The sequence below is a fragment of the Stenotrophomonas sp. Ps181 genome, from assembly GCF_025697425.1.
GTDB lineage: Bacteria > Pseudomonadota > Gammaproteobacteria > Xanthomonadales > Xanthomonadaceae > Stenotrophomonas > Stenotrophomonas sepilia.
Map to the genome: position 1 here is coordinate 343,670 of NZ_JAHWBI010000003.1, position 230,140 is coordinate 573,809.

General features: G+C 67.4%; 195 protein-coding genes and 2 pseudogenes (2 of these 197 cut by a window edge). 76 read left to right on the plus strand and 121 right to left on the minus strand.

Features of this window, described 5'->3' with window-relative positions:
• A protein-coding gene (locus KXV01_RS08525) for a diguanylate cyclase (RefSeq protein ID WP_263467680.1) crosses the window boundary here: on the plus strand, positions 1 to 1,177 show its 3' portion. 542 nt of this gene lie to the left of the window's left edge; only the last 1,177 of its 1,719 coding nucleotides appear in the window; its start codon lies beyond the left edge, outside the window; the stop codon is at positions 1,175 to 1,177.
• Here KXV01_RS08525 and KXV01_RS08530 read toward each other — a convergent pair whose 3' ends face one another.
• Complete coding sequence (locus KXV01_RS08530; protein WP_049410849.1) at positions 1,178 to 1,969, minus strand: exodeoxyribonuclease III; 792 nt, start codon at positions 1,967 to 1,969, stop codon at positions 1,178 to 1,180.
• A gap of 160 nt (positions 1,970 to 2,129) precedes the next feature.
• Between KXV01_RS08530 and KXV01_RS08535 the strand changes: the two genes are divergently transcribed.
• Positions 2,130 to 3,716: an alpha-amylase family glycosyl hydrolase gene (locus tag KXV01_RS08535; RefSeq protein ID WP_263467681.1), complete on the plus strand. Its 1,587-nt coding sequence runs from the start codon at positions 2,130 to 2,132 to the stop codon at positions 3,714 to 3,716.
• Here KXV01_RS08535 and KXV01_RS08540 read toward each other — a convergent pair.
• A complete protein-coding gene (locus KXV01_RS08540; protein ID WP_111191356.1) occupies positions 3,686 to 4,672 on the minus strand; it encodes a TIGR03885 family FMN-dependent LLM class oxidoreductase in 987 nt (328 codons plus the stop codon). The genes KXV01_RS08535 and KXV01_RS08540 overlap by 31 nt on opposite strands.
• A gap of 59 nt (positions 4,673 to 4,731) precedes the next feature.
• Here KXV01_RS08540 and KXV01_RS08545 point away from each other — a divergent pair, with 59 nt between their 5' ends.
• The 3 genes from KXV01_RS08545 to KXV01_RS08555 all read left to right on the plus strand — a co-directional run bounded on the left by KXV01_RS08545 (position 4,732) and on the right by KXV01_RS08555 (position 6,682).
• Positions 4,732 to 5,115 carry a sensory rhodopsin transducer gene (locus tag KXV01_RS08545; protein ID WP_049410857.1) on the plus strand — a complete coding sequence of 128 codons (384 nt, stop codon included), beginning with the start codon at positions 4,732 to 4,734 and terminating at the stop codon, positions 5,113 to 5,115.
• Between the two features lie 100 nt (positions 5,116 to 5,215).
• Entirely contained in the window at positions 5,216 to 6,082 is an 867-nt protein-coding gene (locus KXV01_RS08550; protein ID WP_263467682.1) for a glucose 1-dehydrogenase, read from the plus strand.
• Between the two features lie 6 nt (positions 6,083 to 6,088).
• Entirely contained in the window at positions 6,089 to 6,682 is a 594-nt protein-coding gene (locus KXV01_RS08555) for a mechanosensitive ion channel family protein (protein ID WP_263467683.1), read from the plus strand.
• A gap of 258 nt (positions 6,683 to 6,940) precedes the next feature.
• Here KXV01_RS08555 and KXV01_RS08560 read toward each other — a convergent pair whose 3' ends face one another.
• Together KXV01_RS08560 and KXV01_RS08565 are read right to left on the minus strand one after the other, a co-directional pair.
• On the minus strand, positions 6,941 to 8,029 hold the full coding sequence (locus tag KXV01_RS08560; protein WP_049438389.1) for a crosslink repair DNA glycosylase YcaQ family protein: 1,089 nt from the start codon (positions 8,027 to 8,029) through the stop codon (positions 6,941 to 6,943).
• A gap of 45 nt (positions 8,030 to 8,074) precedes the next feature.
• Positions 8,075 to 8,668 carry a TetR/AcrR family transcriptional regulator gene (locus KXV01_RS08565; protein ID WP_049438388.1) on the minus strand — a complete coding sequence of 198 codons (594 nt, stop codon included), beginning with the start codon at positions 8,666 to 8,668 and terminating at the stop codon, positions 8,075 to 8,077.
• A gap of 239 nt (positions 8,669 to 8,907) precedes the next feature.
• Between KXV01_RS08565 and KXV01_RS08570 the strand changes: the two genes are divergently transcribed.
• Positions 8,908 to 11,103 carry a TonB-dependent siderophore receptor gene (locus KXV01_RS08570; RefSeq protein ID WP_263467684.1) on the plus strand — a complete coding sequence of 732 codons (2,196 nt, stop codon included), beginning with the start codon at positions 8,908 to 8,910 and terminating at the stop codon, positions 11,101 to 11,103.
• A gap of 120 nt (positions 11,104 to 11,223) precedes the next feature.
• On the opposite strand, the gene KXV01_RS08575 is transcribed toward KXV01_RS08570, so the two are convergent.
• Together KXV01_RS08575 and KXV01_RS08580 are read right to left on the minus strand one after the other, a co-directional pair.
• Positions 11,224 to 11,580 carry a hypothetical protein gene (locus KXV01_RS08575; RefSeq protein WP_164283517.1) on the minus strand — a complete coding sequence of 119 codons (357 nt, stop codon included), beginning with the start codon at positions 11,578 to 11,580 and terminating at the stop codon, positions 11,224 to 11,226.
• A gap of 463 nt (positions 11,581 to 12,043) precedes the next feature.
• Positions 12,044 to 12,709 (minus strand): TraX family protein, encoded by a 666-nt coding sequence (locus KXV01_RS08580; protein WP_263467685.1) that lies wholly within the window; start codon positions 12,707 to 12,709, stop codon positions 12,044 to 12,046.
• Positions 12,710 to 12,823: 114 nt separating this feature from the next.
• Between KXV01_RS08580 and pip the strand changes: the two genes are divergently transcribed.
• The gene (pip, locus tag KXV01_RS08585; RefSeq protein ID WP_263467686.1) at positions 12,824 to 13,780 is read left to right on the plus strand and encodes a prolyl aminopeptidase; all 957 of its coding nucleotides are present in this window, start codon (positions 12,824 to 12,826) and stop codon (positions 13,778 to 13,780) included.
• A gap of 9 nt (positions 13,781 to 13,789) precedes the next feature.
• On the opposite strand, the gene KXV01_RS08590 is transcribed toward pip, so the two are convergent.
• The 4 genes from KXV01_RS08590 to KXV01_RS08605 are packed head-to-tail and all read right to left on the minus strand — an operon-like array spanning position 13,790 to position 20,113.
• Positions 13,790 to 15,151: a heavy metal sensor histidine kinase gene (locus KXV01_RS08590; protein ID WP_263467687.1), complete on the minus strand. Its 1,362-nt coding sequence runs from the start codon at positions 15,149 to 15,151 to the stop codon at positions 13,790 to 13,792.
• Positions 15,148 to 15,837 (minus strand): heavy metal response regulator transcription factor, encoded by a 690-nt coding sequence (locus KXV01_RS08595; protein ID WP_005413570.1) that lies wholly within the window; start codon positions 15,835 to 15,837, stop codon positions 15,148 to 15,150. The genes KXV01_RS08590 and KXV01_RS08595 overlap by 4 nt, the downstream gene beginning before the upstream one ends.
• Positions 15,834 to 18,947: a multidrug efflux RND transporter permease subunit gene (locus tag KXV01_RS08600; protein ID WP_263467688.1), complete on the minus strand. Its 3,114-nt coding sequence runs from the start codon at positions 18,945 to 18,947 to the stop codon at positions 15,834 to 15,836. Before KXV01_RS08600 ends, KXV01_RS08595 begins: the two co-directional genes overlap by 4 nt.
• Positions 18,944 to 20,113 (minus strand): efflux RND transporter periplasmic adaptor subunit, encoded by a 1,170-nt coding sequence (locus KXV01_RS08605; protein WP_263467689.1) that lies wholly within the window; start codon positions 20,111 to 20,113, stop codon positions 18,944 to 18,946. The genes KXV01_RS08600 and KXV01_RS08605 overlap by 4 nt, the downstream gene beginning before the upstream one ends.
• Positions 20,114 to 20,375: 262 nt before the next feature.
• On the opposite strand from KXV01_RS08605, the gene KXV01_RS08610 reads away from it, so the two are divergent.
• From KXV01_RS08610 to KXV01_RS08640, 7 genes are all read left to right on the plus strand, one after another.
• Positions 20,376 to 20,675, plus strand: a complete 300-nt coding sequence (locus tag KXV01_RS08610; RefSeq protein WP_263467690.1) for a hypothetical protein — start codon at positions 20,376 to 20,378, stop codon at positions 20,673 to 20,675.
• A gap of 291 nt (positions 20,676 to 20,966) precedes the next feature.
• Positions 20,967 to 21,266 (plus strand): hypothetical protein, encoded by a 300-nt coding sequence (locus KXV01_RS08615; RefSeq protein WP_049439874.1) that lies wholly within the window; start codon positions 20,967 to 20,969, stop codon positions 21,264 to 21,266.
• Positions 21,267 to 21,329: 63 nt separating this feature from the next.
• Positions 21,330 to 24,089 (plus strand): magnesium-translocating P-type ATPase, encoded by a 2,760-nt coding sequence (gene mgtA / locus KXV01_RS08620; RefSeq protein ID WP_263467691.1) that lies wholly within the window; start codon positions 21,330 to 21,332, stop codon positions 24,087 to 24,089.
• 31 nt (positions 24,090 to 24,120) lie between these two features.
• A complete protein-coding gene (locus KXV01_RS08625; RefSeq protein ID WP_099496019.1) occupies positions 24,121 to 24,858 on the plus strand; it encodes an MgtC/SapB family protein in 738 nt (245 codons plus the stop codon).
• Positions 24,859 to 25,071: 213 nt separating this feature from the next.
• Positions 25,072 to 26,127, plus strand: a complete 1,056-nt coding sequence (locus KXV01_RS08630) for an ATP-binding protein (RefSeq protein WP_049410899.1) — start codon at positions 25,072 to 25,074, stop codon at positions 26,125 to 26,127.
• Entirely contained in the window at positions 26,120 to 26,761 is a 642-nt protein-coding gene (locus KXV01_RS08635) for a response regulator transcription factor (RefSeq protein WP_111191368.1), read from the plus strand. Before KXV01_RS08630 ends, KXV01_RS08635 begins: the two co-directional genes overlap by 8 nt.
• A complete protein-coding gene (locus KXV01_RS08640) occupies positions 26,758 to 27,273 on the plus strand; it encodes a DUF1697 domain-containing protein (RefSeq protein WP_263467692.1) in 516 nt (171 codons plus the stop codon). The genes KXV01_RS08635 and KXV01_RS08640 overlap by 4 nt, the downstream gene beginning before the upstream one ends.
• Positions 27,274 to 27,374: 101 nt before the next feature.
• On the opposite strand, the gene KXV01_RS08645 is transcribed toward KXV01_RS08640, so the two are convergent.
• Together KXV01_RS08645 and KXV01_RS08650 are read right to left on the minus strand one after the other, a co-directional pair.
• A complete protein-coding gene (locus KXV01_RS08645) occupies positions 27,375 to 28,547 on the minus strand; it encodes a low temperature requirement protein A (protein ID WP_263467693.1) in 1,173 nt (390 codons plus the stop codon).
• 9 nt (positions 28,548 to 28,556) lie between these two features.
• Positions 28,557 to 28,823, minus strand: coding sequence for a hypothetical protein (locus KXV01_RS08650; protein ID WP_049410912.1), 267 nt, complete (start codon positions 28,821 to 28,823; stop codon positions 28,557 to 28,559).
• Positions 28,824 to 29,026: 203 nt separating this feature from the next.
• Here KXV01_RS08650 and blaL1 point away from each other — a divergent pair, with 203 nt between their 5' ends.
• Positions 29,027 to 29,893, plus strand: coding sequence for a L1 family subclass B3 metallo-beta-lactamase (blaL1, locus tag KXV01_RS08655; RefSeq protein WP_049410916.1), 867 nt, complete (start codon positions 29,027 to 29,029; stop codon positions 29,891 to 29,893).
• A gap of 134 nt (positions 29,894 to 30,027) precedes the next feature.
• On the opposite strand, the gene KXV01_RS08660 is transcribed toward blaL1, so the two are convergent.
• Positions 30,028 to 30,564: a DUF411 domain-containing protein gene (locus KXV01_RS08660; RefSeq protein ID WP_080354752.1), complete on the minus strand. Its 537-nt coding sequence runs from the start codon at positions 30,562 to 30,564 to the stop codon at positions 30,028 to 30,030.
• A gap of 624 nt (positions 30,565 to 31,188) precedes the next feature.
• Here KXV01_RS08660 and KXV01_RS08665 point away from each other — a divergent pair.
• Complete coding sequence (locus KXV01_RS08665) at positions 31,189 to 32,217, plus strand: DUF4034 domain-containing protein (RefSeq protein WP_263467694.1); 1,029 nt, start codon at positions 31,189 to 31,191, stop codon at positions 32,215 to 32,217.
• Between the two features lie 18 nt (positions 32,218 to 32,235).
• Here KXV01_RS08665 and KXV01_RS08670 read toward each other — a convergent pair whose 3' ends face one another.
• Positions 32,236 to 34,518 (minus strand): FdhF/YdeP family oxidoreductase, encoded by a 2,283-nt coding sequence (locus tag KXV01_RS08670; protein ID WP_263467695.1) that lies wholly within the window; start codon positions 34,516 to 34,518, stop codon positions 32,236 to 32,238.
• 242 nt (positions 34,519 to 34,760) lie between these two features.
• Between KXV01_RS08670 and fdhD the strand changes: the two genes are divergently transcribed.
• Positions 34,761 to 35,609, plus strand: a complete 849-nt coding sequence (fdhD, locus tag KXV01_RS08675; RefSeq protein WP_099496025.1) for a formate dehydrogenase accessory sulfurtransferase FdhD — start codon at positions 34,761 to 34,763, stop codon at positions 35,607 to 35,609.
• 38 nt (positions 35,610 to 35,647) lie between these two features.
• Here the strand turns inward: fdhD and KXV01_RS08680 are convergent, their stop codons facing one another.
• Positions 35,648 to 36,184: a peroxidase-related enzyme gene (locus KXV01_RS08680; protein ID WP_263467696.1), complete on the minus strand. Its 537-nt coding sequence runs from the start codon at positions 36,182 to 36,184 to the stop codon at positions 35,648 to 35,650.
• Between the two features lie 106 nt (positions 36,185 to 36,290).
• Between KXV01_RS08680 and KXV01_RS08685 the strand changes: the two genes are divergently transcribed.
• On the plus strand, positions 36,291 to 37,172 hold the full coding sequence (locus KXV01_RS08685) for an AraC family transcriptional regulator (protein ID WP_263467697.1): 882 nt from the start codon (positions 36,291 to 36,293) through the stop codon (positions 37,170 to 37,172).
• A 129-nt stretch (positions 37,173 to 37,301) separates the two neighbouring features.
• On the opposite strand, the gene KXV01_RS08690 is transcribed toward KXV01_RS08685, so the two are convergent.
• From KXV01_RS08690 to KXV01_RS08725, 8 genes are all read right to left on the minus strand, one after another.
• Positions 37,302 to 37,859: a TetR family transcriptional regulator gene (locus KXV01_RS08690; RefSeq protein ID WP_049411710.1), complete on the minus strand. Its 558-nt coding sequence runs from the start codon at positions 37,857 to 37,859 to the stop codon at positions 37,302 to 37,304.
• Between the two features lie 4 nt (positions 37,860 to 37,863).
• On the minus strand, positions 37,864 to 39,396 hold the full coding sequence (locus KXV01_RS08695) for an MFS transporter (protein WP_263467698.1): 1,533 nt from the start codon (positions 39,394 to 39,396) through the stop codon (positions 37,864 to 37,866).
• Positions 39,397 to 39,545: 149 nt separating this feature from the next.
• A complete protein-coding gene (locus tag KXV01_RS08700) occupies positions 39,546 to 40,283 on the minus strand; it encodes a hypothetical protein (RefSeq protein WP_049411715.1) in 738 nt (245 codons plus the stop codon).
• Positions 40,283 to 40,903 (minus strand): DUF3299 domain-containing protein, encoded by a 621-nt coding sequence (locus tag KXV01_RS08705; RefSeq protein ID WP_263467699.1) that lies wholly within the window; start codon positions 40,901 to 40,903, stop codon positions 40,283 to 40,285. The genes KXV01_RS08700 and KXV01_RS08705 overlap by 1 nt, the downstream gene beginning before the upstream one ends.
• Positions 40,893 to 41,444: a DUF3299 domain-containing protein gene (locus KXV01_RS08710; RefSeq protein WP_099487094.1), complete on the minus strand. Its 552-nt coding sequence runs from the start codon at positions 41,442 to 41,444 to the stop codon at positions 40,893 to 40,895. The genes KXV01_RS08705 and KXV01_RS08710 overlap by 11 nt, the downstream gene beginning before the upstream one ends.
• Positions 41,445 to 41,446: 2 nt before the next feature.
• Positions 41,447 to 42,700 carry an ABC transporter permease gene (locus tag KXV01_RS08715; protein WP_263467700.1) on the minus strand — a complete coding sequence of 418 codons (1,254 nt, stop codon included), beginning with the start codon at positions 42,698 to 42,700 and terminating at the stop codon, positions 41,447 to 41,449.
• Positions 42,693 to 43,388 carry an ATP-binding cassette domain-containing protein gene (locus KXV01_RS08720; RefSeq protein WP_263467701.1) on the minus strand — a complete coding sequence of 232 codons (696 nt, stop codon included), beginning with the start codon at positions 43,386 to 43,388 and terminating at the stop codon, positions 42,693 to 42,695. Before KXV01_RS08720 ends, KXV01_RS08715 begins: the two co-directional genes overlap by 8 nt.
• Complete coding sequence (locus KXV01_RS08725) at positions 43,385 to 43,918, minus strand: DUF2796 domain-containing protein (RefSeq protein WP_100478211.1); 534 nt, start codon at positions 43,916 to 43,918, stop codon at positions 43,385 to 43,387. The genes KXV01_RS08720 and KXV01_RS08725 overlap by 4 nt, the downstream gene beginning before the upstream one ends.
• 32 nt (positions 43,919 to 43,950) lie before the next feature.
• Between KXV01_RS08725 and KXV01_RS08730 the strand changes: the two genes are divergently transcribed.
• On the plus strand, positions 43,951 to 44,424 hold the full coding sequence (locus KXV01_RS08730) for a MerC domain-containing protein (protein WP_100478212.1): 474 nt from the start codon (positions 43,951 to 43,953) through the stop codon (positions 44,422 to 44,424).
• Between the two features lie 336 nt (positions 44,425 to 44,760).
• Here the strand turns inward: KXV01_RS08730 and KXV01_RS08735 are convergent, their stop codons facing one another.
• Positions 44,761 to 45,663 (minus strand): LysR family transcriptional regulator, encoded by a 903-nt coding sequence (locus KXV01_RS08735; RefSeq protein ID WP_099487083.1) that lies wholly within the window; start codon positions 45,661 to 45,663, stop codon positions 44,761 to 44,763.
• Between the two features lie 118 nt (positions 45,664 to 45,781).
• On the opposite strand from KXV01_RS08735, the gene dkgB reads away from it, so the two are divergent.
• The 4 genes from dkgB to KXV01_RS08755 are packed head-to-tail and all read left to right on the plus strand — an operon-like array spanning position 45,782 to position 48,810.
• Positions 45,782 to 46,585: a 2,5-didehydrogluconate reductase DkgB gene (dkgB, locus tag KXV01_RS08740; protein WP_263467702.1), complete on the plus strand. Its 804-nt coding sequence runs from the start codon at positions 45,782 to 45,784 to the stop codon at positions 46,583 to 46,585.
• 11 nt (positions 46,586 to 46,596) lie between these two features.
• Entirely contained in the window at positions 46,597 to 47,532 is a 936-nt protein-coding gene (locus tag KXV01_RS08745; protein WP_263467703.1) for a TIGR03571 family LLM class oxidoreductase, read from the plus strand.
• Between the two features lie 19 nt (positions 47,533 to 47,551).
• The gene (locus KXV01_RS08750; RefSeq protein ID WP_263467704.1) at positions 47,552 to 48,490 is read left to right on the plus strand and encodes a cyclase family protein; all 939 of its coding nucleotides are present in this window, start codon (positions 47,552 to 47,554) and stop codon (positions 48,488 to 48,490) included.
• Entirely contained in the window at positions 48,487 to 48,810 is a 324-nt protein-coding gene (locus tag KXV01_RS08755) for an adenylate cyclase (RefSeq protein ID WP_111096302.1), read from the plus strand. The genes KXV01_RS08750 and KXV01_RS08755 overlap by 4 nt, the downstream gene beginning before the upstream one ends.
• A gap of 19 nt (positions 48,811 to 48,829) precedes the next feature.
• Here KXV01_RS08755 and KXV01_RS08760 read toward each other — a convergent pair whose 3' ends face one another.
• Positions 48,830 to 49,783, minus strand: coding sequence for a LysR family transcriptional regulator (locus KXV01_RS08760; protein WP_263467705.1), 954 nt, complete (start codon positions 49,781 to 49,783; stop codon positions 48,830 to 48,832).
• A 106-nt stretch (positions 49,784 to 49,889) separates the two neighbouring features.
• Between KXV01_RS08760 and KXV01_RS08765 the strand changes: the two genes are divergently transcribed.
• Complete coding sequence (locus KXV01_RS08765; protein WP_100478411.1) at positions 49,890 to 50,633, plus strand: SDR family oxidoreductase; 744 nt, start codon at positions 49,890 to 49,892, stop codon at positions 50,631 to 50,633.
• 139 nt (positions 50,634 to 50,772) lie between these two features.
• On the opposite strand, the gene KXV01_RS08770 is transcribed toward KXV01_RS08765, so the two are convergent.
• Genes KXV01_RS08770 through KXV01_RS08780 form a run of 3 tightly spaced genes read right to left on the minus strand, consistent with a single transcriptional unit; the run spans position 50,773 to position 56,263 of the window.
• Positions 50,773 to 53,850 carry a CusA/CzcA family heavy metal efflux RND transporter gene (locus KXV01_RS08770; RefSeq protein ID WP_263467706.1) on the minus strand — a complete coding sequence of 1,026 codons (3,078 nt, stop codon included), beginning with the start codon at positions 53,848 to 53,850 and terminating at the stop codon, positions 50,773 to 50,775.
• Complete coding sequence (locus tag KXV01_RS08775; RefSeq protein WP_263467707.1) at positions 53,847 to 55,019, minus strand: efflux RND transporter periplasmic adaptor subunit; 1,173 nt, start codon at positions 55,017 to 55,019, stop codon at positions 53,847 to 53,849. Before KXV01_RS08775 ends, KXV01_RS08770 begins: the two co-directional genes overlap by 4 nt.
• The gene (locus tag KXV01_RS08780; RefSeq protein WP_049411546.1) at positions 55,019 to 56,263 is read right to left on the minus strand and encodes a TolC family protein; all 1,245 of its coding nucleotides are present in this window, start codon (positions 56,261 to 56,263) and stop codon (positions 55,019 to 55,021) included. The genes KXV01_RS08775 and KXV01_RS08780 overlap by 1 nt, the downstream gene beginning before the upstream one ends.
• A 62-nt stretch (positions 56,264 to 56,325) precedes the next feature.
• Between KXV01_RS08780 and KXV01_RS08785 the strand changes: the two genes are divergently transcribed.
• Positions 56,326 to 57,000 carry a response regulator gene (locus KXV01_RS08785; RefSeq protein ID WP_049411549.1) on the plus strand — a complete coding sequence of 225 codons (675 nt, stop codon included), beginning with the start codon at positions 56,326 to 56,328 and terminating at the stop codon, positions 56,998 to 57,000.
• Positions 56,993 to 58,366 (plus strand): sensor histidine kinase, encoded by a 1,374-nt coding sequence (locus KXV01_RS08790; RefSeq protein ID WP_263467708.1) that lies wholly within the window; start codon positions 56,993 to 56,995, stop codon positions 58,364 to 58,366. The genes KXV01_RS08785 and KXV01_RS08790 overlap by 8 nt, the downstream gene beginning before the upstream one ends.
• Positions 58,367 to 58,509: 143 nt before the next feature.
• On the opposite strand, the gene KXV01_RS08795 is transcribed toward KXV01_RS08790, so the two are convergent.
• A complete protein-coding gene (locus KXV01_RS08795; RefSeq protein WP_263467709.1) occupies positions 58,510 to 60,861 on the minus strand; it encodes a GH92 family glycosyl hydrolase in 2,352 nt (783 codons plus the stop codon).
• 462 nt (positions 60,862 to 61,323) lie between these two features.
• On the opposite strand from KXV01_RS08795, the gene KXV01_RS08800 reads away from it, so the two are divergent.
• Positions 61,324 to 61,566 (plus strand): hypothetical protein, encoded by a 243-nt coding sequence (locus tag KXV01_RS08800; RefSeq protein WP_049439420.1) that lies wholly within the window; start codon positions 61,324 to 61,326, stop codon positions 61,564 to 61,566.
• Positions 61,567 to 61,625: 59 nt separating this feature from the next.
• Here KXV01_RS08800 and KXV01_RS08805 read toward each other — a convergent pair whose 3' ends face one another.
• Complete coding sequence (locus KXV01_RS08805; protein ID WP_049411557.1) at positions 61,626 to 61,949, minus strand: thioredoxin family protein; 324 nt, start codon at positions 61,947 to 61,949, stop codon at positions 61,626 to 61,628.
• Positions 61,950 to 61,954: 5 nt separating this feature from the next.
• Positions 61,955 to 62,371, minus strand: coding sequence for a host attachment family protein (locus tag KXV01_RS08810; protein WP_049411560.1), 417 nt, complete (start codon positions 62,369 to 62,371; stop codon positions 61,955 to 61,957).
• A gap of 557 nt (positions 62,372 to 62,928) precedes the next feature.
• On the opposite strand from KXV01_RS08810, the gene proP reads away from it, so the two are divergent.
• Positions 62,929 to 64,419 (plus strand): glycine betaine/L-proline transporter ProP, encoded by a 1,491-nt coding sequence (gene proP, locus KXV01_RS08815; RefSeq protein WP_099496046.1) that lies wholly within the window; start codon positions 62,929 to 62,931, stop codon positions 64,417 to 64,419.
• A 71-nt stretch (positions 64,420 to 64,490) separates the two neighbouring features.
• Here proP and KXV01_RS08820 read toward each other — a convergent pair whose 3' ends face one another.
• The 10 genes from KXV01_RS08820 to KXV01_RS08865 form a co-directional block, all read right to left on the minus strand.
• Positions 64,491 to 65,120 (minus strand): AAA family ATPase, encoded by a 630-nt coding sequence (locus tag KXV01_RS08820; RefSeq protein WP_263467710.1) that lies wholly within the window; start codon positions 65,118 to 65,120, stop codon positions 64,491 to 64,493.
• A gap of 3 nt (positions 65,121 to 65,123) precedes the next feature.
• Complete coding sequence (locus tag KXV01_RS08825) at positions 65,124 to 65,465, minus strand: type II toxin-antitoxin system prevent-host-death family antitoxin (protein ID WP_049411569.1); 342 nt, start codon at positions 65,463 to 65,465, stop codon at positions 65,124 to 65,126.
• 70 nt (positions 65,466 to 65,535) lie between these two features.
• Entirely contained in the window at positions 65,536 to 67,122 is a 1,587-nt protein-coding gene (locus KXV01_RS08830; RefSeq protein ID WP_049411572.1) for a PAS domain-containing protein, read from the minus strand.
• 9 nt (positions 67,123 to 67,131) lie between these two features.
• Positions 67,132 to 67,536, minus strand: coding sequence for a response regulator (locus KXV01_RS08835; RefSeq protein WP_005416747.1), 405 nt, complete (start codon positions 67,534 to 67,536; stop codon positions 67,132 to 67,134).
• A gap of 136 nt (positions 67,537 to 67,672) precedes the next feature.
• Positions 67,673 to 69,127: a porin family protein gene (locus KXV01_RS08840; protein ID WP_263467711.1), complete on the minus strand. Its 1,455-nt coding sequence runs from the start codon at positions 69,125 to 69,127 to the stop codon at positions 67,673 to 67,675.
• 90 nt (positions 69,128 to 69,217) lie between these two features.
• Complete coding sequence (locus KXV01_RS08845) at positions 69,218 to 69,982, minus strand: Slam-dependent surface lipoprotein (RefSeq protein ID WP_049411579.1); 765 nt, start codon at positions 69,980 to 69,982, stop codon at positions 69,218 to 69,220.
• Positions 69,983 to 70,034: 52 nt separating this feature from the next.
• The gene (locus tag KXV01_RS08850) at positions 70,035 to 73,157 is read right to left on the minus strand and encodes a TonB-dependent receptor (protein ID WP_263467712.1); all 3,123 of its coding nucleotides are present in this window, start codon (positions 73,155 to 73,157) and stop codon (positions 70,035 to 70,037) included.
• Between the two features lie 181 nt (positions 73,158 to 73,338).
• Positions 73,339 to 74,295 (minus strand): FecR domain-containing protein, encoded by a 957-nt coding sequence (locus KXV01_RS08855; RefSeq protein ID WP_099485584.1) that lies wholly within the window; start codon positions 74,293 to 74,295, stop codon positions 73,339 to 73,341.
• A gap of 82 nt (positions 74,296 to 74,377) precedes the next feature.
• A complete protein-coding gene (locus KXV01_RS08860; protein ID WP_049411585.1) occupies positions 74,378 to 74,881 on the minus strand; it encodes an RNA polymerase sigma factor in 504 nt (167 codons plus the stop codon).
• A 151-nt stretch (positions 74,882 to 75,032) separates the two neighbouring features.
• Positions 75,033 to 75,959, minus strand: coding sequence for a LysR family transcriptional regulator (locus KXV01_RS08865; RefSeq protein WP_164284723.1), 927 nt, complete (start codon positions 75,957 to 75,959; stop codon positions 75,033 to 75,035).
• A 150-nt stretch (positions 75,960 to 76,109) separates the two neighbouring features.
• On the opposite strand from KXV01_RS08865, the gene KXV01_RS08870 reads away from it, so the two are divergent.
• From KXV01_RS08870 to KXV01_RS08885, 4 genes are all read left to right on the plus strand, one after another.
• Positions 76,110 to 76,976, plus strand: coding sequence for a pirin family protein (locus KXV01_RS08870; RefSeq protein WP_099485580.1), 867 nt, complete (start codon positions 76,110 to 76,112; stop codon positions 76,974 to 76,976).
• Between the two features lie 72 nt (positions 76,977 to 77,048).
• Entirely contained in the window at positions 77,049 to 77,729 is a 681-nt protein-coding gene (locus KXV01_RS08875; protein ID WP_099485578.1) for a hydrolase, read from the plus strand.
• Positions 77,730 to 77,782: 53 nt separating this feature from the next.
• Complete coding sequence (locus tag KXV01_RS08880; protein WP_111207451.1) at positions 77,783 to 78,424, plus strand: hydrolase; 642 nt, start codon at positions 77,783 to 77,785, stop codon at positions 78,422 to 78,424.
• 83 nt (positions 78,425 to 78,507) lie between these two features.
• A complete protein-coding gene (locus KXV01_RS08885; protein ID WP_049411600.1) occupies positions 78,508 to 78,906 on the plus strand; it encodes an OsmC family protein in 399 nt (132 codons plus the stop codon).
• Between the two features lie 110 nt (positions 78,907 to 79,016).
• Here KXV01_RS08885 and KXV01_RS08890 read toward each other — a convergent pair whose 3' ends face one another.
• From KXV01_RS08890 to KXV01_RS08915, 6 genes are all read right to left on the minus strand, one after another.
• A complete protein-coding gene (locus KXV01_RS08890) occupies positions 79,017 to 79,346 on the minus strand; it encodes a hypothetical protein (RefSeq protein WP_005416760.1) in 330 nt (109 codons plus the stop codon).
• A gap of 97 nt (positions 79,347 to 79,443) precedes the next feature.
• On the minus strand, positions 79,444 to 81,189 hold the full coding sequence (locus KXV01_RS08895; RefSeq protein WP_049413905.1) for a putative porin: 1,746 nt from the start codon (positions 81,187 to 81,189) through the stop codon (positions 79,444 to 79,446).
• A gap of 43 nt (positions 81,190 to 81,232) precedes the next feature.
• The gene (locus tag KXV01_RS08900) at positions 81,233 to 81,898 is read right to left on the minus strand and encodes a cell envelope integrity protein TolA (protein ID WP_262223203.1); all 666 of its coding nucleotides are present in this window, start codon (positions 81,896 to 81,898) and stop codon (positions 81,233 to 81,235) included.
• Between the two features lie 39 nt (positions 81,899 to 81,937).
• Positions 81,938 to 82,351 carry a biopolymer transporter ExbD gene (locus KXV01_RS08905; protein WP_049413909.1) on the minus strand — a complete coding sequence of 138 codons (414 nt, stop codon included), beginning with the start codon at positions 82,349 to 82,351 and terminating at the stop codon, positions 81,938 to 81,940.
• A gap of 9 nt (positions 82,352 to 82,360) precedes the next feature.
• Positions 82,361 to 84,145: a MotA/TolQ/ExbB proton channel family protein gene (locus KXV01_RS08910; protein WP_111096245.1), complete on the minus strand. Its 1,785-nt coding sequence runs from the start codon at positions 84,143 to 84,145 to the stop codon at positions 82,361 to 82,363.
• Positions 84,146 to 84,183: 38 nt separating this feature from the next.
• On the minus strand, positions 84,184 to 85,806 hold the full coding sequence (locus tag KXV01_RS08915; RefSeq protein ID WP_111096244.1) for a ShlB/FhaC/HecB family hemolysin secretion/activation protein: 1,623 nt from the start codon (positions 85,804 to 85,806) through the stop codon (positions 84,184 to 84,186).
• 201 nt (positions 85,807 to 86,007) lie between these two features.
• Here KXV01_RS08915 and KXV01_RS08920 point away from each other — a divergent pair, with 201 nt between their 5' ends.
• Entirely contained in the window at positions 86,008 to 86,343 is a 336-nt protein-coding gene (locus KXV01_RS08920; RefSeq protein WP_111096243.1) for a hypothetical protein, read from the plus strand.
• Positions 86,344 to 86,433: 90 nt separating this feature from the next.
• Here the strand turns inward: KXV01_RS08920 and KXV01_RS08925 are convergent, their stop codons facing one another.
• The gene (locus tag KXV01_RS08925) at positions 86,434 to 86,910 is read right to left on the minus strand and encodes a general secretion pathway protein (RefSeq protein WP_181452452.1); all 477 of its coding nucleotides are present in this window, start codon (positions 86,908 to 86,910) and stop codon (positions 86,434 to 86,436) included.
• Between the two features lie 103 nt (positions 86,911 to 87,013).
• Between KXV01_RS08925 and gspH the strand changes: the two genes are divergently transcribed.
• Genes gspH through KXV01_RS08940 form a run of 3 tightly spaced genes read left to right on the plus strand, consistent with a single transcriptional unit; the run spans position 87,014 to position 88,430 of the window.
• Positions 87,014 to 87,460: a type II secretion system minor pseudopilin GspH gene (gene gspH, locus KXV01_RS08930; protein WP_049413914.1), complete on the plus strand. Its 447-nt coding sequence runs from the start codon at positions 87,014 to 87,016 to the stop codon at positions 87,458 to 87,460.
• Positions 87,457 to 87,819: a type II secretion system minor pseudopilin GspI gene (gene gspI, locus KXV01_RS08935; protein ID WP_099495757.1), complete on the plus strand. Its 363-nt coding sequence runs from the start codon at positions 87,457 to 87,459 to the stop codon at positions 87,817 to 87,819. Before gspH ends, gspI begins: the two co-directional genes overlap by 4 nt.
• Positions 87,816 to 88,430: a prepilin-type N-terminal cleavage/methylation domain-containing protein gene (locus KXV01_RS08940; protein WP_049413933.1), complete on the plus strand. Its 615-nt coding sequence runs from the start codon at positions 87,816 to 87,818 to the stop codon at positions 88,428 to 88,430. The genes gspI and KXV01_RS08940 overlap by 4 nt, the downstream gene beginning before the upstream one ends.
• 298 nt (positions 88,431 to 88,728) lie before the next feature.
• Here the strand turns inward: KXV01_RS08940 and KXV01_RS08945 are convergent, their stop codons facing one another.
• The 15 genes from KXV01_RS08945 to KXV01_RS09015 all read right to left on the minus strand — a co-directional run bounded on the left by KXV01_RS08945 (position 88,729) and on the right by KXV01_RS09015 (position 115,576).
• Positions 88,729 to 101,112 carry a filamentous haemagglutinin family protein gene (locus KXV01_RS08945; protein WP_263467713.1) on the minus strand — a complete coding sequence of 4,128 codons (12,384 nt, stop codon included), beginning with the start codon at positions 101,110 to 101,112 and terminating at the stop codon, positions 88,729 to 88,731.
• 199 nt (positions 101,113 to 101,311) lie between these two features.
• Positions 101,312 to 102,487: a substrate-binding domain-containing protein gene (locus tag KXV01_RS08950; protein ID WP_263467714.1), complete on the minus strand. Its 1,176-nt coding sequence runs from the start codon at positions 102,485 to 102,487 to the stop codon at positions 101,312 to 101,314.
• 311 nt (positions 102,488 to 102,798) lie between these two features.
• Complete coding sequence (gspF, locus tag KXV01_RS08955) at positions 102,799 to 103,998, minus strand: type II secretion system inner membrane protein GspF (protein WP_263467715.1); 1,200 nt, start codon at positions 103,996 to 103,998, stop codon at positions 102,799 to 102,801.
• A gap of 7 nt (positions 103,999 to 104,005) precedes the next feature.
• Complete coding sequence (gene gspE, locus KXV01_RS08960) at positions 104,006 to 105,439, minus strand: type II secretion system ATPase GspE (protein WP_049413923.1); 1,434 nt, start codon at positions 105,437 to 105,439, stop codon at positions 104,006 to 104,008.
• On the minus strand, positions 105,436 to 107,817 hold the full coding sequence (gspD, locus tag KXV01_RS08965) for a type II secretion system secretin GspD (protein WP_263467716.1): 2,382 nt from the start codon (positions 107,815 to 107,817) through the stop codon (positions 105,436 to 105,438). Before gspD ends, gspE begins: the two co-directional genes overlap by 4 nt.
• Entirely contained in the window at positions 107,814 to 108,341 is a 528-nt protein-coding gene (locus KXV01_RS08970; protein ID WP_263467717.1) for a type II secretion system protein M, read from the minus strand. The genes gspD and KXV01_RS08970 overlap by 4 nt, the downstream gene beginning before the upstream one ends.
• Positions 108,338 to 109,501 carry a type II secretion system protein GspL gene (gene gspL / locus KXV01_RS08975; RefSeq protein ID WP_134709735.1) on the minus strand — a complete coding sequence of 388 codons (1,164 nt, stop codon included), beginning with the start codon at positions 109,499 to 109,501 and terminating at the stop codon, positions 108,338 to 108,340. The genes KXV01_RS08970 and gspL overlap by 4 nt, the downstream gene beginning before the upstream one ends.
• Positions 109,498 to 110,403 (minus strand): type II secretion system minor pseudopilin GspK, encoded by a 906-nt coding sequence (gspK, locus tag KXV01_RS08980; RefSeq protein WP_263467718.1) that lies wholly within the window; start codon positions 110,401 to 110,403, stop codon positions 109,498 to 109,500. Before gspK ends, gspL begins: the two co-directional genes overlap by 4 nt.
• A gap of 9 nt (positions 110,404 to 110,412) precedes the next feature.
• Positions 110,413 to 110,850 carry a type II secretion system major pseudopilin GspG gene (gene gspG / locus KXV01_RS08985; RefSeq protein ID WP_049440019.1) on the minus strand — a complete coding sequence of 146 codons (438 nt, stop codon included), beginning with the start codon at positions 110,848 to 110,850 and terminating at the stop codon, positions 110,413 to 110,415.
• Between the two features lie 57 nt (positions 110,851 to 110,907).
• Positions 110,908 to 111,465 (minus strand): hypothetical protein, encoded by a 558-nt coding sequence (locus KXV01_RS08990; RefSeq protein WP_240458931.1) that lies wholly within the window; start codon positions 111,463 to 111,465, stop codon positions 110,908 to 110,910.
• Between the two features lie 144 nt (positions 111,466 to 111,609).
• Positions 111,610 to 112,161 carry a hypothetical protein gene (locus KXV01_RS08995; RefSeq protein ID WP_049440015.1) on the minus strand — a complete coding sequence of 184 codons (552 nt, stop codon included), beginning with the start codon at positions 112,159 to 112,161 and terminating at the stop codon, positions 111,610 to 111,612.
• A gap of 58 nt (positions 112,162 to 112,219) precedes the next feature.
• Entirely contained in the window at positions 112,220 to 113,200 is a 981-nt protein-coding gene (locus tag KXV01_RS09000; protein WP_049435293.1) for a DUF4880 domain-containing protein, read from the minus strand.
• Between the two features lie 69 nt (positions 113,201 to 113,269).
• On the minus strand, positions 113,270 to 113,800 hold the full coding sequence (locus KXV01_RS09005; RefSeq protein ID WP_005416809.1) for a sigma-70 family RNA polymerase sigma factor: 531 nt from the start codon (positions 113,798 to 113,800) through the stop codon (positions 113,270 to 113,272).
• A gap of 16 nt (positions 113,801 to 113,816) precedes the next feature.
• On the minus strand, positions 113,817 to 114,497 hold the full coding sequence (locus KXV01_RS09010; RefSeq protein WP_099486052.1) for an STN domain-containing protein: 681 nt from the start codon (positions 114,495 to 114,497) through the stop codon (positions 113,817 to 113,819).
• Positions 114,498 to 115,111: 614 nt separating this feature from the next.
• Positions 115,112 to 115,576 carry an Lrp/AsnC family transcriptional regulator gene (locus tag KXV01_RS09015; RefSeq protein WP_005413654.1) on the minus strand — a complete coding sequence of 155 codons (465 nt, stop codon included), beginning with the start codon at positions 115,574 to 115,576 and terminating at the stop codon, positions 115,112 to 115,114.
• Positions 115,577 to 115,703: 127 nt separating this feature from the next.
• On the opposite strand from KXV01_RS09015, the gene KXV01_RS09020 reads away from it, so the two are divergent.
• Together KXV01_RS09020 and KXV01_RS09025 are read left to right on the plus strand one after the other, a co-directional pair.
• On the plus strand, positions 115,704 to 116,450 hold the full coding sequence (locus KXV01_RS09020) for an AzlC family ABC transporter permease (protein WP_164282650.1): 747 nt from the start codon (positions 115,704 to 115,706) through the stop codon (positions 116,448 to 116,450).
• Positions 116,432 to 116,746 carry an AzlD family protein gene (locus KXV01_RS09025; protein WP_134709737.1) on the plus strand — a complete coding sequence of 105 codons (315 nt, stop codon included), beginning with the start codon at positions 116,432 to 116,434 and terminating at the stop codon, positions 116,744 to 116,746. Before KXV01_RS09020 ends, KXV01_RS09025 begins: the two co-directional genes overlap by 19 nt.
• A 52-nt stretch (positions 116,747 to 116,798) precedes the next feature.
• Here KXV01_RS09025 and glgX read toward each other — a convergent pair whose 3' ends face one another.
• The 7 genes from glgX to glgA are packed head-to-tail and all read right to left on the minus strand — an operon-like array spanning position 116,799 to position 128,928.
• Positions 116,799 to 118,919, minus strand: coding sequence for a glycogen debranching protein GlgX (gene glgX, locus KXV01_RS09030; RefSeq protein ID WP_263467720.1), 2,121 nt, complete (start codon positions 118,917 to 118,919; stop codon positions 116,799 to 116,801).
• The gene (locus KXV01_RS09035; protein WP_080352942.1) at positions 118,906 to 119,076 is read right to left on the minus strand and encodes a DUF2934 domain-containing protein; all 171 of its coding nucleotides are present in this window, start codon (positions 119,074 to 119,076) and stop codon (positions 118,906 to 118,908) included. The genes glgX and KXV01_RS09035 overlap by 14 nt, the downstream gene beginning before the upstream one ends.
• Entirely contained in the window at positions 119,045 to 121,618 is a 2,574-nt protein-coding gene (treY, locus tag KXV01_RS09040) for a malto-oligosyltrehalose synthase (RefSeq protein WP_263467721.1), read from the minus strand. The genes KXV01_RS09035 and treY overlap by 32 nt, the downstream gene beginning before the upstream one ends.
• Positions 121,615 to 123,459 carry a 4-alpha-glucanotransferase gene (locus tag KXV01_RS09045; protein ID WP_263467722.1) on the minus strand — a complete coding sequence of 615 codons (1,845 nt, stop codon included), beginning with the start codon at positions 123,457 to 123,459 and terminating at the stop codon, positions 121,615 to 121,617. The genes treY and KXV01_RS09045 overlap by 4 nt, the downstream gene beginning before the upstream one ends.
• Positions 123,456 to 125,174 (minus strand): malto-oligosyltrehalose trehalohydrolase, encoded by a 1,719-nt coding sequence (treZ, locus tag KXV01_RS09050; RefSeq protein WP_111096230.1) that lies wholly within the window; start codon positions 125,172 to 125,174, stop codon positions 123,456 to 123,458. The genes KXV01_RS09045 and treZ overlap by 4 nt, the downstream gene beginning before the upstream one ends.
• Complete coding sequence (locus tag KXV01_RS09055; protein WP_049413575.1) at positions 125,171 to 127,405, minus strand: 1,4-alpha-glucan branching enzyme; 2,235 nt, start codon at positions 127,403 to 127,405, stop codon at positions 125,171 to 125,173. Before KXV01_RS09055 ends, treZ begins: the two co-directional genes overlap by 4 nt.
• Entirely contained in the window at positions 127,402 to 128,928 is a 1,527-nt protein-coding gene (glgA, locus tag KXV01_RS09060; protein ID WP_080352941.1) for a glycogen synthase GlgA, read from the minus strand. The genes KXV01_RS09055 and glgA overlap by 4 nt, the downstream gene beginning before the upstream one ends.
• Before the next feature lie 441 nt (positions 128,929 to 129,369).
• On the opposite strand from glgA, the gene KXV01_RS09065 reads away from it, so the two are divergent.
• Positions 129,370 to 129,798: a PAS domain-containing protein gene (locus KXV01_RS09065; RefSeq protein WP_049413578.1), complete on the plus strand. Its 429-nt coding sequence runs from the start codon at positions 129,370 to 129,372 to the stop codon at positions 129,796 to 129,798.
• Positions 129,795 to 131,324, plus strand: a complete 1,530-nt coding sequence (locus KXV01_RS09070; protein ID WP_263467723.1) for a sulfite reductase flavoprotein subunit alpha — start codon at positions 129,795 to 129,797, stop codon at positions 131,322 to 131,324. Before KXV01_RS09065 ends, KXV01_RS09070 begins: the two co-directional genes overlap by 4 nt.
• 180 nt (positions 131,325 to 131,504) lie before the next feature.
• On the opposite strand, the gene KXV01_RS09075 is transcribed toward KXV01_RS09070, so the two are convergent.
• The 19 genes from KXV01_RS09075 to moaA all read right to left on the minus strand — a co-directional run bounded on the left by KXV01_RS09075 (position 131,505) and on the right by moaA (position 151,570).
• Positions 131,505 to 132,173, minus strand: a complete 669-nt coding sequence (locus KXV01_RS09075) for an ATP-binding cassette domain-containing protein (RefSeq protein WP_099495772.1) — start codon at positions 132,171 to 132,173, stop codon at positions 131,505 to 131,507.
• Entirely contained in the window at positions 132,163 to 132,846 is a 684-nt protein-coding gene (gene modB, locus KXV01_RS09080; RefSeq protein WP_099495773.1) for a molybdate ABC transporter permease subunit, read from the minus strand. The genes KXV01_RS09075 and modB overlap by 11 nt, the downstream gene beginning before the upstream one ends.
• A 3-nt stretch (positions 132,847 to 132,849) precedes the next feature.
• Entirely contained in the window at positions 132,850 to 133,593 is a 744-nt protein-coding gene (gene modA / locus KXV01_RS09085) for a molybdate ABC transporter substrate-binding protein (RefSeq protein WP_099495774.1), read from the minus strand.
• A gap of 19 nt (positions 133,594 to 133,612) precedes the next feature.
• Complete coding sequence (locus tag KXV01_RS09090) at positions 133,613 to 134,389, minus strand: helix-turn-helix domain-containing protein (protein ID WP_010485317.1); 777 nt, start codon at positions 134,387 to 134,389, stop codon at positions 133,613 to 133,615.
• A gap of 11 nt (positions 134,390 to 134,400) precedes the next feature.
• Positions 134,401 to 135,615, minus strand: a complete 1,215-nt coding sequence (locus tag KXV01_RS09095; RefSeq protein ID WP_010485316.1) for a coproporphyrinogen III oxidase — start codon at positions 135,613 to 135,615, stop codon at positions 134,401 to 134,403.
• A gap of 218 nt (positions 135,616 to 135,833) precedes the next feature.
• On the minus strand, positions 135,834 to 137,165 hold the full coding sequence (locus KXV01_RS09100) for a nitrate/nitrite transporter (protein ID WP_012480466.1): 1,332 nt from the start codon (positions 137,163 to 137,165) through the stop codon (positions 135,834 to 135,836).
• A 23-nt stretch (positions 137,166 to 137,188) separates the two neighbouring features.
• Positions 137,189 to 138,088 (minus strand): peptidylprolyl isomerase, encoded by a 900-nt coding sequence (locus tag KXV01_RS09105; RefSeq protein WP_099495775.1) that lies wholly within the window; start codon positions 138,086 to 138,088, stop codon positions 137,189 to 137,191.
• A gap of 3 nt (positions 138,089 to 138,091) precedes the next feature.
• A complete protein-coding gene (gene narI / locus KXV01_RS09110; RefSeq protein WP_010485313.1) occupies positions 138,092 to 138,799 on the minus strand; it encodes a respiratory nitrate reductase subunit gamma in 708 nt (235 codons plus the stop codon).
• Positions 138,796 to 139,476 carry a nitrate reductase molybdenum cofactor assembly chaperone gene (gene narJ / locus KXV01_RS09115; RefSeq protein ID WP_263467724.1) on the minus strand — a complete coding sequence of 227 codons (681 nt, stop codon included), beginning with the start codon at positions 139,474 to 139,476 and terminating at the stop codon, positions 138,796 to 138,798. The genes narI and narJ overlap by 4 nt, the downstream gene beginning before the upstream one ends.
• Positions 139,476 to 141,020: a nitrate reductase subunit beta gene (gene narH / locus KXV01_RS09120; RefSeq protein ID WP_049439033.1), complete on the minus strand. Its 1,545-nt coding sequence runs from the start codon at positions 141,018 to 141,020 to the stop codon at positions 139,476 to 139,478. Before narH ends, narJ begins: the two co-directional genes overlap by 1 nt.
• Complete coding sequence (locus KXV01_RS09125) at positions 141,020 to 144,814, minus strand: nitrate reductase subunit alpha (protein WP_049439034.1); 3,795 nt, start codon at positions 144,812 to 144,814, stop codon at positions 141,020 to 141,022. Before KXV01_RS09125 ends, narH begins: the two co-directional genes overlap by 1 nt.
• A 72-nt stretch (positions 144,815 to 144,886) precedes the next feature.
• Complete coding sequence (locus KXV01_RS09130) at positions 144,887 to 146,305, minus strand: NarK family nitrate/nitrite MFS transporter (protein WP_111096227.1); 1,419 nt, start codon at positions 146,303 to 146,305, stop codon at positions 144,887 to 144,889.
• A gap of 145 nt (positions 146,306 to 146,450) precedes the next feature.
• The gene (locus KXV01_RS09135; RefSeq protein ID WP_099495776.1) at positions 146,451 to 146,816 is read right to left on the minus strand and encodes a hypothetical protein; all 366 of its coding nucleotides are present in this window, start codon (positions 146,814 to 146,816) and stop codon (positions 146,451 to 146,453) included.
• Positions 146,813 to 147,355, minus strand: coding sequence for a molybdenum cofactor guanylyltransferase (locus tag KXV01_RS09140; protein WP_111096226.1), 543 nt, complete (start codon positions 147,353 to 147,355; stop codon positions 146,813 to 146,815). The genes KXV01_RS09135 and KXV01_RS09140 overlap by 4 nt, the downstream gene beginning before the upstream one ends.
• A gap of 213 nt (positions 147,356 to 147,568) precedes the next feature.
• The gene (locus KXV01_RS09145) at positions 147,569 to 148,069 is read right to left on the minus strand and encodes a molybdenum cofactor biosynthesis protein MoaE (RefSeq protein WP_075677996.1); all 501 of its coding nucleotides are present in this window, start codon (positions 148,067 to 148,069) and stop codon (positions 147,569 to 147,571) included.
• A gap of 3 nt (positions 148,070 to 148,072) precedes the next feature.
• The gene (locus tag KXV01_RS09150) at positions 148,073 to 148,333 is read right to left on the minus strand and encodes a MoaD/ThiS family protein (RefSeq protein WP_099495778.1); all 261 of its coding nucleotides are present in this window, start codon (positions 148,331 to 148,333) and stop codon (positions 148,073 to 148,075) included.
• Positions 148,333 to 149,586, minus strand: coding sequence for a gephyrin-like molybdotransferase Glp (glp, locus tag KXV01_RS09155; protein WP_111096225.1), 1,254 nt, complete (start codon positions 149,584 to 149,586; stop codon positions 148,333 to 148,335). The genes KXV01_RS09150 and glp overlap by 1 nt, the downstream gene beginning before the upstream one ends.
• Positions 149,586 to 150,581, minus strand: coding sequence for a bifunctional molybdenum cofactor biosynthesis protein MoaC/MoaB (moaCB, locus tag KXV01_RS09160; protein WP_111096224.1), 996 nt, complete (start codon positions 150,579 to 150,581; stop codon positions 149,586 to 149,588). Before moaCB ends, glp begins: the two co-directional genes overlap by 1 nt.
• Before the next feature lie 8 nt (positions 150,582 to 150,589).
• Positions 150,590 to 151,570, minus strand: coding sequence for a GTP 3',8-cyclase MoaA (gene moaA / locus KXV01_RS09165; RefSeq protein ID WP_099495781.1), 981 nt, complete (start codon positions 151,568 to 151,570; stop codon positions 150,590 to 150,592).
• A 194-nt stretch (positions 151,571 to 151,764) separates the two neighbouring features.
• Between moaA and KXV01_RS09170 the strand changes: the two genes are divergently transcribed.
• Positions 151,765 to 152,169, plus strand: a complete 405-nt coding sequence (locus KXV01_RS09170; RefSeq protein WP_099495782.1) for a ribonucleotide reductase subunit alpha — start codon at positions 151,765 to 151,767, stop codon at positions 152,167 to 152,169.
• Here KXV01_RS09170 and KXV01_RS09175 read toward each other — a convergent pair.
• Positions 152,163 to 152,492, minus strand: a complete 330-nt coding sequence (locus tag KXV01_RS09175; protein WP_005416862.1) for a hypothetical protein — start codon at positions 152,490 to 152,492, stop codon at positions 152,163 to 152,165. The two genes, KXV01_RS09170 and KXV01_RS09175, sit on opposite strands and share 7 nt — an antisense overlap.
• A gap of 572 nt (positions 152,493 to 153,064) precedes the next feature.
• On the opposite strand from KXV01_RS09175, the gene KXV01_RS09180 reads away from it, so the two are divergent.
• On the plus strand, positions 153,065 to 153,439 hold the full coding sequence (locus KXV01_RS09180; protein WP_099495783.1) for a hypothetical protein: 375 nt from the start codon (positions 153,065 to 153,067) through the stop codon (positions 153,437 to 153,439).
• A 19-nt stretch (positions 153,440 to 153,458) separates the two neighbouring features.
• Here KXV01_RS09180 and KXV01_RS09185 read toward each other — a convergent pair whose 3' ends face one another.
• The 3 genes and pseudogenes from KXV01_RS09185 to KXV01_RS09195 all read right to left on the minus strand — a co-directional run bounded on the left by KXV01_RS09185 (position 153,459) and on the right by KXV01_RS09195 (position 160,505).
• On the minus strand, positions 153,459 to 153,938 hold the full coding sequence (locus KXV01_RS09185; RefSeq protein ID WP_258390887.1) for a hypothetical protein: 480 nt from the start codon (positions 153,936 to 153,938) through the stop codon (positions 153,459 to 153,461).
• Between the two features lie 856 nt (positions 153,939 to 154,794).
• Positions 154,795 to 155,268: pseudogene (locus tag KXV01_RS09190) on the minus strand (RHS repeat-associated core domain-containing protein); the annotation flags it as partial.
• Between the two features lie 521 nt (positions 155,269 to 155,789).
• Positions 155,790 to 160,505: an RHS repeat-associated core domain-containing protein gene (locus KXV01_RS09195; protein ID WP_263467725.1), complete on the minus strand. Its 4,716-nt coding sequence runs from the start codon at positions 160,503 to 160,505 to the stop codon at positions 155,790 to 155,792.
• A 277-nt stretch (positions 160,506 to 160,782) separates the two neighbouring features.
• On the opposite strand from KXV01_RS09195, the pseudogene KXV01_RS09200 reads away from it, so the two are divergent.
• Positions 160,783 to 160,911: pseudogene (locus KXV01_RS09200) on the plus strand (alpha/beta hydrolase); the annotation flags it as partial.
• A 35-nt stretch (positions 160,912 to 160,946) separates the two neighbouring features.
• Here KXV01_RS09200 and KXV01_RS09205 read toward each other — a convergent pair.
• The gene (locus KXV01_RS09205) at positions 160,947 to 161,741 is read right to left on the minus strand and encodes a helix-turn-helix transcriptional regulator (protein ID WP_262256969.1); all 795 of its coding nucleotides are present in this window, start codon (positions 161,739 to 161,741) and stop codon (positions 160,947 to 160,949) included.
• A 166-nt stretch (positions 161,742 to 161,907) separates the two neighbouring features.
• On the opposite strand from KXV01_RS09205, the gene KXV01_RS09210 reads away from it, so the two are divergent.
• From KXV01_RS09210 to KXV01_RS09250, 9 genes are all read left to right on the plus strand, one after another.
• On the plus strand, positions 161,908 to 163,782 hold the full coding sequence (locus tag KXV01_RS09210) for an FUSC family protein (protein ID WP_099495997.1): 1,875 nt from the start codon (positions 161,908 to 161,910) through the stop codon (positions 163,780 to 163,782).
• Positions 163,783 to 163,786: 4 nt separating this feature from the next.
• Entirely contained in the window at positions 163,787 to 163,996 is a 210-nt protein-coding gene (locus KXV01_RS09215; RefSeq protein ID WP_099487924.1) for a DUF1656 domain-containing protein, read from the plus strand.
• Between the two features lies 1 nt (position 163,997).
• On the plus strand, positions 163,998 to 164,882 hold the full coding sequence (locus tag KXV01_RS09220) for a biotin/lipoyl-binding protein (protein ID WP_049413089.1): 885 nt from the start codon (positions 163,998 to 164,000) through the stop codon (positions 164,880 to 164,882).
• On the plus strand, positions 164,879 to 166,315 hold the full coding sequence (locus tag KXV01_RS09225) for an efflux transporter outer membrane subunit (RefSeq protein WP_099487928.1): 1,437 nt from the start codon (positions 164,879 to 164,881) through the stop codon (positions 166,313 to 166,315). Before KXV01_RS09220 ends, KXV01_RS09225 begins: the two co-directional genes overlap by 4 nt.
• 135 nt (positions 166,316 to 166,450) lie before the next feature.
• A complete protein-coding gene (locus KXV01_RS09230) occupies positions 166,451 to 166,798 on the plus strand; it encodes an RcnB family protein (RefSeq protein WP_021204235.1) in 348 nt (115 codons plus the stop codon).
• 278 nt (positions 166,799 to 167,076) lie between these two features.
• On the plus strand, positions 167,077 to 167,751 hold the full coding sequence (locus tag KXV01_RS09235) for a response regulator transcription factor (protein WP_099495994.1): 675 nt from the start codon (positions 167,077 to 167,079) through the stop codon (positions 167,749 to 167,751).
• Positions 167,748 to 168,989, plus strand: a complete 1,242-nt coding sequence (locus KXV01_RS09240; protein WP_049440591.1) for a HAMP domain-containing sensor histidine kinase — start codon at positions 167,748 to 167,750, stop codon at positions 168,987 to 168,989. The genes KXV01_RS09235 and KXV01_RS09240 overlap by 4 nt, the downstream gene beginning before the upstream one ends.
• Positions 168,990 to 169,046: 57 nt before the next feature.
• Positions 169,047 to 169,433 (plus strand): diacylglycerol kinase, encoded by a 387-nt coding sequence (locus KXV01_RS09245; protein WP_099495993.1) that lies wholly within the window; start codon positions 169,047 to 169,049, stop codon positions 169,431 to 169,433.
• A 73-nt stretch (positions 169,434 to 169,506) separates the two neighbouring features.
• Positions 169,507 to 171,318, plus strand: a complete 1,812-nt coding sequence (locus KXV01_RS09250; protein ID WP_263467726.1) for a phosphoethanolamine--lipid A transferase — start codon at positions 169,507 to 169,509, stop codon at positions 171,316 to 171,318.
• On the opposite strand, the gene KXV01_RS09255 is transcribed toward KXV01_RS09250, so the two are convergent.
• On the minus strand, positions 171,222 to 172,142 hold the full coding sequence (locus KXV01_RS09255) for a M14 family metallocarboxypeptidase (protein WP_032962492.1): 921 nt from the start codon (positions 172,140 to 172,142) through the stop codon (positions 171,222 to 171,224). The two genes, KXV01_RS09250 and KXV01_RS09255, sit on opposite strands and share 97 nt — an antisense overlap.
• 145 nt (positions 172,143 to 172,287) lie before the next feature.
• On the opposite strand from KXV01_RS09255, the gene KXV01_RS09260 reads away from it, so the two are divergent.
• The 5 genes from KXV01_RS09260 (at position 172,288) to KXV01_RS09280 (ending at position 176,926) form a co-directional block, all read left to right on the plus strand.
• Positions 172,288 to 172,941: a DUF3348 family protein gene (locus tag KXV01_RS09260; RefSeq protein WP_049413072.1), complete on the plus strand. Its 654-nt coding sequence runs from the start codon at positions 172,288 to 172,290 to the stop codon at positions 172,939 to 172,941.
• Between the two features lie 10 nt (positions 172,942 to 172,951).
• Entirely contained in the window at positions 172,952 to 175,216 is a 2,265-nt protein-coding gene (locus KXV01_RS09265) for a DUF802 domain-containing protein (protein WP_099495991.1), read from the plus strand.
• Positions 175,213 to 175,851 (plus strand): OmpA family protein, encoded by a 639-nt coding sequence (locus KXV01_RS09270; protein ID WP_021204244.1) that lies wholly within the window; start codon positions 175,213 to 175,215, stop codon positions 175,849 to 175,851. The genes KXV01_RS09265 and KXV01_RS09270 overlap by 4 nt, the downstream gene beginning before the upstream one ends.
• Positions 175,841 to 176,218: a DUF2894 domain-containing protein gene (locus KXV01_RS09275; protein WP_099495990.1), complete on the plus strand. Its 378-nt coding sequence runs from the start codon at positions 175,841 to 175,843 to the stop codon at positions 176,216 to 176,218. The genes KXV01_RS09270 and KXV01_RS09275 overlap by 11 nt, the downstream gene beginning before the upstream one ends.
• Before the next feature lie 186 nt (positions 176,219 to 176,404).
• Positions 176,405 to 176,926: a YrhA family protein gene (locus KXV01_RS09280; protein ID WP_241896208.1), complete on the plus strand. Its 522-nt coding sequence runs from the start codon at positions 176,405 to 176,407 to the stop codon at positions 176,924 to 176,926.
• Between the two features lie 101 nt (positions 176,927 to 177,027).
• Here KXV01_RS09280 and KXV01_RS09285 read toward each other — a convergent pair whose 3' ends face one another.
• The 9 genes from KXV01_RS09285 to KXV01_RS09325 all read right to left on the minus strand — a co-directional run bounded on the left by KXV01_RS09285 (position 177,028) and on the right by KXV01_RS09325 (position 188,120).
• Complete coding sequence (locus KXV01_RS09285) at positions 177,028 to 177,786, minus strand: 2,3-dihydro-2,3-dihydroxybenzoate dehydrogenase (RefSeq protein WP_049414951.1); 759 nt, start codon at positions 177,784 to 177,786, stop codon at positions 177,028 to 177,030.
• Entirely contained in the window at positions 177,777 to 181,667 is a 3,891-nt protein-coding gene (locus tag KXV01_RS09290; RefSeq protein ID WP_111096215.1) for a non-ribosomal peptide synthetase, read from the minus strand. The genes KXV01_RS09285 and KXV01_RS09290 overlap by 10 nt, the downstream gene beginning before the upstream one ends.
• Positions 181,664 to 181,921, minus strand: a complete 258-nt coding sequence (locus KXV01_RS09295) for a phosphopantetheine-binding protein (RefSeq protein ID WP_049414955.1) — start codon at positions 181,919 to 181,921, stop codon at positions 181,664 to 181,666. Before KXV01_RS09295 ends, KXV01_RS09290 begins: the two co-directional genes overlap by 4 nt.
• Positions 181,921 to 182,553, minus strand: a complete 633-nt coding sequence (locus KXV01_RS09300; RefSeq protein ID WP_049438812.1) for an isochorismatase family protein — start codon at positions 182,551 to 182,553, stop codon at positions 181,921 to 181,923. Before KXV01_RS09300 ends, KXV01_RS09295 begins: the two co-directional genes overlap by 1 nt.
• Positions 182,553 to 184,205 (minus strand): AMP-binding protein, encoded by a 1,653-nt coding sequence (locus KXV01_RS09305; protein ID WP_099495987.1) that lies wholly within the window; start codon positions 184,203 to 184,205, stop codon positions 182,553 to 182,555. Before KXV01_RS09305 ends, KXV01_RS09300 begins: the two co-directional genes overlap by 1 nt.
• Positions 184,202 to 185,395: an isochorismate synthase gene (locus KXV01_RS09310; RefSeq protein ID WP_111096214.1), complete on the minus strand. Its 1,194-nt coding sequence runs from the start codon at positions 185,393 to 185,395 to the stop codon at positions 184,202 to 184,204. The genes KXV01_RS09305 and KXV01_RS09310 overlap by 4 nt, the downstream gene beginning before the upstream one ends.
• Entirely contained in the window at positions 185,392 to 186,588 is a 1,197-nt protein-coding gene (locus KXV01_RS09315) for an MFS transporter (RefSeq protein ID WP_111096213.1), read from the minus strand. The genes KXV01_RS09310 and KXV01_RS09315 overlap by 4 nt, the downstream gene beginning before the upstream one ends.
• Before the next feature lie 154 nt (positions 186,589 to 186,742).
• The gene (locus tag KXV01_RS09320; protein ID WP_049414964.1) at positions 186,743 to 187,054 is read right to left on the minus strand and encodes a DUF3817 domain-containing protein; all 312 of its coding nucleotides are present in this window, start codon (positions 187,052 to 187,054) and stop codon (positions 186,743 to 186,745) included.
• A 130-nt stretch (positions 187,055 to 187,184) separates the two neighbouring features.
• Positions 187,185 to 188,120: a TIGR03571 family LLM class oxidoreductase gene (locus KXV01_RS09325; RefSeq protein WP_049414966.1), complete on the minus strand. Its 936-nt coding sequence runs from the start codon at positions 188,118 to 188,120 to the stop codon at positions 187,185 to 187,187.
• Positions 188,121 to 188,186: 66 nt separating this feature from the next.
• On the opposite strand from KXV01_RS09325, the gene KXV01_RS09330 reads away from it, so the two are divergent.
• The 5 genes from KXV01_RS09330 (at position 188,187) to KXV01_RS09350 (ending at position 192,312) form a co-directional block, all read left to right on the plus strand.
• A complete protein-coding gene (locus KXV01_RS09330) occupies positions 188,187 to 188,636 on the plus strand; it encodes a GNAT family N-acetyltransferase (protein ID WP_180879174.1) in 450 nt (149 codons plus the stop codon).
• A gap of 120 nt (positions 188,637 to 188,756) precedes the next feature.
• Entirely contained in the window at positions 188,757 to 190,283 is a 1,527-nt protein-coding gene (locus KXV01_RS09335) for a thioredoxin family protein (protein ID WP_111096212.1), read from the plus strand.
• A gap of 492 nt (positions 190,284 to 190,775) precedes the next feature.
• Positions 190,776 to 191,405: a superoxide dismutase gene (locus KXV01_RS09340; RefSeq protein ID WP_111096211.1), complete on the plus strand. Its 630-nt coding sequence runs from the start codon at positions 190,776 to 190,778 to the stop codon at positions 191,403 to 191,405.
• Positions 191,402 to 191,980: a flavin reductase family protein gene (locus KXV01_RS09345; protein WP_094000791.1), complete on the plus strand. Its 579-nt coding sequence runs from the start codon at positions 191,402 to 191,404 to the stop codon at positions 191,978 to 191,980. The genes KXV01_RS09340 and KXV01_RS09345 overlap by 4 nt, the downstream gene beginning before the upstream one ends.
• Positions 191,977 to 192,312, plus strand: coding sequence for a tetratricopeptide repeat protein (locus tag KXV01_RS09350; RefSeq protein WP_049414974.1), 336 nt, complete (start codon positions 191,977 to 191,979; stop codon positions 192,310 to 192,312). The genes KXV01_RS09345 and KXV01_RS09350 overlap by 4 nt, the downstream gene beginning before the upstream one ends.
• A gap of 5 nt (positions 192,313 to 192,317) precedes the next feature.
• Here KXV01_RS09350 and KXV01_RS09355 read toward each other — a convergent pair whose 3' ends face one another.
• Complete coding sequence (locus KXV01_RS09355; RefSeq protein WP_005416924.1) at positions 192,318 to 193,466, minus strand: acyl-CoA desaturase; 1,149 nt, start codon at positions 193,464 to 193,466, stop codon at positions 192,318 to 192,320.
• Positions 193,467 to 193,477: 11 nt separating this feature from the next.
• Positions 193,478 to 194,548: a ferredoxin reductase gene (locus tag KXV01_RS09360; protein WP_180880158.1), complete on the minus strand. Its 1,071-nt coding sequence runs from the start codon at positions 194,546 to 194,548 to the stop codon at positions 193,478 to 193,480.
• A 92-nt stretch (positions 194,549 to 194,640) separates the two neighbouring features.
• Here KXV01_RS09360 and fabR point away from each other — a divergent pair, with 92 nt between their 5' ends.
• The 3 genes from fabR (at position 194,641) to KXV01_RS09375 (ending at position 198,243) form a co-directional block, all read left to right on the plus strand.
• Positions 194,641 to 195,297, plus strand: coding sequence for an HTH-type transcriptional repressor FabR (fabR, locus tag KXV01_RS09365; protein WP_049439070.1), 657 nt, complete (start codon positions 194,641 to 194,643; stop codon positions 195,295 to 195,297).
• A 236-nt stretch (positions 195,298 to 195,533) separates the two neighbouring features.
• Positions 195,534 to 197,693, plus strand: a complete 2,160-nt coding sequence (locus KXV01_RS09370; RefSeq protein WP_262222924.1) for a TonB-dependent receptor — start codon at positions 195,534 to 195,536, stop codon at positions 197,691 to 197,693.
• Positions 197,683 to 198,243, plus strand: coding sequence for a thioredoxin-like domain-containing protein (locus KXV01_RS09375; protein ID WP_262222923.1), 561 nt, complete (start codon positions 197,683 to 197,685; stop codon positions 198,241 to 198,243). Before KXV01_RS09370 ends, KXV01_RS09375 begins: the two co-directional genes overlap by 11 nt.
• A gap of 69 nt (positions 198,244 to 198,312) precedes the next feature.
• Here the strand turns inward: KXV01_RS09375 and mntR are convergent, their stop codons facing one another.
• Positions 198,313 to 198,783: a manganese-binding transcriptional regulator MntR gene (gene mntR, locus KXV01_RS09380; RefSeq protein ID WP_005413716.1), complete on the minus strand. Its 471-nt coding sequence runs from the start codon at positions 198,781 to 198,783 to the stop codon at positions 198,313 to 198,315.
• 117 nt (positions 198,784 to 198,900) lie between these two features.
• Here mntR and KXV01_RS09385 point away from each other — a divergent pair, with 117 nt between their 5' ends.
• A complete protein-coding gene (locus KXV01_RS09385) occupies positions 198,901 to 200,232 on the plus strand; it encodes an Nramp family divalent metal transporter (RefSeq protein WP_049439068.1) in 1,332 nt (443 codons plus the stop codon).
• Between the two features lie 87 nt (positions 200,233 to 200,319).
• Here KXV01_RS09385 and KXV01_RS09390 read toward each other — a convergent pair whose 3' ends face one another.
• From KXV01_RS09390 to KXV01_RS09405, 4 genes are all read right to left on the minus strand, one after another.
• Positions 200,320 to 200,646, minus strand: coding sequence for a thioredoxin family protein (locus KXV01_RS09390; RefSeq protein WP_262222829.1), 327 nt, complete (start codon positions 200,644 to 200,646; stop codon positions 200,320 to 200,322).
• On the minus strand, positions 200,618 to 201,085 hold the full coding sequence (locus KXV01_RS09395) for a flavodoxin (RefSeq protein ID WP_262222830.1): 468 nt from the start codon (positions 201,083 to 201,085) through the stop codon (positions 200,618 to 200,620). The genes KXV01_RS09390 and KXV01_RS09395 overlap by 29 nt, the downstream gene beginning before the upstream one ends.
• Before the next feature lie 25 nt (positions 201,086 to 201,110).
• On the minus strand, positions 201,111 to 202,151 hold the full coding sequence (locus KXV01_RS09400) for a ribonucleotide-diphosphate reductase subunit beta (protein ID WP_099495832.1): 1,041 nt from the start codon (positions 202,149 to 202,151) through the stop codon (positions 201,111 to 201,113).
• 71 nt (positions 202,152 to 202,222) lie between these two features.
• The gene (locus KXV01_RS09405; protein WP_263467727.1) at positions 202,223 to 204,586 is read right to left on the minus strand and encodes a ribonucleoside-diphosphate reductase subunit alpha; all 2,364 of its coding nucleotides are present in this window, start codon (positions 204,584 to 204,586) and stop codon (positions 202,223 to 202,225) included.
• Between the two features lie 430 nt (positions 204,587 to 205,016).
• On the opposite strand from KXV01_RS09405, the gene KXV01_RS09410 reads away from it, so the two are divergent.
• Both KXV01_RS09410 and KXV01_RS09415 read left to right on the plus strand, forming a co-directional pair.
• The gene (locus KXV01_RS09410; protein ID WP_099488225.1) at positions 205,017 to 205,994 is read left to right on the plus strand and encodes a zinc-binding dehydrogenase; all 978 of its coding nucleotides are present in this window, start codon (positions 205,017 to 205,019) and stop codon (positions 205,992 to 205,994) included.
• A gap of 178 nt (positions 205,995 to 206,172) precedes the next feature.
• The gene (locus KXV01_RS09415; RefSeq protein WP_258014964.1) at positions 206,173 to 208,854 is read left to right on the plus strand and encodes a TonB-dependent receptor; all 2,682 of its coding nucleotides are present in this window, start codon (positions 206,173 to 206,175) and stop codon (positions 208,852 to 208,854) included.
• A 66-nt stretch (positions 208,855 to 208,920) separates the two neighbouring features.
• Here KXV01_RS09415 and betT read toward each other — a convergent pair whose 3' ends face one another.
• The 4 genes from betT to KXV01_RS09435 all read right to left on the minus strand — a co-directional run bounded on the left by betT (position 208,921) and on the right by KXV01_RS09435 (position 212,237).
• On the minus strand, positions 208,921 to 210,900 hold the full coding sequence (gene betT, locus KXV01_RS09420) for a choline BCCT transporter BetT (RefSeq protein WP_263467728.1): 1,980 nt from the start codon (positions 210,898 to 210,900) through the stop codon (positions 208,921 to 208,923).
• 183 nt (positions 210,901 to 211,083) lie between these two features.
• Positions 211,084 to 211,464 (minus strand): VOC family protein, encoded by a 381-nt coding sequence (locus KXV01_RS09425; RefSeq protein ID WP_099495829.1) that lies wholly within the window; start codon positions 211,462 to 211,464, stop codon positions 211,084 to 211,086.
• A 96-nt stretch (positions 211,465 to 211,560) separates the two neighbouring features.
• Entirely contained in the window at positions 211,561 to 211,884 is a 324-nt protein-coding gene (locus KXV01_RS09430; protein WP_134968381.1) for an SMR family transporter, read from the minus strand.
• Positions 211,884 to 212,237, minus strand: coding sequence for an SMR family transporter (locus tag KXV01_RS09435; protein WP_005416959.1), 354 nt, complete (start codon positions 212,235 to 212,237; stop codon positions 211,884 to 211,886). The genes KXV01_RS09430 and KXV01_RS09435 overlap by 1 nt, the downstream gene beginning before the upstream one ends.
• 159 nt (positions 212,238 to 212,396) lie before the next feature.
• Here KXV01_RS09435 and KXV01_RS09440 point away from each other — a divergent pair, with 159 nt between their 5' ends.
• Complete coding sequence (locus KXV01_RS09440) at positions 212,397 to 213,248, plus strand: LysR family transcriptional regulator (RefSeq protein WP_049413941.1); 852 nt, start codon at positions 212,397 to 212,399, stop codon at positions 213,246 to 213,248.
• A gap of 100 nt (positions 213,249 to 213,348) precedes the next feature.
• Here KXV01_RS09440 and KXV01_RS09445 read toward each other — a convergent pair whose 3' ends face one another.
• On the minus strand, positions 213,349 to 214,269 hold the full coding sequence (locus KXV01_RS09445; RefSeq protein WP_049435345.1) for a M14 family metallocarboxypeptidase: 921 nt from the start codon (positions 214,267 to 214,269) through the stop codon (positions 213,349 to 213,351).
• Positions 214,270 to 214,401: 132 nt separating this feature from the next.
• On the opposite strand from KXV01_RS09445, the gene KXV01_RS09450 reads away from it, so the two are divergent.
• From KXV01_RS09450 to KXV01_RS09460, 3 genes are all read left to right on the plus strand, one after another.
• Positions 214,402 to 216,483: a TonB-dependent siderophore receptor gene (locus tag KXV01_RS09450; protein WP_263467729.1), complete on the plus strand. Its 2,082-nt coding sequence runs from the start codon at positions 214,402 to 214,404 to the stop codon at positions 216,481 to 216,483.
• A 62-nt stretch (positions 216,484 to 216,545) separates the two neighbouring features.
• The gene (locus KXV01_RS09455; RefSeq protein ID WP_263467730.1) at positions 216,546 to 218,318 is read left to right on the plus strand and encodes a chloride channel protein; all 1,773 of its coding nucleotides are present in this window, start codon (positions 216,546 to 216,548) and stop codon (positions 218,316 to 218,318) included.
• A 102-nt stretch (positions 218,319 to 218,420) separates the two neighbouring features.
• On the plus strand, positions 218,421 to 219,137 hold the full coding sequence (locus tag KXV01_RS09460) for an MgtC/SapB family protein (RefSeq protein WP_049410988.1): 717 nt from the start codon (positions 218,421 to 218,423) through the stop codon (positions 219,135 to 219,137).
• A 31-nt stretch (positions 219,138 to 219,168) separates the two neighbouring features.
• On the opposite strand, the gene KXV01_RS09465 is transcribed toward KXV01_RS09460, so the two are convergent.
• Positions 219,169 to 219,573, minus strand: a complete 405-nt coding sequence (locus KXV01_RS09465) for a MerR family transcriptional regulator (protein WP_049410985.1) — start codon at positions 219,571 to 219,573, stop codon at positions 219,169 to 219,171.
• A 63-nt stretch (positions 219,574 to 219,636) separates the two neighbouring features.
• On the opposite strand from KXV01_RS09465, the gene KXV01_RS09470 reads away from it, so the two are divergent.
• On the plus strand, positions 219,637 to 220,464 hold the full coding sequence (locus KXV01_RS09470; RefSeq protein ID WP_111191177.1) for a class I SAM-dependent methyltransferase: 828 nt from the start codon (positions 219,637 to 219,639) through the stop codon (positions 220,462 to 220,464).
• Positions 220,465 to 220,544: 80 nt separating this feature from the next.
• Here KXV01_RS09470 and KXV01_RS09475 read toward each other — a convergent pair whose 3' ends face one another.
• From KXV01_RS09475 to KXV01_RS09490, 4 genes are all read right to left on the minus strand, one after another.
• Entirely contained in the window at positions 220,545 to 220,835 is a 291-nt protein-coding gene (locus KXV01_RS09475; RefSeq protein ID WP_049410979.1) for a hypothetical protein, read from the minus strand.
• A gap of 121 nt (positions 220,836 to 220,956) precedes the next feature.
• Positions 220,957 to 221,793 carry an OmpA family protein gene (locus KXV01_RS09480; RefSeq protein ID WP_263467731.1) on the minus strand — a complete coding sequence of 279 codons (837 nt, stop codon included), beginning with the start codon at positions 221,791 to 221,793 and terminating at the stop codon, positions 220,957 to 220,959.
• Positions 221,794 to 221,854: 61 nt separating this feature from the next.
• Positions 221,855 to 227,044 (minus strand): YadA-like family protein, encoded by a 5,190-nt coding sequence (locus KXV01_RS09485; protein ID WP_263467732.1) that lies wholly within the window; start codon positions 227,042 to 227,044, stop codon positions 221,855 to 221,857.
• 235 nt (positions 227,045 to 227,279) lie between these two features.
• Positions 227,280 to 228,260, minus strand: coding sequence for a helix-turn-helix domain-containing protein (locus KXV01_RS09490; protein WP_049410973.1), 981 nt, complete (start codon positions 228,258 to 228,260; stop codon positions 227,280 to 227,282).
• A gap of 702 nt (positions 228,261 to 228,962) precedes the next feature.
• Between KXV01_RS09490 and KXV01_RS09495 the strand changes: the two genes are divergently transcribed.
• From KXV01_RS09495 to KXV01_RS09505, 3 genes are all read left to right on the plus strand, one after another.
• On the plus strand, positions 228,963 to 229,151 hold the full coding sequence (locus tag KXV01_RS09495; protein ID WP_005416979.1) for a Flp family type IVb pilin: 189 nt from the start codon (positions 228,963 to 228,965) through the stop codon (positions 229,149 to 229,151).
• Between the two features lie 89 nt (positions 229,152 to 229,240).
• Positions 229,241 to 229,786 (plus strand): prepilin peptidase, encoded by a 546-nt coding sequence (locus KXV01_RS09500; protein WP_049437836.1) that lies wholly within the window; start codon positions 229,241 to 229,243, stop codon positions 229,784 to 229,786.
• Positions 229,783 to 230,140: the 5' portion of a TadE/TadG family type IV pilus assembly protein gene (locus KXV01_RS09505; protein WP_049410968.1), read on the plus strand. Its footprint extends 119 nt past the window's final position; 358 of the gene's 477 nt are visible here — the first part of the coding sequence; its start codon is at positions 229,783 to 229,785; its stop codon lies off the right edge, out of view. The genes KXV01_RS09500 and KXV01_RS09505 overlap by 4 nt, the downstream gene beginning before the upstream one ends.

Genomic DNA, 230,140 nt, shown 5'->3' on the forward strand with positions numbered 1-230,140 from the left:
CACCAACCGCGCCGCCCGGGTGGGCGGCTGGGAGATGGACCTGGTGACCAACGAAGTGCGCTGGACCCGCGAGACCAAGCAGTTGCACGGCGTGCGCAGCAACTTTGAACCGACGCTCGACACCGCGCTGTCGTTCTATCGCGAAGACAGCCGCAACATCATCCGGGCAGCAGTGCAGCGTTGCATCGACGAAGGCACGTCCTGGGAAGTGCAGCTGCCAATGACCACCGCCGACGGGCGCGCGATCTGGACCCGGGTGGTCGGCAGCCGGCAACAGGTCGACGGGCATCCGCGCCTGGTCGGGGCGATCCAGGACATCACGGACGAGCGAGCCGCGCTCGACGCGCTGGAAGCGAGCGAAACCCGCTACCGGCGACTGTTCCACTACAGCCTGGGCCTGATCTGCACCCACACCCTGGAAGGCACATTGACCTCGGTGAATCCGGCGGCCGTGCAATCGCTGGGTTTCGAGGAAAGCCAGATGGTCGGGCGCAGCCTGTGTGACCTGATGCCGCCGGAAAAACGCGAGGGCTTCAAGGCCTACCTCGCTCGGATCCAGGCAAACCACACCGACGCCGGCGTGATCGAGCTGATCGCCGCGGACGGAACGCGCCACTACTGGGCGTATCACAACGTGCTCGACAACGAAGCCAGCCCGCCCTACGTGCTGGGACATGCTCAGGACGTCACCGCGCTGCGGATGCAGGAGCAGCAGCTGCGCGAGATGTCCTTCAAGGATCCGCTCACGCAGTGCTACAACCGGCGTTACCTGCACCGGCTGGATGAACTGATTGACGAGCGCTGGGCCTGCGTGATGTTCGATCTGGACCATTTCAAGCACATCAACGACACCCAGGGCCACAGGCGTGGCGACGCCGTCCTGGTCGAGTTCGCCACGTTCCTGCGCTCACCGCTGGGCAAGGAGGAGACGGTGGTGCGACTGGGCGGCGACGAATTCATGGTGGTACTGGTTGCGCCTGCGGACGGCCGGTTGAGCGAACTGGAGCATTGGTACCAGGACCACGCCGCGCTCTCGCCCAGCGCGTTCTCGATGGGTGCGGCCATCAACACGCCCGGCGAGCCGGTGGCCGACACCATCCAGAAAGCGGACAGCCGCCTGTACCGCACCCGCGCACGGGTACGCCGCGAGCGACGCGAAGACCCAACCGCGCGTTGATCACGCGCTTACCGTCACCCACGCCGGCGCGTGGTCGCTGGCCTTTGCCTGCAGGCGTACCCAGCGGTCGACGCCAGCGTCCTTCAGTCGCTCCGCCAGTACGGGGTTCAACAGCAGATGATCGATGCGCAACCCACGGTCGCGCTCGGCATGCTGGCGGAAATAATCCCAGAAGGTGTAGATCGTGGCGTTGCCGTGCACCTTCCGCAACGCATCGGTCCAGCCCTGCGCCAGCAGCCGTTCAAAGGCCTCGCGCACCTCGGGCTGGAACAGCGCATCGCGGCGCCAGGCCTTGGGGTCGTAGACGTCGGCTTCGGTGGGGATCACGTTGAAATCACCCAGCAGCAGCGCCGGGTGCGGCAGCTCGACCAGGCTGCGCGCATGCCGGATCAGGCGCGCCATCCAGCGCAGCTTGTAGTCGAACCTGGGCCCGGGCTGCGGGTTGCCGTTGGGCAGGTAGAGGGCACCCACGATGACCCCGTGCACCGCCGCCTCCAGGTAGCGGCTCTGCGTGTCGCTGGGCTCGCCGGGCAATCGACGGCGGCTCTCGACCGGCGTGGCCCCCCGTGCCAGCAGTGCCACGCCGTTCCAGCGCGCCTCGCCTTGCCAGAGTGCACCGTACCCAGCCTCCTCCAATGACGCAGCCGGAAACGCGGCGTCGGTCGCCTTCAGTTCCTGCAGGGCAACCACGTCCGGCGATTCCCTGTGCAGCCAGTCCAGCAGCTGTGGCAGGCGCGTGCCGATGCCGTTGACGTTGAACGTGGCAATACGAAGCGTCTTGCGTCGGGCCATGCAGGAAGCCTCCTCGGCGCAGGGAATGAGCGTTCACTGTGCGCGCCCGCGCATGCAGAGTCCGTGGATGCCATGTCACGACAGGGTGCCATCCGTTTCACGAACCGCTGCCACGCGCGACAGCAGGCTGGTCATCCGTGGACAGTGACGGAGAAGCCCCATGGCGGTGCGCCCGCTTCGCGCGATCTACCAGGTCGACCCCTACCTGTTCCGCGACAGCGACGGCCGCGGCTGGGGCACGCTGGATGGCATCACCGAAAAGCTGGACTACCTGCATTGGCTCGGTGTCAGCCACCTGTGGCTGCTGCCGTTCTACTGCAACGCCGGCCGTGACGGTGGCTACGATGTCACCGATCACTACCGCATCGATCCACGCCTGGGCGACCAGGCCGCGTTCCAGCACCTGGTCGATGCTGCCGACGCACGCGGTATCGGCATCATCGTCGAGCTGGTGATGCAGCACACTGCCAGCGCCCACCCGTGGTTCGTCGCCGCGCGGCGGGGCGACCCGGCATGGCGCCGCTGGTACCTGTGGAGCGACCACGTGCCCGACGACGGCCTGCAGCCGATGTTCCCACCGATCGAGGCGTCTGCCTGGACATGGGACGCCGAGGCCGGCGCGTTCAACCGTCACATGTTCTACCGGCACGAGCCAGACCTGGATCTGGCCCATGCGCCAGTACGCGACGAACTGCTGCGGGTGATGACGTTCTGGATGCAGCGCGGCGTGGCCGGCTTCCGCGTGGATGCGGTCCCGTACATGGTCGAGCGCGCCCGCCACGCCGACCCGCGCGACGACGGGTTGTGGCTGCTGGAGGAAATGCGCGCCACGGCAGATGCGCAACAGCCAGGCCTGCCGCTGATCGGCGAAGCGGATGTCAGCGCGCCCCGCTACGGTGACTTCCTGTGCCAGGGCCGGCGGCTTTCGCACCTGCTCGACTTCCATCTGAACAATCATTTCTTCCTGGCCCTGGCGCGCGGCGACGCCAGTGAAGTGGCCCGGGTCATGGCCGAATACGGACCGCAGGCGCCGCCGCACACGCGCATCGCTTGGCTGCGCAACAATGATGAGCTTGACCTGGAGCAGCTTGAGCCGGACGAACGCGAGGCGGTGATGGAGCGCTTCGCGCCCGAACCTGGCATGCGCATCTATCGCCGCGGCATCCGCCGCCGGCTGGCGCCCATGCTGGACGGCGACACCGCGTGGCAGGCCATGGCCTGGGCCGCACTGCTGTCGCTGGGTCAGGTGCCGGTGATCCGCTATGGGGAAGAGATCGGCCTCGGTGACTGCCTGGAGCTGCCAGAACGCAATGCCGTGCGGATGCCGATGCACTGGCACGGTGGACCAGCGGCGGGGTTTACCGATCAACCGCGGCATGCCTGGCGCGTGCCTCCGGCAGACGGCGCTTACGGTTACCGGACGGTGAATGTCGAGGCGCAACGCGCGACGCCCGCCTCGCTGCTGCAGCGCGTGCGCGAGCTGCTGCAGCAACGCAATGCACATCCCGTGCTGCAGCAGGGTCCTCACACGCTCGACCCACCTTCACCTGCGCTGCTGATGCTCCGCTACGGCGAGCCCCCCCACCAGGCACTGGCACTGATCAACTTCGGCGACGACCCGGTTGAGGTAGAGGTGCCCCTGCACGGCCCGCTGCGTACGCTGGTGGGCCACGGCGCCAGGCTGCAGGATCGCCGCTGTTGCCTGCAGGGCCATGGCTATACGTGGCTGGCCGCCGAGGGCGCCTGAGTGCGCAGCGCGGGCAGCACGTGTTCGGCGAAATCATCGATGAAGCGGTCCTGCTCGCGGTTCACGTTGTGCAGATAGATGCGATCGAAGCCCAGTGACTGCAGTTCCTGCAGCCAGGCCCGGTGCTGGCCGAGATCCGCCGAGACATGCACGTGCTGGCGCAGCTCCTCGGCACTGACCGACCGGGCCTGTGCCTCGAACTGCTCGGGCTGGTCCAGGCCTTCGGCCAGTTCCGGTGGCAGGACATTGGCGCTCCACTGCTCCATCGCGCCTTCCAGCGCCGCCTGTTCGGCACGCGCGTAGGAGAGCTTGGCCTGCAGGTACATCGGCTTGCCCCTGCCACCGCCCTGTTCGAACGCCGCCACCACGCGCTGCAACTGCGCCAATGGCTGGCTGATCGTGATCAGGCCGTCGGCCCAGCCCCCCATCCAGCGTGCGGTGTCCTCCGTGACGGCTGCACCCAGCAGCGGCAGGGGAAGTGCCGGCCGGCTGTACAGTCGCGCCTGGCGCACCTGGAAGCCACCGTCGTGGTCGACCTGCTCGCCGCCCCACAGCCGCCGCATCACCTCGGCCGCATCGCGCAGTGCCTTCTGCCGCTCGCGCTTGGCTGGCCACGGCTGGCCGGTGATGCGCTCGTTCAGGGCCTCGCCGGTACCCAGCGCCAACCAGATCCGGCCCGGCGCCAGCTGCTCCAGCGTCGCCGCTGCCTGTGCCACCAAGGCCGGGTGCTGGCGCAGCATCGGGCACGTCACCATGCCCAGGGTCAACGCGCTCTGCACCGCCAGCGCGCCGGCCCACACCCAGCTGTGGCCCGACTGCCCTTGTGCGGTCGTCCACGGGTGAAAATGGTCGGAGCACATCAGGGCCTCGAATCCCGCCTGTTCGGCGCGCAGCGCCAGGCCCAGCAAGGTGGCGGGCGGGAACTGTTCATGCGATGCGTGGTAGCCGATGGTCATCACGGATTCCGTGCGGGGACTGGACACGATGGCAACACCCCTCCAGCTAAAACGGCGTCATGGAAACGAACGCTTCCTGCATCGGGCATCGACGCTGGGCTATCGCCGAAGGCTACATTCCAGCCTGGAGCAACGGCCCGTCACCGGAGATGCAGAGTCACGAAACATGCTGCGTCCTCAATGCCGGCAACGAGGACGCACATGTCACCCTGACCCTCTACTTCGAGGACCGCGATCCGGTGGGCCCCTACCGGATAACGGTGCCGGCGCGGCGCACCTGCCATCTGCGCTTCAACGATCTGCAGGATCCGGCACCTGTGCCGCGCGGCACGGGCTTCGCCACCCTCGTCGAATCCGACCAGCCGATCATCGTGCAGCATACGCGGCTGGATTCACGGCAACCGGCCAACAGCATCATGACCACCATCGCGCATCCATTGTGAAGCCGCGCGCGCAGGCGTCCACGCTGCAACGACACCGCGCCCTCCAGCCGTTTACCCGCTTGGAGGGAGACTGGCGCCGGTTTCCTTTCGGAGAGTGACGATGGCCCTGCCCGATTACCCACGCCCGCCCTTCCAGGCCCAGCAGCAACCCTTCCCCGGCAAGACTGCGCAGATGCAGCCCCGGCCGGACCATGGCGAGGACAGTTATCGCGGGCATGGCCTGCTGCAGGGCAAGAAGGCACTGATCACCGGCGGTGACAGCGGTATCGGCGCGGCGGTGGCGATCGCTTTCGCGCGCGAAGGCGCCGACGTTGCCATCGCATTCCTCGATGGCGAGCAGGACGACGCCCGCCATGTGCAGCAGCAGATCGAACAGGCCGGGCGCAAAGCCGTGCTGGTACCGTGTGACATCAGTGACCCAGCACAGGCGCGCTCGCTCGTAGACCGCGTGGCCAGCGAGCTGGACGGTCTCGACATCCTGGTGAACAACGCTGCCTACCAGCGCTACTACGAGCACTTCGACGACATCACCCTGGATGACTGGAAGCGGACGTTCGATACCAACGTCCATGCCGTGTTCAATCTGACCCGGCTGTGCGTCCCGCACCTGCGCGGTGGCGGTGCGATCATCAACACCGCATCGGTCAATTCCAAGCGACCGACGCCGAACATCCTTCCCTATTCTGCAACCAAAGGTGCCGTCGCCAACCTGACGCTGGGGCTGGCCGGCCTGCTCGCCGAGCAGCAGATCCGCGTCAATGCCGTGCTGCCCGGCCCGATCTGGACGCCGTTCATTCCCGCAGGCATGGCCGCCGAAGAGGTCGAACAGTTCGGCGCGCAGACGCCATTCGGCCGCCCCGGACAGCCGGCCGAGCTGGCCTCGGCCTATGTGATGCTGGCTTCGGACAGCGCCAGCTACACCTCCGGTGCACTGCTGACCATCTCCGGCGGCGCGGCAACACTGTGACTCCTCATGGCCGGATTGCCCGCCTGGATCGAAGACTGGCTGACTGTGGTGGTGCCGGTGGCCGAGGTGCTGGCCATCCTGGGCGTCGCATGGGTGATGGTGCGTGCCCTGGCGTGGCTGCTGGTGCAGGCCCTGCAGCGCGGCAGGCTGGCTCCAGAGCTTCATGTGGGCCTGCGCCGCGGCGGTGCCTTGCTGCTGTATCTGGCGGCTGCGCTGCTGATACTGGAGCGCCTGGGCGTGTCGCGCTCGGTGCTGTGGACCGCGCTGACCGGGTTCATGGCGGTCGGTGCGGTGGCGTTCTTCGCCGCATGGAGCGTGTTGTCCAACCTGTTCTGTTCGTTCCTGATCGTCGCTACGCGCCCGTTCCGCATCAATGACACCATTGAAGTGCTGGAAAGCGTGGACAAGCCGGGCTTGTGCGGTCAGGTGGTTGACATCAACCTGATCTACACCACGCTGAGTGATCGTGGCGAAGGCGCGCGTGGTTGCCTGCTGCGCGTGCCCAACTCCCTGTTCTTCCAGCGCATCACCCGGCACTGGGGTGACGGCGGGTATTCCCAGCTGCCGGGAAGCGTGCCAATCAAAGGCAAGGTGCGCTGAGCAGCTGTAGAGCCGAGATCCTATGTTCGGCTTGCTGGGCGCAGCGCTCGGTGCAGCGCGACCTGAACGGAGTGCAGCCGAGCGCGGGCTCGGCTCTACAGGTGCCATAGCGGGCGGCCCTATTCCGCCGCCAGTGCCTGGATAGGGTCCAGCTGTGCAGCACTCTGTGTGCCGGGAAGCAGCCGAAGCCCTGCCCGATCACAGACGAACACATTAACGCGGCCAGCACCCAGATAGGTACCCATGCGCCGCTTGGCGCTACAGGAACTCCGCCATGCGCTGCAACTCGTCGTCCAGCGCGCCACGAAATGCCTTGTCGCGGGCCAGCGACTTGCCGGCATAACCCACGTTCGGCACCAGCTCACCGCCGCACACGCTCAGGTTGGCCCAGCCCACCACCTGGTCATGCCACAGCACCGGCAGTGCGTAGTACCCATATTGGCGCTTTGGCGCAGGCGTGTAGGCCTCGAACTTGTACACCCAGCCCCACAGCAACTCGAAGCGGCGGCGGTCCCACACTACCGGGTCGAACGGCGCCAGCAGGCGCACCTGTTCGTCCGGTGCATGGCGGCGCGAACGCGGATTCTCGTCCGCCGGCCAGTACCAGGTAGTGCCCTCCAGCGTGCAACTGGCCAGCTGCTGCTTTGCCAGTGCCAATGCTTTGCGGGTCTGCTCGGCCAGGTGGGGGGCACCATAGCCCAGCAGCCGCACCAGATAGGTCAGGCTGGCCGATGGCAGCGGCGCGTACTTGCGCACCACCAGATCAATCAGGGCGGCCGCGCGTTCGACCTGCGACTGCTCGCTGGCATCCGCCTCGGCATGCTCGGCCACGGCGTAGATACGGGTGCCGTTGTCGCGCCGCGCCACGCGCAGCAGGCCACGGTAGTGCATGCCATCCAGCAGATGCGTGCTGGCATTGCTGGTGCCACCCCAGTAATTGGTCACCCGCCCATGCGCGAACGCCTGGTCGACCTCGCGCGGATGCACACTGCCGCGCTCGCGCACGAACGCCAGCACCTCGGCGGCGCGGCGATGGGTCTCGGCGTCCCATTCACGCTTGGCCACGCGCGGGTGCATCAGTGCCAGATGCTCGCGGGGCAGGAAGCCGTAGTTCACCAGGCAGTCCTCTTCCACCGGCAAGCGGCTGTAGCGCCGCTCAAGATCGCCTGCGCGGTAGTGCTTCACCCGGTGCCGCAGGGTCAGGTCCTGCGCGCGTGCAGGTGCCCGGATCGGGTCGGCCTGCACGAAACCCAGCTTCCGGATCGCGGTCAGCAGCGTGGTCGGCTTGAACAGGGTACGCGCCACCGCGTAGCGGCGCAGGTCTTCAAGAGTGGGCGTGACAGGCATGGCCGCATTGTAGATCCACGCCGTGCGTGGATGGCATCACGGTGCTCAGTCCGCGCTCTCCGCGTCCAGCAGCTGCAATGACCCGATCACCAGCGCCTGCATGCCCTGCTTGAACTCGGTGATCACCTGCCCCTCTTCGTCGTCCGCAATCGCGTAGATGGTGTCGGCGCCGGCGATGCAGTAGAAGGCGATCGTGGCCAGCAGCCAGCGCGCCTTGTCCATCGGCAGGCCAAATACCTCGGCCACGTGGGCCTGGTGCGAGGCGATCTTTTCCAGCATCGGCGCGGTCGCCACCGTGCGCCGCAGCAGGTACGGCGGCAGCCCGGGGTGCGCCTTCACCACCTCGCACAACGATTCGACGAAGACCATCAGATAACCCTGCAAGCCGCCCGGCGCATCTGCCGACGCGCGCGGGATCTGCCAGCGCTGGAACACCGCCTCCGCCACCAGGCGCTTCAACGCCTCCAGGTTCGCCACGCGCTTGTACAGCGCCGCCTGGGTTACCGCCAGTTCGGCGGCCACGTTGGCCATGGTCAGGTTGGGCAGACCCAGGCGGATGCCGATGTCGGCCAGGCGCTCGGGGGTGATGGTCGGCGGGCGGCCGCGCGGCGGGACCGTGGTTTCGCGTTGCGTGTTCATACCCTGCCGAGGGTGCCAGCAAAGGGACCCTCTTGTCCGGTTCGGTCGATTTAGTTTATTTTACTCAACTAATTAGGAATGCGTCCGGTTCGCAACCACCGCGCAGCCCGAACCGAGCCCCAGGCTCACTTCCCGCCAGGTCCCCACCCAGCCGACAACCCTGCGCTGCGCGCTCTTCCCGTGCTTGCCGATGGCAGCGCGCCAGGCGCGCTCGCGCCCAAGATTCACAGGACCCTGGCATGACCACGTACCCCTCCTCTTCCCCGCAGAACGGCGCTGCCGCCGCGTCATGCGGCCACGCGCATCTGCACGGCCTGGCCCGGCGCCACCGCGCATCGGCGCTCGCGCTTGGCCTGCTGGCATCATGTGCCGCGCTGGCCGAAACCGCGCCATCCACCCTGCCCTCGGTGCAGGTGCAGGAACAGCGCCGCGTGACGGGGGACTATGCCGGCGGCCAGGTGGCCGCTGGCGGCCGCGTCGGCCTGCTTGGCGACAAGGACTTCATGTATACGCCGTTCAATACGGTCAGCTACACCGAATCTTTCATCCGCGACCGCCAGGCCAAGGACCTGACCGACGTCATCGCCGCCACCGACCCCACCGTTTTCAGCAACGGTGTTACCGGTGCGTGGAGCGAGAACTACGCGATCCGCGGCTTCGCCTCCAGCACCAGCGACACCACCTTCAATGGCCTGATCGGCATGGCGCCGTACTACCGCACCTCACCGGAGATGTTCGAACGCATCGAAGTGCTGAAGGGCCCGTCCGCACTGCTCAACGGCATGCCACCGGGTGGTTCGGTCGGTGGCAGCGTCAACCTGGTGCCCAAGCGTGCAGGCGAGCAGCCGCTGCAGCGGGTCAGCGCCAACTTCGCCTCCGATGCGCAGTTCGGCACCCATGTGGACATCGGTCGCCGCTTGGGCACCGACAAGCAGTTCGGCATCCGCTTCAACGGCGCCTACCGTGATGGCGATGGCGCCGTGGGCAAGCAGCGCAAGAAGGTCCAGCTCGGTTCGCTGGCATTGGACTGGCGCGGCGAACGTGCGCGGCTGTCGGCCGATCTGTACAGCGCCGACGACCGCGTTGATGGCCCCGCGCGTGGTGTCGGCCTCGCGCCGGGCGTGGCCATTCCGCGGCCGCCGCGTGGCGATACGCTGATCAATCCGGACTGGGCCTACGTGGACAGCCAGGACAAGGGCGCGATGCTGCGCGGCGAACTGGATATCAGCGATACCCTGATGGCCTACCTGGCCTACGGCACCAGCAGGACCGACTACCGCTACAACGGTTCGATCAGCGCGCAGATCCTCAATCCGGCCGGCGACTTCACCACGGTGATCGGCCAGCTCGCCTTCGATATCAGGAAGCAGTCCGCAGATGCCGGCCTGCGCGGTTCGTTCCACACCGGCAGCGTCGGCCACCAGTGGGCTGCCAATGTGACCCACTATCAGCACACCCAGAACGACTACGGCCGCCGCAGCGTGCCGGGCTGGGACTGGACCACCAACCTGTACAACCCGGTGTGGGGCCCGGCCGCGCCGTTCGTAGCGCCGCACATCTCGCATAGCGAACTGCGGCTGGACAGCATCGGCGTTGCCGATACCCTGTCCTTCGCCGATGACCGCGTGCAGTTGACGCTGGGTGTGCGCCGCCAGCAGGTGGTCAGCGAGACCTTCAACGTCGCCAGCGGTGCACGCACCTCGCGCTACGACGAGAGCGCCACCACCCCGGCAGCGGCGCTGCTGGTGAAAGCCACCGACACGATCTCCCTCTACACCAACTACATCGAAGGCCTCAGCCAGGGCGCCACCGCGCCGATGACCGCTGCCAATGCCGGTGATGTGTTCGCACCGTTCCGCACCAGGCAGAAGGAGCTGGGCCTGAAGCTGGACCTGGGCAGCTTCGCGCACACCTTCAGCGTGTACGAGATCAAGCGACCGAGCAGTTATACCGACCCGGTCACGAACATCTTCTCGTTTGGCGGCGAGCAACGTAACCGCGGCGTGGAATGGGGCTTCTTCGGCGCACCGATGGACGGCGTGCGCCTGCTCGGTGGCGTGGCCTATGTACAGCCGAAGCTGACCCGCACGGCTGGCGGCGTGAATGAAGGCCGCATGGCCACGGCAATTGCGCAGCGGCAGGCCAAGCTGGGCGTGGAGTGGGATGTGCCCGCGCTGGAAGGCCTGACCCTGACCGGCAATGCCACGGCGATGTCGAAGCAGTACATCAGTGCCGACAACCGTCTGTCGGTGCCGGGGCGCACGTTGTTCGACGTGGGCGCGCGCTACAGCACCACCGTGGCGGGTCGGCCGCTTGCGTTGCGGGCCAGCGTGAACAACGTGACCAACAAGTCGTATTGGGGCATGCCGTTGCTGTCCAGCCTGGCACTGGGTGCACCGAGGACGGTGCTGCTGTCGGCAACGATGGATTTCTAAGCTGGCGTGGAACCCCTGTGGAGCCGAGCCATGCCCGGCTCCGTTTCGTCTGCTGGGCCGAGCATAGGCTCGGCTCTACAGGTCGTCGGGCAATCCGCGAACAAGGTGTGGATCTGCGTTTCATTCCGGCTGCAGGCGATAGATGGCGTGGCTGGTCAACGCCAATGCCGCCAGCTTCAGACCTTCCATCACGCGATCGCCGACGTACTGGTCCGGGCCGCCATTCTGGCGGGCGCGTTCGGCCGCCAGCAGGATCTCCTGCACGATGCGCAGCCCGGCCAGTGCACCGTCGGCGTCGGCCAACGCCAGGCAGCGGCCTGGCAGCTGATGGCGCTCGGGCCAGGGCTGCCCGTCGGCGGCCGCGCCCAACCCGATGCGATGCAGCAGGGCCATCAGGCTGTTGGGATCAGACGCGATGTCGTGCGCTTCATCGGCCTTGGCCGGGGCGCGCTGATGGGGGAATTCCGATGCGTTCATGGCAGGTCTCCGTGCAAGGCATGCGGGACCACCGCCCTTAACAATCAAGGTGGCGGACGGTACGTGGCTGGAAATCCCGTGAGTCAGTGCTATACCCGGGCGGTGGGCTTGCGCCCACCTCCACGCACCGCCCGCCATGGAACGCGAACGGAATGCCAGCCGACGCCGCGAAAGGCGACGCCGGCTGGCAAGCGTAAACAGCACTTACTCAACGGGGTTTCCAGGCCCCGGCCACCCTTTTTCGGTGGCACCTCATCATGTGCACAACGGGGTGGCAGGCGCCAACAACCCACGTGCAAAGACAGCGACGTTTACGCAGCGATGGCATTGTCGCATATCGACAATCGAGCCGAAGATTCAACAACTTGCGCCATGTCAACGGCGGCGTTCCCCACCCGCATCGGCACCATGCGTTCCTTGACCGCATCCGGCTTTCAAGACGCGGGACACGCCAGTTCCGACATTACACAAGCAGATGGGCAATCAACGCCAGCACCGCCAGATGTCCCACGTAGTACCCGTAGAACACCCACCGCCAGCGCGGCAGTGGCCAATTCACCCGCGCGGCCAGCAGCACCACCGGAACGGCCAGCAGCGCCCAGCCGTTGTGGTTCGCCCAGCACACCGCTGCGAGCCCGGCCAGCAGCAGCCACCACGCCCGATGCCGGAACGCGATCCAGGCCAGCAGCACGGCGCCAACGCCGGCCCACTGGTAGTCCACGAACATCGGCAGCACGCCGGCAGCCAGCAACAGCAGCACAGGCCGATGGTTCGCCAGCGCATGCACGGCCACCGCAGCCAAAGTGAAGGTAAGCAGGATGTTGAGCGGCAGCCAGGAACCGAACGCGAAAGCGTGCAACGGCTGCGCGATCAGCCCCCATAGTGCCAACCGGCGTATCGACTTGCGCAGGTCGGCCCCGGGCTGGGCCAGGTTGCAGGCCATCACCAGCGCGAACAGCGGGAACGCGATACGCCCCAGTTCGCTGACCACCGGCACGTAGCCGCCGAAGACCACCTTGGCCACGTGGTCGCCGGTCATGGCCAGCAGTGCGACCCACTTCAGCAGCTCGCGCGCGCCGCTGCCGAGGGTGAGGTTGAAGGTGGACGTCCCGGCCGTGGTCGCTTGCATCGCGGAAGCTTATGCGCATCGGCCAGCCCATTTCCAGCGCCGCGCAGGAGTCCGTCGCTGCAGCCAGCAGGTCGCGGCGCTATGCTGGCCGACCCTGCTTGTGAGGCCCCCGCCATGCGCACCCTGTACCCCGCCATCGAGCCCTACCGCGAGTTCACCCTGAAGGTGAGCGATCTGCACACGCTGCACATCGAAGAGTGCGGCACGCCGGAGGGCATCCCGGTGGTGTACCTGCATGGCGGCCCGGGCGCTGGTATCTCGCCGACCCATCGCCGCTTCTTCAACCCGGCGCGCTACCGCATCGTGTTGATCGACCAGCGCGGCAGCGGCCGTTCCACGCCGTTCGGCGAGCTGCGCGACAACACCACGCAGGACCTGGTGGCGGACATCGAAAAGGTGCGTGAGCACCTGGGCATCGAGCGCTGGCTGGTCTATGGCGGCTCGTGGGGCTCCACGCTGTCGCTGGCCTACGCGCAGGCACATCCCGAGCGCGCCACCGGCCTGATCGTGCGCGGCGTATTCCTCGGCCGCGAAATGGAGAACCGCTGGTTCGCCGAGGCCAACGGTGGTGCGCGCTGGATCTTCCCGGAGCGCTGGGACCGCTATGAGGCCTACATACCAGAGGCCGAGCGTGGTGACATGATCGCAGCCTACTGGTCGCGGCTGGACAGCGCGGACGAGACGACCCGCATCGAAGCCGCGCAGGCCTGGCTGGGCTGGGAAGACAACGCCGCCACCCTGCAGCACGACGTGGATGCGCAATCCACCGATGATCCGCTGGATACGCTGGCCAAGGCTCGTATTGAAGCGCACTACTTCCGCAACGGCATCTTCCTGGAACCCGACCAGCTGCTGCGCGATATCGATCGCATCCGCCACCTGCCCGGCGTGATCGTGCAAGGGCGCTACGACATCATCTGCCCGCCACGCAGCGCGTGGGACCTGGCCAAGGCCTGGCCGGAAGCGCGCCTGGAGATGGTGACCTCCGGCCACAGCGCCAACGAGCCGGCCACGGTCGATGCGCTGGTGCGGGCCACGGATGCGTTTGCCGACCGGTTCGGCAACGGCTGACCCGCAGCGTCAACACGCCACCGTGAACCCCACCGTGGTCAGCCCGTCGCGGCTGGCCACGAACACATCGCCACCATGCAGCACGGCGATGGCCTTGACGATCGACAGGCCCAGGCCGTGGTGGCGTTCGCCCCGGTACTCGCGGGCCTGGTCAACCCGGTAGAAACGCTCGAACAACAGCGGCAGGTGCTCGGCGGCGATGCCATCGCCTTCGTTCAACACCGCAATGCGCGCGCCCTTGCCTTCGGCCTGCAGCTGTACCCGCACCGCGGTACCGGCCCGCGCATGCTGCACGGCGTTGTGCAGCAGGTTGGTCAGGGCACGCCGGAACAGCGATGGATCGATGCTGGCGGTCGCATCACCCTCGATGCGGAGGGTCAGCCCGGCTTCCTCGAACAGGAATTCAAGGAAGTCCCCGGCGGCGGCCACTTCGTCGGCCAGCGCCACCGGCCGGGTCTCCATCGCGATGTCGCCCTGCCCGGCCCGCGACAGGAACAGCATGTCGTTGACGATGGCGCGCAGCCGCTCCAGCTCTTCCAGGTTGGACTGCATCACGTCCTGCAGCTGCGCGTTGTCGCGCGGCCGTGACAGGGCCACCTGGGTCTGCCCCATCAGGTTGGCCAGCGGCGTGCGCAGCTCATGCGCCACGTCTGCGTTGAACGCATCCAGCCGCGTGTAGGCGGCCTCGAGGCGATCCAGTGCACCGTTGAAGGCATGCGTCAGGTGCCCCAGCTCTGCCGGCAACGCCTGTGTGCCGAGCCGCTGTGACAACCGCTGTGGGCTGAGTGAGCGCGCCTCGTCCGAAAGCGCGCGCAACGGGGCCAGTCCCAGGCGCGCGATCCAGTAGCCGAGGCCGGCCACCAGCAGCACGCCCAGCCCGCCGGCAACCCACAGCGCCACGGCGAAGCGCTGCAAGGCATGCGTGTACGGTTCGGAGTCGATACCGATCCACAGGTCCACCGCCGGCCGCACGCCCTTGCCGTGCACGCGCTCATACAGCGTACGCAGCGGATGCTGGCCCTCGCGCTGCAACGTGCCCATGCCGCTGTCGTGGCCGTTGGGTGGCTGCACCTGTGGGCGCTCACTACCGATGCGGAAGGTCGGGTCGTCACTCCAGGCCCAGACCAGCGTGTCGCGGTCGCCGGAAATCAGGTTGCCGACCTTGTCGCGCACCTTGCTCCAGCGTTCGCGGGTATCGCACATCGCCACACTGCCGCTGACCGCGTGCAGCTTGGTCTGCAGCTCGGCGTGCTGGTAACGCACCACCTGCCGTTCCAGCACGCCATACACGCCGATGCCCAGCAGGGCGAATACCAGCAGCGCGGCCAGCGCGAACATCGCCGACAGGCGCTGGGCGATCGACCACCTCATCGACCATCACCCTCATCATCGCGCACCTCCAGCACGTAGCCCATGCCGCGCACCGTATGCAGCAGCTTGCTGGGGTACGGGCCGTCAAGCTTGCTGCGCAGGCGCTTGATCGCCACTTCCACCACGTTGGTGTTGCTGTCGAAATTGATGTCCCAGACCTGCGCAGCGATCACTGTCTTGGACAGGATCTGCCCGCGCCGCTGCGCAAGCAGGGCCAGCAGCGCGAATTCCTTGCCGGTCAGGTCCAGTCGCGCACCGTCACGATAGGCGCGGCGCGCCAGCAGGTTGACCTGCAGGTCGCCCACCTGAAGTTCGGTCGGCTCCTGCTGGCGGCCGCGCCGGACCAGCGCCTGCAGGCGCGCCAGCAGTTCGATGAACGAGAACGGCTTGACCAGGTAGTCGTCGGCACCCTGCCCCAGCCCGTGCACGCGGTCATCCACGCGGTCGCGCGCGGTCAGCATGATCACCGGGGTCTGCTTGCTGCGGCGCAGTTCGCGCAGCACGTTGAAGCCGTCCATGCCGGGCAGCATCACGTCCAGCACGATCACGTCGTAGTCGAACTCGCGGGCAAGGTGCAGGCCGGTCACGCCGTCGGCGGCCAGGTCGACCGCCCAGCCCTGCTCGCCCAGGCCGGTGCGCAGGTAGTGGGCGGTCTTGCTCTCATCCTCGACGATCAGCAGTTTCATCCGGGCTCCGTCAGCGCGGCACCGGCGGCCGCCCTGCGTTCGCGTGGGCGCTGCAGGAACAGCCGGTCCAGGGCCAGGTAGATCACCGGGGTACTGTACAGGGTCAGCAACTGGCTGATCAGCAAGCCACCCACCACCGCCACACCCAGCGGCTGGCGCAGCTCCGAGCCGGTGCCGAAGCCGATCATCAGCGGAATGGCACCCAGCAGCGCCGCCAACGTCGTCATCATGATCGGGCGGAAGCGGGTCAGGCAGGCCTCGTGGATGGCCTGCAGCGGGGTCAACCCGCGGTTGCGCTGGGCATCCAGCGCGAAGTCGACCATCAGGATGCCGTTCTTCTTGACGATGCCGATCAGCAGCACGATGCCGATCAGCGCCATGATCGAGAAATCCAGCCCCCACAGCCACAGCATCAGCACGGCACCGATACCGGCCGACGGCAGCGTGGACAGGATGGTGAGCGGGTGCACGAAGCTCTCGTACAGCACACCGAGGATGATGTAGACGGCCAGCAGCGCGGCCAGAATGAGCAACGGCTGGCTGGCCAGCGATTCCTGGAACGCCTGTGCGGTGCCCTGGAAGCGCCCGTTGATGCTGTCGGGCATGCCGATCTGCGCCTGTGCCTGCTCGACCAGGGTAACCGCCTCACCCAGCGAGACGCCCGGCGCCAGGTTGAACGACAGGTTCACCGCCGGCAGCATGCCGTTGTGGCTGATCGACAGCGGCCCGTTGCCCGGTGGCTGCACCTGGGCCACCGCCGACAGCGGTACCATCTGCCCGGTCAGCGGCGAACGCAGGTGGAAGTAGGACAGCGCATCGACCTGGCCAAGCAGGCCGGGCGCGATCTCCAGAATCACCCGGTACTGGTTGGTCTCGGTCTGGAACTCGTTGATCTGGCGCTGGCCGAACGCATCGTAGAGCACCTGGTCGATATCGTTGGCAGTAAGTCCGAAGCGTGCCGCAGCAGTGCGATCGATCTGCAGCCGGGTAACGCTGGCGCCGACCTGCTGATCGTTGGACACGTCACGCAGCTGCGGCAACCCCCGCAGGCGTTCGGTCAGCTGCTCGGCCCAGCGTGACAGCTCCCTGCTGTCCTGGCCGCGCAGTGCGTACTGGTACTGCGTACGCGCCGGCCCCGCGCCCAGGTTGATATCCTGCGCGGCCCGCATGTACACGGTGATGCCCGGCACGCTGGCCATCTTCGCGCGCAGCCGGTCGATGAAGCCGTGCACGTCCACGTCGCGGTCGCCGCGGTCCTTCAGGATGAACCAGAAGCGGCCATTGGACAGGGTCTGGCTGCCACCGGTAGCACCCACCGCATGGTTGTAGGCCTGCAGCGCTGGATCCTCGGCGGCGATCTTCGCCAGCTGCTGGTGCTTGGCCGCCATCTCCTCGAAGCCGATGTCCTGTGCCGCTTCGGTGGTGGCGAACACGAAGGCGGTGTCCTGCAGCGGAAAGAAGCCCTTCGGGATCACCACGTACGAGGCCACCGCTACCGCGACCGTCGCGCCGAAGCCGAGCAGGACCAGCCGCTGGTGGCCCAACGCCCACTGCAGGCTGCGGTCGTAGCCGGCCAACAGGCGCCCGGCCAGCGTGTCCTGGCCGTCGCGATGGGCCGGCATGCGCTTCATCAGGTGCGCAGCCATCATCGGCGCCAGCGTCAGCGAGGCCACGATGGAGATCAGGATCGCGACCGTGATGGTCATCGCGAACTCCGCGAACAGGCGCCCGACCACGCCGCCCATGAACAGCAGCGGGATGAACGCCGCGATCAGCGACAGGCTGATCGACACCACGGTGAAGCCGATTTCCTCGGCACCCTTCAGTGCCGCTTCCACGGGCCCCAAACCGGCCTCGCGATGGCGGTGGATGTTCTCCACCACCACGATGGCGTCGTCCACCACGAAGCCGACCGCTACCACCAGTGCGACCAGGGTGAGGTTGTTGAGGCTGAAGCCGGCCACATACATTGCGGCGAACGTGGCGACCAGCGCTACGACCAGCACCGCACCGACGATGAGCGTGGCCGAGAGCTGGCGCAGGAACAGCCCCATCACCAGCACCACCAGGACGATGGTCAGCACCAGGGTGACCTCCACCTCGTGCAGCGACGCGCGGATGGTGCGCGTGCGGTCGTTGAGCACTTCCACATCGACGCTGGCCGGCAGGTTGGCGCGCAGCTCCGGCAAGGCGGCCAGTACCGCATCGGTGGTGCGAACGATATTCGCGCCCGGCTGCCGGCTGATGATCAGGCCCACGCCCGGCTGCCCGTTCGGCCACGCCTGCACATAGGCGTTCTCGGCACCGTCGACCACTTGCGCGACATCGCCCAGCGTAACCGGCGAACCCTGCCGGTAGGCGACCACCAGCTGGCGGTAGTCCTGGGCATCGAACAGCTGGTCGTTGGCCTCGAAGGTGGACGTGCGCTGTTCGCCCATCAGCGCGCCCTTGGCCTGGTTGAGGCTGGCGTTCTGGGCCACGCCGCGCAGGTCGGACAGGGTCATGCCCATCGCTGCCAGCCGCTCCGGCTGGGCCTGGATGCGGATGGCCGGGCGCTGCTGGCCGACGATACTGACCTCGGACACGCCACTGATCTGGCTGATCGAACGCGCCAGGCGGCTCTCGGCCAGGTCGCTCAGCTCGGTCATCGACACCTGTGCCGAGACCACGCTGAGCACCAGGATCGGGCTGTCGGCCGGGTTGACCTTGCGCCAGGTCGGCAGGTTCGGCAGGTCGCTGGGCAGGCGCCCGGCCGCCGCATTGATTGCCGCCTGTACTTCCTGTGCGGCGGTATCGATGTTCTTTTCCAGATCGAACTGCAGCGTGATCGAGGTGCTACCGAGCGCGCTGGTGGAGGTCATCTCGATGATGCCGGGCACGCCGGTCAGCTGCGTTTCCAGTGGCGTAGCCACCGCCGACGCCATGGTCTCGGCGCTGGCGCCGGGCAGGCTGGCATTGACGCGGATGGTCGGGAATTCCGCTTCAGGCAGAGGTGCCACCGGCAACCGTGGCAACGCGGCCACGCCGAGCAGTATCACCGCCAGCGTCAGCAGCGTGGTGGCCACCGGATGCCGGACGAACCAGCTGGACAGCGAAACGCGGGTGCTCATGGTGCGGCCCCGGCCCTGGCAACCGGTGCGCCGGCTTCAGTGACGACCACACCCGGGCGCAGGCGCGACTGGCCATCGCGCACGATTACATCACCCACCCGCAGCTCGCCCTGTATGGCCACCTGCCCGTTCTCGGCTTCACCGACGGTGACCGGTAGCACCTCGACGCTCCCATCTCCCACTACGCGGTAGACGAAGCTGCCCTCGACACCGCGCTGGATTGCGGCAGCGTCCACCACCAGTGCGTCCGTGGTCTGGCCGATGCGTACCCGCACGCTGACCAGCTGCCCGGGCCACAGCCGGTCGTCGGCATTGGCGAAGCGGGCACGCAACCGCACCGTGCCGGAGGTCTCGTCGATCTGATTGTCGATCACCTGCAGGGTGCCTTCGGCGAGGCGCTGGCCACCATCGCGTTCCAGCGCCTGCACCGCCACGTCGCCGGCAGCCAGTGCCTGCCGCAGCTGCGGCAACGCGTCCTGCGGCAGCGCGAACACCACCGAGATCGGATCTGTCTGCTGCACCGTCACCAGTCCCTGCGTATCGGTGGCACGCACCAGGTTGCCGGGGTCCACCTGGCGCAGACCGATGCGGCCATCCATCGGCGCCAGGATACGGGTGTACGACAGCTGCACCTGTGCGGCATCCACCGCCGACTGATTGCCACGCCCGGTGGCCTGCAGCTGCTGCACCGTGGCCACCTGCTGCTCCAGCATCTGCCGCGAAACCAGCTGGTCGGTAGACAGGTGCTGCAGCCGCGCCAGGTCCGAGCGCGCGGCATCCAGCGTGGCACGGTCGCGAACCACCGCAGCCTGTGCGCCACCCAGGTCGGCACGGATCGCGCGATCATCGATACGGGCCAGCAACTGGCCCTTGCGCACCTTCTGGCCCTCCTCGAACAGCACCTCGGTCAGAACGCCATCGACCTGCGGCCGCAGCACGGCGCTCTGCAACGACTGCACCGTGCCTACGCCGCTGCGCCAATGGGCTACGTCGCGCTGCTCGACACGGCCGGTCACCACCGGTACCGGCGGCGGCGCGTTGGCCGGTTGCGCGTCGCTGCGCGACACACCCTGGAACAGCATCACCAGCGACAACACCACCAGCAGCAACGCGCCCAGGACAAGGTGGCGGCGACGCATTCGTGCGGACAGGAAGGGAATTCGCATGACAGGGATCCATACCGGTGCCGGCGCGGGGGCTGCGCGGGCCTGATGCCATCCTCCCGGCTGGCCTCCGGCGCCTCGCTGTCGCCTGCCTGACAATTTCGTCAGGTGCGGCCGGTACACGCATGGGGCGTGCGGGTGAACGGTGGCCCACCGCCATCTGGCGACCCGGTCGGTTCTTCGCAGCTCGCTTACAGATCCGGGCCGAATATCCGGCCGTGGCCATCCACACCCGTGGCCCGCGTCCCCACTTCTGGAGCCTGTCATGACCGGTATTCGCTACGTTCCTGCTGTCCTCGTCATCACCATCGGCCTGCTGCTGGGCGCCTGTTCCAGGACCCAGGAGGCAAGCAAGGCCACCGCCGCCGAGGACGTCACCGAAGTGAAGCTGATACCGCCTTATGAGTCGCTGGACAAGGACAAGGATGGCATTGTCACCCTGGCGGAAGTCGATGCAGTGGCGCCGGACTGGGCCGAGCGACTGCACGCCTGCGATACCGACCGCAACAGGGCGCTGAGCCGCGGCGAGTATGACGTGTGCAGGCAGACCAGCGGCGCGCATTGACCCAGCACTGAACCTCAATTGGCGCTGCGCATGCCCGGCTATACCAAGGTATAGCCGGGCTAACCCACGGGCCTCTAGGCCTGCCCCATTCAGGGGCGGACAATAGCGCCACTGGCCAGGGCAACCCTGGCTGGAACCCTCCCCTCATGGAGACGCAGATGGACCCCGACCCTGCCGGGCGCACCGCGCCCCGGATGACCGCTTGTTGCCTGTTCCTGGCGCCTGCCCGCCGGTCCCTGCCTGCCTGAGTGACGGGGACCGCCAGGCGCCGCCTGCCTGGAGATCGCCCCCATGTCCTACAAGATCCTCTACATCACCGTGCGCCGCATGATCGGCGAGCGCGATGTCGCCGCCCTGCGCAGCCAGCTGCTGCAGCACGGCCCCGTGATGTTCGCCCGTTCGCTGTCGCTCGGTTCGCCGCGTGTGGTAGCCGATGCACTGTCGCTGCTGCCGATCAGCGAGCGCATCAATGTGCTGCGCCACCTGCCCTATCCCCTGCGCGACGCGATGAAGCCACTGTGCATCGGTGGCAGCCAGCGCCTGCGCATGCAGCCGTGGTCGCCGGCGGTTCTGGCGATGCGCCACGCCTGATCTGTCTCACCCATCCCGTTCGTGTTCCGGCTGCGGCCGGCTCTGACATTCGAGGAGCGTCCCATGAGCCTGCTCAACGCCTGGTTCAACGCCTTCCTGCGCAGCCGCCGCGCAGGCAACCTGTTCCGCCGCCGTGCGATGCCCGAAGCCGGGCTCGGCCCAGGCAACGCCGAGGCCGCGCCGTTCGCGCTCACCACCGGCCTGGTCACCCTTGCCCAGCAGGATGAGACCCAGCTGCTGGCCACGCTGGGGTCGCATGCCGATGGCCTCAGCCCGCACGAGGCCGGGGAGCGGCTGGCCACGCTCGGCCCCAACGAGGTGGATCACGAAAAGCCGCTGCCGTGGTGGCGGCACCTTTGGCAGTGCTACCGCAACCCGTTCAACCTGCTGCTGACCGTGCTGGCGGCGGTGTCCTGGCTGACCGAGGACATCAAGGCGACGATCGTCATCGGTGCGATGGTGCTGCTGTCCACGCTGATCCGCTTCGCGCAGGAGGGTCGTTCGAACCGGGCGGCCGAGCGGCTGAAGGCCCTGGTCGGCAACACCGCACGCGTGCTGCGGCGCAATCCCGGCACCGAGGCGGCCGACGTGGCCGACCAGTACTTCGGCGCGCACCTGCACAGCCGTCGCCCGGCACGCCTGCTGGACCTGCCGATCCGTGAACTGGTACCCGGCGACCACATTGTGCTGTCGGCCGGCGACATGATTCCGGCCGACTGCCGCGTGCTGACCGCCAAGGACCTGTTCGTGGCGCAGGCGGCGATGACCGGCGAGTCGCTGCCGGTGGAGAAGTTCGCGCACCCGGGCGATGGCCTGGCCGGCCTGCTGGAACAGCACAACCTGCTGTTCATGGGTACCAACGTGGTGTCCGGTACCGCCACCGCCATTGTGCTGGCCACCGGCAACCGCACCTACTTCGGCACGCTGGCCCAGCGCAGCACTGCAACCGACCGTGCGCCGACCGCGTTCCAGGCCGGCGTCAACAGTGTCAGCTGGCTGCTGATCCGCTTCGCGCTGGTGATGGTGCCGTTCGTGCTGCTGATCAACGGCTGGACCAAGGGCGACTGGACCGAGGCATTCCTGTTCGCGCTGTCGGTGGCGGTGGGCCTGACGCCGGAGATGCTGCCGATGATCGTCACCTCCACCCTGGCCAAGGGTGCGGTGCTGCTGTCGCGGCGCAAGGTGATCGTCAAGCGCCTGGATGCGATCCAGAACTTCGGCGCGATGGAAGTGCTGTGCACCGACAAAACTGGCACGCTCACCCAGGACAGGATCGCGCTGGAGCGCCACACCGATGTGTTCGGTCACGATTCGGAAGACGTGCTGAAGTTCGCCTACCTCAACAGCCACTTCCAGACCGGCCTGATCAATCTGCTGGACCGCGCGGTGCTGGAGCACGTGGAGCTGCAGAGTTCGCTGCGGCTGTCGCAGGACTACCACAAGGTGGACGAGATCCCGTTCGACTTCGAGCGCCGCCGCATGTCGGTGGTGGTCTCCGAGCGCGAGGATCACCACGAGCTGATCTGCAAGGGTGCCGTGGAAGAGATGCTGGCGGTGTGCAGCACCGTGCGTGAGAACGGCCAGGACATGCCGCTGGACGAGCACCGCCTGGCCCGCGTGCGGCAGACCACCGAGGAACTGAACGAACAGGGCCTGCGCGTAGTGGCGGTGGCGATGAAGGAAACCGCTGCCAGCCAGACCACCTATTCGCAGGCCGACGAATGTGGGCTGACCCTGGTCGGCTACGTGGCCTTCCTGGACCCGCCGAAGGAATCGGCTGCGCAGGCACTGCAGGCGCTGGCCGCGCATGGCGTGGAGGTCAAGGTCTTCACCGGTGACAACGAGCTGGTGACCGCCCGTGTCTGCGCACAGGTGGGGCTGGACGCGGACACCATCCTGACCGGCCCGCAGATCGAGCGCATGGATGACGGCGCGCTGGCGCGGGCGCTGCACCACCATCGCGTGTTCGCCCGGCTGACACCGCTGCACAAGGAGCGCCTGGTGCGAGAGTTGCGCGCACGGGGCAAGGTGGTCGGCTTCCTCGGCGACGGCATCAACGATGCACCGGCGCTGCGCGCGGCCGATATCGGCATCAGCGTGGACAGTGCGGTGGACATCGCCAAGGAGGCGGCCGACATCATCCTGCTGGAAAAGAACCTGATGGTTCTGGAGGAAGGCGTCATCCAGGGCCGGCGCACGTTCAACAACATGCTCAAGTACATCCGCATGACCGCCAGCTCCAACTTCGGCAATGTGTTCTCGGTGCTGGTGGCGTCGGCCTTCCTGCCGTTCCTGCCGATGCTGCCGCTGCAGCTGCTGGTGCAGAACCTGCTGTACGACATCTCGCAGATTGCCATTCCGTTCGACAACGTGGATGAGGAACTGGTGCGCAGGCCGCTGAAGTGGAACCCGGCGGACATCGGCCGCTTCATGGTGTTCTTCGGGCCGATCAGCTCGATTTTCGACCTGACCTGCTTCGCGCTGATGTGGTACGTGTTCGATGCGCGCACGCCGGCCGACCAGGGCCTGTTCCAGTCCGGCTGGTTCGTGGTCGGCCTGCTGACCCAGACGCTGATCGTGCACATGATCCGCACGCCGAAGCTGCCGTTCCTGCAGAGCATCGCCGCGCCGCCGCTGCTGCTGATGACCGGCCTGATCATGACCGTTGGCGTGTTCCTGCCGATGAGCCCGCTGGCCGGCTACTTCAAGCTGCAGGCACTGCCGGCTGGCTACTGGCCGTTCCTGGTGGCGATCCTGTTCGGCTATGCGGTGCTGACCACTGCGCTGAAGCGGTTCTACATCCGTCGTTACGGCTGGCAGTAAGCGCCCGCCGCTTTGTCCAGGGAGAAACACAATGGACATCAATCCCAACCTGCCGGCGTTCAACGCCGGCGCCACGCTCAGCTCGCTGATCAGCCTGTCGGTGGCGTTCGTGCTGGGCACGGTCATCGGCCTGGAACGGCAGCTGCGGCAACGCACCGCCGGCCTGCGTACCAATACGCTGGTGGCGGTGGGGGCGGCGGTGTTCGTCGATCTGGCGGTGCGCTTCCATGACCTGTACGGCGGCCCGCCGTCACCGCTGCATGTGGTGGCCTATGTGATCTCCGGCGTTGGCTTCCTCGGTGCCGGCGCGATCATGAAGGACGGCGCCCAGGTGTCCGGCCTGAACACTGCGGCCACCCTGTGGGGATCGGCGGCGGTGGGTGCGTGCGCGGGCATCAAGCTGCTGCCGGAAGCGGTGATGGCTGCGGTGTTCGTGCTGGCCGCCAACACCCTGCTGCGGCCGTTGGTGAACCGCATCCAGCGGCAGCCGCTGCCGGAAGCGTTCAGCGAGGCGACCTATGCGATCAGCGTGGTGTGCCAGCGCGAACAGCAGGCCGAGGTGCTGGACCGGCTGTTGCTGCTGCTTGAGCAGGCGCAGTACCCGGTGCGCGCGGTGGACCAGCGCCCGTTCGGCGAGCGCGATGTGGAGATTGAAGCGGTGTTGTATGCCACCACGGTGGATGCCGGTGAACTGGATGCGGTGCTGGCCACGCTGGCGGCGACGCCCGGCGTCCTGCAGGGATTCTGGAACGCCAGCCTGGAAGAGTAGTGCCGGCCGCTGGCCGGCAACCGGATGATCCGCGGACGCACCGTGCATCGCTTTGGTGGGTGCCGACCGTTGGCGGTAATGCCGGCCGCTGGCCGGCAACCTCATGAGCTCCGGCAACACCGTGCAGCTGCCGGCCAGCGGCCGGCACTACCGGTCGGCATCTAGCGTTGGCGGCTTTGCTATCCTTTCACCCCACGCCAGGGAGCCGTCCCGATGCCATCGCTGTCGCCCCGCCGCCGACTGGTGCTGCTGGTCCTGATCGTCGTGATGGCGGCGATCTTCCTGATCGACACCGTCACCGATTACGCGGTTGCTGCCGCCTGCTTCTACGCGGCGGTCATTCTTGCGGCGTCGCGCGTGCTGGGCGCGCGCGGACTGATCACCCTGGCCATCGCCTGCATCGCGCTGACCGGGCTGAGCTTCTTCCTGACCCGCTTCGGCACCTATCGCATCGGCCTGGTCAACTCGGTCATCGGCATGCTGGTGATCGGCATCACCACCTATCTCGCGCTGAACATGGAAGCGGCCAAGGCCGCCGTGCAGGAAGCACAGGGCCGCCTGCTGCGGGTAGCGCGCGCCTCCACCGTGGGCGAGCTGACCACCTCCATCGCCCATGAAGTGAACCAGCCGCTGGCGGCCATCGCCAGCAGCGCCGAAGCCTGCCAGCGTTGGCTCGCGCAGGATCCACCAAACGTGGACAAGGCGCGGCAGACCGTGGCCCGCATCCTGGCCGATGCACACCGCGCCGGCGACGTGATCGCCCGCATCCGCGGCCTGACCCAGGGCGCGGCACCGCAGCGGCGCGCCTTCGATCTGAACCAGGCCGTGGAGGAAATGCTGGCGCTGTCGCGCAGCGAGCTGGACCGGCATGGCGTGGCCGTGGCGCTGCTGCTGGACGCCGAGCTGCCACCGGTGCAGGCCGACCGTGTGCAGGTACAGCAGGTGATCGGCAACCTGATCCTCAATGCGGTGGACGCGATGGAGACCGTGCCCACCGCCGACCGACGCCTGTCCCTGCTGACCCGGCGCGACGGCCAACGGGTCAGCCTCAGCGTACGCGATCGTGGCGTCGGCCTGCCCGCCGAGCATCCCGAGCGCGTGTTCGACGCGTTCTGGACCACCAAGTCACACGGGTTGGGGCTGGGCCTCAGCCTGAGCCGCTCGATGATCGAGGCCAACGACGGCCAGATCCGTGCCGAACGCCCGGCAGGCGGCGGTGCCTGCTTCGTGTTCCACCTGCCCGTTGCCACGGACGCCCACCATGCGTAAGCCCACTGCACCCATCGCCGATCCGGCGCCCATTGTCTACGTGGTCGACGACGATGCCTCTGTGCGCGCGGCGCTGGAAGACCTGCTGGCCTCGATGGGCCTGCAGGTGCGGGCCTTCGCCTCCACCCAGGCGTTCCTCGAACACGAGCTGGAAGACGCGCCGGCCTGCCTGGTGCTGGACGTGCGCATGCCCGGCCAGAGCGGGCTCGAATTCCATCGCACCATGGGCAGCCACGGCCTGCAGTTGCCGGTGGTGTTCATCACCGGCCACGGCGACATCGCGATGGGCGTCAACGCGATCAAGGACGGCGCCATCGAATTCCTCACCAAGCCCTTCCGTGACCAGGAACTGCTCGATGCCATCCACAAGGGCATCGAGATCGACCGCCAGCGCCGCCGCGAGGGCGAGGCACTCGGCGCGCTGCAGCTGCGTTGGAACACCCTCAATGCCGGCGAGCGGGAGGTGGTCGATGGCGTGGTGCGTGGCCGCCTCAACAAGCAGATCGCCGCTGACCTCGGCGTCAGCGAGATCACCGTGAAGGTGCGTCGCGCACAGGTGATGCGCAAGATGGGCGCACGCACCCTGGTTGACCTGGTACGCATGTACGACCGCCTGCAGGCGGGGACGCCATGAACGCCTACGTGGCCTCGCTGCGCGCGGTCAACGTCGGCGGCACCGGCAAGCTGCCGATGCGCGAACTGGTGGCGATGTGCAAGGACGCCGGCTTTTCCGACACCCGCACCTACATCGCCAGTGGCAACGCGGTATTCCGCAGCGGGCTTGATGAAGCCGCCGTGCGGGAGGCCCTCGCCCAACGGCTGCAGGCGTACGCCGGCAAGCCGGTAGGCGTGCTGGTGCGCTCGGCCAACGAGATCGCCGGCGTGGTGGCGCGCAATCCATTTCCGCAGGCGGCCGGCAACCGTGTGGTCGCCCTGTTCCTCGACGGCAGCCTGCCCGCCGATCCACTGGACGGCGTAACCGGCCTGCGCGACGAACAGCTTGCACTCGGCACGCGCGAGATCTTCATCCATTACGGAGACGGCATGGCCGATTCGCGCCTGCGGGTGCCCTGTGCCCAGCACGGCACCGCCCGCAATATGAACACAATCGGCAAGCTTGCAGCGATGGCCGCCGCGCTGACCTAGCCTGCCAGCATTTCTTGTGCAGCGGTGCCGAAGTCGAGTGTCAATCGACTGCTCAGCGCTTGCGCTCGATGGCGGCTGGAGCGCTTCGCAGACGCAACGGATCACGCCCGCTGCAGGCGACGCTTCAACCGCGTATCCATCAACGCCACGGCCAGCAGCACCGCACTGGTCAGCCAACCGGCGGCCAGCAGATGGGTGTGCGGCAAGACCGCGCCCAACACGACCAGCGCCATGGCACCGAACAGATGCGAATACGGGGCGCGCCCGTACACAACGCGCTTGTAGAGGGCGCTGCCAAGCAGGTAGATCAACGGCCCGGCGACCAGCACCGTTGCATATACCGGCGTCACCGCCGCTTCCGGGTGATCCATCACCAGGTCGTTGCCCACCGCGGTGGCGATGATGCCGGCGATCAGCAACGCATGCACGTAGTGGAAATTGGCGCCCATCCGCCCGGGGTCCTCGGAATGGGTGATCGCCGCGGTGGCGTCGCGGCTGGAGATGCCGAAATACAGCCACCACATGGCAATCGTGCCGGCGAACGTGGCGAGCACCGCAGAGACCACCGCAGCACTCCACTGCTCGACCTCGCTGAGCACGCCACCGGTAGCCAGCAGCGTCTCGCCGAGTGCGACGATGACGAACAGCTGGCAACGCTCGGCCAGGTGCCCGCCTTCGATGGTCCACTCGCGGGTGTGCGACCGGCCCAGGCCCGGAAACGCGAAACCGAACATCGGCGAGATGTATTCGCAGGCCACCGCCACCGCCCACAACGCCAGGCGCAGATTGCCCTCGGCGGCGGCGCCCGCCAGCCAGAAGCAGGCCGACACGCTCACCCACGCCAGCATACGGCGGAAGTTCGGCGCCAACGGATGGTTGCGGCCGACCTCCAGCAGCACGAACACGGTGCGTCCGACCTGCATCGTGGCGTACGCCCCCGCGAAGACCCAGGCGCGTTCGGCGAAGGCCTCGGGAATGGACGAGGACATCAGCAGCGCCAGCAACATGGTGACGAACAGCAGGCCGCGGATGCGTGGCGCCTCCGGATCGAACCAGTTGCTGACCCAGCAGGCGTACTGCCAGCCCAACCAGACCGCGAACCACAGCACCAGCGTCTGCATCACCCCGACCAGGTCCAGATGATGCAGCAGATGGTGGCTGAGCTGGGTAACCGCAAAGACGTAGACCAGATCAAAGAACAGCTCTTCGTAGGTCACGCGGGCGTGGTGGCCATCGCGCTGGCGCAGGGCAGGCAGTCTCGGTCGTGTGCTCATGGCCGTCCTTCAGCGCGCCAGGCGCCAGTACAGCAGTCCAGCCAGCAAGGCCGGCACCGCGAACACCAGCAGCAGGATCGGTAGTTCCTCCCGGACGGCGTAACCGGCCTTGCTCACGCCCACCCACATGTTGGCCAGCGTCACCAGCAGCCAGGTGGCGATGAACGCGAGCAGGGCCGTGGGCAGCTGTGAGGTGCCCACGCTCCAGAGGCGGCCAAACAGCAGGAACACCCCTAGCAGGAGCACGCCACCCAGCATCACCATGAGCACATGCATGGTCCACCTCCTTGAGCCTGAGAGCAGGCTAGCCCCGGCCGATTGTGCGCTCCAGCCTGTGGAGATGGATTCACAATCCACAGCAAGCGAACAATCCCTGCATCGGCTGCGGCGGAGCTTATGGCAGCCATGAATTATTCGCGAAACGGCGCGCCCAGGGTACGTGCTAGCTTCATCCGACCCTGCCCAGACACCTCTCCGCCATGCGCCTTTGCCTGACGACCCTTGCCCTGACTACGCTTGCCTTGGATGTCACTGCCGCCGAGGCACCGCTGCCACAACTGCGGGCCTATACCGTGGATGCGTCCTGGCTGCAGCCGATGGCGCCGCTGCAGGTTGCCGACCACACCTGGCAGATCGGCACCGAGGACCTGACCGCGCTGCTGGTGCAGACCGCCGAGGGCGCAGTACTGCTGGATGGCGGCATGCCACAGATGGCCGGTCACCTGCTGGACAACATGAAGCTGCGCGGCGTGGCCCCGCAGGACCTGCGATTGATCCTGCTCAGCCATGCGCACGCCGACCACGCCGGCCCGGTCGCCGAGCTCAAGCGTCGCACCGGCGCGCATGTGGCGGCCAATGCAGAAACGGCGATGCTGCTGGCGCGCGGCGGCAGCAACGACCTGCACTTTGGCGACGGCATCACCTATCCGCCGGCCAGCGCCGACCGCATCATCATGGATGGCGAAGTGGTCACGGTGGGCGGCATCGCATTCACCGCGCACTTCATGCCAGGGCACACCCCGGGCAGCACCGCCTGGACCTGGACCGACACCCGCGATGGCAAGCCGGTGCGCATCGCCTACGCCGACAGCCTGAGTGCACCGGGTTACCAGCTGAAGGGCAATCCCCGTTATCCGCGCCTGATCGAGGACTACAAGCGCAGCTTCGCAACGGTGCGGGCGCTGCCCTGCGATCTGCTGCTCACCCCGCATCCGGGCGCCAGCAACTGGAACTATGCCGCCGGCAGCAAGGCCAGCGCCAAGGCACTGACCTGCAACGCCTACGCGGATGCGGCCGAGAAGAAGTTCGACGTGCAATTGGCCAAGGAAACGGCCACGGCACGCTGATCCTGCAGATCCTGCAGATCCTGTAGAGCCGAGCCCGTGCTCGGCTTGCTGGCCGAACACAGCCGAGCGTAGGCTCGGCTCTACACAGGACGCGTCGGAGAGTGCCGGTCAGGATGACCGGCACCCGCCGTCCATCAGCCGCCCTGGCCGTGCTGGACAAACGGCTCGGTGCTGCCGTCGGTGCGCACCAGCTCGACGGTGTACGGCTGCACGTAGCCGTCCGGCATTTCCATGCCCGGCGAACCGGCCGGCATGCCGGGCAGCACCAGCCCGCGCGCGGCCGGGCGTTCGGCCAGCAGGCGCTTGATGTCCTCCGCCGGGATGTGACCCTCAACCACGTAACCGCCGATCTCGGCGGTATGGCAGGAGGCCTTGCCGACCGGCACGCCCAGGCGGACCTTGATCGGGTTCATGTCATCGGTGTCGCGCACATCGACCTCGAAGCCGGCGGCCTTCAGGTGGTCGACCCAGATGCCGCAGCAACCGCAGCTGGCGGTCTTGTGCACGATGGCGACCGGCAAGGCCGGATCGACCCTGGCCGGGCTGGCCTGGGCCGGTGCCGGTGCTTCGCTGGCGACCGGTGCCGCGGAGGATTCTTCGGCGGCACGAGCGCAGGCGGTCGTGGCCAACACGGTGCCCAGCAGCAGACCGAGGGAGAGAGTACGGTTCATTGAGTGATTCCTTTGCAGATGCGGGCAACGCGGCCCGCCGCCCGCGCATCGAAGGCGCGGGCAGAGTCGAGAAGAAGTCGAGCAGCTACGGCAGGCGCGTGAGGCCTGCAGGAAATCACGCGATGGGGGGCCGCAACGGGTCGAGTCTCGGCGGCGGTGCGCGTTGCTGGGTATTGGCCGGAACAGGCGCCTCGCGCCACGGCGAGGCCGGTGTTCCGTTCAATGTCGCCAGCATGCCAAGACAGGCCGGCGGGCATTCGCACTCACCACTCTGGCAGGCCGCCGGGGCCGCATCATCGCAACAGCCGGCCGCAGCCATCGCGGCCGAGTGCGGTGCAGCGCAATGCTCCTGGCTGGACGGGCCGCTGTACGAAGACGCAGCGAGCGCCGGCGCCGGTGCATTCAGCACCACGGCGACAAGCAACATCCAACGCAGCAGCAGGCCAGGCAGGTTCACACGCCGATGATAGCCGATGCGGGCACCCTCAGTGGGCTGGCAACGACCCTGACAGCTTGACAACCACGCGGCCGACTTGCGCGACGCCCCTTGCTATGGCGAGATGGCAATCGTGCCACCCTGCCTTGCCACGCCCCTGCCCCTGTCCCCGACACGGAGTTCCCCTCATGAATGGATTCATGCGAACACTGCTTGTGGTGCTGCTGTTGTCGTGCGCGACCATCACCGGCGCCGAAGAACCAAGCGAAGATGAAGCAAGCGAACGCGCTGAAGTCTCCCGGCAGGCACAGCAACTGCTGGAGAAGCAGGATTTCGCCAGACTGGAGCAACTCGCCAGTCGTTACCGGGATACGGATCGCTACTTCAGCAGTGGTGTCTGGAAGCTTTCGGCGTACTACGTAGGCATCGGCTATGTCTTCAGCATGAGGAACCGTGACCCGGCCTACTGGCAGGGTCGCGAGAAGCTCGTGCAGGCGTGGATCTCGCGCTACCCCAGGTCGCCGTCGGCGCGCCTGGCCATGGCTGAGATGCTCAGCCGCCAAGGCTGGAGCATCCGCGGCCCCGGCTATGCAAATACGGTGAAGGCAGAGGACTGGGCGCCGTTCAACGCGCTGCAGCAGCAGGCCGTTGACTACCTGCTGAAATACAAGGACATCGCCAGCACGGACCCGTATTGGTACGAGTCGATGGAACACCGGGCGATCGAACAGAGTTGGGATGCAGCCCGCTTCTTCGCATTGCATGACGAAGGCATCGCGCGCTATCCGGGTTACTTCCCGCTCTACTTTGCTGCCGTGCGCTATTTCGCTCCGAAGTGGGGCGGCGATCCGGCCGGCCTGGAAGCCTATGCACGCAGGGTCATGGCCGCGGCCCCACCGCAGGACCAATACATGCTGTACGCCCGTATCTACTGGGTTGCCTCGCAGCGGGAGTACGAGGACCGTTTGTTCACCGAGTCGAAAGTGAACTGGCCGACCATGAAACGCGGCTTCGAAGACGTGCTGTCACGTTATCCCTCGCCATGGAACCTGCAATCATTCGCATACTTCGCCTGCCAGGCCAATGATCCCCTCAAAGCCCGTGAACTGCTGGCGCAGATCCAGGAACCGATCGTTGGCGCTTGGCGGGATACGGCCAACTATTTCCGTTGCTCCTTTGCTCTGGATCAACCCAATCCACATGCCGGAAGCCCATAGGATTGGACTCATCCACTGCTAGGCGACCGCCGCCATCGCCCGCATCCGCACCGGGATCGACTTGGCCGCCGGCGTGCCGCTGATGCGGTCGTAGTAGTCCAGCGGCAGCAAGGGGTTCAGTTCGGGGTAGTAGCCGGCCAGGGCGCCGCGCGGCATCGGGTAGTCCAGCACCGTCAGGCCCTCGACGCGCCGCTGCACGCCATCGCCGCTGATCGTCTCCAGGATGACCCGCGCTTCCTTCTCCAGCCCGCGCGCCAGCCGGTCCTCGATGTTCATGAACAGCACCATGCGATCGTTGTACACGCCGCGATAGCGGTCGTTGTAGCTGTAGATGGTGGTGTTGTACTGGTCATGCGAGCGCACGGTGGCCAGCCGCAGCATGTCCGGATCGTGTACGGGATCGTCAACGTCCAGGCCGGGCATCACCAGGATGTTGGCCTTGCCGTTGGGCGTGGGCCACACCCGGCGGCGCGGCGGGATGTCCAAATGGAAGCCGTGCGGCTGCTGGATGCGCTCGTTGAATCCGGTGTAGATCTCCGGGTACACGGCAGCGATCAGCTCGCGGATGGAGGCATAGTCGTGCATGCAGCGAATCCAGTCGACCTTGCTGTGCGGCAGCGTGGCCAGCGCCATCCGGCAGACGATCTCGACCTCGGGCAACACATCGGCGCTGACCGGTTCGAGCACGCCGCGCGAGGCGGTCACATTGGACATCGCGTCTTCGATGGTGACGAACTGCTCGCCGGCCGGCGTGACGATGCGCTCCGAGCGCGCCACCACCGGCAGGATCAGCGCATCGCGGCCGTGAACCAGATGCCCACGGTTGAGCTTGGTGGCGATGCCCACGGTCAGGTCCAGCCCACGCATTGCCTCGTACGCGCGCGGCGTATCGGGCACCGCATGGATGAAGTTGCCACCCAGGCCGATGAACACCTTGGCACTGCCCGCCAGCATCGCCTCGATGGATTCGACCACATGGTGGCCATGCTCGCGCGGCGGGTCGAAACCGAACACCTGCTGCACGCGGTCGAGATAGGCCGGCTTGGGCTTCTCGTCGATGCCGACGGTGCGGTCGCCCTGCACGTTGGAGTGGCCGCGGATCGGTCCGATGCCGGCGCCGGGCTTGCCGAAGTTGCCACGCAGCAACAGCAGGTTGGCGACCTGCTGCAGCAGGCGCGAGCCATACTGGTGCTGGGTCAGCCCCATCCCGTAGCAGATCACGGTGGCCTTGGAACGGATGTAGATCTCCGCACAGCGGCGGATCTGCGCCAGCGAAATGCCGGACACCTGCACGATCTGGTCCCAGTCCTGCGCCATCACGTCTTCGCGCAGCGCCTCCAGGCCCACCGTGTGTTCCGACAGGAAATCATGGTCGAGCACGCGCTCGCCCTGTGCTTCACGCTCGAACATCACCTTCATCATGCCCTTGATCAGGGCCAGGTCGCCGCCGATGCGGATATGCACGAACTCGCTGGTGATCTCGGTCGAACCGAGCGTAGCCATCTGCACCACGTCCTGCGGCTCGGCAAAGCGGATCAGCGCGCGCTCGGGCATGGGATTGACCGCCACGATCGGGATGCCGCGTTTGCGTGCTTCGGCCAGGTTGCTCATCATCCGCGGTGAATTGGTGCCGGTGTTCTGGCCGATCACGAAGATCGCCTCGGCGTGCTCGAAATCCTGCAGCACGATGGTGCCCTTGCCCACCCCGATGGCCGGCGGCAGGCCACGGCTGGTCGGCTCGTGGCACATGTTCGAGCAGTCCGGGAAATTATTGGTGCCGAACTCGCGCACGAAGATCGAATACAGGAACGCGGCTTCGTTGGGCGTGCGCCCGGAGGTGTAGAACTCGGCCTGGTGCGGGCTGTCCAGCGCCTGCAGGTGGTGGCCGATCAGTGCGAAGGCATCGTCCCAGCTGCACGGCACATAGTGGTCGGTGGCTGCGTCGTAGCGCATCGGCTCGGTCAGCCGGCCCTGCATCTCCAGCCAGTAGTCGGTCTGCGCCATCAGTTCGGTCACGGTGTGCCGGGCGAACAACTCGCGGCCGGTCCGGAACTCCGTAGCTTCCCAGGCCAGTGCCTTCGCGCCGTTCTCGCAGAACTCCAGCTTCCTGCGTTCGTCGGCATCGGGGAACGCACAGCTGGGGCACTTGAAGCCACCGGGCTGGTTCATCGCCAGCAGCGCCTTCGACCCCTTGCCGATCACACTCTGCTGCAGCAGCACCCTGGCGGTGGCACCGGCAGCACCCCAGCCTCCGGCAGGCTGGTTGTAGGGCTTGTAACGCGGCGGTTTCTGCTCGGACATGTTCGGGAACCTTACGGAAGGAACGCGGCAACAATGGGCACATCGCAGTCCGGCGGCGCTTCAATCGCACGGCCAGCCGCACAGTCAAGCACGGCCTGCGCGGCTTCGCCAGAGGGTACAGGCTGTTTTAGCGCAGCCTGCCATGACAACGGTTACACCTGCGTCAGCGCATGGCCACTGCGCTATTCTCGATGCCGTGGGTGGTCCACCACCTGCGTATCTCCCTAGCCCGGACGCGCTGCATGCCTGATTCGACCCCACCGCACACCCCGCCTGCCGGCACGGCCCAGCGTCCGTTGCAGCGCTGGCGCAGCGAGGGGCGACAGCCGCTGGTCGACGTGGTCGCTGAGGAAGTGCCGGTCGCACTGCGTTACAACGACGCCGCCTTCGCGGTGATGATGGCCACGCCCTGCGACCTGGAGGACTTTGCGCTCGGGTTCTCGCTCAGTGAGGGACTGATTGCTGCGCCCTCGCAGCTGCTGTCGATCGACATCCGCCCGCAACTGGAAGGCATCGAACTGCAGATGACCGTGGCCGAGGAGGCACCCGGTGCCGAGTTGGACCCGGCCAATGGCCGCCTGTTGCCCGGCCGTGGTGGCTGTGGCCTGTGCGGCACCCGCCAGCTGGAAGAAGTGCTGCGTCCACTGCCGCAGATCCGCGAGCGACGCAGCTACTCGCCCGCCGCTCTGCAGCGCGCGCTGGCCGCGCTGACGCAGCACCAGCCGATGAATGCGGCAAGCGGCTCCACCCATGCCGCCGCCTGGGCCGACGCCAGTGGGCGCATCGGTTGGGTACGCGAGGATGTGGGTCGCCACAATGCGCTGGACAAGCTGATCGGCGCCCTGCATCACAACGAACACGCCATTGAAGGCGGCCTGCTGGTGATTTCCAGCCGGGCCAGCTACGAAATGGTCAGCAAGGCGGTGCGCGCCGGTGCCAGCGTGCTGGCCGCGGTGTCGGCACCGACCGCGCTGGCGATCGACCTGGCCCGCAGCGCCGGCCTGTGCCTGGTCGGGTTCGCGCGGGAGAGCGGGTTCAATGTGTATACCCATGCTGACCGGCTGCAGGCGGACGACGGTCACGCCTGCTGAAGATGGCCGGGAGCACAGCGCCCCCGGCCCGGTAGACCTCAGCGCAGCGCGACCTTCGGGAAGTCCACCGGCACGTCGAACGCGACGTTGACGTAGTTGGTGAACAGGTTGAGCGCCACATGCGCGAGGATCTCGACGATCTGCTCATCGTCGAAGCCGGCCGCACGCAGCGCCTGAACATCGCCGTCGGCAATCTGCGCACGCTGCTCGACCACCTTCAGCGCGAATCCCAGTGCAGCGGCGGTCGCCGGGTCGCTGGACTGTCCGGTCTGCGCGGCGGCCATCTGCTCACTGCTGACGCCGGCCTTGCGGCCCAGTGCGGTGTGCGCGGCCAGGCAGTACGCGCAGGCATTGCGGTTGGCGACGGCCACGGCGATCTGCTCGCCCAGCAGCGGCGACAGGCGGCCGCCGCCCAGCGCGCCGAACGAACCCCACATGCTGTGCAGGGCGGCCGGCGAGTTGGCCACGGCGCGGAACATGGCCGGGGTGGCACCGAAGGCGGCGTGGACCTGGCCCAGCAGGGCCTGGCGGTCGGCGGTGGTGGTGGCGGCATCGATCAGGGGGACACGGGACATGGTGGATCTCCTTGGGAACGCGCCCGGAATTGGACGACCCGCTCATCCTAGGTAGACTCGCTGGACGCATCCTGCGCTATTCGCCACTCCTGTTGTCCATTCGTCCATGACTGCGCCCACTGACGTCGCCACGCCCGATCGCCTCTCCTCCCTGCTGGAACGCTTCCGGGTGCAGGCGGCGCTGTTCCACAGTGGCCCGCTGTGCGGGCAGCATGTCTTCGAGCCGCAGCCCGGTCGTGCGTTCCTGCATATCCTGCGCCAGGGTGAAATGGAGGTCCGTCATCCCGACAGCGATATCGCGCTGCCCCGGTTGAAGATCGACACACCCAGCCTGCTGCTGTACCCGCAGCCGCTGCACCATGTGTTCTTCAATGCGCCGCTGGATGGCCCGGATTTCACCTGCGCCACGCTGGATTTCGATGGTGGTGCACGCAATCCGATCGTGCAGTCGCTGCCGCCGGTGATGGTGGTACCGCTGGCGGCGATCGGCGAACTGGAGGACACCCTGCACCTGCTGTTCGCCGAGGCCGATCGCCAGCGCTGCGGTTCCCGGCTGCTGACCAACCGTCTGTTCGAGGTGGCGCTGATCCAGATACTGCGCTGGGTGGTGGACCACCCGGATGCGGCCGGCGTCAGTCATGGGCTGATGCGTGGGTTGTCCGATGCGCGTCTGGCCCGCGCGCTGGTGGCGATGCACCAGGCACCGCAGGATGAATGGACGCTGCCGCGCATGGCCGCGACTGCCGGCATGTCGCGCAGCGCGTTCGCGGCCGTGTTCAAGGAGGTGATGCAGGCGACGCCGGCCGCTTATCTGCTGGACTGGCGGCTGAGCCTGGCCTGCGCGCAACTGCGGGGCGGCGTGGCGGTCAAGCAGGTGGCGGTCGAGGTGGGGTTTGCCGATACCGCGTCGTTGTCGAAGGCGTTCCGCAAGCGGCTGGGGGCGTCGCCCAGGGCGTGGTTGGCCGCGAGCGCAGCACGGGCTGGGTAAATGGATGAGGGGTAGAGTCGACCGCTGGTCGACTATCGCGCGACGCGCGGGATTTTCGTTGTCTGACCGGAGGGCAGCCGACCAGCGGTCGGCTCTACCACGGGCGATGTCGGCGCGCCGGCTGGCCGCTCAACTGGACGTACCATCCGACTTCGCCAGCAGCCCGGCGATGCGCTCGGCAACGCGGGCGCGCACGCCTTCATCGAGCTGCCCTTCGTACATTGCCTCGTAGATCCACAGGCCATCGGCGGCCAGCCGCGCCACGAAATTGTCGAGCGTCGTCGGATCCACATTCCCGGGCTCCGGCGCGGACGGTGCCCAGCGCTGAACCGCCGGGCCCCACGGACGCTCGCCGGCCTCCGGGTCGGCCGATTCGAGCATGAACATCAGTTCGGCACGGGTGGCGCTCTGGGCCGACACGCGCACGAAGGTCTGGTAACGCTCCAGCGCAGTGGCCTGGTCGGCGGTCTTGCCCAGCAACGCTTCCATCGACGCCTCCCAGGCCTGCACCAGGTGCTCGTCGATCCCGCGCAGCAGCGCCTCGCGCGACGGGAAGTGGTACAGCAGGCCGCCGCGGGTCAGCTTGGCCTCGGCCGCCACCGACTCGAAGGTCACCGCGCGCACGCCATCACGATTGATCACGTTGACGGCGGCGTCGAGGATGCGGTCGCGCTTGCTGGTTCTCATCGCGTCATTTTACGCGATCGGCCGCGCCCTCGCGGCTGCCGACGCGCCCACGCAGCAGGCGCGCGATGATCGTCGCGCCCAGCGCCAGTACCGCCGTGATCACCAGCAGCACGATCTGGTAGCCACGGTCATATGCCGCCGCAGCCAGTGCGAACCAATCACCCTGCCCGCTCTCGCGCGCGGCATGCAGCGCCTGGGTGAAACCTTCGCGGGCAAGCGCGGGCATATCGGCCGAGACCGGCAGGAACGCGCTGTACATCGCGGCACTCAGGCTGCCCAGCATCGCCACCGCCAGCAGGCCACCGAACTCGTAGGACACCTCTTCCACCGATGACGCCATGCCCGCACGGTGCGCCGGCACGTTGTTGAGGATGGCGGTGGACGCCACAGAGATGGCCGAGCCCATGCCGAAGCCGGTGATCGCCATGCCCGCGACCACCCAGCCCAGGCCGTGCCGGAAGCCGAACGCCACCACGCCGACACCCAGCGCTCCTGCGGCCAGGCCGCCGCAGATCAGCGGGCGCAGGCCCACCCGGTGCAGGATGCTGCCGCCCAGCAGCGCACTGGGCAGGCTGCCCAGCGCCGCCACTGACACCAGCAGGCCCGCCTGCAGCGGCGTAAAGCCCGCCACCAGCTGGAAGCGCTGGGTGGTGACCAGCTGCAGGCCGGCCATCGCAAACAGGGTGAACACTGCCGACAGCGTGCCGGCCAGGAACGCCGGGTTGCGGAAGATCGCGAGGTCCAGCAGCGGGTACGGCAGCTGATGCTGGCGGCGTGCGAACGCTGCGCCGCTGATGACGGCCAACATCAGCGCGCCTGCGCCCAGCGCATACGACGGCGGCGTAGCGATCAGCGACTTGATCGCCAGCACCAGGCCGGACAGCGCAGCCAATGCCAGCAGCGACGAAACCAGGTCCCACGGCCGCGAGGTATCGCGCTGGCCTTCCGGCGCCAGCAGCAGCGTGGCCACCAGCGCCATCACCACCACCGGCACGTTGATCAGGAATACCGAGCCCCACCAGAAGTGCTGCAGCAGCCAGCCGCCGATGATCGGACCGAGCGCCGCACAGACGATGGCCACCGCCCCCCAGATGGCGATGGCGATGTTGCGTTCGCGCGCTTCGTGGAAGCTCAGGCCGATAAGCGCCAGCGTGGCTGGCATCATCGCGGCCGCGCCGACCGCCAGCAACGCACGTGCGGCAATCAGCTGCGCTGCAGAGTCGGCGAACGCCGCTGCCAGCGAGGCGACGCCGAACACCACCAGGCCGATCAGGAACATGCGACGGTGACCGATGCGGTCGCCCAGCGTGCCCGCGCCCAGCAGCAGGCCGGCCATCACCAGTGGATAGGCATTGATGATCCACAGCGCCTGGCCGGCACTGGCCGAGAGTTCCTCGGTCAGGGTGGGCAGTGCGGTGTAGAGCACGGAGTTGTCGAGCGTAACCAGCAACAGGCCAGCGGCGACGGTGAACAACAGTGCCCAGCGACGGGCAGGCGACAGGGCCGGGGCACCGGCCAAGGGCTGGGACAAAGCCATGGGAGAACCTGATGGGGTGGATTACAGCCATACCTATACCGGATGTCCTGTATAGTTATGACAACAACGCCACTGGTTCAGATTGGGGGCCGGCCAATGTTCATGTTGCCGCGCCCTTCATGCCGGCCCATGGCCGGTGTCACAGATCATCACCGGCAGTCTTCCGGTAACGCGGCAATCGCCGATACCACCGATGCCTGCATGCCCTGCCCGACGGCCGTGTCCAGCTCCCCACCCGTGCTCCCATGCTGGCGGCGTAGCTCGTCCTCGCACAGGCCGCGCACCCGCGCACGGGCATTCGCGCGCAGGCTGCTGCACCGCCAGTCGGTGCCGCCCAGCGGCAGCACCGAATACACCACGCTGTTGCAGGCATTGCCGGCGCGCTGCTGCAGCGACCGTGCGCCGAAATCCCGGGGTTCGCTGCTGCGCTGCGGGTCGAAATAGCTGTCCGGGAACGTGCGCGCGTACTGTTCGATGTCCACCGCCATGCTGCGCCCACCGGCCAGCGGCATCTGCAGCGGCTGGCCGCACGGCGTCGCATCGGCACGATGCTGGATGTACTGGTAAATCGGCCGGTCCAGCGATGGATCCTGCTGGGTCACCGCACTGACCGCCGCCAGCACCGGCAGCGACGCACGATTGGCCATGCGTGCCAGCAGCCCGGCCTGCGCCGGCTGGCAGCGGTCGCGCACTGTGGCCGCGAGCAGGAACAGCACGTCGTTGCGGAACGCGTGGTCATCAGCCAGGCGCTGTTCGATGCGCTGGCGGGCATCGGAAGAAGGCGCCGGAAATGCGACCGACGGCGGCGCGGTGGGGGCGCGCTGCCACCACACCAGCAGCACGAGTGCGCCCAGCAGCATCCCAGCAATGATCCAGCGCCGGCGCATCAATTGTGGATCGCCGTCAGCGTGGCCGCGGCAGCATCGTAGGAGGCGCTGGCGATGTCCGCGTCGAAGCGCTTCACCTGCAGGCGGCCGACAAGCCGGTAGGGATCCCACAGATCGCCCAGCGTGATCGGCGTCGCCAGGGTCACGTGGATGATCTGGTTCGGCGGCGGTGGCGGCACGTGGATGCAGGCACCGTAGAACGGTACGAACAGCAGTTCATCCACCAAGCCGGCATCGTTGGTGCCGAGCGGTACCACGTAGCCATCCAGGTCCACCGCGCGGCCATCGGCAGCATCGACCACCTGCGAAGAACCGAACTGTCTTGCGCGGTCCGGGCTGGAATGATCGATCTGCTGTCCCGGTGGCGTGCCGGAGCCGGTGTCGTCGATCAGCCCGCCCACCCCGTCCATGCCATTGCGTGACAGGCCGATCTGCGGGGGTGGGCGTTGATAGGTCACTTCGTCGGGCCGCAACGCGTCCCAGCGGTCAATGGGGGCTTCGGCCGTGGCGGAGGGCGCCGGCTTGTCCTGCGGCACGACCGCCACGGCATCGCCGCCCGGCGACGTACAGCCCGCCAGCCACAGGCATCCCAGCGTGAGCAAAAGGAAGCTACGGTTCATACGGCCTCAGCTCCGCATCGCGCATGGTGTAGGCCGAGCCGGCCAGATCATCATCCAGCCGTTCCGCACGCAGGGTGCCGGCCAGGAAGAACGGCGAGTACATGTCCGGCATCTCGATCGGGCGTGGCAGCACCACGTGCACGATCTGGTTCGGCGGCGGTGGTGGCACGTGGATGCAGGCGCCGTAGTACGGCACGAACAGGAATTCGGTCAGCCGCCCGTCCTGCGCATTGGCCAGCGGTACCACGTAGCCTGGCAGGCGCACCGGCCGCTGCAGGACCGTGTCCACCGTGCGGAAGGTGCCGAACTGCGGCATGCGCCGGTTGCCGTTGTGCTCGACCTCCGGGCCCTCCCCCCGCTCCAGTGCGGCCAGCTCATCCTTCGGCATCATCTGCAACCAGTCCAGCTCCTGCTCCGCCGCGCCCGCTGGGCCATCGCGGTCGACAACCGGCGAGGGTGGCAAGGCCTGTACGCCGGGATCCACCGGCCGCTCACAGGCGGCCAGCGCCAGCACCATCGGCACTACCCGCATCCATCGCATGCTCAGCCTCCCGCTGAAAGGCCATCGGCCAAGGTGCGCCGGTAAGCAAGCAACGCCGGCACCAGCCCCGCTACCGCGCTGATCAGCAGCACACCCGCAACCCATGCCAATTCCCGGCCATCCGGCCAGGCATGGGTGATCGACAGTCCGAAGGTGGCCAGTACCCAGCCGCGCCCGGCAATGCTGGCGACCACCAGCAGCGACAGGGCCAGCACGCACGCCACCGCACTGGTCGCCACCGCTTCCACTACCAGCAGGCTGGCGATGTAACCCGGCCATGCCCCGGCGGCACGCAGGATCGCCATCTCGCGCCGCCGCTCCTGCAGGGTCGAGACCAGCAGCGCCACCAGCGAGACCATGCCCAGTGCCACTACCATCGCGCTGATCAGCCGCAGCGCCCGCTCGGCGGTGCCCAGCGACTGCCATAGCTGCTGCAGCGTGACGCCGGGCAGGATCGCCAGCATCGCCTCGTCCGGATACTCGTTGATCCTGCGCTGTACCGAGAACGTGGCAATGCGCGAATTCAAGCCCAGCATGAAGGCGGTGATGCTGGTCGGGGTCAGGTCCAGATGACGCGCCTGCTCGGCGCTCACACTCTGGCTGCGCAGCTGCACGCCCGAGCGCCAGTCGACATGGATCGCCTCGATGGCCGCCAGCGAGACCAGCAGCGACGAATCCACCGGCGTGCCGGTGCGCTGCAGGATGCCGGCAACACGGAACGGCTTGTCGGCATGCGTGGCCAGCGTGACCGCGCCGGTACCGTGCGCCAGCACGATCTCATCGCCGAGGACGACCTTCTGTGCCTGCGCCACCTCGGCACCGATCACCACGTCATACAGGTCATCGAACGGCCGTCCATTCGCGAACGCAAGCGCATGCCCGGCGCCATAGCGGTAATGCTCGAAATAGCCATCGCTGGTACCGACCACGCGGTAGCCGCGCCAGGAATCGCCCAGCGAAAGCGGCACCGCCCACGTCACCTGCGGCAACGCGGACAGCGCCTGGTAGGACTGCCAGGACACGTTGTTGGTCGGGTCACCGATATGGAACACCGAGTACAGCAGCAGGTTCACCGGCCCCGAACGCGCACCGACGATCAGGTCGGTACCGGACACGGTGCTGGCGAAGCCTTCGTGTGCCTGCGTGCGCACGCGCTCGACACCCAGCAGCAGCACCACGCTGAGGGTGATGACCAGCACGGTCAGACCCACGCTCAACGCACGGCTGCGCAGGCTGGCCCAGGCAAGCTCAAGCATGTCCGGCACCTGCCTGATTGATCTGAGACAGGGCAATCGTGCAGTCGAACAACGGCTGCAGGCTGTCGTCATGGCTGACCACCAGCACGGTGGTGCCGGACGCCTGGCACTGCGCCGACATCAGCTGCAGGAACGCAGTGGCGGCGTCGCGGTCGAGCGCCGAGGTCGGCTCATCGGCCAGCAGCAACGCCGGGCGGCCGATCAGGGCGCGCGCCGCCGCCACGCGTTGCTGCTGACCGACACTGAGCGTACCCGCGCGCCGCGGCATCAGCGCCGGGTCAAGCTGCAGGGCCTGCAGCAGGCGGGCGATCTCGGCATCCAGCGGGCCGCTGATGCGCGCGCTGCGCACGCGGGAGAAGCGCAGGCCCAGCGCGATGTTGTCGCGCACGCTGAGAAACGGCAGCAGGTTGAACTGCTGGAAGATCACACCCAGGTGATCGGCGCGGAAGCGGTCGCGCGCGGCGCCGCGCATCGCCTGCAGCGCGTGGCCGGCGACCTCGACGCTGCCCTTGCCGGGCAGCAACACGCCCGCCAACAGGCCCAGCAGCGTGCTCTTTCCGCCACCGCTGATTCCGCGCAGCAGCACACTGCTGCCCTGCTCGATCCACAGCCGCGGCACGTCCAGCACCAGGCGCCGGCCATAGCCGAACTGCACGCCATCCAGCGCGATCACCGGTGGCCTGCTCACGGTGCCAGCACCACGCGCAGGTTGTCCGTGGTCAGCACGCTGCGGTTCTGGCCACGTGCGGTGGCGCTGTTGACGATCACTTCGTGCAGGCCCGGGAACAGTGCGGGCAGGCGCACGACCATGGCCCGCAGCTCGGCCGGCCTGGCGCAGTGGTACTGCAGCGTTGCGCTGAACCCCGCGTGCCGGTGCTTGCCTGACGGCGGCGCGGCAGCCGGCGCATCGAAGCCCTCGGCCTTGGCATCGTTGCCGGAAAGACGGCAGCCCGCCGCGGTTGGCAGGGTGACCCAGCTGCCGCTCTGCAGCAGCGCAGTCGCACGCGCCAGCGCGGCCTGCTCGGCTGCGTTGGCCGGCGGCCGCTCGAAATCGAGGATGCCGATGCCGGGGGCCTGCAGGACGAATTCCAGCGTCTGCTGGTCAAGCGCAACATCGACGGTGGCCTGGCCGTGCACATGCGCACCCAACTGGCGGACGTCATGGGCCTGCGCGGTGCTGGCCGCCAGCAGCAGGAAAAGAGCAGCAGAACGCTTCATGGGGGAGATTCCTATTGTTACTATGTAACATTATGGACCACATCCCCACGACGCCCGCAAGGGCCCTGGCCCAGCCGCCACGTTCGGCACGCTGGCACCCCCGGTTCGATCTTGCCGGGGCCTGGTTGTCGCTGGCCTGCGCCGCCCACTGCATCGCCCTGCCCCTGCTGCTGGCCTTCGTGCCGGCCGCGATGATGGCGCTGCGCTCGTTCCAGCATCCCGGCCATGGCGCAATGACATTGCTGCTGATGATGTCGCGCTGGGAGTGGCTGTTCGCGTTGCTGGCCTCGTCGCTTGCCTTGGTGAGTACCTCGGCCGGGGCGCATCGGCATCGGTACTGGCGCCCCCTGCGGTTGGCGTGCGTCGGCGCCATCCTGCTGCTGTCGTCCTCGCTGTACCTGCCGTTGAAGGAATCGCTGCTCTGGCACGGCGTGGCGACGGCCAGCGGTGGCGTGCTGCTGGCATGCGCGCACATCGCGAATCGGCGTGCGCTGCACAAGCGATAACGCCGGCCAGCGGCCGGCGCTACCCCTCCATGCATGGGCCACGCAACAGGTGATACGCAGCTTGGTAGTGCCGGCCGCTGGCCGGCAGTTGCGAGGTCCCGGAAGCCGGCCAGCGGCCGGCTCTACCCATCCGTACATGGGCCACGCAACAGATGATGCGCAGTTGGTAGTGCCGGCCGCTGGCCGGCAGCTGCGGGGAACCGGCAGCCGGCCAGCGGCCGGCTCTACCCCTCCATGCATGGGCCACGCAACAGGTGATACGCAGCTGGTAGTGCCGGCCGCTGGCCGGCAGTTGCGAGGTCCCGGAAGCCGGCCAGCGGCCGGCTCTACCCCGCCTTATTCGTCAAACGGACGCTGGCCGAGCGTCTGCGTCACGTGGTCGACGAAACAGGTGATGCGCGCGGCCAGCGCGGTGTTGCGGTAGTACACCGCGTTGATCGGCTGCCGCACCTCCTGCGTCTGCCTGGCGAACAACTGCACCAGGCGGCCGTCACGCCGATCCTGGCGGGTCAGGAAGTCGGACAGGCAGGCGATGCCCAGCCCGGCCACCGCCATCTGGCGCAGTGTCTCGCCACTGGACGAAGCAATCGCCGGCTCAATCACGAAAGGACCGCCATCGGCATCCTGCAGCGGCCATTCGTTCAACGAACTGGGCTGGGTGAAGCCCAGCAGGTCGTGCTCGCGCAGCTGCTCCACCCGCGTGGGCGTGCCGTGCCGTCGCAGGTACTCGGGGCTGGCCACCACGCGGATGCGGCTGTGGCCGATCGGCCGCGCATGCAGGCTCGAATCGCGCAGCACGCCGATGCGGAACGCCACGTCGGTACGCTTCTCGATCAGGTCGGTGATGCCCTCGTTGGAATTCAGCTCCAGCTCCACCTGCGGGTAGCGCTCGCGGAAGCCCTCCAGCAGCGGCACGATCACGTGCAGCATGAACGGCGTGGCGGCGTCCACGCGCAGGCGCCCGACCGGCTGCAGCCGCCGCGCGGCCATCTGTTCCTCGGCCTCGTCGACCGTGGCCAGGATCGTGCGCGCGTACTCCAGGAACGCCGCGCCTTCCTCGGTCAGCTCCAGCCGCCGCGTGGTCCGCCGCAGCAGCGTGGTCTGCAGCTTGTCCTCCAACCGCGCCAAGGTGCGGCTGGTGGCCGAGATGGTCAGCTCCAGCGCCTCGGCCGCCGCCGTGATCGAACCACCATCGACCACCGCCACGAAGGCCTTCAGCTCATCCAGGGTGGTTTTCATTATTTACCTCGCTGCAAAAGCATTTCCCGTATACACGGCTTAATCAACAAATGTAAAGCGCCCACACTTCGCCCTGTCCCGAGCCCGCCGGCTCTCTACGAAGTCCCTGGAGTCCATCATGAGCGTTCCTTCCTTTGGCGTCGGCACCTTCCGCCTGACCGGCCAGACCGTCATCGACTCGGTGCGCAACGCCCTCGACGTCGGCTACCGTGCGGTTGACACGGCGCAGATCTACGGCAACGAAGCCGAGGTCGGCCAGGCCATCGCCGAATCCGGCGTCCCGCGCGACGAGCTGTTCCTGACCACCAAGATCTGGGTCGACAACTACGCCGCCGACAAGTTGATCCCGAGCCTGCGCGACAGCCTGGCCAAGCTGCGCACCGAGTACGTCGACCTGCTGCTGATCCACTGGCCGGCGCCGGGCAATGGCGTTGAAGTGCGCGAGTACATGACCGCACTGGCCGAAGCCAAGACGCTGGGCCTGACCCGCCAGATCGGCGTGTCCAACTTCAACATCGAACTGACCCGGCAGGCCATCGAGGTGGTCGGCGCCGGCGAGATCGCCACCAACCAGATCGAACTGAGCCCCTACCTGCAGAACCCGGCGCTGACCGCCTTCCTGCAGGAACAAGGCATCACTGTCACCTCCTACATGACCCTGGCCTACGGCAAGGTGCTGAAGGATCCGGTGCTGGCCACCATCGCCGGCAAGCACCAGGCTACCGTGGCCCAGGTCGCGCTGGCGTGGGCACTGCAACTGGGTTACTCGGTCATCCCGTCCTCGACCAAGCGCGAGAACCTGGCCAGCAACCTGCTCGCCCAGGACCTGCACCTGGATGCCGATGACATGGCCGCGATCGCCGCGCTTGACCGCAACGGCCGCGAAGTCGATCCGCCGGGCCTGGCCCCGGCCTGGGACTGAGGCGCCTCGCCATGTGCAGTGCGTTGGCGCGGCTGCAGGCCGGGGGTTTCAGCATCGGCATCGAAGCACCGCTGGACAATGACTGGACGCCGCTGGGCGAACAGGCGCGACGCCTGCCCGGCGAACCGGACCTGCAGCGCCATGCGGAGCTGGCACGGCTGGCCGACCGCCTCGGCTTCCGCGCGCTGTGGGTACGCGACGTGCCGGTGTACGACCCGGCCTTCGGCGATGCGGCGCAGGTGTTCGAGGTGTTCAGTTACCTCGGCTATCTCGCCGGCATCACCGAGCACATCCTGCTGGGTACCGGTGCGGTGGTGCTGCCGATCCGCGAGCCGTTGCTGACCCTGAAGTCGGCGCGCAGCGTGCAGCGGCTCAGCGGCGACCGCCTGCTGCTGGGCGTGGCCAGTGGCGATCGCCCGGTGGAGTACCCACTGTTCGGCCGCGACTTCGACAGCCGTGGCAGCCGCTTCCGCGAGCAGATCGCACTGCTGCGCGAAGGCGCCGCCGCCCACCTGCCGCAGGGCTTGGACGTGCTGCCCGCGGATGGCCCGGCCCTGCCGCTGTTCGTGGCCGGCCTGGCCCAGCAGCAACCGGCGTGGATCGGCCAGCACATGGACGGCTGCCTGGCCTACCCGGGCACGCCACAAGACCATGCGCAACGCGTGGCGGCCTGGCGCGCCGTGGCCGGCAACAAGCCCTATGCCAGCTTCATCCACCTGGACCTGGTGGCCGATGCCAATGCCCCCCTGCAGCGCTGGCGCTTCGGCCTGCGCGGCGGCCGCAACGCCCTGCTGTGCGAACTGAATGCCCTGCAGGCCGCCGGCGTTGACCACATCAGCCTACAGTTCCGCCGCAACGAACGGCCGTTGGCCGAGACCTTCCACGAAATCGCCGAGTACGTGCTGCCGCACTTCCCGGCCCATGCCGGCGCCGCCGCGGCGGCCTGACCGTTACCGGAGCTTTGCCATGAAGATGAAGACCCTGGCCGCGCTTGCACTGGCTACCCTACCGCTGTCTCTCCAGGCTACCGCCGAGGACTGGTATCCCTCTGCCTATGGCGCGAACGATGAGATCGGCGCGGCCAACCTGCTGACCGCGGATGTGGTCAAGCGCGCGGTCTCGCTGGTCAGGACCGGCAAGACCTATCCGCTGGCGGTGCCGGTGGACAAGAACCTGCCCGCGTTCCGCCACCGCAGCTTCCGCCTGTACAACGTGCAGGTCGGCCAGCAGGCCGGCAGGTCGCTGGGCCCCAACAGGTTCACCTTCAACGATGAACTGGTGAACGCGTGGACCGGCGTCGGCACCCAGCTCAATGGCATCGGCCATATCGGCATCGACAACGTCTACTACAACGGCAACAAGGCCGCCGACTTCGTCACCGTCGACGGCGTGCGCAAGCTCGGCGTCGAGAAGGTGCCGCCGATGGTCACCCGCGGTGTGGTGCTGGACATGACCGCGCACTACGGCAAGGCGATCGTGCCCGGCGGCACCGAGTTCACCGTGGCCGACATCCAGGCCGTGCTGAAGAAGCAGGGCCTGAGCCTGCGCAAGGGCGACTTGGTGCTGTTCAACACCGGCTGGCTGGAACTGATCGGCAAGGACAACACGCAATTCCTGGAAGTGGAACCGGGTATCGGCATGGAGGCGGCGAAGTGGCTGGCCGACCAGGGCATCGTCGCCTTCGGTGGCGACACCTGGGCCTCGGAGGTCTACCCGAACCCGAACGGTGCCGAGGAATTTCCGGTCAACCAGTACATGCTGGCCAAGCGCGGCATCTACAACCTGGAGCTGATCGACAGCCGTGCCCTGGTCCGAGACAAGGCCTGGGAATTCCTGTTCGTGCTCGGCCAACCGCTGTATGTCGGCTCGACCCAGGTCAACATCAACCCGGTGGCGATCCGATGAACACTGCCCCCGCCTTGCCGCTGTTCGCCGGCCGCCGCTTCCGCGTCCGCTATGACCGCCTGGCCGCTGACAACATCTACAGCGCCGATGGCCGCCACGTGCAGTACGCCATCGTCTCCGGCGCCTATGCCGGTGTGCAGGGCGAAGCCGCCTGCGAGTGGCAGCAGATCAGCGAAGGGGTCTATGCCATTTCGTGGCTGGAAGCCGATGGCGCATCGGTGGTGCATGTCGATGACTTCGTCGGCGGGCGTTCGCTGGCCTGGTTCACCGCCACCGATGGCAGTTTCCATCGCATGCAGGGGTCGTTGGCAGCGCTGTGATGCCGGCCAGCGGCCGGCACTACCCCCTGCAGTCGGACAGCTTCGCGTGCTGCGTCGATAGTGCCGGCCGCTGGCCGGCACCCTCGGACGAGTCGAACACCCCGGCCACCCAGTCAATGAACACCCGCAACCGTGGCGACGGCGTGCGGTTGCGCGGGTAGACCAGGCTCAATGGGCTTGGCGTCGGCGGCGTCTCAGGCAACAGCTCGACCAGCTGCCCGCGCGCGATATACGGGTCCATCCGGTAGCGAGGTGCCTGGATGATGCCCAGGCCTGCCAGCGCGGCCCCGAGGAACGCATCCGCGCCGGACACACGCACCCGCGCCGGCAGCGGCAGGTACCGCACCTGCCCATCCTGCTGGAACTCCAGCGGAATCAGCTGGCCGCTGGCGCTGGAGCGGTAGCCGACCATCTGGTGGCCGTCCTGCAGGGCATCGATGCTGCCCGGGGCGCCCCTGGCCTGCACATAGCTTGGCGAGGCCACCGTCACCTCGCGCAGCATCGTCAACCGGCGCGCCGCCAGATCGCTGTCGGCCAGCGTCCCCACCCGCAACGCTGCATCCACGCCTTCGCGCAGCAGGTCGACATAGCGGTCGCCTTCGCTGACGTCCAGTTCGATCTCCGGGTAGCGCTGCAGGAAGTCCGGCAGCTGCGGAAACAGCAGGTGCCGGCCCAGCGTGCCGTGCACTTCAATGCGCAACGGGCCGCGCGGCGGCGCGTCACGGAACGCGGCCTCGGCATTGTCCATGTCGGCGATCAGGCGCAGGCACCGCCCGTAGAAGGCTTCGCCTTCCAGCGTCGGCACCACCTGCCGCGTGGTCCGGTGCAGCAGGCGCACGCCCAGCCGCAGTTCCAGCGCCTTGATCGCGTCGGTCACCGTGGCGCGCGGCAGCCCGAGGTCCTCGGAGGCCCGGGTGAAGCTGCGGCGCTCGACGATACGGACGAAGGCGCGCATGGCCGTGAAGCGGTCCATTGTTCGGCTATCCGGATGATGTTGGCGGATTATGCAGGATTATCCGAACGTGCGATGGCGCGAAGATGGCCCTGCGCCGCTCCGGCGTGCCCCAGTGGAAGCCACCATGACCCTCTCCCCCGCCCGCTCTGTCGCCCTGGTCACCGGCGGCTCCCGTGGCATCGGCGCCGCCATCTCCCGCCGGCTCGCCGCCGACGGCCACGCGGTCGCGATCAACTATGCGGGCCGCCGCGACGACGCCGAAGCCTTGGCGGCCGAACTCGGCGCAGCCGGCGCGCAGGCCATCGCGCTTCAGGCCGATGTCGCCGATCCGCAGGCGGTGCGGCGGCTGTTCGATGCCATCGAAGTCCGCTTCGGCGGCATCGACGTGGTGGTCAACAGCGCGGGCGTACTGCAGTTGGCACCATTGGCCGACACCGACGATGCCCTGTTCGAGCGGGTGATCGGCATCAACCTCAAGGGCGCCTTCAATGTGCTGCGCGAAAGTGCACGACGGGTGCGCGACGGCGGGCGCATCGTCACGCTGTCCACCAGCGTGGTCGGGACCCGGCTGGAGAATTACAGCGTGTATGCGGCCAGCAAGTCGGCGGTGGAGACGATGGGCGCGATCCTCAGCAAGGAACTGCGCGGGCGCAACATCACAGTGAACGCCGTGGCGCCGGGCCCGACCGCTACCGAGCTGTTCCTGGATGGAAAATCGCCGGAGCTGATCGAGCGGCTGGCGAAGATGCCCCCCCTGGAGCGGCTGGGTACGCCAGAGGACATCGCCGGTGCGGTGGCCTTCCTGGCCGGTGCCGATGGCGGATGGATCAATGGCCAGGTACTGCGCGCCAACGGTGGGATGGTGTAGGTCGCGCGGACGGCATCCACGCATGGCGTGGATCGCATCTGCGCGTGGCGCGGGGATTCGGTAGCGCCGAGCCTACGCTCGGCTGCTCTTCGCGCGAAGGCCAGACGCAGCCGAGCGTGGGCTCGGCTCTACAGTTGGGTCAGGCGCTACGGTCCTCGCGGCGCCGGTGTACCCAGTAGTACAGCGTGGGCAGTACCAGCAGGGTCAGCAGCATCGCCGACAGCAGGCCACCGATCACCACCACCGCCAGCGGCTTCTGGGTCTCGGCACCGATCGCATGCGAGGTCGCCATCGGCAGCAAACCGAACATCGCCAGCAGCGCGGTCATCAGCACCGTGCGCAGGCGCTGCAGCGAGCCCTGCACCACGGATTGCAGCAGGTCCATGCCCTGCTCGCGCAGCTGGGCGAAGCGACTGAGCATCACCACCCCGTTCAGTACCGACTGCCCGAACAACGCGATGAACCCGATCGCCGCCGACACCGACAGAGGGATGCCGGTCAACCACAAGGCCAGGATGCCGCCGATCATCGCCAGCGGCACGTTGGCCAGGATCAGCGCCGCGCTGCTGATGTCCTTGAAGGCATCGAACAGCAGCACGAAGATGATCAGCACCGACAGCGGAATCACCCAGCCCAACCGCTTCATCGCACGCTGCTGGTTCTCGAACTCGCCGGACCACTCCAGCCGGTAGCCTTCCGGCAACTGCACGCTGGCCTCCACGCGCTTGCGCATGTCAGCCACCACGCTACCCATGTCACGCCCGGCGATGAAGATGCTCACTGCCTTCACCCGCTGTGCGTTCTCGCGTGAGATGTTGATCGCGCCGCTGGCCATGCGGAAATCGGCCACGTCGGACAGTGTCACCGTGTGGCCATCGCCGATGCCGACCGGGACCGTGCGCAGCCGCTGCAGGTCACGATCGGCATCGTCCAGGCGCAGGGTGATCGGGAACCTGCGGTCACCCTCCCACAGCTCGCCGACCTGGCGCCCGCCCAGTCCAGTCTCGATCACCGCGTCGATATCGCGCACGTTCAAGCCATAGCGCGCGGCGCGGTCGCGGTCGATGTCGATCTGCAGCTGCGGCAGGGAACCGTCGCGATCGATGAACGCGCTTTCCACGCCGTCCACCGCACGCACCTGGGCCAGGATCGCCTGCGCCTGCTGGTTCAGCACGTCCAGATCCGAGCCACTCACCTTGATCACCACCTGGCCCTTGATCTGCGAGATGCTCTCCAGGATGTTGTCGCGCACCGGCTGCGAGATCGAGAACTCCGGCCCTGGAATGCGCTGCTCCAGCGTGCGCTGCAGATCGCTCACCAGCTGCCGCTTGTCCACGCCCTTAGGCCACTCTTCCTCCGGCTTCAACGCCACCAGCGCCTCGATCTGGTTGGCACCCTTGGCATCGGAGCCATCCTCCGGGCGCCCGAGCTTGGCCACCACCGTCGATACCTGCGGGAAGGTGCCGACCAGCTCGCGGATGCGCCGCGACTGCTGCTGCGCCTCGGCCAGGCTGGTGCTCGGGTCGAGCGTTGCGGTCAGCCAGATCGATCCTTCGTCCAGCTCGGGCAGGAACTCCGAACCCAACCGGGTGCCCAGCGCCAGCGTGCCGACCAGCAGCGCAACCGCAGTCAGCACCACCGCACGCGGGCGGGCCAGTGCGCGTTCCAGGATCGGCTTGTACCAGCTGGTCAGGCGGTCCATCAGTGGATTGCCATCGCGCATGCGGTCGCGCCGCAGCCACCAGTAGCAGAACAGCGGCACTACGGTCAGTGCGAGGATCAACGCACCGATCAATGCCGAGGTCACCGAGTACGCCATCGGCGCGAACATGCGGCCTTCCTGTCGCTGCAGGGTGAAGATCGGGATGTGCGCGGCGATGATGATCAGCATCGAGAAGAACGTCGGCCGCCCCACTTCCGATGCAGCTGAAAGAATGGTCGAGAACCTCGCCTTCCGGTCGGCTGCGGAGGGCAGCTTCGACAGCCGCGAAACGATGTGCTCGGTCACGATCACCGCGCCATCGATGATGATGCCGAAGTCCATCGCCCCCAGCGACAGCAGGTTGGCCGGCACGCCCCACAGATGCAGGCCGAGGAAGGTCGACAGCAGCGCAAGCGGCATCATCGCCGCCACGATCAGTGCGGCGCGGGCGTTGTACAGGAACAGCCACAGCACCAGGAACACCAGCACCGCGCCTTCCAGGAGGTTGCGGAAGACGGTTTTCAGCGTGGTCGAGACCAGCCACGAGCGGTCGTAGAACGGCTCGATGCTGACCCCGTGCGGCAGCTGGTTGGCTTCGATCTCCGCGATGCGCGCATGCAGGGCGTCGAGCACGTCGGACGGATTCTCACCCTTGCGCATCAGCACCATGCCGAACACCGCATCGTCATTGTCGTCCTGGCCGACCAGGCCCTGCCGGGGCAGGCCGGTGTCGGCAATGCCGGCCAGGTCGCGCACCAGGATTGGCGTGCCCCCGCGCTGCGCAACCACCACGTTGCCGATGTCCGCCGGCGAACGCATCAGGCCCACGCCACGGATCAGGAACTGCTGCTGGCCGCGTTCCACGTAGCCGCCGCCGGCATTCGAGCTGCCCTTCTCCAGCGCCTCGGCGAACTCACCCAGGCTGATGCCACGGTCACGCAGCTTGTCCAGGTCCGGCTTGACCTGGAAGGTGCGCGCGAAGCCGCCGAAACTGATCACATCGGCCACGCCCGGCACGGTGCGCAGGCTGCGCTCCATCGTCCATTCCTGCACGGTGCGCAACTGGGTCGGCGTCATGTGCGGGCCTTTCAGCACGTACCGGTAGATCTCACCCACCGCCGAACTCATCGCCTCCAGCTCCGGGGTTACCCCTTCAGGCAGCTCCACGCCCTGCAGGCGCTCCAGCACCTGCTGGCGCGCGAAGTAGTCATCGGCCTTGTCGTCGAAGGTCAGGATGATCATCGACAGGCCGAACTGGGTATGCGAGAACACCCGCACCGAATGCGGAATGCCGGACAGCGCCACTTCCAGCGGCATCGTCACCTCGCGCTCGACCTCTTCGGCGGCGCGGCCCGGGTGCAGCGATACGACCGTCACCTGGGTATCGGATACATCCGGGAAGGCCTCCACCGGCAACATGCGGAACGCAGCAATGCCAGCGCCGATGAACAGCAGCAGCGCCAGCATCACCATCAGTGGCTGGCGCAGGCAATAGGCAATCAGGCGATCGATCATGGGGCGGCGTGCCCCGTGCCGGTGCTGGCGGCTGCCGGCGCGCTGTCCACCAGCTGCTGCAGCAGCAGGCCACCCTCGACCACCACCCTGCTGCCCGCCGCCAGGCCTTCACGCACCCACAGGCGGCCGTCACCCAGTTCCTCGGCGTGCACGGCATGGCGCACGAAGCGGCCCTTTGCTTCCTCTACGAACACCACCTGCTTGCCGTCGATCAGCAGCACCGCAGCGTCGGGCAGCGAGACACCGCCCTCGGCCGGCAACGCGACCTGCGCACGCACGTACTGGCCGGCCTTGAATGCCCGTGCCCGGTTGTCCAGCTCGGCGCGCGCCTGCACCACGCGGCGCTCGCTGTCGACGAAGTCATCCACGTGCTGCAGGGTCACCTGCAGCGGCCGTCCATCGGCACCGGCCAGGCTCACCTGCATGCCCGCCCTCAAGCGCCCTGCCTGGCTCTCGGGAACATCCAGCAGCAACCACAAGCGGTCCGGATCGCCAATCACTGCCAACGGCTGTTCGCTGTCGGGGCTGACCGCCATGCCCGGGCTCATCCGCCGTTCCACCAGCACGCCGTCGATGGGGGCGCGCAGCGGCAGGCGCTGGTCGACGTGCAGGCCATTGCCATACGCCTTGGCGAAGGCGGTCGCACGCGCGTGATCGGCCTGGCTGCCGGCAAAGTTGGCCTCGGCCTCGTCCAGTTCACGGCCCGATGCCACACCCGCCGCATGCAGCTCGCGGATGCGATCCAGTTCCCTGCGGGCCTGTTGCAGTTCGGCGCGGCCGCGCACGCCGTCGGCCTGGGCCTGGCCGAACTCGGGCGAAGTGATCCAGGCGATCACCTGGCCCGCCTTCACTTTCTGCCCCGGCTGCGCATCGATACGCGCCACCTGCCCCGCCAATGGCGTGCGCAGTGCACTGGAGCGGGTCTCGTCCCAGGCCACCCGACCCGGCAGCTGCAGGCTGGCGCTGGCGCCGGCGGTCACCGCCTCGCTGCGCAGCACGTCCAGCTGGCGACTGCCGGCCGGAAACTGGATCTGGCCGCCGCTGATCTGCGGCGCGTCCTCGATGTACGAGGCCGGCTCGCGGCCGCAGCCACCCAGCAGCGCCAGCGCCAGCAAGGCCGGCAGCACGGCGTGTCGCGCCCGCAGGCGATGGGCGACAGTGGACTTCATCAGGACTCTCCTTCAGCAACGGATGTGGCCGCTTCCCAGCGCGCCAACGCAATGGCATGGTCGGCACGCGCCTCGATCAGCGCAGCCTCGAAGTCGCGCCAGCTACGGCGCGCATCCAGCAGATCGGTCAGGCTGGCGGCACCGCGGCGGTAGGCCAGTTCGATGCCCCGCACCGCTTTGCGTGCAGCGTCGGACTGCAGCCCTTCATAGTCGCTGCGACGCTGCGCGGCGGACTGCGCGCTGGCCTGCAACTGGTCCAGTTCGGCGCGCGCTTCGCGCTGCAGCACCTGCAGTTCCAGCGCGGCACTGTCACGGTCGGCCTCGGCACGCTGGATCGCGCCGCGTGCACGCGACGGGCCGCCCAGCGGGATGGTCAATGACACACCCCAGGTGACGCCGCTGATGTCGGTCGGCTCGCGTTCGGCTTCCACGCCCAGCTGGACGTCGCGATGGCGCTCGCTGCGCGCCAGTGCCACACCGGCATCGGCCGCGGCCAGGCGCGAACGCGCCGCACGCAGATCGGCACGCTGCTGCGGATCGAACGCGCGCGTTGCGGCAACGGCTGCGGGGTCGGGCCAGGGATCATCGGCACTCAGGTCACCGCTGTCGTCACGGCCGAGCAGCAGGCCCAGCGCATGCCGCGCATCACGCAGATCCAGCACTGCCTCGCGCGCCGCGTCGGCCACCGCCAGGTCGTCCACCGCCAGCCGCGCGCGGTCGACCGGCGCCATCGCCCCGGTGGCAACCTGCTTGTCGGCTGCCGCCATCTGTTCGGCCGAGCTCTGGCGATTGGCCTCGGCAATCTGCACCCGCTCCTGCGCGCGCTTCAGGCCGAAGTAGGCCTCATGCAGCGCTACCTGCTGCCGGCGCCGGGTATCGAGCATCTCCAGCCCGGCCACTTCCAGCAGTGCATCGGCCTGGCGGATGCGCAATGCGCGCTTGCCACCGCGCTCCCAGGTCCAGCCCAGGCCCAGCGTGCTGTCCACCCGCTTGTCCTGCCAGCGCCCCGGGCCGATGCCGTGCTTCGGGCTGATCTTGCTGCTGCCGATCGACAGCTCGGCCGCTGGCCGCAACGCGGCGGCCTGCGCGTCGCCCTGCACCCCGCGCAGCTCCAGCGCCGCCGCACGCAGGTCCGGGTTATGCGCTTCCATGGCGCGCTGCGCCTCCTGCAGGGACAGTGCCGATGCCGCAGGTGCGCACAGGAGGGCAGCCAACACAGCCGCAAGACAAGGGGAGAAATTCATGCGCGTCACGGTAAGGTGACGCACTTGCGCCAATCTTGCCCCAACCTTGCACGAAGCTTGCAATGCGAATCCTGCTGATCGAAGACGACGCCGCCCTGGCCGATGGACTGATCCGTGCCCTGCAGGGCACGGGTCATCTGTGCGACCACCTCTCGCGCGGACTGCATGCACCCGCTGCACTGGCCAGCGCGCCATATGACGTAATGGTGCTCGATCTTTCATTGCCCGACGTCGATGGCCTCGACCTGCTCTCGCGTCTGCGCAACGACGGTGTGACCCTGCCGGTGCTGATCCTCACTGCGCGCGACGGTGTAGAAGACCGTATCCTCGGCCTCGACCGGGGAGGCGACGACTATCTCGCCAAGCCGTTCGCACTGGGAGAGCTGGAAGCACGCCTGCGTGCGCTGTCACGCCGCCGCAGCGACGCACCTGCGCAGAAGCGGTTGGGTCGCCTGTGCTTCGACAGCATCCGCAATGAAGTGCAGGTGGACGGCCAGCGCATCGAACTGACCGCGCGTGAGCTGTCGCTGGTCGAGGCCCTGATGCAGCATCCCGGCCGCACCGTCACCAAGCAGCGCCTGTTCGACGCGCTGTACAGCTGGGACCACGAGGCCAGCCTGTCGGTGATCGAAGTGCATGTCAGCCGCCTGCGCCGCAAGCTGGAACAGGCACGTGCCGGCGTCGGCATCCGCATGCTGCGTGGGCTTGGATACCGCTTGGAGGCCGTGGGTGACTGAGCGCGTGCACAGCCTGCGTGGCCTGCTGCTGAGACGCCTGTGGCTGCCACTGCTGGTGCTGCTGCTGTGCAGCGCGGTGGGTTCGTTCGCGCTGGCCCGTTACTACGCCGGCCAGGTCTACGACCGCTGGCTGCTGGACTCGGCGATGTCGCTGTCCGAGCTGGTGACAGTGCAGGATGGCCGCGCTTCGATCGAGATCACCCCGGCCGTATCGCGCATGTTCACCTGGGACACCGCCGACGAAGTGCATGGCGAGGTGGTCGACGCTGCAGGCGGGCGCCTGTATGGCGACCTGCCCGAAGCACTGCCGCGCCCGGGGAGCGCTGCCGCCGATGAGGGCGCGGTCTACTACGATGCGCGCCTGCGTGGGCAGCCAGTGCGCATGGTCGAAGTCGTGGTCAGCGCCGGGCCGGGCCATGACATCCGGCTGCGCGTGGCCGAGACGCTGCGCAAGCGCCACCGGCTGGAACGCAAGCTGCTGCTGACCAGCATCCCGTTCCAGGCCGCGATCCTGGCACTGGCGGCGTGGCTGGCGTGGTCGGGCACCGGAGCCGCCGCACGCCACGCCAACCTGGTCGCACGGAAGCTGGCCAGCCCGCGGCCGGATCCATTGGCACCGCTGGACCCGGCGCAGGAAGCTCCACGCGAGCTGTGGCCGGCGGTGCAGGCGTACAACGCACTATTGCAGCGACTGGACGCGATGCAGGCGGCGCAACGGCGCTTCGTCAGCAACGCCGCGCACCAGCTGCGAACGCCGCTTGCGGCGATGCAGGTGGAGCTGGAGAGTTCCTTGCGCCAGCATGATCCGCAGGCGCAGCAGCTGGCGCTGTCGGGCACGCTGGCCGGGTTGGCGCGGCTGCAGCATCTGGTCAACCAGCTGCTGATGCTCAGCCGTTCCGAAGATCCCCATGGCAGCGCGCTGCCGCTGCAGCCGCTCGACCTGGCCGCGCTGGCGCGTGGCGTGGTCGAGCGTTACGCCGATCGTGCGTTGGCTGCAGGCGTGGACCTGGGTTACGACGGACCCGACGACAGCGTGCAGATACAGGGCGATCCACAGCTGCTGCGCGAGGCGCTGGGCAACCTGCTGGACAACGCGCTGCGCTATGGCGCCGCGCCCGGAGTGATCACCCTCGGCGTTCGGCAGGAGACCGACGGCGTGCAGGTGTGGGTGGACGATGACGGCGCCGGCATCGCCGAAGCGGAACGCGCGCGCGTCACGGAACGCTTCTACCGGTCCAGCAGCGAGGGCGACGGCTGCGGGCTGGGCCTGGCGATCGTGGCCGAGATCGCGCAGCGGCATGGCGCGATGTTGAAGATCGAAGCGGCGCCGCTCGGTGGCGCGCGCGTGGGGCTGCGGTTTCGCTGAGCGTTGTTGAATTGCCCTTGTAGAGCCGAGCCCATGCCCGGCTGCTCCTGGCACGATGCCTGAGCCGAGCATGGGCTCGGCTCTACAGGTTCCTGGTCACCCGTGAAGCGTGCCGACCAAGGTCGGCACCTACCGAGTGCGCATCACCGGCTCATCGAATACGGCGCCTGCGCGCCCTGTCCCGGCCAGTCCTTGTTCGGCTCGGCCTGCATGCTGAAGCGCAGTTCGCCACCGGCCAGGATCTCGTCATGGCGCAGGAAGGTGCGCTGCAACGGCGTGCCGTTCAACGTCACGCTGCCCACATACGTGTGCTTGTCATCCAGTCCCTCGGCCACGATGGTGAAGGTCCTACCGTTCGGCAGTCGCATCGCGGTCTTCGGCAGGAACGGACGGCCAAGAATGTATTCGCCCGAGCCCGGCGCGACCGGGTAGAAGCCCAGCGCAGTGAACACATACCACGCCGACATCTGGCCGACGTCATCATTGCCGGCCAGGCCATCGGGGCGGTCGGCATACTGGGTATCCATGATCTGCTTCAGGCGCGCCTGCGTGCGCCACGGCTGTCCGGCGTACGAATACAGGTAGGCCACGTGGTGGCTGGGCTCGTTGCCATGTGCGTACCAGCCGATCAGTCCCGTGATGTCTTCCATGTGCTCGAAGATCGACGGATCCACCTTGGCGTTGAACACTTCGTCCAGGCGCGCGAGCAGTTTGTCGCTGCCGCCGTGCGCGGCGGCCAGCCCGGCCACATCCTGCGGCACGTACCACGAATACTGCCAGGCGTTGCCTTCGGTGTAGTCGGTGCCGTAGCCGCTGGCGCTGGGGTCGAACGGCGTGCGGAAGCTGCCATCGCGCTTGCGCGCGCGCATGAAGCCGGTGTCCTTGTCGAAGGCATTGCGCCAGTTGCCTGCGCGCTTGTCGAAGGTCGCCGCGATATCGGCCTTGCCCATCGCCTGCGCCATGCGTGCAATGGTCCAATCGTCGAAGGCGTATTCCAGCGTCTTGCTGGCCGCTTCGCCCTCCTCATCGATCGGCACGTAGCCCAGCTCGCGGTACTGCGCGATGCCGTCGTAGGGGCCGTAATTGGCGGTCTCGACCATTGCCTTCAATGCCTTGTCGGCATCGAAGCCACGAATGCCCTTCACGTAGGCATCGGCGATCACTGGCACGGCGTGGTAGCCGATCATGCACCAGTCTTCCAGGCCATGGAACGACCACACCGGCAGCATGCCGTACGGGCTGTGCTCATGGTGCGCCAGCATCGAATTGACGAAGTCGCTGTTGCGCTTCTCCGGCTGCACCAGCGTCAGCAGCGGGTGCAGCGCACGGTAGGTGTCCCACAGCGAGAACGTCGAATAGTGCGTGAAGCCGTCGGCCTTGTGCACTGCGTTGTCCGAACCGCGGTACTGGCCATCGGCATCCATGAACAGCGTCGGCCCCAGCATCGTGAGGTACAGCGCGGTATAGGCGCTGCGCCGCGCATGTTCCGGCGCGTCGATGTCCAGCACGGACAGCGCCTGCGTCCACTCCTGCTTCGCCTGCGCACGCACGCGGTCGAAATCGAAGTCAGCCACTTCCGCGTCGAGGTTGGCGATCGCGCCGGCTTCGCTGACCGGCGAAATGGCCACCTTCACCACCAGCGGTGCGTCGAGCTTGCCGAATGCGAACGTGCCGACCAGCTGGCGACCCTCGATCTGTGCGCGCTGCGCCGGGTCCTTCTCGCCCGGCGGCGGGAAGCCCTTGTAGACGATGTCCTGCTCGGTGTTGTGCAGTTCATGGCCAGCCAGCGGGCGCGAAAAGCGCATCGCGAAGAACAGCTGGCGGCCCGGCGCCCAGCCGCGGGTTTCGCGGAAGCCGGTCACGGTGCCGTCGGCGCGCACCCGCACCCGCGACCACAGCACCTTGCCCGGGTAGTCGTACATGCTGGTGCGCATGTCCAGCAGCACCTTGGCGTCGGTGCCCTTGGGGAAGGCGTAGCGATGCACGCCCACGCGCGCACTGGTGGTCAGCTCGGCGCGCACCTTGTAGTCGTCCAGGGTGACCGCGTAGTAGCCCGGCTCGGCCTTCTCGTCAGCGTGGCGGAACCGTGAGGCGTAACCGCTGCGTGGCTTCTCCGGATCGCCGCGCTCCAGGCCGGGGTTGCCGGTGAACGGCATCAGCAGGATGTCGCCCAGATCGGAATGGCCAGTGCCGGAAAAATGCGTGTGCGAGAAGCCGACGATGCTGCTGTCGTCGTAGCGGTAGCCGGCCGCCCAACCGTAGGCCTTTTCGCGCGGCTGGATGCGCGTGTCCGGGCTGAGCTGGACCATGCCGAACGGTACCGTGGCCCCCGGGTAGGTATGGCCTTCTCCGCCTGTGCCGATGAACGGGTCGACCGAGCCATAGGCGCGTTCGGCGGCGGATGTCGCCGGAGCCGCCAGCGCTGCCCAGGAGGCAAGCACGGCGGTCGCGGCGAAAGCGATCAGGAAACGACGGTCCAGCATGGGCATCGGCATTTGGATCGATTCAGGTGGTAGTCCGATCCTAGCACCGGCCCTGCCCTGTCGCATGCTGCAGTGCGGCCGCCGGAACCGGCACGATGATTTGCACGTAATTGCATGGCCGGACGACGAGTCGCCTCATAGCCTTGCGGTCTCCCGCTTCCCGATCGGTGCCAATACGGCAATGGATGTCCACACAAGCACTTCTGAAAGACCGCGCCTTCGGAGCGGGAGAAAGCGAGACGAACCATCAATTGGTGCGCAGCGCCTCGATCTGCCCAGGATGGCGCCGCAGCGGACATCCCGCTGCCGGGATTGGAACCCCGTTTTGAGCTACGAGATCTGCTTGCCGTAACTACGGCGGGCGGTGTGCGGCGGCCGCATGGCCCTCCGGCTTTTCTCGTAGCTCAGCCGAAGTTCCAACCTCGCACCGCCCGCCACCCTTGCGGTGGCCCTCGCTTCCCAAGGAGTTCCCGCATGACCCAACGTCCGCTCAGCCCGGCCATGGAGTCGCTGTTCCAGCGCATCGAACACGCCCTCAACAGTGCCGAAGGGATGGCCATCCTCATCGGCGAACAGTACGGCCCCGAGCCGAAACCTCCCGCGCCGATGGGCTATGACGCCAGGCAGATCGCCAATGCGATGGTCATGCTGAGCCAGCATGGCCGGTCGTTGCTGCAGAAGCTGCGTGCGGAAGCGGAAAAGGTGACCTATCACTAGGTCGCCCTGCAGCCGAGCCTGCTCGGCGCCGTGCGCACCGCACGCAGCGATTGCTGCGCTCAATCTGGCAATGCGCCCTGCAAGGTTGCGAGGTCGGCGCTGTCGACTGGCCTCACCACGCGCGCCACTTCCTGGCCGTCATGCAGCAGCACCACGGTGGGCCACAGTTTTACCTTGAAAGCACGCCCCAGCGGCTTTCCCTTGCCATCCTCGATCTTCCAATGCACCAGATCGTGGGCGTCCACAAACGCCTGGAGTGCGGGCTGCGCGGCCTGGCAGTGACCACACCAGGGTGCACCGAACTCGAGCAGCAGCCAGCCCGCCTGAGCTTCCACGTCCGCGCCGGCGGGCTCCGCCGCCGGGTAGTCACGCATGAACGGCATGGTCGTTACCCCGCCAAGACCTTCTGGATGTCCTCCACCGGCGAATTGGTCAGGTCCTTGGCAATGTCGCCCAGCAGGCGGGCCTGGACCTCCTTGTGCAGCAGCGGGCGGATACGGCCCAGCGTGGTCGGGTCGGCCACCAGTACCAGGTGTGCATAGCGGTTGTTCAAGGCATCTTCGTTGAGCTGCTCGGCCACCTGCTTGGCGAACGTCGCCTCGTTGAGCTGGGAGATGGACATGTCCTTCGGCACCGCACCGGCAGGGCCCTGACCGGAGACGCCCTGCTCGCTGATGTCCTGCAGGCGCAGCTCGCCTTCCTGCTTCAACGCCAGCTGATGTTCGCTGCCGACGTTGGTGAACACGCGAGCCGAACCACCGTCGGCGACGATGATCAGCGTGCCTTCGGGAATGCGACGGGTCATGCGATGCTCCTTCTCGATTGCGTTCGGCACTACCGTAGACAGCGCTGCGTGAGGGCTGCGGCCAGAGTTCGTTCAACGCATGTCATCGCATGCAGTGCGGATGAACAGGCGTAATGGAACACAGCGTGCAGATCAGCCCGCTTCGCTGCATGCTCACGCCGATGCCGTTATGATGAACGGATGATCGACACGACCCACTACGTGACGGGCGCACCTGTTACGTGGGAAGCACTGCCGACCGGCGCTTCGCTTGCCACGATGGCTCCCGCCCTGCCCTTCCATCGCCTCGCGCTGGATCCCGGCGGATGACGCTCGCAGGCGCTCTGCCTGCATTCCCACGCTGATGTGACCGCTGGCCGCTGATCGCGCGGCTGCAGCGGTCTGTTTCCGCATGTCCACCGTTACGGCGGCGCGTTGTCGTGCGCGTGGCGCCGTGCGTGCGCAATTCCTCCTTGCCCCGATACCCGTGCACCACCTGCGCCCGCATCGCCGTTTCCGTTTCCCGGGACACACCACACCGTCTATTCCGCACTGCATTTACCAAACAAGGAGTCCCCATGCAGGACAACTCCGATGCATACGCCCATTTCGGCTGGTTCAAGCGCCGCCGCCACCTGAAGGTCGATGAGATCACGGTGGTCGACAAACCCATGCTCAAGCGCGCCGTTGGCGCCGCTGCACTGGGCAACGCGATGGAATGGTTCGATTTCGGTGTGTACGGCTATCTTGCCGTCACCATCGGCCAAGTCTTCTTCCCCTCCAGCAATCCCACCGCGCAGGTGATCGCCGCCTTCGCCACTTTCACCGTAGCGTTCCTGGTGCGGCCGCTGGGCGGCCTGGTGTTCGGGCCGCTGGGTGATCGCTACGGCCGCCAGAAAGTGCTGGCGTTCACCATGATCCTGATGGCGCTGGGCACGTTCGCCATTGGCCTGATTCCCGCCTACGAGCGCATCGGCATCTGGGCGCCGGTGCTGTTGTTGCTGGCGCGCGTGGTGCAGGGCTTTTCCACGGGTGGCGAGTATGGGGGCGCGGCCACCTTCATCGCCGAGTATTCCACTGACCGCAACCGCGGCCTGATGGGCAGCTGGCTGGAGTTCGGCACGCTGGGCGGCTACATCGCCGGCGCCGGTACGGTCACCGCGCTGCACATGCTGCTGAGTAGCGAGCAGATGCTGGACTGGGGCTGGCGCATTCCGTTCCTGGTGGCCGGCCCGCTGGGCCTGCTCGGCCTGTACATGCGCATGAAGCTGGAGGAAACCCCGGCGTTCCGCGCCTTCGCCGAGGAGGCCGAGAAGCGCGAACACGACCGGCCCGGGCTGGGCGCCCTGTTCCAGGTGCATGGCCGCCAGCTGCTGGTATGCATGGGCCTGGTGCTGGTGTTCAACGTGACCGATTACATGCTGCTGACCTACATGCCCAGCTACCTCAGCGTCACCATGGGCTATGCCGAGAGCAAGGGCCTGCTGCTGATCATCATCGTGATGCTGGTGATGATGCCGCTGAACATCGTGGGCGGAATGTTCAGTGACCGTCTGGGCCGCCGCCCGATGATCATCGGTGCGTGCATCGCGCTGCTGGTGCTGGCCATTCCGTGCCTGCTGCTGGTCGGCAGTGGCCATGACGGGCTGATCTTCCTCGGCCTGATGCTGCTGGGGCTGGCACTGGTGTGCTTCACCAGCTCGATGCCGTCCACGCTGCCAGCGCTGTTCTACACCCCGGTGCGCTACAGCGCGCTGTCGATCGCCTTCAACGTGTCGGTGTCGCTGTTCGGTGGCACCACGCCGCTGGTGACTGCGTGGCTGGTGGAACGTACCGGCGACCCGCTGGTGCCGGCCTATTACCTGATGGGCGCGGCGGTGATCGGGCTGGTGACCATGCTGTTCGTGAAGGAGACCGCCGGCCTGCCGCTGCGCGGTTCACCGCCGGCGGTCGGCAGCGAACGGGAAGCGGCTGCGCTGTTGAAGAGCGATGCGCCGGTGACGGTGGACCCGACCTTGCCGCCGCTGCCGGAGGCTTCAGAGCCCGAGCAGGTGAAGCCGGCGTTGTAGAGCCGGGCCCGCGCTCGGCTGCTCTTCGGGGATCAGCCGGGCATGGGCTCGGCGCTACAACGCACGCGCCCTCAATCGCGCGGGCTGTTCAATTCCATCGCACGCATCACGATGGGCTTGGCCCAGCCGGGCGTGTGCAGCAGGTCGGCTACCGCAATCGGGTATTGCAGTTCGCCTGCAGCCATGGCCAGTACCGGCAGCGGCATCACGCAGCCCTGCGCGTCGGCCGGCGCGCTGTTGTCGTAGACGTGCAGTTCGGCCAGGTGCGGCAGCAGCTCCAGCAGGTTCGCGCGCGCGGAATCGAAACGCGCGTGGATCTTCTCCTCCGGGATATCGTGGCCACCGGCCGCCACACGTGCAGCCACACGGGCGATGTGCAGTTCGACATCGGCCAGCCCACAGAACCAGATCGCCACCTGATGCCGTTCGCAGGCCTCACGCAGCAGGCGCGGAATGGTGTTGCCGCCGAGCGTCGTCTCGAAGGCGAAGTCGGTGCCATCGGCCATGGCCTGGCGCAGGCGGCGGGTGCCTTCCTGCCAGGCCTCGGCGTTGGCCTCCGGCAGCGGCCAGCCGGCGTCGACCAGGCGACGGGTGAACGAGTCCGGGTTGAACCAGCTCAGCCCATCGGCGTCCAGCCAGGTGCCCAGCAGCGAACTCTTGCCGGCGCCATTGACGCCGGCCAGCACCAGGATCCGCCCCATCGGTCAGAGTGGACGGCCGAGAGTGACCTTGCGGCCGCGGCGGATCGGCTGGCCCAGCACCTTGCCCAGCCCCTCCCCGCGCTGCAGCCCGGCCAGCTTCTGGTCGAATTCGCTGCGCAGGCGCAGCAGCTCTTCGTTGCGCTCACCGGCATCGCCACCCGCAGCCTTGGCCAGCAGTTCCTGGTAGGTGCGGATGTCCACGATCACCGCTTCCGGGTGATTGTGGTTGGTGATGACCAGCGCCTGCTTTTCGCGCACGGTGCGCATCAGGCTCGGCCAGCCCCGGGTCTTCACCGACGAGGCCGGGGCTTTTTCAAGGCCAGGCAGATCCAGCGGCAGGGTCATGGCACGGCTCCAGACAGGGTGGATGACAGCCACTATACCCAATTTGGCCAAATTGGGGATAAATCCCTTTTCACCCCGGCGCCCCAGCGTCCGGGGCGTCGGTCTGCAGCAGGCTGTCGCGCTCGCGCAGCGGGAAACGGATCCAGGCATCCAGGCCTTGCGGGGTAAAGCTCAGCTCGCCGCTGCCGGCCAGTTCATAGGGCACCCGCTGCTCGATCAGGACCCGGCCCAGGCCTCGCTGGCGTGGCATCTCCCACCCCTCCACCTCGGCATGGCGCTCGCACCAGTGCAGGCCCAGCCACGGCTGCCCGTCCTGCACCTGCAGGTGCCAGCAGACATCGACCCGCCCGTCCCCGTGGGCCAGCGCGCCGTGCCGGAGCGCATTGGTGGCCAGCTCATGGATGGCCAGCGACAGTACTTCGGCCGCCTTCGGTGGCAACAGCACATCCTCACCCTGCAGGTGATAGGCGGCGGCCGCCGGTGTCTGCGCAGCGATCTCCTCCTCGAGCATGCCGCGCAGGCAGACCCCTACATTGGCGCCACGGGTCAACAGGCTCTGCGTGCGCGCCAGTGACATCAGCCGCGCGCACAGGCGCTCGGCATACTCGTCCACGCTGCCGACCGATACGCGGGTCCGCCAGGCAATGGCATGGATGGTCGACATGATGTTGCGCACGCGATGCTGCAGCTCGGCCAGCAGCACCGACTGGCGCTCGGTGGCACGCTTGAGGTCGTCGATGTCCACGGCGATCGCGAACACGCCACTCACCCCGCCATCGGCATCACGCAGCGGTGCGGCGGCGACGCGTGTCCAGCGCGCGCGCCCGTCGTCATGGATGAACTGGAACTCCAGGCCCGGGACCATCGTCTCCCCCCGCAGGGCGCGGGCGATGGCGAAATCGTGGGGTTCGATGCGCGAGCCATCGGGATGCACCCCCTGCCACCGATAGTGGTTGGGGCGATCCGTGGAGGGCACCTTGCCGGTGGGAAGATAGGTCCGCATCTGGTCGTTGGACAGCTGCAGGTTGCCGTCGGCGTCGACAATGCAGACACCCACCGGCAGCACCTTGAAGGCCAGCGCCAACCGGCGGTCGCTCTCACGGCGCCTCTGTTCCTCGCGTTCGCGGGCCGCCTGCGCGACGTGCGCAGCCGTCGTTTCGAACATGGTCACCAGCACGCCGCTGATGCACCCGTCCTCTCCGCGTATGGGACTGTAGGTGATGGTGAACCAGACATCCTCCAAGCGCCCCCGTCGCGCCAGCGGATAGAGCTTGTCCTCATAGGTGATGGTCTCGCCCTGCCACACACGCTGGTAGATCGGGCCGTTGATGTGCCAGACCTCGGGCCAGCACTCGCGCGTCGGCTGGCCCAGTCCGCCAGGATGCTTGTCAGCCAGGATCTCGGCATAGCCATCGTTGTAGAGCTGCACCAGCTGCTCGCCCCACAGCACGATCATCGGGAAGCCATGCGCCAGCATCAGGTCGATCGTGGCGCGCAGGTGCGGTGGCCATCGTTCGATCGCGCCCAGTGGCGTGGATGACCAATCGTGATGGGCAATCCGGGCGGCCATGCCGTCATGGCGCGCATGCGCCTGCAGCGACGGCGGCATGCCCGCCGGGCGCTCAGCGGCCTGGAGGCCTTCGGTGCGACGCGACATACCGCGCAATCAGGCGATGCCCGCAGGGGCCTGCGGCGTCGCCACCAGTCCCGCCAGCTGCTGGACCAGGGCCTCGATGTGATAGGGCTTGGTGCAGCGGGGCGCATCCGCGAAGCGGCTGGGCAGGTTGTCATCGTAGCCAGAAGTCAGCATGAACGGCGTACCCGCTTCGGCCAGCCGGTCGGCCAGCGGGTACACCTGTTCACCACCGAGGTTGATGTCCAGCAGGGCCACATCGATGGGGTTGTCATCCAGCAGCCGGCCGAGTGCCTGCAGGTCCCCGGCCGGCCCCACCACCTGCGCACCCTTCAGCTCCAGGTAGTCCACCAGGAACATCGCGATGGCGAATTCATCTTCCGCCACCAGTACTCTCAACCCTTTCAGGCCTTCTGGCTTGTTGCCCGCTTCCAGCACGACCGGCGCTCCTCGATACACGCGGCCCACCTCCGCCGCAACGGCCGTAGGATGCGCGAACCGGGCTACAAGGGCGCGTGATGATCGATGAAGATCGCAGCCGCGGCGCATTCACTCCGGCATTGCAGCGGTGCGTTCAGAACGCACGCTCCCATTTCAGGCTGAGCAGGCTGCGCTCATGGCTGTACAGCCAACCAACGTTGCTGTCGATGCGGGCGTAGCGCAGGCTCAGGCTGGGCACCAGCCCGCCCACCGCCAGCTGCTCGCTGCGCACGATGGCGATCAGGTTCTGTTCGTCGTCCTGCCTGCGCGCCTGCAGCAACGGACTCCAGGCATCATAGTCACGGTGACGCAACGACACGAACAGCGTGGCCGTGGTGCCACTCCACTGCCGTGCCGCGCCCAGCCGCAGGCCGCGCTGGCGATAGCCGTTGGCCGGGTCGGCTGCGCTGCTGTCGGTCAGGTCCATGCCCGCAAACAGGGTCCAGCGTGGGTTGAGCGCGCGGAACCAGGTGGCATACAGCGCTGCCAGATCCCCATCGTAGTTGTCAGCCAGGCCCGGCTGCCTATGGCGCTGGCGCTTCCAGTCGGCCTCCAGCTTGAGCAGGCTGCGCCCGTCCACGGCGTACTGCCACTCGCCGTGCACGCCACTGCCGCCCTGCAGGGCGTGGTTGCCCAGCGCCTGGTAGTCATAGCTCGGCGCCAGCTGCAGGGTGTGCCGTGCACTGCGCCAGCTGTAACCGGCCTGCACGCTGGCGTTGAGCTCGTTGTATGCACTGTACCCGCGCCATGCCTGACCGAAAGCGAGACCGCGCACGTAAAGTCCATGATGGCCGGCCAACGCCCATCGCCGTTCCAGGTTGGCGTCGTAGTCCAGGCCGGTGGCGCGCTGCGCTTCGGGCAGCGTGCGTTCGATCAGGCAGGTGTCGCCGACGACGAACAGGCAGGTGCGGCTGGCCGAACTGCGGTTGATGTTGTCGCTCCATGCAGGCCCGGCGGCGACCGCACCCTTCCAGCGCCTGCGTGCCTGCAACGCGTCCAGGTAGCTGTCCACGCGTGCGCGCACACCCGCGGTGGCCGGATCGTTGCTGTCGATACCGGCCTTGATTGCACCGAACAATGCCACCGCCGCGCGGTCGCGCTGGTCTTCGGCATAGACGCGCGCCAGTTCAAGGCGGGCGGGCAGGAAGTCCGGCTGCGCTGCCAGCAGCGCTTCGTACTGCTGTGCAGCGCGCGAATGGTCACCGGCCACGCGGGCCAACGCACCCTGCGCATAGTGGCGCAGCAGCGGATCGTGTCCCGGAAGCTCGATGTATTCGGCCAGGAACGCCGCGGCGGCCGGCCACTGCTGGTGCTGCAACGACAGGTAGAGGGCCTGGCCGAGATCATCGACGGTGCGCTCCACCCGCACGGTCTTGCCATCGATGGTGAGCGTCGGCCGTTGCGATTCGGCCTGTTGCAGGCGCTGCTGGTCCTGCTGCTGGTGGCGCAGTTCGCTGCCCTGTTCGAGCACGCGGCGCAGATCGTCCTGCTGGGCGCGCACGTCGGCGGCAACCAGCAGCAGGAACACAAGGAAAATGGGGTGGCGCATGGGCGATCCGTGGCGGTGCATGCAGCGGGCCGAAGCAGGGACTGGCGGATCGCGGCTTGTCCCTGCCCTGCCCCGTCAGGGGCGTGGCAATCAGTTCTTGCTGCCGCCGAAGGCGGTGTCGTACTGGCTGTTGCCGGCGAACGTAGCGATACCAGCCAGGGTGGCGGCGTTGGCGCCGAAGAACTGGCCCTGGCTGTTGCCGGTGACCGAACCGTTGGCCACGGCGGTGCCGGCGAAGGACGCATCGGCGCTGTTGATGTTGGCGCTGATCGCCAGGGTCTGGCCACCACCGGTCAGGCCGCCGGTCAGCTTGCCGGTACCGAAGTTCGCGGCGAAGGTGCCGCTGAGCAGGTTGCTGCCGTTGAACTTGTTCAGGCCGGCCACCGCGTACGTGGCGGTGCCGCTGGGCAAGGTGGTGCCCGCACGGTCGCCAGCGAAGTACACCTGGCGGTTGTTGAAGCCACCCGCGGCGCCATCCTTGGACCATTCACCGAACCACACATCGCCACTACCCACCTTGACGAAGTTGAAGTGGCCCATGCCGGCATGGTTGCCGGGGGTGCCGGTGATCGGCATGGCCAGCGTACGTACGGTCACGTTGCCCACGGTGGTGGGGGCCGAGTAGGCGGCCAGGCCCTGGAAGTCGACCGGCTTGGCGTTGGAGACGGTGCCGACACCGATACCGGCCTTGCCTGCGCTGTGCGGGCCGCCGTTGACTTCAGAAGCACCGACCTTGACGTACAGCTGCGCATCGGTGGCCGCGCTGGCCGCACCGACGATGTCGGCAGCCTGGGCAGCACCGGCCAGGGCGAAGGTGGCGGCCACGGCCAGTACGGAACGGGAGATCATCTTCATGGAACTACTCCTTGGGTTGAGGGAACTACGGGTACAACAACGGAACAGGTCATCAGAAGCGCGCGGTGACACCGAGCTTCAGCGTGCGCCCTGGCGCCGGCAGCGTGGAGCGCGTGGCCGGGTCGACGTAGTAGCGGTTGCCGAGGTTGGTGCCGACCAGCTCGACGCTGGCATGGTCGTTGATGCGCCAGCGCGCGTAGGCATCGACGGTGGTGATGTTTCCCCAGGTGAACGGCACGTTCTGCCAGATCAGGCCACCACTGCCGGCGTACAGGCGGTCACGGTAGGCCTGCAGGTCCGGGTTCTGGTGGCGCTGGTAATGCACGATGCGGCTGCCCAGCTCCAGGCGCTCATCGAACAGCCGGGTGCCCAGCGACGCGTTCACCGACAACCGGGGAATGGCCTGGGTCAGCAGGTAGCCACTGACGAAGCCGTCCTGCACGCAGTTGGGCACCTTGCCGGCGAGTGCATCGAGCTGCACCGCCATGCTTTCGTCACAGACCTTGTTTTCCAGCGTGCGGCTGATGCCCAGGTCGGTGAAGAAGCGACGGTTGTCGAACCGCGCCTGCAGCTCCACGCCGCGGATGCGCTGCTTGTCCAGGTTGTCGAACAGGAAATTGCCGTCGCGCTCGATCACGTTGCGGGTCTTGTGCACGTAGTAGGCCAGCTTCACGTCGGCATCAGCGGTGTTGCCGAACAGCGCCGACAGGTTGTGCACGTAGCCCACTTCGTAGTTGTAGGCGTGCTCGGGCTTGAGCGGGTACAGCGGGTTCAGGCTGCTGGAGAACGCGATGGTGCTCTCGAACATGCTGGGGAAACGCACCGCCTCGCTGTAACGGACGTAGGCGCGCGCATTGGGCGAGAAATGCGCGGTGGCCGAGAAGGTCGGCAGCCATGCATGGTCGCGCCTGCGCTCATTGCGCCCGGACACCGTCTGCGGCCGCCCGCTCTGGATGCTGCACAGGATCTGCGCACCCTGCACCGGCAACAGCCCGGGAATGGCCGCCACCTCGCCATTCAGGCAGGGGTTGCTGGCACGGCGGTAGTTGCCGTCCGCATCCGGCAGCCACGGAATGGTGTGCTCCACCGCCACCGGCGTCTCGTACCTGCTCAGCAGGCCCTTCAGCAGATCATCAACGATGAAGCCCATGCCGATGCTGTCCCAGAACTCGCGCTGCGACTCGATGGCGTCGATCTCGCCCTGCAGGCTGGCCGGGCGTTCGGGCAGCTCGTTGACGCGGTAGCGGGCCTCCTTGGGGGACACCGAGGTGGTCATCAGCTCCGGGTGTTCCTGCAGGAAATCATCGAAGGCCCAATAGCGCGCGTAGCGCACGCCGGCACTCAGGGAGAGGAAATCCACCGGCCGCCAGTCCAGCACCAGGTAGCCTTCGCCTTCCTGGCGGCGCCCCGCGCGCGGGTACATGCGCCAGCCATCGCTGACGCCGAAGTACGGGTCCGCCGAGCGCAGTTTCTCGAACTGCCAGTTGCCGCCCACGGTCAGGTCCAGGGTGGGATGCAACGCGAAGCGGTTGCTCAGGGTCAGGCCGGTGCGGTCGTTGCGGGCATTGGCCAGCGCGGTATTGCGCAGGATCGGGCTGCTGCCGGGGTTCCAGTCGGGGTTGCTGGCAAAATTGGGGAAGCCGCCAGCGGTGTACGTATCGCTGGTGGTTTCGGTGCGCCACAGGTTGGCACGCAGGTCCAGCCAGCGGCTGCCGGCGGGCTGCCAGTGGTATTCCAGGTTCCAGGCATCGGCATCGACGCGGCTGAGCGGCCACTGGATGCGACCGTAGTCGGGCGCGGACAGGATGCGCGAGGGCATGATCTCGCCGTAGTGCGAGAGCGTGCGCCGCCAGGTCGCGCGCAGCTGCTGGTCGTCGTTGATCTGCCAGGTCGCCTTCAGCAGCCACGATTCCTGCTCGCTGGAGGTATTGGGCACCTCGTCGCCAGGCTCGAAGTAGCGCGCCAGCGTGGTGATGTAGTCCAGGCCCTTGTACTCGAACTGCTCGCGCGGATCCTGGTCGTAGTAAGCCGCGCCCCGGGTGCCGGAAAAGTAGTTGCCGCGCTTGCGCCAGGCATAGGCCGCCATCAGGTCCACGTGTTCGCCACGCAGGCCCAGCGCCAGCCGCCAGGCCTGGTCTTCCCCGGCGAACACATTGGTTTCAGAACCGCGCGACTTCACCGGCACCAGCAGCGTGCTGTCGGCATACGGTGCCGAGGGCGAGCCCTGCGGGAACCCCGGCACCGTGCGGTAATCCTCGCCGGTATGCAGCCGCGGCAGGCGTGGCGCCACCGCATTGCTGCTGCCTTCGATCTTCAGCTCCCCGCCGAAGCGCTCACCGGCTTCCACTATGTCATCGACGTCGATGGTCTTGATCACCAGCGCGCCGCCGATCCCGCTGTGCACATCGCGCACCAGCCCTGGCCCCTTGATGACCTGGATGCCACCGATCAGGTTGGGATCGATGTAGTTGCGGTTGCTGACGCCGTTATAGCCGCGCCAGACCGTGAGCGCCTGCTCGCCACCGTCGATGCTGACCGGCACCCGCCCCGGCCCCTGGATGCCGCGGATGTTGATGTCCAGCGCGCCGCTGTTGCGCGCATCACCGCTGAACACACCGACCAGATCCTTGACCACGTCGGCCGGATTGGCGCCACGGTAGCGCTCCACCCGGTCGCGCCCCGAATACGCGGTGGTCATGTCCAGCGCGAACACATCGTCGTAGCCACGCCGATCGCGGGCCTCGCCCCCTTCCGTCTGCAGGCGACCGGCCACGTCCAGTGTTTCGGTCACCCGCACCCCGTCCCCTCCCCCTTCCCCCGCCTCCGCTGCGGCGCGCAGGCTCCAGGTGCCATCGGTGCCGCGCTGCGCACGCACGCCGCTTCCGCGCAGCAGCTGCTGCAGGGCCTGCATCTGGCTGTACTCGCCGCTCACCGCGCTGGAGCGACGGCCCTCCACCAGGTCACTGCGGAACACCACCTGCACATCGGCCTGGCGGCCAAAGCTGCGCACGGCATCGGCCAACGGTTGTTCCGGAATGGCGTAACTGCGCAGCGATGCGGCCACCGCCGCTTGCGCCTGCACCACGGGCACCCAGGCCAGCGGCAGCAATGCAGTGGAAATGGCCAGGGCCAGGACGGTAACGCGACGGTGACAGGCGGATGCCGTGGACGGCATGGACAGGAACTCCTCAAGCGGGGCGGGACCACGGGCACGTCCGGTGCCGGTGGTGTGTCTGGCTTGAGAAGAAACGCGGTTTCGCTCTGGCTATACCTCTATAGACAGCGGGCTGCGATGACTGCCCACGGTTTTTTCCTGTTTTTTCATGCGGCCGGTTCGCCCATGCTCCGCAGCTGCATCACCACACCAGCAATGCACCACCGGGCAAGCGCTGCACGCGCAGTCCCGCCTGCGCGGCCACGGCATCGATGGCCGCTTCCGGCTGCTGCAGATGGAACAGGCCGCTGACCCGCACGCGTGCGCCCTGCCCGCCCACCACCCAGACCGGGGCACGCCGGTAGCGGCCGAGATCGGCGATGGCCTGCGCGGCAGGCAGACCGTCGATCACCACTTCACCACGACGCCACGGCGCCATCGCCTCCGGCGCGGCCTGTTGCAGCGGCTGCAGCCAGCGCCGGTCACGGAACGCCCGTGCCTGCCCGGCGCGCAGGCGCTGCACGCTGCCATCGCCCGGGCGCACATCGACCACGCCCTCGCTGACTTCGGTGGTAATGGTGGCGCCCTGCATCGACACGCTGAACGCCGTACCGATATCGCGGATCCGGCCACCGCCGGCCTCGACCTGGAACGGTCGCTGCTCATGCGCCACCTGGAACCAGGCCTGCCCGCGCAGCAGGCGCACGCGCCGCTGCTGACCATCGAACGCGAGTGCCAGCGCGGTGCCGGTATCGAGTACCGCCGTGCTGCCGTCGTCCAGCTGCACCACGCGCGGCGCAGTGCTGCTACGCAGGTCGCTGCGCGCGAGCAGCAATGCGTGGGGCGCGGCCGCGACCATCAGCACCATCACCGCTGCGCTGGCCAGCAGCCACGGCAGCCGGCGGCGCGGTGCGATCGGACGCAGCCCCTGGCGATCGGCGGTCAGTTCGGGCAGCGCGGCCAGCACTTCGGGCCCGGCAGCGTCCAGCCGCAGCCAGAAGGCTTGTTGCTGGCGCCACGCCAGTGCGTGGCGGGGGTCAGCCTGCAGCCAGCGCCGCAGACTGCGTTGCTGGCGTTCCGGCAGCGGGCCTGCACTGCACCGTATCACCCAGCGCAACGCCTGCCTGGCCTGCCGCGGCGAGGGTTCGGACGTGGTCATGGTTGTGGCCTGCCGCACCGCGAACGGGTGCGCTTTCCTGTTGTGACAACGGCGGGCATGATCTGCCCACGGCAATCGCCGCTCATCGGCCCATTCCCCGCTGCTGTTGCTGGATCAGCAGCGCTGCGCGCAGCACATGCTTGCCGACCAGGCTCTTGGAGATTCCCAGGCGCGCAGCGATTTCGCGCTCGCTCAGGCCCAGGTAGCGGTTGAGCACAAAGCACTCGCGCACCTGGGCCGGCAGGGCCAGGATGGTCTGGGTGATCTCGCGCAGCTGCGCCTGGTCCAGTACCTGCGCCTCACCATCACGACTGGCCTCGGCCATGTCGACGGCGTACTCGGCCATGGCACGGCGTTCGCGGGCATCGGCCTGGCTGCGATTGAGCGCGTGATGGTAGGCCATCCGGTACAGATAGCCGCGCGGCTCCAGGATGGGCGGGTCGCCGGGCACGCTGCTGGCCTTCAGGTACAGGTTCTGCAGGGTGTCCTCGGTACTGGCCGGGTCGAGATAGCGTGCGATGAAGCGGGACAACGCACGGCGCTCGCGGATCAGCAGCTCGACCAGCGCCAGGGCATTGGGAGACATAGGTGCCAAGGCCGGACCGGGGAATGATGGGCGTGATGGCGACGGTCCGGGCGTGGATTGTGGGCTGCGCAGCCGCAGGCGGCAAGCGGCAAGCGGCAAGCGGCAAGCGGCACCACGAAAGCATCATCCACGCATGGCGTGGATGGAGGATCTACGGCTCCTGCAACGCATCGAACTGCTCGGCGAGGTAATCGATCAACGCGCGCACCGCTGGCAGCAGCCCCCGCCGCGACGGGAACACCGCATGCACAATGCCGTGCTTCGGCACCCACTCCTGCAGCACCGGCACCAGCGCGCCACTGGCCAGCTCATCGGTGATCATCATCCGCGGCAACATCAACAACCCCACCCCTGCCACCGCGGCAGTGCGCAGCGCGATCATGTCATCGCTGACCAGCCGCGGGCGATGGTGCACGCTGGCCAGCACCTCGCCCGGCCCGGTGTATTCCCAGGCGTGTTGCTGGCTGGGTGATGCCAGATCGACGGTCGGCATCATCGCCAGGTCGGCCGGCACCTGCGGCGTGCCCAGCCGCTGCAGCAGCGCCGGGCTGGCACTGGTACACCAGACCCGGCGCGCCAGCACGCGAACCACCAGGTCACTGTCCTCCAGCGGCGGCGGCCGCACCCGGATCGCCACGTCCATGCCTTCGCCCACCACATCCACGCGCCGGTTGGTGGCCTCCAGCTGCACCGTCACCTGCGGGTACAGGGCCAGGAAATCAGCCAGCATCGCGCCGATGCGCGCATGCAGGATCGCGATCGGGCACGCCAGGCGGATGGTGCCGCGCGGCTCGGCGCGTGACATCGCAATCGCTTCTTCGGCCGCTTCGGCCTCGACCAGCATGGCCTTGCAATGGCGGTAGTAGTCCTGGCCGACCTCGGTGACCGAGAAGCGCCGGGTCGAACGCTGGATCAGGCGCACGCCCAACCGTTCCTCCAGCAGCGCGATGCGCCGGCTCAGTTTCGACTTCGGCATGGCCAGCGCCCGACCGGCCTGCGAGAAGCCGCCGTGCTCGACCACCATGGCGAAGTAGAACAGGTCGTTGAGGTCACAACGGCGGATATCTGCGATGAACACGGGGCGATCTCCTGCGGCTCATGGCCTGCGACCATTGTTCACCAGATAGGACTATGACGGCAAATACTGGCATCTACCGGCCATATTGTCGCGGCGATATCGTCTTCGCAACGAAGAACAGCGGCCGGCAACCCCGGCCAGGAGATCGCCATGAAGCGTGTCACCGGTACCTACAGCGCCCCCCGCCCGCACTGGGTGGGCGACGGATTCCCCGCCCGCTCGTTGTTTTCCTACAACACCCACGGCCAGCACCTGAGCCCGTTCCTGCTGCTGGACTATGCCGGCCCCTACACCTTCGCCCCCAGCGATACCCCGCGTGGCGTCGGCCAGCATCCGCACCGCGGATTCGAGACCGTCACCATCGTCTATGAGGGTGAGGTCGCGCACCGCGATTCGACCGGCGCCGGCGGCACCATCGGCCCGGGTGACGTGCAGTGGATGACGGCGGCCTCCGGCATCCTTCATGAGGAATTCCACACACCGGCGTTCAGCAGGCGCGGCGGCACGCTGGACATGGTCCAGCTGTGGGTGAACCTGCCGGCACGCGACAAGATGGGCGCACCGGGCTACCAGACCCTGCTCGACGCAGAGATTCCCTCGGTGGATCTGCCCGATGGCGCCGGCCGCGTGCGGGTCATCGCCGGCCGCTTCGACGGCCACCCCGGCCCGGCGCGCACCCACACGCCGATGGATGTCTGGGACATCCGCCTGCAGCAGGGCCGCCACGCCGAACTGCCGGTCGCCGAGGGCCGCACGCTGGCGCTGGTGGTGCTGAGGGGTACGGTGCGGATCAACGGCGGTCCGCCGGTCGGCGAGGCGCAACTGGTCACCTTCGACCGCAGTGGCGAAGACGTGTTCGTCGATGCCGACAGTGACGCCACTGTGCTGCTGCTCAGCGGCGAACCGATCGACGAACCGGTGGTCGGCTACGGCCCGTTCGTGATGAACAGCCAGGCCGAGATCGCGCAGGCGGTCAACGACTTCAACAGTGGTCGCTTCGGCCGGATCGCGCACTGAACACTTCAACGCGGCGGGCTGCGGCCCGCCACAGCCATCGGGCCATCGCCCAACCTCCCCAGGAGACTGACCATGAGTACCCCCGCCAACTTCAACGGTGCCCGTCCGGTGATCGATCCAGACAACGCCGCGATGCTGCTGATCGATCACCAGAGCGGCCTGTTCCAGACCATTGGTGACATGCCGTTCACTTCGGTGCGCGCGCATGCAACCGCGTTGGCGAAGATGGCCACGCTGGCAAAGATGCCGGTGATCACCACCGCCTCGGTACCGCAGGGCCCGAACGGCCCGCTGATCCCGGAGATCCACGACGCGGCCCCGCATGCCCAGTACGTGGCACGCAAGGGCGAGATCAACGCCTGGGACAACCCGGACTTCGTTGCTGCGGTGAAGGCCACCGGCCGCAGGCAGCTGATCATTGCCGGCACCATCACCAGCGTGTGCATGGCCTTCCCGTCGATTGCCGCCGTTGCCGATGGCTACCAGGTGTTCGCGGTCATCGATGCCTCCGGTACCTACTCGAAGATGGCCGAGGAGATCACCCTGGCCCGCGTGGTGCAGGCCGGCGTGGTGCCGATGGACACCGCTGCGGTCGCCTCGGAGATCCAGCGCAGCTGGAACCGCGACGATGCCGAGCAGTGGGCCGAGGTCTACACCAAGATCTTCCCGAACTACCAGCTGCTGATCGAAAGCTACCTGAAGGCCCGGGACGTGCAGAAGAACCATGAACCGCTGGATTCGCAGCGCAGTTGAGTGGCCCTCGTGCCGGCCAGCCGCCGGCTCCCCCCCTGAACAGGAGATCCATCATGTCCAGTGAACCGATCCGCGACCCGGCCAGCGATCATCTGCTGACCCCGCAGAATTCCGCCTTCATCATCATCGACTACCAGCCGGTGCAGGTGAACTCCATCGCCTCGATGGACCGCCAGTTGCTGGTCAACAACATTGTCGGCACCGCCAAGGCCGCAGTGGCTTACGGTCTGCCGATCGTGCATTCGACGGTCAACGTCAAGACCGGCCTGAACAAGCCGCCGATTCCACAGCTGCGCAAGGTGCTGGGCGACTACCCCACCTACGACCGCACCACCATCAATTCCTGGGAGGACGTCGAGTTCCGCAAGGCGGTGGAAGCCACCGGCCGCCGCAAGCTGATCATGACCGCGCTGTGGACCGAGGCGTGCCTGACTTTCCCGGCCCTGGATGCGTTGAAGGAAGGCTTTGAGGTGTATGTGGTGGTCGACGCCGTCGGCGGCACCTCGCTGGCCGCGCACGATGCCGCACTGCGCCGCATCGAACAGGCCGGTGGCCAGCTGATCAGCGTGCCGCAGCTGTTCTGCGAACTGCAGCGCGACTGGGCCCGCTCGGCAACGGTGCCGGCCTTCATGAATCTCTTCATTGAAACCGGTGGTACCGCGGGCATCCAGTTCTCGTACGATCGTACCGAGTGATTGGGTGGCGGCGCCGGTCCTGGCCAGCGCCGCCTTTTGGCGCAGTCGAGCATGGCTGGCGCCGCAGACAGATGGAGAACGTGATGGCCTACGCACGCATTGTTTCGACCGCTGACAACTATCTGCACCACATCAGCAACGGCAGCTTCGATGTGGATGCGGACGAGCCCGCCTCGCTGGGCGGCCAGGGCAAGGGCTTCGCACCGTTCGATCTGTACCTGGCCTCGCTGGCGGCGTGTACCGCCATCACCCTGCGCATGTATGCGCAGCGCAAGGGCTGGGAGCTGGGCGAGTTCCATGCCGAGCTGCGCTCGGAACGTGACGAGGATGGACGTTTCCACGTGCACCGCGTGCTGCATGCCAGCGCCGAGCTGAGTGATGCGCAGTGGCAGCGGTTGCTGGAGGTGGTGGAGAAGACCCCGGTGACCCTGGTGATGCGCGAAGGTGCACGCATCACCAGTGAGCGCGGGGTCGCGGCGTAACCCCATCCATGCATGGCGTGGATCTACAGACGACGCTCGCCGGGCATGGCCCGGCGCTACCGGAGCGGCGCGGGGCCATCGGGTAGCGCCGGGCCATGCCCGGCGGCCGCTCAGCGCCGTGAATGCAGCACGGTGCGCTGGCGCATCGCGTTGAATTCCTGCTCCACCTGCTGGATATCCTCGGCCTGGAACCCGGCCGCGTCCAGCAGCTGGTCGGCGGCGGCCGCCGCCAGCGGATCGTCGTCACGCTGGCGCCAGCAGCGCGCCGGCAGGAAGTAACCCACTTCGCTGCGCCCGCGCATGATCACCACCGGCCGGCCTGCATACAGCAGGAATTCCGCCAGGTGCTGGCGCAGCCCCTCCACCGAGACATAGGCCGGCCCGATGCCCAGCGATCGACTGGACGGTTCGGAACTTTCGAACAGCTTGCGACGGCTCATCCACTCCTCCTTATGTGCAACGCGTGGTCTCCTTTCCCTAGACGGGCGCATCACTGCGCCCCCGCCACGCACTACGTGATCCAGATCACGCCGTCACTCAGAACCCGGTATTGAACTCCAGCTGGAACACGTCGATCGACAGTGGAGCACCGGACACTTCCTTGGCCGCCATCCACTTGCCGCTGATCCAGCTGCGCGCGTCCAGCGCGTAGGCGCCGCCCACGTAGTAGCCGCGGGCGTTGGTGCCACCGAGGTGGAAGTTCGGGTCGTTGTAGGCATCCGGCAGCGCATCGGCCTCGATGCGCTTGTAGCCCAGCAGCGCCTGCCACTGGCCCTTCTCCTTCAGGTCGGCGGCCCCGAAGGTGGCCTGCACCATCCAGGCGGTGTCGCCGCTGCGGAACGTATCGATGCCGGCGGTGCCACCGGCACCGTAGTTGTTGACGATGCCGTTGTTGGCGCGGATGAACATCTTCTGCTTGTCGTAGGCCAGGTTACGGATGTAGTCGCCATCCAGGCGCAGGCCGATGCCCTGGGCCAGCTGCGTATCCCAGCGCAGGTTCAGCGTGGCCAGGCGGAATGCCGAGGCCAGGCCGACATACTGCGGGGTGGGCGTGTTGGCTGGATCCAGCGGGTTGCGTGCGATGTCGCGGATCAGCATCAGGGTGTTGCCCTTCTGCATGAAGGCCGGGCGCGACCAGTCCGTGTCGCAGCCGACCGCGCCTGCGTACAGCGCGCACGGCGAGGACAGGCGGCCGCTGATGTTCTTGAAGTCGTAGTAGCCCAGCGCCGCGCGCAGCGCGTTGTCGTCGTTGAAGCGCCAGTCCACGCCCACCTGCGCACCGGACAGCCACTTGTTCTCGTTCGGCGTCTTGACCCGGCTCTGGCTGGGCGCGCTGTCGGAGGTGTACTCCAGCGGTACCACCGCCAGATTACCGAACAGGCCAAGGTCACCGTCGTCGAAGTCGTACTGCAGGTTGGCGGCCAGGCCATCGAAGTTCAGGTCGTTGGAGAACAGCGTATCGCTGGTCCAGAACGGATTGCCGAAGCGGCCGCCGCGCACCGTCACCCAATCGGCCGGGCTGTAGGCCAGCCAGGCCTGGTCCAGCCACACGTCCTTCTTGCTCAGGCCACCCCCCAGCTGCTCGGTCGTTGACACCGGGCCATTGCTGCTGCCACTGGCCAGGCGCACGCCGGCCGTGGTGTGCTGGCCGATGGTCGCCTCGATGCCCAGGCGAGCGCGGATGCGCCACAGGTTGCGGCGGTCCTGGCGGGTGTTCAGCAGCGGCGGCAGCTGCAGGTTGGTGTTGGTGTTGGTGTCGAAGCCGTTGCCGGAATTGATCGACGACCAGTTACTGACGATGTCGCTGTTGCGTTCGGAGAAGAAGCGCGACTCGCTGCGCACCCGCATGTCACCGGTGACCTTGATGCGCTTGGTCCACTCAGCCACTTCGTTCGGCGCCGCCCAGCCCTCGGACCTGGCCTGCGTCATCACCTCCTGGCGCACCTCGTCACGAATGCCGTCGCGCACGCTCTGCGGTACGTACGGCACGCGCACGTCACCGGCCTCCAGGGCCACGCCACCACTGGCGGCCGGGGTCCCGGCGGCCGCGGTGTGCTGCAACGCCGCTGCTTCGGCCTGCGCCTGCACCAGCAATGCCTGGCCGTCTTCGGGTTTCAGTGCACCGCTGGCGATCAGCCCCTTGATCAGCTTGACCATGGTGGTTTCGGCGGCCATCGCGCCGGCCGGGGCGGCCAGGCTGAGCAGCACGGCGCAGCACAGCAGCGCCCGTCGGGCCGGCCGCGGGCGGCGGGAATCGGTTCGTGCGCGGACGTGGTCGTTCATCACGGTTCTCATCGAAAGAAGGGAAATCACGGAGGTCGGGGAATCAGGCCCCGGGCCGGCGGCCCTGGATCAGGACGCGGGCGGGGAAATCAAGCGACGGCGGCGGTGCCTGGTCGACCTTGCCGATGCGACGCAGTGCATCGAGCACGGCCGCGTCGGCCTCCTCGTTGCCACTGCCACGCACCAGCTCGACCTTTTCCAGGCGACCATCGCTGGCCAGCCACACATTCACCTGCAGCTGGAACGCCAGGCGCTTGACCTTGTCGTCGCGCGAGATCGCCTGCTGCATCAGGTAGCCGAGGTAGCGCCCATAGGTGGCATTGCCGGCACCGCCACGACCGACGCCGGACGAACCGCCGCCGCTGCCGGACTGGATGCCGAAGTTGTCGCCACCGGCCTGCGCGTCGGCATTCATCGTCACCGGATCGGTGTTGTCCGGGGTCGGCGTCGGCTCTTCGGCCGGCGTCGGCTGATCCAGCGGCTCCGGCTCGGGCATCGTCTCTTCCGGCGGCGTTTCCGGCTCCGGCGGTTTTTCCGGCGGCGGCGGGGGGGGCGGTGGCGGTGGCGGCAACGCCAGCATCGGCGGCTGCACCACCGGCCGACGGGTGCTGGCGGTGTCCCTGAACAGCAGCCACCACAGTGCGACACCGAGCACCAGCAACGCGACCAGCACCAGCGCGACGGTCACCAGCAACGAGCGACCACGCATGCCGGGCTCCGGCCGAGGGGGTTGATGGGCGGTCATGCCTCAGCCCTGCGCCTTGCCGGTGACCAGGCCCACCTGGGCCAGCTCCAGGCGCCGCAGCAGGTCCAGCACCTCGACCACGCGGGCATACTGCACCTGCGCGTCGCCGCGCACGATCACCGGGAAATCCGGCGTGGTCGCGCGTTCGGTACGCAGGCGGTCTTCCAGCTCCGCCATCGTCACCGGGTACGCATCCAGGAACACCTGGCCGCTGGGGTCGATGGTGATCGCCTTGGTCTTCGGTTTCTCCAGCGCCACGGCGTTGCTGGCCTTTGGCAGGTTGACCTCGATGCCGGGGATGGACGCGTTGCTGGTCAGGATGAAGATCACCAGCACCACCAGCAGCACGTCGACGAAGGGCGTCACGTTGATGCCCTTCTCGCGCTTCTTGATGCCGAACTTCGCCTTCTGGCCCATGACGCGCCCTCAGCCCTGGACCGCGGCCGGGCCGCGCCCGTCCTGCTCTTCGGCCAGGCGCGCGGCGAACTCGTCGATGAACACCGCCATGTCCGCACCGATCGCTTCGGCACGCGCGCCCAGGTAGTTGTAGCCGAACAGTGCCGGGATCGCGACGCCAAGACCGGCCGCCGTACACAGCAACGCTGCGGCCATGCCGGGTGCCACCGAGTTGATGTCGACCGCGCCGGCCATCGCCGCCACCACGAACACCAGCATGATGCCGATCACGGTACCGAACAGGCCCACGTACGGCGCGCCTTCGATGGTGGTCGACAGCCAGTTCATGCGCCGTGCCATCGCTTCCTGCTCGCGCACCATCACCGCGTCCATCGACGCGCGGATTGCCGCGATGGTGGCGCCACTGAGGTAACCACTGTTGCCGTCGCGCTGGTGGCGCTGCTGCATTTCATCGATGGCCACCTGGTAGATGCGCCACAACGAACCATCGTGCATCGCGGCCGGTGCCTTGCCCTGGCGGTCCATGTCGGACAGGGTGCGCAGCGGCACGCCGGACAGCTTGCCGAAGCTCTCGGTGAACACCGCATTGGCCTTGCTGGTGCGGCCGAAGTGGCGTCCCTTGGCAATCATGATCGCCCACGACAGCAGCATCATCAGGCCGAGGATGGCCACCACCACCCAGGCATCGAACGGCATCGCCTTGAGAATGAAGGCAAAGTGGCTCTGCCCGGCGGACTGCTCGTCGGCGCCGTAGCTGATCAGCCGCGAATCGGCACCCTGTGCGGTGGCATCGGCCAGCAGCAGTGCCGCCGGTCGTGCCACGCGCGAGATACGCAGCTCATCCAGTGCGCCCTCGAAATTGGCCAGCGGCTGCACCGCGCCAGGAGCATCGGCGCCCACCACCGGCGTGGTGCCCAGCGCCGGCAGCTCGCCGCTCATCTGGGCGACCACGCGGCCATTGAGGTACAGCTGCAGTGAGCCCTTCTCCGCTGTCAGCGCCACGTGCGCCCATTGCCCTTCCGGAATCGGCTGTGCCGGCGTGCTGCGCTGTCCGTTGAGCTGCACGAACGGCACCCGGTTCTCGATGCCCAGCACCAGTTCGGAAGCGCCGTCACGACGGGCGTAGATCGCCTGCGCAGCGGTGTTGCTGCCTGGCTTGATCCAGGCCGAAACGGTGAACGGCGCACCCGCCTCCTGTGCAAGCGATGCGCTGGCCGGCAGCGGCAGCGGGCCTGCACCCAACTGAACGCCGCGGCCGATCACCGAACCTTCCGACGACGGCACCACGGCACCGGCATTGTTGCCATAGGCGGTGGTGTCGCGTGCCGGTGCATTGGCCTCGGCAAAGTGGTAGACCAGCGTGTAGTCCGGATCGAACACCTGCTGGCCGTTGCCGCTGGCCGGGGCCTTTTCATTGCCGTAGTACATCCAGATGGTCTGCGGCGCTGCGGCGCTGACCGCCGGCACATCCACCCAGACCAGGGCCATGCCCATCCTGGAATCGAACTGCTCGATCTGGTGGGCCAGCACGGTACGGCCATCACCCGAGACGAAGCGCAGGTCGTTGCCCGCGTCCTGGGTGCCGTCGAAGCCGAAGTTGCCGGTATGCAGGCGCAGCAGCAGCGGCGTGCGGCCCGGGTCACCGGCCAGGCCCGCGCCCTGCGGGCCGGCGTCGATGGTGATCGGCTTGCGGTACTTCCATTCGGCCTGCCACCAATTGGCATCGGCCGCAGCCGCCGGCAGAGCAACCAGCGCGGCCAGCAGCAACAACACTCGGGAAAGCAAACGGTCCATGCGAGGGGTCTCCGGAGAACGCATGTTCAAGGGAAGGGTCAGTAACTTGTGCTGATGTTGAAATGCAGGCGCGGGTCGTCCTTGCGCGTGACCGGGCCATCGGCATACGGCCAGGCGTAGTCCAGGCGCAGTTGCAGGTGTTCGCCCAGGCGCAGCTGCGCGCCCAGGCCGACCGAGGCCAGGTTGTACTTGTCACGCTGCTCGGGTAGCGGCTGGCGCAGGCGCAGGTAGGCCGCATCGGCAAAGCTGTAGACACGCAGGTCGGTGCCGCGCCACAGCGACCACGCCGGGGTGCGCCATTCCAGGCTGGCCAGGCCGCCGTAATCGCCGATCGCCTCGGCCGACAGGTAGCCGCGCACGGTGTACATGCCACCTGCGGCGAACTGCTCGGCCGACACCAGTGGCGCATCGGTTACCTGCAGCGACCCGCGCGCATACCACTGCCAGTCGCTGCCGAAGGTATGTGTGTTGGCCACGTCGGCCTTGAAGGCCACGAAACTCGGGTCGGCCCAGTAGCGCTTCTGCCCGAACGCAGTGGCGTCGCTGCCGTAACCGAACAGGCGGCGGGTACCGGCCACCAGCTGGGTGTTGATGCTCAGCTGATCGTGCTCGCCCTGGCGCACGCCGACCAAGGCCAGGGTGATCGGCGCGTACTTCAGCGGCGTCTTCAGGCTGTCCTTGCCCATCTGGGTATCTTCCTCGGTGTCCTTGAAATCCACACCGAGGCTGAGCTGGCGCCACCATTGGCTGCTGCCGGACAGGCGATAGTTGAGCTTGAGGCCGATCGAATGGCCGTTGCCGATCACATTGGTGCCGGTGCCGGTGCCGACCTGCCCGCCCGCATTCAACACGCGGCTGTCGGATCTGTAGCCGGAGGCTTCCAGGCTCCACGGCGTGCCTTCGAACGGCATTGTGTACGAGGCGGAAAAGACCTTGGCCTGCTTCGTGTCTTCCGGCGCCAGGTACACGCCGATGTTGGCGCTGTGCCCACGCTTCCACAGGTTGTCGTAGGCCAGCGATGCACTCAGGCGCAGCTTCTCGGTGTCGGCGCTATGGTCGTTGTTGAGTGACGCACTGGCACGCCACGGCGACTTCTCCTCGACCTGCAGGTCCACATCCATCGTGCCCGGCACCTGGCCCTCGCGCACCAATGGCATCACCTGGCGACGTCCGCCTTCATTCAGCGCGGTCAGTTCCTTCTGCGCCTGGTCGAAATCCGGCACCTTGCCCTCGGCCAGCGCCGGCACGCGTTCGCGGATGCGTTCGGGCGATTCGTGGCGGGTGCCGACCACGCGCAGCTGGCCGATCGGCGTCTGCTGCACCTTCAGCAGCACCACGCCGCCACTGACCTGCTGCTCGGGCAGCTCGACGTAGACCGACTGGTAGCCGGCCTGCTGGTAGAGCGCATGGACCGCATCGCGCGCCTTCTCGACATCGGCCAGGGTCTTGCCCGGGCCGAGGAACGGTTCCACCGCCCGTTCAATCTCCCGCGGATCGAGCACCGTGTTGCCTCGCACGATGTATTCGTTGATGTTCACGCTGGGCGCGGGTGCGGCCTCCTGCGCGAGCAGCGGCATCGACAACGGCAGCGCTGCCAGTGCCAGCGTCAACGGATGCAGGCGCAGCGGAAGGCGAACGGCTCGGCACGGGACAAGAGTCATCGAAGGCATCGCGTCGTATCGAAGGGAGGGGCCAGGGAGCGGCGCGTGGATCTACCAACAGGACGTGTACATCGCGTCAAAGCCGCCAACAGTTTTGTGACAGCACTGTCATCTTTTGACAGCGCCGCAACGCACGCAGGCGGACCCTGCCTTGGCCACCCGTCTTCGTTGCAGAACATCGATTGCTGCGGGAGAGTCGAGATGCGTGAATCGTTGATGCCGGTCCTGCGCGCTGCGCTCACCCTCGCCCTGCTGCTGGCGCTGCCATCGGGTCGCGCCGACGAGGCGAAGATGCAGGAAGGAGCTGCGCCCTGCATCGAAGTGCAGGTCAACGGCGAGCGGATTCCGGCCTGGGACTGCCTGCAACGCAAGCTGGCGCCTGCGACAAGGCCGGCGAAGCCGCCAGCGCTCCCCGAAGCCGAACGCCTGATGCAGCAGCCCGGCAACCAGCTGATGCAGTACAACCTGGAAGGCACGCGGCAGCGCATGGGCGATGCGTTCGGGCGCTCGGTGGTGCCGCAGCGACCTGCGCGCTGAGCCTGCACGGCTGTAGAGCCGTACCCACGCTCGGCTCCTCCTGCGTGTCCTTCAACACCCATGCAAAGGCAGCCGAGCGTGGGCTCGGCCCTACGGGAAGCCCCCCTTCGGGGCAGCCGGCACGATGCCATCGCTCGGCACCGGTGGCAGCGTGGGCACCGCTAGGCTGCGCGACTGCCCTGCCTGGTTCAGCTCCACCGTATCGGCACTGATGCTGGCCAGCACCGTGCAGGGCCCCAACCGCTGGCCCGGCGCGTAGGCTTCGGCTGGACGCCCATCCACCGAAAGCAGCGCAAGCGGTGCGTGGTCGCCAGCCATCACACCCAGCACCACCACCTCGGTCTGCACTGCGCCGGGGGACAACAGTCGCACCAGCGGCAGGCTTGCCACCGCATCGGCCAACGGCCGCACCGCCGCCTCGGTCTTCGCCTCGCTGGCCACGGCCGCCGGCGCCACCGCAGACAGGGTGACGCTCCAGTAGGCCACCACGGCCAGCAGCAGCGCCGCCGCCAGCAGGGTCAACATGCGATTGCGATCCCAGCGCCAGCCGTCCATGTTCCGCACCATCGCCACGTTCGTGTCCGCCTACGCTAGCAGGTGCGGCTGACGCTTTTGTTTCATCATGCGGGCCTACGCTGGCAGGCATCGACCCGGACAGGAGGCAACGTCGATGCAGCGCGTGCCGCGTGGTTTCACCCTGCTGGAACTGATGGTGGTGCTGGTTATCATCGGCATCTGCACGGCGGGCATCGGGCTGGGCCTGGGCAGCCTGCTCGACCCGGGCCGGCAGCTGCGACAGGAAGCCGAACGGTTGGCGCAGCGCCTGCAGGTGGCGCGCGACGAGGCGCGTATCGATGGCCGCCCCCTGCGCTGGCAGGCCGACGCCGCCGGCTATCGCTTCAGCCGCCGCGAAGGCAGCCGCTGGGTGGACGTGCAGCGCGATGACCTGCTGCGCCCACAGCAATGGCAACCGGCGGGCATCGCCGTGCAACCGACCACGCCGATTGAACTGAGCCCCGAATGGATTGGCGTGGCGTGGGAAGTGACGCTGTCGTTGCAGGGCCGGCAACTGCGTCTTCGCGATGATGGCAGCGGACAGTTGCAGGTCGTGCAGTGAAGCGGAACGGGCACGGGTTCACCCTGATCGAAGTGCTGATCGCATTGGCGATCGTTTCAATCGCACTGGCGGCGGTGATGCGTTCGGTGGCGGTGGCCACCGACGATCAGTCGCGCCTGCGCGATCGACGGCTGGCACTGATGTGCGCGCAGGACCGCTGGCAGGAGCTGCGCCTGGCCGCGCAGCCGCCCCAGGATGCACGGCAGCGCTGCGTGCAGGGACGCAGCACGTTCCTGGTGCTGCAACATCTCGGCACGGGGAGTGACGGACAGCCGCAACTGGAACTCAGCGTGGTGGCCGAAGATGCACCGCGGCAGTCGCTGGCGCGGATGCAGCTACCGTGGACAGCAGCGCCATGAAGCACGCCGCACGTGGCTTCACCCTGATCGAAGTGATGATCGCGATCACCATCATGGGTGTGCTGGCGCTGATCTGCTGGCGTGCGCTGGACAGCGTGGCCAGCAGCGACCAGCGGCTGCGCCGGGCCGATGCCGAGACCACGACAGCTCTGCGCGTGCTGCAGCAGTTCCAGCGTGATATCGAGATGCGCGCGGACGACGCGTTGATGAATGGTGCAGTGCGTCCGGCCGATCAACCGCAGCGGCTGCTGCCTCCGTCCCTGGTAAGCGAACGGCACCCGGATGGCAGCTTTGCGCTGGAGATCACCCGCAGTGTCGGCAGTGATGGACGGCGCTGGCAGCGGGTGCGCTGGTGGCGGCAGGGCAATACGCTGTGGCGGGCCAGTGGCGCTGCGACGGATCGGTACCCCCTGCCCGCGCCTGAGCCGTCGAAAGGCATCGCGGTGGCCAGGGATGTGCAGCGGTTCGAGGTACGCGCCTGGCAGCCGGGCGCTGGGTGGGCGCTGTTGCCGAGCGAAGGCGAGGTGCTGCCGGCCACCGGGCTGGAACTGCGGTTGGGACTGCGCGATGTGCGTGGGCCGCTGAGCTACCGGCGGGTGCTGGAGCTTTAGGATTCGTTCGCTGCTGCCGACCAGGGTCGGCAACGACCGGGGTACATTCGCGCGCGCCTACTGCCGCCGGGCGCTTTCCTGCGCCCGGCGGCGCCGTGTCGGTGGTCCTCACCGCCGATGGCCGCTCCCTGCCCTCCGTGCCGTCCTGGCTGGGGCCGCCACCGTTCCCTGGCGGCTGGCCCGATGCTGTCCGTTCCTGCAGTTCAGCCGCATCCACGCATGGCGTGGATCAACTACCGGCCACGTTCGCAGCATTGTGTGCCGACCAAGGTCGGCATCTACCGGGATCGCTCGATGCCTAGCGGCGCTGTGTGCCCTCGTCGCGACTCGCCTGCGGGAACTGGAAGGCACTGTTGGCGTCGTAACCACTGTTGGCGGTGTTGCCAGGTGCCGGCGGCTTGATGCTGCTGGTGCCGCTGCCGAAGCCCAGGATCTGCACGCTGATCACCGACGGCTGGTTGCGCCGTGCATCGTCCTGGCTCTTGCGCATCACGTCCTGTGCCGCCTGGCTGGCGCTGTTGGCTGCGGCACTGGCCGCGGCCAGCGCATTGACGTTGACCGATGCCAGCACCGGCAGGCCCTTGCTCTCGCCCTGCACCTGGATGTTGGCCGCGTTGAGCACCTGCAGTGCGGCCAGGTTGATGTTGCCGGAGACGCGGATACCGGCCTCGCCCGCATCGATGGTGCCCAGCGGAGCGATCAGGTCGACGTCGCCCGGCGGCACTTCGGCGATGGGGTTCAAGGTGGCGATGCCAGCACCGCTGGCCGGGGCCTGCGGCGACAGAATCACATTGCCCCAGCCGTCATAGACACGGCGCGGTGGCGTGTACAGCAAGGTCGTGCGCGAACCACGACCGGCATTGATGTCACCCTGCTCCGACCACGCAAGGATGTCGCCGCCGAAGGTGGTCATCACCCGCGACAGGCCCAGCAGCACACTGTCCTGGCTGAACAGCCGGACGTCGCCTTGCCCTTGGGTCACCAGTCCGGCACTGGCCGGGGGCACCACACCCTGCACACCGATCACGATCTGCCCACCCGGTGCCATCAGCTCGATGTTGCCGCCCGCTTCGGTACGCACGCCGGAGCTACCGTACATCACGATATCGCCGGTACGGTCGATCGTCGCACCGGTCGCAGCCTTGTCTGGCATCAGCGTGGCGATGGCCTCGCGCCCACGCAGGTAGGAGCCGAAGCGGGGCCCTTCTGCATCGGTATATTCCCGTCCACCTTCGCGCAGCTCGGCGTAATAGACCTGGCGCAGGAAGATGTGCTGCTGTTCCTGCGGCAGCGCATCGAACGCGGCCAGCGCCCCGTCGCCTTCGGCAATCATGCCGAAGCGTTGCTGCAGCCATTGCTTCAGCTCCTGGTCGTACACCTTGACTGCCTTGCCCGGCTGCGACGCCAGCGATTGCGCCGGATCGGCGAGGTTGGCGGGATCCAGATAGCGTGCACGCAGGGCCGCGAAATCGATCTGCTGGTTGCCGGCAGTCAGCGCGATGCTGGCGCCGGTACGGGTGTCGCCCTGCACGATGCCACCGAGGCTGACGATGCTGCCCGCATCCTCCTGGCGCAGCTGGCGGCCGGCACTGATCTCAGCGTTGCCAGGGCCGGCGACGGTCGCGTTCAGATGCACGATGTCGCGGCCCGCCGCCACCACCGTGATGTCGGTGGGCGCGCTGTTCAACGCGGTCATCGACGCCCCGAGGATGTCCCGGCCTGCCCGCAGTTGCACGGCGCCGGCGGCCTCGAACCAGTTCAGCTGCGTGCGCTGCCCCGCGCTGGCATTCAGCGTGCGCTGCGCGCCGCTGGCCAGACCAATGATGTCGCCCTGCACCGCGTAGAAGCGGCTCGGCGCCAGTGCCGCAGACACAGTGGACAGCGGAGTATTGGGACCGAATGCGAACAGCGGAAGCGACGCTTCTGGCGAGGCGGTATTGCCATCGACCGAAAGGTTGTGCCGCGAGCGGGTCACATTGCCGCCGGAATCCCCCTGCTGGGCCAGGAATGCGGGGTCGAAGGGTCCCGGCAGCCGCGCGTCCGCACCCGAGCGCGCGATCTGGGTCGCGCCACGCTGGGCGAGGATGCTGCCACCGGCCAGGACGTCCAACCGTCCCGTTGCTGAGGGTGCCAGCAGGATCACATCCTGCGTCCCCGGCGTGACGCTGATCCGGTCCAGCTTGATGTCGCCCTGCGCAGCAATGGCGCTGAAGCGCGAAGGATAGAGCCAGTAGTTCAGCAGATCATCACCGCCACGCACAACAAGCTGGACCTGCTCGCGCCACAGATTGCTGCCGGTCACGTTATCCGGCCCGGCGAGGCCTGGCGCGAGGTCACCGCCGGCACTGAACAGATCCACGGCCGTGTTGGCCGTCCACAGGGAGAACCACGTGCTGCCTGCAGCGTGCGCGCCATCGTCCTGCAGCACCGCGCTGTAGTTGGCCAGCGGAACCCGGCCTGCATCGGCGACCCCGCCGAGCACCACATCGCCCCGTGCCTGCAGCTGCGCGCCCGCATCGCCCAGCACCAGCACCGGTCCGCCCATCGCGCGGGCGGCGTCGGGCGCAAACAGGTCTGCGGCGCGCTGCTGACCCAGCGTCGCGTAGCTTTCCAGGGTGACGCCCATTGCACCGATGCGCCCGGCATCGAGCTGCAGGCTGCCACGCAGACTGGTCAGGGTACCGTTGAGGTCGAGATTCTGTCCCGCCCTGGAGGGATTGAGGCTGGAGATCGTCGCCTGCAGGTTCGGATTCAGTGCGCCACCGATGCGCAACCGCAGGTCGCCGCCGCCGGTCAGGTGCAGCTGGCCATCGCTGACCCGGCCGGTCGATCCCACCGCCGCGATGATCGCGCCCGAGCGCGGTGCGCTCAGCGAGCCCAGCGCGTCGCCCATCGGATCGCGGACGCCGGCATTGCGCCCGGCCTCAAGCGTCAGGTCGCCGCCGCCCAAGGTGCCGAAGCCGGTGAAGCCGACCATCCGTGGAGAGCTGCCAGCGGCAGCGGAGACGTTGGTGTAGGTACCGAAATTCACCCACCAGCTGGTCGGCACCGGCTCCACCCCAGCCGTGCCGCCGGTGCCCTGGCGCCACAGCCAGTTGCCGACCGCGGCACTGGAGTACAGCGCCCAGTCGCGCTCACTGCTGCCCGACTCTGCGCGCGCGGTCCAGGCGTCGCCGACGATATCGCGCCCGGCTTCGACGCGCAGATTGCCACCACGATCCGGATACCAGGCCTGGTAGCCTGCCATCGCAGCGTCATAGCTGCCCGGCACCAGGTTCGGCCCCAGCAGTGCGGTGTTCCAAGGGGCCGCTGCACGGGGCGAATTGAAGGCAGCGTCGCGGCCCCCACCCAGCGCGGTGGGAGTGCCGGCGGTGTAGACACCGAAGCCTGACTTCATCACGACGTCACCGGCAGCGAGCAGCTCCATGTCACCCTTGCCGGTGCGCAGTACGCTCCACGCCGGTGTGCCCGCACGCTTGCCGTAAGTGGTCACTTCGGTCTGCGTGCCGCCGCCGGCGCAGTAGGTGGGCGCGGTACTGCAGAACTCGTCTTCGGTCATGCCGAACATCGCGGCGAAGTCCTTCGCAGGGGTGCCCACGTAGGACTCGTCGCCCCAGTAATCCAGCGAGCCCTGCGCGGCCACCTGGCGGGGGGCCGGGCCGCAGTAGTCGGCCGACATCGCGCAGAACTCGTCTTCGGTGAAGCCGAACATGTCGGCCAGCTCTGCGATCGGGCGGCCCGCATAGGAGGTGTCGCCGATCCAGTCCAGCGATGCCCGCTCGGTCAGCGCGCGATCCCCCACCCAGATGATTTCCGTCTTGACCGTGCCGATCGAGCCCTGGTGGGTATCGGCCAGCACCACGCTGCCTTCGCTGCCCCAGCGCCGGCTGCGTGGATCGGCCGCCCCGGCATCGGCACCGGCGACCACGGTCAGGTCCCAGGAGGTGGTGCCCTCGGCCAGCATCGGCGCCAGCGCCCAGTTGCGCCCCTGGTTGCCATCGGCATCGGCCGGCCGCAGATTCACCGGCGCGTCGCCGGACAGCTCCACCTTGGTCAACGAGGGAATGTACGCGCCCACCTTGAGCGCGACTTCGCGTGCCAGGCGCAGCGCAACCGGCAGCACCGCGCCGGCGGGCCACTCCTGTGCCGCTACCTGCACCGCACTGCGCAGGCGGAAGCCCGCCCCCAGCCGCGCACCGGCCGCCAGCATCAGCGGCTCCTGCAGCACGGTGCCCGCGGCCAGCGTCTGCCCGGAGTCGGTGGTCACCGCCGCACCCAGCACCGTACCCGCAGGCAGGCGCAGGGTCTGCGAGATCACCATCGGCGCGGGCAGCACGGTGCCGACCGGAAGCGTTACCGATTCGACCGGCACGTCATAGTTCAGGCGGGTGCCGGCCTGGAACTCGGTGCCGGGCTGCAGCTTCACTCCTTCCACCGGCACCACCAGCCCGCCGCCAAAGGGGGTGTGCCCCGCGCTGCCATTGCGCCCCTCATACAGCTGCCAGCCACCCTCATCCGGCGTGGACGGCGGCGGTGCGAACCCATCGTTGATGCTGCCGTAGACGTTGATGTTGCCTTCGGCCCTCAGCACCAGCGAGGCCGATTCGCCGAAGCCACGCCGCGATGGATCGGCGCGGTCTGCATCGGGGCCGTAACGGTAGCCGGACAGATCGATGTCGCCAGCGATGGTCAGGTCGCCCTCCGGGTTGGCGTCGCTGCGCCGCGCCAGCACCTGCACGCCGGGACGAAGGCGGACATCGCCCAGCGCCCTCGTGCGCTGCTGCAGGTCCGCGTTGCCCAGCGCACCATCGATCCAGGCCACGCTGTGCGGATCGACCACCTGGTCCAGCCACTGCTGGGTGACCAGTTGCGCGCGGTTGCCGCGCACATCGGCGGTGCTGGCCAGGGGCGCATCGTCGTAGCGGCGGACACCATTGAGCTGGATGTCGGCCGCGCCATCGATGCGCAGGCCATTGGCCGCGGCAATCGCCGCGTCGTTGCTGCCCACCCGCGGCACATCGATCTTCAGCGAGCCCCGCGCCATGCCGTCGTTCTGTCCAGGGCCGTCACCGACGGCAACGTCGCTGCCAGCACGCAGGTCCAGGTGCGCCGCGCTGCCCAGACCAACGGCGCCCTCGGCGCTGCCCAGCGTGATGGTGGCCCGGTTCGGACTGTCGATGATCTTGCCATGGCTGTCCACGCGCAGGCCGGTACCGTGCGCGTCCAGCGTGCCGTCCACCTGCAACTGATCGCGGGCGTACAGGCGGATGCTGCCGACCTGCTCGCCGCTGGCATCGATGCGGCCGGCCACGGTCAGGCTGCCCGCGTCGACACTGATGTCGACCCGGCGCGCCTTCACTTCGTCGCCGATCCGCAGATCGCCTTCACCGATCTGGAAGCTGCGGCCGCCGCCGACACCGCCGGCGGTCAATCGCTGGTTGAGGCCGGTGAAGTCCTGCAGCTGGCGTGCCCGCACCAAAAGTTCACCACCATCGTAGGGCACCAGCGTGCCACCGGCGTCGTAGCGGCCACTGGCGGCGCCCTGCAGATCACCGGCCAGATCCGCTCGGCCGGCCATTGCGGTGACCGTCATGCGCCCGCCGCGGTTGTTGCGGGCGGAAACATCGATGCGAGAGGCAACATCGGTGCGGATGTCCCCCGTGTCGCTGGACAGCAGGACATCACCGCCCCAGCTGAACTTGTCCACGTCGTACAGCGAGACCTTGCGCCCGGCCAGATCCAGCGCCGCCCGGCTCCCAAGCGTGATGCCCTCGCGCGCGTTCGCAGACAGCCGTCCTGATGCCAGCGCGATCGTGCTGTCCAGCGCGATCCGGGTGGCGTCGATGCTCAGCTCACTGCCCAGTGCATCGCCACCGGCCTTGCCGGTGCCCCCGCGCAGGCGGAAGTCGCCCCCGGTGCGCACGCGCAGCTGCGCGGCGGGATCGGCGGTCAACAGCGGTGTATCGATACCCAGGCTGCCTCCGCTGTACTGCCAGCCCTTGTCGGCCAGATAGTCGCCGCGCTGCTGGAACACGTCCAGCGTACCCTGCGCGGAGAACGACAGCTGCTCCGAAGCACTCAGGTTCAGCGCACTGAATCCGAGTACCTGCCGGTTCGCAGGGACTTCAGAGCTGGGACGGCTGAACGGCGCACGCCCCAGCTGCAGCTGGCGGGTGACGATGTCCAGCTGCCCGGCGCCGAGCCGGTCCACCATCGGATCGGCCGGCGGCACCGACGCGTCGCTGCCCGGCGCCTGGCTCGCCGCCAGTGAGCCGTCCCAGACCAGCGTGTCCACCAGGATGCGCGCGCGGTCGGTCGCCGCACCGTAGCCGCGGATGGCCTGCGCACCGAGCACAAGCGTCTGCAGGCCACTGCGGCCGGTGGCACTGTCGCGCGCGTCCATGTCGACGCTGCCGAACACGTTGACAGACTCCCGAGCGACCAGGCTCAGCGTGTCCAGCGCCGGCGCGCCGGTCGCATCATTGCCGCGCAGCAGTTGCTGCAGCACGGACTGGTTCATGGTCATGCCACTGGGCAGCGCCCCTGCCGCAGCGGCCTGTGCGATCGCTTCGGCACTGCCGAGGTTCAGCGCCGCCATGCTCAGGCCGAGCTGACGGGTGCCATAGCTGGCCGAGTCGCGCATCTGCAGCGTGCCATCGGTCGCTACCGCGATGCTGCCATCGGAAACCAGCCGGGCCTGGCCGTCGCACGCCACCTGGCACCCCCCGATGTCGATCGCCACCGGACCGGCCTCGACGCCGGTGGTGCCGCTGATCAGGTTCAGGCGCCGGTTGGACACCGCCAGCAGGCCGCCGGCGACCTGGTAAGGCAGCGTCGCGCTGGCGTCCGCATTGGCGGACGCGAACGGCAGCGTATCGAGGGTCGCGCCGGCCTCGACCAGGATGCCGCTGCCACCGGAGGCCGCTGCCACCAGCACTTCCGGTGCGTTCAGGGTGACACCGGAACGCACCGCCACACTGCGCGCCTGGCCGGTCACCGCCACCTGCGAGGCCTCCTGGTTGAACTGCCCGCCGATCATCATCCGCGCCGGCAGGAAGGCATTGAGCGCGTCGTCGCTGAAGGTAGCGCCGCGATCACGCGCCTGCGATTGCGCACTGCCATCGACGATCTCCAGCGAACCGACCGCCGGGCTGGCCAACGTGGCCGTCAGCGTGCCGCCGCGCCCCTTGTCGGTAGCGGCGTCGAACCGCGCGGTGCCGGCGAAGCGGATGGCAGGCGTTGCCGCACGACCTGCACCTTCGCCCAGCGAAAGGGTCAACCCGAGCGCATCGACGGTCTGCCAGCCACGCGACTCGCCGCGGCGGTCGGCCACCGATTGCGCGAAGCTGTTGTAGGAGGTTTCGTTGTAGCCCGAGTGTCGGCGCACCACTGCGGCGGGCGTCAGCAGGATGTCGGTGAGCAACGGCGAGATTGCCGCGCCCAGCGCCGTACGCTGCTGCCCGGACACACGCCAGGTGCCGGTGCCGGTCGCAATCGGTTGCACGATGCCGGAGGTGCCGGTGGCGCCCAGCTCCACCCGGAATGCACCGGGCTGCAGCGCATAGCTTGCCGGCATCAGCGTGTAGGTGCCGGCCGCCAGCCCGGGCACGCCAGCCGGCACGGTGATCTGCTGGCCCACTGCCGGTGCTGCGAACCCTTCTTCGCCGCTGGGGGCGAACGCCCCGGCGCGTCCCGGCACGATCGCATACACCGGGTTGCCCGACGCACTGAATTCATAGCGCGGATTGGCGTCGGCCAACGCCGTGCGCAGCACGTCGACGGAGCCACCGCGTCCTGACACAAAGGCGGCACCGGTCAACTCACCACCGCCGGACATGTCCAGCAGGGCCCCCGGCGCCACCTCGATCTCATTCGCCTTCAGGGTCACCCCCATCGAGGAGATGCCGGCCGGCGTCAGCGAACCCAGGCTGCGCGTACCGACCCGCCAGTCGACACCATCGACGGTGCCACCATAGGGCAGCGACAGGCCGGCGCCACTGGTCGAGGTTACGCTGCCTGGCAGCAGTTCCACCCGGCTGCCGACGGTTCCGTTCTGGATCAGGCCACCCAGCTGCAGCGTGCCCATCGGCGCCTGTACGTTGCCGCCCTGCTGCACCGTGGCGGCCACCAAGCGAAGCGTGCCCAGCGCCGATTCCGGCGCCGGCTTCGTGGCCGCACCGGTGCCGTGGATGCGCAGCACGGCATCCGGGTCGGCCCAGTAATCAGCGGTCTGCACGGTCTGCGCCGACGCGCCGGCCACCAGCGTGCCGACCGCGCCTGTCGTGGGGTACAGGCGCGCAGCGGTCACGTCCATCGAACCAGCCGTCATCAACGCGCTGGTGTTGCCACTGCTGGCAATGCCGTTGGTCAGGCGAACGTCACTGCGGCTTTCCAGCGCCACGTGCTTGAATCCCGGCAGCCAGGTGACGTCGCGGATGTCGATCAGCTCGGCCTGCACGGCCAGCGCGTGATCTTCCGGCCCGGCCGAAGCGACCGCGGCGGTGCCCTGCAGGTTCTCGCCCGCCAGCTGGCCCCAGCGCGCCTGCGCCAGGCGGACGTAGGGCGCACTCAGCCGCAACGCCGACGACGGCCCGTCATCCACGGCCATGCCAAGGCTCGAAGGGCCCTGGCCGTGGATGCGCAGGCTCTGGGCCAGGCGCAGGTCGACATCGCCGACCGCGCGGATGTCACCGAACACGGACAGGTTGTCGAAGCCGCCCGCCTGCAGCTGCTCGACCGACAACGCGGCGTGGCCATATTCCAATGCGGCCGGCAGCGGCTGCGCCGGTGCGCTGTGCTGGCTGAGGCTGATCGCACGCGCCCGCAGCACCTCCTCGCTGGCGCCACGTGCATGGATGCTGCCGCCGAAGGCCAGCCCCAGCGTGCCGCCGCGTGCACCGGCACCACCGGCGGCCGCGTCCATCCCGCCCTCCAGATACAGCGCATTGGCCGAGCGCAGCACGATCTGCCCGCCGTCGCTGTCCACGCGCACACGGCCCTGGCCGTCGACATCCAGCTCGGCCGACGCACCCCGCGCCTGCAGGCGCGCACCGCGTTCGACCACCACGAAGGCTTCCGGTGGTCGGTTGTCGACGAATGCTGTGGTCTCCCAGTCCAGCGCCCCGCCAATCTCGATGCGTCCGCCCGCGCGCACCTGCCCGCGCAGACGGCCGCTGGCATCGGGCAGCGAAATCGCGTCTGCATCGGCATCCAGCAGCGCGCCTTCGGCGAAACGCCAGGTGCGTTCGGTGCGCTGCCCGGCGTACAGCGCATTTTCCGGACGCACATCGTCGATCACGATGCGGCCGCCCTTCGCACGCAGCGTACCTTCAACATCGATGTTGCCTGCACCCAGCAGCGAGATCGTCTGCCCTGGATCGACCGCCACCAGTGCATCCTTGCCGACCCGCAGGTCGCCGCCCACGCTGTTGCGGTCCGAACGCAGGCTGATGCTCGCACCCGCGCGCTGGCTGACGCGCCCGCTCGACGGATCAGCGCTGTACAGCGGCGCATCCCACGCCACCAGTGCGGACGCCCGATCGGTTGCCATCTGCGCGTCCTGGGTCATGCGCAGGCCTGGCAGGGCAGCGATCAGCCGCGCGCCATCGGCCACCTCCACGCCGTGGTGGCCATTGATGTCGTACTGCGCGAAGCCACTGCCGAACAGGCCGGGGTCCAGTCGCAGCGACGCGCCCGCCAGGTCGGCATCGCCCACCCGAACGTGGCCACCGGTTCCCAGCGAGAAGGAACCGCTGCCCTGACCTCGGCCGCTGAACCGGCTCCCCTCACCCAGTTGCACCCGGCCACTGCCGTCGGTCGTAACCGCGCTGCTGTTGGCCTGCAGGCTGACGCTGCCCCCTTTGCCGACGCGGCCCTTGCCGCGCAGGTCCAACGCGGCGCCGGCCTCGACCTCCACCGTTGCCTCGGCGCCCACGACCACGTCGTGACTGTTGCTCAGGCTCAGGCGGCCGCCATCCGTCCAGGCACCGCTGGCATCGAGCGGTATCGCCACTGACGCGTTGCTCCATTCGCCGGAGAGATCGATCCGCGTGCCGTCGGCAATGGCGGTGCGGGCGCGGCCATCGTGCAGCAGCGCCGTCGGCCGGCCCTGGACATCCAGCAGGTTGCCCGCCGACAGCTGGCCGCCGGCAATGCCGATGTCGCCTGCCAGTTCCACCTCGCTGCCGGTCAGGTTGAGCTGTCCGCCTGCCTGAAGCCGAAGGCTGCCATCGATGCGGATGCGATCGGCGGTCGCCAGGTCGATCCGTCCCCACTGCTGGGCACTCAGCGCTGCGATATCCAGCCACACCGTGTCACGCCGCTCCTCGTTGACCGGAGCCGCCAGCGACCACGCCGTCTTCGTCGGAGCCTTGTCACCCAGGCGCACATCCGAGCCGAACACACCACTGCGGCCCTGGCCGTCGTAGCGCCCCAGGTACAGCTGCGCATTGCGCGCGACCGCCGTCTGCGCCTGTGCATAGCCGTCCAGCGCGGCCTCCGGCCTGCGGTTCTGCTGCGCGCCCTGGAAGGTGGCAGTCTCAACCTTTCCATCCAGCACCGCGGTCGGTGCGGAGACGATCAGCCGTCCTGCATCGCGGCCGACCGTGTACCCGTTATCGACCCGCTGCGCTGCGAATACGATCGGATCACGGAAGGTCTCGGTGATGCCCCAGCGTTCCTGCTTCACCTCATGGCCGCTGTACAGGCCATCGAACAGCATCTCCGCCGGCGCCTCATCAAGGCGGTAGACCTGGCCATCAACGCCGCGCACCCAGCTCTGCCGGACCACGCCGCTCTGCACATCCAGGCTGCCGCCGGCAAGGTTGATGCGTGAGCCCCCCTGCGTGATCACTTCCCTGCCGCCCAGCAGGACGGTGCCTCCCTGCGCAGCCCATTCGCCGATCGAGTGCCCCTGGTTGTCGAGGTAGCCCCCCACTTCCAGCAGGCCGCCTGCGGCGTACCAGCGCTCACCCTCGTAGCCCCCGGTACCGGCCGGAACGTGGACCAGCCTGCGGCGGTCGACCCAGACTTCGCTGCTGGTCAGCTTGCCGCTGTCGCGGTTGTCCAGGGCATCGCGCAGTTCGTTGCCCTGCACCTTGATCTGGACATTGTTGCTCTCCATCGACACCTGCACGCCCACTGCGCCGGACACGTCCACGCGCGCGGCATCGTCCACGTAGCTACGGGCCGCCGCATCGGCGATGATCTGGCCGCCCGTGGCGACCGTCAGCGAATCCGCGCTGAAATGGATGTTGCCACCCGAGACGATCTCCACCCGCGACTGGTCCCGGCGATCATTGTGCTGGGACAGATTGTCGAAGGTTGCCGAACGCGCGCCAGCGCGGATCGCGTCCTGCTCGGCCGATTCCTTGATTAGGGCGTCGCGCTGCGTATCCAGCACCGTGGTCTTGCCATCGTCCTCGATCAGCACCGCCGTGGTGGCTCCGTCAGCAAGCGTGACGCTGCTGCCGGCATCACTGGCCGAGGCCAGAAGATGCACGGTGCCGCGCTGTGCAAGCGTGGTGCTGGCCACGGCCACACCGGCCTGCTCGACGCTGCGCCCGGCCAGCGTCACGTCACCCTCGAGCGCCCGCAGCAGGCCGGTGTTGCGCACGCTGCCAGCCGTGCTGCCAGCGATGAAGCGCGGCGCGATTTCATTGCCCCGGGTGGTGGAGCTGGTGTTGGTGACCGTACCCACGCCGCGCCGGATCACGAAACTGTCTCCTGCAGCGAGCTGCACCTGGCCCTTGCGCGCCTCGATATGGCCAGCATTCTCCACGCTGTGCCCGGCCAGCAGCACGTAGCCACCGCCGCGCGTCGCACTGGTCGGCTCATGGGTCGCGATGCGGGCGCCCTGCTCCACCGCCACCTTGCCGAATGCATCGCTGAGCGCGCTGCTGCTGGCGTCGGGGCTGTACAGGCCATTGTCGCGGAACTGCGCATCGCTGATCCGTGCTGCAGCCGCCAGCAGATTGCGGACATTGACCTGGCTGTTGTTGCCGAACACCACCCCGTTGCGGTTGGCCACGAACACCGTGCCGTTGGCCTTCAGCTGGCCCAGGATCTGGCTGGGCCGCGCCCGCGAATCGTTGACGCGGTTCAGTACTGCCCAGTCAGGGCTCTGCAGGAAGTTCAGCGTGGTGTTGCCGCCGATGTTGAAGGTCTCCCAGTTCAGGATCGCCTTGTCCGCGGTCTGCTCGACCGTGACCTGCACCCGCCCGTCGCTGCCCTGCGACTGGATCGCCTCGCGCGCGTTGAGCCAGCCACGGGTCAGCGGGTTCTGGTCGACGCTCAGGCCGTCCTTGCCGAGGCCATCGGCAACGATGAAGCCAGCCTCGCGGCGCGCCTGCCGCGCCTGTTCCTGCAGTCGCTGCTGCAGGGCAATCGCCTGCGCCGCCGTGCCGAGATTGTCGATCGACTGCTGCAACTTCTGCCGTGCTGCATCCTGCTGCTGGGCCGGCAACTGGAACTGGATCGGCACGCCGTTGGGCATCCGGCCACTCTGTGCCGCGCTGCCCTGGGCCGCGCCCCGTTCGGCGAACCAGCCCGGGCTGAACGCCTGCTGCGCCTGGCTGGCCGGGGCCACCATGCTCCCCAGTGCGACCGCGATGGCCCACGCCATCGGATGATTGCGGCGCATCAACGCGGCCGGACGAACAACGGACGGGAGCGGGTGCGACATCGGAACCTCATCAACCTGGTGGGCCGCGGCTGCGGTGGCGATCGGGGAGGCACGCGCAACGCATGCCCTGCCACTGATAGACGGGTGACGCCACACGAAGCCGACAGCGAAACGCTGCAACGGTGGCACCGTCGCGGAAATGGCGACGCCGGCCCAGAGGCCGGCGTCGCGTCAAGCAGGATTCAACCGGTGCTGCGGATTACAGCGGACGACCGATGCCGGCGCAGGTGCTGGGGTTGTTCAGGCCGGCAGTGCTGCTGGCCAGCACGAAGCGGTTGCGGATCGCATCGCGCCAGGCCTTGGTCAGCGGGATGAAGCCGTGGTCGGTGATCGACTTCTCATACGCGACGGTGTAGGTCGCCGGATAGTGGCGGGCCAGGAAGCCGCGCAGGCTGGTGGCGACGCTCGAATCCTTGTAGCACTGGCCGATCACCAGGTTGGTGTAGCCGGCGATCGGATAGCCAGCCGACGGGTTGCCGAACACCGGCACCCAGTTGGCGGGGTTCTCAGCATCGGTGCCGGTCGGCGGAGCGACGGTGTCCAGGGTGGCCTGCACGCTCACCTGGTCCGGCGAGAACCCCTTGACCTTGGCGACCTTGGTCGCATCGGTCAGGCTCGGGATCACGTCCGGCCCGACGTAGCCGATACGGCCTTCAGCAGCGTAGACAGTGTTGTACAGCGAGGTGCCACCGGTGGTCGGGGCGGCCACCAGGAACGCCGGCAGGTTGCCGTTGACGTCGCGCTTGTACAGGTCGGCGAAGGTCGACTTGATGGCGAACTTGCCGCCCACCAGCTTCGAGGTTTCAGCGTTCTCAGCGGCACAGGCCGCGGTCAGGAAGCGGCTGAACATTTCGCTGGTGCCGCTGCTTTCCGGACGGTACACGACCTGGATCGGGCCGCTACGGTTGGCATCGATGGTCGACCAGTCGCTGATCGCACCCGAGAACACGCCGCAGATCTGCGCCACGCTCAGGTCCACCGCCGAACCGGCCTTGTTGAACGGAATGGTGACCGAGGTGGCCACCGACGGCACCTGGATCAGCGCGCCGTAGCGGTTGGCGTTGGTCGGCTGGTTGAAGTTGGTGGTGTAGTTGCTCAGCTCGGTGCTGCTCAGCACCGAATCGCTGCCGGCGAAATGCACGGTGCCGGTGGTCGAGAACAGCGCCGAGTTGTTTTCCAGGAACGCCTTCTTGCCGGTGCCCGAACCGGTCACGGCGTAGGTGAAGTTCGCCGGCAGGATGCTGTCGGCCGAACCCTTGTAGAGGTCGGCCGGCAGCGAGGCACCGCCGCCGGTAACGGTCTGCGCCGAGGCGGCGCCCACGGTAGCGAGCAGCGCGGTGGCAACCAGCGCGGCCAGGGTCTTGTACTTGTTCATGATCTTCTCCTGAAGGGTTTACTGCGAAGGGAAACACCAAGGGAGGAACGGTCACTACACGCCTGCTGCCGCCGAGGGCCTCCCAGCCCACTCTGCGGCGACGTGTCCATGCTGGTCCGCGCCGATGACAGGCCGCTTAAGAAACCTGTGGAAGATCGGAAAAAGGTGTGGAGGATTGTGTGGAGAATCGAAGACGCCGACCGGGCAGAGTCGACTGTTGGTCGACTGGCGCGCGAAGCGCTGGTCCTGTCGAAGTGCGCTTGAGAAGCAGTCGACGGACAGTCGACTCTACCCGTGATGCGCGTTGCGCATCACTGCACCAGCTGGTTCATTTCCATGATCGGCATCAGTACCGCCAGCACGATCGTCAGCACCACGCCGCCCATCACCAGGATCATGGTCGGCTCCAGCAACGCAGTCAGTGCCATCGCGCGACGCTCGATCTCGCGCGAGATGGTCTGTGCGGCGCGATCCAGCAGCGGCGCCAGCGAACCGGTCTTCTCGCCACTGGCCACCAGGTGCACCAGGATCGGCGGATACACCTTCTGCACCTTCAGCGCAGAACCAAGCGCGGCACCTTCGCGCACACGCGCGGACACGTCATGGGCACAGCGCGCCAGCAACGCATTGCCCAGGGTCTGCCGGGCAGCTTCAAGCGCACGCAGCAGCGGCACACCCGCATCCAGCAGGATCGCCAGTGTCGAGGCGAAGCGCGCACTGTTCACACCCAGCACGAAACGCCCGACCATCGGCACCCGCAGCAGCATCGCGTCCCAGCGCAGGCGCAACCCGGGCTTGCGCAGGGCCAACCCCCAGGCCACCACCAGCGCAGCGATGCCGAGCCCCACCCACATGCCCCAGCTGCGTACGAACGCGCTGGCGGCCAGCATCACCTGGGTCAGCATCGGCAGCGTCTGCCGCGCCTGCACGAACGCGGTCACCACCTGCGGCACCACGTAGCTGAGCAGGAAGATCACGATCGCCACCGACACCAGGCTGATCGCCGCCGGGTAGATGAAGGCGGTCAGTACCTTGGCCTGCAGCGCATTGCGTTCCTCGATGTAGTCGGCCAGGCGCTCCATCACCCGCGCCAGATCGCCGGAATCCTCACCTGCACCCACCAGCGCACGATAGATCGGTGGAAAATCGCGTGGCCGCGCTGCCAGCGCCACGGTCAGGCGCTGGCCGGCACGCACGTCGGCGCGTACCGCGGTGAGCGCCTGGGCCACGTGCGGGCGTTCGGCCTGCTCGATCACCACACTCAAGGCGCCTTCCAACGGCAGGCTGGCCGCCAGCAGGCTGGCCAGCTGGCGGGTGGCCCAGGCCAACTCGCTGGCGGACAACCGCCGAGCAGCCCAGCCACTGCCGGCATTGCGCGCCGCGCTCACCTGTACTGGGGTCAGCCCGCGCCCACGCAGCAGCTGGCGCGCACCGCGCGGGCTGTCGGCATCCACCTGGCCCTTCTCGATGCGGCCCTGCGCGTTGGCAGCCTGATAGTCGAACAGTGCCATGCAGGCCTCAATCGTCGCCGGTGACGCGCAGGATCTCTTCCAGCGTGGTCACCCCGCTGTCGACCCAGCGCTGGCCGTCCTGCCGCAGGGTCCGCATGCCGGCCCGCCGGGCCGCCTCGCGTAGCGCAGGCTCACCCTGCCCTTCATGGATCAGTGCGCGCACGCGGTCGTCCACCACAAACAGTTCATGGATGCCGGTGCGTCCCCGATAGCCACTGTTGGCACAGGCCGTGCAACCCACTGCGCGCCATACGGTTCGGCCTTCGCCGTTCACCTCGGCACGCCGGCACTGCGTGCACAGCCGCCGCACCAACCGCTGCGCCAGCACGCCGCGCAACGACGACGCCAGCAGAAAAGGCTCCACGCCCATGTCGGCCAGGCGGGTCACCGCCGAGATCGCATCGTTGGTGTGCAGCGAAGCCAGCACACCGTGTCCGGTCAGCGACGACTGCACGGCGATCTGTGCGGTCTCCAGGTCGCGGATCTCGCCGATCATGATGGTGTCCGGGTCCTGGCGCAGGATCGCGCGAAGGGCGGTGCCAAAGCTCATGCCGATGCGCGCGTTGACCTGGATCTGGCCGATGCCGGCAAAGTCGTACTCCACCGGGTCTTCCACGGTGAGGATGTTGCTGGTGCTGCTGTCGAGCTGGCCCAGCGCGGCGTACAGCGACGTGGTCTTGCCGCTGCCGGTCGGCCCGGTCACCAGCACGATCCCATGCGGCTGCCGGATCAGCCCGGTGAATGTGGCCAGGGTGTCATCGGCCATGCCCAGGCGCTGCAGCTGCAGGCGGCCGGCATCCTTTTCCAGCAATCGCAGCACGGCGCGCTCGCCATGCCCGGTCGGTACAGTGGACACACGGATGTCCAGCGGCCGCCCGCCCACGCGGATCGCAATGCGTCCATCCTGTGGCAACCGCTTCTCGGCGATGTCCAGGTGGGCCATGATCTTGATGCGCGACACCAGCGCTGCGTGCAGTGCCCGCCGAGGCTGCACCATGTCGCGCAGCGTGCCGTCCACCCGGTAGCGCACCACCGAATGGGTCTCGAACGGCTCGATATGCAGATCGCTGGCACCGTCGCGTGCAGCCTGTGCCAGCAACGCATTGATCATGCGGATCACCGGCGCATCGTCCTGCGCATCCAGCAGGTCGGTGACCTCCGGCATGTCCTGCATCAACCGGTCCAGATCGACTTCACTCTCGGCGGCCCCCACCACGGCAGCAGCATCACCGCCGTCACGGTACTGCTCGCCCAAGCGCTGCTGCCAGGCTGCCGCATCCAGCATCCGGAACGGAAGCGGGCCATGCCGCCGGCGCAGCTCGGCCACGGCCCACGCTGCCGTGTCGGCCGTGCCGAGCAGCACCGGCTCGCCACCGGCTTCGGACAGCATCACGCCGTGGCTGCGCACCCACGCGTACGGCAGCGGCATAACGGCGCTCACGGCCCGATTACCAGTTCCGGCGTATAGCCCAGCCCGCGCAGCTGCTGCAATGCCGGATCCAACTTCACCGGATCACGCGGCAGACGCACGCGCAGGCGTTGTCCACTCCCGCCCGGCGTTGCCTCCGCGTAGGCCTGCAGGCCCAGTGCCCGCACCTGCGCCACAGCCTGGCTGGCACGCGCCGGGTCCAGTCCCTGTGCGAACTGCACCAGCTGGGCGTCGCCCTCGCCTGGCGGATACATCGCTGCAAGGCTGGTGTTCTGCGACGGCTGGCCCTGGCCATCGCGCGCATTGCCCTGGCCGAGCACAGCCAGGTCCTGCGGCGGCAGCTGCGGTGCCGACAGTGCCGGCAACGCCCAGCTCTGCACGGGCTGTGCACCGGCCTGCGCATTGCGCATGTAGTCGTAGCGGTCGCGGGTCAAACGCTGGCCAGCGGCGGGGTCGCGCACCACGTGCGGGCGCAGGAACACCATCAGGTTGGTCTTGGAACGCTTGCGCGTATCACTGCGGAACAGCGCCCCCAGCACCGGGATCCTGCCCAGCCCCGGCACGGCGTCACGGCCGTGGCTGACGTTGTCCTCCAGCAGGCCACCGAGCACCATGATCTGGCCATCGTCCAGCAGTACGCTGGTATCCAGCGCACGCTTGTTGGTGATGATGCCGGCAGCACTGTTGGCACTCTGCGCGTCGATGCTGCTGACTTCCTGATAGATGTCCAGCTTCACCGTGCCACCCTCGGAGATCTGCGGGCGCACCCGCAGCTTCAGGCCCACGTCTTCGCGCACGATGGTCTGGAACGGGTTGTTGCTGCCGCCGCCACCGTCGGTCACGTAGCGGCCACTGACGAACGGCACGGTCTGGCCGACCATGATGCTGGCTGCCTCGTTGTCCAGCGTCATCAGGTTCGGCGTCGACAGGATGTTGGCGCCGCCCTTGCTCTGCAGCGCAGTAGCCAGCGCCTTCATGTTGAGGATCTGGCCGACGCCGGGCAGGTTGATGGTGCCATCGATCACGCCGATCTTCAGGCCGTCCTTGGGCAGCACGTCCAGCGTGGTGCGCGCGGCGGTGTTCAGGCCACTGCCGCCGGTGGCGCCACCGAAGTGGGTGCCGCCAAAGGTGCGGCCATTGCCCAGCATCCACTGCACGCCCAGCTCGGCCGCGTCGGTCTGGTTGACCTCCACGATCAGGCTTTCCACCAGCACCTGCGCACGGCGCTGGTCGAGCTGGTCGATCACCCGCCGCAGGTTGCGGTACACCGGCTCAGGCGCAGAGATCAGCAGGGTGTTGGTGGCCACGTCCGCCTGTACCGAAATGCCGTTCTGGCTGAAGCCGGTGCTTCCTGCATCGATCGGGTCACGGCGGCTCGGGTCCAGCCGCTGCGATTCCAGCGCATTGCCTCCGGGCTTGGCCTGCTGCGGCTGCGACGGCTGGGTGGGCGTGGAACGGTTGGCGTCACCCGGCAGCGGGGTGATGCCTTCGTTGCTGCCCATTGCCGGTGCATCGCTCTGTCCGGCCACCACGCCACGCAGCACACCGGCGAGCTGGTTGGCCTGGGCATTGCGCAGGTAGACCACGTGCAGGTTGCCGGACTCATCCTGGGCGCGGTCCAGCTTCTCCACCAGCTGCCGCGCCAGGCGGGTGCGACCGGGGCTGCTCGAGCGCAGCAGCACGCTGTTGCTGCGCGGGTCGGCCATCACCACCACCTTCTGGCTCGGCTCGGCGCCCTGCGCATCCAGCAGCGGCGCGACCATTGCCGCTACATCAACGGCAATGCCCTGCTGCAGCTTCACCACATCGGTGTCCATGCCGGCCGGCGTGTCGACGCTGGCGATCACCCGCGCGATGCGCTCCAGGTTGTCGGCGTAGTCAGTGATCACCAGGGTGTTGTTGCCTGGATTGGCGGTGATCGGATTGTCCGGGCTGATCATTGGCCGCAGCACAGCCACCAGTGCCGCCGCATTCTCATAGCGCAGCGCAAACGTACGCGTGGCGATCTCGCCCCCTGCACCACCGCTACCCACCCGGCCACCGAGCAGCTTGGCATCGGCCTGCGGCACCACCCGGCTGACGCCGCCGTTCTCGACCACGGCGAAGCCACGCATGCGCAGTGCGCCCAGCAGCAGCTGGTAGGCCTGGGTACGGCTGACCGGGCCATCGGAGACCACCGTCATCTTGCCGGTCACGCGTGGGTCGACCAGGAACTGGCGCCCGGTGAAGCGCGCCGCCATGCGCAGCACGCCACCGATATCGGTATCCACCAGGTTCAGCTGCACCGGCTCATCGCCTGTGTCCTGTGCCGCCACCGGCGCCGGCACGTGGGCCACGCCCACGATCAGGGCCAATGCGGCACTGCAGGCAAGGCTGCGCATCGCCCTCATGGATGGTCACCCGCAGGGGCCACCATCACGATGTGTCCTGAAATCCGTGCCGCCGGCATGTTCGCATCCCCTGTGCGTGTCAATTGCAGCTGCTGCAGCTCGATGGCCGGGTCGGCCAGCAGCGGCAGCAGCCAGTTCCATAGCGCATCGGCAGGTACGGCCCGTACCTGCAGGTGCCAGCGCCCGTCGCGCGCTTCGATATGCAGGCCGCCAGCCAGACCGGCGGCCTTGATCTGGTCACGCAGCCCGGCCAGGGTCGGATGCTGGCCCTGCACCAGCTGCTGGCGCTCACGGGCGCGCAGCAGCGGTGCCAGTGCGCGCTGCTGCGCCTGCAGCCGTGGGAGTTCGGCCTGCCAGTGCGTGCGCTGCTTCAGCAAGGGCTCCAGCCATAACGACCACAGGCCCGCCACCAGCAGCGCCACCACCATCACCCACAGCATCAGCCGGTCGCGCGGTGGCAGGCCTTGCCAGCGCTGCTGCAGGCCCGCCAGCCCCTCGCCCAGCCGCAGGGTTCGGGTCGTCACTGTCCCGCTCCGCTCACCCGCAGGCGTCCACCGGCATCGCGCGCCAGCTGCAGCCCCTGCGCCTGCACCGCTTGCTGCCAGTGCTCAAGCCGCTGTGGATCGTCGGCCAATGCCTGGGCATCAGCGTCCAGCTCCAGGTACACCTGCCCGGGTTGGTAGTGCAGGCTGTGCACCTGCCCCGCCAGCTCCGGAACCGCGTGCAGCGTGCTGGCGACCTGACGCTGCAGCGCCGGCAACGGCGGCGCTGGCGGCGGAACCGCAAGCGCTCGCCTTGCCTGCAACACCGGGTCCACCACATCGGTGATCTCCGGAAAGCGTGCGCTGAACTGCCGTGCCATGTCCTGCTGCAGCGCCTCACCCTCGATCCGCCAACGCGAGACCTGCCACTGCAGGCCAAGTGCAGCCAGCAGCACCGCCGCCAGTGCCAGGCCGATCGCCAGTCGCGGCGCTTGACGGCCTGCGCCGGGCAGCGGCAATGACCAACCCGGCAAGGGGCCACAGGCCTGCCGTTCATGCGCGACGGCGGTGGCCGGCAGGCTGTCCGGCCACGTCGGCGGCACACTATCGATCCACTGCACGGCCTGCACGCCGGCCTGTCGCAGGCGGGTGGCCAACGCCTGCATCACCGCAGACGCATCACGTCCGCCATACCATTGGACAAGTCCCCGATCGCGCCCGCTGCGCACCAGCAGATGCTCGCCGCTGACCTGCAGCGTGGCGTGGCCGTCCTGCCAAGGCAGCAGCAGTGGCGTCGGATACAACGCCTGCAGCTGCAGTGCACACGAGGCCAGCAGCTGCTGCGCCTGCGCGATGGCCTGCTGGCCGAGCCAGGCCACCGGAACCGTACCGTCTGCCGCCTGCGCACCGTGGGCCAGCGCCACCTCCTGCAGATCATCCAGCAGCATGGCCTCCACCTCGCCCTGCAACGCCGCCTGCAGGCGGCGCCCGGACAGCGGCGGCAGCTGCAGTTCCAGCAGGATCAGGTCGTTCGGATCAAGGCAGGCATGCACCGTGGCCCGCGGATGCCGCAGGCCCAGCGCCGCCAGCGTGTCGCGGCCGTGGGCGAGCACCTCGCCCTTGTGCAGCTGCGCCCAGTCCACCGCGCTGTCAGCGCGCAGGTGCGCCAGCGCCGGCAGGCACACCCGAAGCTGCACGGTCATGCGCCGATCCTCGTCCACACCCGTTGTACACGCACCCCGTCGTCGCGGTACTCGCGCCAGAGCAGCGCGCGGAAGTCAACCGCGCTGCCGTCGGCCTGCACCCGGCCGACGGCCAGGAACCACTCGCTATGGATACCCAGCGGAAGCACGGCCATCTGTTCGTTGCTCAGTTGGAGTCGGTTGGCGATGTCACCGCGGTTGAGCAGCCAGTGGCCGGCGTCGCGCTCAGCGAGCAGCGCCTGCAACCTTGCCGGTTCCACCGCAGGCGTCACCGCCTGCAGGACGCTCAGGTCGCAGGTGTTGGCGTTGACCAGGGTCTGCGCGGGCAACACCACTGTGCGCCGCGCCAGCGCCTGCAACGCCACCGGGTCGGCGCCGGCGAGCGCCTGTTCGATCAGTGATTCGCGCGGCAGCGGCGCCTGCGCCGGCATATCGCCGTCGCGCAGGCGCGCCTGGATGTGATCCACCGCGGATGCGCAAGTGCCCTGGCCCAGCCCCTGCCCGGCACACAACGCGACGAACGCGCCCCGCGCCTCGGGGTCCGGCCTGCCATGCGCCAGCAGGTTGCGCAGGTTGAACATCGACTGCGCATCGACCAGCTGCACCTGCACCGGCAACGGCGCCTGCAGTTCCAACGGGCGCGCCCAGCGCCCGCTGCGCACCGTGGTCAGCTGTTTCGTGACATCCTCACGCAGCTGCTGCGCCGCACGCTCCAGCGTGGCATCCACCGCCATGCGTACCTGTGCGCGCAACTGGTCGCCGCGCAGCGCACGCAACTGCGCCGACTGCCGGGTCAGCAGCGCAGTGGCAATCACGGCCACCAATGCCACCACCAGCAAGGCGACGATCACGGCCACGCCACGCTGGCGGATGCACGAGACCGAACGGGTCCGGGCTGCCATCAGCACGCCTCACAGCTGCCAGGAGCCGATGTCTGCGTTCCCGGCGTCGCCACCGGGCTTGCTGTCCGCACCCAGCGAGAACACATCGATGTCGCCATGAGTGCCTGGAACCTGGTACTGGTAGGGATGGCCCCACGGGTCATTCGGCAGGCGATCCAGATACGGCGTCACCGGCAACGCACCGCTGCCCTGCGGCGGCTTCACCAGTGCCTGCAGCCCCTGTTCGGCACTGGGATAGCGCCCATTGTCCAGCTTGAACAGCTTCAGCGCCTGCATCAGCGCCGCGATGTCCTGGCGCGCCGCCACCACGCGCGCCTGGTCCGGACGGTCCATCAACCGCGGCACGATCAGCGCGGCAAGGATGCCGATGATCACCACCACCACCATGATCTCGATCAGGCTGAAGCCCTGCTGCCGAGCCCTGCAACCACCTGCCTGCCTTGCCATCGTTCCGCCCTCGTCATCCTGGAAGAGACCGCTGCACCATGGTCAGCGGCGCATGTGTCAGTACGATAAACATCCGCCTGCGATTCGCTGCGCGGTTGCCTGTGCGGGCGCACGTGCAGCCGGCACGCGTGCCGCCTCGAGCAGGTGCGGCGGCACGCTGGCCAGTGTTTGGTCGATGCACTCGCGCAGCAACGGATGCACGCACGCCTGCAGCAGGCGCACGCACTGCGTCGACGACCACGCGGTGCCGTGGTCGAGGCCAATGAACATCCGGTAGGCCTGGTGGTAGCGCAGGTCGTCGTACACGCGCTGCGCAGTGTTGAGATCACGCACGATCACCAGCAGGGCCGCACGTTGCAGCAGTCGCGCATCGGCTGTGCCAAGCGGCAGCGCGCCCATGGCCGCGTCGGGCCAGGGCCACAGCCGCAGGTCGAGGGCCTTTCGAAGTGCCGCCAGTGGATGCGCACTGCTGTCCAGTGCCGCCCAGCGCGCCGCATCCGCCCAGGCGTCACTGGACAGCACCCAGACCCACGAGCGCCCATAGCGCTGTACGTTCAGGGGCGTGTGCCGCGCCTGCTCCAGCGACTGGCTCAGGTGGCGATCCAGCTCCAGCATGCTGATCCTGCGACTGTCTTCCATCTGCGCCGCCCGTGCTCCGCGACGCGTGGTGCGTCGTACTCTGGAGAAGACGTCAGCAAGGCAGGTGAAGCGACACCGCGAATGCAACTCTGTGCACGCGGTGGCGCTTCATCGGCAACGTCATCGCAGCGTCATCCGCCTGCAGGCTTCGCGCTGCAGCCGCGGTGCGTCCCCCCCACAACGGCGGGCCAGTACCGCCACGTCGCTGCGGGCAGCGAATGCGACCAGTGCATCGGTCATGTCCACGTCATCGCACCATGACGCCAGCGCAACGCGCAGTGCGGGCAGCTGCCAGCCGTCCATCACCCCATGGGCGCCCGCCACGAACCAGTGCCAGAGCCGATGATGCAGTACCTGCTCATGCAGCTGCGTGAGATCGTCGATGCCATGCATGCCCGCCAACAGCAGTGCGCGTGCGAGCGCCGCAGGCGGCAGCGCCCCGGATTCGACCAAGGGCATCTCCTGCTGCTGCAGCCGCAGCAGCATCGCCAATGGGTGTGACTGCGGATTGAAGTCCAGCAGCACCGCCTGCTGCTGCCACTGCGCGTCAGACACCACGCACACCCAGGGCGAACCATAGCGATGCACCATCAGGGGCCTTCGCTGGGTGGTTTCCAGCAATGCAGACAGATTGCGGCGCAGATCGAGCACACCGATGGTCTCGTTGCGCATCCTTGGATTCTCCTTGCTTGCAACAGCCCGGCGCGGCGCGCACGGCCAGCGCCTTCATCTATCCAAGGACGGCGATGCCACCCGGAAAGCGACGCAGATCCAGCGACATCGTCAGTCGCAGCTGCTCCAGCGCCGCGTCCGGATCATCGATGCGGAAGCGGCCGCTGACCGGCGCGCGCGCCAATGCCGATTGACCCAGCAGTACCCTGCCCCGCCGGTAGCGGTTGATCTCGTCCACCACCTCGTGCAGCGGTGCGCGGCGGAAGACCAGCATGCCTTCGGTCCAAGCACTCACTTCCGAAGCTACGGCCTCGGCCACCACGCCACTGAGGCGCTCGTCGAACCGGGTCTGCTGGCCGGCCTGCAGCTGCAGGCGGCCCTGCGGATGCTCGATGCGGGCGCTACCCTGCAGGCAGGTCACGCGTACCTGGCCGTGGGTGTTGCGTACGTCCAGGCGCACCGCACCTTCATCGGCAATCACGCAACCCGGGCCCGCGAACAGTGCCAGGCGCAGGCCAGCGCCGGTTTCGATCGCGGCCTGGCCCTGCACCAGCTCGAAGCCTTCGCCTTGCGCGTGCGCGCGGCGGCGCAGGCTGCTCTGCGTATCCAGTTCGATCTTGAGCTGCGGCAAGGGCGCGATCTGTAGTCGTTCACCGGTGCTCGTGTGGAAATCGGCCGTCATCGCCGTCACCGAGGGCCACAATCCCAGCGGCGGGCGGAGCGCCGCCACCACCACAAGACTGGCTGGCGCCGCCACCGCAGCGCCCAGGAAGGCGCGCCGGCTCCAGCGCTGGGCCGGCGTCGGCGCGACCGGTTGGCGCGCGGCGGCGGGCAGTTGCTCGCCGGCCAGCCGCACCTGCTCCCACTGCCGGCGCGCACGGCCAAACGCTTCACGATGACGCGGGTCGGACTCGCACCATGCACGGAACCTGCGCCCGTCGGCGGCGGTCGCCTCGCCCGAGGTCAGCCGCACCACCCACGCGTGGGCCTGACGCTCGACGGCATCCAGCGGGCGTTGCGGGCGGTCGTCAGGATCCATGGGGGCTCATGCCGGACCCGCACGCTGCGGGGTTCTGCTCGGCGTCAAAGTGTAGACGGATGCCGTCGCTCAGAACCGCACCTGGCGCCCCTGCCCGCTGCGTTCGGCCAGGTAGTCCTGGGCTGCCTTCAGCTCCCGCTGCACCAACCGCAGCGACACACCGAGGTGGTCGGCCACGTCGCGCTGCTGCAGGCCATCGACGCGGATTGCCAGCAGGATGCGGCGACGGCGCTCGGGCATGCGCTGCAGCAACCCGACCATGTCTTCCAGCGCGAAGTCCAGCTCGGCCGCCTGCGCCGGCCCCGGCCCCGGGTCGGCCATGTCCATCAGCGTATCCACCTCCTCCAGGCTCAGCAGGCGGTGGTCTGCCCGTTGGCGGTCGATCACGGTGTTCATCGCCATGCGCAGCAGGTAGGCCGCAGGGTTCTGCACGGCGTCCAGGCGGTCACGGCGCGCACTCAGGCGCATCCACGTGTCCTGCAGCGCGTCGCCGGCCAGCTCTTCCGATCCGAGCTTGCGCACCAACCGGCGCTTCAGCTCGTCGTAGGCACCCAGAAGGTGGTCCATCAGGTCAACCGCCCCGGCCGTACCGTTGCTCATGTCCGAATCCTTGAAGTCATGGAAGGGGCGCGCGCCGGCCGCAGTCGTGGTCGGTGCCGGAAGGACGGATCTGCAGCGTCACCGGCTGTGGCAGCGCGGCGGCCTCGGTCGCCAGCACCAGGCCGTGCATCGCCTGCAGCAGGCGTGCGTCGCGGCGATCACTGCCACTGCCGGACAGCAGCTCGGGCTCGCTCACCTGGCCCGCGCCGTCGATGCGGAAGCGCAGCGTTGCGGCATAGCGGCCGGGCGCGATCTCCGGGTCGTCACAGAACGCCGCACGCAGCCGCTGCTGCAGCCCGCCGTAGCGACGCCGGCGTTCGGCCTCGGGCAGCCCCGCGCCAACACCGGGTTCCGCAGGCGAGGGCATGCCCCGGCGCAGCACCACGCGCTGCTCGCCGATCACCTCGGCCTCGATCCCGGTGTCCTGCAGCAGCGATTCCAGCGCCGCCAGCGGTGCCAGGCTCCCGCGCAGCGCATGGCTGCTGCGGCCCGAAGCAAGGTCGCCGGGGTACATCACCGACCACCCACTGATGACGCTGAAGCGCTCGACCGCCTGTTCCAGCGGCTGCGCAGGGATGTCGTAGGCATGAACCGCGTCCTGTGCGGCAGCGGCAAAGGACAGCAGCAGCCATGCGGCGATGGCCACCTTCCAAGTTCTGACCGCATGGTGTCCATTCAGCCCCCTGACGTAGAACACATGACCCTCGGCAGCGACAGCAGCTGCAGTGGACGCGCACCATGACCGGAACCCCGGCCCGCGCGCGACCCGCAAGCGGGCTCAAACCGTACCGGGGGCACATGTCATTGCGATGACCGCCGCCACGGCTGACGCCGGGTCATGACCTGCGAAGCCAGTCACGCGTCAGGAATCAATGAATCGAACAGACCACGCTATCTACGCGCAGGGGTCAGAGCCCGTTGCGAAGCAACGGGATCCGACCCCATGCCGACCCAAACGTGTCGACCAAGATCGACACCTACCAAGAGCAACTCATGCCGTTCCGGCAGATCGTGGAAATCTGTCGAAGGCGGGGTGGGTCCGGTTGCGGGGGTGTCCGCGGCATGGATACCGCGGCCAAGCCCCCATGGGTGAGGGCGCTTCGCTTGCGAAGCATTGCTTCGCAAGCGCTCGAACGCACAGCCGCCAGCGGCTGGGCCGGACTGGGGGTTTACGGCGTCCCCTGCAACCGGACCCACCCCGCCATCCCACGGAATGCACGCTGTTGCTTCGGCTGTTGCTCCCGAGGTTGCCGGCCAGCGGCCGGCACTACCTGCGGGTACCGGGTACAACCCGGCCGCAAACCCCATCCGTCAAAGCGGTAGCTGAGTCGTCTGCTTGATCCGCTGCATCGGAATCTCGGTCTTGGTGTTCTGCACTCCGGCGATCCGGTTCAGGTGCTGCATCTGGAACTGCCGGTAGGCATCAAGGTCGGCCACCGCCACCCGCAACAGGAAATCGCAGTCACCGGCCATCAGATGGCATTCAAGCACTTCCGGGAAAGACTTGATGCTATTGATGAAGTGGTTGGTGGTGTCCTCGTCCTGCCCGCGCAGCCATACCCGCACAAACACCGTGAAGCCCCGCCCCACTTTGGCCTCGTTCAACAAAGCCACGTAGCGGTCGATGTAGCCGCCCTCCTCCAGCAGCCGCACCCGGCGCAGGCACGCCGACGGCGACAGCCCGACCAGACGGGCCAGCTCCAGATTCTGCAGTCGGCCGTCGCGCTGCAGGGCGTCGAGGATGCGGCGATCCAGGTTGTCGAGCTGGTACTGCATGAAATTTCGCCTTGGTCGACTCTGGCCGCATGGAATATCAATCATCCCGAATCCAGTGGCATCAACGCAACCCGATTTCGCGATCGGCCCGCTAGCATGGGCCACCCCCATCTCGTTGTGCCGTTCCATGGACGCCCGTACCACCCTCCCCCTGCCCGACGCCTGCGACACCGCCCCGCGTGCCGAATTCCTGCGCGGCCTGCGTGCCGCCGTGCCGGTGATGATCGGCTTCATTCCGTTCGCCCTGGTGCTCGGCGCGCAGGCGGCCCAGAAGGGCCTGAGCGCACTGGAAGTGCCGCTGATGACCGGCCTCAACTTCGCTGGCGGCTCGGAGTTCGCCGCCGTCGAACTGTGGACCTCGCCACCGCACATCGCACTGATCGTGGCAATCACCGCGCTGGTCAACAGCCGCCACCTGCTGATGGGCGCCAGCCTGGCCCCACTGCTGCAGCACCTGCCGCGCCGTCGTGTGCTGCCGGCGCTGTTCTTCATGTGCGACGAGAGCTGGGCGATGGGCGTGGCCGATGCGCGTCGGCACGCGCTTGGCTTCAGCCTGGCCTACTACCTGGGCGTCTCGGCCGGCCTGTACACGGTCTGGGTGGCCTGCACCGCACTCGGCGCGATCATCGGGCCGCTGCTGGGCGACATCCACGCCTATGGCTTCGACATGGCCTTCCCTGCCGTATTCCTGGTACTGCTGCGCGGCATGTGGCAGGGCATGAAGGCGGCACGGCCGTGGCTGGTCAGCTTGGTCGTGGCCGCCGCCACTTATCTGCTGATCCCGGGCGCGTGGTACGTGGCCAGCGGCGCCCTGGCCGGCCTGGCCGCTGCCTGGCTGCTGGCGGAGGACGCGGCATCATCTTCAACGGCCTGATCCACTGGACCTCGGTGTTGACCATCGCGCTGATGGCCGCCGCCACCTACCTGACCCGCATCGTCGGCTTCCTCGCGCTGCGTAACCGCACGTTGAGCAAACGCGCAGTGACGGTAATGGAAGCCGCGCCGGGCTGCGTGCTGATCTCGGTGATCGCCCCGGACTTCGTCGCCGACAAGCCGGCCGACCTGGCCGCACTGGCCATCACCCTGCTGGCCGCCACGCGGTTGTCGATGCTGCCGACCGTGCTGATCGGCGTGGTCTCGGCGGGTGTGTTGCGTTATCTGATGGGGTAGCTACCGGTACGCCGGGCAACGCCCGGCGCACCGTAGTAGCGCCGCAGAGCAATCAGGCGCTGCTGCTTGCCGCCAGCAGGCACAGGCTGCGCGGCGGCAGCGTCCAGGCGCCTTCCTCATCCGGCTCCAACGGCGTTTCGTCGGTCTGCAGGAGTACGCGCCGGAACGACAGGGCGTCGTCTGACACACAGAACCGCTGCGGCTGCTCCCCGGCGTTCAACAGCAGGGCCAGGCTGACATGCCGCCCGGGCTCGCGCAGGCCACTGTCCGGACTGCGACCGTCCAGCACGATCAGCAGCGCACGCAGCCCTGCGTCATGCCAGTCCGCTTCCTCCATGCTGCGGCCGTCAGGATGCCGCCAGTCTATATCGCGCAGGCCCAGCGCTTCATCGTATTCGCCGCGCAGGAACCGGTTCCTGCGCAGCAGGCCATAGCGTCGGCGCAGCGACAGCGCCCGGCGTACGAACGCCACCTGCGCCTGGGCTGCCGGCTGCGCAGCACGCTCCCAGTCGATCCAGCTCAGCGGGTTGTCCTGGCAGTAGGCATTGTTGTTGCCCTGCTGAGAATGGCCGAACTCATCGCCGGCCAGCAGCATGGGGGTGCCCTGCGCCAGCAGCAGCGTGGCCAGCAGGTTGCGCATCTGCCGCGCACGTACGGAGAGGATCGCCGGATCATCGGTCTCACCCTCCACGCCATGGTTGCTGGAAAGGTTGTGCGAATGGCCATCACGGTTGTCTTCGCCGTTGGCTTCGTTGTGGCGGTCGTTGTAGCTCACCAGATCATGCAGCGTGAACCCATCGTGTGCCGTTACCAGATTGATGCTGGCCGACGGCCGCCGGCCGTGGTGCTCGAACAGGTCGGCCGAGCCGGTGAAGCGCGTGGCGAACTCCGCCAGCTGGCCGCCATCGCCGCGCCACAGCGCGCGCACCGTATCTCGGAAACGGTCATTCCATTCGGCCCAGCCCGGCGGGAACTGGCCCAGCTGGTAGCCGCCCGGGCCGATGTCCCACGGCTCGGCGATCAGCTTCACCTGGCTCAGGATCGGGTCCTGGCGCACTGCGTCGAGGAAGCTGCCCGAGGCGTCGAACCCATGCCGTTCACGGCCGAGAATGGTCGCCAGGTCGAAGCGGAAGCCGTCCACCCGCATCTCGGTCACCCAGTAGCGCAGCGAGTCCATCACCATGCGCAGTGCACCGGCATTGGTCAGGTCGAACGTGTTTCCGGTGCCGGTATCGTTGATGTAGTAGCGGCGATCATCGGCCAGGCGGTAGTAGCTGGCGTTGTCGATGCCCTTGAAGGACAGCGTAGGGCCCAGCTCATTGCCTTCGGCGGTGTGGTTGTAGACCACATCCAGGATCACTTCGATGCCAGCATTGTGCAGCCGCGCGACCATCTGCTTGAACTCGGCCACGGTGCCCAGCGACAGGTAACGCGGCTGCGGCGCGAAGAAGCCGATGGTGTTGTACCCCCAGTAGTTGCGCAGCCCGCGCTCGAGCAGCTGCTGGTCATCGACGTAGGCGTGCACCGGCAGCAGTTCGATGGCGGTCACGCCCAGATGGCTGAGGTGGTCGACCACTGCGTCATGGCGCAGGGCAGACAAGGTGCCACGCTCGGCCTGCGGAACATCGGGGTGTTGCATGGTCAGCCCGCGCACGTGCGCTTCGTAGATCACGGTCCGGTCCCAGGGCGTGGCAGGTGCTCGCTCGGCGCCCCAGCTGAAGGCCGGATCGATCACGGCACAGCGCGGCATGTAGCTGGCGCTGTCGCGGCGGTCGAAGCTCAGGTCGCCATCGGGGTGGCCCAAGGTGTAGCCGAACAGGTGGGGGGCCCACTTCAGTTCGCCCACAATCTGCTTGGCGTAGGGGTCCAGCAGCAGCTTGTTGGGATTGAAGCGATGGCCTTCCTCCGGCGCATAGGGGCCATGCACCCGGTAGCCATAGCGCTGGCCGGGCCGCACGTCCGGCAGGTAGCCATGCCAGATCTCGTTGGTGTACTCGGGCAGCGCGATGCGTTCCACTTCGCGGTTGCGTGCATCGAACAGACAGAGTTCAACCCGGGTGGCATGCCGCGAGTACAGCGCGAAGTTCACACCCAACCCGTCCCAGGTCGCTCCCAGCGGGAAGGGCCGGCCTTCGCGCACGCGCGAGGTCTGCGTCCACTTACGGCTCGCCATCGGTGCCCTCCTCCCCGCGCGCGGCGGCAATCTCGGCCTCCACCAGCCGCTCGGCCATGTGCCAGTGCCGTTGCTGCTGATCATCCGGGCGCCCTTCTGCCTCCCAGATCTGGTGGGCCAGTGCCTCAATCCGCTGCCGTCGTTCCCTGCTGTCCATCCCTACCTGCCTCCTCGTTGATCCATATCGCCAACGGGCTGCCAGCCAGAAGCCTGGCCACGTCCGTGGTTGCGTTGAAATGTTCGATACGCCCATCAAGGACGTTGCGCATGGGGCCTGTCGGCACCCCACGCAGCGTCACATCGCTGCCGACGTCGCGCGGCGCATGCAGGCTTGGGCCAGGCACGGCGGTGGGCGAACCACGCCGCACGACCACCAGCAGCATCTGCGCCTGATGCCTGCGCGTGAACGCCAGCCACGGTGAGCGCGCAGGCGCGGACAGCGGCTGCAGCGCGCCGTGCAGGAACAGCTGCGGGTGCCGGCGTCGGCAATCCAGTAATCGCCGGAGTAGAAATGCCTTGATCCCACCGTCCCGCCAGTCCTCCAGCAGCGCGGGCCACGCGCGCGCATCACGCAGCCACGCCTGCCGCGCTGGATAATCCACGGCGCGCCGGTTGTCCGGGTCCACCAGGCTCAGGTCCCAGCCTTCACCGCCTTGGTAAAGATCGGGCACGCCGGGAAGGCAGTGCTGCAGGCACAGCTGTGCCAAACCGTTGCAGGCGCCCGCCGGCGCGATGCGCGCCACGAAGGTCGCCAGCGCCTCCCGCACCGGCTGCAACGGCGCTCCATCCAGCAGCGCGTGCAGCCACTGCGCGGCGCCTTCCTCCACGGCCACGTTGGGATCGGACCAGCTGCTGACCCGCTTGCCCTCGCGCAACGCCTTGGTCAGCCATTGCACCATCCTCGATGCGAAGCCTGCGCCGGGGGTACCGTGCATCGGCCACGCGGCGACGAGCGCCTGCCATAGCGCATAGGCCTCGGCACCCGGCAATGGCATTGGCGCGCCGGCGCGGGTCGCCATCCGGCTCCAGCGCCGCACCGCGTCCCGCCACTCGACCGTGCAGGTACTGAGAACGGCCAGCCGTGCCCGGCTGTCGGCCCCGCGCTTGTGATCGTGGGTCGCCAGCGCAAGCAGCGCCCTGGGATGGCGCCGCAGGCGCCCGGCTGCATGTTCCAGCAGCTCGCGCCCCTCCATGCCCAGCCGCTGCGGATTACTGCCGACTTCGTTGCGCGACAGCAGCCTGAAATAGCGATAGAACGCGGTATCTTCCACCGACTTGGCATTCAGCGGCGCGGCCAGCTGCCCGAACCGTACGCGCAGCTCGGTTTCAGCCGGCGCCTGGCCGGGAAGTGCCTGCAGCAGCAGATCCAGCGCGGCGCGTGCCGCACCGTCCAGCGCCTCGCGCGCAGCAGCTGCAGCGTCCACCAGCGCCTTTCGTTCACCCGCCCCCTGCAGCGAATAGGGCCGGTAGGTGCGGTAATGCCGCAGCAATGAAGCCAATGCGCGTGCCAGCGCAGCCACTCCGATATCGGCCTCGGCCAGCCGGGGCTGCAGGACCTGCTGCGCACTGCGCAGCAGCCGCTGGAAGTCTGCGTGAAGGCCCTGGCGCAACATCATGCCGCGAGCGTCCTGCTGAATCCGGTCAAAGCTGCGCGAGTCACCGCCCAGCGCCTGCCACGTGCGCGAGAGCGCGGGTGCAGCCGCCGGATCGTGCAACCAGGCACCGGTCTGGTCCATGAAGTCATAGCCGGTGGTGCCGTCGCAGGCCCAGCTGTCGGGCAGCTGCTCGCCCTCGGCCAGTATCTTCTCCACATGCAGGCTCACCGCCTGCGGATCACGACCGCCGGCCGCACAGGCTGCGTCGAGCGATTCACGAAGGCGCCGCAGGTAGGCGCCCGGGGAGGACAGGCCATCCACATGGTCGATACGCAGGCCGTCCACCCATCCCTCGCGTACCAACCGCAGCGGCAGCGCATGCACCGCCTCGAACACGTCGTCGCGCTCCACCCGCAGCGCGGCCAGTTCATTGATATCGAAGAAGCGCCGGTAGTTCACCTGATCGCCCGCCGTGCGCCACCAGGCCAGCCGGTAGTGCTGCCGCTGCAGCAGCGTATGCAGCCGTTCAACGCTGCGGTTGCAGCGCTCGGCCCACGCCGGCCACTGCGCGGGGTCCAGTGGATGGCTGCGCGGCGACAAGGGCAACGCCAGACCATGGTGGCGCAGCACGGGACGCGCGTTGTCCACCACCACGCGCACTACGCCATCGCGCACCGCGTCGTGCAACGGCCGGTCCAGTGCAGGCAGCCAGAGCCGGCCCTCGCAGCCCGGCGCCTCCCAGTCGATGTCAAACCATTCTGCGTGCGGGCTTCGACGCCCGTGCATCAGCACATCGTTCCACCAATGGCTGTGCGGGGACGCCGCCAGATGGTTGGGTACGATGTCGAGGATCAGGCCCATGCCGTGCGCGCGCGTCGCTGTGGCCAGTTGCCGGAAGGCTTCTTCGCCGCCCAGTTCCGGATTGATGCGGGCCGGGTCGATGCCATCGTAGCCATGCGTAGACCCGGGCAGCGCAGCGGCGATCGGCGACAGGTAAAGGTGGCTGACGCCCAGCGCGGCGTAGTAAGGCAGCTGCGTCGCGGCGGCCTCGAGGGCGAAGCCTGGATGCAATTGCAGGCGTACGGTGGCACGCAATGGAGTCATCGCCGCTCCCTCCGCCGCGTGGCGCTGAACCTGGCAATACGCGCGTCAACCGCGTCCTGTTCCCACGCCAGCGGTAGCCGCCGGCGCCAGTTCGGATGGCCGTTGACGGTGCCCGGCAGGTTCACCTGCGCGCGGCTCCCCAGCGCATCTTCCAGCGGGAGCAACGCCAACCGCGAAGGCGCGTGCGCGACCAGCGACAGCGCACGCGCTTCCAGCGTCGCGCCCTCGCCTCGGGCAACTGCGGACAGTCCCTGCACCTCACTGGCGCGCGCGTGCAACGCCGCTGCAAGCCCGGTCAGCTCACCCAGGCGGGCACGCCAGCGCAGGTCGCGCCCGTGCAGCCAGCCGGACAGCGGTGGCAGATCATGGGTGGAGGGCATGGCCACCGCATCGCGGCGCCACCGTTGCGCCGGCAGGAAGTGCTCACCATTGCGGGCGAACGGCAGCACCTCGATGCCCAGGATGCCGCGGGCTGCCAGCCGCTGGCGAATGCCCGGAGGCACCACGCCCAGGTCTTCACCGATCAGCACGCAGCGATGCCGCCACGATTCCAGAACCAGCAGGTTGATCAGATCATCGAACGGATAGCGCAGGTACGCGCCCTGCCCGGCGCCTGAGCCACAGGGAAGCACCCACAGCCGCTGCAGGCCGAGGATATGGTCGATGCGCAGCCCACCACGGCCGGCCATCACGGCGCGCAGCACGCGAATGAACGGCTCAAAGCCCTCGCGCTGCAGCGCGGAGGGTGACCAGCTGGTGATACCCCAGGCCTGGCCCAGCGGATTGAACGCATCCGGCGGCGCGCCCAGCTCAAGGCCCTGCAGCAAATGGTCGCCGCCGGTCCGGGCCTCGACGCCCTGCGGCGCGCAACCCACCGCCAGATCTGCGATCAGCCCGATCGACGCGCCGTCGTCGCGCAATCCCGCCTGCACCTGCGCCCAGCCCTGCTGCGCCAACCACTGCGCAAACGCATGGTCGTCAGCGCTTCCAGTGAACCGGTCGGCGGCGTGCTGGCAATAGCGCAGCAGGGATTCGCCCTGCGCATCGCACCACGTCTGCATCTGTTCGTACTGAGCCGGCACCTGCTGCCGCAGCCACTGGCGCACCTGGCGCAGCCAGCGCCACTTCAACGCCGCCGAGTGCGGCCAGTCGATGCGGCGCGCGGCAGTCGCTGCTGCAACGGCCGTCGCCAGTGCTTCGTCTTCAGCCAGCACGGCGTCGGCTGCTTCCGGCAGTACCTGCGGCAGGGAGGTCTGCAGCGGATCGAGCCAGCGCCGGTCGCTGGGCGAATAGGGGCTGTAGCCTGGCCCTGGTGGCAAGCCGGCATGCAGCGGGCTCAACGCCACTGCATCGCCGCCGTGACGGTGCAGCAGTTCGCTCCATCGCGCACAGCCGGCGCTGTCACCGATGCCGGCGTCGTCGCGAGCGCGCAGGCTGTAGACCTGCGCCGACAGGCCCCAGCCGCGCAGCAAGCCCAGCGGCCACCAGGCACGCTGTGGTGCCACCGCAATCGCCTGTTGCCGTCCGCCCTGGCGCCACCGCCAGTAGCCGGGCTGGTCCGGCACGCGCCAGCGCCCTTGCGCATCGGGGTGTGCCGGCAGCACTGCGCCCTGCTCATCCACCCAGCACGCTGCGCCTGCCGCCTGGGGCATCGCCAGCAGCTGTCCACAGCAGGCCGTGCGCAGGCCACCGTGCTCGGGCGCTGCATCGCCCTGCAGCGCCTCCAGCACCGCGCGCAGCACGTCCGGTGCGACCTCGCGCTCGACACCGGCCACGTCGGTCCAGCGGACCAGCAGGCCCGCGCGCCGTGCCGCCTCCAGAACCGCCGCATCGGTACTCATGCGGCGACCCAACAGGCAAACACGCCGCCGCCTGCGGGCAGCAACGTGGCAGCGTCCGGCCCTACAACGTGCTCCCCGGCCGGCATCGCATGCACCACCGGCGACGGGCCGACATTGACCGCGATCCACCACTGGCCCGACGGCAGCTGCCAGCCCGCCTGCACCGCGCCTTCGCCCAGCACGCGCGCACCCAACGACCGCGCCTGCAGCAACCCGGGCTGCAGATAGCGCCTGCGCAGTGCCAGAAACCCGCTCGTGCAGCGCAGCCAGTGCTGCGACCAGGGATCATCGCCGGGCGGCGACGTGTAGGACGCCTGCAGGGTGGCCGGGTCGTTCGGGTCGGGAATACGCGCGCGCGAGGCGGCGTCGGCAAAGGCGCTGAAACCAGCGAACTCGCGGCGACGCCCTTCGCGCACCGCCTCGTCCAGCGGCGGCGCGTAGTCGGTGAAGAACAGGAACGGCGATTGCGCCTGCCACGGTTCGCCCATGAACAGCAGCGGGATCATCGGCGTCAGCAGGGTCAACGCCAGCGCCGCACGCAGCCGCGCCGGATCCACCAGCATCGACAAGCGCTCGCCGAAAGCACGGTTGCCTACCTGATCGTGGTTCTGCGCGAATGCCACAAAACGCGCGGGAGACAGGTCGGCGCTGGGTTCGCCGCGGGGATCGCCGCGCAGGTCCGGTTCGCCCTGCCAGGCGAATCCCTCGGCCAGGCAGCGCGCCAGCAGCGCTTCGGCGCGACCGGCATAGGCCGCGTAATAGCCTTCCTGCTCGCCGGTCAGCATCACGTGCAGCGCGTTGTGGAAGTCGTCATTCCATTGCCCCTGGTAGGCGCCGCGCAACCATCGCGCCTGGTTGCGTTCGTTCTCCAGCACCAGGTGCGCGTGCGGCACCACCGCGTGTACCTCCTCGGCCAGCTGCTGCAGGAAGCGCTCATCATCGATGGCATGCACCGCATCCAGGCGCAGCCCATCGAAGCGGTAGTCGCGCAACCACATCAGCGCGTTGTCGATGAAGAAGCGCCGCACCCAGGGCTGGCGGAAGTCGATGGCCTCGCCCCAGGGTGTACTGCGGTCATCACGGAAGAACCCCCGCGCGTACTGGCGCAGATGGTTACCCTGCGGTCCGAAGTGGTTGTAGACCACGTCCAGCAACACGGAAAGCCCAGCGGCATGTGCCGCCTCGACGAAGGCATTCAGCGCTGCCGGTCCACCGTAAGCATGGGCCGGCGCATACGGGAACACGCCGTCGTAGCCCCAGTTGCGCTGGCCGGGAAACTGCGCGACCGGCATCAGCTCAATGGCGGTGATGCCAATCGCGGCCAGCATCGGCAGCTGCGCGGTCAGCGCCGCGAAGCCGCCGCCGGCCTCGATGTGTACTTCATAGATCACCAGGTCCTGCCAGGCATGCCCGCGCCACGTGGGTTGCACCATGTCCTTGTCCAGCACCACCGCGCTGTCGCCGTCGATGCCATCCGGCTGCCAGCGCGAGGCCGGGTCGGGCACGTCCAGGCCGGAAGGAAGGCGAAAACGGTAGCGGTCGCCATGCGATGCCGGTGTTCGCAGCCAGTGGCAGCCGTCCGGGTCGCGTTGCATCGGCCGCTGCGTGCCGTTCAGGCACAGCGCCATCGTCCTTGCGTCCGGTGCCCACACGCGGAACTCCACCCCGTCACCGGCCACAGGCCATGCGCCCAGGCGCGGCGTCACTGCCGTCATGCATCAACCTGCAGGTACAGCGTGGACAGCGGCGGCAGCGTGAGCCGCAGCGACTGGGCGTGGCCATGCATCGGCCGGGGCTCGGTGAGCGCCGCTCCGAGGTTGCCGCTATTGCCGCCACCGTAGTACGCGCTGTCGGTGTTGAGTCGTTCGGTCCAACGCCCCGGGTGCGGCACGCCGACCCGGTACGCCTCGCGCCGCACCGGGGTGAAGTTGCTCACCACCAGCAGGGTGCGGCCGCTGCCGGCAGGATCCCGTCGGATGAACGCGTAAACGCTGTTGCGGCTGTCGTCGGCCACGCTCCAATCGAAACCGCGTTCGTCGCGCTCGTCGCGATGCAGCGCGGGTTCGGCGCGGAGCACGCCGTTGAGGTCTCGCACCAGGCGCGACAGGCCCTGGCCCTCACTGCTGGCCGCCTGTGCCCAGTCCAGTGCCGCATCGTGCGACCACTCGTGGCCCTGGCCGAACTCGCCGCCCATGAACAGCAGTTTGCTCCCGGGGTGCGCCCACATGAAGCCGAAGTACGCGCGCAGCTGGGCCAGCCGCTGCGCCGGCTCGCCCGCCATCTTGGCCAGCAGCGCTCCCTTGCCATGCACCACCTCGTCATGCGACAGCGGCAGCACGAACCGTTCGGAGAAGGCGTAGACCAGGCCGAAGCTGATCTCGCTGTGGTGATGCTGGCGATGGACTGGATCGCGACCCAGGTACTGCAGGGTGTCGTGCATCCAGCCCATGTTCCATTTATGGGTGAAGCCAAGCCCGCCCGCTTCCACCGGCGCGGTCACGCCCGGCCACGCGGTGGATTCCTCGGCGATCACCAGCACGTCCGGGAAGCGCTCGCGCAGCGTCTGGTTCATCCGCCGCAGGAACGCGACCGCCTGCAGGTTCTCGCGCCCGCCCTGCTCGTTGGGTACCCACTCCCCCTCGGCACGGCTGTAATCCCGGTACAGCATCGACGCTACGGCGTCCACGCGCAGACCGTCGATATGGAAGCGCTCCACCCACTCCAAGGCACTGCCGATCAGGTAGGCGGCCACCTCATTGCGGCCATAGTTGTAGATCAGCGTGTCCCAGTCGGCGTGCACTCCTTCGCGCGGATCCGCATGCTCGTACAGCGCAGTCCCATCGAACCCGGCCAGGCCATGCGCATCGTTCGGGAAGTGCGCGCTCACCCAGTCCACGATCACTCCCACGCCGGCCTGGTGGCAGCGGTCCACGAAGCGCGCGAAGGCCTGCGGCGTGCCATGGCGCGCCGTCGGCGCGTAGATGCCCAGCGGCTGATAGCCCCAGGAACCGCCAAAGGGATGCTCGCTGACCGGCAGCAGCTCGATGTGGGTAAAGCCGAGTCCGGCGACGTACGGAATCAACCGGTCGGCCAGGGCATCCCAGTCCAGCGGCGCACCCTCGTCGCTGCGCTGCCAGGAGCCCGCATGTACTTCGTAGATGGACAGCGGTGCGCAGGTTCCGGCCTGGCGTCGGGCCGCCAACCAGGCGTCATCGTGCCACTGCGTCGGCGCCGCCGAAGGCACCCGCGAAGCGGTGGCCGGTGGTAGCTCGGCCCAGCGCGCCATCGGATCGAACTTGTCGGGCATCACCCGGCCGTCGGCGCCGACGATGCGGAATTTGTAGCGGGCACCGGCCTGCACCCCCGGCAGGAACAGTTCCCACACGCCGGCGGTGTGACGCAGCCGCATCGGATGGCGTCGGCCATCCCATCCATTGAAATCGCCAACCACCGCGACCCGCTGGGCATTGGGTGCCCACACCGCGAAGCGCACGCCCGCGATGCCCTGCACCTGCATCGGCACCGCCCCCAGCTGCCGCGCCGCATCGGCATCACCGGAATGGAACCGATGCAGCAGTGCTTCGTCCAACAGTGGACCGAAGGCATAGGCATCGTGCACCTGCTCCACGCCCTGCTCGAAATGCAGGGCAAGCAGCGGTATCGCCGCGTCGCCGGCCACGCCCTCGAACAGGCCGGGCAACGGGCCGGGAGACAGGTCCCAGCGCCGCCCATCGTCTGCAATCACCTCGACGCGCTGCGCATGCGGCACCAGCACGCGCAGCTGGCGTCCGCCTTCTGGCTGGCGATGCGGGCCCAGCCAGGCGAATGCATCGGCCGGGCGCGCGTGGACGAGGTCCTCCAGGGCCGGCGCGATGCGCTGATCCAATCCCGTCTCCGTGATCGCTTCATCCTCCAGGGCGACCAGATGCAGGCTGTCGTGGCTCATGCAGCCACCTGGCAGGTCTGCTGGTACAGGGCCAGATAGGCGCGTCCGGCCGCATCCCAGCCACCCGGCCGCAGCATGGCCGCGCGGCGCATGGCCTGCAGCAGGCCCGGCAGGCGGAAGGTGCGCATCGCCCGTTCCACGCAGCGGCGCAGTCCATCAGCGTTGGCGCCATGGAACAGGAATCCGGTCACGCCATCCTCGACGGTATCCACCAGCCCGCCGGTCGCGTGCGCGATGGGCAGGCAGCCGAAGCGCTGTGCGTACATCTGGCTCAGCCCGCAGGGTTCGAAGCGTGAAGGCATCAGCAGGAAATCGGCGCCGGCAAACATCTGGCGGGCCAGCGCTTCCTCGAACCCGATGAAGGCGCCCACCCGCCCCGGGTAGCGGCGGGCCAGCGCCTGCACCTGGGCTTCCACCTGCGGCTCGCCACCGCCGATGATGACCAGCTGGCCGCCGGCCGCCACGATCTGGGGCGCCACGTCGCAGGTGATGTCCAGGCCCTTCTGGTGCACCAGCCGCGAGACCACCGCGAACAGCGGGCCGGTCGACGGCGCCAGGCCGAACGCCTTGCGCACCGCATGCGCGTTGGTGGCGCGCCCGGTCCACTCACCAATGCCGAAGTGGGCCTTGAGATGGATATCGCGGCGCGGATCCCAGCTGGCATCGATACCGTTGACGATGCCACTCAGATGCCCGCCGGCCGCCCTCCGTGCCAACAGGTCATGCAGCCCGCAGCCGTCATCAGGGGCGGTGATCTGCTGCGCGTAGCGCAGGCTGACCGTGTTCAGCCGCGTGGCATTGGTGATGCCGCCCTGCAGGAACGACATCTGACCGTGGAAGTGCAGCTCATCCAGGTGTTCGGCCGGCACGCCCAGCACAGGTGCCAGCGCGTACGGAAACAGTCCCTGGTAAGCCAGGTTGTGGATCGTCAGCAGGGTCGGCACGGCGGTCCGGTCCCAACGTACGTAGGCGGCCGCCATGGCCACCGGCCAGTCATTCAGGTGCAGCAGCTGCGGCGACCAGTCCAGCCCGGCACGCCCTGCCGCGATCTCCGCAGCCGCATGCGAAAGCGTCGCGAAGCGAACCGCGTTGTCCTTCCACTCCTGCCCCTGCCCGTCCACATAGGGCGAGCCCTCACGCTCGTACAGCTCCGGCGACAGCAGCACGTAGATCGGAAGGCCGTCGGCCTGCACCGCCATGCCGATCGTGCACGCCGGCAAGCCGGCCCGCGCGCTGACCTGCCCCACCCGCTGCAGCTGTGGCAGGCGCTGCAGTACCTCCGGGTAGCCGGGCAGCAGCACACGCGAATCACAGGCACCGCGCACCGCACGCGGCAGCGCCGCGGCCACATCGCCCAGGCCACCAGCCTTGACGAAGTCCGCCATCTCGGTGGCAACGAACAAAACGCGCTGCACCAGTTCCGGCAGATCCAACGGTTGCGAATGGCCGCGGCGGGTGCCGATCGGCACGGGCGTGACGGGAGAGATCGCAACGGGTGAAGCGGACTGGGCGGCGCGGGCCATGGGGATGATCTCGGATGCTTCAGGCAGACAGACGCCAGCGGCGCCCGGACGGGCGCTGATGCTGGGAAGGAAGTCGACGCAGGACGTGGGGGACGCCAGCGAGAGGCTCAGGACGACAATAGCCCTCCATGCGATCAATCAACCGTGAAGCCATGGCGATTTCTTTGTGACAAGGCGTCATGAGCTCAGTACACATGACATGCGCCCGGCTCCTGCCTGTGTGTCTCCCGTAGAGCCGAGCCCGCGCTCGGCTGCTGGCAATCCCGTTTGCCCCGTGAGCCGGGCATGGGCTCGGCTCTACAGAGATTGTCCCTGCGACACCCGGTCGCAGCCCGCCGAACCACCCGCTTGACCAATGTCAAACCGCCCGCCGCCACGCGGGCGTATTCCTATGCAGGCCCCGAACACACCGGCGCTGCCGGCCTCTACAAGGACCCTCCGATGAGCTACTCCCCCGACAACGCCCAGCTCGTGAATGCGCTGCAGAACGTCATGGTGATCTCCACCACCGACCTGCAGGGCAACATCACCTACGCCAATGACCTGTTCTGCACGCTCACCGGCTTCGCCCGCGAAGAGCTGATCGGCCAGCCGCACAGCATCGTGCGCCATCCAGACGTACCCAAGGCCGTCTACAAGGACATGTGGGACACCATCAAGGCCGGCAAGACCTGGACCGGGATCGTGCCCAACCTCGGCAAGGGCGGCGTGCTCTACGTGGTCGATACCACCGTGCAGCCGCTGTTCGACACCGACGGCAACATCACCTCGTACATCAGCATCCGCCGCGTGGTGAACGACCTGATGCAGAACTACGACCTGGTCGAGTTCAGCAAGGAGAAGTTCGACGACTTCTACGAGGCCGCGTGAACGCTCTCCCGACCAGTACGCCCCTCAGCCGCCTGCTGGTGGGTTTTGCGTCCGAGTCGGGCAACGCCCGCGCCCTGGCCCAGCGCCTGGGCGCGGGCCTGCAGCCGCACGGGCCGCAGGTGCTCCCGTTCAACGACATCGACGTGGCCAGTCTCGGCCACGGCGATGTGCTGCTGGCGATTTCCAGCTCGTTCGGCGATGGCGAACCGCCGGCCAATGGCGAGCGGTTCTTCGAAACCCTGCGCCAGACCCCGACGCTGAGCGGCCTGCGCTATGCGGTGTTCGGCCTCGGTGATACCGGCTATCCCAGCTTCTGCGGCTTCACCAAGGCGCTGGATGCCGCGCTGAGCGAGCGCCAGGCGCAGCCGCTGCTGCACCGCGTGGATGCCGACCTGGGCTACGAGCTGTTCTTCCAGCAATGGCAGCCGGTGCTGGGCCAGGTGCTGGGTGGCGACCTCAGCGCTGGCCAGGACCTGCACCTGCAGGTCACCGCCTATGGCGAAGACAATGCCTTTGCCGCCCGCATTCTCGAACGCCGCCGCTTGAACAGCAGCGACCCGGCCGCCTGGCACCTGCAACTGGACATTGCCGGCAGTGGCATGGCCTACCGCGCGGGTGACACCCTGCACGTGGTGCCGGAGAACGATCCTGCCCTGCTGCAGGCATTGGCCACCTGGTACGGCGACACCGCCGCCGTGGCCGCCCTGCATGACCGCGAGCTGCGCCTGCTGAGCAAGGGCGTGCTGCGCGAACTGGCCAGGCTCAGCGGCAGCGAGGGATTGAAGGGCCTGTTGAAGGTCAGCCAGAAGCGCGAGCTGGACGCCTACCTGCATGGCCTGGACCTGCTGGACGTGCTGCAGGACCACGCCACGCCGGACGGCGTGCCGCTGGCCCGGCTGCGCGAGCTGCTGTCACCGCGGCTGCCGCGCGCCTATTCCATCGCCTCGCATCCGTGCGACGACCAGCTGAGCCTGTGCGTGCGCGAAGTGCACTACACCCTGCGCGGCCGCGAGCGCTTCGGCACTGCCACCGGCAGCCTGCTGCATGGCGGCGATCATGCACGCGTGTACTGCCGCTCCAACCCTGGCTTCCACCTGCCCGATACCGGCCAGGCACCGCTGCTGCTGGTCGGCACCGGTACCGGCATTGCACCGTTGATGGGCCTGATGCAGGAACTGCAGGCCAGCGGCTGGGCACGCGAGGTGCACCTGGTGTTTGGCGAGAAGCACAGCAAGCACGACTACCTGTACCGCGACCAGCTGCAGGACTGGCATACCCGGGGCGTTCTGGCTGGCCTGCATACCGCGTTCTCGCGCGATGGCGTCGAAAAGGTCTATGTGCAGCATGTGCTGCAGCAGCGTGCCGCCGAAGTGCGCGACGTATTGGCCCGGGGCGGGCATCTGTACCTGTGCGGCAACAAGCGCCACCTGGAAGGCGCGGTGCGCGAGGCCGTCGATGCCATCGGTGGCGAAGGGCGCTGGGACGCGCTGCGCGGTGAAGGCCGCACCCACTGCGAGTTGTACTGATCCATGACCAACGGACCGCACGGACCTTGAACCGGTAGAGCCGGCCTCTGTAGCCAACCATTGCCTGTGCATCACGGTAGAGCCGGCCGCTGGCCGGCTGCTCAGGATTCCGTGGTTGCCGGCCAGCGGCCGGCACTACCATCAGATGTGACCAACCATCGCCGGTGCGTCCATCACGGGTCAATTGCCGACGATGCGGCCGTCCACCATGCGCGCCACCTGCTGGCCGAACATGGCCACGTCCTGCGGATCATGGCTGATCAACAACAATGGGATGCCGGTCTTGTCCAGCACCGTTTCCAACTCCTGCCGCAGGTGCTGGCGCAGGTCATGATCCAGTGCGGAGAACGGTTCATCCAGCAGCAGCGCCTGCGGTTGCGTCACCAGCGCCCGCGCCAGTGCGGTGCGCTGGCGCTGCCCGCCGGAAATCTGCGAGGGCAGCAGATCGCCCACCGTGTCGATGCGGAAGGCGTGCAGCCACTGCTCCACCGCGTCGAAACGCTGGCCGATCCGAGGATTCAACCATCCCTTCTGCAGCCCGAACGCCACGTTCTGGCGCACGCTCAGGTGCGGGAACAGCGCATAGTCCTGGAACACATACCCCAGCCGACGGTGCTGCGGCGGCACGTCCACGCCAGTGGCCGCATCGAACACGGCCTGGCCTTGCAGGCGTACATGCCCCTGCCCTGGCCGCAGCAACCCGGCCACCGCCTTCAGGGTCAGGCTCTTGCCCGCTCCCGACGGCCCGGCCAGCACCACCTGCCGTTGCGTGCACTGCAGCGCGACGTCCAGCACGAATGCCTGGCCTGCGGCCTGCAGGCGGCGCTGCACGCGCAGGTCAAGCCACATCGCGCAGCTCCCGCCGACGCCCGCCTATCAGCCGCGCGGCCAGCAACAGGATCACGATGCACACCACCGAGGTCAGGATCACCAGCGCATTGGCCTTGCCGTCCTGGCCGGCCTGCACCGCCTCGTAGATGGCGATCGACAACGTCTGCGTCCGGCCCGGAATGCTGCCGGCCACCATCAGCGTCGCGCCGAATTCGCCCATCGCGCGTGCGAACGCCAGCAGCAGGCCGGCAAGAATGCCGCGCCACGCCAGCGGCAGCGTGATGCGGAAAAACACCGCCACTTCGGACACACCCAGCGTGCGTGCGGCCTGCTCCAACTGCCTGTCCACTTCCTCGAACGCCGCGCGTGCCGGCTTGAACACCAGCGGCAGCGAGGCCACCGCCGCGGCGATCACCGCGGCCTGCCAGGTGAACACCAGGTTGATGCCGAACCACGACTGCAGCCACGCGCCGATCGGGCCGTTGCGACCGATCAGCACCAGCAGGTAATAACCCAGCACCGTCGGTGGCAGCACCATCGGCAGGGTCAGCAGCGAATCCAGCAGCTCACGGCCAGGAAAGCGCCGACGCGCCAGCAGCGCGCCCAGTGCCACGCCCAGCAGCAGATTGATGGCGGTGGCCCAACCGGCCACCCTCAGCGACAACCCCAGTGCGCTCCAGTCCAGATCCATGCCTCAGGGCTTGCCGAATCCGTGTTTGGCCAGAATCGCCTGGCCCTGCGCCGAACGCACGAAGGCGGTGAAGCGCCTGGCTTCGGCCGGCTGCACGCTGGCCTTGGTCACCGCCAGCGGATAGGCGATGCGCCCGGAGACCGGCACCGCGAAAGCACGGCGTACCCGGTTCGGCATCGCCTGCGCATCAGTGGCATAGACGAAGCCGGCATCCACTTCACCACGCGCCACGTAGTCCAGCGACTGGCGCACGTTCTGCGTGGTGATGATCCTGCCTTGCACCGACGGCCACAGGCCGGCCGCTTCAAGCGCGCCCTTGGCATAGCGTCCGACCGGCACGCTGTCCGGGTTGCCCAGCGCGATGCGCTGCACGCCGGTGCCGGCCAGATCCTTCAGCGCGCGCGGCGGCGCCTTGGCCTGCGGCGGCACCACCACCCACAGCGCATTCACTGCGAACACCGCGCGGGTGCCGGCCGCCAGCAGGTTCTGCTGCTGGGCCTGGTCCATCGTGGTCTCGTCGGCCGACGCAAACACATCCACCGGTGCACCGCGGCTGATCTGCTGCAGCAACACGCCAGAGGCGGCGAAGTTGAAATCGACCTTGGTTCCCGGGTGTGCCTTCTCATAGGCCGCACCCAGTTCGCGGAAGCTCTCGGTCAGGCTCGAAGCCGCCGACACCGTCAGGTCGGCCGCCCAGGCCGGCACCATGGCCAGCAGTCCCAGCACCAACAGTCCAGCTCGCTTCATCGTCGGCTCCCGGCCAGGTTCAGTTCGGATCGGATTCGTCGGCCACCGCCAGCGCTGCCAGGCGCTCGGGCTGCAGCAACAGGATCTCGCGCTGCTTCACCGCGATGATCCCATCATCGCTCAGGCGGCGCAGCACGCGGCTGGCGGTTTCCGGCGCCATCCGCAGGTAATTGGCGATCTCGGTACGCGCCATCGTCAGGTTGAAGCGCGTGGCGGAAAAGCCGCGCCGCGCGTAGCGCTCGGACATGTCCAGCAGGAACGCGGCCATGCGTTCTTCGGTACGGTGGTTGGCGGCCAGGGTCGCGACCTTGCCGATCTCCGCGCTGAGCAGGCTGAACAGCTTGGCCTGCAGCCCCGGCATGCGGGTGGCCAACAGGCTGAGCTTGGGGAACGAGATGCGGCACAGGTGCACGGTGTCCAGCGCCACCGCATTGCAGGGAAAGCGTGAACCGTGGATCGCGTTGAGGCCGATCACTTCACCCGGCAGGCTGAAGCCCAGCACCTGCTCGTTGCCCTGGCTGTCATCGACGAAGGTCTTGACCATGCCCGCGCGCACCGCAGCAATCGAATCGAACGATTCGCCGGCGCGGAAAATGTAGTCACCCGCATGGAACGGACCGACATGGTCGACCAGCACGTGCAGATCGCCCAGTGCGGTCTTGTCGTAACCCTGCGACATGCATGCGTCGGAGAACGCACAGGTGCTGCAGAAGTGCAGTGCGTCGCCATCATCGGCGGCGGCGGGGTTGGGTGTGGCCCGGCCGAGACGGCCCTGCGAAGGCGGGATTGAAGACATCGGGGCAAGACTCAAGCGATGGCGGCCGCCGGCCGGAAGCATGCGGCCATCATACGCCACAGCAGGCGCCCTTCTTCGGCCAGGCGCAGCACGCGCGCATCCCACTGCGCCCAGCCGCGTGCCAGCAACGGCGACAACGCGGGCAGCTGTTCGGCGAAACATTCCTCGAACGGTTCATCGTTGCGCCACTCGAAGGCAGCCGCATCGAGGGCGTGGTCACAGGCGATGCTCTGCGCCACTTCGGCCACCAACCGCTCGTCCTCGGACAGGATCAGCCCGGCGGAGACTCCCATGTGACCCGCCTGCAGCCGCGCACGCCATTCGCCCAGTTCGTCCTCCAGCCGGTAGAACACCTCGCCGATCTGGCTGCAGGCGGACAGCCCAAGGCCGATGAAATCGCTGCGGTCGCGGCGTGGCACACCGGCAAGATCGCAATGGCGCTGGCCATCGCCCGGACCGTGCGGGTTCGGCAGATCGCCGCGCTGATAGTGATCGCCACCAATCGGTTCGTAACCCGCAGCGCGCAGCAGGCGCCAGGCCTGCAGCCAATGGACGGCCGAGGGGTGTTCCGGCAGCGCACACGGCGCCGGCAGCAGGATGCGCTCCGGCGCCTCGGCCAGCACCTCGTGCAGCCGTTCAATGAAGCCGGCGTCCTCGCTGCCGGGTACCCGCAACTGGTAGTAGCGCGCGGTGAAGCCCACCTGTCGCGCCTGTGCCAGCAGGGTCGGCCCCGGTGCATCGGCACGATCGATCACGTTCAAGCGGGTGCAGCCCACCGCACGCAGCTGCGCCGGCGCCAGCGCGCTGCCTGCGTCCAGCCGCACCTCCACCTGGGGCCGCGCCACGGTGCGCAGGTGCTGCGGCACCGCATCCAGCAGCTGGCCCAGCTGCGGCGGCGGCAACGTCTCGGCCAGCCCCAGCTGCAGCACCATCGCCACCACTTCACGGTCCTCGGCCAGCGCGTCGGCCTGCAGCCGCAGCGCCAGCAGCAAGGTATCCAGATACGCCTGCGGTGGCGCATCGCGTCCGCCACGGCCGGCCTGGAAGCCGAGCGTCAAGCCACGCGGAATCAGGTGCTCGTTGCTGGCGCGCACGGCGGCGCGCCACCCGCTTTCGCCAAAGCCGGTGCTGAACTGGTCAGCCGGCGGAAACAGCACGTGCCGGGGCTGCCGCAGCAATGCCGCCTGCAGCGCAGTGTCCTCGCTCTCGTCAACGTGGAAGCTCATGGCAGACATCTTCGGGCGTTCCTCTTCGCGTGGCCCTGATTGAAATCAAGCGCGGAGCATCTGATGGTTCCTGCCGGCCAGCGGCCGGCACTACCCCTGCACCCACCACTCGGTAGTGCCGGCCGCTGGCCGGCAGCACCCCTCACCCGCCGCGCACCCGATCAACGGACGCACGGCGCACCGTCCTGGTAGTGCCGGCCGCTGGCCGGCAAACACCTTCACCCGCCGCGCACCCGCTCGGCGGCGGCCGCATCGATGGCTTCGGGCAGATCGGTTTCGCGATCGATCTGCGGGAAGTGGCGGCGTTCCATGCGACGGATCGCAAAGTGCATCCACGCCAGTGCAGCCGCCACCAGCACGAACAGCAGCATGAAGCAGCTGCTCCAGATGCCCACCGCGTCATTCAGCGCGCCAAACACGATCGGCAGGATGAAGCCACCCAGGCCACCGATCATGCCGACCACGCCGCCCACCGCACCCACGTGCTTGGGGTAGTACACCGGAATATGCTTGTAGACCGCGGCCTTGCCCAACGACATGAAGAAGCCCAGCACGAACACCAGCACGGTGAACATCACCACCCCGATGGCCAGATGGAAGTGGATCGGGCCATGGATGCCCTTCACCACATACTCGGTATCCGGGTAGGCCAGCAGGAAGGTGCAGATGGCCGACACGCCAAAGGTCCAGTACATCACCCGGCGCGCGCCCATCCGGTCCGACATCCAGCCACCGACCACGCGGAACAGGCTGGCCGGGATCGAATAGCACGCCGCCAGCATGCCGGCGTGGCCCACGTCCATGCCATAGGCGCCCACCAGGTAGTGCGGCAGCCACAGCGCCAGCGCCACGAAGCCACCAAACACGAAGAAGTAATACAGCGAGAACCGCCACACCTGCAGGTTCTTCAGTGGCGCCATCTGCTCGGCGAACGGCACCGGCTTCACGCCTTCGCGACGGCGCTGCTCCAGCGACGGGTCTTCCTTGCTGAAGAGGAAGAACAGCACCGCCGTGACGGCCAGCGCAACGGCCCAGACCTTGGCGACCATGGTCCAGCCGGCCGCCACCATCACCAGCGGCGCCAGCAGCTTGGTCACCGCCGAGCCGATGTTGCCGGCACCGAAGATGCCCAGCGCGGTGCCCTGCTTGCTGGCCGGGAACCACTTGGAGACGTAGGCCACGCCCACCGAGAAGTTGCCGCCGGCGATGCCCACGCACAGCGCGGCAATCAGGAACTGGGTGTAGGTCTGCGCATAGGTCAGCATCCAGGTGGCCACTGCGCCACACAGCATCACCAGCACCATCACCTTGCGGCCACCGAATTGATCGGACCAGATGCCGAGGAAGACCCGGCTGACCGAGCCGGTCAGCACCGGGGTGGCGATCAACAGGCCGAACTGGGTGTCATTCAAGCCGAGCTGTTGACTGATCTGGATGCCGATGATCGAAAAGATCATCCACACCGCAAAGCACACGGTGAAGGCGAACGTGCTCAGCCACAGCGCACGTTGCTGCTGCCCGGCACTGGCGGGGGCAAGAGCCTGGTTCATGAATTCTCCTCGTTCAAGGGGGTTCAGCCGTTATCCGCTTCGGCTTCGATCTCATCCAGCCCGCGCACCGGGTAGCGTTCCTGCAGCTGCAGCAGGTAGGCCTGCACTTCACGCTGGCGCACCTGCAGCTCCAGGTAGTCACGCAGCTGCGGCAGCACCGCCTCGAACGGCTGCGGCTGGCCTTCCTCGCGGGCATCGACGCAGACCACGTGGTAGCCCCAGCGTGATTCCACCGGGAAACCGGCCAGGCCCTCGCGCAGGCGGAACACCTGGCGGTCGAACTCCGGCGTGGTCTGCCCGCGCTGCAGCCAGCCCAGGTCGCCGCCTTCGCTGCTGGATGGGCAACGCGAATGGCGCAAGGCGAGATCGGCGAACAGGTGCGGCGACTCCTTCAGCAGCCCGACCAGCCGCTCGCCCTCGGTACGTGCGGCGAAGCGCCCGGCCACGTCGTCGGCCGGCGCTGCCAGCAGGATATGGCGCAGGCGCACGCGGTCGGGCGAGCGGAAGCGCTCCGGGTTCTGCTCGAAGTAGCGCCGGCAGTCCTCATCGGTCGGCACGCGGTCTTCGATCGCATCTTCCAGCAGTTGCTGGATCAGCACTTCCTCGTCGCTTACCCGGTTGCCCTCCGGCGCCTGCAGCCCAAGCCGCTGCGCTTCCAGGCGCAGCAGCTCACGCACCACCAGTGCACGTGCCGCTTCAGCACGAGACTGCTCCGGGCGCATCGCCCGGTGGTGCTGCATCTCGCGGGCGATGTCAGCCTCGCTGATCGCGGTCTCGTCCACGAACAGCCGGCACGGTGCCGGCTGCCCGAGCGAGCGCGGCCCCTGTGCCGCCGCGTCATGGTGGTGCGAATGCGCCTCGGCGGGAACCGGTGCGGCGGAGTCGATCACGGTGATCGGCAGGAATTTCGGCAGGCTGCCCATGGCTTACTCCCGCGGACCGTAGCGCAGCGTGGCCTGGCGGCGGCGCACCACCTGGTAGGGCCGCCACAGGTAACTGATCGGAATGCTCCACACGTGCACCAGGCGGGTGAACGGCGCGATCAGGAACAGGGTCAGGCCCAGGAAGATATGCATCTTGTAGACCCAGCTGACGCCCTCGATGTAATCAGCGGCACCGGCACGGAAGGTCACGATGTGCTGCGCCCACTCGGCCAGCTGCACCATCACCCCTCCGTCCAGGTGGCCGGACGAGATGCGGATGCTGTACAGGCCCAGGCACAGTTGGGCGAACAGCAACACCAGCACCAGGGTGTCACCGAAGCTGCCGGTAGCCCGAACACGCGCATTGAACAGGCGGCGTACCAGCAGGATGCTGATGCCGATGAAGCACAGTGCGCCGAACACACCACCGACCACCATCGCCAGCATCTGCTTCTGCGACGAGGTGATGAAGTGCTCGTACACCGCGTGCGGGGTCAGCAGGCCGACCAGGTGGCCACCAAGGATGGCCAGGATGCCGATGTGGAAGCAGTTGCTGCCGATCCGCATGCCCTTGTCCGACAACATCTGGCTGGAGCCGGTGCGCCAGGTGTACATGGCCTTGTCATAGCGGGCCCAGCTGCCGATCAGCAGCACCGCCACGGCGATGTACGGGTAGTACTGGAAGGCGAATTGATGCAGGGAATAACTCATGGCTGGACCTCTCGATGCGAAGGACGGGCCGGCGAACGCACGGGCGGCTTGCAGTCTTCGGCGGGGGCTTCGGCACCAAAGCGCACCGCCTCCTCCTCCCACAAGCGGTCCATGGCCTCGGCGGTATCGTCGCGGACTTCCTCGCTGGCACGCTGGCGCAGCGCCTGCAGATCGGCCTTGCCGTCACCGGCTTCGACCAGGATCTCGAAAAGCACCCGGTGCGGCAGCTCACGCTCGGCAGAACGTGCCGCCAGCATCCCGGCGATATGGCCGATGTGGTGCAGCCACTCGCGGGCCTCGCTGCCGGGGCGATGGGCCAGGAACTCCAGCAGCAGCGGCAGGTAATCCGGCAGCTCGCGTGCATCCAGTTCGAACCCGTTGCGGCGGTAGGTTTCGACCAGATCGACCATGGCCTGGCCACGGTCGCGCGACTCGCCATGGATGTGCTCGAACAGCAGCAGGCTCATCGAGCGGCCGCGGTCGAAACTGGCCAGCCACGCCGCCTGCGCATCCAGCGCATCGGTGGCCAGCAGCTGCTGCACGAAGCTGCGCAACTGCTGGCGGCGGGCGGCGTTCAGCGCCGGGTCGTCACAGGCGGCGAGCAGTTCCTCGCCGTGCTCCCACAGTTCTTCGCGGGGGTAGTCCAGCAGCACCCCGACCAGCTTGAGCACGCTCATCACACCACCTCCTTGCGGCGGTGGTTCGGCCCCTTGTCCACCACGAAGGTGGTGCTCTTGCGCTGGCCGAACAGGTCGGCCGGGCTGTCACCATTGCAGCCGTTGCCGAAGGTGAAGCCGCAGCCGCCGCGCTCGCCGAAGGCGTCGTTGGCGTACTCGCGGTGGCCGGTCGGAATCACGAAACGGTCCTCGTAGTTGGCGATGGCCAGGTAGCGGTACATCTCTTCCACCTGGGCGATGCTCAGCCCGGTCTGCTCCAGCACCGCGGTGTCTTCCACGCCGTCCACGTTCTTGGCCCGGCGCCAGGCACGCATCGCCATCAGCCGCTCCAGCGCGCGTACCACCGGTGCCTCGTCACCGGCCGTCAGCAGGTTGGCGAGGTAGCGCATCGGAATGCGCAGCGACGCCACGTCCGGCAGCTCGCCGCTCATGCCCACGCGGCCACGCTCGGCGGCGGACTGGATCGGCGACAGCGGCGGTACGTACCAGACCATCGGAAGCGTGCGGTATTCCGGGTGCAACGGCAGCGCCAGCTTCCAGTCGATCGCCAGCTTGTACACCGGCGACTGCTTGGCCGACTCCAGCCAGCTGTCCGGGATGCCCTCCTTGCGCGCGGCGGCGATCACCGCCGGATCGTTCGGGTCCAGGAAGATGTCCAGGTGGGCCTGGTACAGATCCTTCTCGGCGGCCACCGAAGCGGCCTCGGCGATGCGGTCGGCGTCGTACAGCATCACGCCCAGGTAGCGGATGCGGCCCACGCAGGTTTCCGAGCACACGGTCGGCTCACCCATCTCGATGCGCGGGTAGCAGAAGATGCACTTCTCCGACTTGCCGCTCTTCCAGTTGTAGTAGATCTTCTTGTACGGGCAGGCCGACACGCACATGCGCCAGCCGCGGCACTTGTCCTGGTCGATCAGCACGATGCCGTCTTCCTCGCGCTTGTAGATCGCGCCCGAGGGGCACGCCGACACGCACGCCGGGTTCAGGCAGTGCTCGCACAGGCGCGGCAGGTACATCATGAAGGTCTTCTCGAAGGCGCCGTAGATCTCCTTCTGCACCTGGTCAAAGTTGTAGTCGCGCGAGCGCTTGCTGAACTCCGAACCGAGGATCTCCTCCCAGTTCGGGCCCCACTCGATCTTCTGCATGCGCTCGCCACTGATCAGCGAACGCGGGCGCGCGGTTGGCTGGTGCTGGCTGTCCTTGGCGGTATGCAGGTTCTGGTAATCGAAATCGAACGGCTCGTAGTAGTCGTCGATCTGCGGCAGGTCCGGGTTGGCGAAGATCTTGGCCAGCATGCGCCAGCGGCCACCCGCGCGTGGCACCAGCTTGCCGGCGCGGGTGCGCACCCAGCCGCCGTTCCACTTGTCCTGGTTCTCCCATTCCTTCGGGTAACCGATGCCGGGCTTGGTTTCCACGTTGTTGAACCAGGCGTACTCGACGCCCTCGCGCGAGGTCCAGACGTTCTTGCAGGTGATCGAGCAGGTATGGCAGCCGATGCACTTGTCCAGGTTCAGCACCATCGCGATCTGTGCACGGACCTTCATCACACCACCTCCTTCGCAGCCGCAGGAACAGCCTCACCCGTCGCTCCTGCGCGTCCTGCGCCCGCGACACTCGAACTTCCTTGTTCATCGTCAAGCCAGTCGATCTTGTCCATCTTGCGCACGATCACGAACTCATCGCGGTTGGTTCCGCAGGTGCCGTAGTAGTTGAAGCCATAGGCCAGCTGCGCGTAGCCACCGATCATGTGGGTCGGCTTGAGCATGATGCGGGTCACCGAGTTGTGGATGCCGCCACGGGTGCCGGAAATCTCCGAGCCCGGCACGTTGATGATGCGTTCCTGGGCGTGGTACATCATCGCCATGCCCGGCATCACGCGCTGGCTGACCACCGCACGGGCGGCAATCGCGCCGTTGACGTTGAACAGCTCGATCCAGTCGTTGTCGACGATGCCGGCACTGCGCGCGTCATCCTCGCTGATCCACACGATGGGACCACCGCGCGACAGCGTCTGCATGATCAGGTTGTCGCTGTAGGTGCTGTGGATGCCCCACTTCTGGTGCGGGGTGATCCAGTTCAGCACGATCTCCTTGTTGCCGTTCGGGCGCTGGTTCAGCAGCGGCTCCACCGTGCGCGTGTTGACTGGCGGCCGGTAGCTCATGAAGGCCTCGCCGAAGTCGATCATCCACTCGTGGTCCTGGTAGAACTGCTGGCGACCGGTCACCGTGCGCCACGGAATTAGCTCGTGCACGTTGGTATAGCCGGCGTTGTAGCTGACGTTGTCGTCTTCCAGGCCCGACCAGATCGGCGAAGAGATGATCTTGCGCGGCTGCGCCTGGATGTCACGGAAACGGATTGCTTCGTGTTCCTTGCCCACCGCCAGATGCGTATGCTCGCGACCGGTGAAGGTGCCCAGCGATTCCCAGGCCTTCACCGCCACGTGGCCGTTGGTTTCCGGCGCCAGGTGCAGGATCACTTCGGCCGCGTCGATTGCGGTCGAGATGGCCGGGCGGCCCTGGCTTACGCCTTCTTCGTGCACGGTGTGGTTCAACTTGCCGAGGAACTCGACCTCGTGCTTCGTGTCCCAGCTCATGCCCTTGCCACCGTTGCCCTGCTTGTCCAGCAGTGGGCCGAGCGAGGTGAACTTGCGGTACAGGTTCGGGTAGTCACGCTCCACCACCGTCATCGACGGCATGGTCTGGCCCGGGATGGCCTCGCACTCACCCTTCTTCCAGTCGGCCACGCCGAACGGCATGCCCAGCTCGTTGGGGGTGTCGTGCAGGGTCGGCACCAGCACCAGGTCCTTCTCCACACCCAGCACGCCCGGCGCCATCTCGCTCACGGTGCGGGCCACCTCCTTGAAGATGTCCCAGTCGCTGCGCGATTCCCAGGCAGGATCCACCGCCTTCGACAGCGGGTGGATGAAGGGGTGCATGTCCGAGGTGTTGAGGTCGTCCTTCTCGTACCAGGTCGCGGTCGGCAGCACGATGTCCGAGTACAGCGCGGTGGTGCACATGCGGAAGTCGAGCGTGACCAGCAGGTCCAGCTTGCCTTCCGGCGCCTCGTCGCGCCACTTCACCTCCTGCGGCTTCACTGCGCCCATTTCGCCCAGGTCCTTGCCCTGCAGCCCGTGGCGCGTACCCAGCAGGTGCCGCAGCATGTACTCATGGCCCTTGCCCGAGGAACCGAGCAGGTTCGAGCGCCAGATGAACATCATGCGCGGGTGGTTCTGGCTGGCGTCCGGGTCGGCGAAGGCGAAGTCCAGCGAGCCATCCTTGAACTTGCCCAGCGCGTAGTCCGCCGGGGCCACGCCGGCCGCTTCGGCCTCGCGTACCAGCTGCAGCGGGTTACGGTCCAGCTGCGGGGTGCTCGGCAGCCAGCCCATGCGCACCGCGCGCAGGTTCAGGTCAGCCAGGCTGCCGCCGTACTTGCTGGCATCGGCCAGCGGTGACAGCAGTTCATCCACCTGCAGCTTCTCGTAACGCCACTGCCCGGTGTTGAAGTAGAAGAACGAGGTGCCGTTCATGTGGCGCGGCGGCTTGCTCCAGTCCAGCCCGAACGCGAGCGGCTGCCAGCCGGTCTGCGGGCGCAGCTTTTCCTGGCCCACGTAATGCGCCCAGCCGCCACCGGTCTGGCCCACGCAACCGCACATGATCAGCATGTTGATCAGGCCGCGGTAGTTCATGTCGTTGTGGAACCAGTGGTTCATGCCCGCGCCGACGATGATCATCGATCGGCCGTGGGTCTTGTCGGCGGTACGCGCGAACTCGCGGGCGATCTCGATCACCTCGGCGCGCGACACGCCGGTGATGCGCTCCTGCCACGCCGGCGTGCCCGGCACCATGTCATCGAAGCTCGATGCCACGTTGCCGCCGCCAAAGCCACGGTCGACGCCATACTGGGCCAGCAGCAGGTCGTAGACCGTGGCCACCAGCGTCTCGCCGCCATCGGCCGTGGCCAGCCGGCGCACCGGAATGTTGCGGTCCAGTACTTCTTCGGCCGGTGCAGCGGTCCAGCCATCGCTTTCAATGCCACCGAAGTACGGGAAGCTCACTGCCTCGATGCCGTCGTTGGCCTCGGACAAGCTCAGGCGCAGGCGCGTATCGGCGCCATTGCTGGCCTTCTCCTCGATGTTCCAACGACCCTTCTCGCCCCAGCGGAAACCGATCGAGCCGTTGGGCACCACGATCTGGCCGCTGTTCTCGTCGTAGGCCAGGGTCTTCCAGTCCGGGTTGTTGGCTTCACCCAGCCCGCCCAGCTCACTGGCACGCAGGAAGCGGCCCGCCACCAGGCGGCCATCGTCGCGACGTTCCAGACGCACCAGCATCGGCATGTCCGAGTACTGGCGGCAGTAGTCCTGGAAATACTGCGAGGGCGAATCAACATGGAACTCGCGCAGGATCACATGGCCGAAGGCAAAGGCCAGCGCCGCGTCGGTGCCCTGCTTGGGGTGCAGCCAGTGGTCGGTCAGCTTGGCCAGCTCGGAATAGTCCGGGCAGATCGCCACCGTCTTGGTGCCGTTGTAGCGCGCCTCGGTGAAGAAATGTGCATCGGGCGTACGCGTCTGCGGCACGTTCGAGCCCCAGGCGATGATGTAGCGACTGTTGTACCAGTCGGCCGATTCGGGCACGTCGGTCTGCTCGCCCCAGATCTGCGGCGAGGCCGGCGGCAGGTCGCAGTACCAGTCGTAGAAGGACAGGCAGGCGCCACCCAGCAGCGACAAATATCGCGCACCGGCGGCGTAGGACACCATCGACATCGCCGGAATCGGCGAGAACCCGACCACGCGGTCCGGACCGTACTGCTTCACCGTATACAGGTTGGAGGCGGCGATGATCTCGTTGGCCTCCTCCCACTGCAGGCGCACGAAGCCGCCCATGCCGCGGCGGGTCTTGTACGAACGCGCCTTCTCCTTGTCCTCCACGATGCTGGCCCAGGCATCGACCGGAGCCTTGCTCTTGCGCGCTTCGCGCCACAGGCGCAGCAGCGTGCCGCGGATCAGCGGGTACTTCAGACGGTTGGCGCTGTACAGGTACCAGGAATAGCTGGCGCCACGCGGGCAGCCACGCGGTTCATGGTTGGGCAGGTCCGGGCGCGTGCGCGGGTAATCGGTCTGCTGGGTTTCCCAGGTGACCAGGCCGTTCTTGACGTAGATCTTCCAGCTGCAGGAGCCGGTGCAGTTCACGCCGTGGGTGGAACGTACGATCTTGTCGTACTGCCAACGGGCGCGGTAACTGTTTTCCCAGTCACGGCCCTCGCTCTTGGCAAATCCATGGCCATCGGCAAAGGTCTGGGGGTCACGCTTGAAGAACTGCAAGCGATCGAGGAAATAACTCATCGGGGATCTCCCTTTGCGGACATCGGCATCGTGGCTGTGTGTGTCATCTGGCTGCGGTGCGTTTTCATGTCGTCAGCAGGGTGTCTCGGCACCGCGCCGGTAGTACCACCACCAGGTCACGGCCAGGCAGGTGACATAGAAAACAACGAATCCGTACAGCGCCATGTCGGGGCTGCCGGTCAACGTAATGGACGAGCCGTAGCTCTTGGGAATGAAGAAGCCGCCGTAGGCGCCGATCGCACCGGAGAAGCCGACCACCGCGGCCGATTCGATGCTGGCCTGGTGCGCGGCCGTGGCCTTGCCCTCGGCGTTGTCGTTGGCCGACCAGCGCTCATGCAGGGTGCGGAAGATCACCGGGATCATGCGGAAGGTGGTGCCGTTGCCGATGCCACTGAGCACGAACAGCGCCATGAAGCTGAGCAGGAAGCCATGGAAGTTGCCGGCCTGGCCATCGCTGGGCAGGAAATGCAGCACGCCGAACACTGCCGCGATCATCAGCGCGAACACCCAGAAGGTCAGGCGTGCGCCGCCCCAGCGGTCGGCCATGCTGCCACCCACCGAGCGCATCAGTGCGCCCAGCAGCGGGCCGATGAAGGCGTAGGCCAGCGGGTTCACGTCCGGGAACTGGCTCTTCACCAGCATCGGGAAGCCGGCCGAGAAACCGATGTAGGAACCGAAGGTGCCGATGTACAACCAGCACATCAACCAGTTGTGCTTGCGGCGGAAGATCACCGCCTGCTCGGAGAACGACGAGCGGGCACTGGTCAGGTCGTTCATGCCGAACCAGGCCGCGATGGCGCACAGCGCGATGGCCGGCACCCAGATGAAGCCGGCGTTCTGCAGGAACAGCGGCGCGCCCCCCTCCACTGCAGGCTGCGGTGCACCACCCAGCGCACCGAACACGCCCACGGTGATGACCAGCGGAATCACCGCCTGCGCCACCGACACGCCCACATTGCCCAGGCCGGCGTTCAGGCCCAGCGCCAGGCCCTGCTTCTGCTTGGGGTAGAAGAAGGAGATGTTGGACATCGACGACGAGAAGTTCGCGCCACCGAAGCCACACAGGATCGCGATGGCCACGAACACCCAGTACGGGGTGGCCGGGTCCTGCACGGCAAAGCCGAGCCAGAGCGTCGGCGCCAGCAGCGAGGCGGTGGACAGCGCGGTCCAGCGGCGGCCGCCGAAGATCGGGATCACGAACGAATAGAAGATGCGCAGGGTCGCGCCGGACAGGCTGGGCAGCGCCACCAGCCAGAACAGCTGGTCGGTGCTGAAGTTGAAACCGATCTTCGGCAGGCTGATCGACACCGCCGAGAACAGCACCCAGACCGAGAAGGCCAGCAGAAGCGAGGGGATCGAGATGACCAGGTTGCGGGTGGCGACCCGCTTGCCGGTGCGCTCCCAATAGCCGGGGTCCTCCGGCGTCCAGTCGCTGATGACGCGACCGGGACTGGCAGTGCTGCGGACAACAGGATCGCTACCGACGGTCATACATGGCTCCAAGGCTGTGGAATGACGTGGGTACTGCGTTTCAAGTTGTGACCCGTCGTCATGCAGCCATTAGGCCGTGCAGCACGGACGACGGGGTTGATCTGGATCAATCAAGGGCCGGTTTCCACCCTGCCCCTGACAAATGTCAAACCGATGAAGCGGTGCTGCGGCGGGTCACCCCGCGCTGGCGCACGCTGTCGCGCACGTCCACATCGAACTGCAGCTGAAGCTGGCTGCCATCTTCCAGGGCAATCTCGAATGGCAGGCCATCGCGGCACGGCAGCCGTCCCGCCAAGGCCTCGACGGCCGGGCGCGGCAGTACCAGGCGACAGAAGTTGCCACCATCGAGCAGCACCGGCTGCTCGCCGCCATGCAGCGACACCGCCATGCCCCAGCCCTCGATACCGCCGAAGCGGGTCATGTTCTCGACCGATTCACCGGCCAGCAGGCGCGCCAGTTCGGCCTCGTCCAGGCGAAGCCGTACCGATTGGTCCTGCAACTGCACTTTCATGACGCAACATCCTCCCATTGTTCGGGGGTATTGCAGTTGACCAGGCAGGCTTCGTCAACGCTTTCCAACGCCAGCACGTGCATCTGCAGGCGACGCTGGAAAGCCTGTACCGAGCGGGGCCCTTCTGGATCATCCAGCATCGCGGCCAGCACGCTACGAGTGGCATTGTCCACATTCAACAGCATGGGAAAGGGATGCCCGTCAAAGATCGTGCATGCGCCCATACCCACCCCAGCCAGCCGTTGCAGCAGCCGTGGTGCCAGCAACGGCGTGTCCACCGCCACCACCCAGGCCTGGCCATCGGGCATTTGCTGCATCACGCTGTGCAACCCACCCAGTGGGCCGCAGCGCGCAATCTGATCGGGGATGCCACCGAAGGCCGGATAGTCACCGCTTACCCATACCCGTTCGGCACCAGCCTGCATCAACAGGCCCCGCATGTGCTCCAGCAGCGTGCGGCCCTGCCACGGCAGCAGTGCCTTGTCGCGGCCCATCCGGGTGGACAGGCCACCGGCCAGCACGATGCCGTTGATGCTCATTGCAGTAGAGCCACGCAATGCGTGGCTGCGCCGGCCGGATGCATGGGAAAGGCCCCATCCACGCATGGCGTGGATCTACTGAATCCCATGGCCGCCCGAATGCCCCGCAGTAGAGCCACGCCATGCGTGGCTGCGCCGGCCGGATGCGCGGGAAAGCCCTCATCCACGCATGGCGTGGATCTACTGAACCCCGCGCTGCCCTGAAGGGTGGGGTCAATGCCCGTGGTCGTGCGCATGATCATGGGCATGTGCGGGTTCGCTGTCCGCGTGACACAGGCTGCAGCCCTCGCTCCACTCGCTGTCGCCGTCCTCGTAATGCTCCTGCTTCCAGATCGGGCACTGGTGCTTCACCACCTCGATCAACTGCCGGCAGGCGCGGAACGCCTCGTCACGGTGCGGGCTGCCGGCGGCCACCACCACCGCCACATCACCAATGCCCAACCGGCCCTTGGCATGGGCCACATACAGCTTCAGCTTCGGACCGAACGTCGCCTCGACCTCTGCCGCCAGGCGCTTGAACTCGTTCAACACCAGCGGCTCGAACAGGTCGTAGGTGATCCCGGTCACCGGCCGGCCGATGTTGACGTCGCGCACCTTGCCGATGAACACGTCGATGCCGCCGAAGCCCGGATCGGAGACCGCAGCGATGCCCTCGGCCGGATCGATCGCCGCCTGCGCGCGGTCCACCACCTTCGCGATGATCTTCTCGCTCATCGCTCAGCCCCCGCTCACCGGCGGCAGGATCGCCACCCGGCCATCGTCGGGCAGCGGCTCGTGGTCGCGCAGCACGCGTTGCTGATCGGCGAACGCCGAATAATCCAGCAGGCCGGCACGGAAACCCGGCCAACGCACCGGCAGCAACTCGCGCAGCGCCTGGCGCAGATCGGCCACGGTGCCACCGGCCACATCCACGACGATCTCGCGGCTGGCATCCAGATCGGAAAACGCACCGAACAACTGCAGATTCACCTGTTTCATCATGACTCCTGGCTCACCAGCTGCACCGGTTCGTGGTGACCCCAGCCTTGCACGCGCACGAAGGTGCCAGCGCTGGCCAGGTCTCCCTCGGCCTCCAGCACCACCCAGGCGTTGGCCTGCAGCATGGACATCAAACGGAACGACTCCTGCCCGGACAGCACGCGCGCACTCAGGCGCCCCTGCCCATCCATTTCCACCCGCGCACGCGCGTGGAAGCGCAGGCCCGGCGGCTTGCGCACGTCGGCCTGCAGCGGCAGCTGCAACATGACTTCCGGCGCCAGCCCCAACAGACGGCGCAGCACCGGCTCGACGAAGAAGCGCTGGCCCACGGCAGCGGAGACCGGGTTGCCCGGCAGGCCGAAGTACAGCGCACCATTGGGCAGCACCGCGAACAGCAGCGGCTTGCCCGGGCGGATCGCCACCTTGTGGAACACGATGCGCGCACCACGGCCGCGCAGCGCATCGGGAACGAAATCGTAGCGGCCAGCCGACACCGCGCCGGTGCTGATCAGCACCTGCGCGCCAGCGGCCAGCGCTTCATCCAGCACCCCATTGAACGCGGCCACGTCGTCGCCCACCGTGCCCTGCCAGACAACCTCGGCACCGGCGGCCTGCAGGCGACCGACCAGATACGGCCGGTTGCTGTCACGGATCTGCCCGGACTCCAGCGTCTGCGCCGCCTCGGTCACCAGCTCCTTGCCGGTGGCGATCACCGCAGCCTTCGGCCGTGCCACCACCGCCACCTGGCCCACGCCGATGGCATGCAGCAGGGTGCGCGCATTGATATCCAGCACCTGCCCGGCCTGCAGCACGCGCTCGCCTTCGCTCACGTCCTGGCCGCGCAGGCGCACGTGCTGGCCCGGCTTCACCGATGCCTTCAGGGCGATGCGGGTCGGGCGTCCCTCCTCGCTGGCGAGGATGTCCACGTTCTCGACCGGTACCACCGTATCCAGCCCCGACGGCATGCGCGCACCGGTCATGATTTCCCAGGCACCCTCGCCGCCCTCGGCGCCGGCATCGCCGGCTGCCTGCCAGCCCTGCACCGCGAATTCGGTACCGGCCTCGAATGTCGCGCCGTTGGCGCGCAGCGCGAAGCCGTCCATTGCCGAATTGTCGAACGGCGGCAACGACTGCCCGCTGTGGATGTCACTGGCCAGGGTACGGCCGCCGGCCTCATGCAGCGGCAGGCGCTCGGCCGGCAGCGGCGTGGCCGCGTCCAGCAGGTGCTGCAAGGCATCGCTGTAGGCAATCATCAGTGGCCACCACCCTCGACCATCGCCAGGGCGTGGCCCAGTACCGGCGCCAGGATGTCCAGGCACTGCGCCGCCGCCTTCGGGCTGCCGGGCAGCGCGAACACCAGCATGTTGCCCAGCTGCACCACCTCGGCGCGGCTCAGCCAGGCCATCGGCGTGTGCTGTGCACTGAGTGCCCGCACCATCTGCGCCAGGCCATGCACCGGCCGCGCATTCAACGAACGCAGCGCCTCCGGGGTCAGGTCGCGCGGGCCCAGCCCGGTACCGCCGGTACACAGGCACAGGCGCACGCCCTCGGCGGCCAAGGCCTGCAGGCGGCCCGCCAACGGCTCGATGCCATCGGGCAGTACCTCGGCGGCTACCACCTCGCCCCCCAGCTTCTTCAGCCCGATCACCAAGGTCGGGCCGGAGACATCTTCATAAATGCCTTCGCTGGCGCGATCGCTCAGCGTGATCACCGCGCAGGCCGCGCCCTCCAGGCCTTTCGGCGCACGCGGCTTGAAACGCGCGCGCTCAGCATCGTCCATGCCGTCGGGGTGCAGCCAGACACCGCGCTTGCCGCCTTCCTTGAACAGCAGGCGGATGCCTTCGATGCGCAGGGCCGGTTCCACCGGCTTGCTCAGGTCGTACAGGGTCAGCAGCGCCGCGTTGACGCCGGCCAGTGCCTCCATCTCCACGCCGGTGCGCGCCTCGCTGGCGCACTCGCACCACACGCGGATCGCCTGCCGCTCCGGCACCGGCGCGCAGAACACCTGCACCAGTTCCAGCGGCAGCGGGTGGCACAGCGGCATCAGCATCGACGCCATCTTGGCGCCCTGCAGGCCGGCAATCTCGGCCATCACCAGCGCATCGCCCTTGGGCAGGCGGCGCTCGACAATCAGCGGATAGGCCACCGGACCGGCATGCAGCTCGCCCACCGCCACCGCACGACGGCGGCTGATGCGCTTGTTGCGGACATCGGCCATGTGGAAGGCCGCGTTCAATTCCCCACTCATCGTGTTGCTCATCCTCCGATGGAGGCCAGGTGCGGGGTCAGCCCGGTCTGGCCCTGGTGCAGTCCATGCCCGGCCGCTTTCAGGCCAAGCTGGGTGGTGATGCGTGCCAGCAGCGCGTCGTGGTCCTCATCGCGCTGCAGCAGCGGGCGCAGCGGCACGCCAAACTCGCCGAACAGGCACAGCCGCAGGTCGCCCTTGGCGGTCACCCGCAGGCGGTTGCAGCCCTTGCAGAAGTCACGCGAATACGGGGCGATGATGCCGATGCTGCCGCGATGGTCGGGGTGGCCGAACTCGCGTGCGGGGCCGGCATCGGCGGCGCGCGGCCGCTCGTGCCAGCCAGCGGCCAGCAGCTGCTCGATCACCACGTCGGCACGCAGGTGGTGGCGCTGGAAATAGGCTTCGTTGTCGCCGGTGCGCATCAGTTCGATGAAGCGCACGCTGAAGGGCCGGTCACGCAGGTAATCCATCCACTGCGGCAGCTCGTCGTCGTTCAGGCCACGCAGCAGCACCGCGTTGAGCTTGATCGCCGGCAGGCCCAGCGCCTGCGCCAGGGCCAGGCCCTGTTCGATCTCCGGCAGGCGGTCATGCCCGGTGATGGTCTTGAAGCGTTCGCGCTGCAGGCTGTCCATGCTCACGTTCAGCGCGGTCAGGCCGGCCCGGTGCCACCCTGGCAGGCGCCGCGACAGCAGCGTGCCGTTGGTGGTGATGGCCACCTTGCGGATGCCCGGCACCGCTGCCACGGTGGCGATGATCTCGTCCAGATCCTTGCGCAGGCTGGGCTCACCGCCGGTCAGGCGGATCTTACTCATGCCCAGCGCGGCAAATGCACGCACCAGCCTCGCGATTTCATCCACCTGCAGGAAGCGCGGGCGGCCATCGGCCTGGTAACCGTCGGGCAGGCAGTAGCTGCAACGGAAGTTGCAGGCTTCGGTCAACGACAGGCGCAGGTACGGAAAGCTGCGTCCGAAACCGTCGGTGAGTTGGCTCATGGCTGGTCCACCTTGTTGCTCCACCGTCTTGCCTGTGCCCGGAACGGCCCGGATACCCTCGCCTGCTGGAACGATTGCCAGAGTACGCGGCCTTCAGTTCCATGGGCATGACTTAAATCAATCGTCTTCGGCCCCGCGCGGCAGGCGTTGTGGCAGCATGCGGCTTTCCGTGCAGCGGGCGTGTGACAACCCTCATGATGATGAACGATTTCCAGCAAATGCTGCATGCCGCCGGCGAGCAGGCTGAACCGCAACGCCTGCTGTTCGTATTCGTGCGCGCCGAGCTGCCCGAATCGCCCACCGGTGACCAGCGCGACCGGCATGACCGCCGCGAGGGCGGCACCCTGTCGCCGGTGCTGTGCGTGGACAAGCTGCCGGCCGAGGTGCCCAGCTTCCAGGCACTGGCGACCGAGTCGACCACCACCGGCGTCGACTGGGACCTGGTGTTCGTGGCGGCGCTGGACGGCCGTGGCGGTTTCGCGCCCAACAGCGACGAAGCCGCGCGCCCGCTGAAGCTGATGGTCAACGCCATCCATGACGGTCAGATCGGCCGCTTCGCCGCCTTCGACCGTGGCGGCGAGCCCGTTCAGTTCTATTGAGCCACCAGCTGCAGGGTCAGGAAGAAGATCACCAGCACGGTGTTCAACCCCCAGGCGACGGTCAACCCGCGCGCCGCCACGCCCAGGTTGGGGTTGTGCGCGGTGGGCGCCGCCCGCCAGACCGCCGGGATGATCCAGCCGGTATAGAGCAGCAGCACGGCAAATACCCCCAGCAGCAGCGTGGTGCGCTGGTTGGCCAGGGCCCAGAGGGCTACCGCCCACAGAATGTTGCTGGGAATGACGCCCTGCAGCCAGAACACACTCCACAGGCGGGAACGGCCCTGGGTGTCGGGGGTGGGGTGCAGCGAAGCGGTCGCGGTCATAAGTCTCCTTCTGGTTAGGAAACGTGCTGAACAAGCCTGCGCTTGGTGGCTGGGAACGTCAACCCGAGTCGCACGTCACGCTTTGACGCCTGTAGCGGCGGGCCATGCTCGACTCAGGCCCTTCCCTTCAGAGCCTGTCGTCATCGCCCCTCGCCCCTTGCTCCCTAACGTCCCCCAACCTCGACATCTGTCGCAGATTGCACGGTGCGGGCGGATCACCGCGCCAGCCAGCACTGGCGGTGCTTAACAGCGTGGGAGAATGCCGAAAGCGTCTCCAATCGAGTGATGTTTGCAACTCTTCTGATTGGCATTGCACAGCGCCAGGGGCTCAGATGGCGTGCCACCGGAAAAGCGTGGCCGGGTTTCGAATCCCGAGTTGGTCCTGAGTGATTGCGCTTGCCAGTCGGCGTCCACATTCCGTGGCGCCGGCTGGCAATCCGTCTGCCGGCTATGGCGGGCGGTGCGTGGGGGCGTTCGCGCCCACCGGCTTGGGACCAACCCGGATTCGAACCACGTACCGTCCGCCACTTTTATGGGTGGCGGCTACCGATTGCCCTGCACGGAGCCTTGCCATGAACGAATCGGACTTCCCGCATCTGCACGCTTATCGCAACACCGCCGGCGACGACGGTTCGCCACCGGCTGCGCCTGCTGTGGACAGGAACACCTTCATTGCCAATCTCCACCGCATCGGCTCCGGTGCGGCGGCCGACGGACAACCCTGGCCGGAGCGTCACCAGCTGCCCGGCCGCTGCCTCGCCCTGGCCGACGCCGATTGCGCGTTGACCGGGTTGCGGGTAGTGCTGGAAATGCTACTGGCAGCGGAACGCACCCGCCAGAACGGCGAACCGGAAGAGTACGTGGGCGACCGGGTGATGGAGGGGTTGGTCATGGCCTGCCAGTCGTTGTGCGCGCAGGCGGTGGTGCGGTTGCAGCCCGAAGGGTAACGGCCATCTGCCATGCCATTCAGCGAGGATCGCTTCCCGCCCGACACGCCGTCGGCGCAGCGCCCTTGTCCGGGGGAACCACATGTACATTCCAGCGATCTGCCAAAGCGCGTTCGACGCGGACAGAAAATGACCGTGCCTGGGCGCGCATCTTCCCTTCAGAAAAGCCGACAGCTATCTCGAAGCGATCCAATCCGAGATTCCCCGCCTCCAGTCCAGAGCCATCTTCCCGCTTCACTCCGACGTAGATGACGGGGCGCTTCATGTCCACCTTTGCCCTGGCAAGCTGGCGATCCAATTCAGCGCTGCCATCAAAGAACTGCATTCCTTCGTCCTTGGCGATAGAGCTGAGGGTCTGCTTGAACCGATCCACGCCCTCTTGGTCATGCACGCAGAACTGGATCATCTTGAAGGGCCGCTTTCCTAGAGCCCATGCGCCGCAAGAGAATCCAAGTCCGACTCCAATCAGAAGTAGTGCTGTCAGGATCCTCACCTTCATCAAGGCTCCAATATGCAAAGTGTGGCGGCCAACGCCGCCGCAGAGCCCAAAATCATGATCTACAAGTACATCTCCGCTCGGTCTTCTCAGGCAGCTCCACCGCCTGCGCTGCAGCCACAGTAGGCCATGGAGCCGATATCCCATAGGTCCTCCCGCAGAGTCGTCACCGCGGCCCAGCAATCTTCCTGCCGAACGCCAGGGCGCTTGAAGCTTGCCGGACCATCCGATCTTCTTACACGGCCCTCCCATTCGTGAACACGGACCAGTGGCAAGGTCGGTTTGACACATACCCGAACCCACACGACGCTCGGCCGGAAAGTGCCGAACCAGGCACCGGGAAAGGAGATCGCCACGTGCCACTCACGCATTTCGCTTACTAGGTGAGACCGCCCAGCCACCTATAACTTTATTCCGCTGTAAACAAGGCCCAGCTCTTCATCGCGCATGACCCAGCGGCCAGCATTTCCCTCCGGACACAGATAGAACTTGCCGCCATAGCTTGACGCTCGCGACCACGCGTTGCGGGCAAACTGAGGAAATCTCCGCATGACTCGCGCGTCGGACATCTCCGGCCTGCTCACTAGCCTGCAGTCTTCGGGCAAAGCAAGAACCCCACTGGTAAGGCGGAAAACCAGCCACGATTCATTTGTGTCCATGTCGTGCGACTCGCGTATGTTGACTGCGTCCTCAGGCAACCATGAAGGCAACCACTTCGATTCACCGATTGCTTGTCTTGAGACGGCTTGGTTGCGGTCTGCATACTCGGTGCTGGCAACTTCCATGCAACCAGAAAGTGTGATTGACAGCGTCACGATTGGGAGCAGCTTGGCAGCGTGCATTTGAGGCGTCCGAGTCATCAGTAGGGGAAGCTTCCACCCGGACGATAGCTCCCGCACATCTGCGAGCAACTCCCCGTACGGTTCATTTGTCCAGATGATCGTCCGAGGCGATTTGCCAGCTGCCGATGCTCGATCCCACCATATTCCCAGTTCTTTGGGAATGGACTTGCACCTTTGGGCCTACCCACGCAGGCATTAGGAACCCTCTTTTCCAGTAACGCCTTATGGTTTCGCTCATGCATAACGGTGCATATCTTGTCGCAGCCCGAATTGCAGACACTGACCAGGAACCCTCCATTGCCATCACAAGTCACCATTCCCAGTTGTCCGCCACACGTACTTGTGTCGAACACAGGCTCAAGCCCAAGTGGGTCAACCGCGCGAAGCGGAGAGGCACTCGAGTACCCGTAGGCGGAGATGCCGCCGGACAGGCCTATGGGATCCGCTTGCGTATAGCGTCCGGTCGCAGCGTCGTATTCCCGCTGGTAGTTCCCGCCGAGGTGGTCAGCGCGGCCATTACCGGTGGCGCCGCAGGCATAGGATCAATTCAGCGCGGTCGAAATCCAAGGCTCTGCGGCGATTATTCATGGCGTCCCCAGGAACGCTCGCCTTAAGTAAACCGACGCCCCGCAAAATGCGACCGCCCCCACAAGCCAGCTTCCAAGTAATAGCGACGGCCAAAGGTCTGCTACCAACGCCGTTGCTCCGAATCTCTCAAGGCTCTGTAGAAGCAAGCGCCCCCCCCCATCAATTGCCAGATTGGAAGAAGTGACAGCCACGACCCCGAGTACAAGACCAGCGATCACCCCCACCACTAAACTTCGCGGGATGCGGCGCATACTTTCGCATCGAGAGAGCGCATAGAATGTAACCGAAAGAAGTAGTGAGAGAAGCAGTACGTATGGAACTCGCATCGCTCCTATCTTCATGAAAGCGGATATCCATATCCATCCCGCAGAATTCACAGAAACAGATAGAGTGAAGCATATCAATGATGAGATAAGCCTATCCTTCATTTGACTGGACATTCTGCCGCCTTTGCACTCTTGTGAAGAACACCCGGGAAGAGTGTTTGCTTTATCCCACACATTCCATCCAACGCGCCGGACACGTGGCTCGCACACCAGAAGCCACGTGCATCCCCCCACTCCTCCGCGTTCGCAATGAGAGTTAACTCTTGCTCCGGAGTCAAAGGGATTACCGTTAATTCAACTCGGCTACCAGTTCCCACCTGATACTTTTTGTAGCTGGCCAAGCTAGCATCGCGCCCCTCAAATAGCCCACCGGTTCCTCGACGACCACCAGGTGCGTAGGTGCCGGAAGGGTCGTACAGGAAATCAGGCTTGCCAGGTATCGAAACATGAATCGCCGAATGGTTTGCAATACCGAAATCGTATGTCGTTATTAGCGTCGTCGTCAGCCCAAGCGGATCAGTAAATCGGGCGGGGTTCGAGATCACGTAGCCATACGTACTGATGCCGGCGTTCAACCCAACGGGATCGCTCTCCACGTATCTGGCCGACGCCGGGTCATAGTCACGGAAGTAGTTGTAGAACAACCCACTCGCATCCGTCGCCTGCTGCCCCGGGAAGCGCAGCGCCAGTTCAAACGCCACACCATCGCCATCCGGATCGGCACTCGGAATCTGGTTGCCGAACACCTCGCTCTTGTTGCTCCACTCCCAGATCGCCACATCGCGCGCCGCGTCGATCACCACACGCGGCGTACCCAGATGATCCGGCTGGATGTAGGCCAACTCCGGCACACCTGCGCTTGGCACGCTGATCAGCGCCACCGGGTAGTTGTCCAGCCAGATGGCTTGCTGCTGTGCCTGGCCCGTGGCGGAATAGTTGCCCAGCCACTGCCCGGCCTCATCGTACAGGGTGATCTGTGCTGCGCCACCAACCGGGGTACGCAGCACGCGCTCACCGCGGTGGTTGTAGGCGTAGCTTTCCAGTACGGCATTGCCTTGCTTCACCGCGTTCATGCGGTTGGCATCGCTGTAGGTGAACGTCTTGCTGCCGATGCTGGTCGTGTTGCCCGCTGCGTCATGGTTGCGCGCTTCGCCGTCCACCGCAGTCAGGCGGTGGCTGGTTGCGGGATAGGTGTAGCTGGCGGTGCCTGCCGAGGTGGTCAGCGCGGTCCGATTACCAGTGGCGTCATACGCATAGCTTTCAATCGGCGTGCCGGTCGCGCCGTCCTGGGTCTGGGTCAGGCGACCCAGCGCGTCGTAGGCGTACTTGGCCAGCACCGTCGAGCCTGTGCCGTTCTTCAGCTCGGTGATCGAACCGACCGGGTCGTAGCCGTAGCCCAGCGACAGTCCGCCCGCGGCCGGGTCATGCACCGCCTGCGGGCGGTAATCCAGATCCAGCGGACGCTGCAGCTGGCGGCCGTTGCCATAGGTCCAGCCGGTCGCCGGGCCGAAGGCCGCATAGGTCACGTTGTTCACCACGATCTGGCGCGCTTGGCCGGGGCGGGTCAGGCCGATCTGGCTGATGCGGCCCTGGGTATCGCGCACGTAGTCGGCCACGCTGCCGTCGGGGTAGGTCAATGCGGTCAAGCGACCCGACTTGCTGTAGGCATAGCGCAGGGTGGTGGCCACACCATTGACGGTCTGCACCTTGCGGGTGACCTGGCCGAAACGGTCATGGCAGTACTGGGTGCTGCCATTGGCGTGCAGCACCTGCCCCAGGCGGCCCTTGGCGAAGCGCTCGTCGGCGGCACAGGCGGCCGGCGCCACGTCATAGCTGTAGCCCACGTCCAGATTGGGGTCCGGATAGGCGATGCCGATCAGGCGGTTGAGCGCATCGTAGTGATAGGTGGCGGTGACGCCGCGCGCATCGGTGGCGGTCTTGCGGTTGCCGGCGGCGTCCACGGTGAAGCTGCTGGCGCCACTGTCCGGGCTGACCTGGCCGGTCAGATCACCGAAACCGTTGTAGGCGTAGGTGGTATGCAGACCCTTCGGGTCAGTGACCTGCGTGACCTGGTCCAGCGCGTTGTACTGGCTGCGGATCTCGGCGGCCACGCCACCCACGTCCTGCAGGGTCTGGGCCAGGCGGTTCAGCGGATCGTACTGCTGGCTGGTCACGCGCTGCAGGGCGTCGGTCACCGTCTGCGGGTTGCCGTTGGCATCGTAGGCAAAGCCGGTAGCGTGATTGCCTGCGTCATTCAGTGCGGTCAGCTGGCCGAGCGTGTTGAACGTCCGCGCCAAGGTGCGACGTAGCGTGCCGCCTGCATCGAGCGTGTCTTCCTTGAGGCGATTGCCGGCGTTGTCCAGCATGTAGTGAATCGTGTTGCCCGCGTTGTCCTCGATGTCGGTCAAGCGCAGCGCAGCATCGTAGAAGTAGGACACGCTGCTGCCATTCGGCTCGGTGATTTTCTGCACCTGGCCGGTTGGCCAGTAGCTCAGCTGGGTGACCCGATCCTCGGCCGTGGTCGCACCGCGCACGGTGATGGAGGTCGGCCAGCCGCGGGGATGGTAGGTGTAATCAGTCACCACGCCGTTGGCGTCCTTGACCGACAACGGCCTTCCGAGTGCGTCGTAGGCCAGGGTCTCGACCGTCTGGCCCAGCGCATTGGTCACGCTGCGCAGGTCGCCCTTGCGATAGGTGCAGGCACCGCTGGTCGCGCATCCCGCGTCGTCCGCCGGGTAGTAGGTGTAGGTAACGGCATCAACCACATCCGTGCGCGGGCCATCCACGCTCTTCAGCAGCCCTTCCACCGGGCAGCTCCCTGCCGCAGCCACGTCCGCGGCTTCGCAGTAGGTGTAGCTGGTGATGCGGGTCTGACCGGACGCGATATCGGTCACCGTGTTGGTTATCGGCTGGCGCTGGGCATTGAAGGACGTGCGGGTTTCACGATTGCCGATCCGGGTGGTCAGTACCGCATTGGTTTCGACGTCGCGCGCGGTGGTCACCACCCGCTGCTCGGGCAGGCCGAACGCTTCGGTCACGGTATGGATGCTGACGGCACGACCGCTCACCGGATCGGTGCCCTGCGCATAGGTGTGCTTGGTCTGGATGCCGCGACGATCAGTGTAGGTATCCAGGCGCCGGCGGAAGTCGACACTCTGGTCGTAGTAGGTCCGGCTGACAGTTCCCTGCGAATCACTCAGGCCGGTTACCTTGCGCGACGGCGCGGTGTCGCCGCCGGGTGTCAGGGTGTAGTCGGTCTGCCGCCCAAGCGCGTCAGTCACGACTGCACCGCCGTTGGGGCTGTAGGCGAGCGTCACGCCATCGGCACCGCCAGCGTGCTGACTGGAGATAACACGGCCGATGGAATCATAGGTAAAGGTACTGTAGCGACGCCCGTCTTCGGCGGTGATGCCGGTCAGGTGCTGGGGGAAGTCCTGGTTCTCGTAGTGATACGTGCGTACACCGCCACCCGCATAGGTCACCGTGGCGACCTGGTTCTGCGGCGTGTAGGTATAGGTGGCGAGCGCAACGCCCTCGACCAGCACCGAACTGATCAGCGCCTCATAGTCATTGGACTGATAGACGAACTCCAGTGTGCGGCCACTGCTGTGGGTGACCGCCGCAAGGCGGTCGTTGTCGTCGTAGATGTAGGTCAGCGACGTGCCATCCGGGAAGCGCTTGGCGGTCAGACGTCCGTCCGCGCCGAAGGTCGAGATGGAGCCCGCCGAGTACAGTGTCCAGTTGCCGTTCTGGACCAGACGGTCACCACTGTCGTCGTCCGCCTCATAGGCTTGGCCGATCTTCTTGAATGCACGCTGGAAACCGGTGCTTTCAATGATGCCCACACTGTCAACGCCGTCCAGTGCCAGGTGGGCGCCCAGCGAATGGGTCCAGCCATAGCCGAAGCCACCGGAGGACGTGGAGATGCCAGAGTGATAGAACCGCGTCAGCGCGATCCAGCCCAGATCGAAGTCCGGCGCGATCTCGTACTTCTCGCCCGTTTTGACATCACATGGGTTGCCGACATTGCCGTCGCAGGTACCGCCGTTGGAGGCCGGGTCCTTGTCGGGAATCGGACTCATGTTCGCCGCTGTATCGTTGCGGGACATGGGGCAGCTACCGTTGCCGCCGTCCTTGTCGCATTTCTGCGACTTCGAGGTGATGGTCGCAACGAAGTCCTCGTTGACGCAGGCGTTGTGCTTGTTGGACCACTGCGTAAGCGGAACAGGGCAATCAAGGCGGCGCTTGCGGCCGAAGGCCGCCTGACTCACGTGGGGCGTGCAGGGCGATTCGGCTGTGTTCTGCCCAATCATACGCATGATCTGATAGTACCTGGACTCGACCACGCCCTCCATTTCGGGCACACCCGAGAACCAGTCTCCATTTGGAGTTACAGCAGCCCCCGGACAGACAGGATTGGCGGCCTGGACGCCCGCGAGATAGCTCGCGACCATGGCCTCTTCACTGGTAAATTCCGCTGTGCTCAGATAGGTCCAGTCTGGATCCGAGGGTTGCGCTTTTCCCATCCAGTAGGTGATCGACGTATTGCCGTTCAAGTCCACAACTTTCGACTTGATCTTGTCGACAGACTGCCAGCCGAACTGGAACTCCGGCGGGAATGAGCTGGGTGCGGGAAGGCTCTTGATCGCCTGCACCGCCTGCTGCTGGGTCTTGTACTGCGTCGAATTGCCGCCGGGCTGCGAAATGCGCCAGGTAATCTTGCTTTCCTGCGCCTGCGCCACAGCAGGGGCGAAGCAGTCAACGGCGATGATCGCCAGCACGGCACACGAAATGGTCTTCAGTCGTTCCAACATCCCTGTTCTCCTTCCTGGACGAACACAGCGCCGGCAGGAACGAGAACGCGGAGCTGTGCCCCGCGTCATGCATCGGATCGTCCCTGGTCCGGAATGCGAAAGTGCCACATGCCGCCTTTATCGTCGAGGACGCTTGCACATTCAAGTGTGGAGTCGCGTAACCGGTCACAGATTCAAGCATCCGCGGCCATTCAGCGGCCTACGCCCGGCTCCCATGACTTCCTCTACAGTGAGTCCGTGTTCATAGCTCACAAAACTACCAGCACAATCTCCCACACACGCCCTGCTCTTCCCGGGCTTCACGCGCGGCTCGCACCGCTACCTGGCAACCGGCCACACCCTCCAGCGCGAGGACCCTGCTGCGGTGGTGGCCGCGATTCAATCGGTCTCCGACACCTCGAAGTAGCCGTTCCAGGCAACGGCTTCGCCCGTTGTTCCCCGCTACTGCCCGCGCAGGCGCACCGCGAAGTACCGCGCCGGGGAAAGGCCAAGCGCTTTCTTGAACATCGTGATGAAGGCCGTCACCGACTCATAGCCCAGCGTCTCGGAAACGCGTTGTACGGGTGCACCCGCAGCGAGTTCACGAATGGCGATGAGCAGGTGCAGCTGCTGCCGCCAGCGCCCGAAGGACAATCCCGTTTCCCGTTCGATGAGCCGGGTCAACGTCCGCTCGCCCAGGGCCAGGCGCACGGCCCACTGGCCGATGGTGCTGCGGTCTGCCGGATCCGCCGACAGCGCCGCCGCCAACGCCCGCACCTTCGGGTGATGGCTGACCGGCAGCGACAGATGCTCGGCCGGCATCTGTACCAGCTCGTCCAGCAACACCCGCGCCAGCCGGTCGGTGTGGCTGCCATCCGGATAGTCCAGCGGCGCGTCGGCCAGGTGCAGGATCATCTCGCGCAGCATCGGCGAGATGGCCAGCGTCACGCACTGCATGGGCAGATCGACGACGCCGGGCTCGACGAACAGATAGCACAGGCGCGCGTTGGCGGTGGCGCGGTTGCTGTGCGGCATGCCGCCCGGAATCCAGACGCCACACTGGGGCGGCACGATCCACAGCGCATTGGCGACTTCGCAGGTCACCGCCCCATGCAGCGCAAGAATCAGCTGGCCCTTTCGATGCTCATGCACCGGAATTTCCGCGTCGTGCTCGGCCACCTGCAGGCGGCTGGCAACCGCCGGGCGATCGGTCTCGTCCGGGTCCAGGTCAAAGCCGGGGAGCGAAATGCGAGCCATTCTCACATTGACCGGTTTTAGCGATTGATTGTCATTGTAGCGAAATTCGCCAGTGCGGCCGATCACTAGCATGAGCCGCATGCACTCCCCCACTCCTGCCCGTCCCCACGTGTTCCAGGCATTCGCCCGGTTGAAAAGCCCTGCCCTCAGGACCGATCAGGAGGCGGTGCTGTTCTCGCTCAAATGCCTGCTCGCCGCGTCGCTGGGGCTGTATGTCTCTCTAAGGATCGGCCTGAATCGCCCGTTCTGGGTGATCGGCACGGTCTATCTGGTATCGCAGCCTCTGTCCGGGGCGACACTCAGCCGCGGCCTGTTCCGCCTGCTCGGTACCGTCGGCGGGGCCATCGCCACCGTCGCGCTGGTGCCACGTTTCGCCAATGCGCCCTTGGTGCTGAGCGCCACGCTCGCCACGTGGATGGCGCTGTGCCTGTACCTGGCGATGCTCGACCGCACGCCACGTGCGTACGCGTTCCTGCTGGCCGGCTATACCACCAGTCTGATTGGTTTTCCTGCGGTGATGGTGCCCGGAGAGGTGTTCACCATCGCCATCACGCGGGTGCAGGAAATCGCCATCGGCATCCTTGCCGCAACGCTGGTCCATGCGCTGGTGATGCCGCGCAGCGTCTCGTCGCGCGTGCACGCACGGGTCGCTGCCGTGCTGGATGACGCGGAACGATGGACACGCGACATGTGCGCCGGTGCATCGGACACGGTGCTGGCGACGGACCGCTCGAAAGTGGCAGCTGACCTGCTCGAACTGCATGTGCTGTCGATCCACCTGCCCTTCGACGGTGCCCAAGGCGTGGCCCAGGTGCAGATCCTGCGTGCCCTGCATGACCGGATGCTGGACGTCCTGATGCTGTCCAGCGCGGTGGAAGATTCCATCGCCCGGCTGCGTTCACCACAGGCCAGCGCAATGGATGCAAGGGGCTGGCGCGATCTGCTGCGGGCCGGCCTGGTCGCGCAACAGGCCGAGCTCGACCTGGCCCACGCCGACTGCCGCGTGCTGCAGGCGCAACTGCACACCGCCCGCCCCGACTGGCGCCTGCATGTACCTGCTCGCCTTGCGCGACATGCGCAGGGTGCGGTACTTCACCGTGATCATCGGCTTGCCCTGCGCAGCGCGCTGGGCGCGTTCGTCGGCATCCTGCTGAGCTGCGTGTTGTGGATCGTTACCGGCTGGTCGGAGGGCGCCACGGCGGTGTCCATCATCGGCACGGCGTGCGTGCTGTTCGGCACGATCGAAGCGCCTGCGCCGCATGTCATGCGCTATCTGGTCGGCTCCGCCCTCGGTGTCGCCGTCGGTCTTGTGTACGCCCTGGTGATCATTCCTTCGCTGTCGGGTATCGCCGGCCTGGTCGCCGCGCTCGCGCCGGTGCTGCTGCTGTGTGGATCGTTCCTGGCCCGGCCGCCCTACATCATGGCCACGCTGGGCGTAGTGCTGACCTTCCCGCTCATCGCCGGCCTGGGTGCTACCAACGCGCTGAACATCGTCGGCGCACTCAACAACAGCGTTGCGTTGTTCGTCGGTACGACGGTGGCACTGTGCAGCATGCAGCTGTTCCAGACCGCCGATGCGAGCCGCAACCGCGCACGGCTGGAGCGTTCGATCCGTCGGGATATCGCACGACACGCCGCTGGACAGGGGGATGTGACCCGCGCCTGGCTCAGCCGCATGCTGGATCGAATCGGACTGCTCGCTCCCAGGTTGCAGGGCCATGCCAGCGCAGCACACGACCTGCGAACGCTGTTTGCGGACGCTCGTGCGGCACGTGCATCCAGCCAACTCCGCGCGCTGGGCAGGCGCCTGGGCGATCCGCGCACCCAGTCGCTTCACGCCGCGCTGGTCGAGCGCATCGCCGCACATTTCAGGATGCGCACTCGTGCGCCACGCAGTGTCGACATCCATCTCCTTGAACTGCTGGACCGCATGCGCGAGGCCGCGACGGCCAGCAGCGGGGATGATCGTGAGCATCTGTCGCACCTGCTCTGCGGATTGCGCCGCGACCTGCTGGCGCCTGCTCTCACCCATCGGCACTGACCTCATGTTTTCTGATCTTTCCATTGATGGCGTGCTGATCCCCGGCCTGCTCGCCGTGGCCGCCGCCGCGCTGGCGCTGTCGATGCTGACCTCGCGCCTGCTCGCCAGTCTCGGCCTGTACCGCCTGTTCGCCGCGCGACCACTGGTGGGCCTGTCCCTGTTCCTGATCCTGGCGGAGCTGATGATCCGGCTTTCGCCCCTGCTCGAGAAATGAAATGAAACACCTGCTTGCCGTCATCGGGCGCTGGAGCGCTACGCTGGTTGTATTCGCGATTGCTGTCGTTGCCGCACTGTCCATCTGGAAGCGTTACGAAACACGCCCGTGGACGCGCGATGGACGGGTGCGCGCCGATGTGGTGCGCGTTGCGTCGGACATGGGCGGGCTGGTCACCCAGGTGCTGGTGCACGACAACCAGCGGGTCAGCGCCGGACAGCTGCTGCTGGTGCTGGACCAGCCGCGCTTCGCTGCCGCACTTGAGAAGGCCGATGCAGCGGTCAGCAGTGCACGCGCCACGCTGGCGCTGGCCCGCCGCGAATCGACGCGGGACAACGCACTGGGCAACCTTGTCGCCTCGGAAACACGCGAACGCAATGCCGCCAAGGTCGATACCGAGTTGGCCGCCTTGGCGCAGGCACGGGCCGAACAGCGCGTTGCCCGGCTCAACGTGCAACGCACCGAGGTACGCGCGAGTACCGATGGCATCGTCACCAACCTGGACCTGCATGCCGGCGACTACCTGCAGCCAGGGGCGCAGGCGCTGGCGCTGATCGATACCCGCAGCCTGCGCATTGAAGGCTACTTCGAGGAAACCAAACTGGGCTGCATCACCGAGGGCGATGCCGCCGTGGCACGGCTGATGGGCGACGACCACGACGTGCGCGGGCACGTGGACACGATCGCCGCCGGCATTGCCGACGATCAGCGCTCCAGCACGCACAACCTGCTCCCCGCCGTGGCGCCGACGTACACCTGGGTGAGGCTGGCACAGCGGATCCCGGTACGCATCCGCATTGATGATGCGCCGCCGGATACCCGCCTGATCGTCGGTCGCACTGCGAGTGTGACCATCACGCCCTCGGCACAGGGAGCCTGCAAGTGAGCCTGCGAACACTACGCTGTGGGTTGCTTGCCCTGCTGCTGCCCCTGACGGCCTGCGTCTCCGGCCCCGACTATCACCTGCCTGCGAATGCCGTCGCGGCCACGCCACGCGCAGCGCAGCCATTCGTCTCGGGCCAGGACGCATCGTTCAACCACGACGCGCCACCGGATCGGTGGTGGCAGCTGTATGGCGACCCCCAGCTTGACGGCTACGTACGCGAAGCACTGGCGGCCAATACCGATCTGCGCGCCGCCGATGCCAATCTTCGGCACGCCAGCGCTACCGTGCTGGAGTATCGCGCGCGCAGCGCCGTGCAGGCCGACGTGGATGCATCGGGCACGCTCACCCATGCTGGTGGTTACACCCAGGCGTCGGCCGCGCCGCAGTCCTATGCGCTGGGCCTTCACCTCTCCTATCCACTGGATCTTGCAGGCGGCATCCGCCGCGGCATCGAAGCCGCCAACGCCGACGCGGAGGCCGTCGCTGCGGCACGCGACCAGGTCCGCGTGGTCGTCGCTGCTGCTGTCACCCGTGCCTATCTCCAGATCTGCACAAGCAATCACACGCTCACTGCAACCCGGCAGGTGCTGGCGATACAGCGCGCCACGCTGGAGGCAACCCGTCGCCTGGCGGCAGGCGGGCGTGGAACGGACTTCGATGTCAGCCGTGCCAGTGCTGCGGTCAACCGCAGCGCGGCGGCGGTGCCGCACCTGCTGGCGGAGCGCCAGGCCGCACTGTTCGAACTGGCCGCACTGATGGGCAGGGTGCCGGCAAACTATCCGAGGGACGTCGAAGCGTGCCCGCGCGCCCCGGCGCTGGAGCAGTCGCTGCCGGTCGGTGAGGGTTGGCAGCTGCTCCAGCGGCGCCCTGACATACGTGCCGCCGAGCGGAGCCTTGCCGCGGCCACGGCGATGATCGGCGTAGAGACCGCAGAACTCTATCCGCGGGTCACCCTGGGCGCCTCCCTGGGCACAGCGGGCATGCGAGGGCAGCTGCTTTCCGCCGACAGTTTCGGGGCGAGCGTCGGGCCGCTGCTGTCATGGCACTGGCCCAACCGCCGCGCGGCCAAAGCCCGCATCGCAGCGGCCGGTGCCAATGCAGATACCGCTCTGGCATCCTTTGACGGCGTCGTGCTGCAGGCACTGCGCCAGACCGAGACCGCGCTTTCTGCCTGCACGCAGGAGCTTGAACGCGAGCGCAGCCTGGCACAGGCGCGTGGGGACGCAGCGCGGGCCGCCGGGCAGGCGCAGCAGCTCTACCGTTTCGGCAGGATCGATTTTCTCGACCTGCTTTCGGCGCAGGCCGCGCTGGCAGATGCGGAGTCGGCACTGGCCGTCTCGCGCGCGGAGCGGGTCGACCGCGAGCTGGACGTTTTCCTTTCGCTGGGCGGAGGCTGGGCCGCGACGGACTCGGCCCAGGGCGGGGCCCCGTGACCCCGTACCCTGGCAGCAACTGCAGGCCGCGCCGTCTGTTCAGAAAAGTGCCTCCCAAACCCGTATTCATTCACACTGATTGCCCTATATTCCCGCCACAGCGCCGCATGCCGCGGCCATGACGGAGGCATCTCCATGAAGACCACACGTTTGCTTGCCATCGCCTTGACCACCGCCACCGCGTTGGCTGCGGCCCCCGCCTTCGCCGATCCGCCGCACCACGCCCGCGGCAACGGCCCGCCGCCGCATGCAGGCGGCCCGCACAACCGCGATGCGCCGCCGCCGGGCTGGCAGAAGAAGGCCTGGCGTCGTGGCGACCGCCTGCCCTGGGCCGAAGTGGACCGCCGCTACTGGGTAGACGATTACGCGCGCTATGACCTGCGCAATCCGGGTCGCGGCCAGCGCTGGGTGCGCCAGTCCGACACCGAGTACCTGTTGGTGGAGATCGCGACCGGCTTGATCATCGACGCGCTGCATCGCTGAATGTGGAGGGCGGCGGGGTCCTGCTGTGGGCCCCTCCGCGCTCCCTCCATGCCGCGGCCGACGTGAATGATGCGAACCACTGGGTTCCAGAGCGCGCTGCTCGCTGCTTGGCTCATCGCAGGCCTCTTTTCGGTAATCCATTCAATACGCGATTCACGCAGCCCCGCTGATTGAACGGAATCGGGTGCGGACCAGTCGCACCCACGATTCATTCAGCCAAGGCATTGGCATCCGGCAAGGGATCGGGCAGAGTTCGGCCACGCGCAAGGACGCATGCCATGACCCGCCTGCTGATCATCGAAGACAACCCCGAGCTGGTTGCCAACCTGTATGCCTTCTTTGAACCGCTGGGCTACGTCCTGGACGACGCCCGCGACGGGGCCAGCGGACTGCGCCGGGCCACGCAACACGACTACGATGCCATCCTGCTGGACCTGATGCTGCCGCGCCTGGACGGCATGACGCTGTGCCAGAAGCTGCGCCAGGAGTTCCAGAACCCGGTGCCGATCCTGATGCTGACCGCGCGTGACCCAGTCGAAGACCGCGTGCAGGGCCTGGCCCTGGGCGCGGATGACTATCTGGTCAAACCCTTCTCGCTGAAGGAGCTGGATGCGCGGATCAAGGCCCTGGTGCGACGCGCGCAGGGCCGCCAGGTCGACAGCGTACTGGCGTGGAAGGACCTGCAGGTAGATACGCGCTCGCCGCAGGCGTGGCGGCAGGGACGCTGCATCGCGCTGACGCCCACCTCGCACAAGCTCCTGGTGTGTCTGGTACGCGCGGCACCCGCCGTGGTCCGCAAGCAGGAGATGGAATACCTGGTCTGGGGCGACGAGCCACCGGACAGCGGCGCGCTGCGTACCCACATCCATGAGCTGCGCCTGCAGGTGGAACGCAGTTTCGACACCACGCTGATCGCCACGGTGCACAGCGTCGGCTGGCGCATGCCGGCGTGACCCCTGCCGCTCTCTACCGCCGCCTGACCCTGCGTACCCGCATCACGATCTCGTTCGTGCTGCTGATGGCCGGCGCCATGGGCTTCATCGTCCTGGCCGAACAGGTGGACTACGACCAGGTCAGGGCCGCGGTCATCGCGCAGACCCAAGACAGTGCCGTGCACAAGCTGCAGGCAGCACTAGCCCGTGGCGAACGCCCCGCCCTGCCCTCGGGCAGCCAGCTGTACGACCACGATAGCGTGCCGATGGTCCTGCGCCAGTACGGCCTGGGCTACCACGGCGAAGCAGCACCCAACGAGTGGCACCTGCGTGTGTTCGACAGTGGCGGCCAACGCTACTACCTGCTGCAGGACGCTGCACCCTATGGCTACCTGGAATACCTGATCAACGCCTTTGCAGCGCTGGTCATTTCGATCTGCGTGCTCGGCGCCTTCCTGATCGGTCGCAAGGTGGCGTCGCACGTCATCGCGCCCATCACGCAGTTGGCCGATGCTGTGCAGAGCGGGCGGAAACCCTTTCCCTGCCAGGACGCACGCGACGAGATCGGCGTTCTGGCCCGCGCCTTTGCCCGGCATAGTGATGAACTGGAGCGTTTCCTGCACCGCGAGCAATGCTTCAGCGGCGATGCCAGCCATGAGCTGCGTACGCCGCTGGCCATCATCGGCGGTGCTGCGGAAACCCTTGCCTGCCAGCTTCCTCCTGACAGCCACCTGGTTCCCAGCGCGGAGCGCATCCTGCGTACCACCCAGGAGATGCAGCGCCAGTTGTCCTGCCTGCTGTTGCTCTCACGTTCCCCCGGCTCAGTCCCGCGCAGCGAGGTGGCTTTGCGTCCGTTGATCGAGTCCTGCGTGGAGCGCTGCCAGGCCTGGCTGGCCGGCAAGCCGGTCGGCATCATCGTTGATCCCGGTCGAGAGGTGACAATGCACGCCAATCCGGACCTGGTACACAGCGTGATCTGGAACCTGACGCGCAACGCCTGCCAATACACCGAACAGGGAAAGGTCCGGATCACCCTGGACACCACTGCACTGATCATCGCAGACACCGGCCCCGGCCTGCCCTCCAGCATCGACCCGCAGCAGTTCCAACGATTCGTGCCCGGGGCACCGCTCAGCGGTGAAGGATTGGGACTGTCCATCGTGCAGCGCATCGTCGAACACCTTGGCTGGACGATGACAGTACAGTCCTCGGAGCACGGCTGCCGGTTCGCCCTGCACTGGCCTGCGGCCCGCATCTGACGTATTCCTGACAGCGGCGTGCACATGCTCGGGGTTGCCCCCGACTTTGAAAACGCCATGCAGCATCCCAAACACAGCGGCAAGTATCCGCACGGCAAGACCGGCCTGAGCCGCATCTTCCACACCCTGATCCATTCGCGCGATGGCTTCATCGCGACCTTCCGCGGCGAGGCCGCCTTTCGCCAGCTCCTGCTCCTGCACGCGCTGTTGATCACTGCAGCTTTCGTGCTGGACATCAGCACGACCGAGCGCGCGCTGTTGCTGGCGGTCTGCCTCATCAGCCTGCTGGTGGAACTGCTCAACTCGGCAATCGAGGCCGTGGTTGATCGCATCTCGCTGCAGCAGCATCCGCTGTCCAAGAACGCCAAGGACATGGGCAGCGCCGCGCAGACCACCGCATTGTTGATGGTCGGCGCGGTGTGGGGCGTGATCCTGCTGGGCTAGCCCGGCCAGGCTGACAACTTCCTGATAAAGCCGTTTCGATACTGCGCGCACTCCTGTTCCGCGGAACCTGCTCGTGCGCCAATGCCTCCGTTTTCCACGGTCCCATCCAATCGTTCTGGTCTGGGCCGCCGCACTGTTCTTCGCCACGATTGGAAACATCGCCCTCTGGAAGACGCTGTGGGGGCTGATTGATCTCAACGGTGTGCGCAGCATCCTGTTCCTGGCCACCCTGCCGCTGCTGCTGTTCTGCCTGTTCAATCTGATGCTGACGCCACTGCTGGCGCTACCCTTCGTGCGCAAGCCGTTGCTGGTGGTGCTCCTCGTCGTCAGCGCCGCCTGCAGCTACTTCATGCTGCACTACAACGTGCTGATCGACCGCAGCATGGTGCAGAACGTGTTCGAGACCAACCAGGCCGAACTGAACGCCTATCTGTCGCTGCCGCTGCTGCTCACGCTGCTGGCGCTGGGCGTGCTGCCCGCTGCCGGGCTGGCCCTGGTGCGCACCACCAGCGGGGCCGGTTCGATACGTTCCCTGCTGGTGTGGCCGGCCAACGTCCTGGCGTCGCTGGTGATGCTGCTGGTGATCGGCTTTGCGTTCTACAAGGACTACTCCTCACTGCTGCGCAATAACCGCTACATCCGCGACCAGGCGCTGCCGTTGAACGTGATGCGCCATACCCACGGTTACCTGAAAAGCCTCTACAGCACCCGCCAGCAACCGTTGCGCCCGATCGGCACGGACGCGCGGCGCATTCCGGGCCCGCGCCCGAAGCTGGTGGTCATGGTCGTCGGCGAGACCGCGCGGTCACAGAACTTCCAGCTCAACGGCTACCCACGCGCGACCAATCCCCGGCTCTCGCGCAAGGAAGGCGTCATCAGCTTCAGTGATGTTTCCTCATGCGGCACCGCAACGGCGATCTCGGTGCCCTGCATGTTCTCGCAGATGACCCGCCAGCAATACGACGACGTCCGCGCGGCGACCGAGGAGAACGTGCTCGACATCCTGCAGCGTAGCGGCGTCGGCGTGCTCTGGCGCAACAACAACAATGGCGGCTGCAAGGGCGTGTGCGAGCGCGTGCCGACCGAGGACATGCCTGCGCTGAAGGTGGCCGGCCAGTGCGTCAACGCCGACGGCACCTGCTACGACGACGTGCTGCTGCATCAGCTCGGCGCACGCATCGACGCCATCCACGGCGATGCCCTGGTCGTGCTGCATCAACTCGGCAGCCATGGGCCGACCTACTTTGAACGGTATCCCGCAGCGTCGCGGGCCTTCAGCCCGACCTGCGACAGCAACCAGATCCAGCACTGCAGCAACGAGGCACTGGTCAACACCTATGACAACACCCTGGTGCATACCGACCGGGTGCTGGCGGAGACCATCGACCTGCTGCAGGGTTATTCGGACCAGCGCGATGTCGCGCTGATCTATGTGTCCGACCATGGCGAGTCGCTCGGCGAACGCGGCATGTACCTTCACGGTACGCCTTACTTCATCGCACCGCGCGAGCAGACCCAGGTGCCGCTGGTGATGTGGTTCTCAGCGGGCTTCGGCCGCAACGCGGGCCTGGACACGGCCTGCCTGCGTGGGAATGCCCTGCACCGGGCGCACAGCCACGACAACGTCTTCCACTCGCTGCTGGGCCTGTTTGGCGTCAGCAGCGTCGTGTACGAACGCGATCTGGATGTGTTTGCCGGATGCCGCGCGTCGGGTTCGCCGGCTGTGGCCGCCACGCCGGTGAAGAAGCAGCGCCGGCTGATGCCGATCGCTGCCCGCAACGTGGCGCGCTACTGCGCCGCCAGGGCGAAATCCAGGCCGGCGCACACCGCCGCCACCTGGGCGTCGTTGCATTCCTGCGGGTTGGTGCGCGGGCTGTCCGGGTAGACCTCGGTGGTGGTGGCAAAACGCGCGTCGGTGAAGCCGGCGCAGGCGCCGATCGAACGCGACTCGCCCCAGACCACGCCCGGCGACTGCAGCGGCAGGCCGACCAGGTTGCCTTCGGCATCGGCCGGGGCGATGTGGGTGACGGGCGCCACTGCGGCGATCAGGGCCTTCTGGAACTCGGCCTGCGGGTCTTCGCTGTTGCCGATCACATAGAAGCCATCGGGAATCGTGTCGCGCTCGAACGGCTTGCCATCGCGGGCGCAACGCGCCGGGTCGAACTCGTGCAGGTCGCTGTCGGTGGTTTCGTGCAGGTCCAGGTGCACCAGCAGGTTCGGCTTGCGCTCAGCCACCCAGCGCATAAGCGCAGCGGCCTCTTCGATCTGGCCGCCGTCACGGAAGCTGCGGTTGGGGTCGATGGCATCCGGGTTCCAGCGCTGGATGCGCTCGTAGCCCCACGGACTGACGCACGGCGCCACGATCAGGTTCAGCCGGCCCAGGTAACGCTCGGCCTGCTGTTCCAGGAACTGCAGGGCGCCATGCACGCCGCTGGTCTCGTAGCCATGCACGCCGCCGGTGATCAGCGCGGTCGGCAGCGCCGGGTTCCAGTCGTGGTTGACCACCGCGAACAGCGGGTAATGGTCCGGCGCATAGTCCAGCTGGCCGTACTGGATCACATCGAAGCTATCGTCCAGGCGCTCGAGCGCGGCCACCACGTCATCGTGGTAGCTGCGCTGGCGCTGCTGGCGGGCCCGCCACTGTGCGCGTTCCGCGTCGCCCCAGGGCTGTCCGGGGGTGCCGATCGGGTAGAACTGCGCAACAGTCATGGGGTACTCCAGGGGTCGAACGGATGGATGCAGCCGGACATTCTAAGCCTTGTCGCGCCTGCGGGTACCGCCACCCAGGCCCCGCCTTCATCCAGCCGGGGTCATCTGGTTGTAAAATCAACGGTTTTTGGCCCCTCACCCCTTGATGGCGAACGCAGCGCAGCCGGTCCTGGGTGGACCGGAGTTCCTCCGCCTGCTCGCCCGTCTCAGCGACGGCGCGATGCCGGCCAGCAGTCCCGCCCTGACCGATCGCCTCGGCCAGTGGGTGGACTGGAGCCGTGCCGTGGCCCTGTCCGGCGCGTTGGGCGGACGCCTGCCCGACCCCGGCGAGGCTGCCGAGGGGGTCGAGGATGTACTGGCCGACTGCGCCCAGGCCCATGCCAGCCTGCTGGCCTCCATCCGCGAGGACGCCGAGGCCGAGCGCCTGCTGGACCTGGCCGAGGCCGCTGCCGCACCCAACTTCGCTTCGCTGCGCCAGCGCTACCGGGTGCTGCAGCAGGCCATCCAGACCGCCACCGGGCGCCTGCGCGGCCGACTGCGCGACCAGCTGGTGCAGGCGTCGCCCGACCTGGCTCGGCTGGCCGAAGTAGATGCGGTGATGGAACAGACCCTCACCCCGCGCGAGCACAGCCTGCTGGCAATCGCGCCGACGGTGCTCGGCGCCCGCTTTGAACGCGTGCACGGCCAGCCCGGCTGGCGCGCGGCCTTCCGCCACGACATGCGCACGCTGCTGCTGGCTGAGCTGCAGCTGCGCTTCCACCCGATCCAAGGGCTGCAAGACGCCCTGCGCTCCCACTGACCGGAACACCATGTCCAGAACTGCTTTCCATGTCATTGTTTTCCTTGTCGGCCTGTTGGCCGTGTGCTGGATCGGCATTGGCTATGTGTCGGTGCATCCGCTGGGTGCAGCGGTGGCGGCGATCATCGCGGCCTGCTACATCGCCGGCGGCGTCGAGCTGTACCGCTACCGCCAGGCCAGCAACGGCCTGCGCGCCGCACTGAACGACCTGTCCAGCGCGAAGGAAAGCCTTGCCCCCTGGCTGGAGCGCGTGCCGGTGGGCCTGCGCAACGCCGTGCGCCTGCGCGTGGAAGGCGAGCGCACTGCCCTGCCCGCGCCGGTGCTGACCCCGTACCTGGTCGGCCTGCTGGTGTTGCTGGGCATGCTCGGCACCCTGCTGGGCATGATGGATACCCTGCGCGGCACCGGCCTGGCCCTGCAGAGCGCCACCGACATGGCTGCCATCCGCGGCTCGCTGGCCTCGCCGGTGCAGGGCCTTGCGGTGGCCTTCGGTACCTCGATCGCCGGTGTGGCCAGCTCGGCCATGCTCGGCCTGCTGGCGGCGCTGCTGCGCCGCGATCGCCTGCAGGCCGTGCAGCAGCTGGACCGCGCCATTGCCGGCGACCTGCACCCGCATTCGCAGGCCTGGCAGCGCGCCGAATCGCTGCGCCTGCTGCAGGCACAGTCCGCCGCGCTGCCGGCGCTGGTCGACCGCCTGCAGGCGATGACGCAGACCTTTGAAAGGCACAGCACGGCTGCAAACGAGCGCCTGCTGTCCGGCCAGGCCGAGTTCCTGACCCAGAGCCAGGCCCTGCAGGAACGGCTGGCCCTGTCGCTGCAGCAGTCGCTGCGCGAAGGGGCCGAAGCCAGCGCCGCAGCCATCGGTGGCGCGCTGCGGCCGATGGCGGAAACCACGCTGGCGGGCCTGGCCCAGCACGGCGAGGCGCTGCATGCCCGTGTCGAGCGGGCCGTGCAACAGCAGTTGGCGGGGCTGAGCGACGGTTTCGAACGCAGCCGGGTCGCCACCGAAGCCAGCTGGGCCAAGGTGGTGAGTGAACAGACCCAGGCGCAGCAGGCGCTGGTGAGCGAACTGCGCCAGCACCTGCAGGCCTTCAGCGATGGTCAGGGCACGCACGCCGAAGCACTGGTCACGCGTATCGGCGAGCGCCTGCAGGCCGATGCACAGAGCAATGCAGACGCCTTGCGTGCCGCCGCCGAGCAGCAGCAGGCCCTCAACAGCGCGCTGGTCGAGCGCCAGCAGCAGGCGTTGATCGCCGCCAGCGAACATCTGGATGCGCGTGCGCAGGCGCTGCTGCAGGCACTGGAGCAGCAGCACAGCGCCAGCCAGTCACTGCTGCAGGATCATGAAGCGCAGCGCTCGCAGCAGTGGCAGGCCGCGCAGACCGCCGCCGCGACCGCGCATGCCGAGCTGCAGGCCAGCCTGGACAGCCGCGAGCAGCAGCGCCAGGCGCGCTGGGACGCGGTCAGCGCCGAGTTGCAGCAGGCCCACGCCGCGCTGCAGGCGCAGCTGCAGGCCGGCGACGAACAGCGCCTGCAGCGCTGGAGCGATGCCTTGCAGCACCTTTCCAGCGACCTGGCCGAGCGCCTGCAGGCCAACGGCGAACGCCTGGCCGCGCAGCAGCAGCAGGTCTGCGACACGCTGGCGGCCACCGCACAGCAGATCGGCGAGAACGGTCGCGCGCAGGCCAGCGCCACGCTGGCTGAAGTTTCCGCCCTGCTGCAGACCGCGGCGGCGGCACCGAAAGCTGCTGCCGACGTCATCAACGAGCTGCGCAGCACGCTGTCCGAGAGTCTGGTGCGCGACAACGCGATGCTGGAAGAGCGCGGCCGCCTGCTGGCCACCGTGCAGACCCTGCTCGATGCGATCAACCATGCCTCGCACGAACAGCGCACCGCCGTGGACGCGCTGGTCGGTGGCTCGGCCGAGCTGCTGGAGCGCGTTGGCAATCGCTTTACCGACCATATCGCCGCAGAGACCGGCAAGCTGGATGGCATTGCCGCAGCGCTCAACGGCAGCGCAGGTGAAGTCAGCCAGCTGGCCGCCTCCTTCGGCGAGGCCGTCGCGCAGTTCGGCAACGCCTCCACCGAGTTGTCCGGCCGCCTGGAACAGATCGGTGGCGCGCTGGATGCCTCGCTGGCCCGCAGCGATGAGCAGCTGGCTTACTACGTGGCGCAGGCGCGCGAGGTGGTCGACCTCAGCCTGCTGTCGCAGAAGCAGGTGATGGAAGAACTGCAGCAGCTGGCCGCACGCCGCGGCAAGGCCGGCAGCGCATGAGCGACGAGCTGGAGGTTGACGGCGGCTCGCACGCCCCGATCTGGGCCGCCTTCGGCGACCTGATGTCGGTGCTGCTGGGTGCGTTCGTGCTGATACTGGTAGGTGTTGTCGCGGTGCAGCTGGAGCTGTCGCAGCGGTTGGACCAGGAAGTGAAGCAGCGCCAGGCCGAAGCCAAGCGCCTGCAGACGCTCGAACAGGCACTGGCTGGCCCGCTGGCTGCCGGTCGCGTGACGCTGGTCGACGGCCGCATTGGCATCAGCGGCAGCGTGCTGTTCGCGCTCAACTCCGACCAGCTGCAGCCGGAAGGCCAGGAGCTGCTGCGCAGCCTGGCCGCGCCGCTGGCCGCCTACCTGGGCAGCCGCGAGGAGATCCTGATGGTCAGCGGCTTCACCGACGATGCGCCGGTGCGCGAAGGCAACCGCCGCTTCGCCGACAACTGGGAGCTGTCCGCGCAGCGTTCGCTGACCGTGACCCGCACCCTGATTGCCGACGGCGTACCCGCTGATGCCGTGTTCGCCGCCGCGTTCGGCAGCGAGCAGCCGGTCAGTTCCAACGCCAATGAGGAAGGCCGCGCACGCAACCGCCGCGTGGAGATCGCGCCGATTCCCAAGCCCAAGGCGGCGGATGGCAAGTAAGCCGCCCGCCCTGGAAGGCCTGCGCGCATTGGTGCGTGACCTCGATGCGGGGTCGCGCTCGCTGCCGCATTACCCGCAGGTGCCGATGCTGCAGCAGGTGCAGCGCGAGTGGTCGGAGCTGCGCAGCGAACTGCAGGTGCGCCGCTCGCTGCGCGCCGAGGCCCCGGCCGATGGCGGCCCGCTGAACTCGGCGGTGCTGGTGCAACGCATGCTCGACACGATGCAGGCCACCAGCCCCGGCTACCTGCGGCATTTCATCGACTATGTGGACACCTTGTCCTGGCTGCAGGCGCTGCAGGACAGCGCCGCCAGCGGCGGTGAGACCGCAAAGCCGAAACGGACACGCAAGCCGCGCAGCGCGGGTTGAACACATTACGCCGACCTCGTTCGGCGCCCCTTGGACACGACAATCCTGATCCACGCTGCTGGTTACGCCAACATTGCTTGGCGCTTATCGACTCCCAGCAGCGCTGCTGTCCAATCGCTACCGCGAGCCAACCACGTCAATGGTTGACCAACTTGAACAGCTTGGGGCGACTACCATTGACGTCGAATGAAGAATTCCACAGTGTCTGACTGCCCTCATTGCACACGAATTCAATCTCAACAAATGCAGCCTTCAGTAGAAGCCAGACTTCTCAAGCTCCGCGCGAATCTCAACGAAGCCGAGATGTACCTTGGCCCTCCACTTGGACGTTCTCACGTCGACGCGCTCCAGAGCTTGGTGCTTTCTACGCTAGGTATCACCCTGCCGGAGTCCTATCTGGGCTTTCTTTCACGCCACGATGGCTTGGCGGCAGCAGGAGTCTTCCTCTACTCGAGCACTTCACGCTCATACCGCGATGGCGGGTCAGCGCTTGCTTTGGTGGAAATGAACCTTCTCGCTTGCGACCAGGGATCCATGGGCGGCTATGTAGAACTCGGAGAGAGCGATATGGATTGCTACGTCTTTGAATTCGCAACAGGGCGGTACCAGGTCCGTGACAAAGTAGCGTTCGATAATGTCTACGAAGAATTCACTTCATTAGATGGCCTACTCGGTCACATCATCGGTCTGATCGAACAGCATTGCTGAACAAACAGATTCAAGAATGCCCATGCCACGCCGGGTTGGCATTCACAGCTACACCGGCTGCCTTCTGAATCAGCCGAGTCATGGGTTCGGCTCTGAGGACCTCAGCCGCGCAGGGTGGCGCCACCGTCCACGTACAGGTCGCTCATCGCTACGTGCCCGGCCTGCTCGGAGAGCAGGAACATCACCGAGTGCGCGATGTCTTCCGGCGTGGCGAGTTTGCGCAGTGGAATGCCGGCCTTGTAGGTCTCAAGGCTGCCGACGATCACCCGTTCGGCGCCGTGCTCGTCCTGCCACATGCCGGTCTGCATCGGGGTCAGCGTGGACCCCGGGGCGACGATGTTGCAGCGGATGCCCAACGGCGCCAGCTCCAGCCCGAGGCAGCGGGTGAACATCGTGGCGGCGGCCTTGGACGCGGCATACGCCGCCATGCCGTGCCGCGGCACGCCAGCCGCATTCGAGCTGACGGTAACGATTGCGCCCTGCCGGCGCGGCGACATCACCCGCGCCAGCGCACGGCCGACATGGAACACGCCATCGGCATTGACCGCGAATACACGGCGCCAGTCGTCGTCGCCGGTCTCGGTGACACCGCCCACATGCAGTACGCCGGCCACGCTGGCGGCCAACAGGATCGGCCCGATGCTGGACTCGACCTGGTCCACCAGGGCGTCCACCGCGGCGCTGTCGGTTACGTCGAGTGCAAACGACGTCACCCGGGTATCTGACACGCGCGGTGCCTCGCGATCGGTCGCCACCACGGTGCAACCGGCCGCGGCCAGCAACCGTACCAGTGCCTCGCCGATGCCGCCGGCGGCGCCGGTCACCAGTGCCACGCGACCTTCAAAGCCGGTCAACTGCATGCTGCGATCTCCTGTTGCTCGTCCCATTGGCGCAACCGCGCCGACAACCACGGCGCCAGCTGCGCCACCGCATCGCGGCCAGTCAGTTCTGCATGCAGGAACGGCAGTTCCAACGACTGCACCCTGCGCGCGTGTGTCCGCCACAACGCCGACTGCAACTGTGGCCGCGCCTGGTGATCCCGGCCCGCACGCACATGCACCAGCGTGCCATCGAACGGCCGGTGGATATGTTCACGGATCAGTCGATTGGTGCCGGTCACGGCGCGCACCACGCCATCGAGCACCACATCCGGCAGACTCCCCAGTGCACTGCCACCACGACGCAGGAACGCGAGAATGCGTTCCCGGCTGTCCAGTTCCGGATGCGCATCCGGGTCATGACCGGCAATCGCCAGCAGTGCCCGCAATGCAGCGATGGGATCGGGTTCCGGCTCGGCCCGCCAGCACTCGCTGGGATAGGCGTCCAGCAGCACCAGCTCGCCGACGTCGCGGCCGATCTCATGCAGCCGCACCGCCATCGCCTGGGCCAGGATGCCGCCCACCGACCAGCCCAGCAAATGCACCGGCCCCTTCGGCTGTAGTGCGACCACGCGCTGTACGTAATCGTTGGCCATCGCCTCGATACTGCGCGGCAGTGGCAGCCGCGCGTCCAGTGCCGGCGACTGCAGGCCATACACCGGGCGGGCGGGTTGCAGTGCCCGGGCCAGGGTGCGGTAGTTCCAGGCGATGCCACCGGCCGGGTGCAGCACGAACAGCGGCGTGGACCCGCCCGCTTCGGTCGCGGCCAGCGCGATTACCGGCCCCAGTGCGTGATCGGCCAGCGCGGGCGGCTCGGCAAGGCGAACCGCCAGCGCAGCCACGGTGGGCTGCGCGAACAAGGCACCCAGACCCAGATCGCAGCGCCAGCGCTGCTCGATGGCCAGCAGCAGGTGCACCGCCGACAGCGAGTCACCGCCGAGACTGAAGAAATCCGCATCCACCGCCACCGGCGCTTCACGCCCGAGTGCCTGGGCAAACAGCAACGCCAGCTCCTGTTCCAACGGCGTGCGCGGCGCCAAGCCGGCAACTTCACGTTGGGGTGGCTTCGGCAATGCGTTGCGGTCGAGCTTGCCGTTGGCGGTCACCGGCCAGTGGTCCACGCCGACAAACGCCGAGGGCACCATGTAATCCGGCACGCGCGTGGCCAAGTGGCTGCGCAGCATGACGGGGTCGGCAAGCGCGGTTGGCACATAGGCCACCAGCCGGGCATCGCCGGGCGCGTCCTGGCGCAGCAGTACTTCCACGCGCTCCATGCCAGGCAGCTCGCGCAGTGCCGCCTCGATCTCGCCCAGCTCGATGCGCAGGCCGCGCAGTTTCACCTGATGGTCGCTGCGGCCCAGGTACTCGACCGCGCCATCGGCGCGCCAGCGCGCCACGTCGCCGGTGCGATAGATGCGTTCGCCAGGCAGGAACGGATCGGCGAGGAAGCGCTCGGCGGTCAGGTCGTCGCGACCGAGATAGCCACGTGCCAGTTGCATGCCGCCCAGGTACAGGTCACCGGCCACGCCTATCGGCACCGGCTGCATCCGGGCGTCCAGCACGTACAGGCGGGTGTTCCAGACCGGGAACCCGATCGGCACCGGCCGCGAGCGATCCTGCGCCGACGCCGGCCAATAGCTGACGTCCACGGCCGCTTCGGTCGGGCCATACAGGTTGTGCAGCTCGGCCTGCACGCGCGCGTGGAAGCGGTCGCGCAACGCGGCGTCCAGCGCCTCGCCACTGGTGAATACCCGTCGCAGCTGCAGGCCTTCGGAGGCCGGTGCAGCGAGGAAGGCATCGAGCATCGACGGCACGAAATGCACCGTGGTGATGCCATGGCCACGGATCAGGCGCGCCAGTTCAGTGGGGTCGCGATGCGCATCGGGCCCGGCAACCACCAGCGTGGCCCCGCACAGCAACGGCAGGAAGAACTCCCAGACCGAGACATCAAAGGTGGCCGGGGTCTTCTGCAGCACGCGTTCATCGGCGCGGATGCCGTACTGCTCGCGCATCCATAGCAGGCGGTTGACGATGGCGCGGTGTTCGATGACCACGCCCTTCGGTTCCCCGGTCGAGCCGGAGGTATAGATCACATACGCTGCGTCGCTGGGCGCAGGATCGGCCCACGGCGCGGCGAAGCTCAGCGCGGTCCACTGCTCCGGCGCGAGCACCGGCACGCCGGCCGTGCGCGCCGAAACCTCCGCCGCAGCCAGAACGCACACCGGTTGCGCCGAGGCGAAGATGCGCGCCAGCCGCTCGTCGGGATGGGCAAGATCCAGCGGCAGGTAGGCGGCGCCTGCGCGCAGCACCGCGACCAGCGCGACCACCAGCGCCAGCGAACGCGGCAATGCCACCGCCACCACGCTGCCCGGGCCGACACCCATCGCCCGCAACTGTGCCGCCAGCGCGAAACTGCGCGCTTCCAGCGTTGCGTAGTCCAGCGTCGTGTCGCCGAACACCAGCGCTGGCGCGTGCGGGTCCCGATCCATGCCCTGCTGCAGCAACGCGACCAGGGTCGTTTCCGGGAACGCGTGCGCGGTGGCGTTGAAACCGTGCAGCATCTGCTGCGCCTCCATGGGCGTCGCCAGGGGTACGGCGGCGATATCGTCAGCCTGCAGCGCCGACGACACGAAATGCAGCAACCGCGCCGCGTGTGCCTCGACATCCTCGCGACTGTACAGCGCGGGATTGGCCTCGATCTCCAGATCCAGCAGATGCTGGCCATCGCCACGGAAGCCCAGCGCCAGGTCATCCACCGGCCCGGTGCACAGCACCTCCAGCGCCGCCTGCACGCCAGTCAGCGCCAGCGGCCTGTAGAACGGCTGCACATTCACCAGCGGGCCGTGCAGGCGCTGCTGCGCGCCGACCAGGCCCAGGTCCCGGCGCAGCTGCTCGCCCCGGTAGCGGCCGTGCCTGCGGCCCTGGCTGAGCTGGCGACCCAGGCCCCGGGCAAAGGCCTCGACGCTGCCCTCGCCGGCCGCCACGCGCAGCGGCAACACATTCATCACCATCGCCGGCACCCGCGCCGACGCGCTGCCCAGCCGCCCCATGTAGGGCACGCCCAGCACCACTTCATCGGCAGCGCTCATCCGCCGCAGGTACTCGGCCGACAACGCGGCCAGCACATCCGGCCAGGGCTGCAGCCAACGTACCGAGGCCTGCAGCAACTGCTCACGGAAGGCCGTATCGAGCGACTGCACCCGGCGCAGCGCGTCGTCACTGGCCGCGAGCGTGCCGGCCAGGCCTGCGCCTGCCGGTGCGCCCTGCATCTGCTCACGCCACCACTGCCCGGCCTGCACGCGGCGCGGATCGGCACGGTAGGCGGCATCATCGGCCAGCACACCGGCCAGTCCTGGCAGTGGCTCACCCCTGCGGCCGGCGTACAACGCGCACACGCGATCGGTGAACAGCGCCATGCCGTAGCCATCGGCGGCCAGATGATGCACCCGCAGGTACCACACCCAGCGTTGCCCGCCCAGTTCAAGCAGCACCTGCTGGCTGATCCGGTCGCGGGTGGGATCAACCGGGCTCAACCGGTCGGTGTGCATCAGGCTGCGCGCCGCAGCGGCGGGATCCGGCTCGGCGGAAACATCGCGTACCGAAAGCAGCGGCACGTGTACCGGGTCATGCCACTGTAGTGGCTGGCCATCGGCCCCTTCGGCAAAGCGCAATGCGAAGGCCTCGGCCTCGCGCGCAGCCTGGTCTGCCGCTGCGACGAATGCGGCCACGTCCAGCGGGCCGTCGATCCATACCGCGTGCGCGGTATTGAATGACGGATTGTCCGGTGCCAGCCGCTGTGCAAACCACAGCCCGGCCTGGGCCTCGGTCAACGCCACCGGCGTGGCCAGCGCTGCGGTGTTCATGCGTTCTGCGCGGCCTGCAGTTGCTGCACCACACCCCACCACTGGCGCAGCGTGGTGTGCTCGGCCAGCTGCGAGAACTCCAGCGGAAGGCCAGTGTTGCCCCAGGCCAGGACCAGGCCGAGCATGCGCATTGAATCCAGGTCCAGGTCGATCAGGTTGTCGTCGTCACCGATCTCGGCCGGCGTGCACTCCAGGACGCGCGCCACGTCGGCACGCATCCGCTCAAGATCCAGCACCTCACCGGTCGCGGCCATCACAGCACCTCCAGCAGGTGGTCGGTGGTCATCGGCACGCCACAGGTACGCGCGATCCAATGCAGCGCCTGATCGTGATCGGCGCGCGAGAAGTCCGCCACCGCATCAGCGGCGATGAAGGCCTCGATATCACGCTGGAAGGCATCGACCACGGTCGCGGTGCAGCCGATATGGGCGTACACGCCGGTCACCAGCAACTGGTCGCGTCCACGCACACGCATCAGCGTCTCCAGGTTGCTGCGCTGGAATGCGCTGTAGCGGTGCTTCACCAGCACGTGCTCGCCCGGTTGCGGTGCCAGCGCCTCGATGATCGGTTCATGGTCGGCGCTGCGACGCATGCCCGGCCCCCACAGGTCGGCCTGAAGGCCACGGTCTCGACGGTCCTGGTCACCATGCTGCGCGGTGTAGAACACCGGAATGCCGTGCGCGCGGCAATGCGCCAGCAGGCGTGCGATGTTGTCCACGGCCGGCCGCAGCGGTGCATTGCCGGCGTCGAATGCGGCCAGGAAATAACGCTGCATGTCGTGCACCAGCAGCGCGACACGATCGCGCCGGGGACGCCACGGTCCGCGCGCCTGCGGTAGCTCAGCGGCGGTCGGCAAGGGGTAGTCGGTGATACGGGGCAGCGCCATCAGCGCGTTCCTCCTGTCTGTTGCAGATGACGCGCACGCAGCTGCGCGCGCAGTTCGCGGCGGCTGACCTTGCCGACCGCGGTGGTATCGAAGCTGTCGACGAACACGACCTGGTCGGGCACCTTGAACGCAGCCAGGCCGCGCCCGCGCATCCAGGCCTTCAGTGCGGGCGCCTTGAACGGTTCGCCTTGCGGGATCACAAAGGCACAGCTGCGCTCGCCCAGGTACTCGTCGGGAATCGAGACCACGGCCGCATCGAACACGCCCGGATATGCCAGCAAGTGGTCCTCGATCTCTTCGGCAGAGATCTTCTCGCCCGCCCGGTTGATGTGGTCACCCGCACGCCCCTGTACCACCAGGTAGCCCCCGGGCAGCTGCTGCACGCGGTCACCGGTACGGTAGAAACCGTCGTCGGTGAACGAGCGCGCATTGGCCACTGCATCGTTATGGTAGCCACGGATGGTGTACGGGCCACGGGTGAGCAGATGCCCCACCTCGCCTTCGGCCACCGGCTGGTCATGGTCATCGACCACGCGCACTTCGTCGTCCGGACTGATCGGCCGGCCCTGGCAGGCCACGATCAGGTCCTCCGGATCATCCAGCCGTGTGTAGTTGACCAGGCCTTCGGCCATGCCGAACACCTGCTGCAGCGTGCAGCCAAGGCCGTCGATCACCCGCCGTGCGGCTTCCGGCACCAGTTTGGCACCGCCCACCTGCAGTACCTGCAGGCTCGACAGGTCATGCTTGCTGGTGGCGGCGGCCTGCGCCCACAGCAGCGCCAGCGGCGGCACCAGGCCGCAGCAGGTCACCCTTTCGCGGGCGATCAGCGGGAAGGCCGCATCCGGCCCGGGGCCGGGACTGAACACCACGCGGGCGCCGGCGTACAACGCGCCGAAGAAGCCGGGCGAGCTCATCGGGAAATTGTGCGCGGCCGGCAGCGCTACCAGATAGACGCTGTCGCGGTCGATGCCGCAGATTTGATTGCTGGCACGGAACGAATAGATGTAGTCGTCGTGCGTGCGTGGAATCAGCTTGGACAGCCCGGTGCTCCCACCGGAAATCTGCAGGAACGCCACCGACTGCGGGTCCGGATCGGCCGGCAGCCGGCTGCGATCGCCCTGCAGCGCCTCCAGCGCGATGAACTCCGCCGCCTCGCCGTCGATCACCACATGGCGCACCGCCGGCATTTCGACCTGCAGCGCTCGCGCCAGCCCGCGATGATCGAAGCCATCGTGCAGTGCGGTGGTGATGTAGGCACTGGCTTCGGCCTTGCTGGCGAAGTGCACCAGCTCGGTCATGCGGTGCGCCGGCAACACGTACACCGGCACCAGCCCGGCGCGGAACAGGCCGCAGACCGTGGTGATGAAGCCTGCCGTGTTGCCCAGCTGCACCAGCACCCGCTCCCCTGGCTGCAGGCCGAGCGCCAGCAGGCCGGCACCGATCCGCCCGGCCTCGTGCCACAGCTGCGCGTAGCTCAGGCGTACGTCGCCGGCGACCACCGCGATGTCATCGGCGAAACGCTCTGCCCGCTCGCGCAGGAACGCCGGGAAGGTCTCGCCACGCCAATGACCGGCCTCGCGATAGCGCGCCATCAGGTCATCCGGCCACACCTGCTGCAGCGGCAGGCGGGAAGAGTCAGTGGAGGTACTCATGCGGCAGGCTCGATGGCGGGCGCGGATTCATGGACACCCAGCGCGTTCAACAGGGCAGCGAACTTCGCTGCGGTCTCGGCCACCTCGGCCTCGGGCTGCGAGTCGGCAACGATGCCGGCGCCGGCGAACAGGCGCAGCTGCATTCCCTGCAGGCGTGCGCAGCGGATTGCCACATACCAGTCGCCGTCACCCTGCGCATCCAACCAGCCCACAGCGCCGGCATAGAAGCCGCGCGGCACCGGCTCCAGCTCGCGGATGCACTGCAGCGCCGCCAACCGCGGCGTACCGCAGACCGCCGGCGTAGGGTGCAGCTGCGCCAGCAGCTCGGCGGCCGACGTGTGCGGATCCTTCAGCGTGGCATGGATGCGTGTACCCAGATGCCACATGCTGGCGGTGGCATGCAGCACCGGCCGCGGCTGCGCATCGATGTGGCTGCAATACGGCGCCAGACCCTCGACGATCGCCTCGACCACATGACGGTGCTCGTCATGGTCCTTGGTCGAGGCCAGCAGGTCCTGCGCCGCACGCTCGTCCTCGGCGGCATCGGCGCTGCGCCGCGCGGAACCGGCCAGCGGATGCGACAACAGCTCGGCGCCACGCTTGCGCAGCAGCAGTTCCGGCGTCGCGCCCACCAGCCAGGCCGGCGCCTGGCCCAGCTCCACCGGCAGCGGAACCGCATAGGTCGCCACCGACGGATCTGCGCCCAGGCGTGCCAGCAGCACGTCCGGAGACAGCGCCTGGCGGGTGCGTGCCAGCAGGCTGCGCGCCAGCACCACCTTCTGGAGGTTCAGTTCGGGCGCGCGCAGTACCTGCACCGCCGCGGCAACCGCTGACGCATAGTCCTGCGGCGCAGGCTCGGCGCGCAGGGCACCGTCCAGCGGCGGTGCGGCCTGCGGCTGCAGTGCCAGCGCCGGCAGCAGGCGCTCGGGCTGGTACAACGCATCGTCGGCACGCGGCTCGAACGGCACTGCGCCAACCAGCAGGCCCGGGCCGCCGCGCTGCTGGGCAAAGAACACCGAAACGCGTTCTGCCAATGTCGCCAGCGCACCGGCCGGCAGCGTGGCGCGGCAACCGCGTGCGTGCACGTGCTGGCCAGCGTGCTGCAGCAGGAACAGCGACGCGTCGTCGCTGCTCTCCTGCGGCGCTGGCGCGGCCTCCGGCCACGCGCCCTGCATCAGGGAATCGTTCATGGGGTCTCCTTCATCCGATGCACTGCGGCCAGCGCGAACAGCAACAGCAGCAACGCGCCGACCAGCAGGTATGGCAGGCTGGGCCCGCCGCGATACAACAGCGTGCCGAGCATCGGCCCGGCGACCATGCCCAGGCCCTGCGCTGCCGCGACGGTGCCGGCGGCGGCGCCCTGCTCGTGTGCTTCCACCGCGTCGGCGGCCAGCGCCTGGAACGAGGGGAATACGAAGCCCATGCCGAACGCTGCCAGCGCATATGCCGCCGGCAGCTGCCAGCCCTGCTGCACGCCCGCCACCGAGGCGAAGCCGATGCCGGAGATCACGGCGCCGAGGACGATCCAGCGCCGCGGATGGACCTCCAGCTTCATCACCAGCGCCTGCGCCAGGATCAGGCCAACGCCGACCGCCGTCAGCGCGATGCTGGCCATGCGCGCGCCGGCCGCCGCATCCAGGCCCAGGCGATCAATCGCGAAGAAGCCAACCGTGACCTGCGCGATGGTCACCGAAACCATGGCGATGAACGCCGCCAGCTGCGGCAGGCGCAGGCGCGGGTCGAGGCGGCTCATTGGCGCGCGGTGCCGGGCGGAGACGCCCATCACAGGCGGTGTGGCCGGCAGTCGCCAAGCCAGCAGCGCCAACGCCAGCAGTGGCAACAGTGCGGCTACATACAGCGCCAGCGACAGGTTCGTATAGGCCAGCCAACCCGCGGCAGCCGGGCCCAGCACCATGCCCAATGCGTTGGCGCTGCCCAGGCGGGCGAGGAACTTCGCACGTTGCCCGGTCGGCGCCTTGTCGGCGATCAGCGCGGCCGCGGTAGGAGGCACCGCTGCGTAGAACAGGCCGATCAGGCCGCGCGCAGCGACCAGCACCAGCACTGACACCAGCACCGGCGGCACCGCCTGCAGGGCCACGTCGATGAACACCGCCAGCGCGATGTAGACCACGGTGTAGGCACTCATCGCCAGCATCAGCACACGCTTGCGGCCGATGCGGTCGCTGAGCTGGCCCCAGGGGCGCGCGGCCAGCATCCACAACACGCCTGCGGCGGTGACTGACAGCCCGGCATGCCACTCGGACAAACCGAGCATGCGGACCACCGGGCCGATCACGGCGACGAAGGACATCATCGCCATGGTGCCGATCAGGGCAGCCAACACCAGCGCCGGCAAGCCGGGAACGACGGGACGTGCGTGCATGAAACACCAGCCGTAACAGGGAAGGATTGGCCGGACGCGCCTGCGCGTCCCACCCCGCACCGACCCTGCTCAGGGCCAGATGCCGCCCTTAAATGATAACGGCTCGTATTTGCATTTGATACCCATTCTCTTGAATGGGTGCGCAACAGTGGATTCAGCGCATTGCACGCAGGCCGAGCAGGCCACGGCGCTTGAACCACCACTCCAGCGGCAGCGTCACCAGCGGCGGGATCGCTGCCAGCAGCGCCAGGGCACTGGCCCACCACGGCCAGCGCAGGCGCACCGCCGCAAACAGCGTCACCGCCACATAGACGAGGAAGGCCACGCCGTGCAGCGGCCCGAACACCTTCACCAGCGCCACGTTGGCCATCGGGCCGTACTTCATCCACATGCCGAGGAGCAGGCCGGCCCAGGTCACGGCCTCGATGAAAGCGACCGCGGCGAACAGGCGTCCGCTCGGGTGCATGGGGGAACGTTGGGTCACACGGGGCTCCGGCAGCGGGGTATCAAATGCGAATGATACGCAGATGCGGACCTCCAGCACACCGGCCAGCGCAGCGTTGGCAACGATGGAGCGTCTCCACCAAGGTGGACACCTACCGGAGCATATGCGGCAGCACCTGCCCCCCGATCTCGCGCAGCACCGCGTCCATCGGCCGCCCGTTGTCGACCAGATTGAACATCACATGCGCCACGCCCTGCGCATGCACGCGCAGCAGATAGTCACGCAGGCCATCGCGGCCGACCTTCAGGCCCAGCGGCAGCGGCTCGGCTGGCGCCTGCGGATCCGCCTGCAGATCCAGCAGCATCGACTGCACGAATGGCTTGCCTGGTCCGCCGCGCTGCGCCAGCGCCTGCTGCCACAGGCCGATGCGCCCCTCCTGCGCGGCCTCCTCACGATGATAGGTGGCCCAGCCTTCGGCCTCGCGCGCGATCCACTGCAGGCTCTGCCGTGCGGTACCCACCACCAGCATCGGAACGCGGGTTGCCGGCGCCGGAAGTACGTCGAAGCCACCGGTCGCCTGCAGTACAGCGGTCCGCTCATCGGTCTCCGGTGACAGCGCCGCGCGCAGCAGCGACCAGCGCTCACGGAACGTCGCTGCCCTGCTCTCCAGATCCTCGCCGAACGCAGCGAATTCTTCCGGGCGATCACCCGAACCCAGCCCCAGCACGAACCGCCCGCCGCTGATCCGGTCCAGGCTCAACGCCGACTTCGCCACCTGCAGCGGCTGCCGCAATGGCAGCACGATGGCCGCGCTGCCGACCACGATGCGCTCGGTCGCAGCGGCCAGCATGCCCAGCCACAGGAACGGATCGTCGAGCGCACTTGCTGTCGCGTCCGGCCCCTGCGGGACCATCAGCGGCACATCGCGCGCCCATAACGCGGCGAAACCAAGATCGTCGGCCAACCGCGCGATGCGCCGCGCCTCATGCGGATCGGCCAGCCCCTGCGACGCCACCGGCGTCATCAGGCCCAGGCTCAATCCCTGTTGCGGAAACAACGAAGCGTAGGCGGGATTGAATTCACTCATGCGACCAGCTTAGCGTGCAGGCACCGGGCGACGATGACACGCCACGCACCACAGGAAGAACGCTGCATGCCGAGGATCCGCCCCGCCCACATTGATGACCTGCCCGCGATCAGCGCGGTATGCCTGGCCGCATTCACTGCGGCGGTCGCGCCCTCGCTCAGCGCGGCCGGCATCGCCACCTTCGGCAGTGTCGCCGCCGCCGACGCGTTCGCTGCACGCCTGCAGGGCGACAACCACATCCTGGTGGCCGAGCAGGACGACCGCATCGTCGGCGTGGTCGAGCTGAAGGAAGGCCGCCACCTGGCGATGCTGTTCGTTGATCCCGCCTGCCAGGGAAAGGGCATCGGCCATGCACTGTTCGAGGCGGTGCTGCCGCAGGTACGCGAGCCGGTCCTGACCGTACGCGCATCGCTCAATGCTGTGCCGACCTATCTGCGCTATGGCTTCGTGGTTGACGGTGAGGCCGGCGAGTTCAACGGACTGGTCTACCAGCAGATGATGCGGGCAGCCGCCTGAAGGCACGGAACCCGGCCAATGCCCGGGGGCGTCATACCCCGCCGCATGCCCGTCATAAGCAAACTGAATCAGCGGCTTCCCTGCGCGTTCCTACAATGCCCTGTCACCTTGCCCTTCGAGATGCCGCCGATGCGCGTCGCGCTTTCCGTGTTGCTGCTGGCTTCGGCGCTGAGCGCCTGCACCCCGGCCCCGGTGTCCACCGCCAGCTCCGCTGAGGCGCCCGCGCCCGCGCCGGCGTCCGCCATCGCCTGGCGCCAGGGCGATGTGGACGATGCCTTCGCCGAGGCCGCCGACAGCGGAAAGCCGGTGCTGCTGTACTGGGGCGCGGTCTGGTGCCCGCCGTGCAACCAGCTCAAGGCCGGGCTGTTCAAGGACCCGGCGTTCATCGCGTTGACCGGCAAGTTCGTGCCGGTCTACCTGGATGGCGACGAGGAAGGGGCACAGGCCTGGGGCGAGCGCTTCGGGGTGCGCGGCTACCCGACCCTGATCGTGCTGGACCCACAGCGCAATGAACTTACCCGCGTGGCCGGTGGCAACGACGCCGCCGAACTGACCCGGGCATTGACCGTCGCGGCCGGGCGCCGCAGCGCCATCGCCGCCACCCTGGCGACGGCACTGCCCACGCCGGAAAAGTTGGCCGCCGAAGACTGGCAGGTGCTGGGCGACTACGGCTGGGAAGTCGACGCCAACCGCCTGGCTGGCGAGCGCAGGAGCCAGGATGTACTGCGCCAGCTGTCCAAGGCGGCACCGGATGCCGCCCTGCAGCGCCGCTTTGCCCTGCTGGCCCTGGCCACCGCCGACACACCCGCCAGCTCGCCTACCGAGGTGCGTGAGCTGCTGCAGGCAGTGCTGGCGCAACCTGCCGAAGTCCGTCGTAACCGCGAACTGCTGGGCTACGCGGGCGCGACGTTGGTCAAGCAGGCCAGCGCCGGCCCGGCCACCCGCAACACGCTGGGGCAGCAGCTGCTGGTCGCGCTGGAGCGCGCAGATGCCGAGCGCGGCGACCGCGCCGACGACGCATTGTCGCGCGCACTGACGGAAGTATCGCTGGCCCGCCAGCAGCAGCCGAAGGGCGCACTGCCCGCCGCCCTGGTCGACCGGGTCAAGCAGCGCGTGGCCGCTGCCGATGCGGCCGCCACCGATGCGCACGCACGCCAGGCGACGATCAGCAGCGCGGCGTACGCATTGCGCCAGGTCGGCGACGACGCGGGCGCCGAGGCGCTGTTGCTGGCCGAGCTGAAGCGCAGCGAACAGCCGTACTACTACATGCCCGAATTGGCCGAACTGGCCGAGCAGCGCGGCGACACCGCCGGAGCGCTGGCGTGGCTGAAGCGCGCCTACGATGGCGCGCAGGGCCCGGCAACCCGCGTGCAGTGGGGCGTGCTGTACGTGGAGGGCCTGCTGAAGCTGGCACCGGACGATGCACCAGGCATCGAGCAGGCCACTGCCTCGCTGATCGCGGAACTGGAAGCGCAGCCTTCGGGCTACCACCAGCGCACCCGCCAGCGCTTCGAACGCCTGGCCGGGCAGTTGAAGGCGTGGAGCGGCAAGCACCAGGGCGCCGAAACACTGGCGCGGCTGCAGCAGCGGATGCAGCAGGCGTGCGGGAACCAGGTGGATGGTGCGTGCAAGGATTGGTTGAGTTGAGTTGAGTTGATGAAGGCGCTGGCGGCTGGTTCGCCTGCCGGCGCTTTTGTTGATATCGGCTGTGACGGGGGAAGGGGCTGGCCGGGACACGCCGTAAACCCATCCTTGGTGGCTCGATGGCGCCATCCATGGCGCCAACGGTCCCAGCCAGCCCCTTCCCCCGCCACTGGACGGTTTCCTGCGATCGCGACCGACGCACGACCACGCCGGTGAGGTTCGGAAAGCGGGTTCTGGTAGTGCCGGCCGCTGGCCGGCAACCCGACCTTCGCTGATTGCCGGCCAGCGGCCGGCACTACCATGCCGCTCCTGCTCTTGCCTTTGACTACATCTCCGCGCCGCCGCAGGGAGCAGTCCTGCAGAGATTGATGGAAGGAACCAAAGCGACGAACGCGCACGCGTTTCAATCCCGCCCCTTGACCTCAACCATTGTTGAGGTGCGATAACAGTCTCCCCACGGCCAGCCCTCTGGCCTTCCCCACGGAGATTGCTTCGATGTCGTACTCGCTTCCCCCGCTCCCCTACGCCTACGACGCCCTTGAGCCGCACTTCGATGCGCGCACGATGGAGATCCACCACAGCAAGCACCACCAGACCTACGTCAACAACCTCAACGCCGCCATCGAGCAGGCCGGCATCGCCGAACAGCCCGTCGAGGCGCTGATCGCCCACCTCGATACCGTACCCGAGGCGCAGCGTGGCGCGATGCGCAACAACGGCGGTGGCCACGCCAACCACAGCCTGTTCTGGACCGTGCTCAGCCCCAACGGTGGTGCACCCGATGATGAACTGGCCGCCGCCATCGACCATGACCTTGGCGGCTTCGATGCCTTCAAGGACGCCTTCACCAAGGCCGCGCAGACCCGCTTCGGCAGCGGCTGGGCCTGGCTGACCAGCGATCGCGATGGCCGCCTGCAGGTGGAAAGCAGCGCCAACCAGGACAGCCCGCTGATGGGTGCAGGCGTCGGCCTGTCCGGCAACACCCCGATTCTCGCACTCGATGTCTGGGAACACGCCTACTACCTGCACTACCAGAACCGCCGCCCGGACTACATCGGTGCCTTCTTCAACATCATCGACTGGGCCGAGGTCGGCCGGCGCTACCGCCAGGCCCGGGCCTCATGAGCGGCGAGACACTGCCGTACGCCGGGCCGTGGGCGGGGGTCTTCCCCGCCCCGGCCCCGGTGCCGTCGGTCGAGATGCCGCCGCGTGCCCTGCGGCGGCTGCTCGGCCATTTCCCGACCGGCGTGGCCATCGTCTGCGCGCGCGATGCACAGGGCAAGCCGGTCGGCCTGACCATCAACTCGTTCGTACCGGTCTCACTGCAGCCGCCGTTGGTGCTGTGGAACCTGGCGTTGCACGCACAGAGCCTGTCCACCTTCCAGCGCGCCACCCGCTTTGCGATCAGCGTGCTGGCGGCCGACCAGGAAGCGCTGGCCCGGCGCTTCGCCGATCCGCAGGTCCGCAACCGCTTCGACGGCCTGGCATTGCTGGATGACGACGAGGACGCCCCACCGCGCATCGCCGGTGCGGTCGCCCATCTCACCTGTACGCGCCACGCGCAGTGGCCGGTAGGCGATCACCTGCTGCTGGCTGGCCGCATCATCGAAGTGCACGAGAACGGCGGTGCGCCGCTGCTGTTCCATCGCGGCCGGTTCCAGCCTGGGCCGGCCGAACTGCTGGTGGAGGTGCGCGGATGAACGTCGAAGCTCTGGAATGCATGCTTGCCGCCGGCAAGGACGGCGCGCTGCTGCGCTTCGGCCTGGGCAAGGGCTGGCTGGATGCCGGCAACCCGGTGCGCGCGGCAACCCACCTGGGCCGCTGCGTGGTGCTTGATCCGCAGTACTCGGCGGCCTGGAAGCTGCTGGGCAAAGCCTGGCTGGCCAGTGGCCAGCCACAGGCGGCCCGTGAGGCATGGCAGCGCGGCTTGAGCGTGGCCGGCAGCAAGGGCGACCAGCAGGCACGCAAGGAAATGCAGGTGTTCCTGCGCCGCCTGGACCGCGAGCAGGCGGCCCTGGCGAAGGCGGGCTGAGTCGATCAGCCCGCGTTGGCCGATGCCGGTGCGGACATGATGTCCGGCATCGGCAGGCGGCGCGGCTTGCTCGGGAATGCGTGGCGCAGGATGCGCCAGACCACCTGGCCGAACTGGCGCGGCAGCGAGCCGTTGTTGTAGTGCTGGCCGTAGCGGCGGCAGATGTCCTTCACTTCCTTGGCGATGGCCGCATAGCGGTTGGCCGGCAGATCCGGGTAGAAATGGTGCTCGATCTGGTGGCTGAGGTTGCCCGACAGCACGTTGATCAGGAAGCCACCGCTGATGTTGGACGAACCGCGCAGCTGGCGCAGGTACCAGTGGCCGCGCGACTCATTGCGCAGGCACTCCTTGGGGAAGGTTTCCGATTCTGCGGTGAAGTGCCCGCAGAAGATGATCACGTAGGTCCAGATGTTGCGCAGGCCGTTGGCGACCAGGTTGCCCAGCATCACGGTGAGGAAGAACGGACCAGCCAGCAGCGGGAAGAACACGTAGTCCTTCAGCACCTGGCGCAGCATCTTGCGCGCCACCGGGCGGGTCTGCAGCCACATCGCACGGGCACTCATGCGGCCCTTCAGCCAGCGGCCAAGGCGAAGGTCCTGGGCGGCCACACCCCACTGGAACAGCAGTGCGAAGATCGGCGCGATGATCGGCTGCAGCAGGTAGAACGGCTTCCAGCGCTGTTCCGGGAAGATGCGCAGCAGGCCATAGCCGATGTCATCGTCCATGCCACGCACATTGGTGTAGGTGTGGTGGCGGAAATTGTGGGTCTTGCGCCAGTTGTCGGCGGTGGCAACGATGTCCCACTCGTAGGTATTGCCATTGAGCTTGGGATCACCGGTCCAGTCGAACTGGCCGTGCATCACGTTGTGGCCCAGCTCCATGTTCTCCAGGATCTTCGACAGCGCCAGCAGCAGCGTGCCGGTGATCGCGGCCGGCCACAGCAGCGGCATCCAGAACAGCGGCGAAAACGCCGCCAGGAACAGCAGGCCACGGCCACCCACGCCGAACCAGCGCACGGCGGCGGCCACGCGGCGGATGTAGCGGGTGTCGGAGGCGCCGAGGCTGCCGATCACACGGTCGCGGATCGCGTCGAGTTCCTCACCGAAGGCATGCATCTCGGCAGTACTCAGGGCACGGTCGGTAGCGCGGGTCATGGCAGGCGTCCTCAGAGATCCAGGGTCAGGTCGGTGGTCGGTGCGCTCACGCAGATCCGTACCGGCTGTGCCGATTCGGACTGCAGGTCGCCAGTGCGCAGGTGGCGGGTGGCGCCACTGACGCGGTCGCAGCTGCAGGTGTTGCAGATGCCCATGCGGCAACCGTGCTTGGGCTTGATGCCATGGGCTTCCAGGCTTTCCAGCAGCGAACGGCCACGCGGCACGCTCAGCTGGCGGCCACTGCGCGCCAGCGTCAGCGACACCTCGCCCTCGCTGCTGGCGTCACGCAGCGGCGCCGGCGGAGTGAACGCTTCCGCCTGGAAACCCGCGACCTGGTGCGCCAGGCGTTGGCGCGCAGCGGCAACGAATCCATCCGGGCCACAGGCCAGCACGTGGCGCTGCGCCAACGGGGTGTCATCGCCTGCCACCTGCAGATCGTGGGTATCGATGCGTGCGGCAGGCGCATCACCTTCGCGGGTGGTCAGCAGGTGCACGCGCAGGTTCGGCTGGCTGGCGGCCAACGCCTGCAGCTCATCACGGAACTGCAGGTGGGCGGCGCTGCGCTCCCAGTAGAACAGGTCCACCGGCGCGGCCAGCGGGCGCTGGCAGGCTTCGCGCAGCAGGCTGCGCATCGGCGTGATGCCACTGCCGGCCGCCAGCAGCAATACCGGCGCTGCGGCCGGCAACTGGAATTCACCGAACGCCGCCTCCAGGCGGAACAGCTCGCCCGGCTGCGCATGGTTCACCAGATGCTGGCTGACCCGGCCGCCGTCGACCGCCTTGACGGTGATCGCCAGTTCGCGCGGTCCCAGCACGGTGGGGCTGTAGCTGCGCTGCCACAGGCGTCCTTCAATCTCCACGCCCAGGGTGACGTGCTGGCCCGCGCGCATGCCGGCCCAGTGCCGGTTGGTGCGCAGGACCAGGGTCGCCGCGCCCTCGCCGGCCGGCTCGCGCCGGACCAGGCGGGCCACCGGCTCGCGCAGGGTCCACAGGGGATTGAGCTGGCCCGCCCAGAAATCGAACAGCGACGGCGAGACCCAGCGGTACGGAGAGAACAGGGACGGACGGACGACAGCGCTCATGGGCGCACTATACGGGCGCACATACACCTGTGTATACATGTGTATATTGAACCGGATTGGGTATGATTCAGCCTCGCCGCACCGGAACCCCCATGGCCGCCGCCACCGCCTTGTCGCCGCCCGAAGATGCCAACAGCCCGGCCCGCCGTACGGTGAGCCGCGAAGATCTGCTGGCCGCCGCCCTGAAGCTGATCGGGCCGCACCGCAGCCTGTCCACGCTCAGCCTGCGCGAAGTGGCACGCGAGGCCGGCATCGCGCCGAACAGCTTCTACCGGCAGTTCCGCGACATGGACGAACTGGCCGTAGCGCTGATCGACGCGGCCGGCCGCTCGCTGCGCACCATCATCGGCGAGGCGCGCCAGCGCGCCACCTCCACCGCCACCAGCGTGGTGCGGGTCTCGGTGGAGACCTTCATGGAACAGCTGCGCGCCGACGACAAGCTGCTGCACGTGCTGCTGCGCGAGGGCGCGGTGGGTTCGGACGACTTCAAGCACGCGGTCGAACGCGAGCTGCACTATTTCGAGGAAGAGCTGCAGCACGACCTGGTGCGCCTGGCCGCACTGGATGGCGCGGTGCTGCACGCTCCGGAACTGGTGGCCAAGGCCATCACCCGGCTGGTGTTCGCGATGGGCGCCACCGCCATGGATCTGCCGCCGGAGAAGGATCCGGAGCTGGTCGAACAGATCTCCACGATGATCCGCATGATCATTGTCGGCGCCCGCACGCCCGCCGCATTCCGCCGCGGCTGACGATCCGACCCCGCCTCCCCGCCTGTACGGCAACTCCATCCTGCGGACATGACCACCGGCAGGGTTGCGGTCGTTTTATGTAATGTTATAACACAACCATAATCTGACTCGACCAGCGCCCAGTCGTAATTGCTGCGGCTTCCTTATATAGCACTTGCTATCTTCATGAGCCGCTGCTTTCATATGCGTCAGCCAGGTCGCCCTCGCCGCCTTTCTTCCCCAAGGACGACGCCCTCATGCGCTCCATCCCCCACCGCTTCCGACGGTTGCCGCTGGCCGCCGCCATTGCCCTGGCCCTGCCGCTGCCCGCACTGGCCGACACTCCGAAGCCGACCGAACTGGACCGTGTGCAGGTCAAGGTCAGCACTGCCACGCGCAGCGAACGCCTGCTGTCGGACGTGCCGATCCGCACCGAAGTGCTGCGCAAGGAAGACATCGCGCTGCGCGCGGCCACCGACTTCTCGCGCGCCGCCGAGCTGATCAACGGCCTGCGCGTGGAAAGCAACTGCCAGAACTGCAACACCAGCGAAGTACAGCTGCTGGGCCTGCCCGGCGCCTACAACCAGCTCCTGTTCGATGGCATTCCGCTGCTGTCCACGCTGGGCAGCGTGTACGGCCTGGAACAGATCCCGGCCGGGTTCGTCGACCGCATCGAAGTGGTCAAGGGCGGCGGCTCGGCGCTGTACGGCCCGGGCGCGGTTGCCGGTGTGATCAACCTGATTCCGCCGCTGCCGGCGCGCAGCGGTGGCCATGTGCAGGCCGGCGTGGATGTGCTGAAGGGTACGCCGCAGAAGAACGCCGACGTGCGGCTGGACCTGGTTGCCAAGGACGCAGACGCCGGCCTGTCGGTGATTGCCCAGCGCAACTGGAACAGTGGCATCGACTACAACGGCGACGGCTACACCGAAATCACCCGCAAGAACCTCAAGGTCGGCGGGCTGCAGGCCTGGTACGCGCCCACGCCGGGCACGCGGCTGCGCCTGGACCTGCAGGTGACCGATGAAACCCGCCGCGGCGGCAACCGCCTGGACCAGCCCGAATACCTGGCCAACATCGCCGAATCGCTGGGTACGAAATACCGGCGCGGCAGCGTGTCGTGGGACCAGGAGATCACTGCCGACGTCGATTTCCGCCTGGCCTATGCCTTCGCCGACATCGACCGCGACAGCTTCTATGGCGGCCTGGGCGACGTGGTCACCGATCCCTCGGCGCCCGGCTATGACCCGTTGCAGCTGGACCCCGACGTGGCCGGCAGTGCGGCCTCGCGTTCGTGGCGCCAGTACGGCCGCACCCACAACCCGCTGCACTACATCGACAGCCAGTTGAACTGGCGGCGGGGCGCGCATGCGCTGGCCTTCGGTGTGCAGTACAAGCACGAGGCGCTGCGCGACGACAACCGTACCGGTGACGGGCAGCGTCTCGCGGTGCTGGAGGATGCGACCTTCCACAACCTGGGCGCCTTCATCCAGGACGAGTGGAGCCTGCGCGACAACGTCGACCTGGTGCTGGGCGCACGCGTGGACAAGAGCTCGGAACTGGACAACGCGGTGTTCTCACCACGCATCGCGCTGGCCTGGCAGGCCACGCCGAACCTGAAGTGGCGCGCCGGCATCGCCACCGGCTTCCGTGCGCCGGAAATCTTCGTCGAGGATGTGCATGTCGATACGCTGGGCGGCGAACAGGTGCGCGTGCGCAACGCGGACGGTCTGAAAGAAGAGCGCGCGTTGACCACCCTGTTCGGCTTCGACTGGCGTTCGGACCCGGCCGATCCGGTGTGGAGCTGGGATGCCACCGCCTCCTATGCACGCATCCGCGACACCTTCGCGCTGGGCGAGATCCAGCGCGGCGATGACGGCCAGCTGAGCCAGCTGCGCTACAACGCCTCCGGCTCGAACGTGCTGGGTGCGGAAACCAACCTCGGCTGGCAACCCTCGCCGCAGTGGCGCCTGACCGCCGGTGCCTCGTGGTACCGCTCGCGCTTCCGCGAGCCGCAACGCATCTTCGACGACAGCGGCGACGGTGGCGACACCGTGATCGAAAGCCGCGATTACCTGAAGACACCGCGCTGGACCGGCCTGGCCCAGCTCAGCTGGATGCCGGCCGAACCGTGGGAAACCTTCGTCGCGCTGCGCCATACCGGGCCGATGTCGGTGCTGAACAACCGGCTGGGCGAGCTGCACCGCACGCGGTCATTCCTGGTCACCGACCTCGGTGCGCGCTGGCACCGGCATCTGGGCGCACAGGCGCAGCAGGAAGTGTCGGTGGCCGCGGGCGTCAAGAACGTATTCGACCAGCGCCAGAAGGACCTCGAAGTGGGGGCGCTGCGGGACAGCGACTATGTCTACGGGCCGCGCTTCGCGCGCTCGTGGTACCTCAACCTGCGCTATGCGTTCTGAAGCACTGCGGACGCTGCTGCTGACCGGCGCGCTGCTGCTGGCCGTACCGGCGATGGCGGCAGACCTGCACACGCAGGTCGCCGCCTCGTTGATGCGTCCCGAGCAGCGATCGCTGCGGCCGATGCAGTGGTCGCCGCCGCCGAAGCTGGTCGCGCTGTACTTCGGTGCCGACTGGTGCGCACCGTGCCATGCCTTCGTACCCACGCTGCGCAGCGTACGCGACATGTTGCGGGAGGCCGGGGCCGATACCGAAGTGGTCTACATCAGCCTGGATGAGAGCGAGGCCGCGCTTCGCCGCTACATGCACGCGCAGGACATGCCGTGGCCGGTACTGGACCCACGCCGTGCCGCGCGCATGCCGGCACTGCAGGCCTTAGCCGGGCTGGCCCCGCCGAATCTGGTATTGATCGATGCCGACGGCACGGTGCTGGCCAATGGCTGGCAAGGCCGGCGCTATGAAGGCCTGCAAGCGGTGTTGAAGGAATGGACGAAACGGGCCTGCGCGCAGGAACAGGCGCGCTGCCCCAACGGCGCCATCCAACCACGGTAGCGCCGGGCCATGCCCGGCGAAAGGCATGAACACGGCGACGCGCCCGCCGGGCATGGCCCGGCGCTACCGTTACGGCGCCCCGCCCTCGGCCTTCCGTACGAACGCCTCGAACAACGCCAGCGTCTGCTCGCTGACATGGTGCTCGATGCCCTCCGCATCACGCCGTGCGGTGTCTGCGTCCACGCCCAGCGCCAGCAGGAAACGCTCCACGGTCTGGTGGCGCTGGCGGCTGGCATGGGCCAGCGCCTCACCTTCCGGGGTCAGGAACACGCCACGGTACGGCCGCTGCACCACCCAGCCATCGCGGGCCAGGCGCCGCAGCATCTTCGCCACCGTAGGCTGGGCCACGCCCAGGCGCGTCGCGATGTCGACCTGGCGGGCCTCGCCGCCGTCGGCCAGCAGGTCCGAGATCAGCTCGACATAGTCCTCCACCAGCTCCATCCGGTGCGCCTCACGCACTTGCCGGAAGCTCTCGACCTGGCGCTCGGCCTCGATCAAGGGGGTGCTCTTCAGCGATGTCGAATCGTCGGTCTTGCCCACGCCTGCGCCTGTCCTTCCGGGGTGATCCGGTGTTGAACCTGAATTCTGGACCAGTCACACGATAAAGACGATTGTTTCACGTTGCTAATGACTATAGCAATAGCTATATTCGGACCCATGAACACCCTGGTGCCCCGCGACCCTTCGGCCTCCACTCCGGCCAGCCTGGGTGCGCTCAACGCCTCGGTGGCGGTACCCGACAAGGGCCATTGGTGGTTCCGCCTGCTGGCCTTCCTCGGCCCGGGCTACATGATCTCGGTCGGCTACATGGACCCGGGCAACTGGGCCACCGACCTCGCCGGTGGTTCGCGCTTCGGCTACCTGCTGCTGTCGGTCATCCTCATTTCCAACCTGATGGCGGTGATCCTGCAGGCACTGTCGGCACGGCTCGGCATCGCCACCGGCATGGACCTCGCGCAGGCCTGCCGCGCCCGCTACCCGAAGCCGGTGAACCTGGCACTTTGGGCGCTGTGCGAGGCGGCGATCATCGCCTGCGACCTGGCCGAGGTGATCGGCACCGCGATCGCGCTGAAGCTGCTGTTCGATCTGCCACTGCTGTGGGGTGCGGTGATCACTGCGCTGGATACGCTGCTGGTTCTGCTGCTGATGAACCGCGGCTTCCGCGCGCTGGAAGCGTTCGTGATCGCGCTGCTGATGGTGATCTTCGCCTGCTTCGTGGTGCAGATCGCGATGGCTGCCCCGCCAGTGATGGCGGTGCTGGGCGGGTTCATTCCGCGCGCTCAGGTGGTGACCGATCCGCACGCGCTGTACATTGCGATCGGCATCATCGGTGCCACGGTGATGCCGCATAACCTGTACCTGCATTCGTCCATCGTGCAGACCCGCGCCTACCCGCGCACGGATGAAGGCCGCCGCAGCGCACTGCGCTGGGCGGTCACCGACAGCACCCTTGCGTTGACGCTCGCATTGTTCATCAACGCCAGCATCCTGATCCTGGCGGCGGCCGTGTTCCATGCCAATGGCCGTTTCGACGTGGAAGACATCGAGCAGGCCCACCAGCTGCTGGCGCCGATGCTGGGCGTGGGTGCGGCGGCGACGCTGTTCGCCGTGGCCTTGTTGGCCTCGGGCCTGAACTCGACGGTGACCGCGACGCTGGCCGGCCAGATCGTGATGGAAGGTTTCCTGCACCTGCGGATGCCGCCGTGGCTGCGACGGCTGATCACACGAGCGCTGGCGATCATTCCGGTGGTGGTGGTGATCCTGCTGTTCGGCGACCAGGGCGCGGTGAAGCTGCTGGTGCTGAGCCAGGTGGTGCTGTCGATGCAGCTGCCATTCGCGATCATCCCGCTGGTACGGATCGTGACCGACAAGGTGACGATGGGCGCGCTGGTGGCCCCGCGCTGGCTGGGCGCAATCGCCTGGGTGATCGCGCTGGTGATCGTGGTGTTGAACGTGAAGCTGCTGGTGGACACCTTCAGCGGCGCATAGCGCGAAATGACAATGACGCCTTTGTAGAGTCGAGCCATGCTCGACTCATCGCACACCGCACGAACAGCAGCCGAGCATGGCTCGGCTCTACAAATGCAACGCGATCGCGGCCTCGATCTGCTGCGGCGACTGGAACCCGGCCAGGCGCGCGCGTTCGTCGCCATCACGGAACAGAGACAGCGTCGGCGTCTGCCGCAGCCCCAGTTCCCTGAAGAACGCCTCACCCAGCACCTCCAGCTGCACGCGCAGCAACGTGGTGCCCTGCCCCGCGATGCTGTTGGCCACCCGGTGCAGCGACATCTCCAGCATCCGGCACCCCGGGCACTGGTCCTTGTGGAAATCCACCAGCACCCGCGGGTGCTCGGCCAGCAGCTGCTGGAACTGCTCAGGCGTGGTGGCGTCGATGATCTGCATCGTGGTTGCTCCAGTAGTGGGCCAGGATCGCATCGGTCCAGGCGTCGATGGCTGCGGCGTGACGCTCGCCATGCGGCATCTGCTCGATCTCGAGCGGCGGATAGTCGCTGCGGAAATAGCGGATCAGCCGGTGCACGGCGCCGCAGTAGTACTCCTGTCCCCACTGCGTTTCGCCGGTACCGAACACCGCCAGCTGGCGTGGCTGCTGACCGCGCTCGGCAATGCCGGCCACCCACGCCTTCATCTCCGCTGGCGTGCGCCCAGCGTTGTCGGTCCAGCAGCCCAGCAGCACCAGGTCGGCCTCGTTGGCCGCCAATGAGGGGGCCTGACGCAGGTCGTCGGCCTCCTGCCAGTGCACCGCATGACCTGCCGCGCGGCAGCGCTCGGCGATCTGCCGGCCGAGCTCGCGGGTATTGCCGCTCAAGGAGGCGACCACCATCAGGATGCTCAGCGCGGCGCTGGGCTCAGAGATCGTCGAAGCCGTTGTCGACGTTGGTCTTCTTGTAACTTGCATTGCGCATCTCGAAGAAGTCGGTCTTGGTCTCGGTGAAGTTGTCGGCGTAGGCCCGGATCCATGGCATCACGTTGTCGGTGGTGTCGCTGTACAGGCGCTCGATGCCGAGCATGCCGGCCATCTTGTTGGCCCGGTACTTCACGTAGCGCGTCATCTCGTCCACGTCGATGCCATCGATGCCATCCAGCACCTCCGACGACCACTGCGTCTCAAGCTCGATGGCATGTTCGAATGACTGGTGCACATAGGCGGTCAATTCATTGGTCTGCAGCTCGGGGTTTTCGCCGATGATGGCGCGGATCAGCTCGCTGATGAACTTGGTATGGGCCAGCTCGTCGCGATTGATGAAGCTGATGATCTTGCCGGTGCCGTTCATGCGGTTCTGCCGCACCATGTTGTAGAAGTACGCGAACCCGGAATAGAAATTGATGCCCTCCAGGATCGAGGACTGGATCAGCGACTTGAGCAGGGTCTCGGCGGTCTTCTCGCGCATGAAGTCGTCATACGCGCTCATGATCGGGGCATTGCGCTTGATGATGGTCGGGTGGGTGCGGGCGATCTCGAAGATGCGGTTCTGGTTCGGCAGGTCGGTGATCGAGGCCAGCACGTAACTGTAGCTCTCGTTGTGGATCACTTCCTGCTGGCCGATGATCGCCGCGTTGGCATGTGCAGCCGGGTCGGTGATGTACTCGGCCACGTTGTAGATGAAACGCGTCTGTGGCGAATCCAGCGTGGCCAGCAGGCCGATGATCGAGTCGTAGGCGTTCTTCTCGCGCCCTGACAGCTCGCCGTACTGGCGCGCGTCCAGCTTCATGTCCACCTCGTCGGGAATCCAGAAGTTGGTCGACAGCTCCTTGTAGGCCCGATAGAACGACGGGTACGGGATGTCGTTCCAGTTGAGGATGCCGCTGGTCTGGCCGTTGATGATGCCGGTGCTGCGGTTGGGATGGCGCGGTTCGAGGATCTTGATGCGCTCGAGGGGGGTTGCCATGGGCTTCTGCCTTCGTTCTCTTTCTATCGTGTTGCCGGCCAGCGGCCGGCACTACCGTGGGTCGCCGGTGGTCAGCTGGCGCACCACTCGCATTCGCTGATGTCGATGTCGTTGGAGCGCACGTAATAGGTGGTCTTCAGGCCTTCGCGCCAGGCGCTCAGGTGCAGCTCCAGCAGCGTGCTCGCACGGATGGTGCTGGGCACGTACAGGTTGAAACTGATCGACTGGTCGACATGGCGCTGGCGGCGCGCGTTCTGGCGCACGCTGGCGAACTGGTCGACCTTGTAGGCGCCCTTCTCGTAGTACGGCCAGGTCTCCAGCGACAGTCCCGGTGCTGCCACCGGCCGCCGGAAGTCCTTCTTCTCCTCGTAGTAGAACGCGCTGTAGATCGGGTCGATCGAAGCGGTGGAACCGGCAATCTGCGCGGTGCTCATGTTCGGCGCCACCGCCAGCAGCCATCCGTTGCGCAGGCCGTGCGTGGCGACCTCGCGGGCCAGGCTGTCCCAGGCCGCGCCGCTGTAGCCCCGGTCACTGAAGTAGCGTCCGTTGTGCCAGTCGCTGCCGGCGAATATCGGGTAGCTGCCCTTCTCCTTCGCCAGTTGCGCGCTGGCCTGGATGGTCAGGAAGTTGATGCGTTCGTAGAGACGGTCGGCCAATTCTTCGGCATCCGGAGATTCCCACTGGATCGCCTGCTGCGCCAGCAGGTGGTGCCAACCGAACGTGCCCAGGCCGATGGCGCGGTACTTGCGGTTGGTGATCGTGGCCTGCGGCACCGGCAACGCGTTGAGGTCGATCACGTTGTCGAGCATGCGCACCTGGATCGGGATCAGGCGCTCCAGCACATCGGTGGCCAGCAGGTCATCAGGTGCACTGATCGCCCGGCCGAGGTTGATCGAGGAGAGGTTGCAGACCACGAAGTCACCGGCACGGCGCGTGGTGACGATCTGGTCGCCGCTGACGATCTCCTGGATCATCCGCGTCGGGCTCATGTTCTGCAGGATCTCGGTGCACAGGTTGCTGGAATAGATCATGCCCGCGTGCTTGTTCGGATTCCTGCGATTGACCTCGTCGCGGTAGAACAGGAACGGGTTGCCGGTCTCCAGCTGGCTAAGCATGATCCGCTTGAACAGATCGATGGCCTTCACCGTTCGGCGGCTGATACGCTCATCGGCCACCAGCTCGGCATAGCGGTCGCGGAAGCTGCCCGAACCGCGCTTCTCATCGTAGAAGTCCTGCAGGTACCAGCCCTTGGCCTGCTTCACCTCGTGCGGGTCGAACAGGTACCAGTCGGCGCGGCGCTCGACCGCTTCCATGAACAGGTCGGGTACGCACACCGAGGTGAACACATCGTGCGCGCGCAGGCGCTGGTCGCCGTTGTTGAGGCGCAGGTCCATGAAGGCTTCGATGTCGCGGTGCCAGATGTCCAGGTACACCGCCACCGCGCCCTTGCGCTGGCCAAGCTGATCAACCGACACCGCCGTGTTGTTGAGCTGCTTGATCCACGGCACCACGCCGCCGGAGGAATTGGCCACGCCACGGATCGGTGCGCCGCTGCTGCGCACGTAGCCCAGGTAGGCGCCAACGCCGCCGCCGTGCTTGGACACGCGCGCGATATCGGTGTTGGAGTCATAGATGCCCTGCAGGCTGTCGTCCACCGTGTCGATGAAGCAGCTGGACAGCTGGCCGCCCACCTTGCCGGCGTTGGCCAGGGTCGGCGTAGCCACCGTCATGTACAGGTTGGACAGCGCCCAGTACGCCTCGCCGACCAGCTGCATGCGGCGTTCGCGCGGCTTTTCCTCCTGCATCAGGTACAGCGCGATGGTCAGCCAGCGCTCCTGCGGCAGTTCATAGACCTCGCGGCTGCGGTCGCTGGCCAGATAGCGCGTGGCCAGCAGGTACAAGCCGTTGTAGGCGAACAGGCGGTCGCGTTCCGGATCGATCATCTCACCGGCCTGCTGCAGCTCTTCCTTCGAATAGCAGCGCAGGATGTCGTTGCTGTAGATGCCGCGGTCAGCCAGGCTTTCCTGCAGGCCCACGTAAGAGCCGTACTTCAGGCTGACATCGTAGAAGCGGTTGCGGCTGGCACGCTTGTACAGGCGGCGCAGGTAGATGCGCGCGGCGAACTGTTCCCACTCGGGCGCGACCAGGTCCACGCGCGATTCGGCCTCGCGGATCAACAGATCGACCAGGTCATCGGCGCTGAGGCTGGGCTTGCGCTCGACCATTGCCTGCACCACGCGGCGATAGTCGGTCACATCCAGCTGCGGGAACTCGGCATGCACGGCATCGATGCTGCGCTGCAGGCGCTCGGCGTCGAACGGCAGGCGGCGGTTGCCGGCCTCCTTGGTGATCCAGGTCGGTATGCGCTCGCCACCGGCGCGCAAGGCGTCGCCAGCGCCGGCCGGATCGGCCACGCGGAAGGTACTGTCGGTCATGGTGGTGAAACTCCAGGCTCGCACGCGCATTGGCGGTCGATGCCATGGCGGCCCTGGACGCGATACCGGCGCACGGGGCGAACGGGTGGATTGCCAGGGTACGGGAACGTAGGTCGTCGGCATCTGCCTGCGCCTGCGGCCGGTATCCGGGCCGTGGGGGCGACCTGCGTCCGCACGGTGGCGGCCGCGTCGACACGGCAAGCCTTCAGGGGCGGGCCGCGGGACGTTTGCTGCATGTCCGGCGGCGGCGGCTGACCGGGAGTGACGGGCACAACATAGTGGGGATACTCCAAGCCGTCAACACAAGATGCGGTAATCACGACATGCCGCGACGATCCGTCGCAGGATGCCGTGTTGCAGCGGCGACACCTTGTCGACATCCCCTGCGTCCCCAGTTCGCTACAACATCACTTTCTTCGGAACATCGCTCATGCGCGCTGCCCAGTACCCCTCCTTCGGCGATCCGGCCGACGTCCTTGCCATTGCCGATGCGCCGCTGCCTGAGCCCGGCCCCGGCGAGGTGCGCATCCGCACCGTGCTGGCCTCGATCCACAACCACGACCTGCTGACCGTGCGTGGCCTGTACGGCTACAAGCCGACCCTGCCGGCCATCGCTGGCAGTGAGGCACTGGGCGTGGTCGATGCACTGGGCGAAGGGGTCCAGGGCCTGCAGATCGGCCAGCGCGTGGCCGCCGCCTCGGTGCACGGCACCTGGGCCGAAGCATTCATCGCACCGGCACGCATGGTGATTCCGATGCCGGACGCCATCCCCGACGAAATGGCCGCACAGCTGATCGCGATGCCGCTGAGCGCGCTGATGCTGCTGGAATTCCTGCACGTCGAAGCAGGCCAGTGGATCGTGCAGAACACCGCCAACGGCGCGGTCGGCAAGTCGCTGGCGATGTTGGCGAAGGCGCGTGGCGTGCATGTGGCCAACCTGGTGCGCAATGCCGATGCGGTCGCGCAGTTGCAGGCGCTGGGCGTCGATCATGTGTTCGACACCTCGGTGGACGGATGGAAGGAACGCGTGCGCGCAGCCACTGGCGAAGCACAGGCCGCGGCCGCAGTGGATTCCATCGGCGGCGACGCCAGTGGCGATCTGGTCGACCTGCTCGGCCACCACGGCACGCTGGTGTCGTTCGGTGTGATGAGTGGCGAGCCGATGCACATTCCTGCCGGCGGCCTGATCTACAAGGAGGCCACCGTGAAGGGCTTCTGGGGCAGCAAGGTCAGCCAGGCGATGGCGGTGGAAGACAAGCGTCGGCTGGTCGGCGAACTGCTGAAGCGCGCCGCTGGCGGCGAGCTGACGCTGCCGGTGGAGCAGATCTTCGCGCTGGACGACATCGCCGAGGCAGTGAAGGTCGCAGGAGGCTCGGGTCGCAACGGCAAGGTGCTGCTGCAGCCTTGATGGGCTGGCATTGCCTTCTGTAGAGCCGAGCCACGCTCGGCTGCCTTCCGGTCAGTGCGCGGAGCCGAGCGTAGGCTCGGCTCTACAGGAGCGTGCGCACCAATGCTCCGCACTCCTCGCACCGTTCGTTAAGAACCTGTGATGTATAACTGAATGCGCTTTCGTCATTGGAAGGCGCATGTACCTGCGTGCGGTACTGACGGCTCCTCCCCCGTTCGGCGTCGTCGCTTCCATGTACCGCACCACCCTGAACCTGCTTGCCGGCGCGATCGCGCTGGTCCTCACCGCCGGCGCTGCCGGCGCCGCTGAAACCGCCGATGCCGGCAAGGACAGCACCACCCTCGGCACCGTGCTGGTGACCGGCTCCAACATCAAACGCAGTGATACCGCCGGGCCGAACCCGGTGCAGATCGTCAGCCGCGAACAGATCGAGCAGACCGGCCGCTCCACCCTCACCGACGTGCTGCGCAACCTGTCGGCCAATGCCGGCAACAGTTTCGACGAGCAGTACACCGGCAGCTTCGCCGCCGGCTCGGCTTCGATCGGCCTGCGTGGCCTGTCGCCGAAGAACACGCTGGTGCTGGTCAACGGCTATCGCGTGTCCAACTTCGGCTTCGCGCTCAACACGCAGGACACCTTCGTCGACCTCAACGCGCTGCCGATCAGCGCGGTCGAACGCATCGAAGTGCTGAAGGATGGCGCCTCGGCGGTATACGGTTCCGATGCCATCGCCGGCGTCATCAACATCATCCTGCGAAAGAACTTCCAGGGCGTGGAAGTCGGCGGCGGCTTCGGCACCGCGACACAGGGCGGCCTGGACGAACGCAAGGCCAACCTGCTGGCCGGCTTCGGTGACCTCGAACAGCAGGGCTGGAACGTGTTGTTCGGGCTGGACCTGCTCAAGCGCGATCGGCTGGATGCCGACCAGCGCGCCTACACCCGCAGCGGCGATTTCCGCGACAGGCCCGGTGGCCGTCTGGCCGGCTGGTCCACCGCCGGTGGCAACTGGCTGTCCAACCCGCGCGCACCCCAGCCGTTCTCCAGCTGCCCCGACGGCAGCCAACTGCGCCCTTACAGCGATTTCGGCAGTACCCTGCCCGGCCAGGCCTGCGCCTTCAATGCACAGCCATTCAAGACCCTGCAACCCGGCGCCGAGCGCCTGCAGGCCTCGTTGAGCGCGACCTACCGCTTCAATGACAGCGTCGAGGCCTTCGCCGACGTACTGTACAGCCACAACAAGGCCGACCAGATCTTCAGCGCGCCGCTGACCGTCGGCCCCGGCCTGCGCGCGTACAACCCGGCCACCGGCACCCTGATCGACGTGCCGGCGGTGCTGCCGGTCGGCCACCCGAACAACCCGGGCAGCACGCCGCTGCCGTTCGAGTACACCTTCTTCGATCTGGGCCCGCGCCTGAAGGACAACACCCAGGTGTTCTACCGCGCCCTGGCCGGCGTGCGTGGCAGCGGCGAGCGCTGGGACTGGGAAGTGGCGGCACTGACCTCGCAGAGCGCGCAGCGCGAGTACGTCGACAACTTCGTCAACCGCTACGCGTTCGAGCAGATCCTGCGCGATGGCAGCTACAACTTCCTCAACCCGTCCAGCACGCCGGGCGCGCTGGATGCGCTGCGCCTGCAGACCAAGCGCCCGGGCTGGTACAAGCTGCACGCGTTGAACGTAAAGGCCTCGACCTCGCTGTGGGAACTGCCGGCCGGTACGGTCGGCTTCGCCTGGGGTGCCGAGTTCCGCAAGGAGTCGCTGGATGCGCGTACCAGTGCACAGGTGCTGTCGGGCACCGAACTGCGCCCGGCCATCAACGTGGTCAACGGCGAGCGCCAGGTCAGCGCCGCCTACGCCGAACTGAGCGTGCCGCTGCACCGCACGCTGGAACTGCAGGTGGCCGGTCGCGGTGACCACTACGATGACTTCGGCAAGGCGTTCTCGCCGAAGCTGGCGTTGCGCTGGCAGCCGCTGGACAGCCTGCTGCTGCGTGGTTCGTTCTCGCGTGGCTTCCGCGCCCCCTCGCTGCCGGAAATCGCACCGGGCCAGACCGTCAGCTACGGCTCGGTGATCGATCCGCTGGATCCGCTGCAGCCCGGCGGCAGCCGTGGCGTCACCAACATCCGCACCGGCAACCCGGACCTGAAGGCCGAGCGCTCGCGCAACTTCAACGTGGGTGCGGTGTGGTCACCGGATGGCGATACCAGCATCGGCCTGGACTGGTACCGCATCGAACAGGACAACCTGGTCAAGCCGGACAGCGCGCAGTTCATCGTCGACAACCCGACGCTGTTCCCCGGCCGCGTGCAGCGTGATGCACAGGGACGCATCCAGTTCATCACCAACCAGTACGCGAACCAGGGCGAGCTGACCACCTCGGGCTTGGATCTGGAAGCCAACCGCACCTTCCGCACCGAAGGCTGGGGCAACTTCACCGTCGCCGGCAGCTGGACCCACCTGCTCAGCTTCAAGCAGCCGCTGGTGGCCGGCCAGGCACCCTATGACGGGGCCGGCAACAACCGCCACGGCGCGCTACCGCGCACCCGCGGCACCACCTCGCTGAACTGGGCGGTGGGCGACTGGAGCAGCACGCTGAGCCTGCAGTACGTGAGCGGCTACGACCAGCGCGTGGCGACGGCGACCAGCAATCCGGGGCTGCGCGACCGCATCAAGCCGTATCACCAGCTGGACCTGTACGTGGCGTACGAGGGCATTCCGAAGACCACGCTGTCGCTGTCGGTGCTGAACCTGACCGACAAGGATCCGCCGTTCGACCCGGCCGGTGGCGCCAACGGTTTCGACATCAGCCAGTACAATCTGCGCGGGCAGTTCGTCTCGCTGGGTGCGCGCTACCGGTTCTGATTCGGCAACGGGGCGGCGGTGATGCGCCGCCCCGTTCGCGTTGCCGGCCAGCGGCCGGCACTACCATCACCGGCTCAGGTGCAGGAACTGCAGGTGCCGTTCGTACTGGCTGATGATGTCGTTGATGATCTGCTTGCGGCTGTAGCCCACCAGGTCGTAGTCCTGGCTGCCTTCGAACAGATGCACTTCAGCGCGGTAGTAGCGCTGGTTGCGCAGCTGCTGGGCGGCGAACGACGGGGTCAGGTAGCCACTCAGGATCACCCGGTACAGGAAGTCCTGCTGCTCGCCGTGATTGACCGTCAGCTCCATGTCGCCGGCCTCGAAGCGCGTGGCCACATCCCAGCCCTGCCCGCGCAGCTGTTCGGCCACCGCTTCCATCGCTGGCTTCACCGTATCGTCCATGAAGCGGTAGACCTGGTCGCGCACCGGGAAGTGCATGGCCTGGCTCAGGCGCTGGCGCCAGCCCTGGTGATGGCGATCGTCGCCGATCAGCGGCGAGGGCCGGTACTGCAGCGCGCGCTTGCGGTGCGACTCGTCACTGAAGGCGCGGGTCAGCCCCCACATCATCAGCAGCAGGATCGCCGAGAACGGCAGCGAGGCCAGCACCACCGCCGATTTCAATGCATCGATGCTGCCGGCCAGCAACAACCCGGCGGTCAGCACCGCGATCACCGTGCCCCAGAACACGCGCAGCCAGCGCGGACCATCGTCCTCGGGCGATCCACCATGCGACGACAGCGTGGACAACACCACCGCCCCCGAATCAGCAGAGGTCACGAAGAAGACGAAGCTCACCAGCACCGTCACGGCGATCACCGTGCGGCTCCACGGGTAGCCATCCAGCAGTGCATACAGCACCGTCGGTGGATCATCCACCGCCAGCTGCGCCAGTTGTTGCTGGCCGTGGTGCAGCACCTGGTCCAGCGCGCTGTTGCCGAAGATCGACAGCCAGGCCAGGGTGAAGCCGAGCGGGATCAGCAGCACCCCGAATACGAATTCGCGGATGGTGCGGCCCCGTGAGATGCGCGCGATGAACAGGCCGACGAACGGCGCCCAGCCGATCCACCAGGCCCAGTAGAACACCGTCCAGCCGCCCAGCCATTCCGGGCGACCGCCGTAGGCGTAGACGTCGAAACTCTTGCCGACCACGCTGCCCAGGTAATCGCCCAGGTTCTGCATCAAGGTACTGAACAGGTACTGCGTCGGGCCGGCAAACAGCATGAACAGCACCAGCGCGATCGCCAGCAGCATGTTGATGTTGGCCATCCAGCGCACACCCTTCTCCACGCCTGAAACCGCCACGGCCACCGCCGCGCCCATCATGCTGACCACCAGGGTGATCTGCACCAGGTTGGAATGCGGAATGTCGAACAGGTGCGACAGGCCGGCATTGAGGTGCAGCACGCCGAAGCCCATGTCGGCGCCGATGCCGAATACGGTCGCGACGATGCCCAGCGCATCCACGGTGTAGCCGATCGGGCCGTTGATGCGCTTGCCGATCAGCGGGTACAGCGCCGAGCGCAGGGCCAGTGGCAGGTTGTGGCGATAGGCGAAGTAGGCCATCGCCATCGCCGCCAGTGCGAACACGCCCCAGCCGTGCAGGCCCCAGTGCAGGAACAGCAGCTGCATGGCCTGGCGCGCGCCAGCCTCGCCTGCGGCCGGATCGCCCTGCGGCGGCTGCAGGTAGTGGGTCAGCGGCTCGGAGACGCAGAAGAAGAACAGGGTGATGCTGATGCCGGCGGCGAACAGCATGCCGGCCCACGAGAGGTAACTGAACTCCGGCTCGTCATGGTCGGCACCCAGCTTGATGCCACCGTACTTGGACAGCGCCACGCCCACCACGAACACCAGGTACAGGGTCATGGCCAGCAGGTAGTACCAGCCGACGTTGAGGGCGGCCCAGTCCTGTGCCTTGAGCAGAAGGCGGCCCGCGCCGAGCGGGAACAGGCTGACGAACAGCGCGAACGCCACGACAACGATCGCCGCGAAGGCGAACACAGGCCGAAGGGTGCGCACCGGGGATTGTTGCGGCTCCAGTACGTCCATGGGGCGGCGTTCTCCGGTAGATCAAAGGGTTAGCCGACCGATTCTGGCTGAACCGCAGTGGACAGAGCATGAAGTTGCGGCCTGAGGTCGCAGGCCCGTCCGCTCATTCCGTGGTATCACGCGCGCGCCGGAGCGCAACCTTGCCCGCGCGGGCCGCAGTGCGGCCACGCGCATCCTGTCCGATCACGACATTACATGCACCGCACACAGCTTGTTGCCATCCGGGTCACGCAGATAGGCCAGGAACACCTGCCGACCGGACATGTTGCGGACGCCGGGCGGATCTTCGATTGCGCTGCCACCGTGAGCCACGCCAGCTTCCTGCCAGGCACGCACGGCCTCTGCACTGCCCAGACTGAAACCGATGGTGCCGCCGTTGGCATGGCACGCTGGTTGCCCATCGATCGGCGCGGTTACACCGAACATCCGCCCATCCTTGAAGTACAGCAGCCGTCCCTTCTCGTCGAACACGCCCGGACGCGCGTCCATCGCGGCGAACAGGGCGTCGTAGAAGCGACGTGCGGCATCCATGTCGTTCGTTCCTACGGTGATGTGGCTGAACATGCGGACACTCCATGTGGAAAACCGCAGTGTCGATGAGCAAGGGCGACTTCGCAAATCGCTGCATCATCGCCGCCCCGCTCGCGACCGGGCGTGCTGCTACTTGGCGGTGCTGAGCAGCAGTACCGCCGCCGTGACCAGGGCGATGCCAACCCAGCCGATCGGCCGCAGGCGGTTGCCGAACAACAGGCGGCCGCAGCTGGCGGTGCCGATCACGCCGATCGCCCCCCACATCGCATAGGCCGTGGCCAGATCCATGTAGCGCACGGCCTGGCCCAGCAGGGCGAAGGCGATCCAGACCAGGACGATCGCACCGACGCCCCAGCGCCAACGACGGAAACCCTGCGACTTGGCCACCATCATGTTGGCGGCGACGTCGATCAGCGCCGAGCAGATCACGAAAAACAGGGCCAGGGTGTTCATCAGTGCGCCTCCCCGAGGGTGACGCAGACGATGCCGGCCACCGCCAGCATCAGGCCGGCCAGCTGCTGCAGCGACAGGCTCTCGCCGAACACGGTGAGGCCGACCACGGTCAGCAGGGTCAGGCCGAGGCCTTCCCACACCGCGTAGGCCACGCCCACAGCAATGCGGCGCACCGACTGCGCGAGGAAGAAGTAGGACAGCGCCAGCGCGCCGGCCATGATCAGGTAGCCGCTCCAGCCGCCGTCGCGGGCGGCATGGGCCATGAACGAGGTGCCGACCACCTCGGCGATGATCGCCACGGTCAGGCAGGCCCAGGCGGCCAGCGCGCCACGGGCGGGAACAGTACGGGACATGTGAAGCTCCTTGCAGGGCGGGGACCGCGCCGCCTCTTCAATGGGTCCACGGCATGCGTGGAGGGTCCGGAACGCCCGCAGACAGGGGCGACGGCGGCCAGTATCATCGCCTTTTACGGTGGTACCAAAATGGATCCCATCGACAGGAGCGATGGATCAATGCCCTATTCCCCCGAATCCCTGCAGGCCTTCGTGGAAGCGGCCGCGCTGGGCTCGTTCTCGGCGGCGGCGCGCCGCCTGCGCAAGACGCAGTCAACGGTCAGTACCGCCATTGCCCATCTGGAGGCCGACCTGGGCGTGAGCCTGTTCGACCGCAGCGGGCGTTACCCCCAGTTGACCGAGGCCGGGCGCCAGGTGCTCGGCCATGCCCAGGAAATCCTCGCCGCCGATGCCCGCCTGCAGCAGTTGAGCGTGCGCCTGGCCGCGCCGGTCGAAGCGCGGCTGACGGTGGTGTTTTCCGATGTGTACCAGCTCGATCCGGAGCAGCGCGTGCTGCAGCGCTTTGCCGAAGCATTCCCGGAGATCGAACTGGAATGGCTGGATGCCGAAGGCGATGACGTGCTGGAGCTGGTCGGCAGCGGCCGCGCCGCGCTGGGCCTGCTGCCGCAACAGGAAAGCTATCCGGATGGCCTGATGGCCCGGCCGTTGGCCCATCACAGCGAACTGTCGGTGTACGTGGCGCGCGAGCACCCACTGGCCAACGCCGGCCGTCGCAGCGCCGCACAGCTGGCGCGGCACCGGCAGGTGCGATTGAGTGCGGAGGTCGATCAATCCCACATCGTCACCGGCCTGGCCTGGACCGCCACCGACTATCTGATGGTGATGGAGATGGCCGAGGACGGCATCGGCTGGGCCGAGCTGCCGCGGGCACTGGTGCAGCGTTACGACCGCGGGCGACTGGTGGAACTGACGCTGCCCGGCTGGCCGCGGCGCATCCACAGCGACCTGCTCTGGCGCCGCGACGCTCCGCCGGGACCGGCCGCACTGTGGTGGGCCGACGCGTTGGGATGACACGAAAAAGGGGACGGAGGGGATTAAGTCGTTTGTGCCACAAACGACTTAATCCCCTCCGTCCCCTTTTCAGTTGCCGGCCAGCGGCCGGCACTACCGGTCAACGATGGGCGAGCGCGTAATCCAGCGCCGCGCACACCGCGGCCACCTGCGCGTCGTTGCACTGCTGCGGGGTCGCCCGTGGGCTGTCCGGGTAGACCTCGGTGGTCGTGGTGAACTTCGCACCGGTGATGCCCGCGCACAATCCGAGCTTTACCAGCGGATACTCGATCACGCCGTGGGCGATCACCGGCGAACCGATGATCTCGCCTTTGTCATCGGCGGGGGCGATATGGGTGACCTTCTCCACGGCAGCGATGACCGCCTGCTGGAAGGCCGGCTGCGGGTTCTCGCTGTCATCCACCAGGTAGAAGCCATCGGGGATCAGGCCCGGCTCGAACGGCTTGCCGTCACGCGCGGCCAGCGCCGGGCGGAATTCGCTCTCGTCGCTGTCGGTGGTCTCGTGCAGGTCGATGTGCAGCACGAACTGGCCCTTGTCAGGCGCGATCAGCTCGATCAACGCGGTCGACTCACGGGCCGGACCATCCGTGCGGAAGTTGCGGTTCGGGTCGATCGCATCGAAGTTCCAGCGGTTGATGCGCTCGAAGCCCCACGGATTCACGCACGGCGCAACCAGCAGGTTGGCCTTGCCGGCATAGTCAGCGGCGTGCTCCTCGAGGAATTCCAGCGCGCCCATCACGCCGCTGGTCTCATAACCGTGCACGCCGCCGGTGACCAGCGCGGCGGGCAGCGCCGGGTTCCAGTCGCGGCTGCGCAGGGCGAACAGGGTGTAGCTCTCGCCGGCGTAGTCGAGCTGACCATAGGCCACCTTGTCGAAGCGCGAGGCCAGCGACTCGATCCGCGGCAGCACCTCCTTGTCGTACCGACGCAGGCGCTGCTGGCGGCCACGCCACAGCTCCCGTTCCGCCGCTCCCCACGGTTGACCAGGGGTTCCGACGGGGTAGAAGGCGGCTTGGGACATGGCGGATTCTCAGCGAGTCAGGAAACAATCGCCCACTCTATCACCGGGGCACAGGCATGAACCGGGGGCGCATTCCAATAGCGAATGGAATCAGCAATAATTCTCATTTGCGACCTTCCACACCCTCTACCGATGGCCATCCACGCCCTGCAACCGGCCCGCCTGCCCCTGGCCGCCACCCTCGCCCTGTGCCTGCTTCCGGCCACCCGCGCCTTTGCCCAGGACAGCGCCACTACGCTGGACAGCATCCAGGTCTCGGGCAGCTGGCTGGGCACCGGCCTGCATGACAGCGTCAAGCGCTTTGCCGGCGCGCGCACGGTGGTCGACCGCCAGCGCATCGAGGCCAGCGGCGCGGCCAGCATCGGTGATGCCATGCGCCGCATCCCCGGCGTGCAGGTCACCGACAACTCCGGCACCGCCGGCAGTTCCGTGTCGCTGAACATCGGCGTGCGTGGCCTGACCGGCCGCTACTCGCCGCGTTCGACCGTGCTGCTCGATGGCGTGCCGCTGGCGGTGGCACCGTATGGGCAGCCGCAGCTTTCGTTCGCGCCGGCCAGCCTGTCAAACATCGAATCGATCGACGTGGTGCGTGGCGGCGGCGCGGTACGCTACGGCCCGCAGAACGTGGGCGGCATCATCAACTTCAGTACCCGTGCCATTCCCACCGGCACCGGCCTGCATGGCGAAGCCGGTGTGCGCTACACCGCCTACGACCACGGCGGCGGCGACAGCACCCAGTACAACGCCTTCCTCGGCGGCACCGGCGACAATGGCCTGGGCGCGGCCCTGCTGTACTCCGGCCAGGACGGCCGCGGCTGGCGCCAGGGCAGCGATGACCGCTTCAACGATCTCGCACTGAAGTTCGCTTACGCGATCGACGAACAGCAGGAGCTGCGCGCCAAGCTCTCCTACTACGACGTGCGTTCACTGACCCCGGGCGGCCTGACCCGCGCCCAGTACGAGGCCGACCCGTTCCAGAACACCCGCCCCACTGATTTCTGGAAGGGCCACCGCACCGGCATCGACCTGGGCTACACCAACACGCTGTCGGCCGACAGCGAGTTCGAGGTGCTGGCCTATTACAACGAAAGCAGCCGTGCCAGCTCGCTGATCAACGCCGCCAACACCCAGCTGACCGTGCAGCCGCGTGACTACCGCGTGCTCGGCATCGAGCCACGCTACACCCAGCGCCTGCACTGGGGCGCCAGCGTGCACGACATCACTGCCGGCTACCGCTTCCTGCGCGAGCGTGGCAACGACCGCAGCTACACCGTCACCCGCCGCACCGGCGTGGCCAGCGCCACCAACCGCTTCGACAACGCCACCGACGCCCACGCGTTCTACATCGACGACCGCATTGCGATCGGCCAGTGGCGGATCACCCCGGGCGTGCGCATGGAATGGATCGACATGGACCGCCGCCAGGCCGCGGGCGCGGCGACCTTCACCAGCCGCAACGACAAGGCCCTGCCCTCGCTCAACATCGCCTACCTGCTGACGCCGCAGCTGACCGTGTTCGGCAACTACACCACCTCGTTCGGGCCCGTGCAGAACATCCAGCTCAATTCGCAGACGGCCAACAACCCGCTGAATCCGGAAGTGGCCAGGACCACCGAGCTGGGTGCGCGCTGGCAGGACGGCGCACTGCGCGCGGAAGTGACCGTGTTCAAGATGCGCTTCGACAACCAGATCCTGCAGGTGCCGGGCATCACCCCGCCAACCTTCCAGAACATCGGCGCCACCGACCACAAGGGCGTGGAGAGCGCGCTGGAGTACCACTTCGCCGAGGACAGTGCGCTGGCCGGGCTGGAGCTGTACGCCAACTACACCTGGACCAAGGCGATCCAGCAGTCCGGTGACAACCGTGGCCTGGACGTGCCGTTCTACTCCCGCGACACCGACAGCGTCGGCGCCCGCTACACGCTCGCCGGGTGGACCTTCAATGTCTCCAGCACCCACCAGAGCGGCCAGTTCTCCGATGCCGCCAACACCTGGGAAGAAACCGCCGATGCGCGCGTGGGCCGCGTGCCGGGCGTGCGCCTGTGGAACGCGCAGGTGGCCTGGCAGGTGCCGGGCCTGGGTGACAGCGAGATCGCGATGGGCGTGAACAACCTGGCCGACAAGCGCTGGTACACCCGCAACGTCGATGGCAACGCCGGCCGCATGGTGGCCGCACCGCGCACCTTCTACGTGCAGGGCCGCTACCGCTTCTGAAGCGGTAACCGCCCGATGCAGTGACGGTGACGATCACGGTGGCGGCGTATCATGCCGCCACCATGTCACTGCCTGTTTCGCCATCGCGCCTGCATTCGGCCTTCCAGGGCCTGCGCCTGCGGCTGCGCGGCAGCGACCTGTGGTTCATCGCGCTTGCCCTGCTGGTCGGCCTGCTTGCCGGCTACCTGACCTTGCTGCAGTCCGGCATCGCACGCTGGCTGCAGGGCACGCTGTATGGGCTGGACGACGGCATGCGCCTGAGCTCCCTGCCCTCGCTGACATGGACCGCGCTGCTGGTGCTGCCGCTGGGTGGCCTGCTGGTCGGCCTGGTCAGCCTGGCCGCGACCCGGCTCAAACGCCCCCTGCTCGATGCGGTGGAAGCCAATGCCCTGCACGGCGGCCGCATGTCGATGCGCGACAACCTGATCGTGCTGACCCAGACCCTGCTGTCCAATGGTTGCGGCGCCTCGGTCGGGCTGGAAGCTTCGTATACGCAGATGGGGGCCGGCACTGGCTCGCAGCTGGGCCGGGTGATGCGCCTGCGCCGCAACGACGTGCGCATCCTGGTCGGTGCCGGCGCCGCCGGTGCCATTGCCGCCGCCTTCGGTGCGCCATTGGCCGGTGCGTTCTACGCCTTCGAGATCGTCATCGGCGCCTACACGCCGGCCGCACTGGCGCCGGTGGCAGTGGCCGCCCTGGCCGGCGCCTTCGTGGCCGACCAGGCCGGCATCGAGGCCTACCTGCTGCCGGCCGCTTCGACCATCGACGTGCGCGCCGCCGACTACGCCATCTACGGCCTGCTCGGCTGCTGCTGCGCGATGGTCGGTATTGTCATCATGCGGCTGATCGCCTCGATCGAGGGCACGGTCAAGCGCAGCCCGCTGCCTGCCTGGGGTCGGCCGGTGGTGGGCGGCCTGCTGCTGATTCCGCTGGCCCTGGCCAGCCCGCAGGTGCTGTCGTCCGGCCATGGCGCCCTGCACCTGGACCTGACCACGCATCTGCCGCTGATCTGGATCGGCGGCCTGCTGACCCTGAAGTGCCTGGCCTCGGGCATCTCGCTGGGGTTCGGCTTCCGCGGCGGCCTGTTCTTCGCCTCGCTGTTCATGGGTACCCTGGTCGGCGCGCTGTTCGCTGGCCTGCTGGGCATGGCCACCGGCGTGCCGGTAATCGACGCCACCTCCGCCGCGCTGGCCGGCATGGCCGCGCTGGCCGCCGCCGTGGTGGGCGCGCCGATGACCATGGCCATGCTGGTGCTGGAAGGCACCCACGACTTCCTGCTGACCAGCGTGGTGATGAGTGCGGTGCTGGTCTCCAGCACGCTGGTACGGCAGTGGTTCGGCTACTCGTTCTCGACCTGGCGCATGCACCTGCGCGGGGAGACCATCAAGAGTGCCCGCGACGTGGGCTGGGTACAGAACCTCAGCGCCGGCCGGCTGATGCGCAAGGGCGTGGCCACCGCGCCGGGCGATATCGATGCCGCCGCGTTCCGCCAGCGCTTCCCACTGGGCTCGGGCAGCCGGGTGATCCTGATCGACAGCGAGGGGCACTACGCCGGCATCGTACAGATCCCGCGCGTCTACGGCGACGGCGTGAAGCTGGAGACCGTGATCGGCGAGCTGGCCGAGAACCGGGACGTATCGCTGTCGCCGTCTGCGGACGTGGTCAGCGTGATGCAGCGCTTCGACCAGACCCAGGCCGACGAACTGGCGGTGGTCGCCGCTGACGGCCAGGTCCTGGGCGTGGTGTCCGAAGCCTTCGTACGCAAGCGCTATGCCGAGGAACTGGACAAGCGCCAGCGCGAACTGATGGGCGAGCGCGTCGACGACACCGACTGACCCGACAAAAAGGGGACGGAGGGGATTAAGTCGCTTCTGGCACTTCCGGGTATCCACGCATGGCGTGGATCTACTGTCACCTCGACCGGGTAGACTCCGGCCATGCGCTTCCTTGAGACCTTCCAGGCCGGTCCTTTCGCCGACACCGTGGTCAGCCTGCTGGCCGCCTTCGTGCTGGGTACGTTGATCGGTGCCGAGCGCCAGTACCGGCAACGCACCGCCGGCCTGCGCACCAACGTGCTGGTGGCAGTCGGCGCCGCCGCCTTCGTCGACCTGGGCATGCGTATCGCCGGCAGTGCCGAGGCGGTGCGGGTGATCTCCTACGTGGTCTCCGGTGTCGGCTTCCTCGGCGCCGGCGTGATCATGAAGGAAGGCATGAACGTGCGTGGCCTGAACACCGCCGCCACCCTGTGGTGCTCGGCAGCGGTCGGCAGCTGCACCGGCGCGGACATGCTGGCCGAGGGCGTGCTGCTGACCGTGCTGATCATCGCCGGCAACACCCTGCTGCGGCCGTTGGTGAATGCCATCAACCGCATTCCGATCAACGAGGCAGCGACTGAAGCCACCTACGAGGTGCGCCTGAGCGTGGATGCCGACGCCGTACCGCGGGTGCGCGAGCGCCTGGTCGATGCGCTGGAAGCGGCGCAGTACCCGGTGGGTGATGTGCAGGTGGTCGAGCATGCCGACGCGCCTACCGATGTGATCGCGGTGCTGGTCAGTACGGCCGTAAGTGCCGATGAACTGGACGTGGTGCTGGCACGGATGGAACAGGTGCCGGGCGTGCTGCATGCCACCTGGGAAGTCAGCACCCGCGATTGATTGATCCACGCGGGGCGTGGAGGCTCTTCTCTCATCCCCTCATCCGCTGCTGCGCGCGCAACAGTTTCCGGAACGAACCGCACGACCGGGCATCCTCCGCCCGCGGGCATGCCGCCGCGCGTTGCAGCTGACGGCGCACCCGCTGCAACCGGGTGATCTGCCGCTGCAGCACGTCGGCCTGCGCCAGCAGTGCCTCGCGGTCCAGCGAGATGCGTCCATGCTGCGACGGCAGTGATGCACCAATCTGCTGCAGCGAAAGGCCGGCCGCCTGGCCAAGGCCGATCAAGGCCAGCCGTTCCAGCACCCGCTCGTCGTACTGCCGGCGCAGGCCGCGGCGCCCCAGCGCCTGCAACAACCCCAGCTGTTCGTAGTAACGCAGGGTGGAGGCCGGCACGCCACTGCGCTTGACCACCTCGCCGATATCCAGTTCACGCACGGGCTTGACCTCAAGTGACCTTCAAACACCAAGCTATGGGCAACTACCCGACGAAGCAAGGCCATGGCAAGCACATCTCCCATCGATCAGAACGCCCTGTGGAACGGCCCTGGCGGCCAAGCGTGGGTTGCGCAGCAGGCTGTTCTTGACGGCCTGTTCCACCCGATGGCCGACCTGCTGGTCACCGAACTTCCTGAGACCGTGACAAAACTGCTCGACATCGGCTGCGGCACCGGCGCCAGCCTGCTGGCCGCGGCCGCAGCGCGCCCAGCGGCACATTGCACTGGCCTGGACATCTCCGCGCCGATGCTGGCGCTGGCCCGCCAGCGCGCCGAGGCTGCGGGACTGGACGCGGACTTCATCGTGGCAGACGCGCAGCGCCATCCGCTGCCGCCGGCGCACTTCGACTGGATCCAGTCGCGGCTGGGCGTCATGTTCTTCGAGGACAACCAGGCCGCGTTCGCCAACCTGCATCGTGCCACGACACCCGGCGCTGGGCTGCGCTTCATCGCCTGGCGCAGTGCCGATGAAAATCCATTCATGACCACGGCCGAGCGCGCCATCGGCGATGCACTGGATCTCCCACCCCGCGTACCCGGCGCACCGGGCCAGTTCGCCTTTGCCGATGGCGAGCGCGTGCAGCACCTGCTGCAGAATGCCGGCTGGAATGACGTGGAGGTTGTTGCGGTGGACCTGCCCTGCTCGCTCACCCGCGAAGACCTGCCGACCTATGTCGGCCACCTGGGACCGTTGGGACTGGCCCTGCGATCGATGCCGGAAGCCCGCGCCGCAGTGCTTCGCGAAAAAGCATTGGCAGCATTCGCGCCGTTCATCGAAGGTGACCGCGTTCGTGTGGATGCCGCCTGTTGGCTGATCCGCGCCCGCGCTTGAGAAAAGGGGACGGAGGGGATTAAGTCGCATATGCCCCGGTTGTGCCGGAAACGACTTAATCCCCTCCGTCCCTTTTTTTGCTAGAGCGTCTCGCCGGCGTCGGCCAGGCGCGATTCGATCAGGGCGTACCACTGCTGCAGCACGTCGATCAGCATGTCCAGCTCGGCATCGGTGCGCTGCGCGCGGCCACTGCGCAGGCAGGCCTGGGCTTCCTGCAGCTGGGCCAGGAACCCCGCCACGGTGTCGGCCTGCAGGATCAGGCCTGGCAGTCGCCGACCGGGGATGCGCACCACGGCATGGTTGCCGAGCTGGCCGTACACGCTGAGCGTAGCTTCCGTCTTCATGGAGAGGGGCAGGAATTGGGCATTCATCGCGTGCACCGTTTGAAAACCTGAGCCGCAGGCAGGCGTGGACGACGGGGGAGACGTTGCCACGCCTGCCGGCGGTCAGGGGGGACTCGGGATGCCGGGACACCGCCCCGGCGCAGGAAGGTCAATGTGGCTGGGCCATCCCGGCGATCTGCACGCGCCGGTTCGGCGCCAGGCAGGCAATCAGCTCGCGCCGGTTGCGCTGTTCACACTGCACGATCGGCTCGGCCGCGCCGCGTCCTTCGGCACTGATGCTGGCTGCAGGCACGCCCCCCTGCACCAGCGCGTTGCGCACGGCATCGGCGCGGCGCTGCGACAGTGCCTGGTTGTAGCTGGCGCTGCCGATGCGGTCGGTGTAGCCGGTTACCCTGATCGACTGCACCTGCGCGGCCTCGCGTACCTGCGCCAGGATGCCCTGCACCGCCTGCTGGCCTTCGGCGCTGAGCACCGCGCTGTCGAAGCCGAACAGCGCGTCGGCCGACAGCCGCAGCGGCTGTTCCGGCAGCGGTGCCGGTGCCAGCGGCGCCGGTAGCCGCGGCGGTTCGAGCACGGCCGCGCACGATTCCGGCTTCCAATACCCGCCCTGCGCGATGCCCTTGCTGTCGAAGCGCACCTGGAACTGGCAGGTGAAGTACTCCGCGCCCTGCGCGGTGCGGAAGTTGAACAGGTAGTTCCACTCGCGCACGCCCCACATGCCTTCATTGAAGTGCGGCGTGCCCAGCAGCGTGTACAGCTGCCGCTTGCTCATGCCCGGCGCGAACCGGCGCAGGTCGGCGACGTCGGGATAGATGCCTTCCTTCAGCGAGGCCTTGGAGGCCTCCGGGAAGTGCACAGCGGTGGCTCCGGCAGGACCATCGGCGGCCGGCGCATGGCTGCGGCAGGCGGCCAGCAGGCCCATCCCCAGGATCAGGCCCAGCGTAGCGGCACATTGGCCGGCGCGGGCGATGCGATGCTGTTTCATGTCATTCCCCCTGTAGACGTTTCCGCGATACCGGGCCGCGGGTGCGGCCCGGCGGCGGGGATCACCACTGGATGCCGGCACCGACGGCCACACCGGCCTCGCCACGGCTGTTGGTCGAACCGCTGAACTTGTAGATCCAGCGGCCGCCTTCGGAGACACCGGAGATGCCGAGCGCCACGCCCGATTCGCCGTTGTAGCTGCCAGCCGCGATCGAGGCCATGCTGCGGCCCGCCTCGCTGGGCTGCGGCAGCGCCGCGGTGGCCATCGCCGAGGCGATACCGGCCGAGGCACGGTTGTCGGTCTTGCGCAGGTCGCGCTCGAAGCCGCCCATGCGCTCGTCGGTGTAGGCCTTGGACCAGTCCAGGGTCTGCGCCATGCCCGACTTCAGCTGGTCGACATTGACGGCATCGGTGCCAGCAGTACCGGCGGCGACGTTGCGCACCGTGGTCGGGCCGCTGCTGGTGGATCCCAGCGTGACGCTGTTGTAGTTGGTCGCACCGTTGACCGTGGTGTCGTAGCGGATGGTGCCCTGCTGCGAGGCCTGCAGCTGGCGCACGTTGACCGCATCGGTGGCCTGCGAGCCGTCGGCCACGTTGACCACCTGGCGCTCGGCACCGCTGGCGCCCACCGAGACCGTATTGGCCCGGTTCGCCACCGAACCCGCACCCAATGCCACCGAGTTGTCGGCCTGCGCCTGCGAACCATTGCCCAGCGCGGTCGAGTTGGCACCGGCGGCAGTGGAGCCTGCACCACCGGCGGCCGAGTTGGCGCCGCTGGCGGACGGATCGGCCAGGTTGTTGGTGTTGTTGGCGCGGAAGCTGCCGGCCACGTTGGTGATGTTCTGGATCTTCTGGTCGGTGTATTTCTTCGACTCGTCGATGGCGTAGTTCACGCCGTTCTTCAGCTGGCCGACATTGGTCGCGTCGTAGGTGTCCGAGCCGTCGGCAACGTGGGTGATCTTGCGCTCGCTGCCGGTGCTGCCGACCGAGATCTCACCGGCCGAGTTGCTGGCACCGGTCTGCCCGTAGGCGCCGGTGTAGCCGCTCTGTGCACCGACGCTGGCGACCGAACCGGCGCCCAGCGCCACGCTGTTGCCGGCGCTGCTGCTGGCGCCGTTGCCGACCGCCACGCTGTTGGCACCGGCTGCACTGGCCTGCGGACCGACCGCCACCGCTTCCGCACCGGCTGCAGTGGCTGCGGCCGCCGTTGAGTTGACCGCCAGGTATGCGCTGCCACCACCGCCATTGGTGATGCGCTGATTGAGGACCTTCAGCGAGCCGTCGACAGCGGTGAAGGCGGCCGTGACGTTGTTGTAGTCGCCGCTGGTGAACGTGCCATCGGTGGCGATGCTGGAGATGCTGAACGTCGGCGCGGTCCACGCGTTGGTGGTGCCGTTGTAGGCAGTGGTGCCGCCGAAGTAGTTGGCGATGGTGCTGTGGGTGCTGAACAGCTGGTCGCCGGTGATGGCATCGCTGCTGCCGGCCAGGATGCTGCCGGCGGCCACATTGGTGATCTTCACCGCGCCGCTGCCGGTGCCCGTCAGCGTCACGCTGTTGAGCACGTTGCCGCTGCCGTCGACGTCGTACTTCACTGCCAGCTTGTCGATCTCGCCGGTCTGGTCGGCCACATTGGCCAGTGAATTGCTGACCGCGTCGAAGGCGGTACCGACGTCGTTGTAGTTGCCCTTGGTGATCGTGCCGTTGGCGGCAACGTTGTTGATCGAATAGGTCGGCGCGGTCAGTACGCCGCTGGCGTTGACCGCCGCGCCACCGCCGAGGTGGGTGGCAACGGCCTGGTTGGCGGCAAACAGCTGGGCACCGTTGATGGCCTCACCGCTGGTGGCACTGACCTGGCCCGGTCCGAGATTGCGCAGCGTGGTGGCGGTGCCGCTCTGGCCCAGCGTGGCACTTGCGTAGTTGACGCTGCCGTCGCCGTTGAGGTCATAGCGCAGGGCGCCCTGCTCCGAGGCCTGCAGCTGGCCCAGGTTGACCGCATCGGTGGCCGCGGTACCGGCCGCCACGTTGATGACCTGACGCTCTGCGCCAGCGGCACCGATCGACACCGAGTTGGCTCGATCGGCCAGGCTGCCGGCACCGACCGCGATGCTGTTGGCCGCCGTCGCCCGCGCATTGGTGCCCACCGCGATCGAATCGGTGCCACTGGCCACCGCCTCAGTACCGGTCGAGTTCACCCGCAGGTACTTGGTGCCACCGTTGCGGATGTCGGTGATCTGCGTGTTGAGGTTGACCAGCGAGCCATCGACCGCGGCGAAGGCATCGGTGGCATTCTCATACAGGCCCTTGGCAATGGCACCGCCAGTGGAGATCGTGCTGATCTCGAACAACGGTGCAGTAAAGATGCCGCTGGCCGGATCAAAAGCCGCACGACCACCGAAGAAGCTGGCGATGGCACTGTTGGTCGCCGCCAACTGGCCGCCGTTGACCGCCTCCAGGCTGCCGGCGGTGACCGCGCCGGCGGCAAGATTGCCGATGGTGGTGGTGCCGGTGCCTGCGCCGAGCGTGACCCGGCGATAGTTCGGGTTGCCCGAGCCGTCCAGGTCATAGGTGACCGCTGCGGAGGCCACATCGTCGATCAGACTGATGGCGCCCTTCAGCTGGGCCACGTTGACAGCATCGGTATTGGCGCTGCCCGCGGCAAGGTTGGTGATCTGGCGCTCGCCACCACCGGCCGTGCCCACCGACACTTCGCCGGCCGAGACCTGCGGTGCGGTGAGGCCGTAGGCGCTGTAGCTGGCCTGCGCGCCGCGCAGTGCAGCGGAGCGGTAACCCAGCGCGACCGAGTTGGCCTGATTGGAAGTGGATTCGGCACCCAGCAGGGTCTGTCCGTTGGCGGTGCCCACGGCACTGTCACCGACGACGACCGAGTGGCCCATGCGGGCGGCATAGTCGGCCGTCGGCACGCCGGTCGGATTGCTGGGATCGTTCACGCCATCGCCGGGGAAGGCGACATTGGCATCGACCTTCGGCAGTTCATGGCGTGCATTGGCACCGATCACCACTTCCTTGGACCCGTTGGCGAAGGCGCCATCGCCCATCAACACCTGGTAGTCCTGTGCCGCGTTGACCGCCCAGCAGGAAATATCGGCCAGCGCGATGTCCAGGCACTTGGCCGCCCACGCCGGCGAGTCGGTTGGCAGAAGGAGGCCCAGCAGGCCACCGGGATTGCCGTTGTTGATGTTGTAGATGTAACTGTCGGACGTCACGCCACCGATCAGGGTCAGGTGCGAGCTGCCGCCCGTGACTGCGCCTCCCAGGCCGTTGAGCGTGCTGCCGACCGGCGACAGGTTGACCACCGGCAGGCCCAGCACATTGACCGTCGAATAGGTCTGCATGACGTTGGCGTTGCTGAGCTTGAGATTGCCGTTGCTCAGATAACCGTTGCCGCCGAACAGGCTGGTGGTGGTCGGCCCGATCAGCTGGCCGACATTGCCGACCAGGCCACCGGTGCCGATGATCAGCCCAGCATTCGGGTCGGCCGGCGCCGGCGCCTTCGGACTGGTTGGCGGAATCGCCGAAGGTTGGGTCAGGCCGAGGCTGCCCAGCGTGCCTCCCACCAGGCCACCCACGGCGCTGCCCAGGTTGCCGATGGTGCCATTGAGATTGCCGTTGAGCAGGTTGCCCACCGCGCTTCCGACACTGCCCAGCGTGCTGCCCAGCACGCCGCCCAGGTCGCCGGTGGGGCTGCCGGCGGTGCCGTTGAGAACGCCGCCCACGGCGCCGCCGACCGTGGCGACGGTGTTGTTGAGCGTGCCGCCCACTGCGCTGCCGACCTGGCCAACGGTGCCGTTCAGTGCGCCACCCACTGCACTTCCAACGGTACCGACAGTGCCGTTCAGAGCACCGTCCACTGCGCCGCCAACCTGGCCAACTGTGGCGTCGAGCGCGCCGCCCACCGCACTGCCGACGGTACCAGCAGTACCGTTCAGAGCACCGCCGACTGCGCCACCGACTGCGCCGACCGTGTTGTTGAGCGTGCCGCCCACTGCACTGCCGACCTGGCCAACGGTGCCGTTGAGTGCACCGCCAACGGTACCGACAGTACCGTTCAGCGCGCCACCGACTGCGCCGCCAACCGTGCCGACTGTGCCGTTCAGAGCACCGCCAACTGCACCACCGACTGCGCCTACCGTGTTGTTGAGCGTGCCGCCCACTGCACCGCCAACCGTGCCAACAGTGCCGTTCAGCGCGCCACCCACCGCGCTACCAACCGCACCCGCAGCACCGTGAAGCGTCCCGCCGACAGCACCCACCGCACCGCCGACCAGGTTGCCGACGCCCAGTGCGCTGTGCTGCGCCGCTACGGTCGCCTGTCCGGCCAGCTTCAGGTTGCGATCGGCCACTACCTCCTGGCCGTCTGGCGCCTGCACGCGCACCTTGCCGGCGATGCCGGCATCGAACGCGGCACTGATGGCACGATCATGGGTTTCACCCGGCAGTTCTTCCTTGGCCGGCAGCGTGACTGCCGCCGTCGCCCTGGCCTGGCCTTGCCCTTCGATGGGATGGCCAGCGACCGCCAGATGCGTGTCGGCCTTGCCATCGACGGTGGCTTTCAGCCCAGGCAGTGATCCCACGGCTGCACCGCTGAGGCCGGCGGCCGCCTGGGCACCCGTATCGATCGAAGCGACCTGGCGGCCAGCGATGCCGACCTTTGCCCTGGCGCGCGCATCGGCAGCGACGCCCAGCGGCGCATCCGCGCCGGGCGCAACATGCGCAGCCAGCGATGCATCCACCTGTGCCGCCCTGGCCGCGGTGCTGCCCACGCCAACATTGGCGCGGACATCAGCCGCCAGCGCCGGCACGGCCACCTGCTTCGGCACGGTGTTCGCTGCCAGCTTCACCTGCACGGTGGCCGGCAACACGTCAGGTACCACCGGCAGCGACGTGGTGTTCAACTGCAGGCCCAGACGAGCATCCGCACTGATTGCGGGGCTGTTCTGCGCCTGTCGCGCGGCGGCAGCCAGGGCCACTTCCGCGTCAACCTTGACCGGCATCGGCTGCGCATACTTTGCCGCGAGTGCCTGCAGGTCACGCAGCGATTGATTGGTTTCCGAGGCCCCTGCGTGGCCGCTGGCCAGCGCGCACAGCAGTGCCAGGGCCAGGGCGGTGGGCATCAGCAGGAAGGCGCGCGGATCGCGTGCAGCGCTGCCGCCGCTGTCGCCGGTGGCCAGTTCCGAGGCCACAACCAGAGCATTGAGCTGGCGGTTCCATACACGCCGGTAGATGCGGTTCATGAGCATTTCCCCCGTAGGCGAACAACTGGAATGTCAGTGGACTTGCCGCTAGGCAGGTGACTGACATTTCAGCGGTTGCAACGAGGGCGGTGCACTTCAATCCGGCACGGCAATCACGCATTCCGGCAAATCCACGGCCGGAATCGGCAGCCGGCTATGCATAAGCGGCAACACGATCGGCAAGCGGATACGCAATTCCGGCATAAACACCGCAAAAACCCTTGCCCGGCCTGGATCAGGCCGGTTGGCCGATCTGCGCGGGTGCGCGCATCAGGGTGTCGCGCGGCAGTTCGCCGAATACCTTGCGGTAATTGTCGGCGAACCGCGAAAGATCCCACAGCCCGCAGCTCAGGGCGATCGCCTTCACCGAGCGACGGCTGGAGTCTGCCATCGACAGGCTGCGGCAGGCCGCGCACAGGCGCAGCATCGAGAGGTAGCGGTTCGGCGAGGTTCCAAACAGGTCCTCGAACGCATAGCGCAGGCCGCGCTCGCTGACGCCGGCGGCATCGCAGATCTCGTTCATGTAGATATTGCGACGCAGGTTGAGCCGCATGAAGTTCTCTGCACGCTGCGCGATCAGATAATGCGTGCGCCGCGCACGGGTGCAGCCCGGTCGATCCGCCGCACCGGCGCCCAGCAGGGCCTGCACATGCTCATGCAGCAGGTTCTCGGTCTCGTCCGGCTGCAGGCCTGCGCCCTGTCCCAGCTGCAGGTGCAGCTGCTGGTAATGGCGTGCCAGCGGCGTGGCATCGCTGGCCAGGTTGAACAGCGAAAGTGCCTGGCCAGCAGGTGGCGTGCTGCGCAGGCTCAGTTCGGTCAGCTTGCGCTGGACGCGGGCCACCGGCACCAGCATCAGGGTCATGTGCGTGCCCGGGCTCAGGGTGAACTCACTGATGCCCTCCGGCATGATCGTCAGCGCCATGCCCGGCGTGAGCGGCACGCCGTGGCACCAGCTCATCGTTTCATCGGTGGCCTGCAGGTACCCCAGCATCGCCCAGTCCGGCGGGAGCATGAAACGGCCACGGCAATGGAAGCCGCAGCTGATGCTGCAGAACAGGGCTTCCTCGTGCACGCGCGAAGCGAACGCTGCCCGTGGCCCGTTGCCATCCAGCAGCAGCAGTTCGACATCACAGACGCGAAGCACGCCGCTCAGCGTGGCCAGGTCTATCGACCGAAGGCCGCTGTCGTCGCTGTCCTCTACCCCACCATCGACCATGACAGTGTTGTCCCCCCGTTGATCCGCCATCCGCTGCGGCCCCCACTGCCTGACAGGGCACGCAACGATCCAGAATCCATTTCCGTTGCCACGCCGGCGGCGCCGGCGGCGCCGGCGTCGATGCGATCGTACAAATCAATGCAAGAGCTTGAATGCGAGTATGCCCAATAATCGGCAAAGGTAAACCCGCGGCCCGGAATGATGAAAAGGGATACACAAGTGAAGAAAATGTCTGAGCAGGTGGCACGGTTTTCGCATGGACCTGGAAAGCGAATCACATTATCTGCACGACAATGAATCGTTTTGCCTGCGAACGGATTTTCGTCACAGAAACCATCTGGAATTTTCAGGCTTCCGGGGTTTCTGCCGAATTTGCATATAGGTTCCGGTTGCAGCCAACCGCCATTCAGGCAAAGTCGACATTACGGTGATCGGGCCATCTGATCTGGCCGCACCCAGGGGGACAGCATGACCACGCACGCATCATTGGATGCCTCGACCACCGGCCCCGGGCCGTCCGGTCGCGACCATGCGGCCAATGTCCCGCCTGGAAACGATCACCCTGCTTGAGCACAGCGGGCCTATCCCGCCGTGCCTCCTCCGCCAGGACGCGCGGAGGCCCACGGACGATCCCGGCGGAGCCGGGCCACCGCCCAACGCAGGTGTACTGCATCCGCAGACAGGTAGAGGGAGACATTGGTCATGAACGCATCGATCCGCAAATTCCTGAAGGAAGAAGACGGCGTCACCGCGCTCGAGTACGGGCTGCTGGCTGCCGTCATCGCAGGCGTCCTGATTGCGGTCGGCAACGACCAGATCAAGGGGTTCTTCGAAACGCTGTTCAAGAACCTCTCCGCACTGGCCACCAAGGCGTCGGGCTCGACGACCTGAGCGGCGACCGCGCGCGGCCGGCAGGGCCGCGACGGCGGGGCGCATGGAACCAGGCGAAGACCGTCCGGTGACGGACGATGGAGTGTGCGATGACAGTGCTGGGATTGTTGGCCATCGGCGTGTGCCTGCGGATCGCGATCAGTGATCTGTATGCCCGACGGGTGCCCAACACCTGGCTGGTCGCCGCATGCGTGATCGCCACTGCGGTGATCGCCGTCGGCCAGTTCAGTGCGCCGCGCCAGCCGTGGCTGCCCCACCTTGCCGGCGCGGTGATCGGCCTGTTGGCGCTGCTGCCGTTCCATGCCCTGCGCTGGATGGGCGCCGGGGACGTGAAGTTCTTCGCCGTGGTGGGCCTGATGCTGGGCTGGCAGGCACTGCTGCCGGTCTGGCTGTTCGCGAGCCTCGCGGCCGGGTTGCATGCCGTACTGGTGCTGGCCGGTCGCCACCTGGGCGTGCTGCTGCCCGGTCACCTGCAGATGCAGGTCAATCGCACCAGCACGCAGTGGCAGGCGCATCCGGTGCTGCGTGACATGCAGGCCGCCCGCCAGGGACGACGTGGCATTCCCTATGCAGCCTACCTGGCACTGGCCGCCATCGGCTGGGTGCTGGCCAGCATCTACGGAGGTGCACCATGAACATCCGCAGCCCACGCCTGCAACGCGGTGTCGCCAGCATCGAGTTCGCCCTGATGCTGATGCTCGGCCTGTTGCCGCTGCTGCTGTTCACCTTCTCCGGGGTGATGATCATGGCGGCGCAGCAGACCCTGGCCACCGCCTCGGCCGAAGGCGCGCGCGCCTCGCTGCGCTACGGCACCGCCAGCGAACGACGCACCGCCGCCTGCGTCGCCGCACGCACCTCGATGCAATGGTTGCTGCAGTTTTCCAAGCAGAACGTGGATTGCAGCGCGGGGGGCAGCAACGCCATCGTGGTGTCGGCACAGGCGCCCTGCGCCGGTCTGCCCACGGCCCAGTGCATGACCGTGACGGTCA

Coding starts and splice junctions, on each gene's coding strand:
- KXV01_RS08905 (WP_049413909.1), bottom strand. CDS start 82,351: ATGGGCCAGAAGGCGAAGTTCGGCATCAAGAAGCGCGAGAAGGGCATC.
- KXV01_RS09435 (WP_005416959.1), bottom strand. CDS start 212,237: ATGTCCCGTACTGTTCCCGCCCGTGGCGCGCTGGCCGCCTGGGCCTGC.
- KXV01_RS09295 (WP_049414955.1), bottom strand. CDS start 181,921: ATGGCCGCGACCGGTGAGGTGCTGGATCTTGAGCGGATGCGTGCCGAC.
- KXV01_RS08700 (WP_049411715.1), bottom strand. CDS start 40,283: ATGCGCCGGCGCTGGATCATTGCTGGGATGCTGCTGGGCGCACTCGTG.
- KXV01_RS08745 (WP_263467703.1), top strand. CDS start 46,597: ATGTGCAGTGCGTTGGCGCGGCTGCAGGCCGGGGGTTTCAGCATCGGC.
- KXV01_RS08710 (WP_099487094.1), bottom strand. CDS start 41,444: ATGCGATGGATGCGGGTAGTGCCGATGGTGCTGGCGCTGGCCGCCTGT.
- KXV01_RS08990 (WP_240458931.1), bottom strand. CDS start 111,465: ATGCTGGAGCTGGATCGCCACCTGAGCCAGTCGCTGGAGCAGGCGCGG.
- KXV01_RS09215 (WP_099487924.1), top strand. CDS start 163,787: ATGTTTTCTGATCTTTCCATTGATGGCGTGCTGATCCCCGGCCTGCTC.
- KXV01_RS09345 (WP_094000791.1), top strand. CDS start 191,402: ATGAGCGGCGAGACACTGCCGTACGCCGGGCCGTGGGCGGGGGTCTTC.
- KXV01_RS08910 (WP_111096245.1), bottom strand. CDS start 84,145: ATGGACCGTTTGCTTTCCCGAGTGTTGTTGCTGCTGGCCGCGCTGGTT.
- KXV01_RS09185 (WP_258390887.1), bottom strand. CDS start 153,938: ATGAAGGTGAGGATCCTGACAGCACTACTTCTGATTGGAGTCGGACTT.
- KXV01_RS09255 (WP_032962492.1), bottom strand. CDS start 172,142: ATGACTGTTGCGCAGTTCTACCCGATCGGCACCCCCGGACAGCCCTGG.
- KXV01_RS09005 (WP_005416809.1), bottom strand. CDS start 113,800: ATGAGCAACGGTACGGCCGGGGCGGTTGACCTGATGGACCACCTTCTG.
- KXV01_RS09105 (WP_099495775.1), bottom strand. CDS start 138,088: ATGGGCAGCCTGCCGAAATTCCTGCCGATCACCGTGATCGACTCCGCC.
- KXV01_RS08855 (WP_099485584.1), bottom strand. CDS start 74,295: ATGACCACGTCCGAACCCTCGCCGCGGCAGGCCAGGCAGGCGTTGCGC.
- KXV01_RS09415 (WP_258014964.1), top strand. CDS start 206,173: ATGTACCTGCGTGCGGTACTGACGGCTCCTCCCCCGTTCGGCGTCGTC.
- KXV01_RS08880 (WP_111207451.1), top strand. CDS start 77,783: ATGTCCAGTGAACCGATCCGCGACCCGGCCAGCGATCATCTGCTGACC.
- KXV01_RS09320 (WP_049414964.1), bottom strand. CDS start 187,054: ATGCACCCGAGCGGACGCCTGTTCGCCGCGGTCGCTTTCATCGAGGCC.
- mgtA (WP_263467691.1), top strand. CDS start 21,330: ATGAGCCTGCTCAACGCCTGGTTCAACGCCTTCCTGCGCAGCCGCCGC.
- KXV01_RS08840 (WP_263467711.1), bottom strand. CDS start 69,127: ATGCGCCACCCCATTTTCCTTGTGTTCCTGCTGCTGGTTGCCGCCGAC.
- KXV01_RS08895 (WP_049413905.1), bottom strand. CDS start 81,189: ATGAACGACCACGTCCGCGCACGAACCGATTCCCGCCGCCCGCGGCCG.
- KXV01_RS09020 (WP_164282650.1), top strand. CDS start 115,704: ATGGACGCCCGTACCACCCTCCCCCTGCCCGACGCCTGCGACACCGCC.
- gspG (WP_049440019.1), bottom strand. CDS start 110,850: ATGGCAAGGCAGGCAGGTGGTTGCAGGGCTCGGCAGCAGGGCTTCAGC.
- gspH (WP_049413914.1), top strand. CDS start 87,014: ATGCAGCGCGTGCCGCGTGGTTTCACCCTGCTGGAACTGATGGTGGTG.
- KXV01_RS09355 (WP_005416924.1), bottom strand. CDS start 193,466: ATGACCCGCGCTACCGACCGTGCCCTGAGTACTGCCGAGATGCATGCC.
- KXV01_RS09230 (WP_021204235.1), top strand. CDS start 166,451: ATGAAGACCACACGTTTGCTTGCCATCGCCTTGACCACCGCCACCGCG.
- KXV01_RS08680 (WP_263467696.1), bottom strand. CDS start 36,184: ATGTCCCGTGTCCCCCTGATCGATGCCGCCACCACCACCGCCGACCGC.
- KXV01_RS09500 (WP_049437836.1), top strand. CDS start 229,241: ATGACAGTGCTGGGATTGTTGGCCATCGGCGTGTGCCTGCGGATCGCG.
- KXV01_RS08595 (WP_005413570.1), bottom strand. CDS start 15,837: ATGAAACTGCTGATCGTCGAGGATGAGAGCAAGACCGCCCACTACCTG.
- KXV01_RS08590 (WP_263467687.1), bottom strand. CDS start 15,151: ATGAGGTGGTCGATCGCCCAGCGCCTGTCGGCGATGTTCGCGCTGGCC.
- KXV01_RS09285 (WP_049414951.1), bottom strand. CDS start 177,786: ATGCAGTTGACCGGCTTTGAAGGTCGCGTGGCACTGGTGACCGGCGCC.
- narI (WP_010485313.1), bottom strand. CDS start 138,799: ATGAGTTATTCCCTGCATCAATTCGCCTTCCAGTACTACCCGTACATC.
- KXV01_RS08630 (WP_049410899.1), top strand. CDS start 25,072: ATGCCATCGCTGTCGCCCCGCCGCCGACTGGTGCTGCTGGTCCTGATC.
- KXV01_RS08845 (WP_049411579.1), bottom strand. CDS start 69,982: ATGAAGATGATCTCCCGTTCCGTACTGGCCGTGGCCGCCACCTTCGCC.
- KXV01_RS09095 (WP_010485316.1), bottom strand. CDS start 135,615: ATGAGCTTCCACGTTGACGAGAGCGAGGACACTGCGCTGCAGGCGGCA.
- KXV01_RS09140 (WP_111096226.1), bottom strand. CDS start 147,355: ATGAGCATCAACGGCATCGTGCTGGCCGGTGGCCTGTCCACCCGGATG.
- KXV01_RS08995 (WP_049440015.1), bottom strand. CDS start 112,161: ATGCGCAACGAGACCATCGGTGTGCTCGATCTGCGCCGCAATCTGTCT.
- KXV01_RS09490 (WP_049410973.1), bottom strand. CDS start 228,260: ATGGTCGATGGTGGGGTAGAGGACAGCGACGACAGCGGCCTTCGGTCG.
- KXV01_RS08885 (WP_049411600.1), top strand. CDS start 78,508: ATGGCCTACGCACGCATTGTTTCGACCGCTGACAACTATCTGCACCAC.
- KXV01_RS09375 (WP_262222923.1), top strand. CDS start 197,683: ATGCGTTCTGAAGCACTGCGGACGCTGCTGCTGACCGGCGCGCTGCTG.
- pip (WP_263467686.1), top strand. CDS start 12,824: ATGCGCACCCTGTACCCCGCCATCGAGCCCTACCGCGAGTTCACCCTG.
- KXV01_RS08890 (WP_005416760.1), bottom strand. CDS start 79,346: ATGAGCCGTCGCAAGCTGTTCGAAAGTTCCGAACCGTCCAGTCGATCG.
- KXV01_RS08725 (WP_100478211.1), bottom strand. CDS start 43,918: ATGAAGCGTTCTGCTGCTCTTTTCCTGCTGCTGGCGGCCAGCACCGCG.
- KXV01_RS09055 (WP_049413575.1), bottom strand. CDS start 127,405: ATGAGCCACGACAGCCTGCATCTGGTCGCCCTGGAGGATGAAGCGATC.
- KXV01_RS08900 (WP_262223203.1), bottom strand. CDS start 81,898: ATGCGTGGTCGCTCGTTGCTGGTGACCGTCGCGCTGGTGCTGGTCGCG.
- modB (WP_099495773.1), bottom strand. CDS start 132,846: ATGGATCTGGACTGGAGCGCACTGGGGTTGTCGCTGAGGGTGGCCGGT.
- KXV01_RS09495 (WP_005416979.1), top strand. CDS start 228,963: ATGAACGCATCGATCCGCAAATTCCTGAAGGAAGAAGACGGCGTCACC.
- KXV01_RS09410 (WP_099488225.1), top strand. CDS start 205,017: ATGCGCGCTGCCCAGTACCCCTCCTTCGGCGATCCGGCCGACGTCCTT.
- KXV01_RS08635 (WP_111191368.1), top strand. CDS start 26,120: ATGCGTAAGCCCACTGCACCCATCGCCGATCCGGCGCCCATTGTCTAC.
- KXV01_RS09220 (WP_049413089.1), top strand. CDS start 163,998: ATGAAACACCTGCTTGCCGTCATCGGGCGCTGGAGCGCTACGCTGGTT.
- fabR (WP_049439070.1), top strand. CDS start 194,641: ATGGCCGCCGCCACCGCCTTGTCGCCGCCCGAAGATGCCAACAGCCCG.
- KXV01_RS09455 (WP_263467730.1), top strand. CDS start 216,546: ATGTCACTGCCTGTTTCGCCATCGCGCCTGCATTCGGCCTTCCAGGGC.
- KXV01_RS09245 (WP_099495993.1), top strand. CDS start 169,047: ATGCAGCATCCCAAACACAGCGGCAAGTATCCGCACGGCAAGACCGGC.
- KXV01_RS09480 (WP_263467731.1), bottom strand. CDS start 221,793: ATGAAACAGCATCGCATCGCCCGCGCCGGCCAATGTGCCGCTACGCTG.
- narH (WP_049439033.1), bottom strand. CDS start 141,020: ATGAAGGTCCGTGCACAGATCGCGATGGTGCTGAACCTGGACAAGTGC.
- KXV01_RS09470 (WP_111191177.1), top strand. CDS start 219,637: ATGGCAAGCACATCTCCCATCGATCAGAACGCCCTGTGGAACGGCCCT.
- KXV01_RS09275 (WP_099495990.1), top strand. CDS start 175,841: ATGGCAAGTAAGCCGCCCGCCCTGGAAGGCCTGCGCGCATTGGTGCGT.
- KXV01_RS09335 (WP_111096212.1), top strand. CDS start 188,757: ATGCCGCCGATGCGCGTCGCGCTTTCCGTGTTGCTGCTGGCTTCGGCG.
- KXV01_RS09000 (WP_049435293.1), bottom strand. CDS start 113,200: ATGGATCCTGACGACCGCCCGCAACGCCCGCTGGATGCCGTCGAGCGT.
- modA (WP_099495774.1), bottom strand. CDS start 133,593: ATGAAGCGAGCTGGACTGTTGGTGCTGGGACTGCTGGCCATGGTGCCG.
- KXV01_RS09075 (WP_099495772.1), bottom strand. CDS start 132,173: ATGTGGCTTGACCTGCGCGTGCAGCGCCGCCTGCAGGCCGCAGGCCAG.
- KXV01_RS09260 (WP_049413072.1), top strand. CDS start 172,288: ATGGCGAACGCAGCGCAGCCGGTCCTGGGTGGACCGGAGTTCCTCCGC.
- KXV01_RS08540 (WP_111191356.1), bottom strand. CDS start 4,672: ATGACCATCGGCTACCACGCATCGCATGAACAGTTCCCGCCCGCCACC.
- glp (WP_111096225.1), bottom strand. CDS start 149,586: ATGATTGCCTACAGCGATGCCTTGCAGCACCTGCTGGACGCGGCCACG.
- KXV01_RS09090 (WP_010485317.1), bottom strand. CDS start 134,389: ATGTCTTCAATCCCGCCTTCGCAGGGCCGTCTCGGCCGGGCCACACCC.
- KXV01_RS08665 (WP_263467694.1), top strand. CDS start 31,189: ATGAATGGATTCATGCGAACACTGCTTGTGGTGCTGCTGTTGTCGTGC.
- KXV01_RS08565 (WP_049438388.1), bottom strand. CDS start 8,668: ATGAACACGCAACGCGAAACCACGGTCCCGCCGCGCGGCCGCCCGCCG.
- KXV01_RS08600 (WP_263467688.1), bottom strand. CDS start 18,947: ATGAGCACCCGCGTTTCGCTGTCCAGCTGGTTCGTCCGGCATCCGGTG.
- KXV01_RS08685 (WP_263467697.1), top strand. CDS start 36,291: ATGACTGCGCCCACTGACGTCGCCACGCCCGATCGCCTCTCCTCCCTG.
- KXV01_RS09370 (WP_262222924.1), top strand. CDS start 195,534: ATGCGCTCCATCCCCCACCGCTTCCGACGGTTGCCGCTGGCCGCCGCC.
- KXV01_RS08825 (WP_049411569.1), bottom strand. CDS start 65,465: ATGACCCTGCCGCTGGATCTGCCTGGCCTTGAAAAAGCCCCGGCCTCG.
- KXV01_RS08780 (WP_049411546.1), bottom strand. CDS start 56,263: ATGAATTTCTCCCCTTGTCTTGCGGCTGTGTTGGCTGCCCTCCTGTGC.
- KXV01_RS08530 (WP_049410849.1), bottom strand. CDS start 1,969: ATGGCCCGACGCAAGACGCTTCGTATTGCCACGTTCAACGTCAACGGC.
- KXV01_RS08820 (WP_263467710.1), bottom strand. CDS start 65,120: ATGGGGCGGATCCTGGTGCTGGCCGGCGTCAATGGCGCCGGCAAGAGT.
- fdhD (WP_099496025.1), top strand. CDS start 34,761: ATGCCTGATTCGACCCCACCGCACACCCCGCCTGCCGGCACGGCCCAG.
- KXV01_RS08545 (WP_049410857.1), top strand. CDS start 4,732: ATGGAAACGAACGCTTCCTGCATCGGGCATCGACGCTGGGCTATCGCC.
- KXV01_RS08945 (WP_263467713.1), bottom strand. CDS start 101,112: ATGTCGCACCCGCTCCCGTCCGTTGTTCGTCCGGCCGCGTTGATGCGC.
- KXV01_RS08925 (WP_181452452.1), bottom strand. CDS start 86,910: ATGGTGCGGAACATGGACGGCTGGCGCTGGGATCGCAATCGCATGTTG.
- gspF (WP_263467715.1), bottom strand. CDS start 103,998: ATGGCACTGTTCGACTATCAGGCTGCCAACGCGCAGGGCCGCATCGAG.
- KXV01_RS09045 (WP_263467722.1), bottom strand. CDS start 123,459: ATGAGTACCGATGCGGCGGTTCTGGAGGCGGCACGGCGCGCGGGCCTG.
- KXV01_RS09445 (WP_049435345.1), bottom strand. CDS start 214,269: ATGTCCCAAGCCGCCTTCTACCCCGTCGGAACCCCTGGTCAACCGTGG.
- KXV01_RS08560 (WP_049438389.1), bottom strand. CDS start 8,029: ATGCCTGTCACGCCCACTCTTGAAGACCTGCGCCGCTACGCGGTGGCG.
- KXV01_RS08755 (WP_111096302.1), top strand. CDS start 48,487: ATGAACACTGCCCCCGCCTTGCCGCTGTTCGCCGGCCGCCGCTTCCGC.
- KXV01_RS09235 (WP_099495994.1), top strand. CDS start 167,077: ATGACCCGCCTGCTGATCATCGAAGACAACCCCGAGCTGGTTGCCAAC.
- treY (WP_263467721.1), bottom strand. CDS start 121,618: ATGACTCCATTGCGTGCCACCGTACGCCTGCAATTGCATCCAGGCTTC.
- KXV01_RS08800 (WP_049439420.1), top strand. CDS start 61,324: ATGACCCAACGTCCGCTCAGCCCGGCCATGGAGTCGCTGTTCCAGCGC.
- KXV01_RS08805 (WP_049411557.1), bottom strand. CDS start 61,949: ATGCCGTTCATGCGTGACTACCCGGCGGCGGAGCCCGCCGGCGCGGAC.
- KXV01_RS09360 (WP_180880158.1), bottom strand. CDS start 194,548: ATGAGCGCTGTCGTCCGTCCGTCCCTGTTCTCTCCGTACCGCTGGGTC.
- treZ (WP_111096230.1), bottom strand. CDS start 125,174: ATGACGGCAGTGACGCCGCGCCTGGGCGCATGGCCTGTGGCCGGTGAC.
- KXV01_RS09035 (WP_080352942.1), bottom strand. CDS start 119,076: ATGGACAGCAGGGAACGACGGCAGCGGATTGAGGCACTGGCCCACCAG.
- KXV01_RS08580 (WP_263467685.1), bottom strand. CDS start 12,709: ATGCAAGCGACCACGGCCGGGACGTCCACCTTCAACCTCACCCTCGGC.
- KXV01_RS09395 (WP_262222830.1), bottom strand. CDS start 201,085: ATGGTGGTCGCCTCCTTGAGCGGCAATACCCGCGAGCTCGGCCGGCAG.
- KXV01_RS08785 (WP_049411549.1), top strand. CDS start 56,326: ATGCGAATCCTGCTGATCGAAGACGACGCCGCCCTGGCCGATGGACTG.
- KXV01_RS09475 (WP_049410979.1), bottom strand. CDS start 220,835: ATGAATGCCCAATTCCTGCCCCTCTCCATGAAGACGGAAGCTACGCTC.
- KXV01_RS09405 (WP_263467727.1), bottom strand. CDS start 204,586: ATGACCGACAGTACCTTCCGCGTGGCCGATCCGGCCGGCGCTGGCGAC.
- KXV01_RS09390 (WP_262222829.1), bottom strand. CDS start 200,646: ATGCAGATCATCGACGCCACCACGCCTGAGCAGTTCCAGCAGCTGCTG.
- KXV01_RS08750 (WP_263467704.1), top strand. CDS start 47,552: ATGAAGATGAAGACCCTGGCCGCGCTTGCACTGGCTACCCTACCGCTG.
- KXV01_RS08640 (WP_263467692.1), top strand. CDS start 26,758: ATGAACGCCTACGTGGCCTCGCTGCGCGCGGTCAACGTCGGCGGCACC.
- KXV01_RS09125 (WP_049439034.1), bottom strand. CDS start 144,814: ATGAGTTATTTCCTCGATCGCTTGCAGTTCTTCAAGCGTGACCCCCAG.
- KXV01_RS09100 (WP_012480466.1), bottom strand. CDS start 137,165: ATGAACCAGGCTCTTGCCCCCGCCAGTGCCGGGCAGCAGCAACGTGCG.
- KXV01_RS09135 (WP_099495776.1), bottom strand. CDS start 146,816: ATGAAAGTGCAGTTGCAGGACCAATCGGTACGGCTTCGCCTGGACGAG.
- KXV01_RS09450 (WP_263467729.1), top strand. CDS start 214,402: ATGGCCATCCACGCCCTGCAACCGGCCCGCCTGCCCCTGGCCGCCACC.
- KXV01_RS09300 (WP_049438812.1), bottom strand. CDS start 182,553: ATGGCGCTGCCCCGTATCACCGACTACCCCTTGCCGACCGCCGCTGAG.
- KXV01_RS08610 (WP_263467690.1), top strand. CDS start 20,376: ATGACCGGTATTCGCTACGTTCCTGCTGTCCTCGTCATCACCATCGGC.
- KXV01_RS08850 (WP_263467712.1), bottom strand. CDS start 73,157: ATGCCGTCCACGGCATCCGCCTGTCACCGTCGCGTTACCGTCCTGGCC.
- KXV01_RS09460 (WP_049410988.1), top strand. CDS start 218,421: ATGCGCTTCCTTGAGACCTTCCAGGCCGGTCCTTTCGCCGACACCGTG.
- KXV01_RS09180 (WP_099495783.1), top strand. CDS start 153,065: ATGAACGAATCGGACTTCCCGCATCTGCACGCTTATCGCAACACCGCC.
- KXV01_RS09205 (WP_262256969.1), bottom strand. CDS start 161,741: ATGGCTCGCATTTCGCTCCCCGGCTTTGACCTGGACCCGGACGAGACC.
- KXV01_RS08770 (WP_263467706.1), bottom strand. CDS start 53,850: ATGATCGATCGCCTGATTGCCTATTGCCTGCGCCAGCCACTGATGGTG.
- KXV01_RS09195 (WP_263467725.1), bottom strand. CDS start 160,505: ATGTTGGAACGACTGAAGACCATTTCGTGTGCCGTGCTGGCGATCATC.
- KXV01_RS08645 (WP_263467693.1), bottom strand. CDS start 28,547: ATGAGCACACGACCGAGACTGCCTGCCCTGCGCCAGCGCGATGGCCAC.
- KXV01_RS08555 (WP_263467683.1), top strand. CDS start 6,089: ATGGCCGGATTGCCCGCCTGGATCGAAGACTGGCTGACTGTGGTGGTG.
- KXV01_RS08730 (WP_100478212.1), top strand. CDS start 43,951: ATGGACCACATCCCCACGACGCCCGCAAGGGCCCTGGCCCAGCCGCCA.
- KXV01_RS08860 (WP_049411585.1), bottom strand. CDS start 74,881: ATGTCTCCCAATGCCCTGGCGCTGGTCGAGCTGCTGATCCGCGAGCGC.
- betT (WP_263467728.1), bottom strand. CDS start 210,900: ATGGACGTACTGGAGCCGCAACAATCCCCGGTGCGCACCCTTCGGCCT.
- dkgB (WP_263467702.1), top strand. CDS start 45,782: ATGAGCGTTCCTTCCTTTGGCGTCGGCACCTTCCGCCTGACCGGCCAG.
- moaA (WP_099495781.1), bottom strand. CDS start 151,570: ATGAGCCAACTCACCGACGGTTTCGGACGCAGCTTTCCGTACCTGCGC.
- KXV01_RS08830 (WP_049411572.1), bottom strand. CDS start 67,122: ATGTCGCGTCGCACCGAAGGCCTCCAGGCCGCTGAGCGCCCGGCGGGC.
- KXV01_RS08615 (WP_049439874.1), top strand. CDS start 20,967: ATGTCCTACAAGATCCTCTACATCACCGTGCGCCGCATGATCGGCGAG.
- narJ (WP_263467724.1), bottom strand. CDS start 139,476: ATGAGCGTGCTCAAGCTGGTCGGGGTGCTGCTGGACTACCCCCGCGAA.
- KXV01_RS09440 (WP_049413941.1), top strand. CDS start 212,397: ATGCCCTATTCCCCCGAATCCCTGCAGGCCTTCGTGGAAGCGGCCGCG.
- KXV01_RS08650 (WP_049410912.1), bottom strand. CDS start 28,823: ATGCATGTGCTCATGGTGATGCTGGGTGGCGTGCTCCTGCTAGGGGTG.
- KXV01_RS08875 (WP_099485578.1), top strand. CDS start 77,049: ATGAGTACCCCCGCCAACTTCAACGGTGCCCGTCCGGTGATCGATCCA.
- KXV01_RS09145 (WP_075677996.1), bottom strand. CDS start 148,069: ATGAGCGAGAAGATCATCGCGAAGGTGGTGGACCGCGCGCAGGCGGCG.
- moaCB (WP_111096224.1), bottom strand. CDS start 150,581: ATGAGTGGGGAATTGAACGCGGCCTTCCACATGGCCGATGTCCGCAAC.
- KXV01_RS09290 (WP_111096215.1), bottom strand. CDS start 181,667: ATGAACACCGCAGCGCTGGCCACGCCGGTGGCGTTGACCGAGGCCCAG.
- KXV01_RS08950 (WP_263467714.1), bottom strand. CDS start 102,487: ATGAACAAGTACAAGACCCTGGCCGCGCTGGTTGCCACCGCGCTGCTC.
- KXV01_RS08695 (WP_263467698.1), bottom strand. CDS start 39,396: ATGGCTTTGTCCCAGCCCTTGGCCGGTGCCCCGGCCCTGTCGCCTGCC.
- KXV01_RS08605 (WP_263467689.1), bottom strand. CDS start 20,113: ATGCGAATTCCCTTCCTGTCCGCACGAATGCGTCGCCGCCACCTTGTC.
- KXV01_RS08550 (WP_263467682.1), top strand. CDS start 5,216: ATGGCCCTGCCCGATTACCCACGCCCGCCCTTCCAGGCCCAGCAGCAA.
- blaL1 (WP_049410916.1), top strand. CDS start 29,027: ATGCGCCTTTGCCTGACGACCCTTGCCCTGACTACGCTTGCCTTGGAT.
- gspL (WP_134709735.1), bottom strand. CDS start 109,501: ATGACCGTGCAGCTTCGGGTGTGCCTGCCGGCGCTGGCGCACCTGCGC.
- KXV01_RS09315 (WP_111096213.1), bottom strand. CDS start 186,588: ATGCACGCACGTCCCGTCGTTCCCGGCTTGCCGGCGCTGGTGTTGGCT.
- KXV01_RS08760 (WP_263467705.1), bottom strand. CDS start 49,783: ATGGACCGCTTCACGGCCATGCGCGCCTTCGTCCGTATCGTCGAGCGC.
- KXV01_RS09350 (WP_049414974.1), top strand. CDS start 191,977: ATGAACGTCGAAGCTCTGGAATGCATGCTTGCCGCCGGCAAGGACGGC.
- KXV01_RS09150 (WP_099495778.1), bottom strand. CDS start 148,333: ATGAAACAGGTGAATCTGCAGTTGTTCGGTGCGTTTTCCGATCTGGAT.
- proP (WP_099496046.1), top strand. CDS start 62,929: ATGCAGGACAACTCCGATGCATACGCCCATTTCGGCTGGTTCAAGCGC.
- KXV01_RS08735 (WP_099487083.1), bottom strand. CDS start 45,663: ATGAAAACCACCCTGGATGAGCTGAAGGCCTTCGTGGCGGTGGTCGAT.
- KXV01_RS08775 (WP_263467707.1), bottom strand. CDS start 55,019: ATGAAGTCCACTGTCGCCCATCGCCTGCGGGCGCGACACGCCGTGCTG.
- KXV01_RS08570 (WP_263467684.1), top strand. CDS start 8,908: ATGACCACGTACCCCTCCTCTTCCCCGCAGAACGGCGCTGCCGCCGCG.
- gspK (WP_263467718.1), bottom strand. CDS start 110,403: ATGGCAGCCCGGACCCGTTCGGTCTCGTGCATCCGCCAGCGTGGCGTG.
- KXV01_RS09065 (WP_049413578.1), top strand. CDS start 129,370: ATGAGCTACTCCCCCGACAACGCCCAGCTCGTGAATGCGCTGCAGAAC.
- KXV01_RS08765 (WP_100478411.1), top strand. CDS start 49,890: ATGACCCTCTCCCCCGCCCGCTCTGTCGCCCTGGTCACCGGCGGCTCC.
- KXV01_RS08625 (WP_099496019.1), top strand. CDS start 24,121: ATGGACATCAATCCCAACCTGCCGGCGTTCAACGCCGGCGCCACGCTC.
- KXV01_RS08705 (WP_263467699.1), bottom strand. CDS start 40,903: ATGAACCGTAGCTTCCTTTTGCTCACGCTGGGATGCCTGTGGCTGGCG.
- KXV01_RS08920 (WP_111096243.1), top strand. CDS start 86,008: ATGCGTGAATCGTTGATGCCGGTCCTGCGCGCTGCGCTCACCCTCGCC.
- KXV01_RS09425 (WP_099495829.1), bottom strand. CDS start 211,464: ATGTTCAGCCACATCACCGTAGGAACGAACGACATGGATGCCGCACGT.
- glgA (WP_080352941.1), bottom strand. CDS start 128,928: ATGGCCCGCGCCGCCCAGTCCGCTTCACCCGTTGCGATCTCTCCCGTC.
- glgX (WP_263467720.1), bottom strand. CDS start 118,919: ATGGCGAGCCGTAAGTGGACGCAGACCTCGCGCGTGCGCGAAGGCCGG.
- KXV01_RS09170 (WP_099495782.1), top strand. CDS start 151,765: ATGATGATGAACGATTTCCAGCAAATGCTGCATGCCGCCGGCGAGCAG.
- KXV01_RS08535 (WP_263467681.1), top strand. CDS start 2,130: ATGGCGGTGCGCCCGCTTCGCGCGATCTACCAGGTCGACCCCTACCTG.
- KXV01_RS09265 (WP_099495991.1), top strand. CDS start 172,952: ATGTCCAGAACTGCTTTCCATGTCATTGTTTTCCTTGTCGGCCTGTTG.
- KXV01_RS09330 (WP_180879174.1), top strand. CDS start 188,187: ATGCCGAGGATCCGCCCCGCCCACATTGATGACCTGCCCGCGATCAGC.
- KXV01_RS08795 (WP_263467709.1), bottom strand. CDS start 60,861: ATGCCGATGCCCATGCTGGACCGTCGTTTCCTGATCGCTTTCGCCGCG.
- KXV01_RS09485 (WP_263467732.1), bottom strand. CDS start 227,044: ATGAACCGCATCTACCGGCGTGTATGGAACCGCCAGCTCAATGCTCTG.
- KXV01_RS09015 (WP_005413654.1), bottom strand. CDS start 115,576: ATGCAGTACCAGCTCGACAACCTGGATCGCCGCATCCTCGACGCCCTG.
- KXV01_RS08940 (WP_049413933.1), top strand. CDS start 87,816: ATGAAGCACGCCGCACGTGGCTTCACCCTGATCGAAGTGATGATCGCG.
- KXV01_RS08870 (WP_099485580.1), top strand. CDS start 76,110: ATGAAGCGTGTCACCGGTACCTACAGCGCCCCCCGCCCGCACTGGGTG.
- KXV01_RS09175 (WP_005416862.1), bottom strand. CDS start 152,492: ATGACCGCGACCGCTTCGCTGCACCCCACCCCCGACACCCAGGGCCGT.
- KXV01_RS08690 (WP_049411710.1), bottom strand. CDS start 37,859: ATGAGAACCAGCAAGCGCGACCGCATCCTCGACGCCGCCGTCAACGTG.
- KXV01_RS08810 (WP_049411560.1), bottom strand. CDS start 62,371: ATGACCCGTCGCATTCCCGAAGGCACGCTGATCATCGTCGCCGACGGT.
- KXV01_RS09310 (WP_111096214.1), bottom strand. CDS start 185,395: ATGAACGATTCCCTGATGCAGGGCGCGTGGCCGGAGGCCGCGCCAGCG.
- KXV01_RS09430 (WP_134968381.1), bottom strand. CDS start 211,884: ATGAACACCCTGGCCCTGTTTTTCGTGATCTGCTCGGCGCTGATCGAC.
- KXV01_RS08670 (WP_263467695.1), bottom strand. CDS start 34,518: ATGTCCGAGCAGAAACCGCCGCGTTACAAGCCCTACAACCAGCCTGCC.
- KXV01_RS09325 (WP_049414966.1), bottom strand. CDS start 188,120: ATGAGTGAATTCAATCCCGCCTACGCTTCGTTGTTTCCGCAACAGGGA.
- KXV01_RS09340 (WP_111096211.1), top strand. CDS start 190,776: ATGTCGTACTCGCTTCCCCCGCTCCCCTACGCCTACGACGCCCTTGAG.
- KXV01_RS09270 (WP_021204244.1), top strand. CDS start 175,213: ATGAGCGACGAGCTGGAGGTTGACGGCGGCTCGCACGCCCCGATCTGG.
- KXV01_RS09130 (WP_111096227.1), bottom strand. CDS start 146,305: ATGACCGTCGGTAGCGATCCTGTTGTCCGCAGCACTGCCAGTCCCGGT.
- KXV01_RS09400 (WP_099495832.1), bottom strand. CDS start 202,151: ATGGCAACCCCCCTCGAGCGCATCAAGATCCTCGAACCGCGCCATCCC.
- KXV01_RS09305 (WP_099495987.1), bottom strand. CDS start 184,205: ATGAGTACCTCCACTGACTCTTCCCGCCTGCCGCTGCAGCAGGTGTGG.
- gspD (WP_263467716.1), bottom strand. CDS start 107,817: ATGAGGGCGATGCGCAGCCTTGCCTGCAGTGCCGCATTGGCCCTGATC.
- KXV01_RS09280 (WP_241896208.1), top strand. CDS start 176,405: ATGAAGAATTCCACAGTGTCTGACTGCCCTCATTGCACACGAATTCAA.
- KXV01_RS08575 (WP_164283517.1), bottom strand. CDS start 11,580: ATGAACGCATCGGAATTCCCCCATCAGCGCGCCCCGGCCAAGGCCGAT.
- KXV01_RS09385 (WP_049439068.1), top strand. CDS start 198,901: ATGAACACCCTGGTGCCCCGCGACCCTTCGGCCTCCACTCCGGCCAGC.
- KXV01_RS08660 (WP_080354752.1), bottom strand. CDS start 30,564: ATGAACCGTACTCTCTCCCTCGGTCTGCTGCTGGGCACCGTGTTGGCC.
- KXV01_RS08915 (WP_111096244.1), bottom strand. CDS start 85,806: ATGACTCTTGTCCCGTGCCGAGCCGTTCGCCTTCCGCTGCGCCTGCAT.
- KXV01_RS08715 (WP_263467700.1), bottom strand. CDS start 42,700: ATGCTTGAGCTTGCCTGGGCCAGCCTGCGCAGCCGTGCGTTGAGCGTG.